The following is a 230,686-nucleotide window of genomic DNA, read 5'->3' as shown; positions in this document are numbered from 1 at the left end:
CAGCTCCGGTTGCCCAACCAACCGGAGCCGCCGCTGGCTCATACCATCATTCTAGACTTATTGCAGCAGGGTCAGTGCAGACTGCGGCAGCGAGTTGGCGTTCTTCAGAATCGAAGTACCGGCCTGTTGCAGAATCTGGTTCTTGGTCAGGGTAGCAGTTTCCGCGGCGAAGTCCACATCCACGATACGGCTGTTGGCTGCGGTCAGGTTTTCCACGTAGTTCTGCAGGTTGGCCACCACAGCGTCGAACCGGTTCTGCACCGCACCGAAGGTCGAACGGATGTTCGAGATCTGGGCGATGTCGGCGTCCAGCGAAGACAGCGCGCCCGATGCGCCACCTTGAGTCGTAACGCTCACGGTGCCGGTATTGGTCAGGCTCGAGTTGTAGCTGTTCAAAATCCCCGCGGAGGTCAGGTCGGTCGACGAGATCGAAACCTGGTTGGTCGCCGCGCCGGACGAGCCCACCTGGAAGGTCAGTACCGAGCCACCGGACAACAGGCTGGTGCCGTTGAACTGGGTGGTTTGCACGATACGCGAGATTTCCTGGGTCAGCTGGTCCACTTCGCTTTGCAGCTGCGAACGGTTGGTGTTGCTCACCGAGCCGTTGGACGCTTGCACCGCGATTTCACGGATACGCTGCAGGTTGTTGGCAATCTGGCCCAAGGCGCCTTCCGCGGTCTGACCTACGGAGATGCCGTCGTTGGCGTTCTTGATCGCCTGGTTGTTACCGCGGATGGCGGCGCTCAGGGTCTGGGAAATCGCCAGACCGGCGGCATCGTCCTTCGCGCTGTTGACGCGCAGGCCGGAAGACAGACGTTGCAGCGAAACTTGCAACGAGTTGTTGGAGTTGCTGAGGTTGCGCTGCGCATTCAGCGAAGCAATGTTGGTGTTGACGGTAATAGCCATGGTGATTCTCCTGATGTTCAGTTGGGCAAAGCGACTTGCTTACTCACCATATCGTCAGGGCTTCTATAAACTTTACGGTCAAAACGTGAATTTTGCCAAAAACCTCACTCAAACCATGCCATTCTCCGTCCCAGCGCCAAAGTAAAACGGAGCTTTGCCCAAAAAGACAAAGCCCCCGTCCTTCATTACTGCAGCAGCGTCAGTGCCGACTGCGGCAGCGAGTTGGCGTTCTTCAGGATCGAAGTGCCGGCCTGTTGCAGAATCTGGTTCTTGGTCAGAGTAGCCGTTTCCGCGGCGAAGTCCACATCCACGATTCGGCTGTTGGCCGCCGTCAGGTTCTCGGTGTAGTTCTGCAGGTTGGAGACCACCGCGTCAAACCGGTTCTGCACCGCGCCGAAGGTCGAACGGATGTTCGAGATCTGGGCGATGTCGGCGTCCAGCGAGGACAAGGCGCCGGAGGCGCCGGCCTGCGTCGTCACGCTGATGGTGCCAGTATTGGTCAGACTGGAGTTGTAGGCGTTCAACGTGCCAGCCGAGGTCAGGTCGGTGGAGGAAATCGACACCTGGTTGGTCGCCGCGCCGGACGAGCCCACCTGGAAGGTCAGTACCGAACCGCCGGACAACAGGCTGGTGCCGTTGAACTGGGTGGTTTGCACGATACGCGAGATTTCCTGGGTCAGTTGGTCCACTTCGCTTTGCAGCTGCGAGCGGTTGGTGTTGCTCACCGAGCCGTTGGCGGCCTGCACCGCGATTTCGCGGATGCGCTGCATATTGTTGGCGATCTGGCCCAGCGCGCCTTCCGCGGTCTGACCTACGGAGATGCCGTCGTTGGCGTTCTTGATCGCCTGGTTGTTGCCGCGGATGGCGGAGGTCAGGGTCTGGGAAATTGCCAGGCCCGCCGCGTCGTCCTTGGCGCTGTTGACGCGCAGACCGGAGGACAGGCGTTGCAACGAAACCTGCAGGGAGTTGCTGGATTGGTTGAGGTTGCGCTGAGCGTTCAGCGACGCAATATTGGTGTTTACTGTAATAGCCATGTGATTCCCCTTGAGATCAAGACTGCGTCAACCGGAGCGCCCGTATTCCGCAGCACAGCCATTAGATCGTCCAAAGGTTAATAAACTTGACCAAAATGGTATTTTTACCAATCAACGCCATTCAAACCGCCCATTAGAAAGAGCCGCTTTGGATCTCTACGATCGCAAAGCGGCTCTCCTGTCATCGCCAAGACTCAGCCGCGCAAGACTTTGGCCCAGTCCTCATGGTGGTCTTCCAGCCAATAATCACGTTCCACCCAGGCACGCAGCATGGCTCCTTCCCGCTCCGCCTGGTCCAGATCGTGCACGCGGCTGCGAATGGCCTCAACCCAGACGGAGACATCGTTCGGCACGCGGCACACGGGCGCGTCGTTGGTCTGATACGGATAGATGTCGGTGCACACCACCGGCCACCCCATCGCGCCGTACTCCAGCAAGCGCAGATTGCTCTTGGCCTCATTGAACGCGTTCATTTCCAAGGGCGCCACCGCCAGGTCCAGGTTCAAGGTTGCGACCTTTTCCGGATACTCGCCGAAGGGAACGCCCTGATGCGCCTCGGCCACGTACGGCCGGAACTGGGGCAAGCACATGCCCATGAACACCCAGTCGACTTCCTGGTGAGTCTGTTTGATCACTTCGAACAGCAGCTCAAGATCGCCGCGGTGCTGCGACGCTCCCACCCACCCCACTCTGGGCTTGGCGCCCACGCGACGCTGGGTTTGCAGTTCGCTCCAGATGCTGCGACGCAGCCGATTGGGGATCACCGCAATCTCGTCGACCATGTCCCGAGTGAATTCGCGCAAAGGCTCCGTCGACACGACCAGCGCATCGGACATTTTCAGCGCCCGGCGCAGACGCTGCTTGGCGTCCGGGTAATGACGCCGCCAGTGGTCATACAAGTCGCTCTTCAGCGGCGTGCCGCCCACCAGGTCGTCAATGCCCAAGATGGTTCGAATGCCAGGGAAGTAGGATCGGTATTGCCCCAGCGCGTCCAGAACGCCATCGTTCACCGCGGTATGCAGCAATAAGACATCCGGCGCCATGCGCGCCATTTCCACCAGCGAGGGCAAGCCATGCACGGGCTGCAGAATCTCGCCGTCCAGCAAGCCGTGCTCTTGCAGCACCGACAAAGGCTGGCTCAAACGGTACTCGCCGCTGCCGCCGGGCACCGGCACGCCCAATACCCGTTGCCGGCCGCCCAGGCTCGGATCCCAAGACACGTGCCGCTCGGTTTCCAGTTCCATTCTGCGTTTGCGCAGGGACAGATGCCGGTTGAAGCCGGGATCGCGCTTCAACACCGGCATCCAGGCATGCAGGAAGTTCTCCATCTCTCCACGCTCGCGAACCGCGGCCTGCAAGGCCACGCGCGGGTCTGAAGTGGTGCGGCCTATGCTCTTGGCGTGATGGTGGTACATCACCGCAAACGGATTGTAGACATTGCGCCAACCCGCCGCCTGAACCTTCAAACACAGATCGACGTCGTTAAAGCAAACCTGGAATTTTTCCTCATCCATGCCTCCCACGTCCAGGTAGGTGGACTTGGCCACCATCAGGCAAGCGCCGGTGACGGCGGAGTAGTTCTGCATGGTCACCGCGCGGTTCATATAGCCGGGCAGGTTCATATCCTGCGGCTCGAACACGTGATCCGCCACCGAGTGCATGCCGCCCGGCAAACCCAGCACAATGCCGGCATGCTGAATTTGTCCGACTTCCGGGTACAGCAGACGGGCCCCCACCACCCCCACTCCCGGCTGCTGAGCTGTCGCCAGCATGCGTTCCAACCAGCTTTCCAGCGCCAGTTCGGTGTCGTTGTTCAGCAGCAGCAAATAATCGCCGCGCGCGTGCGCCGCGCCGAGATTGCACTGGGCGGAGAAATTGAATGGCTGATCATATGCCACGATCTGGACGCGTCCGGGATGGCTCGCCTGCAGCGCCTGGTAATACTCCTGGGTTTCCGGCTGCTCCGAGCGGTTATCCACGATGATCAGCTCAAAATGCTGGTAGCCGGTGCGTTGCAGCACGCTGTCTATGCAAGGCTCCAGATATTCAAGCTTGTCCCGCGTCGGGATGATGATGGACACCAGCGGATCGCCTTGAACCTGGTACTCGAAATGGAAGGTGCCGTCCGCCAAGCCAGGTCCCACGCTGGCGGGCTGGTCGCCGCGCTTGGCATGCTCTTCCAATGCGACCTGGCAGGACGCCAGGCACAAGGGCTGTTGATCGGGATGCCGCCACGGCAAGGAAAGCAGCATGTCGTCGACATGACCGACGACATGCGCGCCTTGCAGTTCGAACAGACGCAGCAAGGCGTCAAAGTTGTACGCGCCGGGATAGGGCTGGAAGCCGCCCAGCATCGACAGCGCGGTCGTGGAGAACGCCACCGCGTCGCCGATGTAGTCCATCGAGCGCAGATATTCTGGAGAGAAGTCCGGCCGGAAAGCAGGCAGGAAGCGCTCCCCCATCGGCGAAACGACGTCGCTGTCGCAGTACACGGCCTTCCAATCCGGATGCTGATGGATGGCCTCGCCAAAACGCAGCAAAGCCTGCGGCTGTAGACGGAAACCCGCCGGCAGCAACCACGTCCAGTCGGCCGCCACTTCGGAAATCACGCCGTTGATGGTCGCGGCCACCGCCTCAAAGTCGGTCAGATCATCCAACTGCACCCAACCCAGTTGATCGCTGCTGCTGAACACCGGATCCGGCACTGCGCTGTCGGACAGCACAATCAGCCTCCAATTCGGATAAAGCTGATTCTCCAAAGCGGCCAGGCTCTCCGCCAAGCGCGTCAGGCGGGTTTGCGGCGCCAATACGATCAGGTTGAACCAAGGCCGGCTCTGCCAGGCGGTGCACATCGACTCCGCCAACTGCTCAGCGTGAATTTCCCGCAAATTATGATTTCCCAGCCAGCGCCGGTAGTCTCGCAACGCGTACTGCTCGGGCTCGGAGAACGCATACGTGGTGACTTTGCCCATCTCGCTGATGCCGTTTGGCCGCAAACTCTTGGGCAGCAGCTGGCGCCATTGATCGAACAATAAAGGCACGGCGTCTTCCAGTACCCGACGTTCCTTGATGTAGTGCTGGGACAGCGCGATGCGCCGCTCCCTGAGGTCCGCGTCTTCGACCAGGGCCGCCAGCGCCTCGAACCACGCCTGTTCCGTGTTCTCCACCACGCTGGCCATGCCACTGTCCTTGAGCCAGGCGTAGGCCGGCGTATCGGACAATACCGTCGCCGCGCCGACGACGGAGTATTCCAGCCACTTCAAATCGGACTTGCTGTCGTTGAACGCGCCGTGAGCCAGCGGAGCAATGCCGATATCCAGGCGCAAGTCAGCAAGGTCGTTCAGAAACTTGCTGTAATTCACAAAGGAGGTGACTTGCCTGACATCCTTCATCCCCACCATGGATTTGGGGACCTCGCCCCAGAACACAAACTTCACCAAGCCGGCGTATTCTCGATAAATACGCATCAGCGCCGGTTCTATCGCCGCCATTTCCTTGCCGCGGGACGTGGTGCCGGCAAAACCGATGGTGACTTTGTCGTTGCGCGGTCTGGGCGTGACGAAGCGGTCCCGAGCCAGGGTGTTGGAGAAGACAAACACCTTGTCGTTGAAGGGACGCACCTTCTCCGCCAACGGCTCGGTGGTCACCGTCACCAATGCGCATTTGGGCAGCAGCCATTTGATCTGTTCGAAGGAAGACTCGCACTCCTTGTACATCAGGTGCGACTCCGGCATCTCCGGCAACCAGTCGTCCACTTCGTAAACGATGGGCTTGCCGGATTCGACCAGTTTTTCGAGCAGCGCCTTGCTCTCCGGCCTGGGGAACAAGCGCTGCACCAGGAAGATGTCCATTTCCCGGACGAAATCGTCGTCGCTGTCGAACGGGTACACGCCGTCATACAGATAGGCGGCGGAATGCTTGTAGTAATAGTGGTCGAACTCATTTCCCACCAACTGCAAGGCATCACCCAAGCGCAAGCGATAACAAGCCTCGTCCAAGGCGTCCCGGGTCAATACGCCGATTCTCGGCTTGCGGCGCGGCGCCTCGGAAGGAACGGCAGCGGGGCTCGCCAGCACTGCCATCTCCTGCTGACCCTCGTTCTGCAAACGGTTCGCCTTGCCCCAGGAATACGGCAACGGAATGTTTTGCAGCAGGCGGCTGCGCCATTGCTGGCTCGGCACTGCTTGCAACATGCCTAGGGCGGCGCTCAGCACCGACTCCACCGTCAGCATATCCATGCAATACGCGTGTCCTCTACGGCACAGCGGCGCCGCTTCCGCCGGCAGTTGAGCCAGGCATCCCTTGCATTCGATGTCCGCGATCAAGCCTCGCGACGCGCCGCGCAGCGGCAAGCGCTGCGCCGGCTCGGCCATGCCGAACAAGCCAAGCACCGGCGTGCCAACCGCATGGGCAATGTGGATCAGCCCGGAATCCGGAGCGATCAGCATGTCGGCAACCGAAATCGCCGCGGCGGTTTCGACCAGACGCAACTCATTGACCAAGGACACCACGCCCGCTCTGGCCGCTTCGGGCACGTTGTCCAATGTGAAGTCCTTGCCGCTTCCCAGCAGCACGATCCCGATATTGCGGGCGGCGAGCGCCGGCAGCAACTCTCCCCAACGCGCGGCCGGCCAGATGCGGTCCGGCGAGCTTGCCGCCATATGGATGGCCACCAGATGCTCCGGCTTTTTCGCCGCCAGCCAGCCAGAAGCCACGATCTTGTTGGCCAATGGCCGATAATCCTGCATCAGCCGCGGCAGCGAAGGGGCGCTCGGCGCAACGCCGCTGCGCCGCGCATAAGCCTCGATGATGTGCAAGTCCCTGGCATGCTCGTAAGCGCCGTCCAGATCGATGAAAATGTCGTCCGGACGCTGCAGCAGCGACATGCAGCCGACGATATCGGCCTCTTCGATGGCTTGGAAGGCCTCAACCACCTGGGTTCTGACCAATAATTGCCGATCCGGATATTTACGGCGCAAAGCGGGCAACACCGTGCCGGCCAAGAGCGCATCGCCCATCGCGAAGCGTCTTTGAACGAGCACCCGCTTGGCCAAGGCCCGCGGCCTCGGCTGCTCCAGCACCAGAAGGAAGCCTTCGTCTTCGCCTGACTCTGCGCAATTCCGATGCAACAATCCGGACTGGAAGGTTTCCGGGGACACCAGCGACAGCCGCAGGCGATGCAAATCCACCTTTTCAAACACCCGCGAGCACAAGCGGCGCACTCTGGACTCGGTCCAGTTGGTCCAATGCGTCGGGTTCAGATGAGAACCGGCCCAACGTTCAGTGGGCAGGCTCAGCAGCAGCCGGCCGCCGGCGGCAATGCGCTCGGAAAGCTCCCACAAAAACAGTTCGGGGTCATCCGTATGCTCTATGGTTTCAAACGAGATCACCGTATCGTAGGCCGCGGGCGGCAGCGTGTTCAGCAGGCGCGCCTCAAATCGGCAATTCTCGGCGTTCCGGGGGATGAAACGCTGGGAAAAACGAATCGCGTCGGCATTGAGGTCAATGCCGGTGTAATCGCTCATGCTGCCCGCGTCCGCCAGGATATGCCAGCCGTAGCCGGCTCCCGACGCACAGTCCAGCACCCGGCCCAGCGGACCAAGCTCGGCAGCCGTCCGATAGCGCAAAGCATGCTGAACCAAGGTTGCGTAGCCCTCCAGCCCCGGCAGAAAGCGCCCGGTTCCGCTCTGCTCGAGCTCGCGCGCCAAGGCCGAGTCGCGAACCTGCGCATGGTTGGGCTGAATCCCCTTCGCGCCATCCTGCAACAGATCGGTCAGACGATCCAAAGCGTCCTCAGGCCAAGCGCCGAGCAAGGACGGCAGCACCCAACGGCCATCCCCGTCGCGGTATAGCGCCATCAATTGCATGAACTGTCCGTCGGGGTCTTGCAAGGTTGCGTCAAAGCACTCCACCCCCAGCAGACGATCCAGACGAGTCCATTCATGACGGATGGTCGCCAGCGTCATCACCCCGGCCTGCGCGGCGAACGATTCCGCATAAGCAAAACTGGAAACCTGGATCCGGTCTATCTGCGCTTCAGCCATGACTCGCCAGCGAGCGCCTTCCAGCAACGGGCTTCTCAGCATCGGCGCCTGAGGATATTGCTGGCGAAATACGCTGGACAACTGGCCTACCAGGTTGTCGGCCGCGCCTCGATCGGTCAGCAGCCATGGCCGATTGACCGGCAACAGCGCCTGCAAGGCCAAGCGAACCAGCAACTCGTCGGCATAGACCTCGCACAGCAGCTCAAGCCAGCCCACCAATTCGCGCTGCAACCACAGGACTCTTTCTTCCTCCCCCTTGGCCAGCACGTCGACATGGGAAGCCGCAGCCTGGGCCGCGTGGGTCACGACCACGGTTTCACCGCCAGCAAACGCCTGCCGCAAACGACGATGCAGCCATTGATGAGGCGACAGACGGCGCGCTCCTGCGGTCAACTGCAAAAGCCAGCTTTTACGCAGCCAGCCGTTGGCTTGCTGCGCCAATAGCCAACTGGGCTCCCCGCATTGCTGTAGATGAGCGGCGAAGGCCTCCGCACTGTCCAATTGAAAGCGGCCATAATCGTCTTCGCTCTGTCGCGCGCGCTCGCGGCGCAAAGGCACCCCGCCCGGCAGACAAGCCCAGCTATCGCTCACACGCCAATGGGCGCCGTCGTCAGCGGTCGGCGCCATATCGATAGGCAAGCAGAGGCCGCAAGCAAAGCCCACCCAATCACCGCCGGCCGCAGCCAGGTTATGCGCGTCCAGCATGGGCAAGCCATTGACAAACGGAACCAAACACACCTTGGAACGGGCCTGCAGCGTCGACAGCGCCGGCGACATCAACTGGGCATTGATCACCAGCACCAACTCAAACTGATTGGGGTCATGCGCGGCAAGATAGGCCTGGACTTGCTCCAACTCCGCTTGAGTTTCGACAGTGAGAAAAAGTGAGTTCATCTTGTTGGTTTCCTGAATGGCGACAGCACAGCCCGCCAGGCTAAGACGGCAGGTTAAAATTCGGGTTGCCATATATTACTGAGAAACGTCATGGGCAACAGCCCAAATCATGCCGAAATACCCGAAATCAAAGAGCATGGCCGCACTCCGGCAGCTCGACGCCGGCATGAGCGCCCGCCTGCGACGCGACAGGCCGGCCTTTCCGAAGGATAGCCCGCGGACGCCAACAAGATACAGGACCGCCGGACACAATCCCATGTCATCTTCGTACAGGGACTCGGCAAGAAGCGCCAAGCGATACGGCGCCTTCCCCGCGAACCGGTCCAGAACGGCTCCCTCCTCCGGCAACGAGGCGAACCTGACAAAGCACACTTCGAGCCGCTAACAAAACCACGCAGAGAACCCGAGCCAAGGCGCGTCGACGCAGGCAGTACAAGTAACGACAAGGAGGCGTAACGCAGGATCAGGGATTTTGTTGGCGGATCTTAACGCAAGCGTCATCAATGGTACGATTACCGCATGCAGGCGATGCCGGCCACCGGCGTCCCCTCTCCGGATAGTGGCTATAATGCGGCAGCGCCCGCCAACGCCGACACGGTGGCGGACGGGCCTTGCGCATAAGCTTGATTTGCGCAGAGCGCCTTGAGTTGAACGCGGATACTCCAAACATGGCAGTACGCATTGCGGTAAAGCCCCAGCCTAGCGGGCCCGCGCTTCCAGCCGCGCCCAACAGGACGTGTCTGCCGCGCTCGGCCTCCCCGCCTCCCGGGCAGGGAGTCGGCGGCACGCTATCCCGCCTGGGTAGGATAAGCGCGCTTCCCATCGCGCTCGCAACAGCGGCTTCACCGCTTGTCGCCGTAACGCTCAAGACATCCCCGACTGCGGTTTGCAGTCGCCGGTTTTCATTGGGCTTGGCTAGAATGCAGGCAGCAGCAACGACTTCCAATCTATACAAGGCAGAATAATGACTATTCCAAAAGTAAGCATCGGCATGCCCGTCTACCGGGAGGCAAGATATCTGGACATGACTTTGCAATCGTTGCTGGGGCAAACTTACGGCGATTTCGAACTGATCATCTCCGACAACCATTCAGACGACGGCACTTACGAACTGCTGCAAAGCTATGCCGCGGTGGATGCCCGCATCACCTTGCTGCGCACTGAGGAAACGGTGGCCGCACCGCAGAACTTCTACCGGATTTTTGATCGCTGCCGCGGTGAATACATGATGTTCGCCGCCGGTCACGACTTGTATCACAAGCAATACATCGAACGCTGCGTCGCCCAGTTGGACAACCAGCCGGATGTGGTCCTGGCGGTCACCGCCTCCGCCTTTTTCAATGAAAGCGGCGTGGGCAGCCAGATCGGCGGCATCTTCGATACGCGCGGCATGGACACCTTCTCGCGCATGCATGTGGTGGCCTGGGGCCTGGTCTACGCCTACCAGGCCTACGGCATGAACCGCATGTCCGCCTTCCGCAAAGTGCAATACCGCAATGTGGCGATGCCCATCGTCGGCATCGACCATGTCCTGTTGTTTGAAATGGCCGCTCAAGGCTCGTTCTCTTACGATCCTGAAATTCTGTTCTTCATGCGTCAGGCTCACGACTACGGCGACCAGGAGGCCTATAAGCGCAAGCTGATGCTAGACGGTCTGGACGGTTTCGCCAGCTACGAAAACCAGATCAACGCCTACATAGACGTCATCAGGCGCAACCTGCCCGCCGGGCCGGAACGGGATATGATGATCAACAGCATCACCAGCTGCTGCCTGCTCAAATATCGCAACACCCTGGCATGCTATGGCTTGTCCTTTCCTCAAATCAGCGAGGAAACCTCGCCCATTCTGACCGAGTACATCAAGGCGCAGACCTCGGCCGCCAACTTCATGGATGTGCTGCTGCACGAGCGTTACGGCAGCATTCGTTGATTGACGCCTTGGAACATCGCAGATGAAAGCAGTGATCCTGGCCGGCGGGCTCGGCACCCGGATATCCGAGGAAAGCCACCTCAAACCCAAGCCTATGATCAGCGTGGGAGGGCGGCCCATCCTATGGCACATCATGAAAATTTTTTCCGCCCACGGCATCAATGACTTCATCATTTGTCTGGGCTACAAGGGCTATGTGATCAAGGAATATTTCACCAACTATTTCCTGCACATGTCCGATGTGACATTCGATTTTTCCCAGAACCAGATGAAAGTACACCGCCAACATGCGGAGCCCTGGCATGTGACCCTGGTCAATACCGGGGAGCACACGATGACCGGAGGCCGGCTCAAGCGCGTGGCCGCTTATCTGCCGGCTGGTAAAGCCTTCTGTTTCACTTATGGCGATGGACTGGCCGACATCGACCTGACGGCGGAGATCGCCTTTCACCGTGAACACGGCAAATTGGCGACGGTGGCGGCGGTGCAGGCGCCGGGACGGTTTGGCGCGCTAGTGACCAAAGGCGGCCGGGTCACTGGCTTCAAGGAAAAGCCGCCGGGAGACGGAGGCTGGATCAACGGCGGATTTTTCGTCCTGCAGCCCGAAGTCATCGCCTTGATCGACGGGGACCACTCCAGTTGGGAAGGCGAACCCATGGCGAAGCTGGCCGCCATGGGACAACTGGCCGCCTTCGAGCATGCCGGCTTCTGGCAGCCGATGGATACGCTGCGCGAAAAAATCCAGCTGGACGAACTGTGGGAAAGCGGCCGGGCGCCGTGGCGGGTCTGGCAGCCCGAGCCGTCTTGATGGTTCAGGCGATACGCTTCAGATAGCCGTCCGGCGCAACGGTGATCAGCAATTTGTGGTGAATATCGGCGTCGATCTCAAACTCGGGATGCTGGGCCAGATATTCGCGCACCGCGGTTTTAGGATTGTTGCCCGGCCCCCAAGGCCGATCCGCCGAGAGCTCCGCCGGCATCTCGTCGACGATGGTGTCGAAAACCACGCAATAGCTTCCAGCCGTCACCAAGGGCGCATACGCCTTCAACTCGGCCAGCACATGCTCATGGGTATGGTTGGAATCCAAGCTCACCAAGATGCGCCGATACCCTTTGGCGATGTCGGCGACCTTGGCTATCGTCTCCGGCGCCACGCTGGAACCCTCTATCATCTGAATCCAGTTGGCCATCGGATGGTTCTCGATCGCCACGCGGTTATGCGAGCGGATATCGATGTCCAGGCCCAAGACCTTTCGCCGCGTCTTGGCGGGATCGCAAGCCACGCCGCTCTCCACCGCCTCGCACATGTCCAGCATGGCCAGCAAGGAAGCGTAATACACCAGAGAGCCGCCATGGGCGATGCCCGCCTCGATGATGAGATCCGGCTTCACCTGCCAGATCAATTCCTGCATCGCCCAGGCGTCGTTGGGAAACTGGATCGCCGGCCGACCCATCCAGGCGAAATTATAGGACCACTTGTGCCGGGCCACCTCGCGGGTCCAGACGCGCGACAGTTGCTGGAGCTCTTGGTCTTCCGCCAGACCTTGAATATTTTGCTCAACTTCTCGAGCAAACTTTTGAATCTCGTCCATTTGGGTGCTTCCTTCAATATGGAATCCGGCGGCGGAACGGCGAAACCGCCCCGAGCTCGGAGAAAAACATCACTCTGGCTGTTCGATCACGAGCAGGAAACAATAACGCGCATCGGGGCTGGCCTCTCCCGGCTCGCCCATCTCCCAGCGCGTTTCCCCGTCCTTGGCGCGTTTGATCAGCGGGTGACGCAGCCAGCCGGCAAAGCCGATCTGCTTGTTCATCATCACCGAGGCCACGTTGTCCGTCATCACATAAGCATGAACGCGCCGCACGGCGGCCTCTTGCAATAGCCAGGCGACCAATCGCCTGCCGGCGTGGACAAACAGCTTGGGATGTCCCAGGCGCTCGCCTCGCATCGCGTTGTCGAGCAAAACCTCGTCGCGGCTCAGGTCCTTGAAGCCGAAATGCCCGACCACCTGGCCATCCGCGCAAACCAGAAACAACAACTGTCCCGGCGTTTTGAACAGCACCTCGCTCATCCAGTTTCGGGTCCGCTCAGGCGTCGCGACAAAATGGCTCAGAAAGTTCGCCATATTCTGATTGCGCCACTCGGTGAGTTTGCGAATGATCTCCGCGTCGTCCAAATCGGCCCGCGTCAGCGGCCGCAACACGCCGCACAACTGGCCGTCATCGTCCAGAATGTCGAGCTCCAGCGTCTGCCGGCCGGCGATCACGTCGTCCAGGCGGGGCTGGATGGCATTAGGCGTTATCACGTTCAATATCCAATCCCGGTCTTAGATGGAGGCTGGCTCATGGTCCGCCAGCGACGACCAGCTCAGCACCGTCTCAGCGCCAAGATCGTGCTTGAGCGTCCGCCCAAGCACCATCGCCAGCAGCGATGGCGCGATGCCGTCGCCGGGACGTTTGGCGTCGAGATCGGCCTCGGTCAACACATGGCCGGCGGGCAAAGCGCGTCGGGTGACGATGCTGCGCCGCATTTTCCGCGCCTGAGCCTGCTCTTCCACGCTCAGCACGCGTCCGGCGCCGCCCATGGCCTCGTGCACCCGATGGCAGGCTCTTATCATCGCCCGCATTTCTTCGGGCTCGGTCGCCATCTGATTGTCCATGCCTATGCGCGAGCTATCCAAAGTGAAGTGCTTCTCAATCAGGCAAGCCCCCAGCGCCACCGCGGCGGCGGGTATCTCGATTCCCTGGCTGTGATCGGAATAACCGATGGGGAAGGCCGGAAATTCGCTGCGCAGACCGATGATGTTCTGCAAACGAACCAGTTGCGGGGGAGACGGGTAGATCGAGGTGCAATGCAGGATGATCAACTGACGGTTTCCGCTGGCTTCGATCACGCGCGCGGCTTCGCGAATCTCTTCTAAAGTGCCCATGCCGGTGGACAGCACCAGCGGCGCGCCCAAACGCCCCAGTTGCTCAAGATAAGGCAGATTGTTGAGCTCCATCGAAGCGATCTTGATAAAGGGCGCCTTGCACTCGGCCACCAGGAATTTCGCCTCCTGAATGGAGTAAGGCGTCGAGGCGAAATCGATGCCCTGCGCGGCGGCGTATCCGGCCAGCTCCTTGAGTTGGGCGCTGTCCAGAGCAAACTTTTTGACGATGCGCTTGGCGATGGCGTTGGCCTGGTAATAGCTGTCGCAATAAAGCGTCTCCGCACTCCAGGACTGAAACTTCACGCAATCACAGCCGGCCGCCTTGGCCTCGTCTATCATCGCGCGCGCAATGCCCAGATCGCCGAAATGGCTAGTATTGAGTTCGGCGACCACATAGGGCTTTAGATAATCCCCAATTTGGCGTCCATTGCCTAGGGTGATAACTGACATGCAAGGTCTCCGGCTTACTGGTCGATGGGCTCGACTATCATTTCTCGCAAAAACAATTCGCGCTCAAGAAAAGGCTGCTGGTCTTCCAGCGGGCGACGCACGAACCTGCGGTCCGTTTCGCTGCGGGCATGGCCCAGCTCGATATACCCCTGGTCCACGCGCCCCATGATTTCGCACAACACCGGCCCTTCGTGGGCCAGCATGGAGGCCAAGCCGGCATCCAGTTCGCCAGCCCGCTCGATCCGCTGGTAATGGAAACCGAAACACTGGGCCAATTGGGCAAAATCGGGGCAACTGACGCCGTTGTCCGGATCAGTGCCTATGGTCCGCTTGCGGAACAGATCGCGCTGCCGCCGCCGGATGATGGAGTAAACATTGTTGTTGATCACCACCACCTTGATCGGCAAACGCTGGTAGCGGATGCTCTCCAGCTCCTGCAGATTCATCATGATGGAGCCGTCGCCGATGACGGCGACCACTGGATGCTCGCGACCATGCCATGCGCCGATGGCCGCAGGCAAGGCGAAACCCATAGCGCCTTGGGAAACCGGATGGATGCAATGGACCCCGTCGGCGAAACGCATATTGGTCGGCAGAATGACTTCGACCAGGCCAGAGTCCGTCACTAGCGTGGCCGGCGCTGGCAGCGTCCGCCCCAGGATCTCGGCCAGCTGATAAAGATCGACGGCGGCGTCGGAGGCGAACGCCGGTTCAACCGCGCCGAACAGCGCTTTCCAATGCCGACACTTGTCGGCCCATGGCGCCGGAGCCGTCGGCATATTCTCGCTCAACAGCGCGCTGAGGAAGGCATGGACGTCGGCTTGCAGCAATTGGTCGATGCGAATGCCGTCCTTGCTGTGTTCCACCGGATCGATGTCCACGACGACGGTATGCGCGCCGCGCGCGAATTTGCAGAAGTCAGGACCGGTTGTCAGCGAAGACAGCCGCGAGCCCAGCACCAGCACGAAGTCGGCGTTCTGCACCGCGAAATTGCCGGCGCGCGAGCAGCCCATCGACCCAACCGAGCCTATGGACAAATCATGGGCCGCGCCATAGCTGTCCGGCGCGGCGCTGGTATAGGTCAGCGGAATATTGCAGCGCTCGACCAGAGTCTTGAGCAAATCCTCCGCCCCCGCTGCGCGCACGCCGCTGCCAATCAGCAATACCGGTCGCTGCGCGTCGCGCAAGCGAGCGCGCACCGCGGCCACGTCTGCCGGCGCAGGAAGCGGCGGCGCGTCTGAAGGGGCTGCGGGACGCTCCAGCTGCTCGGGGTCGATCAGCGCGCTTTGCAGGTCGAGCGGGATGTCCAGCCAAACCGGGCCTTTGCGGCCGGACATGGCTTGCCGCAGCGCCTCTTCCATCGCCGGCACGATCTCCTCCGGGGTGGAGATCATGCGCGCAAACTTGGTCATCGGGCTCACCAGGCTCACGATGTCGGCCTCTTGCTGCCCGTAAGTGCGCAGGGGAATGCCGGTGTGGCGGCTGGTCTCGCGCAAAGTGTTCTGGCCCGAGATGAAAACGCATGGCACCGCGTCCTGCCAGGCGCAGAGCACGCCGGTCAAGGTATTGGTGGATGCGCAGCCAGTCGAAACCAGGCAAGCGCCCAAGCCGCCTCTTTGCTCGGCGTAAGCCAAGGCGGCAAACGCGCAGGACTGCTCATGGTGCAAGGACACCGGCCTCAAAGCCGCATGCTTGGCCAAAGCGTCGTTCAGGAACAAAGACCCGCGCCCGGTCACTTGGAACACATGTTCCACGCCGGCTTGCGCCAGCCGCTGCATGATGTAGTCCGCAACCCGCATCATCACGCTTCCCTCGCGGCCTTGGGCTTGAACTGATCAAGGATGTCCGGCACCGCCACCACGAATTCGGCGCTGCACGCCGGCTCGCCGTCCACATAGCTTTCGGCCGAGCCGATGGCGATGCCGCGCTTGAAGGACTTCAAGCTGGCTTCGACGCGCAGGGTATCGCCCGGCACGATCTTGCGTTTGAAACGGATATTGTTGATTGAGACGAAGTTGGTCTTCATTCCCTTGTACTCATCCTTGCACAAGAAAGTGAGGATGAAGGCCTGAACCAGGGTCTCGATCTGCACAAAGCCGGGCACATTGGGCTCATCATCGAAATGGCCGGGGAAAAACCACTCGTTGTAAGTAAAACGCTTGATGCCGGTAGCCCGTTCACCGGGCAGCAGTTCCACGATCTTGTCGATCAACAGCACCGGATACCGATTGCGCTGACATTGGATGATCTCCTTGATGTCGAGGGCCGCCGGTCCGTTCAGGGTGCTCATGCCGCCGGCTCGATGACGACGTTGTACTTGGCCAAAATCGCCTGACCCGCCGCATAGCTGGAAAACTCGATGATGTCGTCGATATCCATCTCGATGTCGAATGCATCTTCCAGCGCCGCCATCAAGGCCATATGCCCAACGCTGTCCCAAGCCGCGATGTCTTGATACTTCAGCGCAGCCAAATCCTTTTGCTCCACCATGAAGGTTTCCATGAAAGCCTGGTCGTATTTTTCAAGATGACTCATCGCTTAACCTGTCGAAAGTTTAAAAGCCTTAGTTTACCGGTCGCTGATCACTCTAGATAGCGTGCCGACCAAGTCGTAACCGTCCCAAATCACACCGATATCCAACGCTTTGCCTACCGGCACCACCCGGTCGATACCGATCAAGCCTTCGGCAACGACAAATTGGATCAACTGCTGCCTATCCACACCAAAACAGCTCAGGGTTTGATAACGCTCGCCCACTATCCGCTTCAGGCAATTCAGATCGGCGCAGACATATTCAAAAAAGAAACCATAACGCCCGCGATGCATATCGATGTCTTCGGGCAACTCCGCCAAACGCACGCGATAAATATCGTTGGCATGCCTGCTTGAAGACGCGGCCGCGTCCAAACGAATGGCCGTGCGGCACAAATGCGTAAACTTCTCAACAGCGTGCAAGGCCGGCATTCTTCCCTTGCTCGCCAACAAACGCCGCATCGCCGGCCAGAAGCGAAGCATCGCCGCTTCCGCCTGCTCTTGGCTGCCCTGCCATAAAATCAGATGCGGCGACGAGCACGCGTTCTGATCCAGGAAAAACACATCGTTGTAAAACCCTTCGGTCAGCCCCGCCAGTTGCGTCTCGGACGCAGCCAGCACCGCCTCCGCCGCCATCACGCATAGCGAGTAACGGTCGGCAAACGCGACATCCACGCAACGCGCCTGCGTCGGTATCGCTCGCAAATGGGCGATGGTTTCGTCTCCGCCCCAAAGCACTCGCGCATGGCTGGCGCGGGACAGCGCCGCCGTCACCTCGTCGTTGCGCGGGTAGCGGATCAAGGCGTTCATCGCCGCGATGTTCGCGTGCTCCGGCAAGGAGAACAACCGCTCGATCTCCTCGCAAATCATCGCCACTTGCGGATGAGACGCGCCGGGCACTCGCACGATATTCGCGTTGCCGGCCAGCAAACCGAAGGCGAACGAGAACGCGAAATTGACCGGTACGTTCGACGGAGCGATATGCAGGGCCAAGCCGCGGCCAAGTCTTTGCCCGGCAGCGCCAAACGCGCCGGCCAGCTGCCGCAGATTGGCTTTGCGGCACCAGAAGGCAAACGCGGCGATATCCGGATAAGGCCGCAGCTCCCGGCGCGCCAACAAAGCCTTGGAAAGAGCCGCCAAAAACGCGACGACGCTCGGCGAGTAAGGCGGCAGCGGCCGACTAACAATCCGCTCCGGGCTTGCGCCGGCCAGAATCTCTACGGGGATATCAGACATGCGCTTCATAAGCATAGGTATCACTGCAACCACGCGCCTCGGCCCGCGCCACTCGGCCGGCCACCCTGAAATACTTGCCCAGTCGCCCGCACGGACAGTCATCCTCTCCCAGTACGGCGCCCAGGTCCTCGGTCAACAGCGCATGGCCGGGATAACTGCGCGGTGCAAGGGACAGGACTTCGATCAAGCCCTCCTCTCCCGTGCTCGCGAGACTGAAATCACCGGGTCGGCGGATCAAGACGTCGGAGTATATGGAGGCATGCAAATGTCCATGCCCGCACTCCAGGAAAATGGACCCGGTCTGCTCGACCATGCCGTAATAATTGACCACCTGTTCCACGCCGGCGCACTCCTGAAGCGCGCGCCGGAAGTCCTCGTTGCCCACCACTAGATCCTGCAACTTTTTCCAACCGCCGCCATGCAGCACGATGCCGCCCGAGATAGCCAGCCGCTTGTTCATTTTCCGCAGCGGCAGCACCAGATGCTGCCAGATCATGAAGGTAAAACCGAAGATGAAGACAGGCTTCCCCGCATGCCGCTCCAGAAAGGCCTGCACAAGATCCAGGTCCAACTCCATCTTCTCATTCAGCGCGTAAGTCACATCCTGTCCAAACATGGAGAAACCCAGTATGCCGGCCCCACGCGCGGAAAACGCCGCCCGATCCCGCAACACGCTAGGCGAGTCGATCACCAGCATCGGCAGTCTTTTCTTGCCCAGCACCGTTCCCATCAATCGGGTCAGTATTCTGGTCTGCCATGCCGCAGTCTCCTTATCCAGATAAATGCGCGAAACTTGCTGGCCGGAGGTGCCCGACGAAGTCATGGTCTTGAATACCTGGCTGCGCTCCACGCTAAGCAAGTCAAACTCCTTGAACAAGCGGACAGGCAGAAACGGGATGTCCTCCAGCCCGCCGGCCGACGCGTCTTTCATGCCTTGCAATGCCAAGATCCGCGCGTATTCCGGACACTGATCCGCATGCCATTGCGTCAGTTCCCGCAAAGCCGCGGAGAGCGCCGCGGACTTAGCCGCGGCATCCAGCGAATACGCCCCCAGCTCCAGCCATGGCGAGAAATCCGGCGCGCTCATGCTTGAATCTCCCAAGCTTGCGGCGTCAATTCCGAATACTGGATCTTCCCCGAAGCATTGCGCGGCAAATTGCCGGCGGCCATCACCTTGACCGACTGCGGCGTCACCGTCAGATAGCGCGCCAGCATGATCTTGATCTCCTTGGCCAAGGCGGCGTCGCCCTGCGGCACATAAACCTCAAGCCTGTCGTCGGCGCCGGCGCAAGCGGCGACATGGCCGGCGTCCAGCAGATATTGCTCCACTTCCTGCAGATTGATGCGATGGCCGAACAGTTTCAAAAAACGTTTCAAGCGCCCGACGATGTAGTAATCGCCATCGCCGTCCCTACGCGCGACGTCCCCGGTTCTCAGCACGCCCTTGCGCTCGTCGCCCAGGGCAAGATCCTTGAATCCGCTCGCATAGCCCATCGATACATTAGGCCCTTGGTACACGAGCTCCCCTTCCGCCTCCGCGCCTTCCAGCTTCCCGCCGCTCTCGTCCTCCAGCCAGAAGGCCCCGCCCGGCACCGCCGCGCCTATGCTGCCCGCCTTGAGCGCCGCCTTGTCCGCCGCCAGATAGGACATCCGGGCCGTGGCTTCGGTCTGGCCGTACATGGTGAAAAATCGCATGCCGCGGCTCTGACAATGCAATGCGAACTCGCGGCTGAGTTCAGGTGCCATCCGCCCGCCGGCCTGGGTAAGCGTGCGCAGGCAGGGCAACTCCATGCCGGTGAAGCGCAACTTTTTCAGCATCTCGTAATGGTAGGGCACCCCGCCGAAGCTGCTCGCGCGCACGGCTTGCAGGAAGCTCCAAAACCCGCGCTCGAAAAAAGTCTTCCGGGTCACCGCAACCTTGCCGCCGGCCAAAGCATGGCTGTGCAGAATCGACAGCCCGTAGGTATAGCTGGGCGCCAGCGTGGTAATCGGCACTTCATCGGCGTTCAGCGCCAGATACTGGGCAATAGCCGTGGCATTGCTCAACACATTCCGCCGCGACAAACGCACAAATTTGGGACTGCCGGTGCTGCCCGAGGTGCTCAGCAGCAGAGCCAACTCGTCGTGAACGCGATAGTCGGCCTCCTCATGAGCGATCAGGCGGTAATCGCGGTAGGCGAACACGGCCTTGGCGCCGGGAAACTCGGCCAACCTAGAAGCCGGCAACCAGATGAATGCGGGCCGATAAGCATCCAACAAAGGCTGCAGTTGCTGACTGGGCAAGTTGGCCGCCAGCATCAAGGGCACCGCGTCGACGCAGAGCAAATGGAAATAACCGGCCAAACCGCCAATATCATTCTCGCAAAGGCAGAACACCAATCGCCGCGACAACTCGTTCGCCAACGATGGGCGGGCAAGCGTCAGCACTTCGGCGTATGAAACGACGTCGCCTTCCTCCGACTCGAACAGCGGACGCGCGGCATGCTGCGCAAACGCGCCAGCCAGGGTTTCAATCAGACTCTGCGTCGTCATCGCTCAGCCCATCCGCTCCTTGGCATGCCTCTTAATCCGCTCAACGGCTTCGCAGCACATGGCGCACCACGCCCGCGATGCGCTCGATGTCATCCTGCGTCATATCGTGGAAGCTGGGCAAATTGATCGCGCAGGCCGGCAAGGACCAGGCATTGCGGTTATCGGGTTTGGGCTCAAACATCGGCAAACCCGACAAAGGCCAAAAAAACACCCGCGCATCGGCGTTTTCCTCGGCGAACGCCGCCTGAAGCGCCTCGCGCGTGACCCCGGTCTCCGGCGCGAACACGGCGGTAGGCATCCAGGCGCCGTTAACGACGCCCTCCGGTTCCGGATTCATCCTCACGCCGGGAAGCGGCTCCAGCCGCTGACGATAAGCGTCGAATATCTCGCGCTTGCGCCGGATCAGCTCCTCGATGCGCTCCATCTGAGCGCAGCCCAGCGCGGCCTGAATATTCGACATCTTGTATTTGAAACCCACCATGTCCGGCCAGAACTGCTTGCTTTGCCCGCTGACGCGGCCATGATTGCTGAGGGTCAGCACCTGCTGATAAAGCGCGGCGTCGTTGGTGACGAACATGCCGCCCTCGCCGGTGGTCAAGGTTTTGGTACCATGAAAAGAAAATGCGCCAAACCGCCCCATCGAACCAGCCCGCTGGCCGCGATACTCGGAGCCGATCGCTTCCGCCGCGTCCTCGATGACGGGAATTCCGTAACGCTGCCCTATCGCCAGCAAAGCGTCCATATCGCAAACATTGCCGTATAGATGCACCGCCACGATGGCCTTGGTCCGCGGCGTGATCGCCGCCTCCACCTTGGCCGGGTCCACGCACCAGGAGTCTGACAGAACATCGACGAACACCGGCTGGGCGCCGAGATGAACAATGGGAGAGGCTGTCGCGATCCAATTGGTGTCGGCCAGAATCACCTCATCGCCGGGACCGATGCCCAGCGCGGCCATCCCCATGTGCAAGGCGCCGGTGCAACTGGAAGTCGCAATCGCGTACCCCACTCCTAGATGGCTCTTGAACGCCGTCTCGAACTTGACGATGTAGTCGTAACAGCGTTCGCCCCAGCCGTTGCGGGCGGCATCGGTCGCGTATTCGACCTCCAGCTCGGTGATGGACGGCTTGGTGTAATGGATACGCGGTTTCATCGAATCTCCAGCGCGGGAGCCGCGGTGGCGAAGCGGCCGCCCCACTCCCGGATATAGTGAAGCTGTTGCATGACCTCCGCGGCGATGTTCCAGGGCAGGATCAGCACAATGTCGGGTTTTTCCTGCGCCATTCTCGCCGGCGCGAAAACAGGCACATGGCTGCCCGGCAGGTATTTGCCCTGCTTCGACGGCGCGGCGTCGCAGACGAAAGGAAGAAGATCCGGCTTGACCCCTGCGTAGTTGAGCAGGGTATTGCCCTTGGCCGCGGCGCCGTAGGCGGCGACTTTCCGGCCTGCTCGCTTCTGTTCCAGCAGAAACGTCAGCAGGCCATCCTTCACCTCATCCACCCGCCGCTGGAAAGCGGAATAGACCGTCAGCCCCCGCAGCCCGGCCGCGTCCTCGGCGGCCGACACCTCCGCGATGGAAGGAGCGTCGACTCTCTCGTCGTCGGCGTGGCAGGCGAACACGCGCAGACTGCCGCCGTGGGTCGGCAGCTCTTCCACATCGAACACCCGCAGACCGGCGGCGGCCAAAATACGGGAGACCGTATGCAGCGACAGGTAGGAAAAGTGCTCGTGATAGACCGTGTCGAACTGGACATGCTCGATCAGGCGCATCAGATGCGGAAACTCCAGCGTAATGGTTCCCCCGCGCTTGAGCGCCGCCTTCAGCCCGCGGCTGAAATCATTGATGTCAGGAATGTGGGCAAACACATTATTGCCGACGATCAGATCCGCTTGTTTTCCCTCCCGCGCCAAGCGCCGACCCAGGCCTTCTCCGAAAAACTCGCGCAACACCGGAATGCCCAGCCGCTCCGCGGCCGCGGCGGTGCTGGCGGTCGGTTCGATGCCCAGACAAGGAATGCCGGCGGCCAGCACGTTCTTCAGCAAATAACCGTCATTGGCGGCGACCTCGATGACAAAACTGTCCGCGCCAAGCCCCAAGCGCCCAACCATCTCGTCGACATAGCGGGCCGCATGCGCCAGCCAACTGCTGGAAGTCGAGGAGAAATACGCGTAATCCTTGGAAAAAAGCAGATCCGCCTTGGCGTAATCCTCAGTCTGAACCAGCCAGCAATGGCCGCAGACTTTCAGCTTGAGCGGGAAATACGTTTCCGGGGCGCTCAGCTCCGCCTCGCTCAAATACGCATTGGACGGCGGCGCGAAGCCTAGATCGAGAAAGGTATGCTGCAACGGCTCTGCGCAGTGTCGGCAATTCATGGTGCAAGCCCGGTGAAATCAAAAGACAACAAGGGATGGTTTTGGTCGCGTTCGGAGAGATCGCGAACCGGCAGCGGCCAGCGGATGTCCACCCGCGGCTCATCGTAACGCACCCCCCCTTCGGCTGCGGGCTGATAGAGCGCCGTGTGCAGGTACAACAGTTCGCTGTCCGGCTCCAGCACCTGGAATCCATGCGCGCAGCCTTCGGGAATCACCAGCATGCGTCCCGTGTCGGGACTCAGCTCCTCGGCGTGCCAACACAGAAAAGTGGGAGAACCCGCGCGCAGATCCACCAGCACATCCCACACCCGGCCTCGAATGCAACGCACCATTTTCATCTCCGCATGCGGCGCGTGCTGGAAATGCATCCCTCGCACCGCGCCAAGCACACGGGTCCGCGAGTGATTGATCTGGACGATGCGCCGGCCACCCAGCAAATCAGTCAGTTCCTGCTCGCAAAACAAGCGGGAAAATGCGCCACGGTGGTCGGCATAAGGCGTCGTCTCCGCAAGCGCAGCGCCATCTATGCCTGTTTGTCGAATCTGCATCAGGAAACCCAAACCGCGTTTGCCGCGCGAGCGGACTCGATATAGTTCGCGACTTGATCGAAGGTGATGACCTGACCTGAAGCATGGTGGCTTCGGTACCAGTCCGCCGTCATCTCCAGAGCTTGGTCCAAGCTCAGCACCGGGCACCAATTCAGACGGCTGCGGGACTTCGCGCAATCCAGGTACAGCAGCCCGGCTTCATGCGCGTGCTCCTCGGACGACACTTGCCAGTCCAATTGCGGCCAAAACCGCTGCAGCTTAGCCAATACGTCCGCCACGCTGCGGTTGGCCTCAGGCTGCGGGCCAAAATTCCAGGCCTCGGCCAGCGCCCTCTCGCCCTCAAGCAAACGCTGGCCAAGCAACAGATAGCCGGACAAACACTCCAGAACGTGCTGCCATGGACGGGTGGAGCCCGGCGAACGGATGTGCAAAGCGGTTTCTTGCGTCACAGCGCGCACCAAGTCGGGAATCAATCGATCCGCCGACCAATCGCCTCCGCCGATGACATTGCCTGCGCGGGCCGTCGCCAACAGCGGCGCGTCATCGCACTGCCAGAAAGACTTCCGATAACTGTCCACCAACAGTTCGCAGGCCGCCTTGGAGGCGCTGTAAGGATCATGGCCGCCAAGCGCGTCCACCTCTCGATACCCCCACGACCATTCGCGGTTGGCGTAGACCTTGTCGGTTGTCGCAACCACCACGGCGCGCACGCTGGAGGTTTGCCGACACGCATCGAGAACATGAGCGGTTCCCATCACATTGCTGGACCAATTCTCCAGCGGATCGCGATAGGAACGCCTCACCAGAGCCTGGGCCGCCAGATGGAACACCATCTCCGGCTGCGCTTGGTCGAAGGCCGCGCGCACCGCCGCGGAATCGCGAATATCCACACGCAGATCCCGTACCGGGCACGCCAGCAGATCCCAATGATTGGGGCTCCCCTCCGGGTCCAAAGCCAGGCAGGTGACATCGGCCCCCAGACGCGTCAGCCAGGCGGCCAGCCAACTGCCCTTGAAGCCGGTATGACCGGTCAACAGCACCCTGCGGCCGCGATAGCGATCGCCAAACAGTCTCACGACCACACCTTCCACGGAGGATTGCCATCCGCCCACAGTTTTTCCAGCTGATTCTTGTCGCGCAGCGTATCCATCGCTTGCCAGAAGCCTTTATGCCGATAGGACATCAGCTGCCCCTCCTTGGCCAAACGCACCAGAGGCTCCGCCTCCCAGCTGGTCTGATCATTCTCGATGTAATCGAATACCTGAGGTTCCAATACGAAAAAACCGCCGTTGATCCAAGCCCCGTCGCCAGCTGGCTTTTCCTGAAAACCGCTCACCGTTTCGCCCTTGATTTTGAGGGCGCCATAACGGCCGGGCGGTTGAATGGCGGTCACCGTGGCCGCCTTGCCGTGAGAGCGATGAAACTCAATCAACGCTTTGATATCGATATCGGCAACCCCGTCGCCATAGGTAAAACAAAATGGCTGATGGTTCAAATGCTCCCTAACCCGCTTAAGACGCCCGCCGGTTAGAGTATCCTCGCCCGTGTTGACCAGAGTCACTCGCCAAGGCTCGACATAACGCTGATGCACCTCGATTTCATTGTTGGACATATCGATGGTCACATCAGACATATGCAAGAAGTAGTTGGCAAAATACTCCTTGATGATGTAGCCCTTGTAGCCGCAGCAAATCACGAACTCGTTCACGTCATAATGCGAATAAGTTTTCATGATGTGCCATAAAATGGGCTTGCCGCCGATTTCAATCATCGGCTTAGGCTTCAAATAAGATTCTTCGGATATCCGAGTGCCGAGCCCGCCTGCAAGTATCACCGCTTTCACATTTGCTCCCATTTATTATTTTCGCAAAATGAAACACACGCTTTGCAATGCGGCGCTCCCGGCAACAAGCCTTCGCCCCCTGCTCCAAGCGAAAATATCCTTCGACCGCCTCTGCGGTTTAAGCTACTTCGAGCAACAAAACGCCGCCAGCGCAGCCATCACGCCCTCGGTGCCGCGCGCGCCGGTCTCCGGATTAAACTCCACCGTCGCCGCGCCGCCCTTGCCGGCCGCCCAATTGCTGACCAGGCACAGATGCGCGTAAGGCAGGTTCATCTCCCGCGCCAAAGCCGCTTCCGGCATGCCGGTCATGCCCACTATATCGGCGCCGTCCCGCTCCAACTTCAATATTTCCGCGGCGCTTTCCAAGCGCGGCCCCTGGGTGCAGGCGTAAACGCCGCCCACCACGCCGCTGTGGCCGCTGTCCGCCATCGCGCGGATCAGCCGCTGACGCAGCGCGTCGTCATAGGGCGCGGAGAATTCGGCGTGCACCACCGGACGGTCCAGGCCTTCAAAGAACGTGTGCTTGCGGCCCCAGCTGTAGTCGATGAGGTTGTCCGGCACCACCAGGCGGCCCGGCGGCATGTCGGGGCGGATGCCGCCCACGGTGCCGATGGCCACCACGCCTTTCACGCCCTGATCGTGCAGCGCCCAGATATTGGCGCGGTAATTGATTTCATGCGGCGCCAGCGAATGGCCGTAGCCGTGGCGCGCGATGAACACCACGTTCTGTCCGCTCAGGCGGCCGAAGGTCAGCGCGCAGGACGGGTCGCCATACGGGGTGCGCACAACTTGACGATGGGTGACTTCCAGTACGGGCAGCTGGGCCAGGCCGCTGCCGCCGATGATGGCCAACATTATGTGTCCCCTTTGATAATGGTGCGACGGATCGCTGTTTTCACCGTAACCTGGGCTGAAGACGCCCGGCGCGGCTGCGGGATTCTTGGTGGCGGCTGACGCCGACGCTCCAATTATGGCCGATTATTTTCCGCCGGCACATGCCGCCGCGCGGTGAATTTGCCCGCGGCGACAAGGCTTGCGGCCGCCGCTTTTTAAAACAAGCACTTGGCGTTCCCGCCAGAATTTCCAACAATTTATACAACCGTACAAATTTAGCTTGCATGAACTTATACGCTCGTATAAAAATAACGATATGAAACCCAACAACGCGACTAGACAGCAATTGCTGGACTGCGGACTGGCCATGGCCAAGGAGGCCGGCCTGCGCGCGATCACCGTGCGCGGCCTGTGCCAGCGCGCCGAGGTCAACCCCGGCAGCTTCGTCTACCACTTCGGCAGCCGCGACCGCTACCTGGCCGAGTTGCTGGAAAACTGGTACGCGCCGCTGTTCCGGCAAATGCAAGCGCGCTTGCTGCAACAAGCATCGGCCCTGCCGCGGCTGCAGACCCTGTTGCGCCAGCTGCTGGGATTCGTCGCCGAGCACGGCGGTCTCGTCGCCCACATGCTGCTGGACGCCGCCGCCGGCGAAGCCGCCGCGCAGGCCTTCCTGTCCACGCTGGCGCCGCGCCATCCCAAGCTGCTGCTGCAAAGCATTGTCGACGCGCAGCAGGCCGGCGAGCTGGAGCGAGGCGATCCCTTGCACCAGGCCCTGTTCCTAATGTCCGCGCTGGGCCTGCCGGCGCTGGCTCAGCACATCATCGCCGGCAAACCATTGCTGCCCGACCTGATCCAGCAGGCTTTCAACACCTACGCCATCGATCCGCGCCACATCGAGCAACGCCTGCAATGGGCGCTGCGCGGTCTGCGCCCATTGGAGCCACAGCCATGAAGCGTCCCCCTCTGCTCATCGGCCTCGTCGTCGTCGCCCTGCTCGCCGGCGGCGGCTACGCCTGGCGGCAGCGGCAATTAGCCCAAGAACGTCTGAGCCTGTCCGGCAACGTCGACATCCGCGAAGTCAGCCTGTCCTTCCGGGTGGCGGGCCGCTTGCAGAGCCTGAACGTGGACGAGGGCGCCGCCGTGCGCGCCGGCGACGTGCTGGGCGAACTGGACTCCGCCCCTTACCGCAACGCCTTGCGCGACGCCGACGCCGGCCTGGCCGCCGCCCAAGCGCGGCAGGCGCTGTACCGCGCCGGCCCGCGCCGCGAGGACATCGAGCAGGCGCAGGCCAATCTGGACGCGCGCCGCGCCGCGCAGCTCAACGCCGAGCAGACTTACCAACGCCAGCGCCAGCTGGCCGACACCGGCGCTTCCGCCCAGCGCGCGCTGGACGAGGCTCGCGCGCAGCGCGACCAGACCCTCGCGCAGGCCGAAGCGGCGCGCCAGCAGTGGCAGGCGCTCAAGCGCGGCTACCGCAAGGAGGAAGTCGCCGAGGCCGACGCCAACGCCGAGCGCGCGGCCGCGCAACAGGCCCAGGCCAAGCTGCAGCTGGCCGACACCCGGCTGCTGGCCCCGGCCGACGGCGTCATTCTCACCCGCGCGGTCGAACCCGGCGGCATGCTGCCCGCCGGCGGCGCGGTGTTCACCTTGTCGCTGACCCGGCCGGTATGGGTACGCGCCTACGTCGCCGAGCCCGATCTGGGCAAGATGGCGCCCGGAACCAAGGTCAAGGTCCGCAGCGACGGTCGCGCCCAACCTTACGACGGCGTGGTCGGCTTCGTTTCCCCCAGCGCCGAATTCACCCCCAAGAACGTGGAAACCCAGGATCTGCGCACCGCGCAGGTCTACCGGCTGCGCGTGGTGGTGCGAAACCCGGACGCCGCCTTGCGCCAGGGCATGCCGGTGACGGTAACGCTGGCGGACGGCGGCTGAGATGGACGCGCTGGACGCCATCATCCTCCGCGGCCTCTGCCAGCGCTTCGGCGCGCACGAGGCGCTGGCCGGCGTCGACGCGACGATACGCCGCGGCGCGATCACCGGCCTGGCCGGGCCGGACGGCGCCGGCAAGACCACGCTGCTGCGGCTGCTGGCCGGCCTGCTGCAAGCCAGCGCCGGCGCCATCCGCATCGAGGGCCTGGACCCGATCGCCGACGGCGACGCGCTGCGCGCGCTGATCGGCTATATGCCGCAGCAATTCGGTCTGTACGAAGACCTGACGGTGCAGGAGAACCTGGAGCTGTACGCCGATCTGCGCGGCGTCGTCGGCGAGCGCCGCCGACACATCTTCGAGCGCCTGCTGGCCTTCACCGACCTCTCCCGCTTCACCGCGCGGCCGGCCGGCAAGCTGTCCGGCGGCATGAAGCAGAAGCTGGGCCTGGCCTGCGCGTTGCTGGGCGAGCCGCGGGTCTTGCTGCTGGACGAGCCCAGCGTCGGCGTCGATCCGATTTCCCGGCGCGAATTGTGGAAGATGGTGGGCGAGCTGGCCGCGGACGGCATGACCGTGCTGTGGAGCACCTCCTATCTGGACGAAGCCGAGCGCTGCGACCAAGTGCTGCTGATGAACGCCGGACAGCTGGCTTACGCCGGCGCGCCCGGCGAGCTGATCCGCCGCATGGAAGGCCGCAGCGTGCAGTTGCGCGGCATCGCCGGCAACCGCCGCCAGACGCTGCGGCGCGCCTTGCGCCAGCCGCAAGTGCTGGACGGCGTAATCCAGGGCCAGGCGCTGCGGCTGGTGCTGCGCCAGGCCGCCCAGCCGCCGGAGCTGGCGGCGCTGCAAGCCGGGCCGGACGCCCATTTCGCCGTTGTTCCGCCGCGGCTGGAGGACGCCTTCATCGAACTGCTGGGCGGCGGCCCCGGCGGCGATTCGGCGCTGGCGGAACGGATGCCGCCGGCGCAGCTGCCGGCCGGCGTGGACCCTGACGCGGTGATCCGCGCCAAACAGCTCACCCGCCGCTTCGGCGATTTCGTCGCCGCCGACAATATCGACTTCCAGGTGCGGCGCGGCGAAATCTACGGCCTGCTCGGCCCCAACGGCGCCGGCAAATCCACCACCTTCAAAATGCTGTGCGGCCTGCTGCGCCCCAGCGCCGGCGAGGCCAGCGTGATGGGCATAGACCTGAAGCGCAGCGCCAGCCGCGCGCGCCGGCAGCTGGGCTATATGGCGCAGAAATTCGCGCTCTACGGCAACCTCAGCGTCGCCCACAATCTGGACTTCTTCTCCGGCATCTACGGCTTGAGCGGCCAGGCGCGGCGCGACACCGTCGCGGAGATGGTCCGCGTGTTCGCGCTCGCGCCCTATCTGAACATGCTCGCCGGCGCGCTGCCCCTGGGCTTCAAACAGCGGCTGGCGCTGGCCTGCGCGCTGATGCACCGCCCGCCACTGCTGTTTCTCGACGAACCCACCTCCGGCGTCGACCCCATCACCCGCCGAGAATTCTGGACCCACATCAACGGCCTGGTGGACAAGGGCGTCACCGTGATGGTCACCACCCACTTCATGGACGAAGCCGAATACTGCGACCGCATCGGCCTGGTCTACCGCGGCCGGCTGATCGCCAGCGGCACACCGGACCAACTCAAGCGCCAGGCCGCCGGCCCGGAAGAGGAGATCGCGATGGAGGAAGCCTTCATCCGGCTGGTGGCGGCCAACGACCGCGCCGGAGCAGGAATATGAGCGCCGCCGTCAAGCCCGCCCGCCTGCTGGCGCTGTGCCGCAAGGAGGCCATGCAGATCGTGCGCGACCCCAGCAGCATTTTGATCGCCTTCGTGCTGCCGGTGCTGCTGCTGTTCATCTTCGGCTACGGCATCAATCTGGACGCCAACAAGGTGCGCATCGGCGTGGTGCTGGAGGACAACGGCGCCGAGGCCCACCGCTTCGCCGCCGCGCTGGCCGGCTCGCCCTATCTGGAGGTCCGCCCCGGCCATGACCGCGCCGACATGCGCGCGCGGCTGGCCGCCGGCGAAGTGCGCGGCATGGTGGTGATTCCCGCCGATTTTTCCGCCAAGACCGCGCAGGGACGCGGCGCGGCCGCGGCGCAGCTGCTGACCGACGGCGCCGAGCCCAATACCGCCAACTTCCTGGCCAGCTATCTGCAAGGGGCCTGGCAAGTCTGGCTGACCCAGCGCGCGCAGGACCGCGGCCAGCAGCCGCCGGCCCAGCTGCAACTGGAGCCGCGCTACTGGTTCAACCCCGACACCGTCAGCCGCAACTACCTGGTGCCCGGCTCAATCTCGGTGATCATGACCATCATCGGCGCGCTGCTGACCTCGCTGGTGGTCGCGCGCGAATGGGAGCGCGGCACCATGGAGGCGCTGCTGTCCACCCCGGTGACCCGCGCCGAACTGCTCTTGTCCAAAATTCTGCCCTACTACCTGCTGGGCATGGCCGCGATGCTGGTCTGCGTGCTGGCGGCCACCTTGCTGATGAACGTGCCGCTGCGCGGCTCCTGGTGGCTGCTGTTCGTCGTCAGCAGCCTGTTCCTCGGCAGCGCGCTCGGCCTGGGCCTGCTGCTCTCCACCGTCACCCGCAATCAGTTCGTCGCCGCCCAGGGCGCGCTTACCGCCGCCTTCCTGCCGGCCACCATGCTGTCTGGCTTCGTTTTCGAAATCAACAGCATGCCGCCGCCGGTGCAAGCCGCCACCTATCTGGTGCCGGCGCGCTACTTCGTCAGCGCGCTGCAAACCCTGTTCCAGGCCGGCGACATCTGGCCGGTGCTGCTGCTCAACACCGGCTGGCTGCTGCTGTCCGCCTGCTTCTGGCTGGGACTGACCGCGCTCAAATTCCGCCGCCGGCTGGACGCGAGCTAGGAGGACACATCATGTGGCGCGCGCTGCTGACCCTGATCCACAAAGAACTGCGGGCCCTGCTGTCCAGCCCGCAAAGCCGCCGGCTGCTGATCATGCCGGTGCTGCTGCAACTGCTGCTGTTTCCCTTCGCCGCCACGCTGGAGGTCAAGAACAGCACGCTGGCCATCTACAACCAGGACGGCGGCGCGGCCTCCGTCGAACTGTCCCAGCGCCTGGCCGCGGCCCAGGCTTTTCCGCATCTGCTCAACATCCATAGCGAAGCCCGGCTGCGCGAGGTCATCGACCGTCAGCAAGCGCTGCTGGCCATCCGCATTCCGCCGGATTTCTCACGGCGGCTGGCCCAGGGCGAAACGCCGCGGCTGCAGGCCGTCATCGACGGCCGCCGCTCCAACAGCGCGCAGATCGCCTTCGGCTACGCCCAGCAAATCGTCGCCCAATACGCGCGCGAACTCAGCCCCGCGCCGCCGCCGGCCCAGCTGCAGCTCCGCCATCTGTACAACCCCAATCTGGAATACCGCTGGTTCGTGCTGCCCAGCCTGGTAGCCATCATCACCACCATAGGCTGTCTGATAGTCACCGCGCTGTCCCTGGCGCGCGAACGCGAGGAAGGCACTTTCGACCAATTGCTGGTCACCCCGCTGACCCCGGGCTACATCATGGCCGGCAAGGCCGTGCCCGGCATGCTGGTGGCGGCGCTGCAAGGCAGCGTCATCTCCGCCGCCGCGGTGTGGCTCTACCAAGTGCCCTTCGGCGGCGGCATCGCCCTGCTCTACCTCGCCATGCTGTGCTACGGCCTGGCCCTGTCCGGCTGCGGCCTGTTGATTTCCTCGGTCTGCGCCAACCAGCAACAGGCCTTCCTCGGCGTGTTCGGCTTCATGGCCCCGGCGATCATCCTGTCCGGCTATATGGCGCCGGTGGAAAACATGCCCTGGCCGCTGCGCGCGCTCAGCGCCGCGGACCCCCTCAGCCATTTCATCGTCGTGGTCAAGGGCCTGTTCCTCAAAGGCTACGGCGCGGCGGAGGCCTGGCCTCATCTGTGGCCGCTGCTGTTGATCGCCGCCGCCACCCTGAGCCTCGCCTACCTGATCTTCCGTCACCGGAGCGGACAATGACCCCATCCCGCCTTGCCGTCTCGCTGTCCCTCGTCCTGCTCGCCGGCTGCGCCGTCGGCCCCGACTACCAGCCGCCGACGCCGGCGCAACTGCTGCCCGCCGCCACGGCTGAGGCCGAGCCGGAAGCCGCCGGCTGGTGGCAGGCCTTCCAGGACCCGGCGCTGAACCGGCTGGTCGGCGCCGCGCTGCGCCACAGTCCGGACCTGGTCAGCGCCGACGCCAATATCCGCCAGGCGCGCGCCGCGCTGGAGATGAACGCGGGCGCGCAATGGCCGCAGCTCAACGCCGCCGGCCGAGTCAGTCGCGACCAGCTGAGCCGGCGCGGCGAGGCGCTGGCCAATATTCCGTTCGCCAACCCGCAGACCCTGTTCACCGATTACCGCGCCGGCTTTGACGCCAGTTGGGAAATCGACCTGTTCGGCCACACCGCCCGCGGCGTGGAAGCCGGCCGCGCCCGGCTGGACGCCAGCCGCGAGCAAGCCGCCGACGCCGCGCTGCGCGTGGCCGCCGAAACCGCGCGGCTGACGCTGGACTACCGCTACTGGAGCCTGCGCGCCGACAACGCCGCAGCCCAGGCCGGCTGGCGCGCGGAGCTGGCGCGGCTGACCCGGCTGCAAGTCCAGGCCGGCCTGGCCGGCGCCGGCGAGCTGGAGCAGGCCGAGGCCGAACGCTTGCGCGCCGACGCCCAACTGCAACCGTTGCTCGCCGCCCGCCAGACCGCGCTCGCCGCGCTAAGCCCGCTGACCGCGTTGCCGGCGGCCACTCTGCGCGCGCAGCTGGACGGCGTCGCGCCGGAACCCCGCCTGCCGCCGACGCCCGCCGCCGGTCTGCCGTCGGAGCTGCTGCTGCGCCGGCCGGACCTGCGCGCCGCGGAACGACAGCTGGCCGCCGCCAGCGCCGACATCGGCGTGGCCACCGCCGAGCAATACCCGCGCTTCAGCCTGCTGGCCAGCGGCGGCTGGGACAGCGTCCGCCCCGGCGACTTCGCCGCCCAGGCCAGCCGCTACTGGAGCCTGGGTCCGCAACTAAGCTTGCCGCTGTTCGCCGGCGGCCGGCTGCAGGCGCAAGTCCGGGCGCGCGAGGCCGGCTACGACGCCGCCTTGGCGCAATACCGCAAAGCCGTACTGCAAGCGCTGGCCGACGTGGAAACCGCCTTGTCGCGCAGCCAGGCCGGCCGCGTCCAGGAGGCGCGGCTGAGCGACGGCGAAACCGCGCTGCAACGCCAGCTCGGCTTCGCCCGCCAGCGCGTCGCCGTCGGCGAGGCCGCGCAAAGCCACGCGCTGGAAGCGCAACTGCAGCTCGCCGCGCTGCGCGAGCAAAGGCTGGCGGCGCGGCAAACGCTGTCCGCCGACCTGATCGCGCTGTACAAGGCGCTTGGCGGCGGAACACCGTCAGATGCATCGCCCAGTCAAGCGCCCGGAACAATGCCACGCTGAGCCGCTCCCCACGGCGCATTTAAGCTGCGCTTAAGTTTGCGATGTTCCAATCGCCTTAATCCCCTACCAAAAGAAAGGATATGGCGATGAAGCGCAACCTTCCCCTGCTCAGCCTGCTGCTGCTCATCAGCGGCGCCTTGTACGTCGCCGCCAGCCTGTGGCAAAACGGCCTGCCCGCCAGCTACTGGGAATGGCGGCGCGAACTGGTGATGCTCAGCGGCGTGCTGTTGATGACCGTGATGAGCGCCGCCATGCTGCTGGCGGCGCGCCCGCGCCGGCTGGAACCGCTGCTGGGCGGCCTGGACCGTTTGTACGCGCTGCACAAGCGCCTGGGCATCGCCGCCGGCCTGCTGCTGGCCACTCACTGGCTGATCAAGCTTTCGCCCAAGCTGATGCTGGCGATGGCCTGGGTCGCTCCGCGCGTCAAGAGCGGCGGCGGCAAAAACCCGCTGACATCGCTGGCCAAGGACGTGGGCGAATGGGCGGCCTGGGCGGTGCTGGCCATGGTGATCCTTGCGCTGCTGCGCGCCGTTCCCTACCGCTTTTGGCGCAAGCTGCACAAATTGTTCGGCCCGCTCTACCTGATGGGGGTCTTCCACGGCCTGATCCTGATGCCAACCGAGATGTGGGCTCAGCCGGTGGGCTGGCTGCTGGCCGCGCTGATGCTGACCGGCTCCGGCTGCGCGCTGTATTCGCTGGCCGGCCGCATCGGCAAGCAGCGGCAATACGCCGGCCGGGTGCAAAGCGTCGAAGCGCTGCCCGCCGGACAGCTGGAAGTGATCTGCCAGATGGACGGCTGGCCCGGCCACCGCGCCGGACAATTTGCCCTGGTCCGCTTCTCCGCCGCCGAAGGCGCTCATCCCTTCACCATCGCCAGCGCCGACCACGACGACGGCCGGCTGCGCTTCATCATCAAGGCGCTGGGCGATTACACCCGCCGCCTGCCGGACGAACTCGAGATCGGCCAGGCCGTCACCGTGGAAGGCCCTTACGGCTGCTTCCAGCCGCGCGTCGGCGCGCGTCAGGCCTGGGTGGCCGGCGGCATCGGCGTCACTCCCTTCCTGGCCTGGCTGCAAAGCCGGGAACTGGCTGAAGGGCAACAGGACGTGGACTTCTACTACTGCGTGCGCAGCCGCGGCGACGCCGCGCGGCTGGAAGAAGTGCGACAAGCCTGTCGTCAGCGCGGCGTGCGGCTGCATCTGATCGAGAGCGAGGCCGGCGCGCTGCTGAGCGCCGACATGCTGCCGGAGGTGGACGAGGTCTGGTTCTGCGGCCCGCAGGGTCTGGGCGCGGCTTTGCAACGCGGCCTGCGGCAACGCGGCGCCCAGGCGCCGGTCTTCCACCACGAAGCCTTCGCGATGCGCTGACGTAAAACGGGCGGTCCGGCATGCCGGACCGCCCGTCGCTCACTCAAACCCTAAGAGCGTGTTTACGATCTCGCGAGCTAAGGCGAGACAAGGCGAAAACGAGCGAAAAAGCGGAATGTACGAGCGGTACATGAGCATTTTGAGCTGGTACTCACCGTGCAGGGCTTCACGACGCGCAGCAGATCGTAAACAGGTTCTAAGAGCCGCTAACAAAACCGAGCAGCGTACCTGAGCCAAGGCGCGCCGACGCAGGCAGTACCAGTAGTACGACAAGTCGGCGCAACGCAGGATCAGGGGTTTTGTTAGCGGGTCTAAGCTGACCTTCAGCGCGTGGCGTAGACGCTGCGCCTCCCCTGCTCGTCAAAGCTCAGCACCTGATAAGGCTGCTTGCTCGGCCCCTCCATGCCCGGGCTGCCCATAGGCATGCCCGGCACCGCCAGGCCGACGATCTTGGGCTTGTCCTTCAGCACCTTCTTCACCAGGTCCGCCGGCACATGGCCCTCGAACACATAGCCGCCGATCTCGGCGGTGTGGCAGGAACGCAGATCCGCCGGCACCTTCAAGCGGGCCTTGAGCGCGGACATGTCGGCCTCGTTGCGGCTTTGCATCGCCACGCCGTTTTTCTGCATATGCTCGGCCCAGGCGGTGCAGCAACCGCAATACGGGTCCTTGTGCATCACGCCGTCGGCGGCGGCGGCAAGCGGAGAAAGCAGGGAAACGGCCAGCGCGGCGGCGGCCCAGTACAAACGTTTATTCATGACGTGAATTCCAATGCTGTTTGAATGAAAAAGCGCCATAGCCCGCAAACACGCGGCTGACGCAAAAAAACGGCTCATTCAAAAGATTGGGGAGGGCGCTCCGGCGGCGCGGGGATGAAACCGGACCACACCGTTTCGGCCTTGGCATGCAAAACCGGGCGGATCGCCTGCAAGGGCAGACAGGGCGCCGCCGGCCACGGAGCGGCCGGCAACTGGCAGCAGGCCGCGGCCTGGGCCGCGCTGGACGGCTGGGTGTGGCAAGCCGCGCCGTCGTCGGCCATCCAGACGCAGGGCGCGCTGGCGGCCACGCGCCCGCCCATGCTCCAACCCGCCTGCGGCAACAGCAGCAGACAAGTTAGCAACAGCAGCAAGGGCAGACGAAGGGGCATGAGGCAAGCTCGCCGCGTGGAGAAGAACAGGCCTGTGACCCATCGCTACAGCCTTGGTTCCCAAGGTTTTGCAGATTGTTTGCGGCCCGTTCAAAAGTTTGAGCCAGATCATGTTCTATGCTCGGCAGCCTGCGCAAGCTAAAATCCCAATCCAATCAATAACGATTCGCATTTGCGTTCTCATCAATTCAGTGGGATACTTGTGGTCCCATTTGACATTCCTTGCGCAAACTAAACGCCAACGGCATGCATACAGCGCCGGCCATGCCGGGACGCGGATCAAATGGGCTTCGTTCATGTGATGATTTCCAGGTATCCACCATAATGAAAACCTTTGACTCCGCCGCCCGCCACGGCGTGCGCCTTGCCCTGTTGTCCGCGGCGGTTTCCGCCCTCTACCTGCCCGCCGCCCATGCGGCGGAAGCCGAAGCCACCCTGCCCTCGGTGGTGGTGACCGCTTCCGGTTACGAGCAGAAGATCAAACAGGCTCCGGCCAGCATCTCGGTGATCACCCGTGAAGATCTGGCGAAAAAGCCGTTCACCAATCTGACCGATGCGCTAACCGATCTGGAAGGCGTCAGCATCAACGGTTCCGGCCCCGGCGACAAGGACATCGCTATCCGCGGCATGCCCGGCGAATACTCGCTGATTCTGGTTGATGGCCGCCGTCAAAACACCCGCGAAACCCGCAGCCGCGGCACCGGCGGTTTCCAGCAGTACCAGATCCCGCCGATGGAAGCGATTGAGCGCATCGAAGTGGTGCGCGGCCCGATGTCCTCGCTGTACGGCTCCGATGCGATGGGCGGCGTGGTCAACATCATCACCCGCAAAGCGCCCAAGGAATGGCATGGTTCGATGACCCTGGGCGGCACCATCGCCGAACATTCGAACGAAGGCAATACCGGCCAGAGCAGCTTCTGGCTGGGCGGCCCGCTGATGAAAGACCTGCTGTCGCTGCAAGTCTACGGCGCAATGAATAATCAGGCCGAAGACAATATCTTCTACTCCAACAGTGGCGACGGTGGCAAAGTCGCCAGCCACGTGGCCGACATCAACGCCAAGCTCAGCTTCACCCCGAACCAGGACCACGAGATCACCTTCGAGGCTGGCCATAACGAGTTGCGCAAAACCACTACGCCAGGCAAAAGCGTCGCAGCCCAAGTGAAAAATCGGAACGGCAAGCTCGTTCCCAATACTAAGGATGACTACTTTGACGTACGCGACCACTGGAGCCTGAGCCATAACGGCAAGTACGGCAATGTACGCTCCAATGTCTCCCTGTATCAGGAAATCGATAAGCCCAGCCACTCGATCAACAATGTAGATGACGGCAAAGGCCTGAAACTGACCAACACCACGCTGGACGGCCAACTGACCTTCCTGCTGGATCGCCACACCGTGAAAATCGGTACTCAAGTCGGCCAGCAAGTCGGCTCCGGCATGCGTGCCCAAGAAGCCATTTCGGGCTTCGTCGGCCCGGCCAATCCGGACAAGGTCACCGTCAATACCTGGGCATTGTTTGCCGAGGACAGCTTCGAAGCCACCGACAGCCTGACCATCACCGCAGGCGGGCGCGTCGACCATCACAGCTTGTTCGGCACCCACTTCACCCCGCGCGTTTATCTGGTTGAGCACCTGAACTCGCAGTGGACGCTGAAGGGCGGTATCGGCAAAGGTTTCAAGGCGCCAACTATCCGCCAAAGCACTGACGGTTATTGCATGCGCACGGGAGCACAGAATGGTCCTGGCATCCTATGCGGCAACTCCCAGTTGAAGCCGGAGGAAAGCACTTCCTACGAAATCGGCCTGCACTTCGACAATGAAAGAGGCCTGAGCGCCAACGCCACCCTGTTCAACAACGACTTCAAGAACAAGGTGGTCAGCTACGGCACTGACAAGTTCTCCAACCAGTACGCGCCAGGAACAGACCCGGTTCGTATCTACATTTACGACAATGTGGACTCTGTCAACATTCGCGGTCTGGAACTGTCCAGCAGCTGGGCCTTCATGCCGAAGTGGACGCTGTCCGGCAACTACACCTACACCAAGTCCAAACGCGAAGGCGGCAAGGAAACCAGCTATCTTGGCCAGTCGCTGAACGGCATGCCGCTGGACAAGACGCCGGAACACGCCGGCAATGTGAAGCTGGCCTGGGCGCCGATGGAAAAACTGGACCTGTACACTCGCCTGAACTTTGAAGGCAAGCAGTACTACACCGGCTTCCGCAACGGCGCCAATGTGGCCCGTAGCCGAGGCGGTTCCAGCACCTGGGACTTTGGCGGCAGCTACAAACTGAACAAGAGCTTTGACGTCAACTTCGCCGTGTACAACCTGGCCGATCGCACCGTCGCGATCGACGACCGCGGTCGCGACGGCGGTCTTGATGGCAACTGGATGGTCGACGAGGGCCGCCGCTATTGGCTGACCTTGACCGGCAAGTTCTAAGCCGCACCCTGACGGCCCGTCTCCCGACGGGCCGGAAACACCGCACGGCAGTTGCCGAATCCGCCGGATTCGCCAACTGCCTGTTCCCGTTTTTACGATTGGAGAATTGATGATGTTGAGCAGCCGCGCCCAATTGACCACACCCAATGCCGACAAGGTGCTGTACAAGCTGTGCAAGCACTACGCGCTGAAAGTGCCGGTGGAGTTCGACAGCCACCAGGCCCATGTGCACTTCCCCATCGGCGAATGCCGGATCCAGCGCCAGGACGACACCCTGGACATGATCTGTGCCGCCGACGCCGCCGACAAGCTGGCCAAGATCGAATTCATCATGGACGAGCATCTGGGCCTGATGGCCAAGACGCCGGACTTGAAGCTGGACTGGGCCAAGGCCGAGTAAGAATCCCAGCCCTGCGGCGTTTTCCGAGCGCGCCGGGCCTGCCTGGCCGCTCCCGTTTCTGTATGATGACCCGCTCCGCTGCCAAAGCCTGTCGCCGCACCGCTGCGGCGGGCTTTGACAGCGAAGCCGTATCGCTCAAGGAATCACAATGAAAACACTGTTCTCCCGTCTGCTGCTGGCCGGCGCGCTGGCCGCGGCCACGCTGGCGGCCCAAGCCGCCACCGTCACCGACATCGCCGGCCGCAAAGTGGAAGTGCCGGCCAAGGTCAACCGCATCCTGCTGGGCGAAGGCCGGCTGTTCTACGCGCTGGCCTTGCTGGAAGGCAAGCAGCCCATCGCCCGCATCGCCGGCTGGCAGGGCGATTTCCGCCAGCTGGACCCGCAGACCTACGCCCAGTACAAGCAGCGCTTCCCAGCCATTGACCAGATACCCTTGATCGGCAAGACCAGCGAGAACTCGGTCAGCGCCGAAAAAGTATTGACCCTGCGTCCCGACATCGCCGTGTTCAGCATCTCCGGCCACGGCCCGGGCCTGAACAACCCCATCGTGCAGCAGCTGCAGGCGGCCAAGGTGCCGGTCGTGTTCGTCGATTTCCGCAACGCGCCGCTGGAGCACACCGTGCCCAGCCTGCGCATCATGGGCAAGGCGCTGCAGCGCGAAGCCGAGGCCGAACGCTTCATCCGCTTCTACCAGGGCAAGATGGACGCCATCCGCAAAGTCGTCGCCGCCATCCCGGCGCAGCAAAAACCCAAGGCCTTCCTGGACCTGCGCGCCGGCGCCTTCAGCAACGTCACCAGCGCCGGCCGCGGCAGCCTGGGCGAGCTGGTGGACGCCGCCGGCGGCGTCAATATCGCCGACAAGCTGATCCCCGGCGCGGTGGGCGAAGTGAATATGGAGCATGTGCTGGCCAGTAACCCGGACCTGTACATCGGCACCGGCACCGCGGACGCCGCCGACAAGACCGGCATCCAGTTCGGCGCCAACATCAGCGCGGCGCAGGCGCAGGCCTCGCTCAAACGCACCGCCGCGCGCAGCCCGGTGGGCGCGCTGCGCGCGGTGCGCGAAGGCCGCACCTTCGGCGCCTGGCACCACTTCTACAACACGCCTTACCACATCGTGCTGCTGGAAGCCTTCGCCAAGGAGCTGCAGCCGGCGCGCTTCGCCAAGCTGGACCCGGACGCCAGCTGGAAACAGCTGCACCGCGACTTCCTGGCCATAGAGCCGCAAGGCACTTACTGGGTCAAGGGCGTTAAATGAGCAGCGAGACCATGACGCTTTCCGCCGCCGCGGTGGCGGCGGACTATCGCCGCACCCTGCTGCGCCGGCTGCTGCTGGTGGCCGTGCTGCTGAGCCTGCTCGCCGTCTCGCTGACGCTGGACGTCACCACCGGCGCCAGCGGCATGCCGCTGGCAGAATTCTGGCAGACGCTGTGGCACCCGGCCGCCGCCGACCCGGCCACCGAAGTCATCGTCTGGCAGATCCGCCTGCCCTACGCGCTAATCGCCATCGCCGCCGGCCTGGCGCTGGGCCTGGCCGGCGCCGAGATGCAGACCGTGCTGCACAACCCGCTGGCGGACCCGTTCACCCTGGGCCTGCAGCCGGCGGCCGCCTTCGGCGCGGCGCTGGCCATTCTGCTGGACGTCAGCATCCCCGGCGTACCCGGCCCATGGATGCTGCCGGTCAACGCCTTCGTGTTCGCGCTCGGCTCCGCGCTGCTGCTGGACGTGGTGGCGCGCTGGAGCAATATGCCCACCAGCGGCGTGGTGTTGTTCGGCATCGCGCTGTTCTTCAGCTTCAACGCCCTGGTGTCGCTGCTGCAATTCGTCTCCACCGCGGACTCGCTGCAAGACCTGGTGTTCTGGCTGATGGGCAGCCTGTCGCGCGCGGACTGGCCCAAGATCGCATTACTGTTCGGCGCCTTCGCGCTGATCCTGCCCTGGTCGCTGAGCCAGTCCTGGCGGCTGACCGCGCTGCGGCTGGGCGAGGACCGCGCCGCCAGCTTCGGCATCAATGTGCGCCGGCTGCGCCTCAGCTCGCTTCTGCGCGCTAGCCTGCTCACCGCGCTGGCGGTGGCCTTCGTCGGCACCATAGGCTTCATCGGCCTGATCGCGCCGCATATCGCGCGCCGGCTGGTGGGCGAGGATCACCGTTTCTACCTGCCGGTGAGCGCGCTGACCGGCGCCGCCATCCTGTCCATGGCCTCGGTGGTGACCAAGAACCTGGTGCCCGGCGTCATCGTGCCGGTAGGCATCGTCACCTCGCTGGTGGGCATCCCCTTCTTCATCGCCATCGTGCTGCGCAACGGAGGCCGCCAATGAGCTCCGCCCTGTCCATCCACCAACTCTCGGTCAGCTACGGCAAGCGCCAGGTGATACGCGCGCTGGACGTGCCCTGTCTGCGGGCGGGCGACATCACGGCCTTGCTGGGCCCCAACGGCAGCGGCAAGTCCACCTTGCTGCGCTCCCTGGCCGGCCTGCAGCACAGCAGTGGCGACGTCCGCCTGGACCAGCGCGCGCTCAGCCGTCAGCGCGGCGAAGTGGCCTATCTGCCGCAAACCCTGCCGCCCAGCGTGCATCTGTCGGTGTTCGAATCGCTGATGGTGGCCGGCCAGGCCACCGCCGCCGGCCTGTCGCGCCGCCATGACGACCAGCAAGTGTTCGCGCTGCTGCAATCGCTGGGCATCGAGCAACTGGCGCTGCGCTACCTGGACCAGCTGTCCGGCGGCCAACGCCAGCTGGTGGGCATCGCCCAGGCGCTGATCCGCGAACCGGCGGTGCTGCTGCTGGACGAGCCGCTGTCGGCGCTGGACCTCAACTACCAGTTCCACGTGATGGACCTGCTGCGCCGCGAAACCCGCCGCCGCGGCATGGTCACCGTCATCGTGCTGCACGACCTCAACGTGGCGCTGCGCCACTGCGACCGGGTGCTGATGCTGAAGGACGGCGCTTTGCAAGCCAACGGCGCGCCGGACGAGGTGATAGACAGCCAAAGCCTGCGCCGCGTCTACGGCGTCAGCGGCCGGGTGGAACGCTGTTCGCAGGGCGTGCCGCATGTGCTGGTGGATGGGTTGCATAGCGGTTTGCGCTGAGAACCGCTTTATCACCTGCTGCGCGTCGCAAGATGCGGCGCGGCGGGTGCCGCAGCGGCCTCAGCCGCAACGCCTTGGCTCGCGAGATCGTAAACAGACTCCAAGACCTGCCGGTGGGTATCGCCTACGACTCCACCCACCCTACGCCCGGCTGCCCGTCACTACTAGGGTGGCTGGAGCGCAGCGATATCCACGCCGCCGCCTCGGCCGTTTTCATTTGCTAGCCCGGCTTCAAGCCTTGCAAAACCCCAGCGCCGGATGGAAGCGCCAGCCATTGTCCGATTGCGGCAAGCTCAGCCCGCCAAAACGCCGCGCGCAGGCCTCCAGCTCCATGCCCAACTCCGCCGCCAGTTCGGCCAAGGCCGCCGGATATTCGCTGACGCCCCAGGGCCGGATATTCGGCTGCGACAACGCCGCCTCCGGCACCCGCTGGTTCTTATTCTCATCCACAGGAATAAAGCCCGGTGGTTCCGGCCAAGGCTTATCCTTCACCCAATGTAGCGCGTAATCGTCCCCGTCCTCGGTGGGCAACAACAGCAAGTCCAGCTCCGGCTCCCCGCCGGCGCGGAAAGGCTGCTGCTGCGCCAGCACCCCGCTGAGCAGCGCCTGCGGCTGCTGCCAGCAGCTATACGCGCCCAGCGGCGCGATGGCCTGGCCCTCTCGCCCAGGCCGGCTGCTGGCGGCTCTGACCTGGCCAGCCGGCAACATCAGCTGCGCCAGCCGCGCATGCTCCAGGTGCGACAAGCGCCGCTTCGCCTGCAACGACTCCGGTTGCACGATGCGCGGCCGCGCGTCCAGATGCCGGTACTCGTCCTCCTCCAGCAGTTCGCTCAGCAGATGGCTGTCCAAGGGAAAGGCCTCGTCCTCGAAACCCGGCCAGCGGAAGGACGGCTGATCCGGCTGTTCCACGCTGCGCAGATTGCGCTCGCAAATCAGTACGTTCACCTTGTCCCAGGGATCCGGGCGGTGGCGGCGCAGCCGGCCGGCCAGCTGGATCAGCGAACGCATCGACGAGGGCTCGACAATCGCCCAATCGTAATCGTGATCCCGCCCCACCTCGGTCACCGGCGAACCCAACACGACGAACACATGCTCGCGTTCCGGCTCCGCGTCCAGCTCGCGACGGATGGCCGGCAGCGTGAACACCGCTTCCGCTTTCTCGCGGTTCAGCGCCTGGTCCAGCTGGCGCTCGATGGCGGAACGCAACAGCAAAGGGTATTGCGAGTGGTAGACGCATAAATGCAGCTGCCAGTGCGCCGGCCACGGCAGCGCGTACAAGGCCAGCGCCACCTCGAACAAGGGCTGGATATTGGCCATGCGCACCAGGCCGAAGCTGACCGCCTGGCCGCTGATCGGGTCCCGCTGCTGATTGAGCCGGTGCAAGCGCTCTATGGCCGGCTGCAACTGGGCGGCGAACTCGCGGCGCAACGCCGGCGCCTGCCCCTGGCCAAAGCTCAACGGCAGCAGCTCGGCATGGCGCCGCGCCGGCTGCGTGGCCAGCCAATCGGCGCGCCGGCCGGCGAACTGCCGTTGCCGCCGGCGGAAAGCGTCGACATCGGCGCAGTCTTCCTGGGCCCGGTCCTGTTCATCCACCCAGGCGCAGCACACCGCCAGCGGCCGCCCCGGCTGGCCGCGATTGGCCTGAAACTGCCGACGGCCGGCCAGATACGCCTCGAACAAACCTTCAATCAGCACCGGCGGCAAGGTGGCGGACGACAACAGCAGCCGGCTGCCCAGCAGGCCGGCCCAATGCGCCAGCCGAGTCAGCGCCGGCAAATCCGCCAGATCGAAATCGTCCGGTTCGTCCAGCACCAGGTCTCCGCTCATCAGCCGCAGCATGGGCGCGATCTGCCGCCCGCCGCGCAGGCTTTCCGTCGCCGGCGTCAGGTGGTCTATGGTGCAGACCAGCAGCGGCGCCTGCAGCAGTTTGGCTGTTTGCGGATCGCGCAACGCGCGCGACAGCAGCGGGTGCTCGCCGCCGGCCTCGTACCGCACCTCGCCGCCCTCGTCCCACAAGGCCTGGCGCGAGGCCGAACCGCTGGCCTCCGCCTGCCGCTGATAGTGTTCAAACAGCTGGGTGTTGGCGCTGCCGCCCACGCAGACGGCCAGATCCTCGTCGTTCAGGCGCAGCCGCTCACGAAAGACGCGGCCGGTTTGCAGCGTCAGCGCGCGCAGGCCCAAGGCGAACGCGCAACGCAGGCCCAGCGCCGGGTGCGCCAAGGCGTACATGATCCGCGCATTGCCCAAGGTCTTGCCGCAGCCGGTGGACGCCATATTGACGATGAAGGCACCCTGCTCCGCTGCCCGCGCCCGCATTCCCGCGGCCAGATCCGCGGCGCGGTCCTGCCAGCGGAAACGCGCGTCGGCGCTGCGCTGCAACAAGCGCTTGCGCCGCAACAGCCGCGGCAGCTCGCGCTCGAAACCGGGCAAGGCGCGGCATACCAGCGCGCTATGCTCAGCCACGCCCAGCAAATGCTCGTCCAGCGGCTGATTGAAATCGCCGGACCCGCCATGGGTGTTGGCCCACAGCGGATAGCCGGCCTGGCCGCGCTTGTGCCGCAGCTGCGCGTAATCCAGGCTGGAGAAATGATGGTCCGCCAGCATCAGGCTCAGCCGCGCCACGTGCATCGCGTAAAGATTGTCCAGCCAGCGCGCCTCGCCTCGCGTGGCCAAACGCGCCGCCAGCTTGTCCGCCAGCCGCGCGGCGCGGCGGCTCCAGGCCGGCGTGCTCACCGGCAGGCCCAGTGGGAAGCGCCAGTACGGCGCCAGCTGCGCCGGCTCGGCCTCAACATCTCGCCATTCATTCCAGCGCGCGTCGATATGAGCGGGGATGTTCAACAACATCCGGCTTTGAAAACCCTGCAGCTTGCCGCCCAAGCGGCACTGCTTCCCCTCCGCGAAGTCCGGCATCAGCGGCAGCCGGTGATGCGTCAGCACCAGCCAGCCCACCGCGGCGGCCAGCGGCGGCAAACGGGCGAACGGCGGCTCGCACGCCGCCCCCATGCCGTCCGCCTGCAAGCGCTCCAACCAGCTGGCATGGTCCTGCTCCGTCGGCTGCCGCAAGCGCGCCAGCCAGCCGGCGTCGTCGTCGTCGCCGACAAAGGCCTGAAACAAGCGCAAGGACACCCACTCGTGGCGGTAGAGATTGCGCTCGGTCCGCTCACCGCGCAGCCGTTGCTGAAACGCCTGGCTGGCCTTGCCCAGATCGTGCAGCAAGGCCGCCAGGCCGGCCAGCAGCTGGATATCCTCGCCGCTGTGCCAATCGTTCTCATCCGCGCTGCGCAGCACATTGCGGCGGGTGCTGTGCGTGGGCGTGGCGCCGTCGGCATTGAAGCGGCTGGCGTCGCCCACTATCCACAACAGCTCGCTATGGTCCTGGCCGCGTATCCAGTGGCAGGCCACCGCGGTGTTCTTGCGCGCGCTCTGGCGCAGCAAACGCCGCAGCGTGTCCAGCCCGGCCTGGGTGATCGGCGTCTGCCAGACGCGGTCGCCACGGCGTTCGGCGAACTGGTCCAGAATCTGCCGGCTGCGCGTCAGCGCCTTCTTGTCGCATTGTGAAATCAGCAGGATATTCATGCCGTCCGCCCCCGCCGCTCGGCGATGTCCTTCAAGGTGTCGATGATGAAATCCAGCGCCTCGCCGCGGGTCAGCGCCTCGATGCAGGCCTGGCGGAAGGTCTGCTCATCGTCGCCGCGCATCGCGGAGACAAAGGCCTGCGGCAGGATCAGCGCGTCCTTGACCAGGTCCGCCGCGTCGAACACCAGCCCACCGCGTCGGGTCTTGCCGTGCAACACCGCCAGGCCGTGCGGCAAACCCAGCACCCAGGCCGCGGTGGCGCCCAGGCCGTAAGCCAGATAATTGCCGTGGTCCAGAAACGCGTTGGCCGGGTCCGTGCCAGCGCCGCGCTTGGCGCGGCTGAAATCGCCATAGCCGGTGGCCTGCGCCGCCAGGCGGAACAGCAGCTTGGTCAGCCGCGCCTCCTCGGTCAGCAAATGCGCGTGGTCCGGCGCCAGGGCAATCGCCTGGCGCGAGGCCTGCAAGGCCGCCTCCAGGCTGGCCTCTTCCACCACGAAACCGGCTTCTCGCAAGGAGCGGCTGCCCAGCCAGTGCCGCTGCAAACAGCCCAGCCGCGCCAGCTGCACATCCTTGGCGGCGGCCAGCCGCTGCGCGTCGTCAAACCAGAAGCGCACCCAGTACTGCAGATATTCCGTGGGCCGGTACTCGCTTTGCGGCGCAAACCACGCCGCCTCCTGCTCCAGCTCGTTGGCGCTGAACAAGGGCGTGCCGCCCCCGCCGCAAAAGCCCACCATCACCCCGGCCTTGGCCAGCTCCCGCATCGCCGCCTGCGTCACCGAAGTGCCGGTGCCCAGCAGAATGCAGCTGGTATTGGCGATGGGGATATTCCAATACAACGAAGCCTTGCCGGCATCGGTGACGTACTCCACCCGCCCGCCGTTGACCAGCACCCGGCAGTGCTGCAGGTAATAAAGATTGGCGCGCTTGGAATGCAGAATGGTCTTGAGATCGGACGGGGAAAAATCGGACATGGCGATACCTTAGGGATGGAACGCGACAGCGTATTTTGCCATTAGCATGAATGGCGTGACAGCCAGCAAGATCAACCCTTTTTTCCAGACCTCTCTTCTGACCCTGTAAAAACAATCACTTAGCCTGTGACTGAAAATTTGGGTCAAAGCCGGAAAAATCGCTGCAATGCCTACGCCATAAGGCGAGGGGGCGGTGTAGACTCTAGTTCACTGCCGGATAGGCAGCTTAGAAATGCCCTATCAGGAAATGAAACAGCAGTACGGCGTTCACTGCCGGATAGGCAGCTTAGAAAATGTGTCACCTCTTGCGCCCCGGACACTGCCGGTTCACTGCCGGATAGGCAGCTTAGAAATACACAGCGACGGCTTTCGCATGCCGTTGAAGGTTCACTGCCGGATAGGCAGCTTAGAAATCCCGGTTGTCCGGGCAAGTTTCTTTGACCTGGTTCACTGCCGGATAGGCAGCTTAGAAATGGAAGCCCGGCGAAGTTCCGTTCCTCAAAAAGTTCACTGCCGGATAGGCAGCTTAGAAAAGACACACCACCAGGGCGCCGTCTAAACTGCTGTTCACTGCCGGATAGGCAGCTTAGAAAGCTCATGTAGTTCGAGATGTTCGCGGTTGAGCGTTCACTGCCGGATAGGCAACTTAGAAATACCCATGAAAGCTATTTTGTCCGGTTTCTTGGTTCACTGCCGGATAGGCAGCTTAGAAAGGACTGGTCAACAGGGGGACGGACGGAGGCCTGTTCACTGCCGGATAGGCAGCTTAGAAAGCATAGTCGGCCTCGTCGATGATCAGCGGCCGGTTCACTGCCGGATAGGCAGCTTAGAAATACACCTATGTCAGCAACTGGGGCGAGGAGTCGTTCACTGCCGGATAGGCAGCTTAGAAATCCAAAGAGAAGCCGCCCGGTGGGGAGCACGGGTTCACTGCCGGATAGGCAGCTTAGAAATCGACTGCCGCGGTGGTGCTGTCGAGCTGGCGGTTCACTGCCGGATAGGCAGCTTAGAAATACCGTCATTGCTGATGGAGGGCGCTCCAGAAGTTCACTGCCGGATAGGCAGCTTAGAAAATCAACACCGACGGTGATCACCTCGCTTCGCTGTTCACTGCCGGATAGGCAGCTTAGAAAACCACTTGCATGGCGTAAGGCGTCAGCATCTCGTTCACTGTCGGATAGGCAGCTTAGAAATCGCCACGCAGCTTGCGCACCCCTTCCAGCCCGTTCACTGCTGGATAGGCAGCTTAGAAAGGTAAGGCCCATCTTGAAAGCCACCTTACGCCGTTCACTGCCGGATAGGCAGCTTAGAAAGCCAAAGCGAGGCAACTCAACTCGCTATTCACCCCCATTTTCTGAAAGCGAGCGCAGCAAGAATCGGGTCGCCCACAGGGTCATGCCGCCATAGACTTCGGACATTTCAATAATGCGAAGGAGAACGGCATGGCTTGGCAACTGGAAACCCTAGACCCGGCTTTCGTCGAACGGGCACGACACAAAGGGATTGATGCGCTTGGCCAAGCCGTGCGGCGGATGACGGCCGCCGGCGGCGAACCTTTCCGCGACACGCTGCGTCGCGCCATCCCGGGAGAGGAACTGATTCTAGCGAGCTACAGCCCATTCCACCAAGTCGGGCCATACCGCGAATATGGGCCGGTTTTCCTGGCGGCAGGGCCACAGCCAGAGCCCCCGCCCGAACTGACATCAATACTGCGCCGTGTCGGCAGCAATCCCTACCTCGGCGACCACGTGGCGCTGCGCGCTTACGACACCGAACAGACCATGCTGGAAGCCGTGCTGCTGCCAACACATGAGGTAGAGACGGCACTGGCGCGCTGGGAGGCGCGACCAGATATCGCTTTCGCGATGCTGCGTTTCCCCGCGCATGGCTGCTATGCCCTGCGGCTGAACCGGCACGGATGAATGAAGCCCATATTATTTAACGCCGTGGTGCCCCTCGCTAAAGCTGGGAACATCTATTGCGAATTCACCGCGCGATAGGCCGTCTGAAAACCAATCCGTACAGAACAACAAACGCTCAAAAATCAAAAACGCCGCTCCCCCAAGGTGAACGGCGTTTTTCCTAAAACCGGCTCGGCTCAAGCCAAACGCCGCGCCAACTCCTCGCCTATCCTTCTCATCGGCTCCGGGTCGCTCATGCCGAAGTGGTCGCAGTCCAGCTCCACGCATTCCAGCTTGCCGCCGAGGAAGGGCTGCCAATCTTCCGGCTTGGGCGCGTCTTCCGGGTGGACGCCGGCGCGGAACAGCAGCAAGTCGCCGTCGTAGCGCGGGGTTTGGCTGTCGCGGAACAACTGCATGCCATGCAGCGAGGCCTCGCCCAGCCGCTCCAGCGCGGCGCGGCCCAGCGGCGCCAGCGGGCTGCCGGGACGCAGCAGGCGCTGGTAGATCGCCTCATTGTCCAGCGGCTGGCCGTTTTCGTCGGCGTCCACCTCGCCGTTGACGCTCAGTACCGTCACCAGCGCGTCGTGCAGCGTCGGCTGCGGCCGGCCCTGCCAGCTGGCGGTCGGATAACTGTCCATCATCGCCGCCAGTTCCACGGTTTCGCCGGCCGCGCGCAGCTGCGCCGCCATCGCCTGCGCCAGCCCGCCGCCCAGGGACCAGCCCAGCAGCCGGTACGGCCCTTGCGGCTGGACCTCGCGCACGCGGGCCACGTAGTCCGCCACCATCGCGTCGAAGCTGGCCGGCTTGTCGCCGGTGATGCCGGTGGCCTGCAGGCCGTAGATGGCCACGCCGGGCAGGTGCTTGGCCAGGCCCAGATAGCACCAGGACAAGCCTTCCGCCGGGTGCAGGCAGAACAGCGCCGGCAGCGCGCCGGGCTGGATGGTCAGCAGCGGCGCGAACTCCTGGCCCTCGCTGGCCGACGGCGGCCGGTGCGCGGCGGGCGCGCTCAGCGCCTGCGCCAGCGCCGCCACCGTGCTGTGGCTGAACAGCGCGGACACCGCCACTTCGCGGTTCAGGCGCTGCGCCAGCCGGTTGGCCACCTGAATGGCCTGCAGCGATTTGCCGCCCAGTTCAAAGAAGTTGGCGTGGCGGCTGGGCGGGGTCACGCCCAGCACCTGCTGCCACACCTCCATCACCTGGCGTTCCAGCGGGCTGGCGTCCTCCGCGGCGGCCGGCGCTTGCGCTTCGATGCCGGCGGCCAGCTGCTTGCGGTCTATCTTGCCGTTGACGTTGCGCGGCAGGCTGTCCAGCCAGCGCCAGTCATCCGGGATCGCCGCCGCCGGCAGCACCTCGGCCAGGCGCGAGCGCAGCGCCGCCGGCTCGGTCTCGCCGCCGCTGAGGAAGGCGGCCAGCGTATAACCGCCGCCGGCCAGCGGCAGGCCCACCACCGCCGCTTCGCGCACGTCCGGGCAAGCCAGCAGCGCGTTTTCGATTTCGGCTGGGTCGATGCGCAGGCCGCTGATCTTCATTTCATGGTCCAGCCGGCCCAGGAAGCGCAACTGGCCGTCGCTCAGGCGCGCGCGGTCGCCGGTGCGGTAGGCGCGCGGCGCGCCGGGCAAGGCGTCCAGCATGACGAAGCGGCGCGCGGTCAGTTCTTCACGGCCCAGGTAGCCGATGGCCAGCGCCTCGCCCAGCAGGCACAGCTCGCCGTCCTCGCCCTGCGCCACCGGCTGCAGGCGCTCGTCCACGATGGCGGCGCGCACGCCCGGGCGCGGCAGGCCGATGGGCACGCTGTCGCCGCCGTCCCACACCGCGCCGGGGCCGGACAGGATGGCGCTGGTGGCGATGATGGAGGCCTCGGTGGGCCCATAGCTGTTGAGCAGCACGCTACCCGGCAACAACGCCTGCCAGCGGCCGGCGCGTTCCGGCAGCGCGGCTTCGCCGCCGATAATGGTCAGCCGCACGCTGGCCAGCTGCGCGGCCAGTTCCGGCTGCAAGGCGAAGGCCAGCTCGTGCCAGAAGGCGGTGGGCAGGTCCAGCACGCTGATGCGCTGGCGCGCCACCGCGGCGGCGAAGGCCGGCATCGATTCCAGCATCGCGTCGGTGCGCAGCACCAGAGTGCCGCCGTGGCACAGCGCCAGGAAGATTTCCTCGATGCTGGCGTCGAAATGCAGCGGCGCGAATTGCAGAATGCGCTCGTCCGCGCCGATGCGGTAAAGCTGGCCGGCGCTGCTGACAAACTGGGCCAGCGCGCCGTGGCTGACCAGCACGCCGTTGGGCTTGCCGGTGGAGCCGGAGGTGTACAGCACATAGGCGGCCTGGCCGGCTTCCGGCGCCGGGTCCGCAGCGGCCAGCGCGTCCTGTTGCGGCGGCTGGTCCAGGCATAGCGCCGGCACCTCGCCCACTAGCGGACGCCAGGCGCTCAGGGTGACGGCCAGCCGCGGCTGCGCGTCGTCCAGCACCATGGCCAGCCGCGTGGGCGGGCCGTGCGGGTCCAGCGGCACATAGCAACCGCCGGCCCACAGCGTGGCCAGGATGGCGACGATGGCTTCCGGGCTGCGCGGCAGCACGATAGCCACCCGCTCCTCCGCCTGCAGGCCGGCTGCTTGCAGACGGCCGGCCAGTTGCAGCACGCGCTGCAACAGCTCGCGGTAGGACAGGCGCTCGCCGTCCTGCTCCAGCGCCGTCGCGTCCGGCCGCGCGGCGGCGGCGGCGCGGATCAGGCTCAGCACCTCCCGCGGCGCGCGCTCCAGCGCCGGGCCGTCCAGCACGCTCAGCGGCGGCAGCTCCGGCAACAGCTCGCTCAGCGCGGCTTCCGGCGCGCGGCCGGCCCAGGCGTCCAGCCAGGCCAGCAAATCATCGCGCAAACCGTCCAGCTCCGCCTGCGGGTAAGCGTTGGGGTTGGCCTCCAGGCACAGCCGCCACTCGGTGTTCAACAGACTGAAATTGATCGACACATCCTCCACCGGGCCAGAGCCCAGCGGCAGCACCCGGCTGTCCAGGCCGGCGAACGGCGCGCGGCGGTCGAAAGGCATCAGGTTCACCACCGCGCCGAACAAGCGCTGCTGGCCGCCGACGCGCGCCAAATCGCCGCGCAGCTGCTCGTAGCGGTAGCGTTGATGCGGCCGGATCGCGCGCAGGCTGTCCGCCAGCTGGCGGCTCAGTTCCGCCGCGCCCAGCTCTTCGTCCAGCCGCAGGCTCAGCGGCGCGATATTCATCGCCATGCACGGCACCGCCAGCGCCGGCGTGCCCAGACGGTTCATCACCGGCAGGCCCAGGGTCAGCGCGCGGCGACCGCTGCGCTTGGCCAGCCAAGCGCCCACCGCCGCCAGCAGCCAGGCGCCCCAGTCCACGCCGTGCTGTTTGGCCGAAGCCTGCCAGGTGGCGATCTGCGCCGGGCTCAGCCATTGCTCGGCCTTGTTGACGCCGTCCGCCAGCAAGGCGGCGGGCGCCAGCGTGCTGGCCGCCGGCTGCCGGCCCTGGCGCTGTAGCCAGAAGTCGCGGTCCTGCGCGCAGGCCTCGCTGGCCTGGTAGTCGTGATCGGCGGCGACGATCTTGTCCAGCGACCAATCCGCCAGCGGCGGCAAAGCCTGCTGTTTGACGCGGGCGCTGTAGCGCGCCGCCAGCGCCTGGCTCAGCAGGCCGTAGGCGAAACCGTCCAGCGCGATATGGTGGGTTTGCAGATACCACCAGTGCCGCTCCGACCCCAGCTTCAGCACCGCGCCCAGATAGAGCGCGTCCCGCGCCGGATCGCATGGCCGCGTCAGCGTCTGGGCCACCCAGGCCCGCGCCGCCGCTTCCGGCTCCGCCTCCGCGCTGAAGTCCAGGCAGGGAATCTCCGCCTGCGCGGCCACCGGCTGCTGCCACAGCTGGCTGCCGTCAAACTCGAAGCGCATGTTCAGCGCCGCGCAATTGGCCAGCACCTCGGCGGCGCTGTCGCGCAAGGCGTCCAGGTCCAGCGCGCCGCGCAGCTCGGTGGCTTCGGCGGTGAGGTAACTCGGGTTGTCCGGGGAGAGTTGCTGCCCCATCCAGATGCCGTGCTGCGCGGCGCTGACGGGGAGGCGAGAAGCGGTCAAAGTCATAAGAAGGCGTGCCGTTGCGGTTCCATGCCAGCGCGTATGATGCGTGGGCAGATCAAATGAGAGCAGCAATCTTACACTATAAATAGGAATGATTATCAATATTGGTTTGATTAGGCCTATCCCATCTCCAGCCTCAGCCCCGCTCGGCAAAGCCGCCGCCCTTGCAGGCTATCCCCCAGCCGCATGCCTCCTCCAAAAACACCAACCCTCCCCCGCCTGATTCAAATCAAGTAAATCCCACCCACTGTCCATTCCAATACGATCCCGCCGCAGGCACACTGGCAGACGGCATGCCAGTCGAATGGACGTAAAAAAAGGCCAGTCGCTTGCGCGCTGGCCAGTCTGAGCTGCCTATCCGGCAGAGAATAAAAAGACAATCCTAAATGGACTATTTCTAAGCTGCCTTATGCCGACAGTGGCCGCCGATTTTATAAGCCACCACCGCGCACCAACTATTAAAGTCAATCTGAAATAGACTAGGATAAAAAAATGGCGTATGGTGATGTTGTGAGAGTGCGCCTGGCAGACCGGTCTCCCACCCCAACCCCTTGCAAAACAGGAGGATGCGCATGCAATGAAGCACCGAGCCAAGGCCCCGGCAGCCTAATAGCGCCGGGGCCGCGTTGCTGTTTGTTCCTGACTTTGTGATCCAAGGACAGCCATGCCCCCTACCCTCACGCCCCGCGCCACCGCACTACGCACCTTGATGGCCGGCTTCATCCGGCAACGGCGCGACGACAAGCTGGACAAGCTTGCGCCCGACGACGACGCCAAGCGCGAAGCGCTGCTGGCCCAGCACCAACCCGCCGCCTGGCTGGCGGACGCCGCCCGCCGCGCCGGCCAGCTGCAAGCCGCCACCCACACCCTTAAAGCCGTTCACCCGGACGCCCGCGGCAGCAATCTGTACGCGCCGCCCTCCTCCCTGCCGGCGCGCCGCGAAGTGGGCAGCCACTGCCTGGGCGCGGATTTTGCCGACGACGTGGTGGGCAACGCCGCCGCGCTGGATGTGTACAAATTTCTGAAACAACAACACGACGGCCAAAGCCTGCTGGCCCTGGCCTTGGCGCAGGACGCCGACCTGGCCGCCGCGCTCAGCGACGACACCGAGCAGGCGCAAGCCTGGATCGCCGCCTTCGCCGCGCTGACCGACGCCGGCGCGGACGCCGCCAGCCACAGCCGCGCCAAACAAGTGTATTGGCTGGTGGGTTACGAGCCGGCCAAGGACGAGGACTACCACCTGCTGGCCCCGCTCTATCCCAGCGCGCTGGCGCAGCGGCTGTATCAAACCATCCAGGAACACCGCTTCGGCGAAGCCGCCAAGGCCGCGCGCCAGGCCCGCCGCGAACAGCGCGATCATCCGCACGGCTATTGCGACTATCCGCAGCTGGCGGTGCAGAAGCTGGGCGGCACCAAGCCGCAGAATATTTCCCAGCTCAATAGCGAACGCAAGGGCAATAACTATCTGCTGGCTTCCCTGCCGCCGCAGTGGCGGAGCCTGGGCCTGAAACCGCCGCTCAATACCGAAGACGCGCTGCTGCGCTTTGGCCGCCGCAACGATGTGCGCCGGCTGGTCCGCCAGTTGCGCGCCTTTCTGGAAAGCCAGCCACGCAAGATCATGGACACCCGCGACCGCCGCGACGAGTTGAGCGACGCGCTGCTGGAGGAACTGCTGCTGTTCGGCAAGGAAATGCACGAAGGCCTGCCGCCCGGCTGGAGCGCGGAAGCGCGCTGTCGGCTGCCGGAATACCAGCAGCTGTGGCTGGACCCCTGGCGCGCCGATGCGGACGCGGACTTTGCCGCGCGCTGGCACGGCGAGGACTGGCCGCTGGAAGTGGCCAAGCGATTCGGCCGCTGGCTGAACCAGCAATTCGACGCCAGCCCGCTGGAAATGGGCGACGCGGAATTCCGTCACTGGGCGCGGGAGCTGGCCGGAGACCTGGGCTGGCAGGCCCAGCACGATCAAACCCGCCGCCAGCTGGCGGCCATGGCCAAGGAGCAAGCATGAGCACCCTGCCCGTGATCACCGGCCTGCTGAGCGTGCCCCGGCTGCGGGTGCAAAACGCCAACGCCATTTCCAGCCCCTTCACTTGGGGTTTTCCGGCCATCACCGCCTTCACCGGCCTGGCCCAGGCGCTGGAGCGCAAGCTGGCCGGCAGCCTGGATTTGCAGTTCGAAGCGGTGGGCGTGGTTTGCCACCATTACCAGGCGCAGACCAGCGGCGCTTACACCCAGGGCTTCCACCTCAGCCGCAACCCGGTGGACAAGGACGGCAGCACCGCCGCCATCGTGGAGGAAGGCCGCATCCACCTGGACATCAGCCTGCTGTTCGGCCTCACCGGCGAAGCGCTGGCCGCGCCCAGGGAGCAGCTGCCGGCACTGGCGCGGCAAGTGGCGGACACCCTGCACGGCATGCGCATTGCCGGCGGCAGCGTGACGCCGCCGCTGCCCGGCCGCCGCCGTCCCGCGCCGCTGCTGATGACTTTGAACGAGGACGAAGCGACGCGGCGCGAAGAATTCCGCCAACTGCGGCGCAACCTGCTGCCCGGCTTTGCGCTGGTATCGCGCGACGACTTGCTGCAAAGCCATCTGGCCACGCTGCGCGCCAGCCAGCCGCAGGCGGACGCCTTCGACGCCTGGCTGGACCTGTCCCGCATCAACCACGCGCCGCACTGGCAGGAACAAGCGGACCCGGCCGGCGGCGAGCCGCGCCGCACGCTGGAATGGCGCAGCCAACGCGGCCACAGCCAGGGCTGGACGGTGCCGATGCCGGTGGGTTACGGCGCGCTGTCCCCGCTCTACCCGGCCGGCAGCGTGGCCAACGCCCGCGACATGCATACGCCGTTCCGCTTTGTGGAAAGCCTGTATTCGCTGGGCGAATGGGTCAGCCCGCACCGCTTGCACGATGTCAACCAACTGCTGTGGTACGCCGATGACGACACCGCCAGCGGCTTGTACCGCTGCCGCAATGATTACGCCGCCACCTTGGACATAGAAGACTAGAAAGGAAGCCCCATGAGCACCGCACCGCTGAAAACCGCTACCGTATTGGCCTTTGAACGCAAGCTGGACCCGTCCGACGCCCTGTTCCACGCCGGCGACTGGCAACAGCGCGAGCAGCACGCCGGCTGGGAGCCGGTCAGAGTCATCGAAAAATCCGTGCGCGGCACCATTTCCAACCGTCTGAAAACCAAGGACCAGGACCCGGCAAAGCTGGACGCGCAGATTGAAAACCCCAATCTGCAAACCGTGGACGTGGCCGCGCTGCCGCACCACGCGGACACTTTAAAAGTCAGCTTCACGCTGCGGGTGCTGGGCAATGTCGGCGCGCCGTCCGCCTGCAACGACAGCGCCTACCAGGCCAAGCTGCGCGCCACCGTGGCCAGCTATGTGCAGGCCCACGGCTTTGCCGAACTGGCGCGCCGCTACGCCTGCAACCTGGCCAATGGCCGCTTCCTGTGGCGCAACCGCGTGGGCGCGGAGCAGGTGGAGGTGCGGGTGGCGCTGCTGGAACAAGGCCAGCCGGCGCAGCAATGGCAGTTCGACGCGCTGGCGCTGTCCCTGCGCCACTTCGACCCCGGCAGCCAGGCCGCCGCGCTGGAACAGCTGGCCGCCGCCATCGCCGCCGGCCTGGCCGGCCAGCGCCATCTGCTGTTGCAGATCACCGCCTTTGCGCGGTTGGGCGCCGGCCAGGAGGTGTTCCCGTCGCAGGAACTGATCCTGGACCGCGGCCGCGGCGACAAGAGCAAGACCTTGTACGCCATCGAGCAAGGCGCGCTGAAAATCGCCGCCATCCACTCGCAGAAGCTGGGCAACGCCATCCGCACCATTGACGACTGGCACCCGGAAGCCGAACAGCTCGGCCCCATCGCCGTAGAGCCCTACGGCTCGGTCACCACGCTGGGCAAGGCCTGCCGCCAGCCCAAGGCCAAGTCCGACTTCTACACCCTGCTGGACAACTGGGTGCTGAAAGACCAATCCCCGTCGCCGCACGACCAGCACTTTGTGCTGGCCACGCTGATCCGCGGCGGCGTGTTCGGCGCGGCGGAGTAAGCCATGGACCACTACCTGGACATCCGGCTGCGTCCGGACCCGGAGTTTGCGCCCACGCTGCTGATGAACGCGCTGTTCGCCAAGCTGCACCGCGCGCTGAGCGAGCAAGGCCGCGACGACATCGGTGTCAGCTTCCCACGCGCGGCCCCGGCCGCCGCGCTGGGCGACACCCTGCGCCTGCACGGCGGCCACGCCGCCTTGCAGCGGCTGATGGCCGGCGACTGGCTCAGCGGCATGCGCGACCACATCGCGCTAGCCGCCATCCAGCCGGTGCCGCCGCAGGCGGAAGCCTGGCAGGTACGGCGCAAGCAGGCCAAGACCAACCCGGACAAGGAACGCCGCCGGCTGGTGCGGCGGCTGGGCATCAGCGCGGAAGAGGCCGCGCAGCGCTTCCCGGACAGCGCCGCCCGCCGGCTGACCCAGCCCTTCCTCACCCTCAACAGCGCCAGCACCGGCCAGCGCTATCAGCTGCACATCGAGCAGCGCCCAGCCCCGGCCACCCACGGCGGCCGCTTCAACGCCTTCGGCCTCAGCCCCGACGCCACCGTGCCGTGGTTCTGACCCTTTTTTTCACACCCCACCGCCAAGCCTGTTAAATCAAGGGCTTGGCGCGGGGTGTGAGAAAAGGGTTTTTATTGGGGAAAGCGATGCTTTCCCCCGCTGGCGCGGGTTTGCGGGGGAAAGGCTCTAGTTCTCTGCCGGATGAGCAGCTTAGAAAAAAGCCCTGAAAAGCTCAACCGCGAACATCTCGTTCTCTGCCGGATGAGCAGCTTAGAAAAAATGCCAGCAACGTGCCGCGGTCCGAACAGTGTTCTCTGCCGGATGAGCAGCTTAGAAAAAGGTGATTTGCGATTTGTACGGGTACAGCTCGTTCTCTGCCGGATGGGCAGCTTAGAAAATCACGGTCGTAGCCATAGATGTAGACCGTCTGTTCTCTGCCGGATGGGCAGCTTAGAAAGATTACGTGTCAGCAGGTTGGGACGTGCGGCGGTTCTCTGCCGGATGGGCAGCTTAGAAATTGGGCGTCGGCGCTCTGGTGCGCTCCGCGCTGTTCTCTGCCGGATGGGCAGCTTAGAAAAAGTTGCGGACCCACCGCAATGCCCCATCCGTGTTCTCTGCCGGATGGGCAGCTTAGAAAATGAAGCCGCCCAGGGCGCCCACCATCGCATTGTTCTCTGCCGGATGGGCAGCGTAGAAACAGCCAAGTTTTCTCGTTAGCGCAAAAAATTCGTTCTCTGCCGGATGGGCAGCTTAGAAAGCGACCTGCTGGCGCGCAAGACGCGGGTGGACGTTCTCTGCCGGATGGGCAGCTTAGAAATTGGCGGCCTCGGCCCCCTTGCGTTTCATCGTGTTCTCTGCCGGATGGGCAGCTTAGAAAACCTGGGACGGAGCAAGACGCTGACGCTCGGTGTTCTCTGCCGGATGGGCAGCTTAGAAAGGGCAGCAGCTGGATTTCGCAGATCCGCGCCAGTTCTCTGCCGGATGGGCAGCTTAGAAAAAGGCGCTGACCGCGACCAACGGCGGCAAGGAGTTCTCTGCCGGATGGGCAGCTTAGAAAGAGTCGGCGTCGTCGGAAGTGCAGACCATGCCGTTCTCTGCCGGATAGGCAGCTTAGAAAAGTCCCTTGCGCCAGGCGCTGGACGCAAATATGTTCTCTGCCGGATAGGCAGCTTAGAAATCGGCGCACCCGGCCTGGATAGCCAGCCGGTGGTTCTCTGCCGGATAGGCAGCAGAAATCAGCTACTACAAGCTGATCGTCGACGGTGAGGTTCTCTGCCGGATAGGCAGCTTAGAAATGGCGCACTTCGCGTTCTTTGCTGTAGCGCACGTTCTCTGCCGGATAGGCAGCTTAGAAAGGTCCCCCGAATCCATCACCTCGCCCAAATTCGTTCTCTGCCGGATGGGCAGCTTAGAAATCTCAAGAGGTGAGTGGGGCCTGCCGGCTCTAGTTCACTGCCGGACAGGTAGTTCTCCACAACAAAATCAATGCTATATTAGGCATCTAAATTGACATTGACTAGGGAGAAATTATGGACTTGGTACTTGCCGATGTGGCCGTCAGCGTCACCGAGCTCAAGCGCAATTTTGCCGGCATCATGCGCGAGGCCGCAGGGCATCCGGTGGTGATCCTGAATCACAACCGCCCAGAGGCCTATCTTGTCCCTGCAGCCCAGTACGAACGCATGATGAGCCTGCTTGAAGACATTGAGGACACAAAGCTGGTGCTGGAACGTCGGCAGCAGCCCACCGTCAAGGTGGACCTGGATGAGCTATGAAATTGTTTTCCGGGTGGATGCGGAGAAGGAATGGCGAAAGTTGGACCCATCAATCCGACAGCAGTTTGCCAAGAAACTGAGAGAACGAGCCGAGCATCCGCACAACCCTGCCGCCAAGCTGCATGGCCTGGAAGGCTGCTACAAGATCAAGCTGCGCCAGACCGGATACCGGCTGGTTTATGAGGTGGACGACGGCAAAATCATCATCATCGTGGTGGCTATCGGACATCGCGACAAGAATCAAGCCTACCAAAAAGCCAAAGCGCGCCAGGGCTGAGCCGACGCAAGCCCGCGACAGCTGCACCCGCTGTCCTCATAGCCCCGCACCCTCCCCCCAAATCCCTCCCCCGCAATCCTTCCAATCACATTATTCTCAATTTGAATAACAATCTAATTTTCCAGATTTTTAACATATATGCAATCGTGCTAGATTTTGTTTTCCAAAATCAAGAAAGGGCCGGCTCAGCCGGCGTTCCGCGATGGCATATCCACATTTCACTCTCTCCGCGCTGGCGCTGGCCTTGGCAGGGCAAGCCTTGCCGGCGCTGGCCGACAGCGGCAACACGCTGGACAGCGTCACCGTCACCGGTTCGCGCATTGCTCGCGCCGGCAAGGAGGGCGCCACCGGGGTCACGGTGCTGACCGGCGCCGATATCGAAAAACAGGGCTACACCAATGTCTACGACGCGCTGAACAATCTGGCGCAGAACACCGGCTTCACCCAGGGCGCGGACTTTGGCAATACCTTCACCCCGGCCGCCAACGCCATCAGCCTGCGCGGGCTGGGGCCCAACCACACGCTGACCTTGCTCAACGGCCGCCGCATCGCCGATTACCCGGTGGCTTACGAGGGCTCGGTCAACTTCGTCAATCTGGCCAATATCCCGGCGGCGATGATTGAGCGCATCGAGGTGCTCAACGGCGGCGCGTCGGCGATTTACGGCTCCGACGCCATCGCCGGCGTGGTCAATGTGATTCTGAAGAAGAAGGCCGACGGCGTTACGGTCAACGTCAAGGCCGGCGCCAGCGAGCATCACGGCGGCGAAAACCTGCGCCTGCAACTGAGCGGCGGCAAGAGCTGGGACAAGCTGAACCTGGTCTACGCGCTGGAATTGAGCCAACGCAACCCGATCTGGTCGCGCCAGCGCGGCTTCATGGCGGACAACACCGTCAACGGCGCGGCGCCCACCACGGTGTGGTCGCAGAAGGATGTGAAGACCGGCAAGTTCATCGATCCCGGCGCGGCTTGCGGCGAGCTGGGCGGCTTGTACGCCGGCAGCGTGCGCGCCTACCGCACCAGCAAGACCAATGTTTGCGCCAGCCCGCTGGCCAAGGCCTCGTACTGGACGGTGCAGACCGCCAACCAGAGTCAGAACGGCTATCTGAGCCTGAATTACGCGCTTAACGATCATCTGGAGCTGTTTGGCGACGCGCTGCTGGCCTTCAACCACAGCGAGAACAATACCCGCGGCCCCAGCTGGACCTCGGCCGGCGGCAACGGCGGCTATTTCCTCAACCAGAACAGCGGCCGCTACGAGGCCTGGAGCCGGCTGCTGTCGCCGGAGGAGATGGGCGGCGCCAGCCGTTACAACCGCAAATGGGACGATGTGGCGGCCAACCTGACCTTCGGCCTGCGCGGCGCGGTGCCGGACAGCAGCTGGAGTTACGAAGCCGCCTACAACGCGTCTATCTACACCAGCCAGAACATCGCGCCGCGGCTGCTGGCCAATGCGGACAGCTTTTTCCTGGGCCAGCAGCAGGGCGTGGACGCCAAGGGGGTGCCGATTTACGCGCCGTCGTCCGGGCCGTTCAACCGCCGGCTGAGCCAGGCGGAGTTCGACAGCATCGCCGGGCGCTCGGTGAGCCAGAACAAGTCCTGGCTGCAGGCGCTGAGCCTGAGCGGCAGCGGCGAGTTGTTCAAGCTGCCGGCCGGCGCGGTGAAGCTGGCCGGCACGCTGGAATGGGGCAGCCAGGGCTTCAGCAACGATCCGGACCCGCTGATCAATCAGGGCGCTTTCTACAATACCTCGCCGGCCGCACACGCCGGCGGCACCCGCTCGCGCCAGGCGGCGGGCGGCGAGCTGTACATCCCGGTGTTCAAGCAACTGAACCTGACCCTGTCCGGCCGCTACGACCGCTACCAGCTGCCGGACAGCAGCGCCGGCAAGTTCACTTACGGCGCCGGCCTGGAATTCCGGCCGCTGAACACGCTGCTGCTGCGCGGCAGTTACGCCACCAGCTTCCGCGCGCCGGACATGAATTACCTGTTCCTGACCCAGAGCCGCGGTTATTACTCGTCCAGCACCGATTACTGGCGTTGCGCCCAGGCCGGCCAGCCGCTGGCCAGCTGCGACTATAAGAGCATGTCGCCGGGCGCGGATTACGTGAAGAACGGCAACGCCGAACTGAAACCGGAAAATGGCAAATCCTACGGCTTCGGCTTTGTGTGGTCGCCCAGCAGCAGCGCGGATATTTCAGTGGATTACTGGGACATCGCCATCAACGATCTGGTCACCGACCTGAGCGGCGACAAACTGTTGCGCGACGAGGCGCTGTGCCGCGCCGGCATGCTGGACGCGTCGTCCCAGCTGTGCCAGGACACGCTGCGCCGAGTGCAGCGCAATCCGGCCGATGCCTTGATCAACCCAGGCGCGATCAAGCAGATCGTGGTCAACCCGATCAATGCCGCCAGCGAGCGCACCAGCGGTTTCGACATCGCCGGCAAGCTGCGCTGGAGAACCGCCAACTGGGGCGGCTTCCTGCTGAAGGCCAATTACACCAAGGTGTTGAAGCACACTTACCAGCAGTTTGCCGGCGACGCGGAAAAGAATATGTTGAACGACCCGGAAAACACCGATTGGCCGGACAAGCTGGACACCAGCCTGACCTGGGACATCGGCCCGTGGTCGTCCACCGTGCTGCTGACCCGCTACGGCAAGATCCCCAAAGCCAACGGCTCCGGCAATTTGACGCCCACGGTGCTGGCCAATTTCAGCACCCAGTACCAGTGGAACAAGCAGACTTCCGTGGGGCTCATCGTCAACAATGTGCTGGACACCATCAAGCGCGACGACACCAGCGGCTGGCCCTACTACCCGGTGGGCAGCTATCTGCCCTACGGCCGCCAATGGTGGGTGGAGTTGAACCACAAGTTCTGAACGGCTGGCGCGCTCGCTATTAGTTGTGATTGGCAACCATATGGTTGTATCTTACAACTACCACCACAGGAGAGCGCGCATGAACCCCACCCAGCCGCAGCAGCTTGTCATCGACCAGATCCGCTCCGCGTCGCGGCGCATCGTGCGCGAACTGGGCTTCATGCGCAGCACCCTGGCCATGAGCCGGCACTCCGCTTCCGCCGTGCACGCGGTGGTGGAGATCGGCCTGGCCGGCAGCTTGTCCGCCAGCCAGCTGGCGGACAAGCTGCAGCTGGAAAAATCCACGGTCAGCCGGCTGGTGCGCAAGCTGACGCAGGGCGGCGAACTGCTGGAGCAGGCCAGCCCCAGCGACGGCCGGGCCAAGCTGCTGGCCTTGAGCCCGTCCGGCCAGCGGCTGTTCGCGCAGTTGCAGGATTACGGCCGCGGCCAGGTGGGCGCCGCCCTCCTCCATCTTTCGGCGGAACAGCAGCGGCAAGTGGAACAGGGCCTGGATTGCTATGCGGCGGCGCTGGAAGCCAGACACGCCGAACACGCCCCGCCGGCCGCGGCCCCCATCGCCATTGAAACCGGTTACCGCAGCGGCGCGCTGGGCTGCATTGTCTCCATGCATGCGCGCTATTACCACGCCCACGCCGGCTTCGGCGCTTTCTTCGAACGGCAGGTGGCCACCGGCCTGGCCGATTTCCTCGGCCGCCTGAGCCAGCCCGGCAATCAGCTGTGGCTGGCCATCCGCGATGGCCGCGTTATCGGTTCGCTGGTGATTGCGGCGGAGCCGGACGCGCCGGGGCAGGCGCAGCTGCGCTGGTTCATCCTGGACGAGGAGGCGCGCGGCAGCGGCCTGGGCCGGCGCATGATGGAACAGGCGATGGCGTTTTGCGATCAGCAGCGCTTCGCCGTCCGGCTGTGGACCTTTCAGGGCTTGCTGGCGGCGCGGCACTTGTACGAGGCTTTCGGCTTTGTCTTGAGCGAGGAGCGCGCGGGAGCGCGTTGGGGCGAACAGGTGGTGGAGCAGTGTTTTACGCGGCCCGCCAAAAGCTAAGCGCTTGAGCGCGGCCTTGCGCCGCGGCAACGCAAAAAGCCCACCGCTTGCGCGATGGGCTTTTCTGAATCTGGCGTCCCCACGGGGAATCGAACCCCGGCTACCGCCGTGAAAGGGCGGTGTTCTAACCGCTAAACTATAGGGACAGCAAGTGGCGCACCCGGAGCGATTCGAACGCCCGACCCTCTGGTTCGTAGCCAGATACTCTATCCAACTGAGCTACGGGTGCGCTGACTGGCGGAGAAAGAGGGATTCGAACCCTCGATACAGGTTTAAGCCCGTATGCTTCCTTAGCAGGGAAGTGCCTTCGACCACTCGGCCATTTCTCCGTTCAGAGAGCGCCATATTAATTAGCGCTGCGCCCCCTGTCAAGCGTGAATCCGAAATTATTTACGCCGGCTGGTCCAGTCCGAAAACTTTATGCAAAACGCGAACCGCCAGTTCCAGGTACTTCTCGTCCAGCAGCACCGACACCTTGATTTCCGAGGTAGAGATCATCTGGATGTTGATGCCCTCTTCCGCCAGGGTGCGGAACATGGTGGAGGCGATGCCGCAGTGCGAACGCATGCCCACGCCCACGATGGAGATCTTGGCCACCTTGTCGTCGGCGTCGATCTTGGCGGCGCCGATATGGGTCTGCACTTCGCGCAGAATGGTCAGCGCGCGCTGGAATTCGCCGCGCGGCACGGTGAAGGAGAAATCGGTCGCGCCGTTTTCGCCCACGTTCTGGATGATCATGTCCACTTCGATATTGGCATCGGCGATCGGCCCCAGAATCTGGTAGGCGATGCCAGGCTTGTCCGGCACGCCCTTGACGTTGATGCGCGCTTCGTTACGGTCAAATGCGATGCCTGCGACAACGGCCTTTTCCATGCTTTCATCTTCCTCATACGTAATCAGGGTGCCTTCGCCTTCGTCTTCGAAGCTGGAGAGCACGCGCAAACGAACCTTGTACTTGCCGGCGAACTCCACCGAGCGGATCTGCAGCACCTTGGAGCCCAAGGACGCCATTTCGATCATCTCCTCGAAAGTGACGGTCTTCAGGCGACGCGCCTCCGGCACCACGCGCGGATCGGTGGTGTACACGCCGTCCACGTCGGTGTAGATCTGGCATTCGTCGGCCTTCAGCGCGGCGGCCAGCGCCACGGCGGAGGTGTCCGAGCCGCCGCGGCCCAGCGTGGTGATGTCGCCGTCCTCGTCCACGCCCTGGAAACCGGCGACGATGACGACGCGGCCTTCATTGAGGTCGGAACGCATCGCGGCGTCGTCGATATCTTGAATGCGGGCCTTGGTGTGGGCGTTGTCGGTGACCAGCTTCACCTGCCAGCCGCAGTAGCTCTTGGCCGGCACGCCGATTTCCTTCAGCGCCATGGCCAGCAGGCCGATGGTGACTTGCTCGCCGGTGGACACCACCACGTCCAGCTCGCGCGGGTCCGGATAGTCCTGAATCTCCTTTGCCAGGGCGATGAGGCGGTTGGTTTCGCCGCTCATGGCGGACACCACCACCACGACATCATGTCCCTGCGACTTCCACTTGGCGACACGGCGGGCAACGTTCTTGATCCGTTCGGTGGTTCCAACCGAAGTGCCGCCGTACTTTTGTACGATGAGTGCCATGCTTGTTTCTTATATTCGAAAGGGTTGAAATGTCGAGCTTCGATTCTGACCCCAACTTGCCAAGAATTGCAAGACGGAATTCACCGCCGATGCTGCATCGCAAAACCCGCTGCCGGCCCCGGCCGGCGCAGCGCGGCGCAAGCTGCCGCGCTTGCGCCGCGTCCTGGCATCAATCCGTAGCAGCCATGCCGTTTGCCGGCAGATTGTTTCCTTAAATCCCGATTTACGATCTGCTACGCGTCGGCGATACCGCGTTGAAACCAACTTCGAAATGCTCATGCACCACCTGTACATTGCGCTTTCTCAGCTGTTTTCGCCTTGTCTCGCCTTAGCTCGCGAGATCGTAAGGATGCTCTTTAAGATTTCATGCGCAAACGTTCGGGACAGCTATACAGATTGGCGCGGCCGCGGCCGGCGAAGCCGATCAGGGTCAGGCCGTAGCACGCGGCCATCTCCACCGCCAGCGAGGTGGGCGCGGACATCGCTATCAATATCTCGATGCCGGCGGCGGCGGCCTTCTGCGCCATTTCATAGCTGGCGCGGCTGGTGACCACGGCGGCGCCGTCGCGCCAGCCCTGGCGCGCGCGCGCGCCGATCAGCTTGTCCAGGGCCACGTGGCGGCCCACGTCTTCGCTGAGGTGCAAAAGTTCGCCCTGCGGCGTCACCCAGCCGGCGGCATGGGCGCAGGCGGTGGCCTGGGACAGGCTTTGCGCTTGCTGCAAGGCCGGCAGGGCACGGGCCAGCGCGTCCAGGCTGAAGCTTTGGGTGACCGGCAAGGGCGGCAGCGGCCGGTGGATTTCCGCCAGCTGCTCCACGCCGCACAGGCCGCAGCCGGTGCGCCCGGCCAGCTGGCGGCGGCGCTCCTTCAAGGCCATGAAGCGGGCCGAGGCCAGCTCGATATGGACTTCCACACCGCGTTCGCCCGGGAGGACGTCGACGCCGTAGATTTCGCCCGGATGGGCGGCAATGCCCTCGGCCAGGCTGAAGCCGAGCGCGAAGTCTTCCAGCTCCTGCGGGCTGGCCATCATCACCACGTGGGACAGGCCGTTGTACACCAGCGCCACCGGCGTCTCCACCGCCACCCAGTCCCGCCTGGCCTGGGCGCCGCCGTCGCGGCAATCGACAATGTCGAGCTCAAGCGCCGCATGCTCCAGCGCTTCATCGTTTTTCATAGAATTTTGGCCTGTCATCGGCTGCAATAGTTTGTACTAATTGATACCTAGGGCGATAATAGATTTTCCGCTGTGAGTGAGCAATGCGCCCTTGGTGGGTCAAGGGCGCCAGGTTCATACCAAGGAGACAAACCCATGCAAGTCAGCAGACGGCAGTTTTTCAAGCTCTGCGCCGGCGGCATGGCAGGCACCACCATCGCGACCCTGGGCTTCATGCCCGAGACCGCGCTGGCCGACACGCGTAGCTATAAACTGATGCGCGCGACGGAAACCCGGAATACCTGTCCATACTGTTCGGTGGGCTGTGGCATCTTGATGTACAGCCTGGGCGACGGCGCCAAGAACGCCAAAGCCGATATTTTCCACATTGAAGGCGATCCGGACCACCCGGTCAATCGCGGCGCGCTCTGTCCCAAGGGCGCCGGCCTGATCGACTTCATCCACAGCCCCAACCGCCTGCGCTACCCGGAAGTGCGCGAAGCGGGCTCCAACGAATACAAACGCATCAGCTGGGACGAGGCCTTCGAGCGCATCGCCGCCCACATGAAGCGCGACCGCGACGCCAACTTCGTCGAGAAGAACGCGGACGGCGTCACCGTCAACCGCTGGCTGACCACGGGCTTTCTGGCCGCTTCCGCGTCCAGCAACGAGGCCGGCTGGCTGACCCACAAATTCACCCGCAGCCTGGGGCTGCTGGCGGTCGACAACCAGGCGCGTGTATGACACGGACCAACGGTGGCAAGTCTTGCCCCAACATTTGGTCGCGGTGCCATGACGAACCATTGGGTCGACATCAAGAACGCCAACCTCATTGTCGTCATGGGCGGCAATGCGGCCGAGGCGCACCCGGTGGGTTTCCGCTGGGCGATTGAAGCCAAGACCCGCAACAAGGCGAAGCTGATCGTCATCGATCCGCGCTTCACCCGCACGGCTTCGGTGGCGGATTATTACGCCCCCATCCGCACCGGCACGGACATTGCGTTCCTGTCAGGCGTGATCCGCTACCTGCTGCAAACCGGCAAGTACAATAAGGAATACACGCTGGCCTACACCAATGCCGCGCTATTGGTGAACCCGGACTTCAAGTTCGACGACGGCCTGTTCTCCGGCTACAACGCGGAGAAGCACAGCTACGACAAGTCCACCTGGAGCTACCAGCTGGACGACAAGGGCATGGCCAAGCGCGACGACACCCTGTCCGACCCGCGCTGCGTGATCAATCTGATGCGCGAGCACGTGGCCCGCTACACGCCGGAAATGGTGGAAACCCTGTGCGGCACGCCCAAGGACGCCTTCCTCAAGGTATGCGAATACCTGGCGGAAACCGGAGCCCACGACAAGACCACCTCCTTCCTGTACGCGCTGGGCTGGACCCAACACTCCATCGGTTCGCAGAACATCCGCACCATGGCGATGATTCAGCTGCTGCTGGGCAATATGGGCATGGCCGGCGGCGGGGTCAACGCCTTGCGCGGCCACTCCAACATCCAGGGTCTGACCGATATCGGCCTGCTGTCCACCAGCCTGCCGGGCTATCTGAACATGCCGTCGGAGAAGGAGCCCACGCTGGAGGCCTATCTGGCCAAGTACACCAGCAAGCCGCTGGCCGACGGGCAGATGAACTACTGGCAGAACTATCCCAAGTTCTTCGTCTCGCTGATGAAGGCGATGTGGGGCGACAAGGCCACCGCCGACAACCAGTGGGGTTACGACTGGCTGCCCAAGTGGGACAAGAGCTACGACGTGCTGCAGTACTTCGAGCTGATGCACCAGGGCAAGATCAACGGCTACTTCTGCCAGGGCTTCAACCCGGTGCTGGCCTTCCCGGACAAGAACAAGGTGGTGTCCTCGCTCTCCAAGCTGAAGTACCTGGTGATCATGGACCCGCTGGCCACCGACACCTCCACTTTCTGGAAGAACCACGGCGAGCAGAACGATGTGAAGACCGCGGAGATCCAGACCGAGGTGTTCCGCCTGCCCACCACCTGTTTCGCCGAGGAAGACGGCGCGGTGGTCAACTCCGGCCGCTGGCTGCAATGGCACTGGAAAGGCGCGGACGCGCCGGGCGAAGCCATCACCGACGCGGAAATCCTGGCCGGCATCTTCACCCGACTGAAGGCGCAGTACGCCAAGGAGGGCGGCAAGAACGCCGAGGCCATCATGAGCCTGTCCTGGGCTTACGGCGACCCGCACGAGCCCAAGCCGGAAGAACTGGCCAAGGAGCTCAACGGCAAGGCGCTGGCGGACATTCCGGACCCGAAGAACCCCGGCCAGTTCCTGGCCAGGAAAGGCGAGCAGCTGTCCGGCTTCGCCCTGATGCAGGCGGACGGCAGCACCGCGTCCGGCTGTTGGATCTTCGCCGGCAGCTGGACCCAGGCCGGCAACCAGATGGCGCGCCGCGACAACAGCGACCCATCCGGGCTGGGCAACACCCTGGGCTGGGCCTGGGCGTGGCCGGCCAACCGCCGCGTGCTGTACAACCGCGCTTCCTGTAAGCCGGACGGCACGCCGTGGGACAAGAAACGGACGCTGATCAAATGGAACGGCGAGAAGTGGACCGGCATCGACGTGCCCGACTTCAAGGCCGACGAGCCGCCGGGCAGCGCCATGGGCCCCTTCATCATGCAGGCCGAGGGCCTGGGGCGGCTGTTCGCGCTCGACAAGATGGCCGAAGGCCCGTTCCCCGAGCACTACGAGCCGTTCGAAACGCCGCTGGGCACCAACCCGCTGCATCCCAAGGTGGTGTCCAACCCGGCGGCGCGGGTGTTCGCGTCGGACCGCGAACAGATGGGCAAGCACGACGCCTTCCCGTACGCGGCCACCACTTACCGGCTGACCGAGCACTTCCACGGCTGGACCAAGCACGCGCGGCTGAACGCGATCGCCCAGCCGGAGCAGTTCGTGGAAATCGGCGAGGCGCTGGCCAAGGAGAAAGGCATCGCCCACGGCGACACGGTGAAAGTGTCGTCCAAACGCGGCTACATCAAGGCCAAGGCGGTGGTGACCAAGCGCATCCGCGCGCTGCAGGTCAACGGCAAGACGGTGCACCAGATCGGGATTCCTATTCACTGGGGTTATGAAGGAGTGGCCAAGAAAGGCTTCAGCGCCAACACGCTGACGCCGTTTGTCGGCGACGCCAACACCCAGACCCCGGAATTCAAGTCCTTCCTGGTCAACGTCGAGAAAGTGTAAGGAGCGACCATGTCACTGCAATCGCAAGATATCCAGCGCCGCTCCGCCAGCCCTACCCAGCCGCCGGTGGTGCGCGATTACAAGGCCGAGGTGGCCAAGCTGATCGACGTGTCCACCTGCATCGGCTGCAAGGCCTGTCAGGTGGCCTGCTCGGAGTGGAACGACATCCGCGACGAAGTGGGCAGCAACGTCGGCGTCTACGACAACCCGGCCGATCTCACCGCCCACAGCTGGACGGTGATGCGCTACAGCGAGGTGGAGGAAAGCGGCAAGCTGGAGTGGCTGATCCGCAAGGACGGCTGCATGCACTGCGCCGACCCGGGCTGTCTGAAGGCCTGTCCGTCGCCGGGCGCCATCATCCAGTACGCCAACGGCATCGTGGACTTTCAGTCCGAGCACTGCATCGGCTGCGGCTATTGCATCTCCGGCTGTCCGTTCAACGTCCCGCGCATCAACCAGAAGGACAACAAGGCGTATAAATGCACCTTGTGCTCCGACCGGGTGATGGTGGGCCAGGAGCCGGCCTGCGTGAAGACCTGTCCCACCGGAGCCATCCGCTTCGGCACCAAGTCCGATATGCAGACCTACGCCCACGAGCGGGTGGAAGAGCTGAAGACCCGCGGCTACGCCAACGCCGGGCTGTACGATCCGGAAGGCGTGGGCGGCACCCACGTGATGTACGTGCTGCACCACGCCGACAAACCGGAGCTGTATTCCGGCCTGGCCAAGGATCCCAAGATCAGTCCGGTGGTCAGCCTGTGGAAAGGCATCCTCAAGCCGCTGTCCACCATAGGCCTGGCGGCTTCGGTGCTGTTCGGCTTCTTCCACTACATCGGCGTCGGCCCCAATAAGGCGGAAGAGGAAGAGGAGGAACAGGCATGAGCAAGGAAAAGCTGATCAAGCGCTACAGCGCGGCGGAACGCCTCAACCACTGGATCGTGGCGGTGTGCTTCGTACTGTTGGCGATTTCCGGCCTGGCCTTCTTCTACCCGGCCTTCTTCTGGCTGACCGGCGTATTCGGCACGCCGCAGCTGGCGCGCATCATCCACCCCTTCGTCGGGGTGCTGATGTTCGTCGGCTTCGCGCGCCAGTTCCTGCGCTACTGGCATCACAACTTCCTGGACAAGGAAGACGTGAAGTGGATGATGGCGGTGAAGTCGGTGCTGTCCGGCCACGAGGTCGGCGACATCGGCAAGTACAACGGCGGCCAAAAGGGCATGTTCTGGCTGATGACCGGCTGCATGCTGGTGCTGGTGTGCACCGGCTTCATCATGTGGCGGCCCTACTTCGCCCTGTACTTCCCCATCCCGGTAATCCGCGTGGCGCTGCTCTTGCACGCCTGGAGCGCGCTGATCCTGATCGCCGGCATCATCGTCCACGTCTACGCCGCCATCTGGGTGCGCGGCACGATACGGGCGATGGTGGAAGGCGTGGTCACCCACGCCTGGGCCAAGAAGCATCATCCGCGCTGGTATCGTGAAATGACCGGAGACAAGAACAAGCCATGAGCATACGCATCGTCCCCCTGGACGAGGCTGGCCGGCTGCAAACCGCGGCGGGAGAAATCCCGCCGTTATTGCTGCCCCAGCCCGCCGAACGCTATCTGGCCCGCAGCCAACGCCTGACCGCGCTGGCCGACGGCCACCCGATGGCGGCCTACCTGGCCTTCGCCGCCCGCATCGCCGCCGCGCAGCACCGCTTGGTGCGCGAACAGCCGGTGACGCTGCCGCCGCGCGGCGATTACTTTCATCATTGCGCCGAACACGGCCTGCCGCCGCTGGGCGCCGCCGCCTGGCCGCGCGATCCGGTCTGGCGCGATCTGCTGCGCGCGCTGTGCGCGGAGCTGGCCGCCCTGCCCGGCCCCGCCGGCGAGGTGGCGCGCGAGCTGGAACAGGCCGACGACGCGGCGCTGGAAAGCGCCGCGCGCGCGCTGCTCGACGGCGATTTCGCCGCCGTCGGCTCGGCGCGAGCGCCCTTGCTGTGGGCGGCGCTGTCGGTCTACTTCAGCCAGCTGGCCGCGCAACTGCAGGTGACGGCGGTGGCCGAACCGGACGACGCCCGCCACCTGTGCCCGGTGTGCGCGATGCCGCCGGTGGCCAGCGTGGTGCGCCTCGGCAACGAGTCCGGCCTGCGCTATCTGCATTGCAGCCTGTGCGAGAGCGAATGGCATCTGGTGCGCGCCAAGTGCAGCAATTGCGAAGCCACGCGCGACATCGGCTACTGGTCGCTGGAGCAAGGCGACAGCCAGCAGGCCGCGGTGCGCGGCGAAAGCTGCGGCGACTGCGGCAGCTATCTGAAGATCCTGGCGCTGGACAAGGACCTGAACGCCGAGCCGGCGGCCGACGATCTGGCCACGCTGGCGCTGGACCAGCAATTGGAGCAACGCGGCTTCGCCCGCAGCGGAGTCAATCCGCTGCTGTTTCCCGGCTAAGCCGCCGCTCCCAACGTCCCCCAAGCCTCCTACACGGAGGCTTTTTTCATAGCGTCGGCGAGCGCTTTGGCCGCGCCGTCCGTTTGCATAAGAAAAAACCAACAACTACAAAAAAGGTATGACTTTTTTCTATCCCGGTTGATCGACATGGCCCTGCTCCCGCCCCTGACGCCAAGAAACCGCCTGCTGCTGGGCCTGGCCATCAATGGCGGCGTCCTGTGCTGGCTGTTCTGGGGGCAGCCCCTGCTCTGGGCCGGTCTGGCGCTCAGTTCCGCCGCGCTGGCGCTGGCCCTGTGTTGGCCCGCGCCCGCCGCCGCGCCGCAGCCGTCTAGCCCGGACGAATACTGGCAGGGCTTCGCCAGCCACGTCTGCGCCTTGCTGCCGCTGTGGGCCGGCCACATCTCCCTGGGCAAGGAACAGATGGACGACGCCGCCAACCGGCTGACCCTGCGCTTCGACGGCATCCTGCGCCAAGTGGGCGGCGCGGTGCCCAAACCGGGCGAGCACACCGACCAGGCGGCGCTGGCGCAGGCGGAAAGCCGGCTCCAGCACTTGCTTCAGCTCTTGCAGAACGCCACCCGGCAACAGACCGACCTCGCCATCCATCTGCACACCCTGGGCCAGTCGGCCAGCACCCTGCAAAACCTGGTGCGCAGCCTGATCAGCGGCCGCCAGCTGGACGGCGAGCAAAGCATGGAGCAATTGGGCAGCGACACGCTGGAACAGCTGTCCCGGCTGCAGAACCAGATAGACAAGGCCATGGACAGCCTGGCGCTGATGGCGCACGAGCCGCTGCGGCCGCAGACGCCGCGAAATCCCGCCGACGCGGCCGCGCAGGATCCGGAAGCCGCGCCGGACGACGAAGCCGCGCAGTCGCAATCCCTACAGCAGGCGCTGGAAGACATCCTGGTTCAGCTGCAATTCCAGGACCGGGTGGATCAAATCCTCAGCGGGGTGCAAAACGATATGCGACGGCTGGAAAACGTGTTCAGCCTGGCGCTGATCGACGCCGAGCAGCGGCCGGCGCCACCGGACACCGCCGCCTGGCTGGAGGCCTTGAAAAACAGCTATACCACCCATGAGCAGCGCGTCCTGCACAGCAGCGACAAGACTGAATCGGGCAATAACCAGAACAACATCACCTTTTTTTGATCCGGGGAACGCTTTCGATGGCCAAAACCATACTCATCGTCGATGACTCGGCCAGCCTGCGGCAGGTGGTGCGCATGACGCTTGCCGGCGCGGGCTATGAGGTGCTGGAGGCCGCCAACGGCCAAGAAGCCCTTGACGTGCTGGACGGGCGCAAAGTCCATCTGATCGTCTCCGACGTGAACATGCCGCTGATGGACGGCATCGCGCTGCTGCGCAACATCAAGGTCCATCCCAATTACAAGTTCACTCCGGTGATCATGCTGACCACCGAATCCTCCGAGGAAAAGAAGCAGGAAGGCAAGGCCGCCGGGGCCAAGGCCTGGGTGGTCAAACCGTTCCAGCCGCCGGTGCTGTTGACCGCCGTTTCCAAATTGATCCTGCCCTGACCGGGAGCCCGACATGCCGCGCGCCCGCAAAAAAACAGACGCCCAAGACAGCGCGCCCGCCGCGCCGCCCGCCGCCGCTTTCCAGCTGACGCTCAGCGGAGAACAAACCATTTACCAGGCGGCGGAACTGCACCAGCAACTCCACGCCGCCCTGGCCGGCCACGCCGCCATCGAACTGGACCTGTCCTGCGTTGGCGAGCTGGACTGCGCCATCGCCCAAGTGTTGCTGTGGCTGCGCCGGGAAAGCCTGCGCAAGGGCGTCGCGCTGCGCTTCGTCGACCCCAGCCCGGCGTCGCTGGACTTCATCCGCCTGGTCGGCCTGCAAGGCGAACTCTCTTTGGAGGAGGCCGCGCATGGATCTTGAACTGGCGCTGCAAACCTTCTTCGAAGAATCCAACGATCTGCTGGGGGAGATGGAGCGCATCCTGCTGGACGCGGAAGCCGACTCCACCACCACGGAACAGCTGAACGCCCTATTCCGCTCCATGCACACCATCAAGGGTTCGGCCGGGCTGTTCGGCCTGGACGTCGTCGTCGGCTTCACCCATGAAGTGGAAAACGTGCTGGACCTGCTGCGCGACGGCGCGCTGCGGCTGGACGACATGCTGACCGGCCTGCTGCTGCGCTGCCACGACCACGTCAAGGAAATGCTGACCGCGCTGGCGGCCAAGGACAGCCTGGAGCGCTTCGCCGGCACCGAGCTGCTGGAGGAACTGGTCGCCTACAGCCGCGCCGTCGGCGGCGCGGCCGTCGAGGAAGCCCCGGCGGAGAGCGAGCCGCCGCAAGCGCCGCCCGAGACCCTTGTTGAAGCCGAGCCTACTGCCGCGCAGAGGCCGGAGCAATGGCTGCTGTCGCTGCGCTTCGGCCCGGACATGCTGCGCAACGGCATGGACCCCTCGTCCTTCATCCGCTATCTCGCCACCATAGGCGAGATCGACCGGATCGAAGCCGTCACCACCCAGTTGCCGGCCGGCGACGCCTTCAACCCGGAAACCAATTATCTGCGGCTGGAAGCGCTGTACCGCAGCCAGGAGGCGCAGCAGACGCTGGTGGACGTCTTCGAATTCGCCCGCGAAGACAGCGAGGTCCACATCTTGGCCTGGCCGCCCACGCCGCGGCAGCAGGCGCAGACGCTGGCCAGCGCGTCGCCGGAGGAAGCCGACGCGGTGCAGGCGGTCTGGCTGCGCTTTGGCCTGGAGCCCGGCGCCGAGGCCGACGAGTCCGAGGCGGCGTCCGACGCGCCGCTGACGGAGGAGGAGGAAGCGCCGCTGGTGGAGATCGTGGAGTTCGCGCCGGAAGACCTCGCCGCCGCGGACGCTGATCCCGCCCCGCTCGCCGACGCGCCGCCGGAAGCGCCCGCCGCGCGCGCCGGCGCCAAAACCGTCAGCGACGCCAAAAGCGGCAAAGCGGCCGAAAGCAAATTCATCAAGGTGGAGGCCGGCAAGCTAGACAGCCTGATCAATCTGATCGGCGAACTGGTGATCGCCGGCGCCGCCGCCAACCTGGTGGCGCGCCGTTCGCAGCAGAGCGCGCTGGTGGAGTCCACCCAGGCCATCGCCAACCTGATTGAACAGATCCGCGCCGGCACCCTGTCCATGCGCATGATCCAGATCGGCGAAATCTTCAACCGCTTCCCGCGGGTGGCGCGCGACGTGTCGCGCGAACTGGGCAAGGACATCCAGCTGCACATCTCCGGCGCGGAAACCGAGCTGGACAAATCCATGGTGGAGAAACTGGGCGATCCGCTGATGCACATCGTGCGCAACGCCATCGACCACGGCATCGAAACCACCGAACGCCGGCTGGCCGCCGGCAAGCCGGCCGAAGGCCATGTCTGGCTCAACGCCTACCATGAGTCCGGCAGCATCGTGATCGAAGTGGCCGACGACGGCGGCGGCCTCAATCAGCAACGCATCCTGGCCAAGGCGGTGGAGCGCGGCCTGCTGCCCACCGACGCGACCTTGCCGGAGCAGGACGTGTTCCGGCTGATCTTCGAGGCCGGCTTTTCCACCGCGGACCAGGTCACCAACATCTCCGGCCGCGGCGTCGGCATGGACGTGGTGAGGAAAAGCATAGAGCAGCTGCGCGGCACCATAGACATCGAATCCGAATTCGGGCTCGGCACCACCTTCCGCATCCGGCTGCCGCTGACGCTGGCCATCATCGACGGCTTCCTGGTGGAAGTCGCCGCCGCCACCTTCGTGGTGCCGCTGGAAGCGGTGATCGAATGCATAGAACTGCCCGCCGCGCTGGACAAGGACAGCGTGCACGACTGCCTGAACCTGCGCGGCGAACTGCTGCCGCTGCTGCGCCTGGACGGCTTCCTGGATCTGCCCGCCGTCGCGGCCAAGCGCCGCAACGTGGTGGTGGTCCACTACGGCGAGCGCAAGGCCGGCCTGGTGGTGGACGCCTTGCTGGGCGAATTCCAGACCGTGATCAAGCCGCTGGGCAGCCTGTTCCGCCATCTCAAAGCCATCAGCGGCTCCACCATACTGGGCACCGGCGAAGTCGCCTTGATTCTCGACGTGCCCGCCCTGATTCACCATGCCACCCAAAAAGAGGCGGAGCGCTACGCGCTGTTTCCCGCCCGGGAATGGGACCCAGGCACGACAAACACCGCGGCGAAAACGGATAGGAGCGCCCAATGAGCCAATACAAACACGGCATGTCCATCGCGCAGAAACTCGGCCTGGGCTTCGGCCTGATCATCGTGCTGATGCTGATCTGCGTCGGCTCCGCGCTGTACGGGCTGGAAATCAGCAATATCGCGCTGCGCGACATCACCCAGGTCAACAATGTGGAAAGCCGCTTGGCGCGCCAGTTGATCAGCGACAACCAGGACATCCGCATCGCCTACCGCAACGTGATGCTGGCCGAGGGGCCGGCCGACATCAACAACGCGCTGCAGGCCTACCAGGCGGCCAAAATCATCTATATGGACCGGGAAAAGAAACTGGCCGAAGTCTTCCGGCAGGCGAACAACAACACCTCGCAGGAACTGGAGCAGATGAGCCGTATCCAGAACATGCGTCCGGCCACGCTCGCCATGGTGGACAAGGCGGTGGACCTGGCCAATCAGGGGCGCCAGGACGAGGCAAAAAAAATGATGCAGGGCGAGATCGCGCCGCAGATGATCGCCTTCAACCAGCAACTGACCGCGCTGGCGGACCTGGAGGATAAGCTCAACGAGCAATTGACCAACCAGGCCGACACCAGTTATCAACAGGCCCATTGGGTGATGATCGCGCTGTCCTTGCTGGCCGCGCTGTTCAGCACCGTCATCGCCACCCTGATCACCCGCAATCTGCTGCGCACCCTGGGCGGTGAACCGCACTATGTGTCCGAAGTGATGCGCCATGTGGCCGACGGCAATCTGGACGCCGAGATCCGGTTGCGGCCGGGCGACCAAAGCAGTTTGTGCGCCGCCATCGCCGTCACCATAGAGCGGATGCGCACCATCATCGCCGAGGTCAAGAGCGGCTCCGAAGCGCTGTCCAGCGCCGCGCAGCAGATCAACTCCACCTCCCAGGCGCTGTCTCAGGCCGCCAGCGAGCAGGCGGCCGGCATCGAGGAGACCTCGGCCTCGGTGGAGGAAATGTCCTCCTCCATCAGCCAGACCAACGACAACGCCCGCGTGACCGAAAGCATCGCCACCAAGGCCTCGCGCGAAGCGGCCGAGGGCGGCGAGGCGGTGCGCCGCACCGTGGAGGCGATGCGCCAGATCGCCGACAAGATCGGCATCGTCGACGACATCGCCTACCAGACCAATCTGCTGGCGCTCAACGCCGCCATCGAAGCCGCGCGCGCCGGCGAACACGGCAAGGGCTTCGCCGTGGTGGCGGCGGAAGTGCGCAAACTGGCCGAGCGCAGCCAGATCGCCGCCCAGGAAATCAGCGGCGTGGCCGGCAGCAGCGTCAAGCTGGCCGAACAAGCCGGCCAGTTCCTGGAGGAAATCGTCCGCTCCAGCAGCCGCACCGCCGATCTGGTGCAGGAGATCGCCGCCGCGTCCAACGAACAGGCCAGCGGCGTCAGCCAGATCAACTCCGCCATCCAGCAACTGAGCCTGACCACCCAACAGAACGCGTCCGCCAGCGAAGAGCTGGCCTCCACCGCCGAGGAGATGAACGATCAGGCCGAACACCTGCAGGAGCTGATGGGCTACTTCAAGCTGGGCGCCGCCGAAATCCTGCATCCTGCGACACGGGTGCGGGCGCGACACGAACCCGCCCTGCTGCACAAGCCGCTGCACCCGCCGCTGGCGGAAGAGTCCGACTTCATCCGTTTCTAACCCGGACAGCGCCATGAAACCGCTACATCTGCAGCGCAAACACGACAACGCCGCCTCCGCCGAGCCGCAGGCCGACGTCCGCCAATACCTGACCTTCCAACTGGGCGGCGACGTCTTCGCCATCGGCATCCTGGCGATACGCGAAATCCTGGAATACCTGAAACCCACCCATGTGCCGCTGATGCCGCCCTTCATCCGCGGCGTGATGAATCTGCGCGGCTCGGTGGTGCCGGTGATAGACCTGTCGCTGCGCTTCGCCCGCGGCGAAACCGAAATCAACCGCCGCACCTGCGTCGTCATCATCGAAGTCGAGGGCGAGGACCAGTTGCAGCTGATCGGCATTCTGGTGGACGCGGTGCACGAGGTGCTGGCCATCCCCGACGCCGACATCGAGCCGCCGCCCCAGTTCGGCAGCAAGATCCGCGTCGACTTCATCGCCGGCATGGCCAAGCTGGACGGCCATTTCATCGTGCTGCTCAACGTCAACAAAGTGCTGTCGGTCGATGAAATGGCGTTGATTTCCAGCCTGGGCCAACAGGACGCCGCCGCGGAAACCCAAACGGAAAAGGCCTGAGCGGCGATGCCGGCCCCCTTCGCCTCCGCGCCCGGCCGGAATCCCCTGTCCGTCTCCCGGCAACTGAAACTGGGCTTCGGCGCGCTGCTGTGCCTGCTGCTGGCCCTGATCGGCGCCGGGCTCTACGGCCTTGAGCAGTTCCACATCCAGCTGGAAGAGGTCACCCGGGTCTACGGCCGCCAAGCCCGGCTCAGCGACCGCATGCATGTCCAGATTCAGGAAATGCGCATCGACTACCGCTCGCTGATCATCGTCTCCAGCCGCCGCGACATCCAGGCCTGGCGCGACAGCTATCTCGCCGCCCGCGGCCGCTATCTGGAACTGGAACAAAAACTCGCCGACGCCATAGAACGACAGCAGGCGCCGGGCAAGGAAGCACTGCAACGCTCGATGCGGCAGCTGCAAACCCAACGCGGCCTGGCCTTCGCGATACTGGATCAAGGCATGCGCCAGGCCGCGGCCAATCAGAAATACGAAGCCCGCAAAGCGCTGGACCAGGCCGCGCCGGCGCTGCTCGTCGCGCTGCGGCAGCTGCGCGAACAAGCGCACGCCCTGCGCCAGCAAGCCAGCGAGCTGGCGGAGCGCCGCGGCCGGCAACTGAGAACGCTGCTGCTGGCGCTGGCCGGCGGCAGCGCGCTGGCCGGCCTGACCCTGGCCTGGGCCATCCACCGCAATCTGTGGCGCATCCTGGGCGCGGAGCCCGACGCGCTGGCCGCGCGCATGCGCGACATGGCCGCCGGCCGCCTGTGCCGCGGCGACAAAGCGCCCGCCGGAACGCGCCGCAGCGTGCACACCGCTTTGGTGTATTGCGACCGCCATCTGAGCGGCATCATCCTGGACGTGAGCCACAGCGCCGACCAACTGGCCGACAGCGCCCGCGAAATCCGGGCCACCGCCGAGGCGCTGGCGCAAAGCAGCTGGGCCGCCGCGCTCAGCGTCGGCGCCACCGCGGAATCCTGCGCCCAGATGCACGACGTCAGCCAGGGCAATCTGGCGCAGGCGGAGCTGACCAACGCCGCCGCCCACGATGCCGCGCGCCAGGTGGCGGACGGCAAACAGGCGGTGCAGACCGCGGAGAGCGCGCTGGAACAGATCGCCGAACGCATCGCCATCGTCGAGGACATCGCCTACCAGACCAATTTGCTGGCGCTCAACGCCGCCATCGAGACCGCCACCGCCGGCCCGCACGGCCGCGGCTTCGCCGTGGTGGCCGACGATGTGCGCAAGCTGGCCGAACGCAGCCAGAACGCCGCGCGGGAGATAGGCGAACTGGCGCGGCGCAGCCGCCATGAGGCGCGCCAGGCCGCGCGCGCGCTGTCCGGCATCCTGGAGCGCAGCGCGGCCACCGCGGAGCTGGTGGGCGGCATCAGCGCCGCCAGCCGCGAGGAAGCGCGCGGCATCGCCCAGGTCAACGACGCGATGGAGCGCCTGGGCGAGGTGTCCCAGCGCAACACCGCCAACAGCGAAGCGCTGGCGGCCACCGCCGCCGAAGTGCACAAACAGGCGGCGCGCCTGCAACAGCAAATCGCCTACTTCCTGATCCGGGACGCGGACGCCGCGCCGGAGGGCGCGTCGAATCCGCCCTGAAACGGCGCGGCAACTGTTCTACATTGAAACGAATGAACCGGTCGCTTGGCCACCTTAAGGCGCAAAGGCCCTGGTAATGACAAAACAAGACGTCGATATTTTCCTGCATCCCGGCGATTGGTACTTCGGCGACAAGCACCACAAGATCCGCACGCTGCTCGGTTCCTGCGTCTCGATCACGCTGTGGCACCCCAAGGCCAAGATCGGCGGCATGTGCCACTACCTGCTGGCGCGACGCACCGACCGCCGGCCGTCGACGTTGTCCGGCCGCTACGGCGACGAAGCCATGCTGCTGATGCTGCACGAGGTGCTGTCCTCCGGCCTGCCCTTGCAGGAGTTCCACGCCAAGCTGGTGGGCGGCGCCGCGGTGCTGGCCGGCGTCGAGCGCGATCAACCGCACGACGTGCCGTCGCGCAATATCGACATGGCCTACCAACTGGTCAAGCAACTGGGGCTGTCGGTGCAGGCGGAGGATTTAGGCGGCAACAGCCCGCGGCTGGTGATGTTCGACCTGGCCACGGGCGATGTGTGGGTAAAACAGACGCAGGACGCGGACATGAGCAGGATTTCCGCACACCATAAGGCAAGGACTCGGGCATGACTATCAAAGTGCTGATCGTGGACGACTCTGCAGTGGTTCGCCAGGTGCTGAGCCAGGTTTTCAGCCAGGCAAGCGGCATGACGGTGATGGATGTGGCCACCGACCCCATCGCCGCGATGGAAAAAATGAAACAGCAATGGCCGGACGTCATCGTGCTGGACATCGAGATGCCGCGCATGGACGGCATCACCTTCCTCAAGCAACTGATGGCCAGCCGGCCGACGCCGGTGGTGATCTGCTCCTCGCTGACGCAGAAAGGCACCGACATCAGCATGCAGGCGATGGCCGCCGGCGCGGTGGAAGTGATCGCCAAGCCCATGGCCGGGGTCAAGGGCTTCCTGGAGGAGAGCGCCAGTCAGCTGGTGCACGCGGTGCGCAGCGCCGCCGCCGCCCGGATGAACCGGGTGCGGGTGATGCCGTCGGCCGGCGGCGCGACGCCGGGCTCGTCCTCTCTGGGCGCTGCGGCGCCGGCGCCCAACCCGCTGGAAACCCGGCCCAAGCTGTCCGCCGACGCCATCCTGTCCGCGCCCACCGGCGGCAATATGTTCGCCACCACGGAACGCATCATCGCCGTGGGCACCTCCACCGGCGGCACCCAGGCGCTGGAAACCGTGCTCACCGCCTTGCCGCGCACCTGCCCCGGCCTCGCCATCGTCCAGCACATGCCGGAAAAATTCACCCGCTCCTTCGCCGAGCGGCTGGACAGCCTGTCCCAGATCGAGGTCAAGGAAGCCAGCAACGGCGACCGCATCCTGCCCGGCCGCGCACTGATCGCCCCCGGCGGCAAGCACATGATGATCAAGCGCAGCGGCGCCTTCTACCTGGTGGAAGTGGTGGACGGTCCGCTGGTCAGCCGCCACAAACCGTCGGTGGACGTGCTGTTCCGCTCCGCCGCCAAGTTCGCCGGCAAGAACGCGCTGGGCATCATCATGACCGGCATGGGCGACGACGGCGCCAAGGGCTTGAAGGAAATGCATGATTGCGGCGCCAAGACCATCGCCCAGGACGAGGAAAGCTGCGTGGTCTTCGGCATGCCCAAGGAGGCGATCCGCCTGGGCGCGGCCGACGAAGTGATGTCGCTGGACACCATCGCCAAGGCGATTTGCCGCTGAACGAGGAAACACCATGCAACTGGATATCCAGGACGTCCTGATCATCGACGACAGCACCTTGCAGCGCCAGCACGGCTGCGAGATCTGCCAAGGCCTGGGCGCGCAGCAGATCCGCCAGGCCGCCAACGGCGAGGAAGGCCTGGAGCGGATGCGCGAGCAGCTGCCCAGCCTGATCCTGCTGGATTTGGAAATGCCCAAGCTGGACGGCGTGCAAGTGATGCAGCACATGGCCAAGGAGGGGCTGGCCGCGCCGCTGGTGGTCACCTCCAGCAAGGATTACCTGCTGATCTCCACCGTGGAGCTGATGGGGCGGGAATTGGGGCTGCCGGTGCTGGGCGGTTTAAAGAAGCCGCTGCGCCAGCCTGAGCTGCTGGACCTGCTCAAACGGGTGTGGACGCCCAAGGGCGGCGACGAGCATCACGCCGAACTGTTCAGCGAGGTGGAAGTGCGCGAAGCGCTGGACAAGGGCGAGATCATTCCCTACTACCAGCCCAAGGTCACCCTCAACGGCGGCCTGCTCAAGGGCGCGGAAATGCTGGCGCGCTGGCAGCACCCTGAACTCGGCATCGTCTCCCCCGCCCGCTTCATCCCGGTGGTGGAAGCCAGCGGCTGGGCCACCGAGCTGACGCTGAGCATGCTGGACCAGGGCCTGAAGCAATGGCAGGAATGGGCGCGCCGCGGTCTGCGGCTGCCGCTGTCGGTCAATCTGTCCGCGCTGTCGCTGAAAGGGGACGACCTGACCCAGCAAATCGAACAGCGCCTGCTCAGCACACATGTGCCGCCGCGCTTCATCATCTTCGAAGTGACCGAGACCGCCATCGCCGACAATCTGGCCGAAGCCATCGGCATCGCCGCCCGGCTGCGCCTGGGCGGCCTGGGCCTGTCCATCGACGACTTCGGCACCGGCTTCGCCACCCTGCAGCAGCTGACCCGCTTCCCGTTCACCGAGCTGAAGATAGACCAGTCGCTGGTCACCTCGGTGTCCACCAAGCCGCACCTGGAGGCCGTGCTCAACAGCGTGATCGAACTGGCGCAGCGCATGCAGCTGACCACGGTGGCGGAAGGCATAGAAACCACCACCGATCTGGACTTCATGGGCAACCGCGGCTGCCTGATGGGCCAGGGCTATTTCATCGCCAAACCGATGGACGCGCCCCACTTCGAAAGCTGGGTCAAGGAAAGAATGCAGCAAAACAAGGAAGCCAGCACCGGCTGAGCGCTGAATTCAAGCCGACCACAGCGGCGGTTCGTCCAGCAGCGCGATCTGTTCGCGCAGCGTCAGGATCTGCTCCTCCCAATAGCGCTGGCCGTTGAACCAGGGGAAGGCGGCCGGGAAGGCCGGGTCGTGCCAGCGTCGCGCCAGCCAGGCGCTGTAATGGATCAGGCGCAGGGTGCGCAGCGCCTCCAGCAAATGCAGTTCGCGCAGATCGAACTCGCAAAAGTCCTCGTAACCGGCCAGCACCTCGGCCAGCTGCGCCGATTGCTCCTCGCGGCTGCCGGACAGCAGCATCCACAAATCCTGCACCGCCGGCCCCATGCGGCTATCGTCGAAATCGACGAAATGCGGGCCATCGTCGGTCCACAGCATGTTCCCGACATGGCAATCGCCGTGCAAGCGCAGCGCGCTCACCGCGCCGGCGCGCTGGTAGGCGCGGTCGACGCCGGCCAAGGCCTGCTCCAGCACGCCGCGGAACACCTCGCGCAGTTCCGGCGGCAAATCCGCGTGCCGCAATAGATAGTCCGCCGGCTCGCGGCCGAAGCTGGACGCATCCAAAGCCGGCCGCCGCGCGTAGCCCTCCACCCGGCCCAGGGCGTGAATGCGGCCGAGAAAGCGGCCTATCCACTCCAGCGTGCGCGCGTCGCCCAGCTCCGGCACCCGGCCGCCGCGGCGCGGGAACAGGGCGAAGCGAAAACCGCCGTGATGGTGCAGCGTCGCGCCGTTGAAGACCAGCGGCGGCACCACCGGAATCTCGCGCTCCGCCAATTGCAGCGAAAACGCGTGCTCCTCCAGAATCTGCTCATCGCTCCAGCGCTCCGGCCGGTAAAACTTGGCCACCAGCGGCGCGGCGTCGTCGATGCCGACCTGATAAACCCGGTTCTCGTAGCTGTTCAGCGCCAGCAGGCTGCCGGAGCTGTAAAGGCCAAGGCTGTCCACGGCGTCGAGAATGGCGTCCGGCGTCAGGCCGGCGTAGGGAGGCGTTTGATGTGTCTGCATCCAGCCATTATACGCAGCCGGCAGCTCTCGGGCGTAAGCGGGTAAAATGAAGGAATCTGACGCCGCGCCGGAAGCTCTCCATGGACCTGAAGAACCTGTACACCCGCCTGCCCTCGGTAGACCGCCTGCTGGGCCACGACCGCCTGGCCCGCCTGCTGGGCCGCCACGGCAACGCCGCGCTGGCCGAAGCCGTGCGCCAAACGCTGGAGCAGGCGCGCCGGACCATACGCGAACAGCACGTGCTGCCGGCCTGGGCCGCCAGCGACGACAGTCTGGCCGCCGCCGTCGGCGACCGGGTCGCCGAACGCCAGCGCATGCGGATGCGGCCGGTGTTCAATCTGTCCGGCACCGTGCTGCACACCAATCTGGGGCGGGCGCCGATGGCCGAAGCCGCGGTGGAGGCCGTGAGCGCCGCGATGCGCGAAGCCGCGACGCTGGAATTCGACCTGCAAGGCGCCGGCCGCGGCCACCGCGACCAGGCGGTCAGCGAACTGCTGCGCGAACTCACCGGCGCGGAAGCCGCCTGCGTGGTCAACAACAACGCGGCCGCGGTGCTGATCATGCTGTCCACCGTCGCCGCCGGCCGCGAAGTGATCCTGTCGCGCGGCGAGATGGTGGAGATAGGCGGCGCCTTCCGCATGCCGGACGTGATGCGCCAGGCCGGCTGCCGGCTGGTGGAAGTGGGCGCCACCAACCGCACCCATCTGAAGGACTATCGCAACGCCGTCACAGCGGAGACCGGCCTGCTGCTCAAGGTCCACACCAGCAATTACGCGATTCAGGGCTTCGCCAGCAGCGTGGCGGAAGCGGAGCTGGCCGAACTGGCGCGCGAACGCGGCCTGCCGATGGCCACCGATCTGGGCTCCGGCGCGCTGATCGACCTGGCCGCCTACGGCCTGCCGCACGAACCGATGCCGCAGCAGATGATCGCCGCCGGCGTCGACCTGGTCAGCTTCTCCGGCGACAAGCTGCTGGGCGGCCCGCAGGCCGGCCTGATCATCGGCAAGCGCGAATGGATAGACAAGATTCAGCAGCACCCGCTCAAACGCGCGCTGCGCTGCGACAAGATGACGCTGGCGGCGCTGGAGGCCACGCTGCGGCTCTATCTGGAGCCGGACCGGCTGGCCGACGCCCTGCCCACGCTGCGCCGGCTGAGCCGCCCGCAAGCGGCGATGCGCGCCAGCGCCGAGCGCTTGCTCGCCCCGCTGGCCGCGGCGCTGGGAACGGACTACCTGGCGGAGGGCGCCGCCTGCCTGTCCCAGATCGGCAGCGGCTCGCTGCCGGTGGACCGGCTGCCCAGCTGGGCGCTGGCGATAGCGCCCGCCGACGGCCGCGGCGGCACGCTGGAGCGGCTGGCCGAGGCGCTGCGCGGACTGCCGCGGCCGGTGATCGGCCGCCTGGCCGACGGCCGCTTATGGCTGGACCTGCGCTGCCTGGAAGACGAGGCCGGCTTCATCGCCAACCTGGCCTCATTGCCGCGTCCATAGCCACACCAAGACACCGGCGGCCACCGCCCAGCAAGCCGCCGCGCCCAGCAAGGCCGCGCCCAGCCGCCAACGGTCTATCAGCCAATACAAGGCCAGCAGATAGATGAAATAAGGCAGCAGCGAAGCCATGCCGAACAACAAGGTGGTTTTCAGCTCCGCCGCGCCGCGCTCGCCGCCGACGATGTAGTGCGCGATCAGCGCGAAAGTGGGGAACAGCGGCACCAGGCCGGCGATGTAGTAATTCCTGGACCTGGCCAACACGCTGATCAACAAGACCGCCAGCGCGCCCAAGGCGCTTTTCAGCAATAAAGCCATTCCCTGCCCCGCCCGCGGAAAACCACGATTGTGTCACAAGCCGCCTCTGCCGCGGCTGAGGTTCGTTCTTGTTCTCATTCTCATTAAGAAAAACAATCAATTTTCCAAACTTAATAGCCTTTTGTGCGATAATGGCGACATCCTACCCACTGCCGGACTGCACAGCCATGGCCCATACCCATCACGCCATCGACGGCGACAGCGCGGAGAAGCGCCGCGCCGGCCGCGTCAGCACGCTGGTCAGCGTCGCGGTCAACCTGATCCTCTCCACCACCCAGATCGTGGTGGGCGCGCTGGCCCACTCCTCGGCCCTGATCGCCGACGGTCTGCACTCGCTGTCCGACCTGATCGCCGACTTCGTCGTGCTGCTGGCCGGCAAACACAGCCACAAGGCGCCGGACAACGACCATCACTACGGCCACCACCGCTACGAAAACGCCGCCTCGCTGATCCTCGGCCTGCTGCTGCTGGGCGTGGGCCTGGGCATGCTCTACAGCGCCGCCGCGAAATTCCACGACCCCGCCGCCATCCCCACCGTCCACGCCGTCGCCCTGTGGGTGGCGCTGCTGGCGCTGGCGGTCAAGGAGGCGCTGTTCCGCTACATGCTGGCGGTGGCCCGCCGCGTGCGCTCCAGCATGCTGGTGGCCAATGCCTGGCACGCGCGCTCCGACGCCGCCTCCTCCCTGGTGGTAGCGCTGGGCATCATCGGCAACCTGATGGGCTATCCGCTGCTGGACCCGGTGGCCGCCCTGCTGGTGGGCCTGCTGGTCGCCCGCATGGGCTGGCGCTTCGGCTGGGACGCGATGCACGACCTGATGGACCGCGCCGCCGACGACGACGCCGTCGCCGCCATCCGCCAGACCCTGCTGGCCACACCGGGCATCCACGGCGTGCACGATCTGCGCACCCGCAAGATGGGCGACCTGATCCAGGTGGACGTGCATCTGGAAGTGGACGGCGCCATCAGCGTGGAACAGGCCCACGCCATCTCCGAAGCCGCGCGCCACCGCGTGCTGGAGCGGCATCCGGTGCTGGACGTGCTGGTCCACATCGACCCCGCCGGCCACTATCTTCCGGACCCCGCGCCCGCCCGCTGAGCGCGGGCCCATGGCCAAGCCCGCCGTTTCTGGCGATACTTGGCCTTTTCCCCCTGCCGCTTCGCCCGCCATGATTATCGCCACCGCCGGACACGTAGACCACGGCAAGACCGCCCTGCTTCACGCCCTGACCGGCACCGACGCCGACCGCCTGCCGGAAGAAAAAAAGCGCGGCATGACCATAGACCTGGGCTATGCCTATCTGCCGACGCCGGACGGCGGCGCGATCGGCTTCATCGACGTGCCCGGCCATGAGCGCTTCCTCGGCAATATGCTGGCCGGCGTCGGCGGCGTGCGCCACGCGCTGCTGGTGATCGCCGCCGACGACGGCGTGATGCCGCAAACCCGCGAACACCTCGCCATCCTGCAATTGCTGCGCCTGGACAGTCTGACCGTGGTCGTCAGCAAGAGCGACCTGGCCGGCCCGGAAGCGCTGGAGCGCGCGATGGCCGCTGCGCGGCTGACGCTGGCCGAGCACGGCCTGCAAGCGGCGGCGCTGCTCCCGGTGTCCGCGCGCACCGGCGCCGGCGTCGACGCGCTGCGGCGGCATCTACTGCAACTGCGCGACGAAGCCGTCGGAACCGAACGGCGCTTCCGCCTGGCGATAGACCGCGCCTTCACCATCAGCGGCGCCGGCCTGGTGGTGACCGGCACCGCCTGGAGCGGCCGCGTCGGCGTCGGCGACGCCCTATGGCTGAGCGGCAGGGACGCCGCCGTCCGCGTGCGCGGCCTGCACGTGCAGAACCTGCCGGCGCGGGAAGGCCAGGCCGGACAACGCATCGCGCTCAATCTGGCCGGCGACGTGGACAAGCAACAGATTCAACGCGGCGACTGGCTGCTGGCGCAAGCCGCCCCGGAGCCGACCGCCCGCGTCAGCGTGCGCATGCGCCTGGCGCCGGCGCTGCACGCCGCGCTGCGCCACTGGCAGGCCGTGCACGTCCACCACGCCGCCAGCCACTGCACCGGCCGGGTGGCGCTGCTGGAACGTCCGCAGCTCCATCCCGGCGAGGAAGGGCTGGCGGAACTGAGCCTGGACCGCCCGCTCCACCTGGCCGACGGCGACCGGCTGATCCTGCGCGACGCCGGCGCGCAACACACCCTGGCCTGCGCCACGGTGCTGGAGCGGCAGCCGCCGACGCGCGGCAAACGCCACGAGGACAGGCTGGCCCATCTGCGCGCGCTGGCCGCGGCCGGCGCGGACGACGCCGAAAATCTGCGGCTGCGCCTGGGCCGGCAGGCGGTGTCCCTGGCCGAGCTGGCCTGGGACCGGCAATTGAGCGAGGCCGGCCTGGAGCGGCTGCTGCGCGCCGCGCCGCTGCGCGTCGCCGGCCAGCACGCCTATGCGCCGGAGCACTGGGCGGATTTGCAAAGCCAGCTATTGGAACGGCTGGCGGCGCTGCATCTTCAGCAGCCGGACCAATTGGGCGCCAGCCGCGGCCGCGCGCGCCGGCTGGCGCTGCCGCAGGAAAGCGAGGCCGCGGTCAATCTGATGATCGATCAATTGCTGGCGGAGGGAAAACTGGCCAATACCCGCGGCTGGCTGCATCTGCCCGGACACGTGCTGGCTTTCGACGCGGAAGAGGCCGCGCTGTGGCGGCGTTTGGAGCCGGCTTTCGCCGAAGCGAACCTGGCGCCCTGGGTGCGGGAGCTGGCGGCGACGGCCGGCGTGGAGGAGGAAGCGGCGCGCGCCCTGCTGCGCAAAGCCGCGCGCCTGGGTCATGTCCACGCCGTGGTGCGGGACCGCTACCTCAGCAGCGCGGCGATCCGCGACATGGCGGCCAGCGTGCGCCAGTTGAACCAGGACGCCGGCTACGCCGACGCCGCCAACTTCCGCGACCAGCTGGGCTGCGGCCGCAAGCTGGCGATTCAGATCCTGGAATATTTCGACCGCTGCGGCTTCACCCGCCGCCTGGGGGACAGGCATTTGCTGCGCGAAGCGCGGCTGTTCGACTAGCCGACGTGGCCGGGTCCGGACGGCGATTCCAGCGCCCGGCCCAATACCGCGCGCAAACGGCTGATATCGAACGGCTTCTCCAGCCGCGCGGCGAACCAGGCGGCGCGCGGATCGGCGTACTCTTCCGGATACGCCGTCATCGCGATGATTTTCACGCCGCGGTGGCGCACGCTGCGCTTCAGCGCCTCCGCCACCGAATAGCCGCTCTCATTGCCCAGCTGCATGTCCAGCAGCACCACGTTGAAACTGGCCTGCTGCAGCTTCTGACAGGCTTCCGCCACCGAACTGGCGGTGGACACCGCGTAGCCGTTCATTTGCAGGCAGTCGGAAAACGGTTCGCGGATGTTCTTGTCGTCGTCCACCACCAGCACCGAACGTTCCGGCCCCGGCATTTGATCCGGCACCACGATGGGCAAGCGCACGATGAATTCGGAACCGACGCCCACCACACTCTTCAGCTCCAGCTCGCCGCCCAGCAGCGACACCAGTTCCTTGACCACCGCCAAGCCCAGCCCGCTGCTGCCCACCCGGCGCGAATGGCCCTGGAAAAACGGCTGGAAGATGCGCGATTGAAACTCCTCGGGCACGCCGATGCCGGTGTCTATCACCCGGATGTCCAGGATGTTGCGGCCATCGGCGCCGTCCACGCCGGCCTCCACCGTGACCGTGCCGTGATCGGTGTAGCGGATGGCGTTGGTCAGCAGATTGCCGACGATCTGCCGCAAGCGGTCGCCGTCCAGCTTCACCGTCGGCGGCAGCTCGCCCAGCCGCACATGCAGGCCCAGGCCCTTGCCGTCCAGCTGCGCGCGGTGCACGTCTATCACCTCGTTCAGCGTGGCCGCCACGTCCACGTCGCTGATGTGCAGCCGGAACTGCATGTTCTTGATCGCGGAGATGTCCATGATGTCGCGCACCTGGGTCATCAGGTGCGCCATGCAGGTTTTCAGCCGCCCCACCGCCTTGGCGGCCTTGCCGGCCGGATCGATGTCCGGCTCGATCAGCTCCACGCACACCTGCATGGTCTGCAGCGGCGAGCGGATCTCGTGGCTCAGCGTGGCGAGGAAGGTGGTGCGGTCCAGTTCCGCGTTCACCGTGGCCTTGTGCGCCGCCCGCTCCTGCTCCAGCAGTTGCTGGCGCGCGGCGGCGTCGCGACGCGCGCCCTGGTAACGGTAGAGCAACACGAAAATCACCATGCAGATGCCGCCCAGCGCGAACCACAGCGAAGCGACCAATTGCTGGTTGTGCCGCAAATCCTTATTGCGCGCGTCGCGCGAAGACACCTCGGCCACGCGCGCCTGAACTGCGAACTCAGCCAGAGACGGCCGGATGCTGTCGATGCGGTCTATGTTCTGCTGCGCGCTGCGGACACTGGGATGCAGGATGTTCTCGTCCTCGAAGAAATCCTGCAGCAGGCTGGCGGTGCCCTTGAAGCCGTCGACGCGGCTCAGCATCTCCTGCATCTTGGACGGGGTGACGAAATCGAGGAAACGGCTGTTGGCCACCGCCAGCCGGAACTGCACCTGCGATTCGGGGACTTCGCCCGCCTTCAGGCGCAGCAGGTCGGCGCGGGCTTTCTCAAGTTCAAGCTGCATCTGCGCCACCGACCAGTACAAATCCTCGCTGCGCCCCTCAAAGCCGCGCGCCGGCACGTAACGCTCGATCGCCATGTACACGCCGATGCCCAGCAGTAAAAAGCCGAGCAAGGCCAGCGTCGGGATGCCCTTCCAGCCGGACAGCATCGATTTGTTCATCGCTCGCCCCAAGCCCTCCTGGCCGGCCGGCATCAAAACACCACCAGGCGGTTGATCTGCCACACCAGCTTGGCGTCCATCACCGGCCCTTTCTTATCCTCCGGCATTTGATCCAGCGGATACATCAGCCACAGCGGGCCGCGGTTGGTGATGTCCAAAGGCTTGTTGTTGACCGAGCGCGCCAGCACCACGTCGAAGTCGTAGAACTCGCGGCGGTCTATCCAGTACACATAGTCGTTCAAGGCGCGCAGCTTGACCTTCTGGCCGCCGGCGCCCACCTTGGCCAGGATGTCCCGCATCAGCGGCCCGCTGAACACCGATTGCGGCGTCCAGGTGGTCCGGGTCACCACCGAGTGCTGGCGCAAGCTCAGCAAATCCTGCTCGCGGAACTCGTACACGTTCTTTTCTTTATTGGTGAACTGGCTGATCTTGCCCGACACCGTCAACACCACAGGCCCCGGTTCGGCATGCAGCGCGGCCACGCAACACGCCAGCGCCATTCCGCCCAAGACCGCCTTCCAGCTCTTCCCCATGCCAAGCTCCCGACCCTGCTCATTCCGCGCCCGTCGTCCGACGGCTTTCAGCGCCGGATTGATGGCATTTGAACTTTGATTTCACAAACTAAACAATTAAATCTAATTAGAACAAAAATGCCATTAAAATATTTACGGCCAATATATCAAGCCGCCCGACAAAACACCATCCGCCGGCATCCGGACCAGTCCCATGGGACAGTAGCCGCCGGACAACGCGCCGCGCGCAATGAAAAAGCGGCCCTGCCGGGCCGCTTTCCCTTCGCTCCGCCGGCGACGCCGGCCGGACTTACTTGCCGCGGCGCAGCCCCGGACGGCCCGCGACGTGGCAAAGCTGGATAAACAGGGACAGAACGTGCTTCATGCTGATTTCCTTTATTCTCGGTAGACGGAATGGCCCCGGGCGCTCTCGCGGCGCGTTCGGCGGCCCGTCCATTCTAATGGCATGAAGCGCGTCCTAGAAATTCATTTTATTTATCAGGCATAAAATTGGCTTATCGCGATTCCGCGATATAATGCGCGCTGGCGTCGGCTCGACGCCGTCGGGCCAAAGGCCCGGCCGTACGCAGGAAGAGACGCGTCCCCGGTGGGGCGGCTGGTCTTCAAAATCAGATGGGGCCGCCAGCGGTCCCGGGCAGGTTCGACTCCTGTTCTCTTCCGCCACTCGCTCCAACGGGGTTCATCCCCAGGCACAGCGAGCAATGGCATGCGATCGCATGCCGCTTCACCAGCGCGCGCAGGCGTTCCAGCCGCTGCGCCTCCGCCAGCATCACCGACGCCGACGCGGGCTTGGCCTCGGTTTCCCGCGCCGCCGGCGCAACCGTCGTCGTCGCTCCCGCCGCCGCGCCGATGCCCAGCATCGCCCCGCCCACGCCGATATGCCGCCATTTCACCCGCATCGCGCTCTCCTCTTTAGCTAGCCGTTCACCCTGAAGTCCGACCCCGCCGCCGCCGGGAAGTGCCGGCGACGCCCATAAAAAAACGGCCCCTTCCGGGACCGTTCCTTGGGCATCCGCGCAATCAGCGAATGATTTCCACCTTGTAGCGCGGCGGCAGCAGCAGCGCCGGCACTTCCCGCTTCGCCTTGCGGCTGCGGCGGCTGTTCATCGGCTTTTTCACGCCCTCGGTGGAGCCGGCCAGCACCGAAGCCTCCGGCTTGGACGGAGCCGGCGCGCGTTCGCGTTCGCGTTCGCGCTCCCGTTCGCGCTCATTGGGACGCGCCATCCAGGACGGGCGGAAGCCGTCGACGGTCTGCGGCGTCAGCGTCAGCTTGGTCAGCTTCTCGATGGACTCGTGCTGGCGGGTTTCTTCCGGGGACATCAGCGAGATCGCCACGCCCTTGGCGCCGGCGCGGCCGGTGCGGCCAATCCGGTGCACATAGTCTTCCGGCGCGTTCGGCAGCTCGAAGTTGACCACGTAAGGCAGTTCGGTCACATCCAGGCCGCGGGCGGCGACATCGGTCGCCACCAGCACGCGCAGCTTGCCTTCCTTGAACGCCGCCAGTGTTTCCAGACGCGCGCCCTGGGCCTTGTCGCCGTGAATGGCTTCGGCTTGCAGGCCGTCGCGCTGCAATTCGCGCGCCAGTCGGTCCGCGCTGAGCTTGGTCTTACAGAACACGATGACCTGGCTCATGTCGCGAGACTTGATCAGATGGGTCAGCAAATGACGCTTCTTGAAAGCGTCCACCGAGTAGACGATCTGCTCGACCTGGTCGTTGGTGGCGTTCTGACGCGCCACCTCCACCGTCTGCGGCGACTTCATGAAATCGGAAGCCAGGCGCTTGATCTCCGGCGCGAAGGTCGCGGAGAACAGCAGGGTCTGGCGCTCCTTGGGCAGCATGCCCATGATCTTGCGGATGTCCTGGATGAAGCCCATGTCCAGCATGCGGTCGCCTTCGTCCAGCACCAGCACTTCCACCTTGTTCAGCTGAATCGTCTTCTGCTGGATGTGGTCGAGCAAGCGGCCTGGCGTGGCGATCAGGATTTCCACGCCGCGGCGCAATTCCTGAGTCTGCGGGTCCATATTGACCCCGCCGAACACCGTGGTGGCGCGCAGCGGCAGATACTTGGTGTAGGTTTTGACGTTGACGCCGATCTGATCCGCCAATTCGCGGGTAGGCGACAGCACCAGGGCGCGCAGCGGATGCATCGCCGGCGACACGCTGGTGTTCGCGTATTTCTTCAAGCGCTCGAGAATCGGCAGCATGAAGGCCGCGGTCTTGCCGGTGCCGGTTTGGGCGGCGGCCAGCAAATCGCGGCTGGACAGAACCAGAGGAATCGCCTTTTCCTGAATCGGGGTGGGCTGGGAATAGCCCTGTTCTTCGATGGCGCGCAGAATCTCGGGAGACAACCCGAGTTCGGAAAACAGCATGGACAACACTCCTGCAAAACTCGCGGGGCCTGTTGCGCGCACGCGCCAACACGCCCCCGTATTCAAATGACACGAACGGACAAGGCAACGCCGCCCGGACGGCGGCGTTGGGTCGTCAGCCCATGTGGCTTGCGACGCTGAGCAGCAGGATTACGGCCAACCATAGCAAGGCGGAACGCCAGACCAGGCCAACTGCGCTTTTCAGGTAGTTGGGGTCCGCTTCGTCGCCCAAGCCCAGTTCGGGCCGGAAGCGTATGGAGTAATCCTGTCTGAGCGGATCGCCCAATTTCACGCCGATCGCACCCGCGGCCGAAGCCAGCAGAATGCCGTTGGCGTAGTTCCCCCATGTTTTGGCCTGGGAGCGCCAGCAATACACCGCATCCTCGAAATCGCCCATGATGGCGAAGCTGGCGGCGGTCAAACGCACCGGGATCCAGTCCAGCCAAGCTGCGGCGCTGGCCGAGAAACGACCGAACGGATCCTCCTCCGCGTCGCGGTTGCCCCATTTCTGATTCAGCATAGAACAGAGACGGTACAACAGCGCGCCGGCCGGACCCGGCAACAGCACGAACCAGAACATGGTGCCGAACACGTGGCGGTAGCTGTCCACCACCCCCTGCTCGATCGCCAGCCGAGAAATCTCCTCAACCGACAATTCAGCGGTGCCCTGACCGGTCCAGTTCGCCAGCGCGGTGCGCGCGTCCAGATCCCGCCCCTCGGCCAAGGCCAGGGAGATCTCGGAGAACGCGCTGGAGAAGTGGCGGAAGCCCATGGTCAGATACAAGACCAGGACATTCCACAACATCGCCAGAATCGGACTCAAGGCGTGCAGCGCGTAATAGATCAGCAAGCTGAGCAAGACGGCCGGCACGATCGCCAACGACCACGCCAACACGCCATGACGGTTGGAGCCGGCATTCAGATTGCGTTCCAAATGATTGGCGTAGCGGGTGAACAGCAGCCAGACGCGATTGCGGTTGCCCAGCGGCCGCAACTGCTCCAGTGCCAGAGCGATAATCAAGGAAATCAGGGTCATTGGTTCCGGATAGTGGTTTTCTCAGGCCCGGAGAGGAAGATACCATAAAGGCCCAGGCATTCCCACTGCTCCTTGAGAATAGACTCTAAAACCGGCCGCGGCGCGGTGAAAACGCCAAGAGCGCCGCAACGGCGCTCTCTCGCTATGGACATGCCACGAATGTTTTCAACGTCCCGCCGGCGGGGCTTTTGCTGAATCTCAGGCGGAGCCGAGAAAGCGCCGCCCGGTCGCCAGTTCCGGCAACTGGCCGGCCTTGTCGTAGCCCACGGTGGACGCGGCGGCGTCGCGCAAGGTGTTCAGCGCGCCCTCCACCAGCGACAGGCGCTGATCGATGAAGCTGCCGTTGAGCTGATTGATGCTCTGCGCGCGCTGGATCGCCTCTTCCAGCCCGGTCCAGGCCAGGCTGGCTTCCGGTTTGTCCGCCAGCCAGATGTAGACCGTCTCGCTGTCCTGCACGCCGATCCGACGCATCAACTCGCCGCGCTGGGCGGCGCTGACGGCCAGTTGGTCCAGCACGCCGCTCTTGCTCTCGGCCAAGGCGTCCAGCTGGACGTCATGGCCTTGCACCAGCACCTTCTGTTCCTGCTCCAGCAACACGATCAGCCGGGCAACGAGCGCAGTCTCGTCCCGGCACAGCTGGCAGAATTCTTCAACAACGTTCATGCCTGACTCTCAACTGCGCGCGCTTAGCGCGCCAACAATTCCTTGGTGGAGGCGATCAAGCCGTCGGCGATCTTCTCCGGATTGACGTTGAACGTGCCGGCGGCGATCGCCGACTTGATCGCGGCCACCTTGCCGGCGTCGAAGCCGGAATCGCCGCTGACCTTGCTTTCCACCGCGCTCAGGCGGCTGGCCAAAGGGTTGATCGTCACGCTGTCGGATCCACTGGCGGCAGGGTTGGCGTTGGCGGCCGCGTCGCGCGGCACCGCCTTGTTCTGGGTGCTGTAGCTTGCTGACAGCTTGCCCGAGTTATCTACTTTCATGGCATGGCCTTCCCAAAGGGAACCTGGATTACCTCTATTATCGGACGGAAAAACAATATCTTGAAGACTTTCTCGGAATTATCCGCCCGCGCGCGCCGCGGCCGGCGCGTCGGTCCGACGGCGAACCGTCTCAATATATCACCATCACGCTGCCGTCCGCCTGAACTTGTCCGCGTACCACCCGCCCGGAAGCCATGCGCACCGACACTTGCTCGCCTTCGGCGGCGTTGCCTATCGCCAGTCCGTCGGCCGCCGCGGCGAAGCCCTCGCCCGAGGCCACCACTTTCACCCGCTGATTGCTGCTCACCAAATAGGGCGCGCGCACCATGAAGCTGCGCAGCCAGGCGCCGGCCGGCGCGCCGGAGCGCATGGTCTTGCCTATCGCCTGCTGCAGGTCGTCCAGCACATTGCGCGCCAGGCTGGGATTGGCCACGTCGACCAGGCGCACGTCGGCGGCGCTCAGCACCTCGCCGGCCGCCACGGCGCGGCTCAAGGCCACCCCCATTTTCTTTTCATTGATCCGCACCGGAATCCGCAAGGCCCAGCCCAGCTCCGGGCAGGACACCGCGACGAAGGTGGAGCCGGTGGTGACGCCGGGCGTCGCCCAATCCGCCTTGGCTTGCGCGCAGGCCGGCACCGCCAGCTTGCGGTCCAACTGCCCCAGCGTCCAAGTGGCGGGCCGCATCGACAGTTCGTGCTTGAGAAAGTCGCCGGCCAAGGCCTCCAGCCGCCCCAGGTCCTGCATGCCCGCGGCCGATGCCGCCACGCTCCAGGCGCAGCACATCATCCAAAGTAGTAAACGTCGCATTCCCGCATTCTAGCGCAAGCGGGCCCGAGGCTGCAGCCCGCGCCCGCTATTGACAATGCGATGCATAAATTAAAATAATCGTTTGAATAGAGCTTAGACTCTTAAATCTAAATTCAAATAAAACCAAAGTTTTATCCGGAAGGGGACATTCCAAATGCGTAAACGCCTGAACACGCTGGCCGTGGCCACTCTGCTGGCGATGCCGGCCGCCGCCAGCGCCTATAGCAATTTCTATTTCTTCGGGGACAGTCTTTCCGACGTCGGGGCTTTCGGCGGGCTTGGCGGCCTGCCCGGCAACGCTCGCTGGACCACCGGCAACGGAGCCAACTGGACCGACGCGCTGGCAGCGCGCTACGGTTTGAAATCCATCGCCAACAACTCAAGCAATCCGAACGCGAGCCCAAGCGGCAACAACTACGCCCAAGGCGGCGCCGTGGCGCAGCTCTACGGCGACATCACCGTCTTTCCCGGCACCACCGGCGCCAATGGCTCGGTCGAACAATTCGGCCCGGACAAAACCACCGCCATTCAGGAGCTGCCGCAGCAAATCAGCGCCTACCTGGCCGCCAGCGGCGGCAAAGCGAACCCCAACGCCGTTTATTCAGTCTGGATCGGGGGCAACGACATTGCCGCCGCCGCCGGCACCATCACTGCGGACCCCACTCAAACGAGCGCTACCAAACTGCTGATGAGCTCAGCCAATTCGACCAGCTCTTTGATCGGCCAATTGCAGAGCGCGGGCGCCCAGACCATCATCGTGCCCAATGTCCCCAACCTGGCCTCCACTCCCGCCGTGATTTACCAGACAGTCCAGGGCGTGGCCACCAAGGTAGGCATGACGAACGGCTTGAGCGGAACCGCGCTGAGCAACTACGTCACTCAGGCCGTCGGCGCCGCCTGGCAGGTGCTGAGCAGCAACGCCTCCACCTCCGGCAATCAAAACGCCGTGATCCAGCAGGCGCTCGCCGCGGCCAACGCCGCCATCGGCCAGCCCGACTCCGTCACCACCCTCACCGCAAGCTACAACACCGCCGCCGCCGGATTGCAAACATTGAGCAACGGCTACAACGCGCTGGTGGATAACGCGCTGCTAAGCAGCGGCCGGCAACACGGCATTGTCCGCGCCAATATCTCGCTGCTGTTTCAGGAGGTGCTGGCCGATCCGGCGAGATACGGTTTCACCAATGTGCTGGGTTCTTCCTGCCCCCAATCCGCGATCAGCTGCCCCGCGAACATCCTTCCCGCGCAGAGCTATCTGTTCAGCGACGCGCTGCACCCCACCCCCGCCGCCCACGCGATGATCGCCGAGTACGTCTACGATCTGCTGCAAGCGCCCTATTTCGCCGGCGCGCTGCCGGAGTCCGCGCTGAACAACGCCCGCCAGCTGGGCGGCGCGCTGGACAGCCGCTACCAGGCCATCCGCGCGCGGAAGCGCGAGGTCGGCGCGGTCAGCGCCTTCGTCAGCGGCGCCTTCAACGACGACAAGGTCGGCTACGACGCCCTGTCCGCCAAACCGCAAGGACAGCTGTACACGCTGGGCCTGGACTTCCAGGTCAGCCCGGCGCTGAGCCTGGGGCTGGCGATGTCGCGCCAGAACGGCAAGACCGACATCAACGGCATCGCCACGCCGGGCAGCGTCGACGACCACAGCACGCTGATGAGCGCCTTGTTCAGCTACCAGCAGGAACGGTTCTGGCTGGACGGCGACGCCCATATCGGTTCCGGCGACATCGACACCCGTCGCCAGGTCTCGCTGGGCGCGGCCCGGATCGCGCTGAACGGCAGCGCGCGCCAGAGCCAGTACGGCATGCGCGTAGCCGGCGGCTATCTGATGCCGCTGGGCGCCTACCGTGCCGGCCCCATCGCCGGCCTGGACTACGCCCACGTCAAGGTCAACGGCTTCACCGAGCAAGGCGGCAACAGCAGCAGCATGGCCTTCAACGCGCAAAACGGCACCTCGCTGGTGGCCCGCGTCGGCTGGCAACTGGAGGCCGACATCGGCCGTTTCAGCCCCTACGCCAAACTGAGCTACGCTCACGAGTTCAAACGCGACGACCGCGTGGTCACCGCCGGCCTGGCCACCACGTCGGGCGATTACAGCGTCAAGCTGGGCAAGCCCAAGGCGGACTGGCTGGAATGGACCGCCGGCCTCAGCGCGCAGTTGAGCAAGAGCGTGTCGATGTTCGGCCAGCTCAGCGCCGTCAGCGGCCGCAGCGGCAGCAGCCAGACCTCAGGCAATGTCGGCATGGCGCTGACTTTCTAAGAACCTGTTTACGATCCGCGGCGCGTCGGCGGGATGGATAGAAAGCGGCGTTAAAAACAAGCTCGAAATGCGCATGTGCCGTGTGTGCCCTCCGCTTTTTCGCTCGTTTTCGCCTTGTCTCGCTCTAGCTCGCGAGATCGTAAACAGGCTCTAAGGCCTCCGCGCAAAAAAAAACGGCCCCTGGGGGCCGTTTTTTCGTCCGACGCGCGTCAGCTCAAACTGCGTTCGATGAAGGCCTTGACCTCGCCGGCGTCCGCCGGGAACACCGTCACTTTCTGCGGCAGATCCTCCAGGCCGTCGAAACCGGCCGGCCGCGGCGGATCGCGGTCCAGCGCCTCGCGGATGGTGGCGGCGAACTTGGCCGGCAAGGCGGTTTCCAGGCAGACCACGGTTTCGCCGGGGCGGCGCAGCTCGCGCGCCACCTTGACGCCGTCGGCGGTATGGGTGTCCACCACCACGCCGTCTTCGCGGTCCAGCTGGCGAATGGTGGCCAGCCGGTCGGCGTGATCGCTCTTGCCGGAGACGAAGCCGAAAACCTCGGCGGCGGCGGCGGTCTGCTCGGAGGTCAGCGTGAAGCCGGTTCCGGCGTCCACTTGGCGCCACAGCGCGCTCAAGGCCTCGGGGTCGCGCCCCAGCAGATCGAACACGAAGCGCTCGAAGTTGGACGCCTTGGAAATATCCATCGACGGGCTGGAGGTGACGTAGGTGTTGGCCGCGCCGCGCGGGCGATAGGCGCCGCTGCGGAAGAACTCGTCCAGCACGTCGTTCTCGTTGGTGGCCACCATCAGGCGCTCGACAGGCAGGCCCATCTGACGCGCGATGTGGCCGGCGCAGACATTGCCGAAGTTGCCGGACGGCACGCAGAAGCTGACCTTCTCCTCATTGCTCGCCGTGGCGTTGAAATAGCCCTTGAAGTAGTACACCACCTGGGCCACCACGCGCGCCCAGTTGATGGAGTTGACGGTGCCTATCTTGTGGCTCGCCTTGAAGGCGTGGTCGTTCTGCACCGCCTTCACGATGTCCTGGCAATCGTCGAACATGCCCTGGATCGCGATATTGTGGATGTTGGCGTCGTGCAGGCTGTACATCTGCGCGCGCTGGAACGGACTCATCAGGCCGTCCGGGCTGAGCATGAACACCTGGATGCCGGCCTTGCCGCGCATCGCGTACTCGGCGGCGCTGCCGGTGTCGCCCGAGGTGGCGCCCAGGATGTTCAGGCGTTCGCCCTTCCTGGCCAGCACGTATTCGAACAGATTGCCCAGCAACTGCATCGCCATGTCCTTGAAGGCCAGCGTCGGGCCGTTGGACAGTTCCAGGATGGCCAGGCCGTCGTGCAGCCGCTTCAGCGGCGTGATCTCTTCGCTGCCGAAGGCCGCGCGGGTATAGGTGCGCTCGACGATGGATTTGAGATCGTCCTCCGGAATGTCGGTGGCGAACAGGCGGATGATTTCAAAGGCCAGTTCGGCGTAGGACAGGCCGCGCCAGGCGTCCAGCTGCTCGCGGCCGATCCGCGGATAGCTTTCCGGCAACACCAGGCCGCCGTCGGGCGCCAGGCCCATCAGCAGAATGTCGCTGAACGATTGCGGGGCCATGCCGCCGCGGGTGCTGATATAACGCATCAGGGGGTTTCCAGATATTGGGCGCAGGCGGCGGACGCGTCCTTCATCCGCTGTTTGCCGCGCGGGTCGTCTTTCTTGATCTGGCCGGTCAGCACGCCCATCACCTCTTCGGAGGAAAAGCGGCCGGCCAGATGTTCGCTGGCGCACTGGCAATACTTCTGCACTTGTTCCGACGAGCGCTGTCCGACGCCGTCCGAGGCCGGCGTGCGCTTGACGCAGCCGCGCATCAAGAAGCCCTGCAACAGGCTGTGCTGGCCGGGGGACAAGGGCGTCGCCCCGGCGCTCGCCAGGATCAGACCGGCGCCGAGGCCGGTCAGCCAGCGTTTAATCATTCAGCTCTTCCATGCGCAGGCGCACCACTTTGCCGGTGATGCTTTCCAGCGCTTCGATGCCGGCGATGGCGCGGTCTATCGCCTGTTCCTGCACGCGATGGGTCAGGATCACCACCTCGGCGGTGCCGTCGGACACCGAGCCTTTCTGGATCACCGCCTCGATCGAGATGCCGTTCTCCGCCAGCAGGCGGGTGATGTTGGCCAGCACGCCGGCGCGGTCGGCGGCGCCGATGCGCAGGTAGTAGGAGCTGACCACGTCGGAAATCGGCAGGATGGGCAGGTTCTGCAGCTGGTCCGGCTGGAAGGCCAGGTGCGGCACGCGGTGTTCCGGGTCCGCCGTCAGCAGACGGGTCACGTCGACGATGTCCGCCACCACCGCGGAGGCGGTGGGCAGCGCGCCGGCGCCGGCGCCGTAGTACAAGGTCGGCCCCACCGCGTCGCCCTTGGCCAGCACCGCGTTCATCACGCCGTTGACGTTGGCGATCAGCTGGCGCGCCGGGATCAGCGTCGGGTGCACGCGCAATTCGACGCCGGCGGCGGTGCGGCGGGTCAGGCCCAGCAGCTTGACGCGGTAGCCCAGTTCCTCGGCGTACTTGATGTCGCGCCCTTCCAGCTTGCTGATGCCTTCCAGGTAACAGCGGTCGAACTGCATCGGGATGCCGAAGGCCAGCGCCGCCATGATGGTCAGCTTGTGGCCGGCGTCATGGCCTTCGATGTCGAAAGTGGGGTCGGCTTCGGCGTAGCCCAGCTGCTGCGCCTCGGCCAGCACTTCGGCGAAGCTCGCGCCCTTGTCGCGCATCTCGGTCAGGATGAAGTTGGAGGTGCCGTTGATGATGCCGGCGATCCACTCGATGCGGTTGGCGGACAGCCCTTCGCGCAGCGCCTTGATGATGGGGATGCCGCCGGCCACCGCGGCCTCGAAGGCCACCATCACGCCCTTTTCCTGAGCGCGGGCGAAGATCTCGGTGCCGTGCAGCGCCAGCAGCTTCTTGTTGGCGGTGACCACGTGCTTGCCGTTGGCGATGGCCTGGAGCACCAGTTCCTTGGCCGCGGTGTCGCCGCCTATCAGTTCCACCACGATGTCGACGTCGGGATTGTTCACCACCTGCAGCGCGTCGGCCACCACTTCCACGTCCGGGCCCAGCAGCGATTGCGCGCGGGCCTGATTGCGGTTGGCCGCCTGCAGCAGGCGGATCTGACGGCCGGCGCGGCGGCTGATTTCCTCGGCGTTGCGTTTGAGAACGGTGGCGGTGCCGCCACCCACAGTCCCCACGCCCAATAGGCCGATATTGATCGGTTTCATTGTCTGCTCCCTGTCTCTAGTATTCTGTCCCTGCCCGCGGCGGCCGGCCCTGATCAAGAGCCGCACCGCCTGGCCGCCGCCGGCGCGTGTCCCAAGTTTTCCTTGTCAACGGACCGTATCCGCTGACAAGGAAGACCTGATGGCAAGACGGGGGCCGTCGCCCCCGTCCGCCGTCTCAAACCGCCCTGGCGTCAGACTTCGCCGCCGTGGCGCTTGCGGTAATTTTCCAGGAAACGCGCGATGCGGCCGATGGCCTCCACCAAATCATCCGAGTTGGGAAGGAATACCACGCGGAAGTGATCGGGCGCAATCCAGTTAAACCCTGAGCCCTGCACCAGCAACACCTTTTCCTCCTGCAGCAGCTCCAGAATGAATTGCTGGTCGTCGCCTATCGGGTAAACCTTGGGGTCCAGCTTGGGGAACAGGTAGAGCGCGCCCTGCGGCTTGACGCAGCTGACGCCCGGAATGTCGGTCAGCAGCTTGTGCGCCAGGTCGCGCTGGCGCGCGAGGCGGCCGCCCGGCGCCACCAGGTCGTCTATGCTCTGGTAGCCGCCCAAGGCGGTCTGGATCGCGAACTGCGCCGGCACGTTGGCGCACAAGCGCATCGAGGCCAGCATGTTCAGGCCTTCGATATAGTCCTTGGCGTGTTTCTTCTCGCCGGACAGGATCATCCAGCCGGCGCGGTAGCCGCAGGCGCGGTAGTTCTTGGACAGGCCGTTGAAGGTGACCACGAACAGATCCGGCGCCAGGGAGGCGATCGAGGTGTGCTTGACCTCGTCGTACAGCACCTTGTCGTAGATTTCGTCTGCGTAGATGATCAGCTGGTGCTGGCGCGCCACTTCCACGATCTGCTTGAGCAGCGCCGGCGGGTAGACCGCGCCGGTGGGATTGTTGGGATTGATCACCACGATGGCGCGGGTGGAGGGGGTGATCTTGGCGCGGATGTCGTCGATGCTGGGGAACCAGCCCTGCTCTTCATCGCACAGATAGTGCACCGCCTTGCCGCCGGCCAGGCTGACGCCGGCGGTCCACAGCGGGTAGTCCGGCGCCGGCACCAGCACTTCGTCGCCGTTGTCCAGCAGAGCCTGCATCGCCATCACGATCAGCTCGGACACGCCGTTGCCGACGATGATGTCGTCCATGCCCACATTGGGCAGCTGTTTTTGCTGGGCGTAGTGCATGATCGCCTTGCGCGCGGCGAACAGGCCCTTGGAATCGGAGTAGCCGGAGGCGGACGGCAGGTTGACGATCACGTCCTCGATGATTTCGTCCGGCGCGAAGAAACCGAACGGCGCCGGGTTGCCGATGTTCAGCTTGATGATGCGATGGCCTTCGTCTTCCATCTTCTTGGCGTGCTCTAGCACCGGACCGCGGATGTCGTAACAAACGTTGGCGAGTTTTTGCGATTTATGGACTGGCTGCATGACGACAATGGTTTCCGTGGCTTGCCGCCCGCCGGAGACGGCGGTCTTGCCCTGGCGGCGCGGTTTGTGTTCTTTCATCTGATCTCTTTGGATGTCCCCGCTGAAGCGATGACCACGTTGACGTTGTGGCGGCAATCAGCGGCGGGGTCGAGTTATAATCCTATCCCAATCTCTGATGCACTGCAGCAGCTTAATTCGCGCCCGGAAAAGGCCGTCCGCCGCAGCGCTCGCAATCGGGAATTCACTCATATGAAAATGCAGCAATCGCTGGGGCAAGGCCGCAACTTGTTCACCGGCTATGGCGACGGCCATGTTCTGATCAACGCCCAGCGCCACGAAGGCAATCTGATCGTCTCCGCGGACAGCGTGGCGCCCTGGCCGGTGGCCGCTTTCGAGGATTTGCAGGAAAGCCATTTCAGCGCGCTGCTGGCGCTGCGGCCGGAAGTAGTGCTGTTCGGCACCGGCAAGAGTCTGCGCTTCTGCCACCCGCGCCTGTCCGCCGCGCTGGCCAACGCCGGCATCGGCGTGGAAACCATGGACACCCAGGCCGCCTGCCGCACCTTCAACATCCTGCTGGCGGAAGACCGCCGCGTCGTCGCCGCGCTGCTGGCGATCTGACTCAGCCGGCGGCCGTCCGCGCCGCCTGCGGGCAGCTCCACACCAGGCAGGCGGCCAGCAAGGCCGGCGCCGCCGCCAGCAGGAACAGGCTGGCCAGGCTCCAGTCCTGGCGCAGCAACTCCCCGCCCAGCCACGGCCCCAACACCGAGCCCGCCCTGCCGACGCCCAGGCTCCAGCCCACGCCGGTGGCGCGCAAGGAGGTGGGATAGGCGTTGGCCGCCAGGGCGTTGATCGCCGGCTGGCCGCCCACCACGCAAAAACCGGCGGCGAACAAGAGGCCGAACAGGCCGGCCTGCTGCGCGCCCAACTGGCCCAGCATGGCCACGGCCGCCGCCGCCAGCGCGAAGCTCGGCAGCATCACCCGCAAGAAACCCAGCCGGTCTATCCAGACACCCAGCAGCAAGGTGCCGGCCACGCCGCCCAGTTGCAGCGCGGCGCCGGCGAGGATGGCGCTCCGCGTGTCCAGCCCGGCGTCCCGCGCCAAGGCCGGCATCCAGTTGGACAGGAAATAGAGCAGGAGCAGGTTCAGAAAGCTGAGCGCCCACAAGGTCAGCGTCAGCCGCGCGCGGCCGGCCTGAAACAAGTGCGGCAACGACGCGGCGGCGACGGGTTCGCGCAGCGTCAGGCTGGACGCCGCCGTCCCGCTCATCGCCGGGTCCATGCGCCGCAGCCAGGCCAGCGCCTGTTCGCGCCGCTGCCGCGACAACAGAAACTGCAAGGACTCCGGCAATTGCCGCCACATCCACAACGCCAGCAGCAGCGGCGCGACGCCGCCGACCGCGAACACCGCGCGCCAGCCGTGGGCGGGCACCAGCCAGGCCGCCAGCAAGCCGCCCAACAGCGCGCCGACGGTGAAGCCGCAGGAAATCAGCATCATCATGCTGACCCGGCGCCGGCGCGGGCTGTACTCGCCGGCCAGCGCCATCGCGTTCGGCATGATGCCGCCCAATCCCAAGCCGGTCAGGAAGCGCAGCCACAGCAACTGCTCCAGCGTGGCGGCGAAGGCGGTGGCCAGCATGCCCAGGCCGAACCACAAGGTGCACAGCAGCAGCAAGACCCGGCGGCCGAAGCGGTCCGCCAGCGGGCTGAACAGCAGAGCGCCCAGCAGCAAGCCCAGCAAACCGGCGCTGAACACCGGCCCCAAGGCCGGCTTGGCCATGCCCCAGTCCGCCAGCAGCGCCGGCGCGACATAGGCCATGGCCTGCACGTCGAACCCGTCCAGAATCATCAGCAAGCCGCAGATCAGCAGCAGCCGGCGCTGAAACCCGCCCAGCGGCCGCTGATCCAGCCAGGCGTCGATCTCCAGACCTGAAGCTTGCGCCATTTCCGCCCCCGAATATGCAAATGGCAAACAAGATGTCCGCAAACCGCCGCCCGGTCAAGCCGCGCCCGCAAAAAAGCCCACCGCGCGGGTGGGCTTGGCGCGTCGGCTTGGGCCGGCTCAGTGCAGCTTCAAGGACGGCCGCGCGGCGCGGCGCAGCTTGTCGCCGACATAGAGCAGAGTGGCCAGCACCCAGCCGTGCACCGCCGCCTGGTGCATGCGGTACAGCGAGCTGTAGATCAGCTTGGCGCCGAGGCCCTCCACATAGTAGTCGCGCTTGGGCCCCACCACCGCCGCCAGGCTGCCCACCGCGCTGTGCTTGCCCAGCGACACCAGCATGCCCTGCGGTTTGAAGACGAAGGGCTTGCCCTGACGGCCGGCCACGCGCCGGCTCAATTCGTCCGCCAGCCAACGCGCCTGCTGGTGGGCCACCTGGGCGGTGGCCGACAGATTGCGGCCGCTGTCGCCGTCCGGCGCCTCGGCGCAATCGCCCAGCGCATAAACGCAAGCGGCGCCCTGGCAGCGCAGCCACTTGTCCACCTGCAGCTGGTTGATGCGGTTGGTCTGCAAGCCTCCCAGGCCGGCCAGCCAGGTCGGCGCCTTGACGCCGGCGGCCCAGACGGTGATGTCGGCCGCCACCTTGTCGCCGCCCTGCAGCTCCACGCCGTCGGCGCGCACCGCCGCCACCCGGCTGCCGGTCAGCACTTTGATGTTGCGCGCGGCCAATTGCTCCTGGGCGTAGGCGGACAAGGACGGCGGCGCGGCGGCCAGGATGCGGTCCGCGCCTTCGATCACGCTGATTTCCACCCGCTCCGGCTGCAGGCGCGCGCCGTAGTGGTGCAGTTCGCACAGGGTGTGGTTCAGCTCCGCCGCCAGTTCGACGCCGGTGGCGCCGCCGCCGACGATGGCGATGCCGAGCTTGGCCAGCGGCTGCTGGCCGCTGCTGCAGCGGAAGGCCAGCTCCAGCACCCGGTGGCGCAGCTTCTCCGCGTCGTTGGGCGTGTTCAGGAACATCGCGTGCTCGCCGACGCCGGGCGTGCCGAAGTCGTTCGCCTCCGCGCCCACCGCCAGCACCAGCCAGTCGTAGGGCACTTCGCGCGGCGGGCTCAGCCGCTCGCCGCCGGCGTCGAGCACTTCGGCAAGCTGGATGCAGCGCCGCTCGGTGTCCAGCGACTGCATATAGCCGAACTCGAACTCGTAGCCGTTGCGATAACCGTGGGCGAAGTAATTGACCTCGTCCTCGCCGGTGTTGAGCGCGCCGGTGGCCACCTCGTGCAGCAGCGGTTTCCAGATGTGGGTGGGCGAGCCGTCTACCAACACGACGCGGGCCTTGTGCTGCGCGCCCAAGGTGCGTCCCAGTCGGGTGGCGAGCTCCAGGCCGCCGGCGCCGCCGCCGACGACGACGATGCTGGGCAATGCGGAATTGCGACTTAACATGACAAGATCCTTACAAGGCAGAAATCACTAAACAAGCGTCCTGGCGGCAACACGCTTGTTTAGGGAGTTCTTGCTTCAGATCAAGGAAGGAGTATGCACAGGCTGGCAGGGCAAGCCAAGATTTCGCAGCAGAAAAAACCGCCGGCATGGCTGAATGGCCGGGACGGCGGGCGGGGAAGACCACGGCGGCGGCCGTCCGAATGCGACACCGCCCCGGCTTCGATAGCGAAGCCGGGGCGGTGTCGACGCGGCGGAACCCTTGGGATTCCGCGGTCAAGCCGCGCTGGAGGAAAACATGGAACAAGCGCTCAAAACGGCGCCTTGGCGACGAACTCCATTTCCTCGCGCGTGATAGGGTGGCGCAGGGTCAAGCGCTCCGCGTGCAGCAACAAGCGCTCCGCTTTCGCCAGCACCTCCTCCGGCGCGTAGATGTCGTCGCCCAGAATGGGATGGCCCAGATGCAACATATGCATGCGCAGCTGATGGGCGCGGCCGGTCAAGGGCTCCAGCTCCACCCGGCTGGTCTGGCGCAAGCCGTCCCGCAGCACCACCCGGTAATGGGTGATGGCCTGCTTGCCGTGTTCGAAATCCACCTTCTGACGCGGACGGTTGGGCCAGTCTATGATCAGCGGCAGATCCACGGTGCCGCTGTTCTGTTCGACGATGCCGTCCACCACCGCCAGATAGCGTTTGTCCACCTTGCGGTCCATGAAGGCGATCGACAGCTCGCGCTGCATGCTGGCGCCGCGCCCCATCACCACCAGGCCGGACGTCGCCATATCCAGCCTGTGCACGGTCAGCGCGTCCGGATAGGCCCGCTGCGCGCGGCTGATCAGGCAATCCGCCTTGTCCTCGCCGCGTCCCGGCACCGACAGCAAGCCGGAGGGCTTGTTCAGCACCAACAAGGCCTCGTCGGCGTAGATCACGTCTAGGCCGGTGTCCGGCGGCGGATTGTAATGTTCCAGATTATGGCGAATGGTCATGAGGGCACAGGGAAAAGAAAGCGGAAAAAGGCGGCGATTATCTGCGCTAAACGCTGCTGCGACAAGCTGTTGCCATGACTTTTCCCCGGCGCTGTCTCTTGAAATACACAGCCGGCGACAGCATTCTCAAAGTCATCGCCCCCGGCGGCGACAAACGCCGCCGGCCTTCCCAGCATAGCCCGAAAAGGAATCACCGCATGGCAGAGCGCTTTTACATCGATCCCTATCAAACCCGTCTGGAAACCCGCGTGGCGCGGCACGACGACGCCGGCCTGGTGCTGGAGGACACGCTGTGCTACCCGCTGGGCGGCGGCCAGCCCGGCGACAGCGCCGCGCTGAGCTGGGACGGCGGCGGCTGTGCAGTCAGCGATACCCGGCGCGATCGCGAAACGCGCGCCATCGTCCACCTGCTGCCCGCCGACGCGCCGCGGCTCGCCGCCGGCACGCCGGTCACCCTGGAACTGGACTGGGAACGCCGCCATCGCCACATGCGCATTCACACCTGTCTGCATTTGTTGTCGGTGGTGATCAAGGCCGGCGTCACCGGCGGCAATCTGAGCGCGGAATCCGGCCGCCTGGATTTCGACCTGCCCGAGGGCATGGAGCTGGACCGCGAACACATCGAAAGCGAGCTGAACCGGCTGGTGGCGGAAGACCGCGCGGTGCGCGTCGAAATGAGCAGCGGCGAGGCGCTGCAGCGGCAGCCGGAGCTGATCAAGACCATGTCGGTGACGCCGCCGCTGCATCTGCCGGAAATCCGGCTGATCCATATCGAGGGCGTCGATCTGCAGCCCTGCGGCGGCACCCATGTGCGCAGCACCGGCGAGATCGGTCCGGTCGTGGTGAAGAAGATTGAAAGCAAGGGCACGCGCAACAAGCGGGTGGTGGTGGCGCTGCGCGACTAAGCTCCGGCCAAGCGCCGGCCGATCGCGGCCAGTTCGGCCTTCAGGCTGTCGACAAAGCGCTCCAGCAACGGCGAGGCCGGTCGGTGCAGCGGCCTCACCAGATTGACCGCGAACGGGATGGAGACGCCGAAGCGCCGCGTCGCCAGCCCATGGTCGGCGTAATCCAGCGCGGTCAGCGGATTGACCACGGCCACGCCTATCCCCTGCCGCACCATCGCGCACACCGAGGCGGCGCTATGCGTCTCCACCACCATGCGCCGCCGAATCCCCCGCTCGGCGAACACTTGGTCCAGCTGTTGCCGATAGCTGTCGGTCGCCGCCAGGCTGATGAAGGCCTCGCCCTCGAAATCCTCGGGCGCCAGCACCGCCTTGCCCAATAGACGGTGCCCTTCCGGCAACACGCACAGTTCGTCCGCCAGCAGCAGAGGCTCCACCCTCGTCCCGGCCGGCGCGTGCGCGCTCTCGCTCAAGCCCAGGTCATGGCGCTGCGCCGCCAGCCACTCTTCCAGCAACGGCGATTCCTGCGGCGCGATGTTCAGGCTGATGCCCGGCGCTTGCGACAGAAAATGCCGGCACACCGCCGGCAGCAGCGATTGCGCGAACACCGGCAAGCAGGCGATCGACAATTGCCCTTGCTCGAACTGGCGAATCGCCGCCGCGCTGCTGACGATGCGCTCCAGGCCCTGATAGCTGCGCTGCACCTCCTCGAACAACTGCAAGCCTTGCGCGCTTGGCCGCAGTCGGCCGCGGCTGCGTTCGAACAAGCGCATGCCCAGCAATTGTTCGCAGCGCGCCAGTTCGCGGCTGACCGTGGGCTGCGAAGTGCGCAGCAAGGCGGCCGCCTCGGTGACGCTGCCGGTGGTCATCACCGCGCGAAACACTTCGATATGGCGCAGACTGATTTCCATCCCGTCTTCCCTTCCCGATGGGCGGCGCGCCAGCCGCCTCTGCCTTGGCAATCCATATCATAAATGAAAGAGCTGTCGATAATTTGATATTTTATTTTTGCCGCGACGCGCGCCATGATGCTTCTGTCTGCCACCCCTAGCCATCGCCACGCCATGAAATGCTTTGACGCCCGCCAACTGACCGGACTCGCCCGCCAATACGGCAGCCCGCTCTGGGTTTACCACGCCGACACCATCCGCCAGCGCATCGCCGAGCTGAAGCGCTTCGACGTGATCCGCTACGCGCAAAAAGCCAACTCCAACATCCACATCCTCGGCTTGATGCGGGAACAAGGCGTCAAGGTGGACGCGGTGTCTCTGGGCGAAATCGAACGCGCGCTGGCCGCCGGCTACCAGGCCGACTCCGCCGAACCCTCCGACATCGTCTTTACCGCCGACGTGCTGGACCGCGCCACGCTGGAGCGGGTGGCGGCCGCGGGCATCGCGGTCAACGCCGGCTCCATCGACATGCTGCGCCAGCTGGGCGCGGCTTCTCCCGGCCATCGCGTCTGGCTGCGCGTCAATCCCGGCTTCGGCCACGGCCATAGCCAGAAAACCAATACCGGCGGCGAGAACAGCAAGCACGGCATCTGGCATGAGCAGGTTTCCGACGCGCTGGCGGTGATCCGCCAGTTCGGCCTGCGCCTGGTCGGCCTGCACATGCACATCGGTTCGGGCGTCGATTACGGCCATCTGCAACAGGTTTGCGGCGCCATGGTCAAGCTGGCGACCGAGCTGGGCCACGACATCGAGGCGATCTCCGCCGGCGGCGGCCTGTCCATTCCCTACCGCGACGGCGACGCGCGCATCGACACCGCGCATTACTTCGAGCTATGGGACGAGGCGCGGCGGCGGATCGCCGCGCATCTGGGACATCCGGTGCGGCTGGAAATCGAACCCGGCCGCTTCCTGGTGGCGGAGTCCGGCGCCCTGATCTCCGAGGTCAGAGCGGTCAAAACCATGGGCAGCCGGCGTTTCGTGTTGGTGGACGCGGGGTTCAACGATTTGATGCGCCCGGCCATGTACGGCAGTCATCACGACATCACCGTCCTGAGCGCGGACGGCGCGGAAAAATCCGGCGAGCGCGCGCCCTGCGTGGTGGCAGGGCCCTTGTGCGAGTCGGGAGACGTCTTCACTCAACAGGAAGGCGGCGTGGTGGAAAGCCGTCCGCTGCCGGACGCTCAGGTAGGGGATCTGCTGGTGTTTCACGACGCCGGCGCTTACGGCGCCACCATGTCGTCGAACTACAATAGCCGGCCGCTGCTGGCCGAGGCCCTGATCGACGGCGCGTCCAGCCGCCTGATCCGTCGTCGCCAGACCATGGCGGAATTGCTGGAGCTGGAACGCGTCTAGGCCTGGCTCAGCTGAGCTCCAAATCGGCCAGCGTTTGCTGGAAGGCCTGGTAGATGTCCTGATAACTGGCGTAGCCGTCGAACACGCCCACCACCTGGGGCGATTGCAGGCCGCGCGCCAGCAACTGCTGGCCGCGGCGCGAATGCGGGCTCAAGGCGCGCAAGCGCTGACTGCGCTCGTCCCAATACACCAGCTTGGCCTCATCCGCGCCCTCCAGCCGTGAAATCAGTTTGTCCACCTGCTCCGCCGGTTGCAGCATCATGCGGTGGGAAAGCCTCTTGCCGAGTGCGGATGCGTATTCCATGAGTCGTGTCCGGTGCTTCGCAGTGGAGCGGCGAGCGATCCATGCTGCGGATTGGAAAACCTTGCCGGCTCATGCCTTCGGAACGGCCCTCAGCCGGCAACTCCTCGCATTTTTCTCAATTAGGGAATACGCCACAATCGGATTAATCTTAAATTCCTGGCGAAAACGCTTGCGGTGAAAATGACGAAAGGGCGCCGCAGCGCCCTTCCATGTCGCCGGCCCAGCCGACGTGCAAAACCATTCCCGCCTAGTTTTTCTGCACCATATTGTTGATGACGAACTTCACGCCCGGCACTTTTTCGGCAATCTGTCCCGCTTTGAACATTTGCTGGTCGTCGGTCATGCCGCCCTCAATCGTCACCTCGCTCTTTTTGCTGCTCACCTTCAAGCCCAGCGCCTGCAGTTCGGCGTCGCCGTTCAAGGCCTGCTGCACGCTGGCGGCCAGTTCCTCATCGGTCGGCGGGGTCTGCTCGGCGTACGCCGGCAGGCCGGCGGACAACAAGGTGGTCAACAACAAGGCGCGGATGCAAAAACGTTTCATCAGATTCTCCAGTGATATGGCCTGCATGCGCTCAAGCCCAAGCTTCAGCGCGAATGTTTTACCGCATACTAGCGAGGAAACTTTTCAATTTTGTTGCCGGTCCATGACAACGTGCATGAGCGTTCCGCCCGTTGGCGCCGCCGCAACAAGCGCCGCGGCCGTCATCGCCCCGTCATGCGCGTCCCAGCGTAGAATCAGACCGACTCGCAGCGCGTCGCTGCCCTAGCCCCGTTTCAGAGAACCTACCGCATGTTTAGAAAATGGCTGTTATTACTGCTCGTCGTCGGCCTGGCCGCCTGCTCCACCTCCAGTCCGCCCGGCAAGCCGGGCGGCGCGGCGCGGGAAAGCGGCGCGCCGACCTCGCTGCCAGCCTGGAGCCAGCAAGAACTGGGCGACACCCTCGTCGCGTTGAAGCAAAGCTGCAAGGCCATTGCCAGAAAACCCGGCTGGACCGAAGTGTGCCGGCAGGCCGACGGCATCTCCGCCGACAACGCGCAGGCGGTGCGCCAGTTCTTCGAAAACCGTTTCGCCGCCTGGAAGGTCAACGACGGCGGCCGCGACAGCGGCCTGATCACCGGTTATTACGAGCCGCTGCTCAGCGGCAGCCGGACGCGCAGCGAACGCACCCCCTGGCCGGTATACGGCATCCCGGCGGACTTCTACAGCGTGGACGTCCCGGCCTCCGCCCGCGGCAAATCCAGCCTGACGGCGCGCCGCAGCGGCCCCAACCGGCTGACGCTGAGCGCGGCCGGCGACATTGAACTCCGTCCCGCCGACTTTCCCGCCGACAATCGCGGCACGCGGCTGAAAGGCAGGCTGGACGGCAAACGCCTGCTGCCTTATTACACCCGCGCCGAAATCAATCAGGGCAAGGGCGTGGCCAACGCGCCCATTCTGGCCTGGGTCGAAGATCCGGTGGAATTGTTCTTCCTGCAGGTGCAAGGCTCGGGCCGCATCCAGCTGGACGACGGCAGCTTCATCCACATCGGCTACGCCGAGCAAAACGGCTACGGCTACCAGTCGATAGGCAAGTGGCTGGTGGACAAGGGCGAGCTGACCATGGGCGACGCGTCGATGCAGGGCATCAAGGATTGGCTGGCGCGCAACCCGCAACGCCGGCAGGAATTATTTGCGGTGAATCCCAGCTATGTGTTCTTCAAAACCCTGCCCGGCGACAACGGCGGGCCGATGGGGGCGCTGGGCGTGCCGCTGACCGGCGGCTACAGCATCGCGGTAGATCCGCGCTACATCCCGCTGGGCGCGCCGGTCTATCTGGTCACCACCTGGCCCCACTCCACCCAGCCGCTGACGCGGCTGGTGCACGCCCAGGACACCGGCAGCGCGATCAAGGGCGCGGTGCGCGCCGACTTCTTCTGGGGCTACGGCACCGAAGCCGGCATGTACGCCGGCAGGATGAAGCAGCAAGGCAATCTGTGGATGCTGCTGCCCAAAGGCATGAACCCGTCCCAGGCCCTGTAAACCTTTAGCCTCTGCGGCGGCGCGCCTGCTCGCGCCGTCGCCGCCTTCCCCCCTCTCCCTAGCCATCCCCTCGCGCCATGCTCCGCCTCACCGGGCGTGAGCGGCGCCGCGTTGTCCATCGCGTTCGATCCCGCCGGGCCGGACACGTCCTTCCTGCGCCCGCGCCTTCCGCCTTTTATGCCGCCGCCCCCGGCCCCGCACCCGCTCGCGAGAGCATGAACGCCTGCCAAGCACGCCGTCCCCCCTGCTCCGGCCCGCGTCCGCCTTGACGGCGCCGCAGCGGCCAAATGCCCGGAAAGCCTTTTCCGGCAAGGCTTTGCCGTACTCTCCAAATAATTCCATTTGAATTATCGATTATTGAATTTTCCTAATATTGACTTTCATCAAACACCAAACATCACGAAATAAATAAGATTTTCGAAATTTTATGTTTGAACGTTTTTATTATTTTGTTCGATGGAGATGAAAAATGACGACAATAGATAAGGCGCCCCCCAAGATCAGCGTCTTCGCCTTCGTCATGATCACCGCCGCCGTGGTCGTCAGCGTCCGCACGCTGCCGATGACGGCGCAACCGGGGATGATGACGATTTTCCTGACCTTGGCGGCCGCGCTGCTGTTCCTGGTGCCCACCGCGCTGGTATCGGCCGAACTGGCCACCGCCTGGCCGCAGGACGGCGGCCTGTTCATCTGGGTGCGCGAGGCCTTCGGCGAGCGCATGGGCTTCGTCGCCGTCTGGATGCAGTGGATACAGATGGTGTTCGGCATGACCTCCATCATCATGATCATCGCCGCCACCTTCGCCTATGTGTTCGACCCGGCGCTCGCCAGCAACAAGCTCTACATGCTGGCGATGATTCTGGGCATCTGGTGGGCCTGCACCCTGGTGAACATGCGCGGGGTGAAAACCCTGGGCTGGGTGTCCACCATCTGCGTGAGCCTGGGCGTGTTCCTGCCCGGCGTGGTGCTGATCGGCTGCGGCATCGCCTATCTGGCCGGCGGCCACCCGATCATGACCGACGTGTCCTGGAGCTGGAACAACCTGGTGCCCAGCTTTAGCGACAGCGGCACGCTCGGCCTGTTCATCGGCTTCATCTTCGTGGTGATGGGCATGGAAGTGTCCGCGTCCAACGTGTCCTCCATCAAGGATGCGCGCCGCAATTATCCGATCGCCATCATCCTGGTGTCGGTGATCATGGTGTTGCTGTCGGTAATCGGCTCCGCCGCGATCTTCATCGCCATCCCCAAGGAAAAAATCTCGATGACCGCCGGCCTGATGCAGGCCTTCGAGCTCTATTTCAATCAATGGGGCATGGGCTGGCTGGCGCCGGTCATGGGCCTGTGCATCGGCCTGGGCCTGGTGGGGCAGGTGAACTCCTGGGTGCTGGGCCCGGTGCGCGGCCTGCAGGCCACCGCCGACTCCGGCGCCTTGCCCAAATTCCTGCAGACCACCAACCGCCACGGCGTGCCGGTGACTCTGGTGCTGATCCAGGCGGCGGCCATCACCGTCGTCGGCGTGCTGATCACCGTGATGCCGAACGTGGACAACTTCTACTTCATGCTGATGGGTCTGACCGGCCTGGTTTATCTGGTGGCCTATCTGTTCATGTTCTCCGCCGCCATCTACCTGCGCTACAAGCGCCCGGACGTGGAACGCAGCTTCCGCGTTCCCGGCGGCAAGGCGGGCATGTGGATCTGCTCCGGCCTGGGCATCGCCATCTCGCTGCTGGCCGGCTACTTGGGCTTCATCCCGCCTGGCAGCTTCCATGGCTCCGCCCATGACTACCTGCAATTCCAGCTCATCGGCCTCGCCGTCATGCTGGTGATTCCCTTCCTGGTGTACGCCTACGGCCAAAAAGCCAAGCACGCCCGCTCCGCCGGCGTCGCGCCGCGCACCTCTCCCGCCAGCAAAGCTCGTCCCGCCGAAGGCAAATGAGCCGCTTACGCATCCGTCAATCACAAGGTTAACCCGTTATGAACACTCCCAATTCCTCCCCGCTTAATGTCGATGCCCTGTTCATCGGCCCCAAATCCGAAAACCGCGTGTTCTTCAAGGAAATGATGGAATACGCCGTGTCCGAACACCTGCACTGGCGCGCGGACTTCCACCCGGAAGACCCGGCGCTGGTCACCCCGGTGGAGCAACACGCCGGCGATTTCCGCCAGACCCTGTACCGCACCGAAGGCATCCTGCGCCAGCTGTCCTCCAAGCTGAAGAACACCTCGGTGCCCTGGTTCTCGCCGCGCTACCTCGGCCACATGAATGCGGACACGCTGATGGTGTCCAATCTGGCCTACGTGATGACCATGATGTACAACCCGAACAACTGCGCGCACGAAGCCTCGCCCACCACCACCGAACTGGAAGTGGAAGCCGGCCTCGACCTGTGCCGGATGTTCGGCTACGACCCCAAGCGCAGCTGGGGCCACATCACCTCCGGCGGCACCGTGGCCAACTACGAAGGCATGTGGGTGGCGCGCAATCTGAAAACCATGCCGCTGGCCATCGCCCAGCATGAAAAAGCCCGCGACCTGGTGGCCGGCAAGAGCGAGAAGGAACTGCTGAACCTGTCGCCCAGCGCGGTGCTGGACCTGACCGACGAATTGAAAAAGCGCGGCCTGTTCGAAGAAGTGCGCGCGATGTCCTGCCGCGGCGTCGGCATCAAGCAAGGTTCGCTGGGCAAGATCCTGGTGCCGCAATCCAAGCACTATTCGTGGATGAAGGCGATGGACGTGCTGGGCATCGGCCAGGAACACATCGTGCCGCTGCCGGTGGACGAGAACTACCGCACCGACGTGGCCAAGATGCGCGAGATCACTTTCCGCCTGATCGAGGAAGGCCACCCCATCCTGGCCATGGTGTCGGTGGTGGGCACCACCGAGGAAGGCTCGATCGACCATGTCGACGAGGTGATCAAGCTGCGCGCCGAATGCGAACGGAAGTACGGCGCCTCTTTCTACGTGCACGTTGACGCGGCCTACGGCGGCTATGTCCGCGCGATGTTCCTCGACGAAGACAACCGCTTCATGGACTACGACGCGCTGCTGGCCCGCTACCGCGCCGAAGACATCATCCCGGCCGGCGTGACCTGGCCCAAGCGCGACGTCTACGAAGGCTTCAAGGCGATGGCGGAAGCGGACTCCATCACCGTGGACCCGCACAAGGTGGGCTACATCCAGTACGCGGCCGGCGCCGTGTGCATGAAGGACAAGCGCATCGTCGACCTGATCTCCTACCACGCGGCCTATGTGTTCGAAGAAGTGGACGAGGCCGAAGGCGCCGACACCAAGGTGGTGCTGGGCTCCTCCATCATGGAAGGCTCCAAGGCCGGCGCCACCGCCGCCGCGGTCTGGGCGGCCCACCGCCTGGTGCCGCTGAACATCGGCGGCTACGGCAAGGTGATCGGCCGCGGCATCGTCACCGCCGACTGGTTCGCCCAGCGCCTGGCCGACGCCAAGCCCTTGACCGTCGGCCGCCGCAAGTTCGAAGTGCGGCCCATCATGCATCCGGACTTCCACATGGTGAACTTCACCTTCAAGGAAATCGGCAACGACAGCCTGGAAGACCACAACCGGCTGAACAAGAAGATGTACGAGATCTGCTCCTACGCTTCCGGCCGCACCTACACCAACGACTTCCTGACCTCCTCCACCTCGCTGTCGGTGGAAGAGTACGGCGACACCCCGTGGCACTACGTGGCCAGCCGCGGCTTCAGCCGCGCCGAATGGGACAAGGTGGAAAGCGTCTACATCCTGCGCGCCGCGGTGATGACCCACTTCCTGCGCAAGGCCGAGGACTTCGACGCCTACTGGGAACAGCTGCGCGAAGTCTTCGCCGCCAAGCTGGCCCAGATCGTGGACATGGAGGACAAGGCCGGCTCCGACGCCGACGCCTTGATCGCCGCCTGAGCCACCTCCGCTCCCGGCCTGGCCGGGAGCGTTTTTTTTCATCACCAGACCCCACACCGACTATGAGTTTGTCCGGTTTTTACGAACGCATCCTTCTCTTCATCAAGGATGGTTGAGGATTCCACATGCAAGTCAATTTCAAGGCCGTCGGGGCCACCTTGCTGATCTCCGGCACCATGCTGGGCGCCGGCATGCTGGCGCTGCCGCTGGTGTCCGCCGGCATGGGCTTCGGCTATGCCTGCCTGACCCTGTTTCTGATCTGGGCGTTGATGACCTACACCGGCCTGATGCTGCTGGAGGTCTGCCTGTCCTTCCCCGAAGGCTACGGCTTCGACGCCATCGCCCGCTCGCTGTTCAAGGCCAAGGGCAGCTATCTGATCAACGCCAGCCTGCTGCTGCTGCTCTACGCGCTCTCCTCCGCCTATATCTCCGGCGGCGGCTCCACCTATCAATCCAGCCTGCACCAATACCTGGGCCTGGCCCTGTCTCCCGGCCAGGTCTCGCTGGCCTTCACCGCGCTGATCGGCGGCATCGTCTTCGCCAGCACCACGGCGGTGGACAAGGTCAACCGGCTGCTGTTCAGCCTGAACATCCTGATCTTTCTCGCGCTCAGCGCGGTGATCCAGCCCTATGTCGACACCGGCAACCTGTCGGAAAGCACGGACTCGGCCAAATACATGCTGGCCGCCATCCCGATGTTTCTGACCGCCTTCGGTTTTCACGGCAGCGTGCCCAGCATGGTCAAATACCTGGGCCGCGACCAACCGCGCACGCTGCGCAACGTCTTCATCGCCGGCAGCCTGATTCCCATGGGCGTCTACCTGCTGTGGGTGTTCAACACCCTGGGCGCGCTGCCGCGCTACGGCAGCCACAGCTTCCAGGCCATCTCCGCCCACAACGGTTCGGTGGGCATGTTCCTGGACGAATTCCACGCGCTGGTGCCCACGCCGCAAGTGCCTTCCCTGCTGTCCGCCTTCTCGTCCATCGCGCTGTTCACCTCCTACCTTTGCGTGTCGCTGGGCCTGTTCGACGCCATGGCCAGCACCCTGAAACGCGGCGACGGCCTGCGGCAGCGGCTGCAGACCGCGCTGATCACCTATCTGCCGCCGCTGGGCTTCGCGCTGTTCTTTCCCGGCGGCTTCGTCGCCGCGCTGGGCGCCGCCGCCATCTTCCTGGTGATTCTCGCCATCCTGTTCCCGGCGCTGGCCCTGATCAAACTGCGCCGCCAGGACAACTACCGTCCCGGCTACCAGGTCAGCGGCGGCGGCACCCTGCACTGGGCGATAGGCGGTTCCGGCCTCGCCATCATCTTGTTCCAGATCCTGGTGATGCAAGGACTGCTGCCCGTGTTCTGACGGTGCCCCCGCGCCGTCGTCCGGACGCGCGGCCAGCACGGCCGCGCGCCGCAATCATGGAGGTAAACGAAATGAAGCAATCGACCCTGATCCGGGATCTGCAGCAACGCGGCCTGATCGCGCAGGCCACCGACGCGGACGCGCTCGACGCGCTGCTGTCCCGGGAAACGGTCACCCTGTACTGCGGCTTCGACCCCACCGCCGACAGCCTGCACCTCGGACACTTGGTGCCGCTGCTGCTGCTCAAGCGCTTCCAGATGGCCGGGCACCGCCCTATCGCCCTGGTCGGCGGCGCCACCGGGATGATAGGCGACCCCAGCTTCAAGGCCAGCGAGCGCAAACTCAACACCGCGGACGTGGTGGCCGGCTGGGTGGACAAGATCCGCCGCCAGGTGGAGCCCTTCCTCCGCTTCGAAGGCGACAACGCCGCGCTGATGGCCAACAACCACGATTGGTTCGCCGACATGAGCGCGCTGGACTTCCTGCGCGACGTCGGCAAGCATTTCTCGGTCAACGCCATGATCAAGAAGGAATCGGTGCAGCAGCGGATCCACCGCGACGATGTCGGCATCTCCTTCACCGAGTTCGCCTACAGCCTGCTCCAGAGCCACGACTTCGTGGAACTGAACCGCCGCTTCGGCTGCAAGCTGCAGATCGGCGGCTCCGATCAATGGGGCAACATCACCGCCGGCGTCGACCTGGTCAGACGCGTGACCCAGCAACAGGCCTTCGGCCTGACCATGCCCTTGATCACCAATAGCGACGGCACCAAGTTCGGCAAAAGCGAAGGCAACGCGGTCTGGCTGGACCCGAGCAAGTGCTCGCCCTACGCCTTCTATCAGTTCTGGCTGGGCGCGGCCGACGCCGACGTCTACCGCTTCCTGCGCTACTTCACCTTTTTGTCCAATGAAGAGATCGAGGCCGTCGAGGCGGAGGACCGCGCCTCCGGCGGCAAGCCGCGGGCGCAGCGCATCCTGGCCGAACAGGTGACCGAGCTGGTTCACGGCCCGGACGCGCTCGCCGCCGCCCAACGGATCACCCTCAGCCTGTTCGACAACGAGGTGGAGCGGCTCAGCGCCGCGGACTTCGCTCAACTGGCCCAGGACGGCGTGCCGCGGCTGGCGCTGCCGCCGCAGTCCACGCCGCTGATCGACGCCTTGGCGGCCAGCGGCCTGGCCGCGTCCAAAAGCGAGGCCCGCACCCTGCTGCAAAGCGGCGCGGTCAGCGTCAACGGCGTCCGGGCGGACGCGCTGGACGCTCGCCTCGAACAGGACGACCGCCGTCATCAACGCTATACGCTGTTGCGGCGCGGCAAGAAACAGTACTGTCTGCTGATTTGGGAATGAGCGCGCGGAAACGCGCGCAACGGCCCGGACGCTGAAACGCCGGGCTCGCCCCGCCCTGACGCCTGACGGCGGATGGGCGGGAACGCCGGCCGCGGAGGGGCCCGCGAGCCGGTGAGCTAGCGGGGCAGGAAAGCTTCCGTGCTCAGGCCTTCCACCACCTGCATCACGTGGGAATAGTGTTGATCCAGCAAGTGCAGCGTCCGCTCCGCGTCCCTGGCCAGCACCGCCTGCATGATGGCCTGATGCTCGCCTTCGTCGCTGTAGCGCTTGGACGCCGGCAGCACCGGATCGAACCAGATGTGGCGGTAGCGCTCCAGCCGGTTGTACAAAGACTCCATCACCTCCAGGATCACCGGCGAGTGGCTGCCGCTGATGATGGCCAGATGAAACGCCATGTGGCGGTCCGCCCAGTCCTGCAAATCCACATTGGCGTCGTTCAGGTCTATCCGGCTCAAACGATGGTAGCTGGCCAACACCTCCAGCTCCCAGGCCTCGTCGCCCTGCTCCAGCGAGCGGCGCACCGCCTCTTCCGCCAGCACTCGGCGCACCAGCAGGATGTCGTAAAGCTCATGGCGGGAAATCGGCGCCACCCAAAAGCCGCGCTGCGGCTCCATCAGCACGTATTTGCACCAGCTCAGGCGCAGCAGCGCCTCCCGGATCGGAGAACCGCCGGCATCGTAGCGCGCCTTGAGTTCGTGCAACAGCAGCTTCTGCGACGGGCGGTAGACGCCGAGCAGAATGTCCCGGCGCAACTCCTGGAATACCTTGTCGGCCAATGTGGCGTTGCTGCTTGCCGCCTTTTTTTCCTTCTGGGGCATTCGGTCTTTTCCACACGAGATTGCGCAATGATGCGCGAAACGCTAGATAGTAACTTAAAACGGCGCAGCATATTGATTTTCCCCATCGGCATAGCGGGAAAATAGTTAAAAGCTACGTCGATCCGGCACGGAGATCTGCGGGCGGGGAAGCGTCCAGCGGAAGAGGCGGACAGGGCGTCTCGACCGCGACGCGGCCGGCAAACAAAAAAGCCGACTCAAGCGTCGGCTTCTGATGTGAATCGCCAAGAACCGCCGCATTCCGCGTGGGAGTCTTGGTGGGCCCCCGGGGAGTCGAACCCCGCACCAACGGATTATGAGTCCGCTGCTCTAACCAGGCATGAGCTAGAGGCCCAGAGCTGCGCATTATAACAGCCAAAAAGCAAAACCCCAAGCGTCGAATACCGACGGCTTGGGGTTTTCGTCCGGCTCAGGCTTTTAGCCTAGGCCGAGGTCGCATCGAGTCACTGACCGCCCGGCTCGTTGTCCAGGAAGCTGCGCAGGCGTTCCGAGCGGGTCGGGTGACGCAGCTTGCGCAGGGCCTTGGCTTCGATCTGGCGGATGCGCTCGCGAGTCACGTCGAACTGCTTGCCCACCTCTTCCAGCGTGTGGTCGGTGTTCATGTCGATGCCGAAGCGCATGCGCAGCACCTTGGCCTCGCGCGGCGTCAGCGTGTCCAGCACCTCCTTGGTCGCGTCCTTCAGGCTGGAATACATCGCAGCGTCGGACGGCGCCAGGTTGTTCTGGTCCTCGATGAAGTCGCCAAGATGGGAATCGTCGTCGTCGCCGATCGGGGTTTCCATGGAGATGGGCTCCTTGGAAATCTTCATGATCTTGCGAATCTTCTCTTCCGGCATCTCCATCTTTTCCGCCAGCTCGGCCGGATCCGGCTCGTGGCCGGTTTCCTGCAGAATCTGACGGCTGATGCGGTTCATCTTGTTGATGGTCTCGATCATGTGCACCGGAATGCGGATGGTGCGCGCCTGGTCCGCGATGGAGCGGGTGATCGCCTGGCGAATCCACCAGGTGGCGTAGGTCGAGAACTTGTAGCCGCGGCGGTATTCGAACTTGTCCACCGCCTTCATCAAACCGATATTGCCTTCCTGGATCAGGTCGAGGAACTGCAGACCGCGGTTGGTGTACTTCTTGGCGATGGAGATCACCAGGCGCAGGTTGGCCTCGATCATCTCTTTCTTGGCGCGGCGCGCCTTGGATTCGCCCGCCGACATCTGGCGGTTGATTTCCTTCAGCGCCTTGATCGGCAGCATCGCGCGATCCTGCAGCTCGGACAGCTTGGTCTGCTTCTCGATGATCGCGTATTTGAAGCGGGTCAAGGCTTCCGCCCAGGCCTTGCCGGAATGGATCTCGTCTTCCACCCAGTCAAGATTGGTCTCGTTGCCCGGGAACACCTTGATGAAGTGGGCGCGCTCCATGCGCACGCGGCTGACACAGATATCCTGGATGTCGCGTTCGTAAGTGCGGATTTCGTTGACGCGGCTGCGCAGCGAGTCGCACAGGCTTTCCACCTGACGGGTGGAGAAGCGCACCAGCATGAACTCGGTGGTGATCGCGTCCTGCAGCTCCAGGTATTCCTTGCTCTGCGCGCCCTTGGCCGAGAGCACCTTGACCATCTTGTCGAACAGCATACGCACGCCGGTGAAGTGCTCCAGCGCTTGCTGCTTCAGCTCTTCCAGGTTGACGCCGGCGGCGTCGGCGGCGTCGCCGTCCTCATCCTCCTCCTCGTCTTCCTCCTCGGCTTCAGCGTCGAGCAGTTCGTCCTCGTCCGCCGGTTCGGCGAACGCGGCCTCGTCCTCGGACGGCGCGTTCAGATCGATGAAGCCGTCGACGACCTCGTCCACGCGCACTTCGTCGCGGCCGACGCGCTCCACCAGCTCCAGCACTTCGGCGATGGTGCCCGGACAAGCGGAAATCGCCTGGATCATGTACTTCAGGCCGTCTTCGATCCGCTTGGCGATTTCGATCTCGCCTTCGCGGGTCAGCAGTTCCACCGAGCCCATTTCGCGCATATACATGCGCACCGGGTCCGTGGTGCGGCCAAATTCGGAATCCACCGAGGACAGCGCCGCTTCGGCTTCTTCCACGGCGTCTTCGTCGGCCACCGGCGGGGTGGCGTCGGACATCAGCAGGGTGTCCGCATCCGGCGCCTCGTCGTAAACCTGGATGCCCAGACCGGAAATCATCGTGACGATGTTTTCGATCTGCTCGGCGTCAGACACGTCTTCCGGCAGGTGGTCGTTGATTTCCGCGTAGGTCAGATACCCACGCTCCTTGCCCAAGGCGATCAGCTGGCGCAGGCGTTTACGCTGCTCTTCCAGGCTCATCACTTCGGTTTCGTTTTCCTGCACGTCTTTTTGATTTTCGGGAGAGGCCGCCATTTCGCTTCCTGCTTGAAATAAGCCGAAAAAAACAGTTGATAATAACACAAGCAAACAACGCTGTTTGTGTAGCCCTGCGGGGCGCTTTTAAAACCGCGGCATCGCTTTCGGCAATCCGGAGCTTGCGCCCGATTGCTCCGCGATCCGCCGCGACGGCGACGTCGTCAAGCGTTCGGCGCCAGCAAATCCCGCAGCAATTCCCCTAGCAATCTGACTTCTTCCGGAGTCAGGCCTTCGTTCCGGTCCTTTTGTTTTAGCCGCTCCACCTGAGTTTGATGCAGCAATTTCAGGAGCTTGGCCGCGCCGTCCTGGAACTGCTGTCTATCCTCCTCGCTGGGATCGGCGAACTCGTCCGGATCCTGCATGGCCTGCTGCAGAACACTATCCACCAGCCCTTCGTATGGAGTGCCACGCAGGCTTTCCATCAATTGCGCCGTATTCGGCGGCTGGTCGTGCCCTTGCACGCATTCGGCCAACATGGCAAAACAGGCAAGCTCGTCGGACAGTGCCATGCTGTCCGGCAAACGCACATCGCCGGCCCAACCAGGGTTCAACAGCAGCCATTTGATCAGGCGCGTTACCATGGAGGACTGTGGCGGGCGATGCGATACCTCCGGCAAACGGTGCTCCCGCTTGCCTTTGCGCTCCGACTTCCTTTGGCCCGTCGTCAACATGTCGAATTCGTCGACATCCACACCGGCGAGTTCCGCCAGTCTTTTCTTGATGATGAAGCCCAGTGCCGGAGCGGCAATCTGCGCCAGAAGGGGCGCGGCCTGACGAATCAGATCGGCCTTGCCTTCCGGCGTGGTCAGGTTCACCTCGCGACACAATTCGCGGGTGAAGTAAACGGACAGAGGCAGGCTCTGCTCTTCCAATACTTTTTCAAAGGCCTCGGCGCCGAACTCGCGGATATAGCTGTCCGGATCGTGCTCCTGCGGCAGGAACAGAAAATTCAGCGCCTTGCCGTCCTGCAATTGCGGCAGGCTGTTTTCCAGCGCGCGCCAGGCCGCCTTTTGGCCGGCCTTGTCGCCGTCGAAGCAGAAGTACACCTGGTCCGCGTGGCGCATCAGCTTGCGCGCGTGCTCGCCGGTGGTGGCGGTGCCCAGCGTGGCCACCGCGTAAGCGACGCCGAACTGGGCCAGCGCCACCACATCCATATAGCCTTCGACCACCAATACGCGGTTTTTATCCCGTATCGCCTGGCGCGCCTCGTAGAGGCCGTACAGCTCCCGGCCCTTTTCGAACAAGGGCGTTTCCGGCGAATTCAGGTACTTGGGCTCGCCCTTGCCCATCACCCGGCCGCCGAAGCCGATGATGGCGCCGCGCTGGTTGCGGATCGGGAACATCACCCGATCGCGGAAGCGGTCGTAACGCTGGCCCTTCTCTTCATTGACGATGACCAGGCCGGTATCGACGAGTTTGTCGTCCTGGTAGTCCGGAAACACCGCCTCCAGGTTCTGCCAGCCGTCCGGCGCGAAGCCAAGGCCGAAGCGGCCGGCCACTTCGCCGCTCAAACCCCGGCCTTTCAGATAGGAAATGGCGTTGGGCGCGGACTTCAGCTGCTGTTTGTAGTAGCCTGCGGCCATCTGCATCATCTGTTCCAGCGACAGCTTGCGCTCGCGCGCGGCGCGGCTGGCTTCCGGGTTGGCGTGGGCGCGGCTGTCCGGCACCTGCATGCCGACGCCTTCGGCCAACAGTTTCACCGCGTCGACGAAGCCCAGCCCTTGGTATTCCATCACGAAGCCGATGGCCGAGCCGTGGGCGCCGCAGCCAAAGCAGTGATAGAACTGCTTGGACGGGCTCACCGTGAACGACGGCGACTTTTCCTTATGAAACGGGCAGCAGGCCAGATAGTTCTGACCGCCCTTTTTCAAAGGGACGTAACGGTCCACCACGTCGATGATATCGACGCGGGACAACAACTGATCAACGAAATCCTGAGGGATCAAGCAAGGTCACCGATGGCGCGGGCCGACAAGCCGGCCCGCTGCCGGCTCAACCGGCCAGCTTGGCCTTGATGCAGGCGGACACCTGCGCCATGTCGGCGCGACCGGCCAATTGCGGCCGCAACAGCCCCATCACCTTGCCCATGTCCTGCATGCCGGCGGCGCCGCTGTCGGCGACGGCCTTGGCCACCACCGCGTCGACCTCCTCGGCGGACAGCTGCTGCGGCATATAGGCCATCAGCACGTTCATCTCGAATTTTTCCTTGTCGGCCAGGTCCTGACGCTGGGCCGCCTCGTACTGGCTGACCGAATCGCGGCGCTGCTTGAGCATCTTGTCGATGACGGCGACGACGCCGGCGTCGTCCAGCTCCACGCGCTCGTCCACTTCCTTCTGCTTGATGGCCGCCAGCAACAGGCGAATGGCCGCCAGTTTGTCGCTTTCCCGCGCTTTCATTGCAGATTTCATGTCGTCGCTGATTCGCTGCTTGAGGCTCATTGCTTGCTTTCCGGAAGATGACCGCCACCCGTCGCGGGCGGCGAGTGCGCACTTAGAGAGAGTCAAACCCTGATGACATTGGTTTTGAAGGGTTCAAAACCCATGCCGTCAGAGTCTGCAAACGGGGAACTACAAATGGCAAAACCGCAGGCTAGGCCTGCGGTCCTGCTTACTGACCAGACGAACTCTTAGTAGAGTTTCGGCGGCAGCATTTGGCTGCGGATGCGCTTGTAGTGGCGCTTAACGGCAGCGGCGTGCTTGCGCTTGCGCTCGGCAGTCGGTTTTTCGTAGAACTCGCGGGCGCGCAGTTCGGTCAGCAGACCGGTTTTTTCCACTGCGCGCTTGAAGCGACGCATTGCAACTTCAAACGGCTCGTTCTCTTTAACACGAATGTTCGGCATTGAATCTAGTATCCTTAGTTCCTAGCGTCCAGACGTGGCTGGAGCTATAAAAAACAGCATTTTAACAACGTTACGCGGTTTGGAAAAGTCTGAAGCGTTCCGACCAAGCAATCTGTGGCGCTTTACGCATCACGGCTTGACGGAAGAAATCACCCCCTCACTAGGAGAACTAGGTACTGCACTATAAAAACGTTTCGGCATCCGGCCGGCAAGATATGCCGAGCGGCCTGCTTCTACAGCCTGTTTCATGGCGTGGGCCATCAACACCGGTTGTTGCGCGGCGGCAATCGCGGTGTTCATCAGCACGCCATCGCAGCCCAGTTCCATCGCGATCGCCGCGTCGGACGCGGTGCCGACGCCGGCGTCAACCAGCACGGGAACCTTGGACTGCTCGATAATCAACTTCAAATTCCACGGATTCAGAATCCCCATCCCGGAGCCGATCAGGCTGGCCAGCGGCATGATGGCGCAGCAGCCCATTTGCTCCAGCTCGCGCGCGATGATGGGATCGTCCGAGGTGTACACCATCACGTCGAAGCCATCGGCCACCAGCACTTCAGCGGCTTTCAGGGTTTCCTTGACGTTGGGGAACAAGGTGTTCGGATCGCCCAGCACTTCCAGTTTGACCAGACGGTGGTCGTCCAGAAGCTCTCTGGCCAGGCGCAAAGTGCGAATGGCGTCGTCGGCGGAATAACATCCCGCCGTATTGGGGAGAAGGTTATACCGGTTTTTGGGCAAAAAGTCCAGCAAATTGGGTTCGCCCGCATTCTGCCCCAGATTGACTCGGCGAATGGCGACGGTGACGATTTCCGTTCCCGACGCGTCCAGCGCTTGGGCCGTTTCCTCAAAATCCCGATACTTGCCGGTTCCCACCAGCAAACGCGAATTGTAAGCCTTGCCTGCGATGATCAGTTGATCCGCCACTCCTGCACCTCTATTCAGCTTTGCCGCTCAGCCTCCGCCGACGGCCACCACGATTTCGAGTTCGTCGCCGTCGGCCAGCCCGGTGGCCGGATACCGGCTGCGCGGCACGATCTCGCCATTCTTTTCCAGCGCCACGCGCTTGCCGGCGATGCCCAGCGCCGCCACCAGCTCGGCCACGTTGGCGACGCCGGCCAGTTCTCGGCCCTCGCCGTTGATCTTGAGTTTCAGCATCTCATCTCCGTTGCACGCGCTGCACCACCGGCAGCACGCGAATGGCGCTTAGCACCCGCTCCAGATGCTCGACGCCCTCCACCTGCAGACGGAAGTGGATATTGAACAGGCCGTCGCCGTCGCGGCTGCTGTCCTGGGTGTCGGCGCTTTCGATATTGGCAGAGGCCTGCGAGATCGCGGTGGCGATGTCGGCCAGCGCGCCGCGCTCGTTGCGGGACAACACGCCGACGGTGACGCCGAACATGCGGTCGCGCTGCGCCTCCCAATTGACGTCCAGCAGCTTGTCGTGATCCGCCCGCCGCGCGTTCGGGCAGCCCTTGCGGTGTATCACCAGGCCCTGGCCCTTGGTGATCACGCCCAGGATGTCGTCGCCCGGCAGCGGGTTGCAACACGGCGACAGCTGCACCATGCCGCCCTCGTTGCCGCGTATCGTCACCGGCCCCACTTTCACTTCCTCGCCCAGCCGCTCGCCGGCCAGCTCCAGCAAGCGCCGCGCGACCACGATGGGCATCAGCTTGCCGGCGCCGATGTCGGCCAACACGTCCTGGTGCGAGGCCAGCTTCTCGCCGAAGGCGGCCAGATACTCCACCCACAGCTCCTCGCTCAGCGTCAGCGGCGTCACCGCCAGCGCGCCGATCGCCTGTTTGAGCAGCTTTTCGCCCAGACCGACCGCCTCTTCCTGCTGCAGGCTCTTCAGATAGTTGCGGATGCCGGAACGCGCGCGCCCGCTCTGCACGAAGGTCAGCCAGGACGGATTGGGCTTGGCCTGAGTGGAGGTGATGATTTCCACGGTGTCGCCGTTGCGCAGCACGGTGCGCAGCGGCACCAGCGCGTGGTTGACGCGCGCGGCGATGCAACGGTGGCCGATGTCGGTATGCACCGCGTAGGCGAAGTCCACCGGCGTCGCGCCCTGCGGCATCACCATGATTTTGCCCTTGGGCGTGAACACGTAGACCTCGTCCGGGAACAGGTCGATCTTGATGTGCTCTAGGAATTCGACCGGATCGTCGCTCTCCTCCTGCATGTCCATGATTTTCTGCAGCCACTGGTGGGTGCGCTGCTGCGCGGTGTTGACGCCGTCGCCGCTCTTGTACATCCAGTGCGAGGCCACGCCGGCCTCGGCCACGCTGTTCATCTCGCGAGTGCGGATCTGCATCTCCACCGGCGTGCCGTAGGGACCGAACAAGGTGGTGTGCAGGCTCTGATAGCCATTGCCCTTGGGAATGGCGATGTAGTCCTTGAATTTGCCGGGGATCGGCTTGTACAGGCTGTGCAAGGCGCCCAGCGCCAGGTAACAGCCGGGAATGTCGTTGACGACGACGCGGAAGCCGTAGATATCCAGCACCTCGGAAAACGACAGGTGCTTTTCCTGCATTTTCTTGTAGATGCTGTAGAGGTTTTTCTCCCGCCCCTTGATGGTGGCTTCGATATTGCTCTGCACCAGCTTCTGGCTGACGGACTGCAAGATCTTGGTCACCACCTCGCGACGGTTGCCGCGCGCGGCGCGCACCGCCTTGGACAGCACGCCGTAGCGATGCGGGTGCAGGTGCTTGAACGCCAGGTCCTGCAGCTCGCGGTAAACCTTGTTGAGGCCGATGCGATTGGCGATCGGCGCGTAGATTTCCAGGGTTTCCAGCGCGATGCGGCGGCGCTTGTCCTCGCGCATCGAATCCAGCGTGCGCATATTGTGCAGCCGGTCCGCCAGCTTGACGATGATGACGCGGATGTCGCGCGCCATCGCCAGCACCATTTTGCGGAAGCTTTCCGCTTGCGCGGTTTCCTTGGTCTGGTATTCCAGCCGCTCCAGCTTGGAGAGGCCGTCCACCAAGTCGGCGATGATCTTGCCGAATTTTTCGATCAGCGTCGGCTTGGTGACGCCGGTGTCCTCCAGCACATCGTGGAGCAGCGCGGCGGCGAGGCCCTGCACGTCCAGCCGCCACTCGGCCAGCATGCCGGCCACCGCCAGCGGGTGGGTGATGTAGGGTTCGCCGCTCTTGCGGATCTGCCCTTCGTGCGCCGCGCGGCTGACTTCAAAAGCCTGCCGCAACAGCTGGACGTCCTCCGGCTTGAGATAACGCGCGACTGACTCGAAAAACGCTTGCGCTTCGCTGTCGATCAGGGCGTTATAGTCGATTTCATCCTCGATGCCGGTTGCCATAACCCACCACCCACTTGCAATCAGGCTTTGCCGCGGCTCAGGACTTCCTTGCCGACGTGGCCGGCGGCGATTTCACGCAGCGCGACGACGGTGGGCTTATGACGGCCGGCTTCAACGAAGGGGCTGGCGCCGGAAGCCACTTGGCGCGCGCGGTAGGCCGCGGCCAGGGTCAGGTCGAAACGGTTCTGGATGCGGTCCAGGCAATCGTCAACAGTAATACGGGCCATGTGCTTTCTTTCCTCAAAGTTGCCAAGGGCGTTGTCGGTCGCCGTTCTTGCGGCCGCGGCAACGCCCAGGGGATCACTATATCTAAATTTTAGTCGACTCACCAACAAACGGTCGGATCAGCCGCCCTGCCCCATCCGCGCCAGCATCGGGGCCAGCTTGCGGCACTGGATGGCGCTGCGCAGCCGGTTGGCGCGCACCACGCTGATCAGATCGAGGCGGGCGCGCTCGAAATCGTCGTTGACCACGATGTAGTCGTACTCGGAGATCTTGTCGATCTCGGCGCGGGCCGAGGCCAGCCGGCGGCGGATCACTTCCTCGCTGTCGGTGGCGCGGCCGCGCAGACGGCGCTCAAGCTCTTCGATGGACGGCGGCGCGATGAAGATGCCGATCGCGTCGGGGAAGACTTTGCGCACTTGCTCGGCGCCCTGCCAGTCTATCTCCAGCAGGATGTCCTGCCCCACGTCCAGGCGGCCGCGTATCCACGGCGCGCTGGTGCCGTAATAGTTGCCGTAGACCTCCGCGTACTCGAGGAAATCGCCGCGCTCTATCATGGACTTGAACGTCGCCTGGTCGACGAAATGGTAATGCTTGCCGTCCACTTCGCCCTTGCGCGCCGCGCGCGTGCTATAAGAAATGGACAGCTCCACGGAAGGTTCCGCGTCTAGCAAGGCCGCCACCAGCGAGGTTTTCCCCGCGCCGGAAGGAGCGACCACGATAAAGATATTACCGGTTGGCTGGCTCATGAAAAGGTACTTCCTGCCAAATGAGTAATTCTCCAGAATACCATAAGCGCGCGCCTGCTGTTAATCGCCAAGTTATTTTCACGTCAAGATTTAGGTAAATCTCTTCAGGCTGAATAAAATGGCTCGTTTTTTTCCTACCTATCTCCTTTGGAGCGCGTTTCGCCATGCAATTCCTTGACAGCTTCTTCAAGCTGAAAGAACACGGCACCACGGTGAAGACCGAAGTCATCGCCGGCTTTACCACCTTCCTGACCATGGCTTACATCATCCTGGTCAACCCGCTGATCCTGTCGAGCACCGGCATGGACCTGAACGCCGTCTTCGTCGCCACCTGTCTGGCCGCCGCCCTCGGCACCGCCATCATGGGCCTGGTGGCCAATTACCCGATCGCCCTGGCGCCGGGCATGGGTCTGAACGCCTACTTCACCTTCAGCGTGGTCAAGGGCATGGGCCTGTCCTGGGAGACCGCGCTGGGCGCGGTGTTCATCTCCGGCATCGTGTTCCTGGCGGTGAGCCTGTTCCGCGTGCGCGAGGCCATCGTCAACGCGATCCCGCAATCGCTGAAATTCGCCATTTCCGCCGGCGTCGGCATGTTCCTCGCCATCATCGCGCTGAAGAACGCCGGCGTGATCGCGCCGCATCCGGAAACCTATCTGACCCTGGGCGACATCCACAAGCCCACCACCCTGCTGGCCGTGCTGGGCTTCTTCCTGATCGTGGCGCTGGAATACCGCAAGGTGCCGGGTTCCATCATCATCGGCATCCTGGTGGTGACGGTGCTGTCCATCGCCATGGGCCTGTCTCCGTTCAAGGGCGTGGTGGCGCCGGTGCCGAGCATGGCGCCCACCTTCATGAAGATGGACATCGCCGGCGCGCTGCAAGCCGGCCTGATCGGCGTGATCTTCGTGTTCTTCTTCGTCGACCTATTCGACACCACCGGCACGCTGGTCGGCGTGTCGCATCGCGCCGGCCTGCTCAAGGACGGCAAGCTGCCGCGCCTGAAGCGCGCGCTGCTGGCCGACTCGGTGGCGATCACCGCCGGCGCGGTGATGGGCACCTCGTCCACCACCGCCTATGTGGAATCCGCCGCCGGCACCGCCGTCGGCGGCCGCACCGGCCTGACCGCGATGGTGGTGGCCGTACTGTTCCTGGCCTCGCTGTGGCTGTCGCCGCTGGCGGCCACCGTGCCCGCCTACGCCACCGCGCCGGCGCTGTGCTATGTGGCGGTGCTGATGGCCCGCGGCCTGGCCGAAATCGACTGGAGCGATCTGACCGAATCCGCTCCGGCGGTGATGACCGCGCTGGCGATGCCGTTCACCTTCTCCATCGCCGACGGCATCGCCTTCGGCTTCATCAGCTACGCGGTGATCAAGATCCTGGCCGGCCGTTTCTCCGACCTGAAGCTGCCGGTGCTGGTGATCGCCGCGCTGTGGATCTTCAAGCTGGCTTTCTTCCACTGAAACGTCAATAATTGATGCGGACTCCTGGCCTGCCGCGCTGCGCGGCGGGCTTTTTCTTGTGGGCCGCGCGGCGACTCTCTTCATTTCGAAGTACAATAAGGCCATGGAAAACCTTAGCAATCTCGACTACTCCAGCTATCTGAAAGGCTGGATCCGCAATGTGCCGAACTGGCCGCAACAAGGCGTGATGTTCCGCGATATCACCCCGTTGCTGCAGAATCCCAAGACCTTCCGCATGCTGATCGACATCTATGTGCACCGCTACATGACGGAGAAGGTGGACCTGGTGGCGGGCCTGGACGCGCGCGGCTTCATCATCGGCTCGGTGCTGGCTTACGAATTGAACGTGGGCTTCGTGCCTATCCGCAAGCGCGGCAAGCTGCCTTTCACCACAGTGGAAGAAGAATACGAACTGGAATACGGCAACGCCGCGGTGGAAATGCACACCGACGCCTGCAAGCCGGGCGACCGCGTGATCCTGATCGACGACCTGGTCGCCACCGGCGGCACCATGATGGCCGGCTACAAGCTGCTCAAGCGCATGGGCGCCGACGTGCTGGAAGCCGCCGCCATCATCGAACTGCCCGAGCTGGGCGGCGGCAAGCTGGTGCGCGACGGCGGCCTGGAGCTGTTCACCGTCTGCGCCTACTGAGCCGGACTCGCCGGCCATGCGAACGGAGCCCATGGGCTCCGTTTTTGTTTGGCCGCGCCTTAATTCGCCTCCACCGCCACTTTCAGCGCCTGGCCGCGCGCGCTCAGCTTCAACGGCGCACCGGCGGTGCTGGGCAGCTTGCTGTCCACCGAGGCCGCCGCGCCGCGCACTTCGTACTGCAGCGTCGCGGATTTCGGCAGCGTCAGCGACAATTTGCCGGTGGTGGCGTCCAGCGACAAGGAGCCGCTGGGCTTGGCGTCGGTCAGCTTCACCTTCGCCTTCACCGCCTGGCCGTCAAAAACCATCTCGCGGCTGCTGCCCTCGAAACCCAGCGTCAGCGCCTGTCCCTTGAGCGCCAGCTTGTCGTAAGCGCCCTTGGCCTGGGCTCGGATCGCGTCGGCGGACATGGACAAGCTGGCCGCCTTGCCGTCCAGCGTCAGATCCACGGCCCGGCTGTCTACCCGGATCGCCGAATAAGCGCCGTGAATAGACCCCTTGACCGCGGCCAGCCCCAACTCCACCTGCTTGCCCGGCTTCAGATTGCCGGCGATCTCCAGCCCGCAGCCGGCGCCCAGCAGTTTGTCGTTGAGCTTGACCGTGATGGTGACCACGCCGCCCTCGCGCCTAAGCTGGGCGCTGCACTGCTTGACGTCCCAGTTGCTCTTGCTCAGATCGAGCTGATACGGCCGCTTGTCGTCCGCGCTCAGCTTGAGCACGGCGGAGTCGCCGTTGATCACCAGTTTTTCAATCGGCGCCTCCGCCGCGTGAACCGCTCCGCCGCACGCCATGCCCGCCAAGATCAAACACCGCATTGTCCCGCGCATCATCACCGCCCCCTTTCTCAAGTTGATGCCGCCGCCGTGGCCGGCGGCGGCCGTCTCCATCACTGCATGAACAGCCAGTACATCGCGACCACGCCGCAAGCGGCCGCCATCCCGCCCAAAGCGTGGCGAGTCAGCCGCGCCCACTGCGCGCTCAGCGAGCCTTGGCGCGCAAAGGCCGAGACGGTCCGCCGCCGGGAGTCCGCCAGCGCGGCGATCAGCCGGCTCTCATTGCGCTGATCGGCCACCGCGTCGCGAATGTATTCGCGATAATCGCTGAGAATCTTGCGCAGCTCAGCTTCGGGCAAGCGCTCCATGGTCAGTTGCAATTGTTGAATGCATGCGTCGTGTTTCATGTTTCTCTCCCAAATCCGGTAAAAATCTCACTCTTCACACCGCGTTGCCGCCCAAGCTCCTGCCCGCCACCAAGTCGATCTGATAACGGACGTAGTGCACCAATCCGCGCCAGGTCAGCCGCGTCAGCCATACGCAGAACACCAGCCCCAATCCACCAACCAGCAACAGCACCAGACCGCTGACCGCCGCCGACCCCTGCAGCGACAAGCCCGGAATGCCATTGATCTCGAAATGGTCCTTGCCGTCCTTCAGCGACAGCCGGTTCTCCTTGATCACCAGCGAACTCTCGCCGTCGCTCAACACCAGATCGCCCGCTTGCCCGGCCTCGCCGGCGGCGGCGGAAGCTTCCGCCGAGATCATCCGCCAGCGCAGCGAGCGGCCGTCCCCATCCTGCGCCAGCACCATGCTCTCGCCGTCGCCCGACGTCAGCGTCAGCGCGCTCAGTTGACCGCGCTCCAGGCTGACCGCGCGCTCGCCCTCGCGTTTGATCGATTGCCGCGCGGCCGCATTGCTGGCATCCACTTTCAACTCGCCGCCGTCATAGCTGACCCGCACCGGATCGCCGCTCCGCAGTTGCAGGCTGGCGGTTTCATCCTCCTCCAGCGTCAGCAGCAGCCTCCCCTGCCTCAGGGTCACGCCGTGGACCGGCTTTCCGTCGGCCTCGACTTTGAACTCGACCTTGCCATTCACGGGCGACAGGCTGGGCTCCAGCTCCGGCCAGCCGAACAGGCTGTTGCCGCCCCAGGCCGCCACCAGCGCCACCCCGGCGATCAGCAGGCTGCCGGACACCATGTAGCCGATGGACAGGCACAGCAGATAGAGCATGAAGGGCAGCGCCAGAAAGAAATTCAGCACGCCCAGGCCGGCGACCGAGGCCACCACCCTCATCAAATTGCCGAAGGAGCGATGGTTTTCCCATTGACGGTAATGCGCCTGCGCCCTCAGTTCCTTGGCCAGCTTCTGCGGGCTGCCCAGCGCGGCGACCACCTCGTCCTCGGCGCGGCCGGCTTCTTGCGCGTCGTTGAAATACTCGTGGTAGTCGGCGACAATTTCACGGATTTCCTCGGCCGGCATACCGGCCAAGGCCTGTTCCAATTGCGCCAAAAACGCTTTGCGATTCATGCTTGTTGTTCTCCCGACTTGTCTGCCGCCGGCAGGCGGCTCAGCACGCTGCCCACTTCGCTGACGAACTCCTGCCACTCGCGCCGCATCAGCTCCAGCTCCCGCTTGCCCGCCTCGGTCAGCGCGTAATACTTGCGCGACGGCCCGGACGCCGATTCCACCAGATAGGTGCTGACCCAGGATTCGTTCTGCAGCCGGCGCATCAGCGGATAAATCGTCCCTTCGCTGATTTCCATCGTGCGCGACAAGGTGCTGACCAATTCGTAGGCGTAACTGTCTGACTGGGCCAATACCGCCAATACGCACATGTCCAGGGTCCCCTTCTTCAACTGGGTTTTCATCTTGCCTTCCTTGAAACCGCCCGGTCCTTCTCGCCCAACTATCTTGCATTGCAAGATAGCTAGACGGACCAAGGCATAAATCTGCTTGTGATTGCACTATACAAACCACTACCTTGTACCGCAAGGTATCTTTCATTACCCAATGACAAATAGTTCTTGCTGCAGCTTTCTCGCAACAAATCAGAATGTCATTACTGACACCATATTGCGTTGCAAAATACGCCTTGCCATCCATAATTCAACAGCAATAATGACATTGAACTAAATATCAACCAAACCGGTTCCCACAACCGGCCACTCTTTCGACGGGGATTTCGATGGCAAAAGCAAACAGGCCCAGCATTGCGCTGGTCTTGGGCGGCGGCGCGCCCAACGCAACCTTGATGGCCGGCGCGCTGGTCGCGCTGATGGAGGCCGGCGTCGAATTCGACATCATTTCCACCTCCGGCGCCGGCGCCATCGTCGGCCTCTTGTACGCGGCGCCGCGCAAGGGCACGCCGCTGGACAATTTGCGCCGGCTGGCCGATCTAGGCGTATCCGATCCGATTTACCGGCTGCTGCCGATCAACTACAAGGTGTTCAACAAGCCCGGCCCGGCCGCCGACCTGTGGCGCAGTTGGCAAAGCCAGAATCCGCTGTTGCAGTCCATCCAGCAACAGGCCGACCAAGGGCCCTGGCAGCGTCTGCTGGCGGACTGGACCTCGCTGCTGCTGGCCACGCTGTGCCCCAGCGATCTGGGCCCCAACAGCCAAGGCCTGTGCGCGCACGTGCCCTTCATCGAGGAGATCGTGGATTTCGATCGCCTCAAGGCCATTGCGCCGCAGTTCTACCTGAACGCCTACAACATCACCCGCGGCGAGATGCGCTGCTGGGACAAGAGCGAAATCGGCCACGAGCACTTCCTGGCCGCGCTGTCCTTTCCCTTCATCTACCCGCCGTATCCGCTGGCCGACGGCGACTACATCGAAGGCGCGGCCATAGACACGCTGAACTTCAAGCAGTTGTTCCGCGATCACCCGCATATCGACTACACCCTGGTGTTCGACGTGCTGGGCAGCGACAGGCTGCTGCACCCGCCGCGCGGCCTTTACGACGCCTGGGTGCAATCCATCATCACCCCGCTGACCGAAATCGCGCGCGACGACCTGAAGCTGTTCGAGGCCTTGCACAACAAGGACGATCAAGGCCGGCCGCGCACCGAGGTGCTGAAGATCCAGTTCGACAAGCTGATTGACCCGCAGCGCCGCGCGGAAGAGTTGGACTGGTCGCACTCCAATCTGTCCCAGCTGTATCAGATCGGCTATCAGGCCGGACAGGATCTGCTCCGCCAGCACCGCGGCAAGCTGCTGGGCTAGGTCTAGACGACAAAAAGGGCTGCCTGACGGCAGCCCTTGACGCTTGGCTAAGCACCGGCGACATCAATACCAGCTGATGCCGGCTTTCTCGGTGGAGATCACGGTGCCGGCCTCGCCCTTGACGATTTTCTCGATGTCTTCCAAGGCGCCGATCACCGCTTTCTTGCCGGTCAGGCGGGCGAACTCGCAAGCCGCTTCCACTTTCGGACCCATCGAGCCGGCGGCGAAGCCCAGCTTGTCCATTTCGTCCGGATGCGCCTGCTTGATCGCCTTGGCTTCCGGCGTGCCCCAGCCGACGAACACGCTCTTCACGTCGGTGGCGATCACGAAGTAGTCGGCGTCGATTTCGCGCGCCAGCAAGGCGGAGGCCAGATCCTTGTCGATCACCGCTTCCACGCCCACCAGCTTGTCGCCCTCGTACATGGTGGGGATGCCGCCGCCGCCAGCTGCGATCACCACCACGCCTTTTTCGATCAGCCACTTGATCGGGCGCATTTCGAAGATGCGCTTCGGTTTCGGGCTGGGCACCACGCGACGGAAGTATTCGCCGTCGGCCTTCACCGTCCAGCCTTTTTCCGCGGCCAGCTTGTCGGCCTCTTCCTTGCTGTAAACCGGGCCGACGAACTTGGTCGGGTTCTTGAAGGCCGGATCCTTGGCGTCCACTTCGGTCTGGGTCAGGATGGTGGCGATCGGCACTTCGAACGGCAGCACATTGCCCAGCTCCTGCTCGACCATATAGCCGATCATGCCTTCGGTCTGCGCGCCCAGCACGTCCAGCGGGTAGGGCGTCACTTTTTCGTCCACGTGGCGGGCGTAGGCGTCGTTCTGCAGGCCCAGCAGGCCCACTTGCGGCCCGTTGCCGTGGCACATCACCAGGTTGTGGCCCAGCCGGGTCACGCCGGCCAGTTGTTCGGCGGCCACTTTGACGTTGGCGCGCTGATTGTCGGCGGTCATGGCCTCGCCGCGACGTTGCAGGGCATTGCCGCCCAGAGCTACGACGACTCGCATATTCTGTTCCTCGCTATTGCCGCGCCCGCCGTCTGCGACGGCGAGCCGCGTTCTTGATGTGAAACCGGCCAAGGTTCCCGGTCAGGGAAGCCTTGGCCGGCAAAAGTGCAGCTAGGGATGCCTAAGACCGGATCAATCGCCCAGCGTGGCCACCAGGATGGCCTTGATGGTGTGCATGCGGTTCTCGGCCTGTTCGAAGGCGATGCAGGCTTCGGACTCGAACACGTCCTCGGTCACTTCAATGCCGTTGGCCAGGTCCGGATACTGCGCGGCGATTTCCTTGCCCACCTTGGTTTCGCTGTTGTGGTAGGCCGGCAGGCAGTGCATGAACTTCACTTGCGGGTTTTCGGCGGCGGCCATCAGCGCGGCGTTCACTTGGTAAGGCTTCAGCAGCTTGATGCGTTCGGCCCAGACTTCGGCCGGCTCGCCCATCGACACCCATACGTCGGTGTGGATGAAGTCGGTGCCTTTGACCGCGGCTTTGGCGTCTTCGGTCAGCGTGATGCGCGCGCCGGTCTTGGCGGCGATTTCACGGCACTGCGCCACCAGCTCGTCGGTCGGCCACAGGTGCTTGGGCGCGCCGATGCGCACGTCCATGCCCAATTTGGCGCCGATCACCAGCAGGGAGTTGCCCATATTGTTGCGGGCGTCGCCCAGATAGGTGTAGCTGATCTGGGAGATAGGCTTGTCGCTGTTTTCCCACATGGTCAGCACGTCGGCCAGCATCTGGGTCGGGTGCCATTCATCGGTCAGGCCGTTGTACACCGGCACGCCGGCGAACTTGGCCAATTCGGTCTCCACCATGTGCTGGTCGAAGCCGCGGTATTCGATCGCGTCATACATGCGGCCCAGCACGCGGGCGGTGTCCTTCATCGATTCCTTGATGCCGATTTGCGAACCGGACGGCCCGAGGTAGGTCACGTTGGCGCCTTGGTCGTAGCAGGCCACTTCAAACGCGCAGCGGGTGCGGGTGGAGGTTTTTTCAAAGATCAGGGCGATGTTCTTGCCCTTCAGGTGCTGCTGTTCGGTGCCGGTGTACTTGGCGCGCTTCAGGTCGCGGGCCAGGTCGAGCATGTAGCGGATTTCGCGCGGGGTGAAGTCCAGCATGCGGAGGAAGTTACGGTTGCGCAGATTGAAAGCCATGATATTGCTCCTGATTAGAGTCTGGGCAAGCCGGCCGTCGTTTCCGGGGAAACCGGCGGTCAACCTGTCTTTTTGCACATGAATTTTGAGTTGTCCTCCCGGCCGCGCCCGCGGCCGGGACACTACAGCCGAATTACACTTTCACTTCGTCTCGAGTGATCGGGCAAGTCATGCAGTGACCGCCGCCGCGGCCGCGGCCCAGCTCGGAAGCCGGAATCTCGATCACTTCCACGCCGTGCTCGCGCATCAGGCGGTTGGTGTAGGTGTTGCGGTCGTAGGCCACCACCACGCGGCGATCCAGCGCCACCACGTTGTTGCCGTCGTCCCACTGTTCGCGTTCGCGCTGGTAGGCGTCGCCGCCGGTCTGGATCACGCGGATTTCCTTGAGACCCAGCGCCTGGCGCACCACTTCCACCAGGTGCACGCCCTCATGGCGTTCGAAGCGGATTTCGCCTTCGCGGTCGCCGGCGTACATGCTGGTGCATGTGATGTCGTCCACCACGTCCGGGAACAGCGACAGCAGGTCGATGTCGAGGAAGCTGAACACGGTGTCCAGGTGCATCGCCGCGCGGGACTTAGGCATCTGGCAAGCGATCACGCGAGTGGCGCCGCCTTCCTTGCCCAGCACGCGCTTGGCCACTTGCACCACCGCCTGCGGGCTGGTGCGTTCGCCCATGCCGATCAGGACCACGCCGTTGCCGATCGGCATCACATCGCCGCCTTCCAGCGTGGCCGGGCCGTGTTCCTGGTCGCAATCGCCCCACCATACTTTCACCTTGCCGGCGAACATCGGATGGAATTTGTAGATGGATTGCAGAATCAGGGTTTCCTGGCGGCGAGCCGGCCAGTACATCGGGTTCAGCGTCACGCCTTCATAGATCCAGCAAGACGGGTCGCGCTGGAACAGGCTGTTCGGCACCGGCGGCAGCACGAATTCGGACTGGTCCAGGTAGCCGCCGAACAGGCCTTTCGGGTCGAACGGCAGTTCGAACTTGGCGATGCCGCCCACCAGATGCTCGGCCAGTTGCGAAGACGGCATTTCATCCAGCCAGCTGCGCAGATCGCGCAACATGCCGATACCTACGTTGTCGGCCTTGACCTTGCGGTCCAGGATCCAGGCGCGGGAAGCCTTGTCGTCCAATACCTTGGCCAGCGCGTCGTGCACCTCCACCACCTCGATGCCGCGGGAGCGCATTTGCTCAACCATGTAGGCATGGTCTTTTTGCGCGCGCTCAACCCAGATCACGTCATCGAACAACAGGCCGTGGCAGTTGTCCGGGGTCAGGCGCTTATGCGCCAGGCCGGGACGGCACACCATCACAGTTCGCAACTTGCCGCACTCGGAATGAACACCAAACTTGGTCATGACAAACTCCTTAATGATATTGGGGGAGCTGGTGGAGGCCCGTGGATCTCGCGCGCCTCCGGTAATCTTCTTACAAGGTTCCGGCTTAGAGCGTCAGCGCTCCGGTAGCCAGTTCGTAGGCGGCGAACAAGCCCGCCACTACAATCAGTGCCGCCAGCACCGCCTCGGCGCCGGTGAACGCTTTCTCTCCGCGTTCCTTGCGAGCCCACAGGTAGAACAGCAGACCCGGGGCGTACAGCACCATGGACAGGAACAGATACTTCAGACCCGCGGCGTAGATCAGCCAAACACCGTAGACCGAAGCGACGGCGGCGATGCTGAACTCTTTGCCGCTGGATTCGCCCTGGGCGTAGCCCTCGCCGCGCTTGGCCACCAGCAAGGCGTAGCCGGAGCACAACAGGTAAGGAATCAGAATCATCGAGGTGGCCAGCGACAGCAGCGCCAGGTAGCCCGCGGAACTGAACAGCGTGATGATCAGGAACAGTTGGATCAGGCCGTTGGTCAGCCACAGCGAGGCGGCCGGGGAGCCATTGGCGTTGGTGGTGCCGAACACCTTGGGCATCACGCCGTCCTTGCCCGCCAGGTAGGGCGCTTCCGAAGCCAGCAGCGTCCAGGCCAGCAGCGCGCCGCCCACCGAAATCACCAGGCCGGCGTTCATCAGGTTGGCGCCCCAGGGGCCGATGGCTTTTTCCAGCACATAGGCGGTGGACGGGTTTTTCAGCGCGGCCAGTTCAGCTTGCGACATCACGCCCAGCGACAGCACCGACACCGCTACCAGCAGGGCGATGGTCAGCAGGAAGCCGATCACGGTGGCCTTGCCCACTTCTTTCATGTTTTCCGCACGGCTGGAGAACATCGACGCGCCTTCGATGCCGATGAACACCCACACCGTCACCAACATGGTGCTCTTGACTTGATCGACGACCGAGCCGAGTTTGGCCGAGCCCCAGAAGTCCAGATTAAAGGTATCCACTTTGAAAGCGAAGATGACCAGCAGGATGAACAGCGCCAGCGGCACCAGTTTGGCCACGGTGGTGATGGTGTTGATGAAGGCCGCGCCGTGCACGCCGCGCAACACCAGGAAATGCAAGGCCCACAGCAGAATGGACGCGCAGACGATGGCGGTGGTGGTATTGCCCTCGCCGAACACCGGGAACCAGAAGGCCAGCGCCGAGAACATCACCACAAAGTAGGACACGTTGCCGATCCAGGCCGAAATCCAGTAACCCCAGGCCGAGTTGAAGCCCATGTAGTTGCCGAAACCGGCCTTGGCGTAGCCGTAAACGCCGCCTTCCACTTCAGGCTTGCGATTGGCCAGCATCTGAAAGGCGAATGCCAGAGTCAACATCCCGAAGAAGGTAATCACCCAACCGATCAAGATGGCGCCGGCTCCGGCGCCCGCCGCCATGTTCTGCGGCAGCGAGAAGATGCCGCCGCCGATCATGGAGCCCACCACCAGAGCGGTCAGCGCGCCAAGCTTGAGCTTGGGAGCGCCGCCGCCTTGGGTTTCAGTTTCCGTAGACATTTTCGTTCTCCGTGAGAGTACATTAACCTGCAAATCTGTTGTTATATAATTAAATTCTTATCATCTGAGACAATGGTATACCTCAGATTTAGTGATCGCCAGAACAGTCGAACATCCGTTTGACCTGCATCAAATAGCGCCCCTTCGCCCTATCCCTCCCACAATGGCAATAGAACAAAAGCTTTATAGAACCCCCCCATTGGAATGACAAAATAATAAAATGCGCAGTGCACAAAATATTAATTTAACTCTTATTAAACAATTTCTAATTATTCGAACGCGCGAAAACTTGCCGGAGAGAGCGGCGCTTCGTTCAGGAAGGGAGACATCGGGGCAAGGAGAGTTGGGGAGGTCGGGTCGGGCCGCACGGCCGCGGCCGCGGCCGACGAGGAGAATCAGACCGGCGCCAACGCGCAACACGCAAAAAAAAGTGGATGCGGCCCACCACCGCATCCACCAACACACACATCAAGAGGATAAACGTATCCTGTTTGCTCAGGCGCTCACTCCGGTTTTTTCACGTTCTTGAAAATCGCCACCAGAGCGCCCAGCACCACTAAGGTGGTCACCACAATGGTCACCAGGCTTAAAATGCCGACATCGTCGGAGAGAAGCAGAGTCAGAAGTTCCATCGCCACTCCTTTTCCGGGGCCACGCCCCATATAGGTTTCTTGACCCTCATCTTAGCCAGTTGGGCCGCCCGCCCATTGACCCAAATCAAACGGCATGACCTCCAAGTTTGATGCAAGACAAATAAAAAGCCCCTGGCTCGCGCCAAGGGCTCATTTCCTAAAAATCAGCAACTTATATCATTACAGTTGTTCGTGCGGCGATACAGTTCGAATCAGTTTCGCCGCAAAAACTGGCTCACGTCATGGATGCCTGGCCGGCGTCCTCACTTGCTGCCGCCCATGTCCTTGGACAGGAAGAAGGCGTCGGAGAAGAATTCGTCCTCCGGCAAGCCGCGCTCGCGGGTGAAGCTGCCGTGCGCGGCCTCCACCATCAACGGCGCGCCGCAGGCGTAAACCTGATAGCCGGACAGGTTGTCGAAATCCTCCAGCACCGCCTGGTGGACGAAGCCGGTGCGGCCCGCCCATTCGTCGGTGGGCAGCGCGTCGGACAGCACCGGGATGAAGGTGATATTGGGGTTCTGCGCTTGCCAAGCGCCGGCCAGCTCCGCCATATAGAGGTCGGCCTTGGTGCGCGCGCCCCAGTAAAACACCATCTCGCGCTGGATGCCGCTATGGATCGCATGCTCGATGATGCCCTTGACCGGCGCGAAACCGGTGCCGCTGGCCACGAAAAGGATGGGCTTGTCCGAATCCTCGCGCAGGAAGAAGGAACCCAGCGGCCCCTTGAAGCGCATGATCTCGCGCTCCTTCATCTGGCTGAACACATAGTCGGAGAACGAGCCGCCGGGCTGATGGCGGATGTGCAGTTCCAGGAAGGCGTCGTCATGCGGCGCGTTGGCGATGGAGAAGCTGCGCTTCTTGCCATCCTTCATCAGGATGTCTATGTATTGACCGGCCTTGAACTGCAAACGCTCGGAAACCGGCAGCTTGAGCTTGAGCACCGCCACGTCGTGGATTTTTTCGATTTTTTCGACGCGGCACGGCAGGGTCTTGATCTGGATGTCGCCGGCGCCGGCCACTTCGCGCGCCTCGATGGTGATGTCGCCCTGAGGACGGGCGCAACAGAACAGCGCCATGCCCTGGGCGCGCTCGGCCTCGGTCAAGGCTTTTTCCTGGAAGCCGTCCTGGCTCACTTCGCCTTCCACTACCTTGCCTTTGCAGGCGCCGCAAGCGCCGTCGCGGCAGCCGTAGGGCAGGCCCACGCCCTGGCGCAATGCCGCTTCCAATACGGTTTCATGCGGCTCGACGCCAAATGTATGCCCGCTGGGGAGCACTTTCACCTGCGCTGTCATCTGTTTCCTCTACTCAATATCTGGCTAAAATGCGCATCATGCGAACCTTGATGATCATCGGCGCCGGCGATGTCGCGCGCCGCGCCCTGCCGGAACTGACCCGCCGCTGGCGGGTGCTGGCGCTGTGCCGTTCCAGCGCAAGCGCCGAAGCGCTGCGCCGCCAGGGCGTCACGCCCATTCGCGGCGACTTGGACGATCCCGCCACTTTGCGCCGCCTGGCCGGCCTGGCCGACGATCTGCTGCTGACCGCTCCCCCCCAGGAAACCGGCCGCAAGGACTTGCGCATGCGCAAGTTGTTGTCTGCGTTGGCAAAAGGTTGCAGGATACCACAGCGCCTAGTCTATATCAGCACCAGCGGCGTGTACGGCAACGCCGACGGCGCTTTGCTGGACGAAGGCGCCCGCCCCCGCCCGCACAACGACCGCGCCTGGCGGCGGCTGGACGCGGAAAGCCAATTGCGCGGTTTCGCCGCCGCCCACGGCAGCCAGCTGACGGTGCTGCGCGCGCCGGGCATCTACGCCGACGACCGCCTGCCGCTGAGCCGCTTCGCCTCGCAAACGCCGCTGATCCGCCCGGAAGAGGACAGCTGGAGCAATCACATCCACGCCGACGACCTCGCCGCCGCCTGCGCGGCCGCCTTGCGCCAATGCCGCGGCGGCCCGCGCGTATACAACGTCAGCGACGATCAGCCGCTGCCGATCAGCGAATGGTATCGCGGGCTCGCCGCCGCGCTTGGCCAAACCTTGCCGCCGCTGCTGCCGCGCGAGGAAGTCCGCGCCCGGGTCTCCGCTGGTCTATGGTCTTATATGATGGAGTCCAGACGGCTCAGCAACCGGCGTTTGCGCCGGGAATTGCTGCCGGAACTGCTCTGGCCCGACACCGCCGGCTACCTGACGGCGCTGGCCCTGGCGCCGGAACGCATCGCCGCCGCGCTCGCCTCGGCGGCCAAGATTCGGTAACATCGCGGTTTTTTTGAGTTTTCAGCAGGCTTCTCTATGGAAAATCCGGCATTTCAACGCGCCATCCGCAGCTTCGTGCTGCGCCAAGGCCATCTGTCTCCCGGCCAGCAACGCGCGATGGACGAAGGCATGCCGCGCTGGGGCATCGAATACCGCCCCGAGCGCATCGATCTGGAGCAGGCCTTCGGCCGCGCCGCGCCCAAGATCCTGGAGATCGGCTTCGGCATGGGCGGCGCCACCGCCGAAATCGCCGCCGCCAATCCGGCCCAGGACTACCTTGGCGTGGAAGTGCATTCCCCCGGCGTCGGCAATCTGTGCAAGCTGATCGCGGAAAAGGAATTGAGCAATCTACGCATCATCCGCCACGATGCGGTGGAAGTGCTGGACCACATGCTGGCCGACGGCAGCCTGGACGGCGTGCACATCTTCTTCCCCGACCCCTGGCACAAGAAACGTCATAACAAGCGCCGCCTGATCCAGGCGCCGCTGGTGGAGAAACTAGTCTCCAAACTCAAGCCGGGCGGCTATCTGCACGCGGCCACCGACTGGGAAGACTACGCCTTGCAGATCATGGACGTGTTCAGCGGCCAGCCTCAGTTGGTCAACACCGCCGACGGCTACGCGCCGCGCCCGGACTACCGCCCGCTGACCAAGTTCGAAGCCCGCGGCATCAAGCTGGGCCACGGCGTGTGGGATGTGATTTTCCGCCGGAGCTGATGTCCTCCCGGACCCGCCGCCAGCGGCGGGTCTAGCCGCCTTTAGGCAGCAAGGCCTCCAAATCCTCCAACAATTCGTGCGGCTCCACCGCCGGCTCGTAACGTTTGACCACCCTGCCCTTGGCGTCGATCAGGAGTTTGGTGAAGTTCCACTTCACCGGGTGCGGATGCGTGGAGTCGGCCTGGGTCAGCCAGCGCCACAGCGGGTGAGCGTTCGGCCCATTGACCTCCACCTTGGCGAACAGAGGGAAATCCACCTCGAAGCGCGTGCGGCAAAAACGCTCGATCTCGGCCTCGCCGCCCGGCTCCTGGCCGCCGAACTGATTGCAGGGGAAGCCCAGCACCACCAGTCCGCGGCCGCCTAGATGACGCTGCAGATCCTGCAAGCCGGCGTACTGCCGGGTGTAGCCGCACTCGCTGGCGGTATTCACCACCAGCGCCACCTGGCCGGCGTACGCCGACAGCGGCTGTTCGCTGCCGTCTATGCGCGCGGCGGAGAAGTCGTAAAGCGTGGTCATGGCCACCTCCGTCTCGTATAATGAGCGCTCCCGAGAATCCACTCAGGCACTATCCGATGTTGTTCAATCCCAGCCGGCAGGACGCCCGGCGCTTCTTCTTCGACACCTGGCAGAAATCCAAATCCGGAGCGGACTTGTCCGACCTGGAAAAAATGGTGCTCCCCATTCTTATAGACCACCCGGAGTATCACGCCATTCTGGATAAGCCGGAACAGTATATGGAACAGGAGTGGACTCCGGAAATGGGCCAGAGCAATCCCTTCCTGCACCTGGGCCTGCATGTGGCGATTGAGGAACAACGCTCCATCGACCAGCCCTTCGGTATCCGCTCGCTGTACGCGCAGCTGGCGCTGCGCCACGGCAGCGAGCATCAGGCGCAACATGCGATGATGGACTGTCTCGGCGAAATGATCTGGCACGCTCAGCGCCATGGCGGCGGACCGGACGTGAACCGCTACATCGGCTGTATTCGCGGCAAGCTGGGCATGGGAGCGGAAGAGCAGCCCAGGATCAACCCCAAGGACATCCCGGACTGAGGCCGCGCCTCGTCGCCCTCGCCCAACGCCCGGCTCCGCCGGGCGTTTTGCATTGGCGGCGGCAGGCAAAAAAAGAGCCGTGGGGGAAACCCTCCACGGCGATCAAGCGGGGCAGCTCGTACTGGCAGAGCCAGAAGAGCCTCCTCATGCTATTCCCACAATAAACAAAATGCAAATAGTTTTTTAACAGTTAACAATAAATAAAATATCAAATCATTTATATGAATGTTTTATTTAAAATATGCGGTCAAAAAAGCCGGCCAAGGCCGGCTTGATCCTGAATCCGGTCCGCCTCACAACAAACGGTTGCGCTCGGTGCCGGCGACAAAAGCCGCGATATTGTCCACCAGCTGCGCGGCCAGACGCTCCATCGCCTGGCGGCTGGCCCAGCCCACATGAGGGGTGACGATCAGATTGGGCAAGCGGGTTTTCAACAAGGGATTGCCGTGAACCGGAGGCTCCTCGCTCAGCACGTCGAAACCTGCGCCGCCCAGTTGCCCGTATTTGAGCGCGGCCACCAGATCCTCTTCGTTGACCAGACCGCCGCGCGCGGTGTTGATCAGCAAGGCGCCGGGCTTCATCACGATCAATTCCGGCTGGGCGATCAAATCCCGGGTGTCCTCGGTCAGCGGACAATGCAGCGAGATCACATCGCATTGCGCCAAGGCTTCGGCAAAAGCCACATGCCCGGAGCGCACGTCCTTGGCGCCCTTGCGCTCGACGAACAGCACCTGCATGCCAAGCGCGCCGGCCATCTCCGCCAGGCGCAGGCCGATGCCGCCAGCGCCGACAATGCCCAGGGTCGCGCCGCGCAGATCGCGGATAGGCGCGCCGAAATGACAGAACTGGCGCGATTGCTGCCACACTCCGGCGGCGACGTCGCGCTGATAGGCCGGCAGGTTCTTGGCCAGCGCCAGCATCAGGGTCAGCGCGTGCTCCGCCACCGTGTCGTCGCCGTAATGGCGGATGTTGCAGACCGCGATGCCCAGCTCGCGACAGGCGTCCAGGTCGACATGGTTGTAGCCGGTGGCGGCGATCGCCACCAGTTTCAAGCCCGGCAGCTGTTCCAGCGTTTCCCGCCGCAACGGCACCTTGTTGGTGATGACGATGTCCGCCCCCGAGCAGTTCATCGCCGCGTCTTCGACGCTGGTGGAGGGAAACTCGTGATACTCGGACGGGAACGGCAGAAGCGGAACCGGGACAGGCAAGCTGTCCCGGTCAAGAAACACGACAGAGTGGGTCATCGGCTATTCAGTCATCTCTCGAAAGTGATCAAATCGCGGTACGCATGCCAACTGGCCAGTGCCAGAACCGGCATGATGATGATCAGGCCCAGGAAATAAGTCACAAAGCCCACCGCGCTCAGCGCCACAATGATAGCCGCCCATATGCCCATCGTCAGCAGGTTCTTCAGCACCGCCTGCACGCTGGCGATCATCGCCGTGACGGTGTCCACCTCCTTGTCCAGCATCAAGGGGATGGAAACCACGCTGACCGAGAACACCACCTGAGCGAACACAAAGCCCACCGCGAAGTAGGCCACCAGGAAGGCGATATTGTCGGGATTGAAGGCGTTGACCACGATGTCGTTCAAGGACGGCAAGGCGGCGGTGTCGTAGAACAGCGCGAACATCAGCAGGGACACCCGGAACCAGCCGAACACCAGCACCGCCAGCAAGGCCGCGTACAAGGTGAAGGCCGGCAGATTCACGCGCCAGGCCGCCATGCTGTGCGCCAGCTTCACCCGGCCATGGCCGTCGAAAGCCTCCATCTGCTTGGCGATGTCGTACAGGCCTATCGCCAGGAAAGGGCCGGCCAGCAGAAAGATGGTGGCGAAGGTGATGATCAGTTCAGGAGAGTGCTCGGAGTACAAGGTCAGCAAATACCCCATCAACACGAAAACCGCGCCGTAAAACAGGCAGTCGGCCGGGGCTTTTTGAAAGTCGCGGAAGCCTTTTTTCAGCCATTGCAACGGCCGGGAGGTTTCCACCCTGCGCGCAACCGGGCGGTCGCGCGGGATATCGTGAGTCGCGTCCATGACAAGTCCCCCTCAAGGATACGATGCAAGGCAGCCCTCGCATCCTTACCGTTATACGCCACGCGCAGTAAAACACAAGCTGACCGTCCGGCTGCTATAATCCCGCGATTGCCACGGCCCCTGGCGAACACGGCGTTTCGCGCCGCCGGGCCAGGCCTCATTCCGCGCTTGCGCGAAAGGACATCTCATGAGCGAACTGATTATCGAAGAACTGGCGATCGGCGACGGCGCCGAAGCCGTCAGCGGCCAGGAAGTCACCGTTCACTACACCGGCTGGCTGACCGACGGCACCAAGTTCGATTCCAGCAAGGACCGCTTCCAGCCGTTCAGTTTTCCGCTGGGCGCCGGCTATGTGATCAAGGGCTGGGACCAGGGCGTGGCCGGCATGAAAGTGGGCGGCAAGCGCAAGCTGACCATCCCGGCCGAGCTGGGCTACGGCGCGCGCGGCGCCGGCGGCGTGATTCCGCCCAACGCCACCCTGGTGTTCGAAGTGGAGCTGCTGCAGGTGGGTTGAAACCCGACGGCACAAGGGCGTAAAAAAAGCTTCCCAAGGGAAGCTTTTTTTATTGGACGATGCCGGCTTACTTCTTCACGCACTGGTGCTGGCGGCGACGGCGCATCCAGACAAAGGCCACGCCCAGCAGCAAGGCCGCCACCACCGCCAGAATGCCGGCCTGGCCGCGGTGCACCATGGTCATCAGCCACTCGCGGTTGGCGGCGCCGTAATAGCCCAGATACACCCATACCGGCACCGAGATCAGCGCGGCGAAGCCGTCCATCACCAGGAAACGCCAGTAGGAAATGCGGCGGGTCATGCCGGCGGTGATGAAGATGGGGGAGCGCAGTCCCGGCAGGAAACGGGCGACGAACAACACCCAATTGCCGTATTTTTCGAACTTCTCCTGCACCGCCTCGAAACGCTCCTGGGTCAGGATGCGCGCGATCGGCCGGAATTTCAGCACCCTGCTGCCGAACACTCGCCCGGCGGTGAACATGATGCCGTCGCCGGCCAGCACCCCGGCCATGCCGACGAAAAACATCCAATGCACATTGGTGTAGCCGAGGCCGGAAATGATGCCTCCGGCCACCAAGGTGATGTCCTCGGGAATCGGCACGCCGAAACCACATACCAGCAACACGGTGAATACGGCGATGTAGCCGTAGCCAGTGAAAAAATCGAGAAGTATTTGCAGAGTGTCCATTTTGTTCCGCTTGCCGCCATGTCTCCGTTCAGGACGATCCTGGCGCGGCTGCGTTATCGGGGTACATCACCAGGGGCTTATAATAGCACACCTCCAACGCAGACTTTCTTGACATGACTCGCCCTATCCAGGTGGAAATCCACCGCGCCGCCATCCGCCACAACTACCTGCTTTCCCGCGCCCAGGCCCCGCAATCCAAGGCTTACGCCGTGCTCAAGGCCAATGCCTACGGCCATGGTCTGCTGGACGCGGTCCAGGCCTTGGCCGATGTCGCCGACGGCTTCGCCCTGCTCAATATCGAGGACGCCGTCCGCTTGCGCGAAGCCGGCGTCCAGCAGGACATCGTGCTGCTGGAAGGCGCTTTCGACGCCGAAGAGGCCGCGACGATGGCGCATTACCGGCTGGGCGGCGCGGTGCATTCCCAACAACAGATAAGCTGGCTGGCCAAAGGTTCCGCCAAACAGCCGGTTTCCGTTTGGCTCAAGGTCAACAGCGGCATGAACCGGCTGGGCTTCACCCCGGCGGAGGCTCCCGCCGCGCTGGCGCAATTGCGCGCGCAGCCCGGCGCGCGCGTCGACGCGCTGATGACCCATTTCGCCACTGCCGACGACGACTACGGCGTCGCCGAGCAATGGGGGCGCTTCCAACCCTTGATCGCGCCCAGCGCGCTGCCTGTCAGCGCCGCCAACTCCGCCGCGCTGTTCCGCCATCCGCACACCCACGGCGCCGTCGTGCGCCCCGGCATCGTGCTCTACGGCTGTTCGCCCTTCGCCGACGTCGACGCCGCCGGCCTGGGCCTGCGGGCGGCGATGACGCTGAGCAGCCGCGTCATCGCGGTGCAGCGGGTGCCGGCCGGCGACGCCGTCGGCTACGGCCGCCGCCTGGTGGCGGAACGCGAAATGCGCGTCGGCATCGTCGCCTGCGGCTACGCCGACGGCTATCCGCGCATCGCCGACAACGGCACCCCGGTCGCAGTGGACGGTCAGTTGACCGGCACCGTCGGCCGGGTGTCGATGGACATGTTGGCGGTGGACCTGAGCGCCCTGCCCCAGGCCGGCGTCGGCAGCCAGGTGGAGCTATGGGGTCCGCAAGTGCCGATAGAACGCGTCGCCGCCGGCGCCGGCACCCTGGGCTACGAACTGATGTGCGCGCTGGCGCCGCGAGTGCCGCGCATCGTCCGCGACTGAACCCAACGCAGCCAGCCGCCGCCGGCCAGCAAGCCCAAGGCGGCGCCGCTCCAGTGCGCCGACGCCAATACCGGCTCGCCGCCGCTCCAGTTTCCCGGGAACAGACTCTGCCAGGCCAGCCGGCCCAGCAAGGCGGCCAGCCACAGGCCGCGCCAGCCCGGCTGCGTCAGGGCCAACGCCGCCCACCAGCAATAAACGAGACCGGACGCGCCGACGAAGGCCTGCGGCGCCGGCCACAGCCATTGCGTCGCGGCGATCAGCGGCGGCGCCGCCAAGGCCAGCATCAACAGCAAGGACGCCCGGTCGCGCCCCAGCCAGGCCAGCGTCGCCAACGCCGCGCTGTTGAGGCAGGCGTGGCGCGCGTCGGCGTGCACCCAGCCTCCGCTCGCCATCCGCCACCACTCCGCGACGTTCCACGGCTCGAAGCGCCACGCCAGCGCCGCCGCCCCCCAGGGCGCGGCCAGCGGCAGCAGCACGGCCAGCGCCAGCCCCCACGGCCAAGCGCCTGCCTTGGGCTTCAGCGCTTGCGGCGCCACAGCGCCGTCGCCCCTAGCGCCCCCAAGCCCAGCAACAAAGCCAGCCCGCCCTCGTCCGCCGCCGCCACCGCGTTGCCGCGGCGCGCCACGTCTACATACAGAGGATCGTGGTCCGAGGAGCGGTAGGCGTCCGCCGCGTAGTATTTCTGCTGCTGCTCCGCGCTCTTGAACTCGCTGCTGTATTCCAGCGCCGTCGGTTCGTCGGCGTTGATGTGCCACTCGCCGGCGGCCAGCACCATGGCGCTCAGCGGCTTGTCCGCCAAGGCGTGGTCCAGATTGCCGGATTCGCCGTTGAACACATAGGAGTAGGCGTCGCGGCTCCAGCGCGCCAGCAGATTGTTGAAGCCGGCGCTTTCAAAGGCGCGGATAGGATCCTCCTTGGCGTAGGAGTTCATATCGCCCAGCAACAACATGCCGTCGTTGAGGCCGGGCTGCGGACGGGTGGCGTACCAGGCCATCAGATCGCGCACCGCCTGCACTCGGGTCAGATTGCAATTGCCCTGGCCGTCGCCCTTGTCCACATCGGCCTGGCCGTCCACCACCTGATCGGCGCAGCTACTGCCCTTGGACTTCAGATGATTGACCGCCACCGTGACCCGGGTCTTGCTCTTGGCGTCCAGCACGAAGGTCTGCAGCAGCGCCGGCCGGTTCTTCTGCGGATTGCCTATCGTCCTCACCTCGGCCTTGCCCTGCGCGGAGACCACGGCGGGGCGGTAGATCAGGCCGGTGGTGATCGCGTCGCTGCCCACTTGCGGCAGGCCGGGGTTGGCGAATTGGTATTGCTTGGGCTGCGGCTGGCCCTGATTCAGCGCGTTGACCAGATCCTGGATCGCCGAGTAGCGGTCGAAACCGTCGTTCTCGATCTCCATCAGGCCCACCACGTCGGCGTCCAGCTGGCGGATCGCCGCCACGATCTTGGCGCGCTGGCGCTCGAAATCCTGCGGGGTCTTGGCGCCGCGCGGCGTCGGGAAGCCCTTGCCCTGGCCGTCGCCGTTGAAGAAGTTGAGCACATTGAAACTGGCGAAGCGCACGCTCTCCGGCTGGCGCTTGGGCGCGCCTGGGCGCGGATTGCCGGCCACTACGCGCGGCGCGGCCAGCGGCTGCAACCGGTATTTGCCGAAAGCGTAGCTGACCACGCCGGTCACGCCGTCCAGGCGGTCGCCGCTGCGCAGGGTGCGGCTGGCGGACAGGCCGCCGGGCGCCGGCAGCCAGGCGTCGGCGTTCTGGATCTGCAGGCCGTCGTCCAGGGTCAGCTTGTCCAGCTGATTGGCCTCGCTCAGCGCCTTGGCTTCGGCGCTGCCGGGCAGGAAGCGCTGGGTGGCGGTCCACAAGCGCGGCCGGCTGGACAGGGTCAACTCGCCGTAGCGGCCGTAGTCGTAATTGGCGACGACGTGGACCGGGCCTTCCAGACGCACCGCCATGCCGGCCAGCGCCTCCAGCTGAGCGCTGGACTGCAGCGGCAGGCGCAGGCTGGCGTAAGTCAGCGGCTCGCTGTAAGCGCACTGCTCCACCGCGGCCAAGTTGGCCGGCGTGATCTGGGTTTCGCTGGCGGCGTCGCCCTTGCGGCTGTATTCGGACACCTTGCCGGTGACGCGCACCACGTCGCCGGCCTTGAGCGCCGGCGCGGCCAGGTTGCCGAGGAAAACGAACACGCCTTCCGAGGTGGCCGGATCGGCGTCCTGGTCCCGCGCCTCTTCCTGCAGGTAGAAGCCGCGCAGCTGGCCGGCGCCGGTGAAGGCGCCGCTGACCACCCCCTCCACGGTAACGGTCTTGCCCTGCAGCGGGCTGCCGACGACGCGGCCCTGCACATCATGGATCAAGGTGGCGCCGGCCGCGCCGCAAGCGGCCTGGGCCAGGGCCGGAATCGCCAACGCCACTGCCATGGCGATGGGGCTCAGCGTTTTGAATGCTTTTGCTGTCTTCATTGTCTGGATTCATCACGAGCGTAAGGAGCGCTGATTCTAACCAGAGCGCAATGACAAAAAGATGTCATTAGATACAGTTGCACGCAAAGTCACTATCTGTATGTTTCATCTGAAAACAGTAAGCGCCGTTTCTTTCCAAATTCAGGCAATAAAAAAACGCCAGACAAGCAATGTCTGGCGTTTTCATGCCGATGCCGGCGCTAAGCGGCTGTCGCGATCAGGCGACGCGCTGGATCGCCGCCGCGATGGACTGCGCCCATTGATCGGCCAGCGCCTTGTCGTCGGCCTCCACCATCACCCGCACCACCGGCTCGGTGCCGGACGGACGCAGCACCACGCGGCCGCGGCCTTGCAGCGCTTGCTCGGCGGCGGCCAGCGACTCCGCGGAAGCGCCTTTCCAGTCGCAGCCGTTGTGGCGGACGTTGATCAAGGTCTGGGGATACGGCTGCCAGTCGCCGCAGGCGTCGGCCAGGCTCATGCCCAGGTCGGTCAGGCTGGCCAGCACTTGCAGGCTGGAGATGATGCCGTCGCCGGTGGAATGGCAATCCAGGCACAGGATGTGGCCGGAAGCTTCGCCGCCCACTTGCCAGCCCTTGCCGTGCAGCATTTCCAGCACATAGCGGTCGCCCACCTTGGCGCGGCCGAAGGCCACGCCCTGCTTGTTCAGCGCCAGCTCCATCGCCAGATTGGTCATCACCGTGCCGACCACGCCGCCCTTGAGCTCGCCCTTGGCCGCCCGCGCCTTGGCGATCACGTAGATCAGCTGATCGCCGTCGTACACGGTGCCGTCGCGGTCCACCATGATCAGGCGGTCGCCGTCGCCGTCCAGCGCGATGCCGTAATCGGCGTGATGTTCCAGCACCGCCACCTGCAAGGTCTTGGGATAGGTGGCGCCCACCTTCTCGTTGATGTTGTAGCCGTCCGGCTCGCCGCCTATGGTCACCACCTCGGCGCCCAGTTCGTGGAACACCTTGGGCGCCACGTGATAGGTGGCGCCGTGAGCGCAATCCACCACCAGTTTCAGGCCCTTGAGGTCGCGGTCGTTGGGGAAGCTGCTCTTGCAGAATTCGATGTAGCGTTCCACCGCGCCTTCGATGCGGCGCACCCGGCCCAGTTCCTCGGAAGGGTTGGTCGCCATCGGCTGCTCCAGCATCGCCTCGATTTCCAGTTCGATGGCGTCGTCCAGCTTCTTGCCGCCTTCGGCGAAGAACTTGATGCCGTTATCCTGGAACGGATTGTGCGAGGCGGAGATCATCACCCCGGCCTCCAGCCGCAGCGCGCGGGTCAGATAGGCGATGCCCGGCGTCGGCAGCGGGCCGGTCAGCAGCACGTTGACGCCGGCGGCGGAAAAGCCGGCCTGCAGCGCGGCTTCCAGCATATAGCCGGAAATCCGGGTGTCCTTGCCGATCAAGACCGTGGGACGGTGAGCCTTGTCGTGGTCGACCAGCACGCGGCCGGCGGCATAGCCCAGTTTCATCACGAATTCCGGCGTGATCGGGAATTGGCCGACCTCGCCGCGCACGCCATCGGTGCCAAAGTATTTACGGCTCATGTTTTTCTCTCGAATCCGGCCGGCTCCCGGCCAACCGCTGTAATCGTTACGCCGGCTATTGTGCGCCAGACGCCGCCCTCAGTTCAAACTTTCCAGCACTTGCAGCGCCTGGCGCGTGGCCTTGACGTCGTGCACGCGGATGATGCGCGCGCCGCGCCGCGCCGACTCCAGCGCCGCGGCCACGCTGGCGCCCAGCCGCTCCGCCGGCACCGCTTCGCCGGTGATCGCGCCCAGCATGGATTTGCGGCTCAGACCCACCAGCAGCGGCGCGCCGGCGGCGCGTTCTATCTCGGGCAAGCCGCGCAGCAGCGCCAGATTGTGTTCCAGCGTCTTGCCGAAGCCGAAACCGGGGTCGACCAGCAGCCGCTCGCGGGCGATGCCGGCGTCCAGGCACAGCCGGACGCGGCGCGCCAGATAGTCGGCCACTTCGGCCACCACGTCCGCGTAGGCCGGCTTGTCCTGCATGGTGTCCGGATTGCCCTGCTTGTGCATCAGGCAGACCGCGGCTTCGGCGGCCGCCACCAGTTCCAGCGCGCCCGCGTCTTCCAGCGCCGACACGTCGTTGACCAGGTCTACCGCGCCCAGCGCCAGCGCCTCGCGCATCACCGCCGCGCGGCGGGTGTCCAGCGACAGCGGCGCGCCGAGCTCGCGCAGACCCTCCAGCACCGGCAGCACCCGTTCCATCTCCTGTTCCGGGCTGACGTGGGGCGCGTTGGGGCGCGTCGATTCGCCGCCGATGTCGAGAATGGCCGCGCCGTCGGCCAGCATTTGCTCGGCGTGGCGCAGCGCCTGCTCCAGACCGTTGAAACGGCCGCCGTCGGAGAAGGAGTCAGGGGTGACGTTCAGAATGCCCATCACCAGGGGACGGGACAGATCGAGCGTGAAGCGCCCGCATTGCAAAGAGGATTTCATGATCTGACTACGCTCATGGAGGGGAAGGGATTGTCGCAAAAAAGCCGGGCAAGCCCCTTAAGGCTTGCCCGGCTTGATGACTGAGAGACTCAGACTTCCTGGGCCGGATCGGCGGTCGGCTCGGCGGCCGGCGGCGTCGGCTTGTCTTCCTGCGGCTTGGCCGCGAAACCGGCGCCCGGCTTGGGCGGACGCGGCGGCTTGCCGTCCATCAGGTCGTTGATCTGATCGGCGTCTATGGTTTCCCATTCCAGCAGCGCGGCGGTCATCGCCTCCACCTTGTCGCGGTTCTCTTCCAGCAGGCGGCGCGCCAGCGCGTACTGCTCGTCGATGATGCGGCGGATTTCAGCGTCCACCTGCTGCATGGTCGCTTCGGACAAATTCTTGTGGGTGGTGATGGAACGGCCAAGGAAAACTTCGCCCTCGTTCTCGCCGTACACCATCGGGCCCAGCTTGTCGCTCATGCCGTAGCGGGTCACCATGTCGCGCGCCATTTGCGTGGCGCGCTCGAAGTCGTTGGAAGCGCCGGTGGTCATCTGGTTCATGAACAGCTCTTCCGCGATGCGGCCGCCGAACAGGATGGCGATGCGGTCCAGCAGATAGCCGCGGTCGTAGGCGAAGCGGTCCTGCTCCGGCAGCTGCATGGTCACGCCCAGCGCGCGACCGCGCGGGATGATGGTGACCTTGTGCACCGGGTCGGCCTTGGGCAGCAGCTTGGCGACGACGGCGTGGCCGGACTCGTGGTAAGCGGTGTTGCGCTTCTCTTCGTCGGTCATCACCATGCTGCGGCGCTCGGCGCCCATCATGATCTTGTCCTTGGCGGACTCCAGGTCCTCCATGTCCACCAGGCGCTTGTTGCGGCGAGCGGCGAACAGCGCGGCTTCGTTGATCAGGTTGGCGAGGTCGGCGCCGGAGAAGCCCGGCGTGCCGCGCGCGATCACTTCGGCGTTGACGTCGGCGGCGATCGGCACCTTGCGCATATGCACGCCCAGGATCTGTTCGCGGCCGCGGATGTCCGGCAGCGGCACCACCACCTGGCGGTCGAAACGGCCGGGACGCTGCAGCGCCGGGTCCAGCACGTCCGGACGGTTGGTCGCGGCGATCACGATCACGGTGGAATTGGTGTCGAAGCCGTCCATTTCCACCAGCAACTGGTTCAGCGTCTGTTCGCGTTCGTCGTTGCCGCCGCCGAGACCGGCGCCGCGCTGACGGCCAACCGCGTCGATCTCGTCGATGAAGATGATGCACGGCGAGTTCTTCTTGGCCTGCTCGAACATGTCGCGCACGCGGGCCGCGCCCACGCCGACGAACATTTCAACGAAGTCGGAACCGGAGATGCTGAAGAACGGCACCTTGGCTTCGCCGGCGATGGCCTTGGCCAGCAAGGTCTTGCCGGTACCGGGCGAGCCGGCCAGCAGGATGCCGCGCGGAATGCGGCCGCCCAGGCTCTGGTAGCGGGACGGATCGCGCAGGTAATCGACGATCTCCTTCACCTCTTCCTTGGCCTCGTCGCAACCAGCGACGTCGGCGAAGGTGACGGTGTTGGCGTCCTGGTCCAGCATCCTGGCCTTGCTCTTGCCGAAGGAGAACGCGCCGCCCTTGCCGCCGCCCTGCATCTGGCGCATGAAGAACACCCAGACGCCGATCAGCAACAGCATGGGGAACCAGCTGATGAAAATATTCATCAGCATGGACGGCTCTTCTTCCGGCTTGGCGGAGAAGCGGACGTTGTTCTTGATCAGGTCGTCGACCAGCTGCGGGTCGTAGGGCGCATAGGTGCTGAACGCGGAGCCGTCGGTCAGCTTGCCTTTCAGCCATTGCCCGCGCAGCGGGTGGCCTTCTATGGTCAGGGACTGGACCTTGCCGGACTCGACATCGCTGATGAACTGCGAATACTCAAGCTGATTCTGGGTATCCTGACGCTTGTTGAACTGATTGAATACCGTCATCAGTACCAAACCGATGATGACCCATATCGCGATGTTTTTGCCGATATTGTTCACGAGTAGCGGACTCCTCTGTGCCCTGACTTTTTGGTTGCTTGTCTAGATATTTGCTTTGATTGTACGCCGCGAGCCACTTTATGTCAGCGTCGGCCTTTGCCCAGCAGGTAAATTTCGCTGGAGCGGTCGCGCGACGCTTTCGGCTTGCGGGTGACTACCTCGTCGAACAGCTCGCGCATGGACTTGAGATAGACTTGGAAATCGCTGCCCTGGAACACTTTGACGAGAAAATGACCGCCAGGTTTCAAATGATCTCGCGCAAATTCCAGCGCCAGTTCGCACAGCAGAAAACTCCTGGCCTGGTCGATGGCGCTCATGCCTGACATATTGGGCGCCATATCGGAAATTACAAGGTCCAATTCGCGGCCGCCGAGCAATTGCACGAATTGCGCCAGCACTTCCTCCTCGCGGAAGTCGCCCTGAATGAAGTCGACGCCGGGCACCGGGTCCATGTCCAGGATGTCGAGCGCGAACACCTTGCCGCTGTCGCCGACGAGGCGCGCCGCCACCTGCGACCAGCTGCCGGGGGTGGAACCCAGATCGGCCAACACGGTGCCGGGGCGGATCAGCTTGTCCTTGTCGTTGATCTCCAGCAGCTTGTAAGCGGCCCGCGCGCGGTAGCCGTCTTTCTGCGCCTGGTTGACATAGGGGTCGTTGACGTGTTCCTGCAGCCAGCTGTTGCTGCTTTTGCTTCTAGCCATTGCGTTCCGCTCTTAATAGGTGGGCAACAGGCCAGCCGCGCTATCCTGTTGTTTTTCATTTATTTTAGGTCCGGACTTTGGGAAAGCGCTCAACTCGAGTAGAATCGGCTTTTGCTTTGTAAATCCGTATTTCCCATGAAAATTGAACTCAAGCCGTTCCAGCGCAAGCATCTGCAGGGACTGGCGCACGACCTCAACCCGGTGGTGATGATAGGCAACAACGGCCTGACCGACGCGGTGATCCGCGAAATCGCCATCAATCTGGACGCTCACGAACTGATCAAGGTTCGCGTGCTGGGCGACGACCGCGAAGCGCGCGTCGCCATGTTCGAGCAGATCTGCGAAGACCTGGGCGCCGCCCCGGTCCAGCACATCGGCAAGCTGCTGGTGCTGTGGCGCCCCAGCGATAAAGAGCGCATCGTTCTGCCCAAGAACAAGCAGGCGCTGAAGGGCTGAACGCCGTTCGCGGCGATCGCGCTTGGTAGAAAAGCGGTGGCATGCCACCGCTTTTGTTTTGTCCGCTCCCAAGGGAGCGCTACGGCGAACAGTCGCTTAATCGTTGCGCCAGACGTAGACCAGGCCCATCAGGCTCTGCACCAGGTAGATCAGGCTGGAAATCGCGTGCCAGGTGGCGAAGCCGCCGCCGAACAGGCCTTCGGCCGCATGGTTCATCTGCGCCTTGAGGTTGGCGATGATGGGGGTGACGGCGAAATGATTGATCAGCGTGCAGGCCAGCATGCCCATCACCAGCCAGAAGCCGCTTTCCTTGACCCCGGACGCGCCGTTGCGGCGGATGTGGTCGACCAGCAGGATCACCCCGCACACCAGCCCCACCCAGGCGATGCTGGCGAACAGCTTGCCGGCCACCATGCCGGCGGTGACCCGGTCCAGCATGGCGAACAGCACCGGCGCCACGATGATGCCTATCACCCACAAGCCGCCAATCCAGAACGTCTTGGCGATGGAACGCAATCCATCCATGTCTCAGCCCCTCTCCCGCGCCGCGCCGCGGGCGGGCCGTCCGGCCTGCCCGCAGACGGAGCTCAGATGTATTTGACGTCGAGCACTTCGTATTCGCGGATGCCGCCCGGGGCCACCACTTCGGCCACGTCGCCGGCTTCCTTGCCGATCAGCGCGCGCGCGATCGGGGAGTTCACCGATACCTTGCACACCTTGATGTCGGCCTCGTCGTCGCCGACGATCTGGTAGGTAACGTTTTCCTCGCTCTCCAGGTCCATCAGCTCTACGGTGGCGCCGAACACCACGCGGCCGTCGGCGTCCAGCTCGGCCGGGTTCACGATCAGCGCGTTGGAAATCTTGCCTTCCAGCTCGGCGATGCGGCCTTCGACAAAGCCCTGACGCTCCTTGGCGGCGTCGTATTCGGCGTTCTCGGACAGGTCGCCATGCGAACGAGCCTCGGCAATCGCCTCGATCACGGCCGGACGTTCCACGCTCTTGAGGCGTTGCAGCTCTTCTTTCAGCAGCTCGGCACCGCGCACGGTCAACGGGACTTTGATCATTTCAGAATTCTCTCCAGAGGCGGCATCCGCCTTCATCAAAAGCACAAGCCGCCGTACTGGACGGCGGCTTGAAGTAGCGGGTTATGGGAGGGATTGTAACGGCAAACCCCTCCCGCTTCCAAGCCCCCGCGTCAGGACTCAGCCCTGAATCTGGCTGTGCAGTTCCTGCACGCTGTAGACGTCGAACTCCTCGGCGTGGGCCATGCCCACGCACACCGCCTTGGCGCCGGCCAGGGTGGTGTATTGCGGAATCCGCGCCTGCAGGGCCGAACGGCGGATGGAGTGGCTGTCCTGGATAGCCTGGCGTTTTTCGTCGACGGTGTTGATCAGCAGATCGATTTCCGAGTTCTTGATCATGTCGACGATGTGCGGGCGCCCTTCATTGACCTTGTTGACCACCTGCACCACGATGCCGGCCGCCGACAAATGCTTGGCGGTGCCGCGCGTCGCGCAGACGCCGAAGCCCAGCCGCTGCAGTTCGCGCGCCACTTCCACCGCGCCGTTCTTGTCGCCGTCGCGCACTGACAGGAACACCTTGCCGGTCTTGGGCAGGCGGTCGCCGGCGCCGAGCTGGCCCTTGACGTAGGCTTCGGCAAAGGTCTTGCCCACGCCCATCACCTCGCCGGTGGACTTCATTTCCGGCCCCAGGATGGTGTCCACGCCGGGGAATTTGATGAAGGGGAATACCGCCTCCTTCACCGCGTAGAACGGCGGGATCACTTCCTTGGTGAAGCCTTGCTCGTTGAGGCCGATGCCGGCCATCGCGCGCGCGGCGATCTTGGCCAGCGGCGCGGAAGTCACCTTGGAGACGAAGGGCACGGTGCGGCTGGCGCGCGGATTCACCTCCAGCACGTAGATGGTGTCGCCCTGGATGGCGAACTGCACGTTCATCAGGCCGACCACGTTCAGCGCGCGGGCCATGGCCACGGTCTGACGGCGGATTTCGTCCTGCACCGCCGGGAACAGGCTGTACGGCGGCAGCGAGCAGGCGGAGTCGCCGGAGTGGACGCCGGCCTGTTCCACGTGCTGCATGATGCCGCCGATCACCACGTTCTCGCCGTCGGACACGCAGTCGACGTCGACTTCGATCGCGTCGTTGAGGAAGCGGTCCAGCAGCACCGGGCTGTCGTTGGACACCTTCACCGCCTCGCGCATATAGCGCTCCAGATCGGCCGGCTCGTGGACGATTTCCATCGCGCGGCCGCCCAGCACGTAGGACGGGCGCACCACCAGCGGGTAGCCGATTTCCTCGGCCAGCTTCATCGCTTCGGCAGGCGCGCGCGCGGTGCGGTTGGGCGGCTGCTTCAGGCCCAGCTCGTTCAGCAGCTTCTGGAAGCGTTCGCGGTCCTCGGCGGCGTCGATCATGTCCGGGGTGGTGCCGATGATGGGCACGCCGTTGGCTTCCAGCGCGCGCGCCAGTTTCAGCGGGGTCTGGCCGCCGTACTGGACGATGACGCCGAACGGTTTTTCGATGCGGCAGATTTCCAGCACGTCTTCCAGCGTCAGCGGCTCGAAGTACAGGCGGTCCGAGGTGTCGTAGTCGGTGGACACGGTTTCCGGGTTGCAGTTGACCATGATGGTCTCGAAACCGGATTCGCGCAGCGCCAGCGCCGCGTGCACGCAGCAGTAGTCGAACTCGATACCCTGGCCGATGCGGTTGGGTCCGCCGCCCAACACCATCACCTTTTTGCGGTCGGACGGATTGGATTCGCACTCCTCTTCATAGCTGGAGTACATATAGGCGGTATTGGTGGCGAATTCGGCGGCGCAGGTGTCCACGCGCTTGTAGACCGGATGCAGGCCCAGGCTCCAGCGCTTGGCGCGCACCGCGGCCTGGTCCGAACCCAACAGCTCGCCCAGCCGGCGGTCGGAGAAGCCCTTGCGCTTCAGGCGGCGCAGCTCGGCGTAGTCCAGTTCTTCGATCTTGCGGCCGGCCAGCGCTTGTTCTTCGCCGATCAGGTCTTCGATCTGGGCCAGGAACCAGGGATCGATCTTGCTGACCGCGTGGATGTCGTCGCGGCTCATGCCGATGCGGAAGGCGTCGGCCACGTAGAGAATGCGCTCCGGTCCCGGCGTGCCCAGTTCGTGGCGGATCGCCGCTTCGTCGCTGGTGACCGGATCGAAGCCGGACAGGCCGGTTTCCAGGCCGCGCAGCGCTTTCTGCATCGATTCCTGCAAGGTGCGGCCCATCGCCATCACCTCGCCCACCGACTTCATCTGGGTGGTCAGGCGGTCGTCGGCCTGCGGGAATTTTTCAAAGGCGAAACGCGGGATCTTGGTAACCACGTAGTCGATGGACGGCTCGAACGAAGCCGGGGTGGCGCCGCCGGTGATGTCGTTCTTCAGTTCGTCCAGGGTGAAGCCCACCGCCAGCTTGGCGGCGATCTTGGCGATCGGGAAACCGGTGGCCTTGGACGCCAGCGCCGAGGAGCGGCTGACGCGCGGGTTCATTTCGATGACGATCATCTCGCCGGTGGCCGGATTGGTGGCGAACTGCACATTGGAGCCGCCGGTGTCCACGCCGATCTCGCGCAGCACCGCCAGGCTGGCGTTGCGCATGATCTGGTATTCCTTGTCGGTCAGCGTCTGCGCCGGCGCCACGGTGATGGAGTCGCCGGTGTGCACGCCCATCGGATCGAAGTTCTCGATCGAGCAGATGATGATGCAGTTGTCGTTCTTGTCGCGCACCACCTCCATCTCGTACTCTTTCCAGCCCAGCACCGATTGTTCGATCAGCAGCTCATGGGTGGGCGAGGCTTCGAAGCCGCGCTCGCAGATGGCCAGGAATTCTTCGCGGTTATAGGCGATGCCGCCGCCGGAGCCGCCCATGGTGAAGGACGGGCGGATCAGCGTCGGGAAACCCACCTTGGCCTGCGCTTCCAGCGACGCTTCCATGGTGTGGCAAACGAAGGACAGCGGGCAGGACAGGCCGATCTTGGCCATCGCTTCCTTGAAGCGGCCGCGGTCTTCGGCCTTGTCGATGGCGTCCTCGGTGGCGCCGATCAGCTCCACCTTGTATTTTTCCAGCACCCCGTTCTTGGCCAGGTCCAGCGCGCAGTTGAGCGCGGTCTGACCGCCCATGGTCGGCAGGATGGCGTCCGGACGCTCCTTGGCGATGATTTTTTCCACCACTTTCCAGGTGATGGGTTCGATGTAGGTGACATCGGCCATGTCCGGGTCGGTCATGATGGTGGCCGGGTTGGAATTCACCAGGATGACTTTGTAGCCCTCTTCGCGCAGGGCCTTGCACGCTTGCGCGCCGGAGTAGTCGAATTCGCAGGCCTGGCCGATGACGATGGGGCCGGCTCCGATGATCAGAATGCTTTTGAGGTCGCTACGCTTTGGCATGGTTCTACTCTTTATGATTGCATTTTGTTTGCCGCCAAGCCCGGACGCCTGGGACGCCCGGCGGCTTGGCGGCGAATGTTAAATCTCTGTCTTACAGGCTGGCCGCGGCCAGCTTGGCGCCGAAGCCGACGAACAGCGCGCCCACCGAGCCGCCCAGCGCCGCGCTCAGCCTGCGGCGGCGGCGGAAAGCCTGGGCCAGCCGGTGGCCGGCGACGATCAGCGCGGTCAGGTACAGCGTGCTGCACACTTCCACGATCAAGCCCAGCGCGACGAAGGTCAGCGCCGGATGCGGGTAGGCGGGATCGACGAACTGAACGAAGAAGGACACGAAAAACAGGATGGCCTTCGGATTCATCAAGCTGATCAGCAAGGCCTTGACGAAGGGGTTTTCCTCTCCCACCAGCACCGACTTGGCCTCGGCCGCCTCGCCGCGGGCGGCGCGGCGCCAGGCCGTCAGCGCGCCGCGCAGCATATTGAAGCCCAGCCAGGCCAGATAGCCGCCGCCCAGGTACTTGACCACGGCGAACAGCGCCGGGTTGGCCTTCAGCAGGCCGGCCGCGCCGGTGGCCGCCAGCGTCATCAGGATGAAGTCGCCGATGATGATGCCGCCGGCGCCGGCGAAGCCGGCGCGGGTGCCGCGCTGCGCAGCCACCGACAGCACGTACATGGAGTTCGGCCCCGGCAGCAGCACGATGAGCACGGCGCCCAGCAGATAGGTGGTGAGATCGGTAATCCCCAGCATGTTCCCGCTCCCCGGCTTAGACGCGTTCCGCCATCGAGGCGATGAAGCGGTCGAACAGATAGGCGACGTCCTCCGGCCCCGGGCTGGCTTCCGGGTGGCCCTGGAAGGAGAAGGCCGGACGATCGGTCAGCGCGATGCCCTGCACCGTGCCGTCGAACAAAGAGCGGTGGGTGACGCGCACATTGGCCGGCAAGCTGGTTTCGTCCACCTGGAAGCCGTGGTTCTGGCTGGTGATCATCACCCGGCCGCTGTCCAGATCCTGCACCGGGTGGTTGGCGCCGTGGTGGCCGAACTTCATCTTGGAAGTCTTGCCGCCGCTGGCCAGACCCAGCAATTGGTGGCCGAGGCAGATGCCGAACACCGGCAGCTTGGCGTCCAGGATGTCGCGGATGGCGGAGATCGCGTAATCACACGGTTCCGGATCGCCGGGGCCGTTGGACAGGAACACGCCGTGCGGATTCAGCGCCAGCACGTCGGCGGCCGGGGTCTTGGCCGGCACCACGGTCAGCTGGCAGCCGCGCTCGGCCAGCATGCGCAGAATGTTGTGCTTGACGCCGAAGTCGTAGGCGACCACGTGGAAACGGGTGGACGCCTGCACCTGATAGCCGGCGCCCAGCTTCCACTCGCGCTCGGTCCAGGCGTAAGGCTTGTCGCAGCTGACCACCTGGGCCAGATCCTGGCCGGCCATGGAGCCAAAGCCCCGGGCCAGCTCCAGCGCGCGCGCCTCGTCGATGTCCCCGGCCATGATGCAGCCGGCCTGGGCACCCTTCTCGCGCAGGATGCGGGTCAGCCGGCGGGTGTCGATGTCGGCGATGGCGACGACATTGTGCTGCTTTAGATAGCCGGACAAGGAGTTTTCGGCGCGGAAGTTGCTATGCAGCAGCGGCAGATCGCGAATGATCAGGCCGGATGCAAAAACGGCGCGAGATTCGGTGTCTTCCGAATTCGCGCCGACGTTGCCGATATGGGGATAAGTCAGGGTGACGATCTGTTTGGTATAGGAGGGGTCGGTCAAAATCTCCTGATAGCCGGTGATGGCGGTATTGAACACCACCTCGCCCACCGTATGTCCGGCGGCCCCGATAGCACTGCCCTTGAACACGGTGCCATCGGCCAAGACAAGGATTGCGGGTACGGTTGACACAAGCTGCTCCTATTGCGTTTGCGGCGGGTAAGGAAAAACCGGCTGCGCCGGTTTTTGTTGAGCCCGTCCGCCGGCCTGGCCGCCTCGCTCGCGCAAGGCTTCCGCCGCGACAGATGGGATCTGTCCCTACCCTAAGTTTTCGAATTGCTTTATGTGAAGAACGGGACTCGATGCCTGGCGCATCAGTCCCGTTTGGTTAAACCTTTCTATAGTAACGCCGAACCGAAAAACTCACAAGAAAAATCGATAACATGACAAATGAGCGGCAATCAGGCTCCGGGGCGGATCTGCCACTGCACGCTGGTCGGCCCGCTAGGTTTGCCCAACATCAGCATCAGCGGTTTCAAGGCGTCGTATTTTTCCGGCGGGCTGTCGGCGCTGCCGCTCAGCGCAAAGGCCGCGCCCGGCTGCCACTGTCCCTGCCCGCTCAGATTCAACGGTCCGTCCAGCGTCGACACGTTCAGCGCCACGCCCGCGCCGGCGCCGTTGACGTCCATCTGGTAGGAGCCGAACGGCGACAACGGGCTCAAGGGCGAGGCCGCGCCCAGCCAGCTCAGCTGCAGATTGCCGGCCAACTGGCCGCCCTTGCGGCTGAACTGACCGATCTTGAGCTGCAGATCGCCGCCCAAGCGCGCCGCCTGCCAGGTCTTGGACAAATTCGCCAGCGCCGCCACCGGCAGAGTCAGGTTGACGCCGTTGACCTCCATCCCGCCCCAGCCCCACTCCAGCTTGCCGTCCTGGCCGTCGCTCTCCAGCAGCCAGATCGCCCGCCCAGACAGCAAGGCCTTGGGTTGTAAGCGCCAGCCTATCCGGCTCATCGGCAACACCTCGCCCTTGTCGCCGACATAGACCAGCTGCGTCTTGCCCTGCCACACCGTGCCTTGCGCGCCGCTGAACTGCCAGCGATCGCCGGTGGCGCTCAACAGCGGCAGCGACAGCAAGCTCGCCGGCAATGCGGCGATCAGGCCGGCCAGGAACAGCGCGCCCAATAGCGCGCCCAACAATATTTTCTTTTTCATGCGCCGCCTCCGGCATGCGCCAGCAGCGCCTTGATATGCACTTGGCCCGGCATCGGCTGGGCCTCGGCCCGGAGATTGAGCACGCGCACCTGGTGCTGGGCCGCCAGCACGCCGGCCAGCTTGACCCAGGCGTCGAACGCCATCGTGCCCTCCATCGCCACGCCGGACTCGCCCTCGGGACTCAACTGCCAGCCGGCCTCGGACAGGCCCTGACTCTGCGCCACCTGGCGAATCACCGGCAACAACTCCTTGGCCGGCAGCGCCGCCTGCGCCGGCTGGCGTTTCAACTGCTCGGCCTCGCGCGCCAGAGACTGCACATGGCTCAGCTCGGCTTGCAGACGCGCCGCGGCGGCGCGGTTGCGCTCCACCGACTTGCCCGCCGGTTCCCAGACGCCGGCGTAGAGCACGCCGACGCCGAGCACGACGGCCATCGCCAGCAGCAAGGCTTGTTCGCGGCGGCTGCGCTGCCGCCAGTAGGCGGCGAATTGTTCACGATATTGCTTCATGTCAGGGCTCCCGGGACAGGCTGAGTTCTTTGGTCCCTTGCTGGGTGGCGGTCACGTCCAGGCGGATCTGCTTGGCCGCCAGTTGGCCGCGCCAGCGCTGCAAGGTCTCCGCCGGCACGTCCGCCACTTGCAGTTTGAGCCGCCCGCCCTCGTAGCTAAGGGTGCGAGTCTGCAGATCGCGGCCGCTGAGCGCCGCCAGCGCGCCCATCAGTTCCAAGGCGTCGTCCCGCGCCGGCAGGCCGTGGCTCAGCCGCAGCTTGTCCACCGCGCGCGTCATCGCCAGCGCGCTGCTGCCCGGCATCGCCTGGCCGCCGATCCAGGGTTTGGCGGCGGCGCGGATCTCCGCCGACAAGCTGTGTTTTTGCCAGGCGTACCAGCCGGCCTGGCCCAGGGTCAGCGCCAGTTGCGCCGCCAGCAGGCCGCCCAACACCAGCCCGGCGCGACGCAGCGCCGGCCCCCAGTCGCGCCAGCGGCGATTGGCCGCCAGCTCGCCGTTGGCGAAGTCGAAAGCCTGTTGCGCCTGGCCGCTGCGCCAGTCATGGGCCGCCAGCTGCCTGGGTTCGCCCTGCCACGCCGGCAGCCGCGATCCGATCAGGCCGGCCGCCTCGGCGCCGCACACGGTCAGGCTGGCCGGCGGCAGCTGCGCCGCCAGCCGCGCGAACAGCAGTTGTTCGGCCGTTTCGCCGCAGTAGGGCAGCCAGGCCGCGCGCGTGGCGCTCAGCCGCAGCAACCAGCCCTCGCCGCCGCGCGCCACGCACCAGCCGTCGCGCGCCGGCGGCGGCAGCAGGCTTTCCTCCGGCAGGATGCGGTCGCACAAGCGCCCGGCGCTCTTGAGCATGGCCACGGCGCGGCGCACCGGGAAGGCCTCGGTCACCGCCACCGCGCGGCTGCCGTCCGGCAGTTCTCCGCCCAGTGCGTAAAGATTGGCGGACGGGTCGTTGATCAGCCCCTCCTCCAGCGCGAAGCCCATCATCGCCGCCGTCGGCTGCTTGACCGCGGCCGGCAGCCTCGCCTGGGTGAACAGGGTGCGGCCGGCGGGCAGGATCAGTTCGCAGCGGTCGGCGCGCGGCCAGCCGGCCGGCGCGCTGTCGCCCTGGGCGCTGGCTTCGCCGCGCGCGCCCAGCAGGGCCCAGGGCAGCCCCGGTTCGCTATCGGGCCAGCCGGCCCGCAGATACAGTCTAAGCGTTGTCATTCTGATTTCCGTTTCCCCTGGCCGGCGGACGTCCCGCGCCGTCTTGCCGCCACAGCGTCTTCACCACGTTCATATTGCTGTAGATCAGCGCCCGCATTTCCAGCCGCGCCCGTTCCAGCCGGGCCGAGCTGTCCAGCATGAAGTAATTGGACGCCGCGGCGATGTCGGTGTCGGCGATGATGCCCGGCGCCGGCAACCGCGCCTTGAAGTCGTTGGCGTCCTTGTAGTAATTGACCTTGCGCTGGTTGAGCAAGACCAGCAAATTGCCGTCGCCGACGCCGGGCAACAAGGTTTTCATCACCGCCGGCGTGGCGGTGTTGATGTTGATCTGGCTGACGTCCGCCGGCAAAGCCGCCACGTGCGGCAGCAACTTGTCCAGCACCTCCGGGGTGTAGCCCGGCAGCCAGCGCAGCATTTCCACGCGAAGCAGCGGATGACCCGGCGCCGTCGCGCCCGGCTCCGGCGGACGGTTCTCCCCCGCCGGCTGGCTGGCGTCCTCCGAATCCTTGCCGCCGCGCAACTGCCTGACCAAGGGTTCGGACAAGCGCGTGGGCAGGCCCAGCGTGGTCAGCAGCCGCTTGTAGAACACCAGCTGCCGCGCATTGGTCTGGCCGTTCTGCACCAGCGAATTCAGATTGAAGCGGCCTTGCAGATCGCTCAACTGCCCGGACACGGTCACGCCCTGGGCCTCGGTCTGCGGCAAGGGCTGCGCCCACAGCTGGGACAAGGCCACCACGCCGTTGCCGGCCGCGCCGTTGTTGAAGCGCAGGATTTCCATCGCCCAACCCAGGCCGGCGTCGGCCACCAGGCGCAGTTGGGCGCGGTTGCGGTCGTTGTCCAGCTGATGCCACCACAGGCCCTGCTGCCACAACACCAGCGAGGCGGCGGTGGTGGCCAAGGCCACGATCAGCAAGGCCATGATCACCGCCATGCCGCGCTGCTTCCGGCTCCCCGGCCTCCTCATGGCAGCGCCCATATCCGTTTCGCCCATTCATTGCCCGGCATGCGGATGCGCATTTCCAGCGCGCGCGGACTGTGCGCCGGGCTGGCTTCGCGCGGCGGCCAGTTGTCCAGCCAGTTGCCGTCGTCCAGTAGCACGCGCCAGCGCACCGCGGCGTCCTTGCCCAGCAGGACGTAGGCGGTCGGCGCCGCGCCCTGGGCGTCGCCCGCCGCCCAGCTGAGGCCTTGCGCGCCGGCATGGTAGCTGATGCGTTCCTGGCCGCCGGGATAGCGGGCGGAAAAACTCTGCAGGGTCAGCGTCTGGCCGTCGCCGTCGCTTTGCAGCAGCAGCTGGCTGCCGCCCAGGCTCGGGCCCTGCCCTTGCGTCGGCGCCGGCATCTGGCCGGTCAGGTCGCCCTCCAGCCGCCGGAAGGCGCGCGCGGCGTCCACCCATTGCTCGCTGGTCTGCATCAGCCGCTCGCGCGAGATCAGCAAGGAGCCGAACGCCTTGTAGCCGAGCACCGACAGGATGGCGAGCAAGCTCATCGCCACCAGGATCTCGATCAAGGTCATGCCGCGCTGCCGGCCGCGCCTCACGAGCCGCCTCCGATGTTCATGCGCAAATAGCCGGTCATTTCGGCCAACACGTAGCGGCCGTCGCCCTGGGCCAGCACCCGCACCACCACTTTGCGGAAATTGGGATTGGGCGTCTGGCTGACCACGCGCTGCCAGCGCCAGCGCGCGCCGTCGTCGTCCAACTCTCCCGCCTGCTCGCCCACGTCCGGCCATTCGCGGCGCGCCTGCATCAGCGCGATCATGTTCTGCGCCTCCCAGGCCGCCTGCATCCGCCGCTTCATGCCCTCGCCGTTGTCTGCGGCCAGGCCGGTGGCGCGCAGCAGCGCGCCCAAGGCCACCGCGATGATGGCCAGCGCCACCAGCACTTCGAACAGCGTAAATCCGCGCTCGCGCTTCATGAGCCTTCGTCCACCCGGCTGCGCCCCAGCGGCGACAGGGTCACGGCCAGGCCGCGCGTCTCGGTCTTGATCTGCAAGGCCAGCGCGTTGGCGCGCCCGTCCTGCCACAAGGGCAGCGGCCGGCCCGCCGGCCAAGGTTGGCCGTCCAGCAACAGCGCCCCCCCGTGCACGCCCTCCGGCCACAGCCGGTCGGCCAGCAATTCATCGTTGGCGCCGCCCCAGTCTCCATTGTCGCCGCGGCGGCGGAAACCGTAGCCCTTGGCGTCCCACATCAGCGCCAGCGGGTCCCCCATTTCGGCGGCGTCGGCCGCCTGCTCCAGCACCCGCGCCAAACGGTAGGCTTCGTCCGAGGCCTGGCGATGGGTGTCCGGCCGCATGCTCAGCGTCACCGTGGTGGCCAGCACCCCGATGATCAGCATCACCACCATCACCTCGATCAGGGTGAAGCCGCGCGCCGAAAAGGAGGAGTTCATCGACGACTCCGGTCTTACTTGACCGCGTCCCAGTTGCCGATGTCCGCGTCCACGCCCTCGCCGCCCGGCTCGCCGTCGGCGCCGAAGCTCCAGATGTCGATTTCGCCGTGGGTGCCCGGATTGGCGTACTGGTAGGGATTGCCCCACGGGTCCTTGGGCAGGCGCTCCAGATAGCCGCCCGGCTTCCAGTTTTTCGGTTCCGGCGCCGAGCTCGGTTTCTGCACCAAGGCCTGCAGGCCCTGCTCGCTGCTGGGGTAGCGGCCGTTGTCCAGCCGGTACAGTTTCAGGGCCTGGCTCAAGGCGCCCAGGTCCTGCTTGGCGGCGACGGCGCGCGCCTCGTCCGGACGGCTCATCACCTTGGGCACCACCAGCGCCGCCAGTACGCCGAGAATCACGATCACCACCATGATTTCGATCAGGGTGAAGCCTCGCTGGGCCGCTTGGGAAAGGTGTCGCATATCTACTCCTACTACCGAGGTTTCAAGGGGTCAAAACAGGGAGGGTCCGTCGCCGGACAGCTCCCAGACGCCGGCGGGTCCGGCATTGGCCGGCTTGAGCTGGCCCAGCTTCCTCAGCTCGCTCGCCGCCCAGCTCATATCGTATTGCCAGGTGTAAAACAAGTCGGTGCCTTCCAGCTCGCGCCCGCGCGCATGCCAGATGTGCTTGGCCACCGTCAGCCGGTCCGCCTTGCCGCCGTGGGCGGCCAGCGCCTCCAGCACCCATTGCTGTAAAACTGCCTTGTGAGACATTGCCGTGCTTCTTTCCGCGAAAATCAATGCACCATCTGGTTCATGTCGATGATGGGCATCATGATGGCCAGCACGATCAACAAGACCATGCCGCCCATGAACAGGATCAGCAGCGGCTCCATCAGCGTGGTGAAGGTGGCGAGCTTGCGCTCCACCTCCTGCTCCTGCTGCTGGGCGGCGCGGTCCAGCATATGCGCCAGCGTGCCGCTGGATTCGCCGCTGCCGATCAGATGGATCAGCACCGGCGGGAATTGACGGGTGGCGTGCAGCGCGCGCGACAGCGCCACGCCTTCCCTCACCTTGGCCATCGCCTCGCTGACCGCGTCCTGCATCGGCAACAAGGTCATCAGGCCGCGCGCGGTTTCCAGCGCGGTCAGCAGCGGCACGCCGCTGCCCACCAGGATGGACAGGGTGCTGGCCATGCGCGCGGTGTTGAGCGCGCGCAGCAGGCGGCCGAACACCGGCAGCTTCAGCAGCCGGGCGTGGAAGCGCCGCTTCAGCGCCGGCGCGCGCAAGGCGCGCACGGTCAGGAACAGCGCGGCGACGATGCCGGCCAGCAGCGCGACGCCCCACTGGCGCAGAAAATCGCTGGCGGCCACCAGCGCCCGGGTCAGGAAGGGCAAGGTCTGCTTGGTCTGCGCGAACACGCTGACCACCTGCGGCACCACATAACTCATCAGGCCTGCCACCACCAGAATGGCCACCACGGTGACCACGGCCGGATAGGCCATCGCCAGCATCACTTTTTGCTGGGTGTTCTGGCGCTTGTCCAGATATTCGGCCAAACGCGCCATCACGGTGTCGAGGTGGCCGGATTGCTCGCCGGCCTGCACCAGCGAGCGATACAACGGGAAGAACACGCCCGGCGCGGCGGACAGCGCCTGGGCGAAGCTCTTGCCTTCCAGGATGTCGCTGCGCAAAGCCGCCAGCACGGTGCGGCTGCGCGGGTGTTCGCACTGCTCGGTCACCGCGGTCAGCGCTTTTTCCAGCGGCAGACCGGCGTTGAGCAGAGTGGACAGCTGTTCGGTGATCATCACCAGTTCGGCGCGCGGCAAGCCGCGGCGCAGCGCCGAGCTGCCGGCGTCGCCGTTCTTGGCGCTGACGCTTTCCACCTCCAAGGGCAGCAGGCCGCGCTCGCGCAGCTGGCTGCGCGCGGCGCGCGCGGAGTCCGCCTCCAGCAAGCCCTTCTGCTCCTTGCCGGCGGGGTCGAAAGCGGTAAAACGGAAGGCGGCCATCAGTTCCTCGTCACCCGCATGATTTCTTCCAGCGAAGTTTCGCCGGCCTTGACCCAGCGCAGGCCGTCGTCGCGCAGCGAGCGCATGCCGTGGCGGGCGGCGTAGTCGCGCATTTTCTGCTCGGAAGCGCGATCGTGGATCAAGCGCTGCAATTGATCGTCGACCAAGAGCAATTCATAAACGCCGTAACGTCCCTTGTAGCCGGAATGGCCGCAGTTCGGGCAGCCGGCCGGCCGGTAGTGCGGCGTGTTCTCCTCGCCCTCCAGCGGCACCGGATGCGGCGTCTTGCAATGCGGGCACAGCCGGCGCACCAGCCGTTGCGCCATCACGCCCAACAGGCTGGACGCCAACAGGAAGGGCTCGACGCCCATGTCCACCAGCCGCGTCACCGCCGAGGCGGCGTCGTTGGTGTGCAGCGTGGCCAGCACCAGGTGGCCGGTCAATGAGGCCTGCACCGCGATCTGCGCGGTTTCCAGATCGCGGATCTCGCCTATCATCACCACGTCCGGATCCTGGCGCAGAATCGCGCGCAGCGCCTTGGCGAAGCTCATGTCGATGCGCGGATTGACCTGGGTCTGGCCGACGCCGTCCAGGTGGTATTCCACCGGGTCCTCCACCGTCATGATGTTGGTGTGGCGCGCGTCCAACCGCGACAAGGCCGCGTACAGCGTGGTGGTCTTGCCCGAGCCGGTGGGACCGGTGACCAGCAGGATGCCGTGCGGCTGGCGGATCACCTTGTCCACCGCCTGCAGCGTGTCCGCCGCCATGCCCAGCGTGGCCAGGTCCAGGCGGGCGTTCTCCTTGTCCAGCAGGCGCAGCACCACGCGCTCGCCGTGGCTGGTGGGCAGCGTGGACACCCGCACGTCCACCGGGCGGCCGCCCAGACGCAGCGAGATGCGGCCGTCCTGCGGAATGCGTTTTTCGGCGATGTCGAGATTGGCCATGATCTTGATCCGCGACACCATCGCCGCGTGCAGCGCGCGGTGCGGGCTGACCACGTCGCGCAGCGAGCCGTCCAGGCGGAAGCGCACCACCGAGCGGTCTTCGAAAGCCTCGATGTGGATGTCCGAGGCGCCGTCGCGCAGCGCCTGGGTCAGCAAGGCGTTGATCATGCGGATGATGGGCGCGTCGCCCTCGCTTTCCAGCAAATCCTCCACCGTCGGCAGAGACTCCACCATCTGGGTCAGGTCCAGATCCTGGCCGATGTCGTCCACCACCTCGGCCGCAGCGCCGTCGCGGTTGGCGTAATGCTCGGACAGGCGCTTGTCGAACAAGGCCGCCTCCAACGTCTCGACGCTGGCCAGCCCCTGGCCGTGCAGACGCAGCACTTCGGCCCAGGCCTCGGGCCGGCAGTCTTCACGCAGCAGCAGATGGCGGCCGCTTTCGCCGTCCAGCAGAATCACGCCGTTGGCGCGCGCGAACGGGAAACCCAGCGCCGGCGACAGCTTGGGCTTGTTCATTTCTGCTGCGCCTTCAGGCTTTGTTCCAGCGTCGAGCGGATGCCGCTCTCCGGCAGGGACTTCAGCGCCGAATCCAGGTTCATCTGCAGCTTTTCCTTCTCCGCCTTATGGCCTTCGCCGATGATGTAGTTGTAGCGATCGGTGGCGATGGAGCGCGCGCCCAGATCGTCACGAACGATGGTGGGCTTGATGAAGATCATCAGATTGGTCTTGTCGCGCTTCTTGTTGCTGTAGCGGAACAAGGCGCCCAGCCACGGGATGTCGCCCAAGAGCGGCACCTTGCTTTCATTGTCGCTGACCGCTTCCTGCAGCAGGCCGCCGATGGCGATGATGCCGCCGTCGTCGACATTCGCGATGGTTTCTATCATCCGCTTATTGGTGGTCGGACCTTGCGGGTTTTTATCGGTGCCCGGCACGATGGTGGATGCTTCCTGCAGAATCTTCATGCGGATGGAGCCGCCTTCGGAAATCTGCGGGGTGATTTCCAGGTTGAAGCCTATGGTCTTGCGGTCATAGGTCTGGAAGGGATTGACCGAACCGCTGCTGCTGCTGCCGGTATTACTGTACTGGCCGGTCAGGATAGGCACTTCCTGGCCAATCTGGATCTTGGCCTTCTCATTGTCCATCGCCATCAGCGACGGGCTGGACACGATGTTGCCGCCCATTTCGGTCTCCATCGCCCGGGCCAGCGCGCCCATGTTCAACACGGTGCCGATGCCGGGGATGTTGACGGTGCCCTTGACCCAACCGATATTGAGGCCGGCGGAGCCGGCCAGCGTGCCCAGGGGGGTGGCGGCAGCGCCGGTGCCGCCGGCCAACGTTCCGCCGGACAAACCGATGATCCCCGGGTTGGTGGTGCCGGGAAAGTTGGTGCCGCCGAACACGCCGGCGCCGTTGCCGTTGAGCGCGCCCAAGGCCTGCCATTGCACGCCCAACTCCATCACCCGCTGCGCGGCCACTTCCACCACCAGCGCCTCCACCATCACTTGGGCGCGGCGCTTGTCCAGCAGGTCGATGACGTTGCGCAGATTCTGGTACATGGAGTCCGGCACGTTCAGGATCAGCGCGTTGTTGGTGGGATCGGCCTGGATCATCGATCCGCCGCCGCCGGCCCCGCTGCCGGAGGCGCTGGACGCGCTGTCGCCGCCCACCGGACTGGCAGCCTGCGCGGCGCTGGCGGAGCCGCTGGACGAGGAGGCGGAGCCGCTGCCCGAGCCGCTCTGGTTCAGCAGGCTGGAACTGGAGCCGCCGTTGGTGCTCACCGCGGTGCGGCCCTGCAAGGGGCCGGCGTCGCCGGTCATCAGCGCGCGCAGCGTCTGCGCCACCTTGCCGGCCTCGGCGTTCTTCAGATAGACCACGCGCACATTGGCGCCGGCCTGGCTGGGCTGGTCCAAGAGCTTGAGCAAGCTTTTGATCTTGCCTATCTTGCCCGGGGTGTCGGCGCGCACCATCAGCACATTGGCGCGCGCGTCCGGAATGATGGTGGTCTTGCCGCCGTCGGCGCCGGCGCCGCTGTCCTGCAACAGCTTGTTCAGGCTGCCGGCCAGCTCCACCGCGGAGCCGAACAGCACCGGCACCACCACGGTGTCGCCGGCGGCGGCGCTCTCGATCGAATCGATGATGGATTCGATGCGCTGGATGTTGTCCGCGTAGTCGGTGACGATCAGCGCGTTGGACTGCGGGTAGGCGGCGATGGTGTTGTTGGGCGACACGATGGGGCGGATCACCGGCACCAACTGGTTGGCGTTGCCGTACTTGAGCGTGAACACCTTGGTGATCAGGCGGTCGCCGTCGCCGCGCGGAATGCCCTTGCTGGCCTTGGCGTGCAGCTTGGCGTCGGCTTCCGGCACGATCTTGACCACGCCGCCGCCCTCCACCGCGGAAAAGCCCTGCAAGCGCAGCGAGGACAGCAGGATCTGGTAGGACAAGGCGCGCGGCACCGGCTTGCTGGACACGATGTTGACCGTGCCCTTGACCCGCGGGTCGATGATGAAGTTCTTGCCGGTGATCTCGCCTATCGCCTTGACCACGGTTTCGATGTCGGCGTTGACGAAGTTGAGCATCACTCCGTCGTTCTGCGGGGTGGCGGCCAATGCGGCGTTGCAACCGTAGACCAGGGCCAGGATGGCGACGAGTTTGTGGATACGCATATTCAGTCTTCTTATTGGCGAACCATGCTGGCGGAATCCAGCCCAGGTTGCGGCGGGGTTTCAGGATTCACAGGAACCACAGCGGGGGGCGAAACGGGAGCCTGGGAAGGAGGGGAAATCGGCGGCGGCATCGCCGGCGGGACATTGCCGACGACGGCGCCCGCGCCGGGCACGCGTTCGACCAGCGGCACGAACTGCTCGCTGCCGCCGGAGCGCATCAGCACGCCGGAGGCGGTGATCTGGGCAAGCTCCCAGCCGTCCGGCGTCGTCTTGCCCAGCAGCAGGGCCACCGAGCGGCCGTTGTCGTCTATCACCGCGAAGCCGGGCGCGCCGGAAGCCTGCGGCGCGTAGACGCCGATCAGCTTGACCGGCGGCAAGGCCACCGCCTGTTGCGCCACCGGCTCGCCGAACCAATGCGCCATCGCCACATTGGCGGCGGCGGACTGCGGCGCCGGCTCGCTTAAGCCGCGCCATTGCTTGGCGGCGGGTCCCAGCAAAGGCGCGGCGGCGGTGCCCAGCCATGCGGCGGCGCCTGCCAGCGCCAGCCAGGGCAAAGCGGCGACCAGACGCCCCAGCGTCGCGGCCGACGGCAATAACCGCTTCCCCTTTTCACTCCAATGGACCACTTGCTTCATTGCATCCTGGCTTCTGTATTCATTCTTGAAATCTAAGCGCGGACCTTGCGGCCAAGTTCAAGCGGACGCCCGCGCCGTGGTGGAATCGGCCGGGGTTGGGCTCAAGCATGGCTGTGAGTCATGCAGCGGATTATTTGCACGCAATCAGGATACGGTCAATCCGAAAAAAGACCGAATTGCATAGCCAGGCAATATTCAAGCGAATATCAGCGCGCCATGCGATAAATTCTTCTATTAAGAACTATTTTTCCGCCTGATTTCGCACACCCCCCGTAGCTAGGGGCGGAGCAAACACTATGCGGCAAAATATTTTTAATGACAAACGGTTTTTGCTGTCGCGCCGCAGCATCCCGCAACAAGGTCTTTGCCATTATCTCAAAGCCCGATTACAAGCTCATGCAAGAATCGCTCTTGCGTCGGCCAGGCAACAAAAAACGCCGCGGAACCCCCGCGGCGTTTGTTTCGCGTCTTCGTCCAGCCTCAGAACCAGGCTTCGTTCATCTCCAGCACGCTGTCCGCGCCCTCCACGATGGCGGCCGCCAGGCCGCCCGCCTGCGGCAGCAGATGCTCGCCGTAGAAACGCGCGGTGGCCAGTTTGGCGCGCATGAAGTCATGGTCGGCCTCGCCCTCGCTCAGCTTATCCTTGGCGATCAAGGCCGCGCGCGCCATCTGCCAGCCGCCCAGCACGATGCCCATCAGTTTGAGGAAGGGCACCGATCCGGCCGCCGCCCGCTGCGGCTGCCCGGCGAAGGTCTCCAGGATGAAGTCTACGCTGCGGCGCGCCTGCTTGACCGCTTCGTCCAGATTGTCCGCCAGGCTGGTCAAGCCGGCCGCGCGCAGCTTGGCCGCGCAGCCTGCCGCCTCCTCCAGCAAGGCGCGGGCGGTGACGCCGCCCTCGCCCGCGGTCTTGCGGCCGATCAAGTCCAGCGCCTGGATGCCGGTGGTGCCTTCGTAGATGGCGGTGATGCGCGCGTCGCGGTAGTACTGAGCGACGCCGGTTTCCTCGATATACCCCATGCCGCCGTGCACCTGCAGCGCCAGACTGGTGATCTCGTTGGCCTGCTCGGTGTTCCAGCCCTTGACGATGGGGATCAGGAAATTGGCCAGCGCCTGGTTGCGCGCCTTCTCGCTCGCCACCGGATGGCGCGCGGCGCGGTCCAGCGCCGCCGCGGTGTACAAGGCCAGCGCGCGCTGCGCCTCCACCTGGGCGCGCATGGTCAGCAGCATGCGGCGCACGTCCGGATGCTGAATGATGGCCACGCCGGCCGGATCGGGCGAACCCACGGCGCGGCTCTGCACGCGCTCGCGCGCGTATTCCACCGCCTTCTGGTAGGCGCGCTCCGACACCGCCAGACCTTCGATGCCCACGCCCAGCCGCGCGTGGTTCATCATGGTGAACATATAGTTCAGGCCCTTGTTGGCTTCGCCGACCAGATAGCCGACCGCGCCGTCCTGGTCGCCGAAACTCATCACCGCGGTGGGGCTGCCGTGGATGCCCAGCTTGTGCTCCAGCGACACGCAGCGCACGTCGTTGCGCGCGCCCAGGCTGCCGTCGGCCTTGACCAGGAATTTGGGCACGATGAACAAGGAAATGCCCTTCACCCCGGCCGGCGCGTCCGGCAAGCGGGCCAGCACCAGGTGGACGATGTTGTCCGCCATATCGTGCTCGCCCCAGGTGATGAAGATTTTCTGGCCGCTGATGCGGTAGCTGCCGTCAGCCTGAGGCAAGGCCTTGCTGCGCACCTGGGCCAGGTCGGAGCCCGCTTGCGGCTCGGTCAGATTCATGGTGCCGGTCCAGGCGCCGCTGGACATCGGCGGCAGATAGACGTTCTTGAGTTCGTCCGACGCATGATGGTGGATGGCCTCGATCGCGCCCAGGGTCAGCAGCGGCGCCAGCGAGAAGGCCAGGTTGGCGGAACACCACATCTCCTCGGCAGCGGTGGCCACCAAGGCCGGCATGCCCTGGCCGCCGTAGGCCTCCGGCGCGCGCAGGCCCACCCAGCCGGATTCGACGTACTGCTGCCAGGCGTCCTTGAAGCCGGGCGCGGCGCTGACTTCGCCGTCGCGCCATTTGGCGCCCTGATCGCCCTGTTTGTTGATCGGCGCCAGCACGCCTTCGGCGAACTTGGCGCCCTCCTCCAGAATGGCGTCCACCAGTTCCACCGAGCATTCGCCGTAGCCCGGCAGGCCGCAGATGGCCGGCAGCTCGGCCAGCTCGTTGAGCGCGAATTGGATGTCCTTGATCGGTGCTTGATAAATCATCGCCTTCTCCTCGTGTTTGGATGGCTGGGATGGCCAACACAAGCGGCCATCGGTTTCTCTTCGCAGACATGAAAAAGCCGGCAAACGCCGCGACGGGTCCGGCCCGCATCGGGCCGATGACTGCGCGCGGACGTGCCGGCTGAATATTCTTGTACCGTGCGGCCATGCGGCGCGCCCGGCCCGCAGAACCGGTTTACGATCTGCTGCGCGTTGAGAGAGCTTGCGCGGTGAGTTCCGCTTCGAAATGCTGACGCGCCACCGGCGCATTCCGCTTTCTCAGCTGTTTTCGCCCTGTTTCTCTCTGGCTCGCGAGCGCGTAAACACGTTCTTAAAGTCCGCGCCGGCGAGAGACTCGCGGCGCGGACGCGGGATTATTTGGACAACTCGGCCATCAGCTCCGGCACCACGGTGAACAGATCGCCGACGATGCCGTAATCCGCCACCTGGAAGATAGGCGCTTCCTCGTCCTTGTTGATGGCGACGATCACCTTGGAGTCCTTCATGCCGGCCAAGTGCTGGATCGCGCCGGAAATGCCGACCGCGAAGTACAGCTGCGGCGCCACCACCTTGCCGGTCTGGCCCACTTGGTAGTCGTTCGGCGCGTAGCCGGCGTCCACCGCGGCGCGGGAAGCGCCGACGGCGGCGGAGAGCTTGTCCGCCAGCGGATCGATCACCGCCTTGAACTGCTCTTCCGAACCCAGCGCGCGGCCGCCGGAAACGATGACCTTGGCCGAACCCAGTTCCGGGCGGTCTGACTTGGTCAGTTCCTGGCCGACAAAGCCGGACAGCTGCGCGTCTGCGGCCGCTGCCACGGTTTCCACCGCGGCGGAACCGCCCTGGCCCGCCGCGTCGAAGGCGGTGGTGCGCACGGTGATGACCTTGATCGGGTCGGCGGACTGCACGGTGGCCAGCACGTTGCCGGCGTAAATCGGCCGCACGAAGGTGTCGGCGGACTCGATGGCGACGACCTCGGAGATCTGCGCCACGTCCAGCAAGGCGGCCACGCGCGGCAGCAGGTTCTTGCCGAAGGAGGACGCCGGCGCCAGCACGTGGCTGTAGCCCTTGGCCAGGCCGGACACCAGCGCGCCCAGGTTCTCGGCCAGGCCGTGCGCGTAGTGCGCGGCGTCGGCCAGCAGCACTTTGGCGACGCCGGCCACGCTCTTGGCGGCCTCGGCGGCGGCGGCGGCGTTGTGGCCGGCCACCAGCAGGTGCACTTCGCCCAGCTTGGCGGCGGCGGTAACGGTGTTCAGAGTGCCTGCTTTCAGGCCCTGGTTGTCGTGTTCAGCGATAACGAGAATGGCCATGGCTTACAGCACCTTTGCTTCGGTTTTCAGTTTGGCGACCAGCTCGGCGGCGTTGGCCACCTTGATGCCGGCGCTGCGCTTGGAAGGCTCGGCCACCTTCAGCGTCTTCAGACGCGGAGCGGCGTCCACGCCCAGCTCGGCCGGCGTGGTCTTGTCCAGCGGCTTTTTCTTGGCCGCCATGATGTTGGGCAGCTTGATGAAGCGCGGCTCGTTCAGGCGCAGGTCGGCAGTGACCACCGCCGGCAGACGCAGCTTGACGGTTTCCAGACCGCCGTCGATCTCGCGGGTGACGTCCACGGTCTCGGCCGACAGCTCCACCTTGGAGGCGAAAGCGCCCTGGCCCCAGCCCAGCAGCGCGGACACCATCTGGCCGGTCTGGTTGGCGTCGTCGTCGATCGCCTGCTTGCCCACGATCAAGAGCTGCGGCTGTTCCTTGTCCGCCAGCGCCTTCAGCAATTTGGCCACCGCCAGCGGCTGCAGCTCCACGTCGGTTTCCACCAGGATGGCGCGGTCGGCGCCCATCGCCAGCGCGGTGCGCAGCGTTTCCTCGCATTGCTTGACGCCTAGCGACACCGCGACGATTTCGCTGACCTTGCCGGCTTCCTTGAGACGCACCGCCTCTTCCACCGCGATTTCGTCAAACGGGTTCATCGACATCTTGACGTTGGCGATATCCACGTCAGTGCCGTCGGCCTTGACCCGAACCTTCACGTTGTAATCCACAACGCGTTTCACAGCGACTAGAACTTTCATATTCCTCCAACAAACCTCTGGACATCTCTAAAAGAAACCTGGAGCGGCTCGACGCCGCCGCCGCGCCGCCAAGCGCGGCCGTTTCAGAAATGCCGCCGTCTGGATTGATCGAACGCGGAAGCAGCAATTGCCGAAGCAAGGCTGATTATGCCCCAAGCACAAATTCAAACGAGCGTTTGGTTGATTTGTATTGCATACAGCGTGGCAAAAACGCAACTTATCGCCGATAGTACGTGATTTCTCGGTAATTTGCATTTCGGCCAAAAGCTGTCACAATGCACTGCAACATTTTCTCGTCATATCAAGTCAGGAGCGGTCATGACTGTTTGGTTTGAAGATCTTAGCCTCGGCGATTTCGCCGAGTTCAGCAAGACCATCACCGAAGCCGACGTGCTGATGTTCGCCGCCGTCTCCGGCGACAACAACCCGGTGCACATCAATCAGGAATACGCGGAAACGACGCCGTTCGAGACCCGCATCGCGCACGGCATGCTGACCGCCAGCCTGATCTCCACGGTGGTGGGCACCCAGTTGCCCGGCCACGGCACCATCTATCTGTCGCAATCCACCCGTTTCAAGGCGCCGGTGCGCATCGGCGACACCGTGACCGCCCGCGCCACCGTGATCGAACTGAATCCGGAAAAGCACTTCGTCAAACTGGCGACCCAGTGCTCGGTCCGCGGCAAGGTGGTGCTGGAAGGCGAATCCCTGGTCAAGGCTCCCAGCAAGAACTGAGATTCAGACCAAGACCCCGTGCCGGCTCAGCGCCCAGCGCACCGGCTCGGCCACCATCTCGTCGGGAAAGTCCAAGCGCGCGCGCAGCCCCGCCACCACTTCCGGCGTGGTGGGCGCGTTGCCCAGGCCCACCGCCAGGTTGGACAGCCATTTGTGATAGCCGATGCGGTAAATCGGGCTGCCGGCCATCTTCTCCTTGAACTCAGTCTCGCTCCAGGCGAACAACTCTAGCAAGCTCACGTCGTCCAGACCATGACGCACCGCAAAATCGGTCTCTTGGGTATCGACCGCGAAACGGTTCCATGGACAGAACAACTGGCAATCGTCGCAACCGTAAACGCGGTTGCCGATCAAGGGCCGCATCTCCTCCGGAATCGCCCGCTTCAGCTCTATCGTCAGGTAGGAAATGCAGCGGCGCGCGTCCACGGTATAGGGCGCGACGATGGCCGCGGTGGGACAGACATCGATGCAGCGGGTGCAGCGGCCGCAATGGCCGTCCTCCGCCTCGTCCTCCGGCAAGGGCAGATCGGTGAAGACCTCGCCCAGGAAAAACAGCGAGCCCTCGTTCTTGGTCAGCAGCAAAGTGTGCTTGCCGCGCCAGCCCAGGCCGGCCTGCGCCGCCAGCGCCACCTCGGCCACCGGCGCGCTGTCGGTGAACACCCGGTAGCCGAAATCGCCGATCTCCCGCTTGATTCGGTCCGCCAGCGCCTGCAGCCGGTTGCGCAAGACCTTGTGATAATCGCGCCCCAGCGCGTAGCGCGATAAATAGGCTTTGCCGCCGTCGGCCAGCACTTCGGCCGAGTCGCGCGCCTGCGGCCAGTAATGCATGCGCAGGGAAATGACGGACAGGGTGCCGGGCACCAGCTCCGCCGGCTTGACCCGCAAGGCGCCGTGACGGGCCATATAGTCCATCTCGCCGTGATGACCGGCGGCCAGCCAGGCGTTCAACTTCTGTTCCGCCTCCGGCGGCAAGCCGGCGCGACCGATTCTGGCGTCGGCAAAGCCCAATTCTCGCGCCCAGGCTTTGATTTGGCGCGCCAATTCGGGATAATCCGGTTTTTGTAAAGAGTTTTCGGTCATGGCCATGGATGATACCAGCGTTCGCTGCGGCTACCTGGAAGATGAAACCGCCACCCTGGCGCTGGGCAAAGCCTTCGCCGAAGCGGCGCAAGCCGGCCTCGTCGTCTATCTATTAGGCGACCTGGGCGCCGGCAAGACCACGTTCACGCGCGGCCTGCTGACCGCGCTCGGTCATGCCGGCAAGGTCAAAAGCCCCACCTATACTCTGGTGGAGAGCTATCCTTTTCCTCACTATAGCGTGCACCATTTCGACCTGTACCGTTTCGCCGACCCGGAGGAATGGGAGGATGCCGGCTTCCGCGAATACTTCGGCCCGGACAGCCTGTGCCTGGTTGAATGGCCGGACAAGGCGGCGGATTTGCTGCCGCGCGCCGATATCGTGCTGGAACTAGCCGTGGCCGGAAATGGTCGCAATTATCGTTTACTCGCCCACTCAGAAACCGGACAGTCATGCCTGATTCGACTTTCGACCCCCTCCGCCGCCGACTGATCGGCGCGGCCGCCGCCACCTTCATGCTGTCGGTGAGCCGCGTCGGCTTTGCCGCCGGCAGCCAGATCGTCGCCCTGCGCATCTGGCCGGCGTCGCTTTACACCCGCATCACGCTGGAGGCCAGCGAGGCCATCCAATACAAGCAGTTCACCATCGCCAACCCCAACCGGCTGGTGATCGACCTGCAAGGCGTGCAACTCAATAGCGTGCTGAAAGACATCGGCAGCCAGATTGCCGCCGCCGACCCCTATATCAAGACCGCGCGCGCCGGCCAGTTCGATCCGAACACCGTGCGCCTGGTGCTGGAATTGAAGGCCAACGTCACGCCGCAAGCCTTCACCATGGTGCCGGTGGCCGAGTACAAACACCGGCTGGTGGTCGACCTCTACCCGGCCGACGGCAAGCAGGACGATCCCCTGCTCGCGCTGCTGCAGGACTACAACAAGGGCAAGCTGGAACAGCCCGCGCCGCAGATCAAGCCCAAGAAAAAGGACAGCAACCGCCCGATCATCGTGATGCTGGACCCGGGCCATGGCGGCATAGATCCCGGCGCCGTCGGCCTGAACGGCACCCGCGAGAAGGACGTGGTGCTGAGCATCGGCAAGCAGTTGAAGCGAATGATCGATGCGGAAAGCAATATGAAGGCCTATATGACCCGCGACGAGGATGTGTTCATCCCGCTGGGCGTACGGGTGGCCAAGGCGCGCAAGCTGAACGCCGACCTATTCGTCTCCATCCACGCCGACGCCGCGCCCAACCGCGCCGCGCGCGGTTCCTCGGTGTTCGCGCTGTCGGAAAAAGGCGCGACCAGCGCCTTCGCCAAAGCCCTGGCGCAAAGCCAGAACGACGCCGACCTGGTGGGCGGCGTCAAGATAGGCAGCAAGGACAAATACCTGGCCCACACCCTGCTGGACCTGACTCAGACCGCCACCATCAACGACAGCCTAAAACTGGGCAAGACCGTGCTGGGGCACCTGGGCGGCCTCAACAAGCTGCACAAGAGCGCGGTGGAACAGGCCGGCTTCGCGGTGCTGAAAGCGCCGGACATTCCGTCCATCCTGGTGGAAACCGCCTTCATCTCCAATCCGGAGGAAGAGCAGCGCCTGCTCAGCAGCGATTTCCAGCAGCAAATGGCCAATGCCATCTTCACCGGCATGAAGGGCTATTTCTCCCAAGGCGCGGCGCTGGCGGCCAGAGCCTGAGTTCGCGCCGCGGCCAAAGCAAAACAGGTCCCTGAAGGGACCTGTTTTTCATTGCGGCCGGGCGCTCACTCGCCGCGGCTCGCCTCGCTCGGCGATTCTTCCTGCGCCGGCACCCGATAGCTTTCCGTCGCCCACTCGCCCAAATCGATCAGCCGGCAGCGCTTGCTGCAAAACGGGCGGAACTGGCTTTGCGGCTCCCAGCGCACCGGAGCGCGACAGGTGGGACAGGCGACAACGCGTACAGAATCAGACATGGCTTCTCAAAACGGGGGCAAAGACCGGCGCGCGCCGGTCAGAACTTGCAATTGGTCAGGTGAAACTCGACATCCTGCTCGGTCTGCCGCGGCCGGGACTCCCCGGTCACCGCGCTGACGAAGCGGATATTGAGCGCGTATTTATTGGCGGACAGTTCGGGCAGCAACTCCAGGCCGCCGTCGTAGGCGACGCGGATCAGCTGCACCACCTTGCCGCCGGACATCTGCTGGAACACGCCGCGGCGCGCCACGTAATGGTGGGTCTTGCCGCTGTCGCGCAACAGGGTCAGCAGAATGCCCGCCGCCTCCGCGGTGGGCATCAACGGCGACGCCCAGCGCTTGATGTCCTGGCGCCGCACTTCGGCCGACTTCTGCTGCCACTGGTGATAAGACGGCAAATCGAACTGGCAGGTGCCGCCGGGAATGCCGGCGCGCTGCTTGATCGCCATCAGCCACTCGTTCTCGCGCAGATGCTGGCCGAACTTGCCGGTCAAGGCCAGCAGGCGGGTGGACGCGTGCTCGATGTCCTCCAGCACGCCCTCCAGGGTTTCCTCCGCCACCTGCGGATTCTCGCGCAGCGCTTCCAGCATCTGTTTCTGCCGCTCCAATTCCTGCAGCAGATCCGCCTTCAAGTCCGCGCGCGAGGCGGTTTCCATCAGCTCGAACAAGACCAGCAGGGCCGCATGGTGATCATACGGATGGTCCTTGCCGATGAAATACCCAAGACGTGCGTAGAGATGCTCCAGGCGGAGCAGGATGCGGGTTCGCTCGGTGACGGGAAACTCAAAACTGATCACGGCGCATCGGCCCTTCTGCTTGGCTCGCGAGAGCCCGGTTATGATCTATCGGCTAGGCTGGCAAGATAATAATCGTGTTTGGCGTCGACTTGAAGCCTCAATGCAGCCAAGCTGTCATTATTACAAATTATATCGTCGGCGCGTTCGCGTCGCTGCGCTCGCGAACATTGCGTCGCCATGATCGCCCGCACCGCCTTTTCGTCCATGCCGTTGCGCCGCATCACCCGCTCCAGCTGCGCCGACTCCTCGCAGTCCACCAGCAGGGTGCGCGCCAGCATCGGCAGATAATGCCCGGTTTCAAACAACAAGGGCACCACCAGCACGCAATACGGCCCGCGCGCCGCGGCCACCCTGGCCTCGCTCTCCCGCCGAATCAACGGATGCAGCACGCTTTCCAGCCGCTGCCGGCTGTCGGCGTCTGCAAACACCCGCTCGCGCATCCAGCCGCGATCCAGCGCTCCGTCCTCTCGCACCGCGCCCGCGCCGAACGCCGCCGCCAGGGCCGGCATCGCCGCGCCGCGCGGACCGGTCAGCTCATGCGCGATGGCGTCGGTGTCGACCACCGGCACGCCCAACTCGGCGAAACGATCCGCCGCCGCGCTTTTGCCGGAGCCGATGCCGCCGGTCAGCCCTACTACTTTAATAGGCATGCAAATACCAGTTCACAATGTCCTGACCCCAGATCAAGGCGATCCAGCCGGCGGCCGCAAGATAAGGACCAAACGGCAGCGGCTGGCCGCGGCCGTGCTTGGCCAGCAAAATCAAGACCACGCCCACCGCCGCGCCCACCAGCGAGGACAACAGAATCACCAGCGGCAGCAAGGTCCATCCCAGCCATGCGCCCAAGGCGGCCAGCAGCTTGAAGTCGCCGTAGCCCATGCCCTCCTTGCCGGTGGCCAGCTTGAAACCGTGGAACAGCAGCCACAGGCACAGATAGCCCGCCATCGCGCCGATCACCGCGTCGGCCAGCGGCACGGTGCCGGTCAGCAGATTGAACAGCAAACCGCCCCACAGCAAGGGCAAGGTCAGATTGTCCGGCAGCAGCTGCGTGTCCGCGTCAATGAAGGTCAGGGCCAGCAACACCGCGGTCAGGGCCATATAGGCCGGCAACTGTTCCGACCAGCCATAGCGCCAGGCCAGGAAGGCGAACAAGGCCCCGGTCGACAACTCCACCGCCGGGTAACGCCAGGAGATCTTGGCCCGGCAGCTGCCGCACCGTCCGCGCAACAGCAGAAAGCTCAGCACCGGGATATTCTGCCATGGACGCACCGCGGCCCGGCATTGCGGGCAGTGCGAGGCCGGCCGCATCAAATTGTAGCGTTCGCCCGCCTCGTCCTCTTCCAATTGCAGGCAATCCACGCAATTGCGCCGCCACTCGGCTTCCAGCATCTTCGGCAAACGATGGATGATCACATTCAGAAAACTGCCAAGCAACAAACCCAGCACCAGCGCCGCGCCGGCGAAAGCCAGCGGGTACGAGCCGGCGATCCAGCGCCACTCCTCAATCATCCAACCACCTGCCCCATTTTGAAAATCGGCATATACATCGCAATGATCAAACCGCCGATCAAGATCCCCAGAATCACCATGATGGCCGGCTCCAGCAAACTGGACAGCGCGGCCACCGCGTTATCGACTTCTTCTTCGTAAAAATCCGCCACCTTGTCCAGCATCTGGTCCAGCGAGCCGGACTCCTCGCCGATCGAGGTCATTTGCAACACCATATTAGGGAACAAGTCGGTGCGCTGCATCGAGTAATTGAGGCTGGAGCCGGTGCTGACGTCGTTCTGGATCCGCTTGGTGGCGTCCGCGTACACCTGGTTGCCGGAAGCGCCGCCCACCGAGTCCAGCGCCTCCACCAAGGGCACCCCGGCGGCGAACAAGGTGGACAAGGTGCGCGCCCAGCGCGCGATGGTGGCCTTGCGGATGATATCGCCGATCACCGGCACACGCAGCAGGATGCGGTCCATCCGCTCTTGCAGCTTGGGCGTGCGCTTGAAGGCGTAGAGAAAGCCGAACAGGCTGCCGAAAATCACGCCGAAGATCAGCCACCAGTAATGGACGAAGCCGTCCGACAGCCAGATCACGAACAGCGTCGGCGCCGGCAGATTGGCGCCGAAGCTGGAAAACAGATCCTTGAACGCCGGAATCACGTAAATCATGATGACGGCGGTAATGATGAAGGCGGTGCCGACGATGGCCGACGGATAAATCAGGGCCGACTTGATCTTGCCCTTGATCGCCATCACCTTTTCCTTGTAGGTGGCCAGCTTGTCCAGCAAAGAGTCCAGCACGCCGCCGGTTTCGCCCGCGGCGATGATGTTGCAGAACAACTTGTCGAAGTACAAGGGCCGCTTGCGGAAGGCTTCCGCCAGCGACAGGCCGGTTTCGACGTCGGCGCGCACCTCCAGCAGCATCTTGGTCACCGCCGGGTTGCCGTGGCCCTTGGCCGCGATGTCGAACGCCTGCAGCAAGGGCACGCCGGCGCGCATCATGGTCGCCAGCTGGCGGGTGAACAAGGTGATGTCCCGCTCGGTGATGCGCTTGCCGAAACCGCCGCGCCGGCGCTTGATCTTGACCACGTTGATGCCCTGACGCCGCAACTGGGTCTTGGCCACCGCCTCGGACTCCGCCCGCAATTCCCCGCGTATCGCCTTGCCCGCCTTGTCCTTGCCTTCCCATTCCCAGACAAAGCCCGGCGTCGCTTTTTTTGCTACCGTGACTGCCATTCCATGGCCTCTTTCTTATTCCAAGCCGTTTAGCCCGCTCGCCGGCGGCCGCCGGAGGCGCGAAACCGGCTTTACTCGTTGGTCACCGCCTCGATCTCCGTCAACGAGGTCAAGCCCGCCTTCACTTTCAGCAAGCCGGCATGGCGCAAGTCCACCATGCCCTCCTTGCGCGCCAGATCGGCGATATCGATGGCGGTGCCGTTCTGCATGATCAAGCGCGTCATCGCGTCGGTGATCGGCATCACTTCGTAAATGCCGGTGCGGCCGCGGTAGCCGGTGCTGCGGCACTCCTCGCAGCCCACCGGCGCATAGGGTTTCCAACTGCCGTCCAGTTCCTCTTTCTTGAAACCGGCGCGCAATAGCGCCTCTTCGGGAATATCCGCCGGCTTCTTGCAATGCGCGCACAATCGCCGCGCCAGCCGCTGCGCCATGATCAACAGCACCGAGCTGGCGATATTGAACGGCGCCACCCCCATGTTCAACATCCGGGTCAAGGTCGCCGGCGCATTATTGGTATGCAGGGTGGAAAACACCATATGGCCGGTCTGCGCCGCCTTGATCGCGATGTCCGCCGTTTCGAAGTCCCGAATCTCGCCCACCATGATCATATCCGGATCCTGACGCAGAAAAGCCTTCAGGGCCGAGGCGAAGGTCAGTCCGGCGCGCTCGTTGACGTTGACCTGGTTGATGCCCGGCAAGTTGATTTCCACCGGGTCCTCGGCCGTGGCGATATTGATGTCCGGCTTGTTCAACAAATTAAGACAGGTATACAGCGACACCGTTTTACCGCTGCCGGTGGGGCCGGTCACCAGCACCATGCCGTAGGGGCGTCCGATCGCCTCCAGCAACAAACGTTTCTGCTCCGGCTCGAAGCCCAGCTGCTCGATATCCAGATTCGCCGACGACGAGTCCAGGATACGCATCACGATCTTCTCGCCGTACAGGGTGGGCAAGGTGCTGACCCGGAAGTCGATCGCCCGCGCCTTGGAAATGACCAGCTTCATCCGGCCGTCCTGCGGCACCCGCTTTTCCGAAATATCCAGCTTGGAGATCACCTTGATCCGGGAGGCGATCTTTTCCTTCAACACCAAGGGCGGCTGCGAGATCTCCTTCAACACCCCGTCCACCCGATAGCGGATGCGGTAGAACTTCTCATAAGGCTCGAAATGGATATCCGACGCGCCGCCGTTGATGGCGTCCAGCAACACCTTGTGGATGAACTTGACCACCGGCGCGTCGTCGACGTCCGGTTGCGCGCCGGTATCCGCCGACGCGTCCGGATCGGCGAATTCCAGATCGCCGAAATCCTCATTCTCCAACGCCTTGATCGCGGCGGTGGCGTCCTCGCTGTACTTGCCGAGCATCTTGCCCAGCTTGTCGTCCTCCACCACCACCACTTCCACCGTCATTCCGGTCTTGAAGGTGATCGCGTGATAGGCCGAGGTTTGAGTGGGATCCGAAGTGCCGACATACAGCTTGTTGCCGCGCTTGAGCAGGGGCAGCAAGCGCCGGCTGGCGATCAGTTCGTCGTCAACCACCCCCTTGGGCAACTGATCGAGATCAATCGCCGACATGTCCAATAAGGGATAGCCAAAAGTCTTGGACGCGAACATCGCGACATCTTGCGCCGTCATCTTCTTGCTCTGAATCAGCTGCTCGACGAAGCTGATGTGCGACGCCTGAGACTGGCGCAGAATGGCGTCCGCATCCTGCTGTAACAGCATATTGTTTTGCACCAAGGCCCGACCCAAGCCGGAAATCCCAGCCGAAGCTTCCATACGCTTGCAACTCACCTGTGAACAGATTGGACGACACCGCGCGGCGCCCCGTGTCAGAGCTCGCCACCTTGAAGACAGCCGCACTACCGTTACAACATTATATGCAAAATGCGGATGCTGCTTTGACTTAAATCCCGGCGCGACCGGATTCCGGCGGCCGCCGAGCCAAAAACAAAAAGGACTGCCGAAGCAGTCCTTTCAAGATCGTACTCAAGTGTGCTTAGAAGCGGTGCACCAGGCCCAGGCCGAAGGAGTTTTCCTTCTCCACGTTGTTACCCTTCCATTTCACGTGGCCGTAGGAAGTGTAAACCTCGGTACGCTTGGACAAGGCATAATCCAGAGCCAGCACGTACTGGTCGTAACCTGAGTTGTTGACATCGCTGCCGCCAACGCTGATGTCGTAACCCTTGACATAGGAGAAGTACGGGGTCAAGGAACCGAAGGTGTAGCCCAGCGTCAGTGCCAACTCGCGGGTTTTCACCTCTTTGCTCACATCCAGATTGCTGGAACCGGCTGTCAAAGCGTTAAAGGCAGCTTTGTTATACAACACGCCTTTGCTATCAGCGTAAGCGCCGGCGGTGCCGTCGATATAGCCGCGAATTTGTTGATAGCCCAAAGCCGCGTAGATATTGTTGGCCATGTAGCCGCCTTCGAAGCGGTGCCAATCTTTGTTCGAGCTACGTCCACCAGTCGCAAGTGCCTTATCGGCGTCACCCCAATTCTGGTAGTTGTACTTGCCGAAGAAGCCGGAATTCTCATAGCTCAGACCCAGGTTCCAAGTCTGGCGATTAGTGCGGCTGCCATCGGTGCTTGCGCCGCGAGCTTCGTCGGTACCGTACAGGAACGCAAAACTGAAGCCGGCCCAGTTCGGGCTGTCGTAACGAACGGCGTTGTTAACGCGGTCGTCAAGACGAGTGAAATAAGCCAAACCCCCTACGCTTTGCGAGCTGTAGTAACCCGGATCAACTTGCTCCATCATATCGTTGGCGTAGTTGGACAGGCGGCCCAGACGGAACTTACCCCAGCTGTCGCCGGCCAAGCCGATGAAGCTATCGCGAGTATTGAAGCCGGAGGATTCGGAGCCATCGATATTCACACGATTCTCCACCTGCCAAATGGCTTTCAGGCCATTGCCCAGATCTTCATTGCCCTTGAAGCCGATACGTGAAGTCCAGTCGTTGATCTGGGAGTTGCCTTGCGGCTTACCGTTAGAGTCCAGGGCGGTGCTCGCACGGTAAGTCTTGTTGTACTCGTAACCACCACGGATCTCACCGTAGATGGTGACGTCGGCCATCGCGGCGGCGGCCGGCATCAGGGCGGCGATTGCAAGAGCGATATGCGTCTTGTTCATTGCAGTTCCTTTCAAGTCAGTTGATGTTGTCCTGTTGATTTCGCTGTTCAAAGCCAGAGAACCCGGACATTTATGTGTCACCGATATGCTTCGGTGATCGCTAGGCTCAATATAAGACCGACGTTGCGAAAAAACAAAAACAGCATGCACTTCCAACAAAAAAGCACTCAAAAAAACAACACATGCATCGCAAACCATTGTTTTACATGAACACCAGACTTAGTCGCCGCTGCCACTAAGATGCAATTACGCAACACAAGCAGCAACTTAGTGCAAAAAAGCAACAACTCATAAGGCATAAAATGGATCATCCAATGTCAGACAATAAAACCGAAACCTTACCCATGGGCAAGGTTTCGCTTTACTGGCTCAGGCGCGACCTGCGCCTGGAGGACAATCACGCTTTGCAACAAGCACTGGCCTCCGGCTACCCAGTGCAATGCGTCTTTGTTTTCGACAGCAATATTCTCGGCACACTTTCTCCCGCCGACCGGCGCCTCGGCTTCATCTGGCAATCCTTGCGGGAGATTCAAGACGCTCTGCGCGCAGCGGGCGGCGAGCTGTGGTGCGAAACAGGCCCCGCGCAAGACGTCATCCCCAGGCTGGCTGCGCAGCTCGACGCCGACGCCGTCTATGTGAACGAGGATTACGAGCCCTATGCGCGCCAGCGGGACACCATGGTTGCCCAAAGCCTGGCTGCGAAGGGCAAGACCTTGCACGCCTACAAGGATCAGGTCATTTTCGCTCGAGACGAGTTGCTCACGGCCAGTGGCAAGGCCTTCACCGTGTTTACCCCGTATTGCAACGCCTGGCTTAAAAAACTGAGCCCGCAACACAGCCAATCGCTGACCGTGCCGCCGCTGGCCGGCCGGCTGCGTGCGCCTACCGGCACACCCGCCATGCCCAGCCTGGCCGAGCTGGGCTTTGCCCAGACCGAGCCCTGCTTGCTGGCGCCGGGAGCCTCCGGAGCACGGGAATTGTTCGCCGATTTCTGCCGGCAGCGTATCCAGCGCTACCATCAACAAAGGGACTATCCCGGTGTTAAGGGCGTGTCCTATCTTTCCACCCATTTGCGCTTCGGCACCCTCTCGATCCGCCAATTGGTGCAATTCGCCTGCTTCGACGGCGGCGAGGGCGCGATGTGCTGGCTGAAGGAATTGATCTGGAGGGAGTTTTATCAGCAACTGCTGTGGCATTTCCCCGATGTCGCCGCTCACAGCTTCAAGGCGCAATACCGCGACCTGCCCTTTCCCAACCGCCAGGACTGGCTGGAAAGCTGGCAGAAAGGACTAATCGGTTATCCGCTGATTGATGCGGCCATGCGACAACTGAACCAAACCGGCTATATGCACAACCGGCTGCGCATGATCGCCGCCAGCTTTCTGGTCAAGGATCTGCTGATTGACTGGCGTCTGGGCGAGCGCTATTTCGCGGAGAAACTGCTGGATTTCGACTTGGCGTCGAACAACGGCGGCTGGCAGTGGGCCGCCTCCACCGGCTGCGACGCGCAGCCCTATTTCCGCATCTTCAATCCGGTGACGCAATCGCAGAAATTCGATCCGGACGGCCGCTTCATCCGCCGCTACGTGCCGGAGCTGGCCGCGCTAAGCGATCAGGCGATCCACGCGCCCTGGCAAGCCAAGACGCTGCCGGAGGGCTTCGTGCTGGGCCGGGACTATCCGCGTCCCATCGTCGACCACGCCGAACAAAGGCAACTGGCGCTGGCCCTGTTCGGCAAGCAATGAAAAACGCCCGCATCCGCGGGCGTTATTGCAAGCAAACCGTTGCCGGACAAGCGTCAGGGCTTTTTCTTGGCCGCCGGCTTGGAGGCTTCTTTCTTGACGCCGGCCACCGGCTTGGCCGCTGCGGCGGCGGGTTTGGCGGCGGCGGGCTTGGCCTCCGCTTTCGGCGCGGCGCTGGACGCGCCGCTGACCGCGAGCTCGCTACGCAGTTTTTCCAAGGTCTTATCGCCGATTCCGCTGACATTCTTCAGGTCGTCCACGCTCTTGAACGGCCCGTTCTTGGCGCGGTAATCCACGATGGCCTTGGCCTTGACCGGGCCAATGCCTTTCAGCGCCTCCAACTCCTGCTGGTTGGCGGTATTGATGTTGACGGCGGCAAAAGCGGTACTGCAAATCAGCATCAGGGCGGCAAACAGGGCTAACAATTTTTTCATCATTGATCTCCTTGTGAGACAGGGCTGGGCAACCTCAACCGCGTTGCAGGATCAATTCTATGACGACCTTGCTGCCAATGTAAGCCAGCGCCAAGGACAGGAAACCGGCCAAAGTCCAGCGAATCGCCACCCGCCCGCGCCAGCCTTGCAACTTGCGGCCGATCAGCAGGCCGCCGAACAACAGCCAGGACAACACGGCGAAAACGGTCTTGTGCGTCAGCACCGCGGCGTGCCCCAGCACCTCTTCTGAAAACACCACTCCGGTCAGCAGCGAAACCGTCAGCAGCAAAAAGCCGACGCCTATCACCTGGAACATCATTTTTTCCAAGGATAGCAAGGGCGGCAATTGCCGGACCAGCGGGGACGCCCGTTTATCGTGCAAGGCCTTTTCCAGGAACAGCATCAGGATGGCGATCAGCGCGCCGATGGCGAACAGGCTGTAGGCGAACAAGGACACCAGGATATGCAGCACGAAAGCCGGGTTGCTCAGGTCCTGCACCACGTGCTGCCCGGGAAACAGCAGGGCGAAGCCCAGCGCGGCCATCGCCAGCGGCATCATGAACAGCTGCAGGCCTTCCACGCGGTAGAAGAAGCTGCAGGTCCAGTAAATCAACAACATGATCCACACCATCACCGACAAGGCGCGGCCGACCCCCAGGGACAGCAAGGCCCCCTGCGTCAGCGGCAACAGCACGGCAATCGCCTGCAGCAGCAGCAGCACGCCCAGCAGGCTGTGCTCCAGCCGAGGCTTGCGCGGCCAGCACGCCAGGCCGCGCCAGTTGGCGAAGTAGTGCCAGGTGAAAACCCCATAGGAGAGGATCAGCGCAATAGAAAGTACGAGCAGGAAACGGGTCATGTCGGGTGTTTTATCAAAACCGGGCGCAGCCCCGGCGGCTCGTGGTAAAATCGATAGTTTGAGAGTCTACACCAACCGGCAAGCCGTTGGCAGAAGTAAGGACGCACCATGCTAGACAACCTGACCAGCCGCCTGTCCGGCGTGATGAAAAATCTGCGCGGCAATGCGCGCTTGACCGAAGCCAATATCCAGGACGCGATGCGCGAAGTGCGCATGGCCCTGCTGGAGGCCGACGTCGCCCTGCCCGTGGTCAAGACCTTTATCGCCCAGGTCAAGGAGCGCGCGCTCGGCCAAGACGTGGCCGGCAGCCTGACTCCGGGCCAGGCCCTGGTGGGCGTGGTCAATGAGGAATTGACCAAATTGATGGGCGACAAGAACGACGCCCTCAATCTGGCGGCCGTGCCGCCCGCCATCGTGCTGATGGCCGGCCTGCAGGGCGCCGGCAAGACCACCACGGTCGGCAAGCTCGCCAAATTGTTGAAAGAGACCCAGAAGAAAAAAGTGCTGGTCGTCTCCGCCGACGTCTACCGCCCCGCCGCGATCGAACAATTGCAGCTGCTGGCCCAGCAGGTCGGCGTCGAATGGTTCCCGTCCTCCGGCGACCAGAACCCCGTCGACATCGCCCGCGCCGCGGTGGATCACGCCAAACGCCACTTTTTCGACGTGCTGATGGTGGACACCGCCGGCCGCCTGGCCATCGACGAAGCGATGATGGCCGAGATCAAGGCGCTGCACGCGACGCTGAACCCGGTGGAAACCCTGTTCGTCGTCGACGCGATGCAGGGCCAGGACGCGGTCAACACCGCCCAGGCTTTCAATGAGGCGCTGCCGCTGACCGGCGTCATCCTGACCAAGATGGACGGCGACTCGCGCGGCGGCGCCGCCTTGTCCGTCCGCCACATCACTGGCAAGCCGATCAAATTCATCGGCGTCGGCGAAAAAGTGTCCGGCCTGGAACCCTTCCACCCGGACCGGATCGCCAGCCGCATTCTGGGCATGGGCGACGTGTTGTCGCTGATCGAAGAAGTGCAAAAAGGCATCGATCAGGACGAGGCCGCCGCGATGGCCAAGAAGTTGAAGTCCGGCAAGGGCTTCGACCTTGAGGACTTCAAGGCCCAGATGCAGCAGATGAAGAAAATGGGCGGCATGAGCAATCTGCTGGAGAAAATGCCGGGACAACTGGGGCAGATGGCCAAAGGCGTGCAAGGCGCGGAGGCGGAGAAAGCCATGCGCCGCATCGAAGGCATCATCAATTCGATGACGCCGCAGGAACGCCACAAGCCGGAACTGCTCAAGGCCAGCCGCAAACGCCGCATCGCCGCCGGCGCCGGCGTGACGGTGCAGGAAGTCAACAAGCTGCTGAACCAGTTCGAGCAGACGCAGAAAATGATGAAGCAGTTCTCCTCCAAGGGAGGCATGATGAAAATGCTTCGCGGCATGAAGGGCATGATGCCCGGCATGTAAGCTGAAACGGGTGCCTAGCACCCGTTTTTCTTGATGTAAAAGGATTTCGATGTCGCTCGATGTTGCCGTTCTGACCGATTCTCGCCTGCTGCCGCCGGACGACGGCGATTGGTATCGCCGCCAGGTTCACCACGAGGACGGCCTGGTGCTGGCGGCGTTGCAACGCCAGGGGCTGAGCGCCCGCCGTCTGGCCTGGGACGATCCGGACATGGACTGGGCCGGCGTCCGCTGCGCGTTGTTCCGCACCACCTGGGACTACTTCGAGCGCCTGTCCGCGTTTGCCGACTGGCTGGCGCGCGCGGCCGGTCAAACGCGGCTGTTCAACGAGATTGGGCTGATTCGCTGGAATCTGGACAAGCGTTACCTGCCCGAGCTGCAACAAAACGCTGTCCATACCGTGGACACGCACTACATTGAGAAAGGCGCGCCGCAAACCTTGCGCCAATTGCTGGCAGAGCGAGGCTGGGACGACGCCATCTTGAAACCGGCCGTCTCCGGCGCCGCCCGGCACACCTACCGCGTCGCCCCGGCGAACGCGGCAACGCTGGAATGCGCGTACGCCGAGTTGATCCAGCAAGAGGCCATGCTGCTGCAGCCGATGCAACACAGCGTGCTGAGCCAGGGCGAGCTGTCCCTGATCGTCATCGACGGCCGCTTCAGCCACGCCATCCGCAAAACGCCGAAGTCCGGCGACTTTCGCGTGCAGGACGATCACGGCGGCCAGGTCCACCCGCATCAGGCCGACGCGCAAGAGATCGCCTTCGCCGAAGCCGCCGTGCGGGCGGTGCCTTTCGACGTACTGTACGCGCGCGTCGACATGATACGCGACAACCATGGCCGCCTGGCGGTCATGGAGTTGGAGATGATAGAGCCGGAGCTGTTTTTCCGTTTCCGGCCGCAAGCCGCGGAAGAGTTGGCCGCGGCGCTCGCGCGCCGCCTGCGTTGAGCAATGAGCGATTTTGTACTGCAACCCGCCAGAACACCGGCAACCCACGTTTGGAACTACCCAGCATGAACCTGACCACGCTGACCGCCCTAAGCCCCCTGGATGGCCGCTACGCCGGCCAAGTCGAGGCCTTGCGCAATCTGTTTTCCGAGTACGGCCTGATGAAGTTCCGCATCAAAGTGGAACTGGAATGGCTGAAGATGCTGGCCGCCGAGCCGGGCATCGAGGAAGTGCCCTCCTTCTCGGAAGCCACCATCCGTGAAGTCGACGACGTGATCGCCAACTTCAGCGTGCAACACGGTGAAGAGGTCAAAGCCATCGAGGCGCGCACCAATCACGACGTGAAGGCCATCGAGTACTGGCTGAAGGAACGCCTGTCCGGCAACCCTGAGGTGATGGCGGCCAGCGAGTTCATCCACTTCGCCTGCACCTCCGAGGACATCAACAACCTGTCGCACGCGTTGATGCTGAAAACCGCGCGCAACACCGTTGTGCTGCCCGCCATCGACGAAGTCATCCACAAACTGCAAAAACTGGCGCACGAACTGGCCGACACCGCGATGATGTGCCGCACCCACGGCCAGCCGGCGACCCCGTCCACCATGGGCAAGGAATTGGCCAATACGGTGTACCGCCTGAAACGCCAGCGCGAGCAACTGGTGCATCAGGAAATCCTCGGCAAGATCAACGGCGCGGTGGGCAATTACAACGCCCACCTGGTCGCCTATCCCGACATCGACTGGGAAAGCTTCTGCGGCCGCTTCGTCACCGGCCTGGGCCTGACCTTCAATCCCTACACCATCCAGATCGAACCGCACGACTACATGGCCGAGCTGTATCAGGTGCTGGCGCGGGTCAACACCATCCTGATCGACCTGAACCGCGACGTCTGGGGCTATATCTCGCTGGGCTACTTCAAGCAGAAGGTGAAGAAAGACGAAGTCGGCAGCTCCACCATGCCGCACAAGGTCAACCCGATCGACTTCGAAAACGCCGAGGGCAATCTGGGCATGGCCAACGCCATCCTGGGCCACCTGGCGGAAAAGCTGCCGGTGTCGCGCTGGCAGCGCGACCTGACCGATTCCACCGTGCTGCGCAATATGGGCGTGGGCTTCGGCTACACCATTCTGGGCCTCAAAGCCTGCCTGAAGGGCTTGAACAAGCTGGAAATCAATCAGCAGGCGATCGCTGCGGATCTGGACAACAGCTGGGAACTGCTGGCCGAGCCGGTGCAAACCGTGATGCGTCGCCACGGCGTGCCCAATCCGTACGAGCAGCTGAAGGAACTGACGCGCGGCAAGGGCGGCATCACCCGCGAAACCCTGCACGCCTTCATCAAGAACCTGGAGCTGCCCGAAGCGGAAAAAGCCCGTTTGCTGGAACTGACCCCGGCCGGCTACATCGGCAAAGCCGCGGAACTGGCCAAGCGCATTTAAACGCGTTTGCGCCAGCAATGAAAAAACCGCCGTCCCCGGCGGTTTTTTTACGTCACGACGCTCGCCGCCCATTGGCCACTGCGGCGCTGAAAACAAAAAACCCAGCTTTCATAAAGAAAGCTGGGTTTTTGAATTTGGTTGCGGGGGCAGGATTTGAACCTACGACCTTCGGGTTATGAGCCCGACGAGCTACCAGACTGCTCCACCCCGCGTCAGAGAGGTTGCATATTATACAAGCAGGCTTTGGCTGTCAAGATATTTCTATCTTGAGCCTGTTCAGGCGCTCCAATTCACCCAGCCCAGCTGCCAAGTCGCCAAAATCACCAGGCCGAATACGATGCGGTACCAGGCGAATGCATTGAAATTATGACTGGACACATAGCGGATCAAACCCCGCACCGCGAAGAAAGCGCTGATGAAGGCCGCGATGAAGCCCACCCCTATCACCGGCACGTCGGCGGCGGTGAATTGGTGCCAATGCTTGTACACATCGTAAAACGTAGCCGCGAACATGGTCGGCACCGCCAGGAAAAAGGAAAATTCGGTGGCCACCTTGCGGTCTAGGCCAAACAGCATGCCGCCGATAATGGTGGAGCCCGAACGCGAGGTGCCCGGCACCATGGCGAACACCTGGGCCACCCCCACTTTCAACGCGTCCCGCCAGCTCATCGCGTCCACGCTGTTCACCCGCGGCACGCGCTGCCTGCGCTCAACCAGCAGGATGATGACGCCCCCCACCACCAAGGCCAGCGCCACCGTCACCGGGTTGAACAGATAATGCTTGATCGCCTTGATCGCGAAGAAACCGATGACCGCCGCCGGCAGGAAAGCCACCAGCAAATTGCCGATGAAGCGCAGCGACTGGGCCTCCCGCCGCAAAGCCCCCTGCGCCACGCCCAGAAAGCGCTGCCGATACTCCCACACCACCGCCAGGATCGCGCCCAGCTGAATCACCACCTCGAACACGTCGGCATTGTTTTGAAAACCGATCAGGTCCCCGACCACGATCAAATGCCCGGTGCTGGAAATCGGAAAAAATTCCGTCACCCCTTCGACGATGCCCAGCAATAAAGCCTTGGCCAACAGCATCACATCCATGTCCACCCATCCCCCATCAAGGTTTAATATGCGCAAAAGGCAGCCCCGGGGCTGCCTTCTTCACCAAGCGTCTTGCTCGATTCTTATTTTTTCTCGGCTCGGGCCTTGGCCACCAGCTCGTTGATCACCTGCACCATGCGCTCCGGCGCCACCGGCGTCACCACGTATTTGCCGTTGACGATCACCGTCGGGGTGCCCTGGATCGCATAGTCGCGGGTCATCTTGGCAGCCTTGGCCACCTGCGCGTTCACGCCGAAGGATTTGTAGGCCTGCATCACCTTGGCGGCGTCAACGCCCTTCTGCTGCTTGAGCCAGTTGGCGAACACGCTCTCGTCGGACAGATTGACGCGCGACTTCACCACGGCCTCGAAAGCCGGGCGGTGCAGCTTGTCGTAGGCGCCGGAGGTCTTGAAGGCGGAGAACATGCGCACAAAGCCTTCCATCGACTTTTGCCACACGATCTGCTCCTTGGAGAAGGCCACGTCGGCGGGCTTGCTCTTTTCCCAAGCGCTCATCGCCGGTTCAAGCTCCAGGCAGTGAATGCAGTGGTAGGAGAAGAACTCGAGCACCTCCACCTTTTTCGGATCCGCCACCGGCTGCGGCGTCGCCAGCATGGTGTAATCCTTGCCCAGCTCAATCGCCGCGTTTGCCAGGCCGCTGAACAGCATCAACGAAAGCAATAACCACTTTTTCATTATCGATTCCCTATAGAGGAAGAGTTTATTCCGCCTTGACGACAGTCGCGCCAATGCCATCCTGCTTCAACTGAGCCTTCACCCGGTCCACCTCGTCCTGGCGGCTGTACGGCCCCACCCGGACTCGATGCACCAGCCCCTTTTCCGGCACAGTCACCGACTGGATTTTGGCTTCCACGCCCAACAAGGCCAGCTTGGCCTTGAGGTTGTCCGCCTCGTCCTGATTCTGGAAGGATCCCAGCTGCAAGTAGACTTTTTTGGCCGCCTGCTGCGCCGAAGGTTCCGCCGCCTTGCCGTTCTTGCCCGGCACCGCGTCCACCTGTCCCGGCAAGATCTTGTAGAAATCAAAGCGTTGTTCGTCCTTGCCGGCATCCTTGGCCGCCGGCGCGGTCGCGGCCGGTTTGGCGGGAGTTTCCGCCGGCATCGGCGGCGGAGCGGACGGCGGCTCCTGGGCCGGCTTGGCCGCCGGCGCCGGAACCGCGGCGGTTTCCGAGGCCGCGTCGGCCAGGCGGGTGCCCGGAGCCAGCAGCTCGGTCGGCGGCGCGGAGGCGCCGGCCGCCTTGCGGTCCAACTTTTCCAAATTGCTGAACGGCGTAGAGGACTTATTCAGATACATGGCGAGGCCAACCGCGACGGCAACGCCGACGATCAGGCCGATGACGATGCCCGCCACCATGCCGCCGCCTCCGCTTTTGGAGCCGGATGAGCGGCTGCGGGAACTACGTGAGGAATTTTTTAAATCTCGATTTGCCATGCAGCACTTACGCTTTTAACTAATCAAATAGTTCAACAAACTATCTGGATTGATCAATTCTTTATTTATTGTTAGCCATTAGGCATTGCGGCGCGTCGTAATTGAATCGCCTGCAACACATGCTCCCGCATGACCATAGCCTGACCCTGCAAATCGGCAATGGTTCTGGAAACTCGAAGTATCCGATGATAACTGCGCGCCGACAAGCCGATCTTGTCCAAAACTTGCCGCAATAATGCCAGCGCCTCGGCGTGAAAAGCGCCAACCGCCTCCAACTCCGCCCCGCTCAAGCCGGCATTCGCCTTGCCCTGCCTCTCCAATTGCCGACGATACGCCGCCTCCACCCGCTCGCGTACCTGGGCGCTGGGCTCGCCGGCGGGTCCTTCCACCAACTCGTCGGCGGGCAAGGACTGCACTTCGACGTGCAAATCGATGCGATCCAATAAGGGACCGGAGATTTTACCTCGATAGCGCCCCACTTGCTCGGGCGTGCACCGGCATTTTCCGCTGAAATGCCCAAGATAACCACAGGGGCAGGGATTCATTGCCGCTATCAACTGGAATCGGGCGGGAAAACTGGCCTGGCGCGCGGCGCGCGAGATGTGGATCACCCCGGCCTCCAACGGCTCGCGCAGCACTTCCAGCACTTTGCGGTCGAACTCGGGCAATTCGTCCAAAAACAAGACGCCATGATGCGCCAGGCTGATTTCCCCCGGCCGGGGATCGCTGCCGCCGCCCACCAGCGCAACCGCGGACGCGGTGTGGTGCGGAGAGCGGAACGGCCGCACGCCCCAATCGTCCAGCGCGAAGCCGTCGCTCCCCAAGGAACGCACGGCGGCGCTTTCCAGCGCCTCTTCGTCCGGCATGCCGGGCAAGATGCCGGGCAGGCGCGCCGCCAGCATGGATTTGCCGGTGCCGGGCGGCCCGAGCAGCAAGAGGCTGTGCCGTCCGGCCGCGGCCACTTCCAGCGCATGACGCGCCAGCGGCTGGCCTTTGATGTCTTGTAGATCTAGATAGTCCGGAGGCGAGCGGGACAAGCCGTCCTCGGGTCGATACGGTTCCAGCGCGGCAAGGCCGTTGAGAAAGGCGCAGGCTTCGACCAGAGAGTTCACCCCGTACAAGGGCATGCCCTCGAGCACGGCGGCCTCTTTGGCGCTGGCCATCGGCAGCATGAAGGCGCGCCCCGCCTCTCGCGTCTTGCACGCCATCGCCAGGGCGCCGCGCACCGGCCGCAAGGCGCCGGTCAGGGCCAGCTCGCCGGCGATTTCATAGGTCGCCAACTGAGGGCAGCGCACTTGTCCGCTAGCCGCCAGAATGCCGATGGCGATGGGCAGGTCGAAGCGGCCGGAGTCTTTGGGAAGGTCGGCCGGGGCCAGGTTGACGGTGATGCGCCGGGCCGGAAACTCAAAGCCCGAGGTCAGGATCGCCGCGCGCACCCGCTCCCGGCTTTCCTTCACCTCTAGGTCCGGCAGGCCGACAATGGTGAAGGCGGGCAAGCCGTTGGCCAGATGCACTTCCACCGCCACCTCGGGCGCGTCCATTCCCGCCAGCGCCCGGCTTGCGACCACGGCCAGCGCCATGTCGCTCAGGAGTGGCCGAGTTCTGATTGCGCCTCTACCGTGGCTTTCGCCTCCTCCGGGAACACCTGCGCCTCCAGCCGCGCCAGCTTCTGCTCCAGTTGCGCCAGCTTCTCGCGGGTGCGCACCAACACCTCCTGCTGCACGTCGAACTCCTCGCGCGTCACCAGATCCATTTTGCTGAAGGTGGAGGCCATCATCGCCTTGACGTTTTTCTCGATGTCCTTGGCCGGACTGGCGGCGATGGTCTCGCTGATCTTGTTGCCGATTTCCTCGAACAACTTTTGGCTCAACATGACGCGGCTCCTTGAATGAGTAAGTGATAACAGAGCAGAGTGTAGCAAAAAGCCAAGTCCGCCACTCGCCGGCGCGTCCCCGCCCCCACGCGGGCCGGCGGCGGCCTCCTCGCCCCCGCCTTCCCTGCGCCGCGCGCCTTGGGCACCAAATCAGTGCGGCGCGCCGTCGCCGCATGCACCGGGAAAGTGCCAAAAAGGCCAGTACAGGCCTTTTTTGCGTTGCAACATGATCTTAGGGATTTCTTTTGCGCCAATCCGGCCTGGCACGATTCATGCGTATTGACGCGACAGCAGCGCTCAACTCTAGACACCGGATCATTTGACCCAAGGAGCAGTCATGAAACTCGTTTCTGCCATCATCAAGCCCTTCAAGCTGGACGAAGTCCGCGAAGCCTTGTCCGCCATCGGCGTGCAAGGGGTCACCGTCACCGAAGTCAAAGGCTTCGGCCGCCAAAAAGGCCATACCGAACTCTACCGCGGCGCCGAATACGTGGTGGATTTCCTGCCCAAGGTCAAGCTGGAGATCGCCATCGACGACGCCTTGCTCGACCAGGTGGTGGAGGCCATCGAAAAATCCGCCCGCACCGGCAAGATCGGCGACGGCAAGATCTTCGTCTACGACCTGGAACAGGTGGTGCGCATCCGCACCGGCGAAACCGGCGCCGACGCGGTCTGAACCACAAGAGAGACACAGGGGAAACGACAATGAAAAAACTGCTCGCAACCATTCAGCTCGCCGGCTTGAGCCTGATGGCTCCGCTGGCGCTCGCCGCCGCGCCGGCGGGTCCGGCTATTGCCGACGCCAAGAGCATCAGCGCCGGCGACACCGCCTGGATGCTGATCTCCACCGCCCTGGTGTTGTTCATGACCATCCCCGGCCTGGCGCTGTTCTATGGCGGCATGGTGCGCAAGAAAAACGTGCTGGCGACGCTGATGCAGAGTTTCGCGATCACCGCGCTGATCACGGTGCTGTGGGTGGTCGTCGGCTATAGCCTGGCCTTCACCGTCGGCACGCCTTATCTCGGCGACCTGAGCCGCGTGATGCTGGACGGCATGGTTTATCTGAAAGAAGCCGGCAAACTGGCCGTGCATCCGCTGGCCGGCACCATACCGGAATCGGTGTTCATGACCTTTCAGATGACTTTCGCCATCATCACCCCGGCCTTGATCACCGGAGCCTTCGCCGAGCGGATGAAGTTTTCCGCCATGCTGGTCTTCATGGCGCTGTGGTCCTTGCTGGTCTACGCGCCGGTGGCGCACTGGGTCTGGGCGCCGGGCGGCTGGATGGCGGACAAGGGCGTGCTGGACTTCGCCGGCGGCACCGTCGTGCACATCAACGCCGGCATCGCCGGCCTGGTGACCGCCCTGGTGCTGGGCAAGCGCGTTGGTTTCGGCAAAGAGGCGATGCCGCCGCATAATCTGGTGCTGACCCTGGTGGGCGCGTCGATGCTGTGGGTGGGCTGGTTCGGCTTCAACGCCGGCTCCGCCGCCGCCGCGGACGGCCGCGCCGGCATGGCCATGGTCACCACTCAGCTCGCCACCGCCGCCGCCGCGCTGGCCTGGATGTTCGCCGAATGGCTCACCAAGAAAAAGCCTTCGGTGCTGGGCATTGCCTCGGGCGCGGTCGCCGGCCTGGTCGCCATCACCCCCGCGGCCGGCTTCGTCGACGTCAAGGGCGCGCTGATCATCGGCCTGGCGGCCGGCGTGGTCTGCTTCTGGGGCGCCACCGGGCTCAAGCACATGTTGGGCTACGACGACTCTCTGGACGCCTTCGGCGTGCACGGCATCGGCGGCATTCTGGGCGCTCTGCTCACCGGCGTCTTCGCGGTCAAGGAAATCGGCGGCGCCGAAGGCAGCCTCGCCGCTCAAGCGCTGGGCGTGGGCATCACCGCGGCCTATTGCGCCGTGATCACCTTAGTCTTGCTGAAGCTGATCGATGTGGTGATTGGGCTGCGCGTCGCGGAAGACGAAGAACGCGAAGGACTGGATGTGATCCTGCACGGGGAGCGTGTCGAATAAATTCGGATTTTCTTGTTGTGGTAAGGGACTTGGGGCGCCGTCGGCGCCCTTTTTTTAAGTCCCCGCCTATGAAAAAGCCGGCCCTGAAGGGCCGGCTTTCGCTCTCGGGACTGCAAGCGCTATTTGACGATGCGCAGGCTGGGACGCCCGCTCGGCTTGACCGGAGCCTCCGGCTCGGACGTCGCCTCCGTCGGCTTGGCCTCGTCGTCGGCCGCCACCGGTTTCAGCGTCGGCGCGGCGGCTTCCGCCTCGCCCAGCTCCACTTCGAAGCCCATGCCTTCGCCGGTTTCCCGGGCAAAGATCGACATCACATTGCCGATCGGCACCCAGATGTCGCGCGAAACGCCGCCGAAGCGAGCGGAAAACGACAGCCAGTCATTGTCGATGCGCAGGTTCTTGGTGGCCGACAAACCGATGTTCAGCACGATTTCGTTGTTCTTCACGTACTCGCGCGGCACGTCGGCGCGCTCGTTGACCCATACCACCACATAGGGCGTGAAGCCGTTGTCGCCGCACCACTCGTGCAGCGCTCGGATCATGTAGGGCTTGGTGCTGGAGCTCATTGGCAATCCTTATTTGCGCATGGCCTTTTCGGACGGCGTCAGCGAATCGATGAAGGACTGGCGCTGGAAGATACGCTCGGCGTACTTCAGGATAGGCGCGGAGTTCTTGCCCAGATCGATGTTGTAATGCTCCAGGCGCCACATCAACGGCGCGATCGCCACGTCGATCATGGAGAAGTCGTCACCCAGCATGAACTTCTGCTTGGCGAAGATCGGCGCGATCGTGGTCAGGCCGTCGCGAATGGCTTCGCGCGCCTTGTTCGCTTCCTTGCCGGTGGCGCCGGCTTCCAGCGCCTTGACGTGGATGAACAGCTCGTTTTCAAAACGATAGAGGAACAGGCGGGCGCGCGCGCGCATCACCGGGTCCGCCGGCATCAGCTGCGGGTGCGGGAAGCGCTCGTCGATGTACTCGTTGATGATATTGGATTCGTGCAGGATCAAATCGCGCTCGACCAATACCGGCACCTCATTGTAGGGGTTCATCACCGCCAGGTCTTCCGGCTTGTTATGGATGTCCACATCAATGATTTCGAAATCCATTCCCTTTTCAAAAAGCACGATGCGGCAACGCTGGCTGAACGGGCAGGTAATTCCGGAGTAAAGAGTCATCATGGCAGGAGGAAATCCTTAACTAACAATGGGTTGATTCAGCTGGGCATTCTAGCACTTTCCCCCACCCCATTTCCAGCGCCGCATCGTAAGTCAATGATTCAAAATAAAAAAGGCGGATTTCTCCGCCTTTTTCAAAAGCCGCAATCGGGCTTAATGCACGTCGCGCCAGTACTCTTTCTTCAGGAAGTAGGCCAACGGCAACAGCAACAGCGACAGGAACATCAAGACGACATAACCGATCTGCTGACGCTTCACCTGAGCCGGTTCGCCGACGTAGACCAGGAAGTTGGTCAAGTCAGCCATGCGCTTGTCGAACTCCACGGTGTTGGCCTTGCCGTTCTCCAGCTTGGTCAGGGTGCCGGCCTTGATCAGCTCCAGCTTGTGCTCTTCATGGCCTTCCGCGTTCTTCGCGGTTTTCAGCACCTGCTCGCCCTGCCATTCCCAGAAGATGTGCGGCATGCCCACCTTGTCGAACACCGCGTTGTTCCAGCCGGTAGGCCGGCTCGGGTCGCGGTAGAAGCCGCGCAGATAGCCGTACAGATAGTCGGCGCCGCGAGAACGCGCGATCAGCGACAAATCCGGCGGCGTGGCGCCGAACCAGGCTTGCGCGTCCTTCTTGTTCATCGCGATATTCATCTGATCGCCGATTTTGGCGCCTTCCGGCAGCAGGTTCGCCTTGATCTGCTCTTCGGTCAGGCCGATATCGGTCAGGCGGTTGTAGCGCATCGCGCTGGCCGAGTGGCAGGACAGGCAGTAGTTGGTGAAGATCTGCGCGCCGCGTTGCAGGCTTTCCGTATCTTGGATATTGATCGGCGCCTTGGGCAGCGCGGGTCCCTCGCTGGCCGCCAGGGCCGTAGCGCTGAACGGCAGCGCCAGCGCCATGGCCGCGATCAGGTGACGGATTTTGCTTTTCATGAGTCCTCTCCCCTTATTACACGTTCATGGCGAATACGGCGGCGGCCACCACGGTCACCACCACCAGCACCGCAAACCGGATTTGGCGCTTGGCGTTGGTATCGGTCACCCGCGTCGGCACCGGAATGCTGCCCACATCGTTCTTGGTGTAGAACGGCATGCCCAGGAAGAAGACGAAGTAGATGAACGAAAGCACCTGCGCGATCACGGTGCGGGCATTGGTGGACGGCAGGGCGCCCAGAATGCCAAGACCGATGAAGGACACGATGAACAGGACCAGCATGAACTTGAACTTGGGACCGCGATAGCGGATGGACTTCACCGGCGAGCGGTCCAGCCACGGCAGGAAGGCGATCAGCACCACCGCCGCGCCCATCGCGATCACGCCCCAAACCTGGGTGCCCAGGAAAGACGGAATGGCGCGCAAGATGGCGTAGAACGGGGTGAAATACCATACCGGCGCGATATGCGGCGGGGTCTTCAGCGGGTCGGCCTGGTCGAAGTTGGGCTTCTCAAGGAAGTAACCGCCCATTTCCGGCATGAAGAAGACGATGGCGGAGAACACGATCAGGAACACCACCACGCCCAGCACGTCCTTGACGGTGTAGTACGGGTGGAAGGGGATGCCGTCCAGCGGAATGCCCTTGTCGTCCTTCAGCTTCTTGATCTCAACGCCGTCCGGGTTGTTGGAGCCCACTTCGTGCAAGGCGATCAGGTGGGCCACCACCAGCGCCAGCAGCACCAGCGGCACCGCGATCACGTGCAACGCGAAGAAGCGGTTCAGCGTGGCGTCAGACACCACGTAGTCGCCGCGAATCCACACCGACAGGTCCGGACCGATTACCGGGATGGAGCCGAACAGGTTGACGATCACCTGCGCGCCCCAGAACGACATCTGGCCCCAAGGCAGCAGATAGCCCATGAAGGCCTCCGCCATCAGGCACAGGAAGATCAGCGTGCCGAACACCCAAACCAGCTCGCGCGGCTGCTTGTAGGAGCCGTAGATCAGGCCGCGGAACATGTGCAGATACACCACCACGAAGAACATCGAGGCGCCGGTGGAGTGCATGTAGCGGATGATCCAGCCGCCGGCCACATCGCGCATGATGTATTCGACCGAGGCGAAGGCGACCGGGATGCCGGCGCCATTCAAGGTGCCGTCCGGCTTGTAGTTCATGGTCAGGAAGATGCCGGTGACGATCTGGATCACCAGAACCAGCATGGCCAGCGAACCGAAGAAGTACCAGAAGTTGAAGTTCTTCGGCGCGTAATACTCGGTGACGTGCTCCTTGAGCATCGACGATAGCGGAAAACGTTCGTCCACCCAGTTGAGCAGCTTTTGTCCTTTAGTCATGTAGCCCCCTCAGCTTATTTGTCTTCGCCAATCAGCAGGCGGGTGTCGGACAGATATTTGTGCGGCGGAATTTCCAAGTTCTTCGGCGCCGGCACGCCCTTGTAAACGCGCGCGGCCAAATCGAACTTGGAACCATGACAGGGGCAGTAGAAGCCACCCAGCCAGTCCGGGCCCAGATCGGCGGGCGCGATATCCGGACGGTGGGTCGGCGAACAGCCCAAATGCGTGCAGATGCCGACGGCGATCAGCAGCTCGGGCTTGATCGAGCGGTGCTCGTTCTGGCAGTACGTCGGCTGCTGATCCATTTCGGACTTGGGATCAACCAGCTTATCGTCCAGCTTCGGCAGGTTTTTCAACTGCTCCGGCGTGCGGTTCAGCACCCATACCGGCTTGCCGCGCCACTCGACGTTGATCTTCTGGCCCGGCTCGATCTTGCCGATATCCACCTCGACGGGAGCGCCGGCGGCCTTCGCCCTCTCGGACGGGAAGAAACTCATCAGAAACGGCGTCGCCACTCCGGCCGCCGCCACACCACCAACAGCGCTGGTTGCAACCGTCAGAAAGCGACGGCGCCCCGCATCGACTTGTTGTTCACTCATTACAGTCATCCTCAAACGTGGAAACCGAGCCCAAAACTGCCTGATTTTACCCGATTCCGAGTAGGGACTTGAAGCTTCTATGCAAATAAATTGGCCGAAGCCCTGCCAAGCCGCCTAAACCGGGTTGGAAATGTCCACAAATTCAACACTTATGCCATGAAGCTGAGCCAGACGCTCGCCCAAAGCCTTGATGCCAAAACGCTCCGTGGCGTGATGCCCCGCCGCGATGAAAGCCACATCACACTCCATTGCCATATGATGATTTTGCTCGGAGGCTTCGCCGGTGATGAAGGCGTCCACCCCCAGATCAATGGCCTCGGCGAAAAAACTCTGCGCGCCGCCGGTGCACCAGGCTACGCGCGAAACCGGCTTGTCCACCCTGCCCAGCAACAAAGCCTCGCGCCCCAGCCGGGCGGAAACATGCCCGCAGAAATCCCCGGCGGAACCGCCATGCCGCCACGCCCCGTGCCACAGCAGGCCCTGCTCGCCGCCCTGCCCCTGCGCCTCCAAATCCAGCACCTTGCCCAGCATCGCGTTATTGCCCAGTTCCGGATGCGCATCCAGTGGCAGGTGGTAAGCCAGCAAGCTCAAATCATGCTCCAGCAAAGTTTTGACCCGTTTGCGCTTCATGCCGCAAATCCGAGCGTCTTCGCCCTTCCAGAAATAACCGTGATGCACCAGCACGGCGTCCGCTCCGCGCGACGCCGCCGCCTCTATCAGCGCCTGGGAGGCCGTCACCCCGGTCACTAACTTGCGCACCGCCGGCCCGCCCTCCACCTGCAGGCCGTTGGGCGCGTAGTCCTTGTAGCGCCACGGCTCCAAAATCTCGTCCAGACTGCCCAACAACGCCTTCAATTCCATCACGCACTCCTTAACTTAATATATGCCCCGACCTTATTTTGCCAGAAGCCTACGCATTTTAAGCCCGCAAAAGAAAAACCCCGCCGTAGCGGGGTTTTTTCAAAGCCTAGGAGGCGTCGACTTACATCATGCCGCCCATACCGCCCATGCCGCCCATATCCGGCATGCCGGCCGCCGGCTTGTCTTCCGGCAGTTCAGCGATCATGCAGTCGGTGGTCAGCATCAGGCCAGCCACCGAAGCAGCGTGCTGCAGAGCGGAGCGGGTTACCTTGGCCGGATCCAGCACGCCCATTTCCAGCATATCGCCGTACTCGCCGCTGGCCGCGTTGTAACCGAAGTTGCCCTTGCCTTCCAGCACCTTGTTCACCACGACCGACGGCTCTTCGCCGGCGTTCTTGACGATCTGGCGCAGCGGCGCTTCGATGGCCTTCAGTACGATCTTAACGCCGGCGTCCTGATCGGCGTTGTCGGTTTTCAGGCTGTCCAGAGTGGAGCGGGCGCGCAGCAGAGCAACGCCGCCGCCGGCCACAACGCCTTCTTCCACAGCGGCGCGAGTAGCGTGCAGCGCGTCTTCAACGCGGGCCTTCTTCTCTTTCATTTCCACTTCGGTGGCAGCGCCAACCTTGATCACCGCAACGCCGCCGGCCAGCTTGGCCACGCGCTCTTGCAGTTTCTCGCGGTCGTAATCGGAAGTGGCTTCTTCCATCTGCTTGCGGATCTCGCCCACGCGGGACTGGATCTCGGCAGCTTGGCCGGCGCCGTCGATGATGGTGGTGTTTTCCTTGCCCACTTCAACGCGCTTGGCTTGACCCAGCATTTCCAGCGAGGCTTTTTCCAGGGTCAGGCCCACTTCTTCGGCAATCACGGTGCCGCCGGTCAGGAAGGCGATATCCTGCAGCATGGCTTTGCGACGATCGCCAAAGCCCGGGGCTTTAACGGCAACCACTTTCAGGATGCCGCGGATGGTGTTGACCACCAGAGTAGCCAGCGCTTCGCCTTCCACGTCTTCGGCGATGATCAGCAGCGGGCGGCCGGACTTGGCCACTTGCTCCAGAACCGGCAGCAGGTCGCGGATATTGGAGATTTTCTTGTCGAACAGCAGGATGAAGGGATTGTCCAGAGCGGCAATCTGCTTGTCCTGGTTGTTGATGAAGTACGGGGACAGGTAGCCGCGGTCGAACTGCATGCCTTCAACCACGTCCAGCTCGTTGTTCAGGCTCTTGCCGTCTTCAACGGTGATCACGCCTTCCTTGCCCACTTTTTCCATCGCATTGGCGATGATGTCGCCGATGTCGGAATCGGAGTTGGCGGAGATGGAGCCAACCTGAGCGATTTCCTTGGTGGTGGCGCACGGCTTGGCGATCTTGGCGATTTCACCCACCAACGAAGCAACGGCCTTGTCGATGCCGCGCTTCAGATCCATCGGGTTCATGCCGGCGGCGACGTACTTCATGCCTTCCAACACGATGGCTTGAGCCAGCACGGTAGCGGTGGTGGTGCCGTCGCCGGCCACGTCGGAAGTCTTGGAAGCGACTTCTTTCACCATCTGCGCGCCCATGTTCTCGAACTTGTCTTTCAGTTCGATTTCCTTGGCGACGGATACGCCGTCCTTGGTGATGGTCGGCGCGCCGAAGGAGCGGTCCAGCACCACGTTGCGGCCTTTCGGGCCCAGAGTCACTTTAACGGCATCAGCCAGGATGTTGACGCCGGTTACCATCTTGGCGCGAGCGGAATCACCAAACTTTACGTCTTTAGCAGCCATTCTTTAAATCTCCAGAATTCTGTGTAGGGAAGTTCAGATGCGGGTCGGATTACTCAACGATGCCCATTACATCTTCCTCGCGCATCACGAGGACTTCATCGCCGTCAACCTTGACGGTCTGACCGGAGTACTTGCCGAAGATGACCTTGTCGCCAACTTTCAGCTCCAGCGAGCGACGCTCGCCGTTGTCCAGGATCTTGCCGTTGCCGATGGCCAACACCTGGCCCATGTCCGGCTTCTCGGCGGCGGCGCCCGGCAGAACGATGCCGGAAGCGGTCTTTTCTTCAGCCTCGAGGCGCTTGATAACAACACGGTCGTGCAAAGGACGAATTGCCATGGATCTCTCCTATTACAGTGGCTGTTGAGAGTTGAAACCTGTTGAGTTGAGGCGGGCGTTAGCACTCACCTGCTGCGAGTGCTAATGATAGGGACGAGAGAGAGGGTTTTCAAGAGCCTGCCATGTCAAATTTCAGCATCCTGGCCTGCTTAGCTAGATCGACGCCTAAACGTGACACACAGCCACACACACACCAAGCACTCAGCAGTCGAAAGCGTAGCCCTTCAGGAATGCTCCACACAAAACCCAAACAGCAAAATCGCCTCAGTCGAAAACCGCGGTCAGATGAGGCGAAGCCCAAGCTGATGGCCCCAACCGTCAAAGCAGGAAAGATGACGTGTGACTCGATTTCAGCAAGTTAAATACACGAGTCAAACTGTCGCTTGTGGGGGTCAGCGACATAGCAAGTTCTCTTAGATAGCACAGCATTGGTTCGTCAAGAGTCGGTCACGCCGAGCACAGATCGCCCCTCCATGCAGAGTTTAGCTTACAAGAGGAAGACGATTGGCTGTTCCTCACTGAAGCAACGCTGTTTCATATTTATTACGAGCTTTCTGCAACAGCCCTTTCTCAACTATATGTGGAAAATGGCTTACAGTCAGTATGCACCATACTTTCAGAGTATGCCCACTGCAAATAAAATCCCAGACAAGACTTGTCTCCCGCCAACCCCTGCATTCAAAACGACAAATATTAATAAAGGCATAAATCATCAATGACGGACCGACTTCCGCAGCAACAACCAGCCCGGGGTGCGGAAACGAATAATCATTCGATATAGCCTCACATAAGTAAACATAAATGCCAACACGAAGCCAATCAATACAACAGTATTATTCCAAAACAACATAGCTGGCACCACAGACACAGAAGACAGGGCCCATAAATAAGGAGAAGTCAAACTATTACGCATAGTTTTATGACTTACATCCTTGGAGCCTACCATCCACCGCACCAACCGCATATAGATCAATTGATGTAAATGCAGCGCATCAGGGTAACCGATTCTTCGGCCTTGCAAAAACTTACGCCTATAGATTGAAAATAAGGTTTCAAATACTGGGTAAATCACACACAGCAATGGAAACCAAGGAGAGACTTGAGAGTGGCGTGCAACCAATAATACAGCGACTTCTGCGATCATAAAACCAACCAAATAAGCACCGCCATCCCCTGCAAACATCAACCCCCGGGGAAAGTTCCAAAACAAAAACCCAGCGATAGCGCCGACCATAGCAAAACAGATGCCAACCAGCATAGTATCCTGCACTTTAAATGCCACATACGCCATAGCAAGGAAAATGAAGATTGACACAACGCCAGACAACCCATTGTACCCATCAATAATATTCACTGCGTGAGCGACCCCTCCCACGGCAACTATCGTTAAAAGCAATGAAAAAATCCAAAAACGTACTAAAAAACCATCAAGCAAGGGAATATCCAAGCGCTGTAAACTTGCACCAAGAATATAATACCCTAGCGCGGCCGCAAGAAAGGTTGCCAGCAACCTAGGCAATGGCCCCACTTTTTTTGTGACATCTTCAAAAATCCCTGCGGCAAAAGCAGGAAGTGCCACCGCCAAGAGCATCAAAACTGAAGCATCCTTTAATAGCCACGCCAACATACAACTTCCCGCCACTAACCCAGCAGCAATCGGCACCCCTCCAATACGTGGCACAGGCTGAGCATGAAACTTTTGCACTCCGCTCAGTTCGTAATCAGCCGAAAAATGTTCGTGCAAATGTGCAAAATGAATCAAACACATTCCAACAAGCAAGGAGAAAAATGTAGCCGCCAATAGAATTACCAGCATTTATATACACCCTTCGATGTTTTCCAACAAAGGTAAAGCATAAGATTATCGAAGATAAAACCCCAAGCAAAGAGTTACAAGGATGCTTTAAAATTCGAGGGATACATTGAAATCCAATATTTTATCACCGCAATCTACTACACATACACCACTCCCACCAGGTCTAATCATGTTAAAACTCTTTGCTCGTAAATTCACATTAAAAATCAGACCCATACAAAACATTCCTACAACACACTATCAGCAAGAAATCAAGAAGATAGCGCGGCCACAATCTGCCCCACGGCTTTTTTTACAGAAAATTCACGCTCAAAAAGACCCTTACAACGCACCGAAAAGGCTGCAGTATTACCTTCAAGCTGAGTCAGCAACTCCTCCGCAAGAAATAGTAGCTCATCAACTCGGTTACTTTCACAGACTTGCCCGACCCGCTCATCACGGATCAATTGGGCAAGGTCATTACCTCGATTAACACTTGCCAATACAGGCAAGCCACTTTGCATGTAAGTTAAAAATTTCCCAGGAATATTATGAGACTTATGACGAGGGTCCAAAACAACAATACCCGCACTACACTGAGCATAAAGCCCAGGAATTTCATCAGGATGAATTTCTTCAAAAAACATAACATTATCAAGCTGCCGTTTTTGAGCTGCAGCTCTTAGCCTACTCACCTCACTACCGCGGCCAACAAATAAAAAACCAACATCTGATCTACGATACATTTTATCAGCCAAATCAAGCAAAATATCCATGCCTTGGGCCACCCCCATGTTTCCAGCATAGACAAAAATCTTGCGCCCTTTCAAATAGGTTTCGTTGACTTGTATCGAACATGGTGCTGCAGCAGGAGTATCAAGCCAGTTCTGTAGAATTTCTAATTGACGACCAGGCTGCTGTTGCCAACAATCAAAGTAATTTCGATTACCAGGGGTCTGAACACCAATAATATCAGCTACAGAATACTGATAGCGTGCCACCATATCAAAAAACAGATAAGGCAACCCCCGCTTCATCAGCCCCATATCAACCGCCCAATCAGGAAAGATATCACGAATGATTAAGTAGCCTTTACAACCACTAGCATTTTTAAGTGCTCTCGCCAAAGGAGCATGAAAAATAGATGGCGCATACCACACAACCCCCTCCCACCCTTCATTAGCTAGTGGGCTTTTTCGAAGCTGTAATAACATCGAAAAGGGCATGAAGAGCTCCCCCAACGTACGTCGGACATAACCAACATCTTTCGTACGTGGCGCTTTTAAACGTAGCACCTGCACCTCATCAAAATCCTCCAACAGCCAAGGCTCCCTTTGGCCAGATGACGGAAGAAGCACCGTCAAATTATGTCCTTGACGCACGAACTCTCGAGCCAAATCCCGAAGTTGCACCGCCCCAGAGGTGCGATGGGGTGGAAAAGTATCCGCGATTAGTACAATCCGCATTAATCTTGCCTCAATACTTCTTCCATACTACCCTATTCACATAATCGGTGTAGCTATGAATAATGCGCACAACCTTGTCAGAAACATTCCTGGTAGAATAGTCTGAAACAGGCATAAGCAATCGTTCATCTCCACGCGGCTGCTGTTCAAGAACAGACAAGCCTTGCATAACTCTATCGATATTCACCCCCACCATCATCACAGCCCCCTCTTCAAAGGCCTCATGGCGCTCCTGAGTCTCTCTTATATTTAACGCAGGAAAGTTCAGGATCGAAGATTCTTCGCTTATAGTTCCACTATCAGACAATACGGCTCGAGCTGAAAGTTGAAGCTTATTATAATCAGTAAAGCCTAATGGTTTGAGCAGTCTAACCATTTTATTAAATTTAGCACCAATAGTATCAAGCTTTTTCTGAGTTCTTGGATGCGTTGACACAATGATAGGTAGTTTATATTGCTCAGCAATTTCATTCAAAATGTTTATCAGCTTAGAGAAATTAACTTCAGAGTCAATATTCTCTTCGCGATGAGCACTGACAACAAAAAACTCACCAAACTTCAACCCCAAGCGTTCCAATACGTCAGACCGATCAATAGCTTCTTGATAGTATGACAATACCTCCGCCATTGGGCTACCTGTTTTGATGACTAAGTCGGCAGGCAAACCCTCTTTCAGTAGGCACTCCCTGGCAATAGAGCTATATGTCAAATTCACATCTGAAGTATGATCAACAATTCGTCTATTAATTTCTTCGGGGACACGCAAATCAAAACAGCGATTACCAGCCTCCATGTGGAATATAGGTACTTTTCTTCTTTTAGCCGGAATTACAGATAAGCAGCTATTGGTATCGCCCAAAACAAGCAATGAATCAGGCTTCTCCGTGACCAGGACATCATCCATTTTGGCAATGATCATGCCAATTGTCTCAGCAGAGGACGCTCCGGCAGCATTCAGGAAATGATCAGGCTTTCTAATGCAAAGATCGTCAAAAAAAATCTGATTCAACTCATAGTCATAATTCTGTCCCGTATGAACAATAACATGTTCACAAAAATCATCCAGCTTCTTCATTACACGCGACAAACGAATTATCTCGGGTCTAGTCCCAACAACCGTCATAACTTTCAGCTTTTTCACTTTCACTCCTCCGCTACCGCTACTTCACCTCTCACAATACGCTGCATGAAATCCAACTTTATCAAAAGTTCTTTCATTCCATCAATTGCAAGCCGGTCTGTATTGTGTGAGTTATAATCTTCACCCACACTCGTGCGAGTCAAACGTTGATCACCTTGTTCTACGAATTTTGTATAGTTCAAATCTCGACCATCGGGAGGGACACGGAAATATTCACCCATATCTTCCGCACACGCCATTTCTTCTCTACTTAACAGAACTTCATATAGCTTTTCACCGTGCCGTGTTCCAATAACGTGCACAGGGTGATTCTCTTTCTTCATATGGGACAATATCGCATGCGCTAAAGTCTCAACAGTTGCAGCGGGTGCTTTTTGAACAAAAATATCACCGTTCCTCCCGTTCTCAAATGCATAAAGTACGAGATCAACCGCATCAGCTAATGTCATCATAAATCGAGTCATATCCGGATTCGTGATTGTAATCGGCTTTCCTGCTAGTACTTGCTCAACGAATAAAGGAATAACAGAGCCACGCGATGCCATAACATTACCATAACGCGTGCCGCAAATGGTTGTACCGGTTCCTTCCAGATTCCGGCTGGTTGCAACCATAACCTTTTCCATCATCGCTTTACTGATACCCATTGCATTTATTGGATATACTGCTTTATCAGTACTCAGACAAACAACCTTTTTGACACCTGCAGCGATAGCAGACATCAAAACATTCTCAGTTCCCAACACATTAGTCCAAACAGCCTGCATGGGGTGGAATTCACAAGAAGGCACTTGCTTCAAAGCCGCGGCATGAAATACATAGTGAACGCCGCGCATAGCTTGCTCTATGCTACGATAATCTCTTACATCGCCGAGATAAAATTTAAGCTTAATATTGTTATATTTTTTCCGCATGTCATCTTGTTTTTTTTCATCGCGGCTGAAAATACGAATTTCTGAAATATCAGAGTCAATAAAACGCTGCAAGACAGCGTTTCCAAACGAACCAGTACCGCCAGTAATTAACAATGACTTCCCTTTAAAACTATTCATTTTCATTTCTCTCTTAATTAAAGTTCTTCATCAGTGCAATCATCTCAGGCCATTCCAATGGTTCAAAGCCTGTTGCATTTCGGAACCTGATGGAGTTCAATGACCTATTGATAGAAAGAGATATATCTTCTTTGATTTCAATCTCTTTACCATAAATTTTAGCAACCAAGGTCAGCAAATCAAATTTATTAATAGGTTCAGCCGAAACATGATACACCCCTCTCAACTCTCTATTGGGGATAACAAAATCTCGGATTATTCTCGCAATTTCAACCGTCGGAAGCCCAGAGAAGATAGCATTTTTATAACCCAATATACTACCTTCCTGACTCAAGAACCAATCAATCAGACTTCTATTCCCGTTTAATTCATGACCTATAATAGAGGTACGAAGTGTTATGGCATTCTGATAGTCAACCTCTCCAATCAGCTTACTCCGGCCATAAAGGTCATAGGCATCAGGGAAATCTGCCTCAACATAATCTCCCTTTTTACCAGAAAATACACAATCTGTACTCAGATGTATCAGTCTCGCTCCAACTGCGCTGCAGATATTTGCTAATCTATGTGGAAAAATAGCATTTATTGGCAATGCATCAAGAGGGTTATTGGAAGCAGCTAATTGCTTAACCAAACCAATACAATTTATGACAACATCTGGCTTATGAGAGGACAGCACTGACAAAAGGTGATCAAAGTTTTCAACATCGACCCCTTGAGTTACATTTAATTTGAGCTCATCTGAAAAAGCGGAAATGGCTCCCATCGATCGAACCGTTCCAAATACCTCATACACTCCAGATTGAGACAGTAACCGATATACTGCATTCCCAAGCATGCCAGATACGCCCAGTATGACGATACGCTTATTGTGTTCTCTCATCTCAGTTCCTTCAATTCATCTCAGCTAAATCAAATACATTGTCCCAAGTTTTTTTCGCAGTACCGGACCATCGATATACACTGCTTCTTTCATAAGAAGATTTAGATAAATTCTCTAAAAGAGTTTTATTGGTAAGTATTTCTTCCAACTTTACCCTTAGTGAATCAGGGGAGTGTGGGGAGAAGTATAATATTCCATCCCCTCCAAACTCCGGCATTGGCATTACGTTAGACGAAAGAACAGGCCGACCTGAAGCCAATGACTCTAATAAGATGTTTGGGCAATTCTCACACGAAGATGCAAACAGTATAACGTGAGCATTTTGATTCCAGGCAGGGACATTTTTATAATCCACCCCGCCCATTAATAAGATATCATTTTGTAAATTCTCACGCGCTATCAACTCTCTTATAAAGCAGGCCTCCGGCATATTGGTCTCACCAACCAATACCAAAGGGTATTGTGATCTCAGCTCTAGAGGCAAGCTTGCGTAAGCTGCCACAACTTCTCGATGGTGTTTGTAAATTTCAAACCTTGAAACATAAAGAATATATTTTTTCTGAGGAGCCTCTATAGGACGAGCCAATGGCAATTTTTGTAGTAAAAAATCCTTACTGATACCATGCGGTATAGTTACCGCATTTTTTATTTTAATATATTTTTCAATATGAGTGCGTGCAAAATTTGAAATGAAAATCGTTAAATCAGCCTTGCTCATACTATTCAACATAGCCCTTTTTAGCAAGACTAGTCTTAATTTATCCCTCCCCCACCCCATAGTAGAAATGAGCTCATCATCAAATGGCATCATATTTCTAAACATTGTCACAACTTTACATCCAACAGGAGGCTTTGTACTTACCACACCACCAGGACAAAATAAGATATCAATTTTGTATTTTTTTAGAATCAATGGAAGAGCAAAGCGCTCCCAAATAAATCGAGAAATTGGATTATTGGTAGGCCAAAAGGTAGATAATTTTTTTAAGTTCTCACTTTCCGGCAATAGCAAGTTATCTGGGCAATATATGTAAATTGTCAAACCATCCCTATTAGGCAAGTTGTCCAATAAGTTTTTAATATATGTTTGACCACCGCCAAGCTTTGCAGAAAGCGCATTTATTAAAATTTTCATTTTTACAATCACCGACTAAAATTACGCCATGCTTGAAACATCAAAACATGCCAAAGATATAGGGAGCGATCGTAATGCCCACTTTGATGTTGATCCCAAACTTTCCTAACCTTAGCGTAATCAAAAATACCCTCATTTTTTATTTGAATAGGATCCAAAATCTCTTCAGCCCATTTTTTTAAATCACTTCTTAACCATTTTGCCAATGGAACTTCAAATCCTTTCTTGGGACGCTCGATAAGCTCACGCGGCACATATTTGTCTAGTAGCGCCCTTAGTATCCACTTGCCATTGCCATTTTTTAATAAAATATCTCGAGGCAAAGAGACCGCAAACTCCGCAATCTTGTGATCCAATAGAGGAGCCCGAATCTCTAGACTTGCACACATTGATGCACGATCAACCTTAACCAGTAGGTCATCAGGCAAATAGTTTTGTATGTCCCAAAGCCTCATTTGGTTTATGTTCGACAAATCTCGATGAAAACCATCAACAAAATTACCTGTAGTCTGACTACCTAATACAAGGTGATCTTCATGCTTCCATCTTGTCATTAATTTTAAGTAGAGATCCTCGAGGCTAACTGATTTACTAAAATCAGAAATCCCATATATTCTTCTTCCTGTGAAATCTGAACGAAGACTTCTGGGTACTAATTTTAATAGTTTGTCCCAATTCAACGGAGAGAGAGAGCTTGATATTGCTGACGTGCTACTCTTTACCCAATATGGCGTCTTTGAAAGCTTTTGCCATAATTTCTCACATAGCTGATATCTTGGGTAGCCACTAAATAGCTCATCCCCGCCGTCGCCCGATAAGGCAACAGTGACATACTGCTTGGTCATTCTCGAAACGAGTAATGTCGGTATCTGTGAAGAGTCTGCAAAGGGCTCATCATAAATAGAGGGTAACTCTTCGACTAATTTTAAAGCATCTGAAGCACGTACAAATAACTCTGTATGGTCAGTCCCTAAATGCTCGGCAACTGCCTTTGCATAAGGTGCCTCATTATATGTATCTTCATCAAATCCAATAGTAAAAGTTTTTATTGGTTGATGGCTTTGCGATTGCATAATTGCAGAAACCAAGCTTGAATCGACACCTCCAGATAAGAATGCCCCCAATGGAACATCTGCCATTGCTTGTCTTCTTATCACAGTATTTAATGCATCATCCAATTTTGCAATAAGCTGAGACACTCCAATCTCATTAGAGGGTTGGTCCTCTTTCTCAAAGTAATGGGCTATATTCCAATATTTCTCAACCTCGGATAATACTGAAGACTCCAGATTTAATTTTATATAACTGGAGGGGGGGAGTTTTTTTATTTCTTTATATATAGATCTACCTCCACCGACATAACCGAAACTCATATACGACGAAGTAGAGTCTAAATCCAAATTGAGATACTCGCCATAACACTGCGCAATGGCTTTAAGTTCAGAAGCAAAAACAAATCTTCCATTTATCACGCCATAGTATAAAGGCTTCTCCCCCATTCTATCACGCACTAAATAAACACACTTTTCTTGCCTATCATATATCGCGATAGAAAACATACCAGTTATCCTAGCGATTGTTTCCATTACGCCATAGTTTGAAAGGCACTCGACCAGAACCTCTGTGTCAGAACCGCCCCGCCAATTCATGAATCCATTTATCTGATTTAATTCCTTTCTCAACTCCTCAAAATTATAAATCTCACCATTATACGATACGACATACCGACAACATTGCGACATCATTGGCTGGCTGCCGCTATCACTAAGATCAAAAATTGATAACCGCCTATGGCCAAAATGCAAATTAACATCATTATCAGACCAGATTTTTTCAGCATCAGGGCCTCTGTGAGAAATTTTATCCAGCATTTCTTTTAACTCACACACAAGCGATGAAGGCTGATGATTCCTAGAGAAAATACCAGCTATTCCACACATCATTTTCCCTTTCAGATATTATGTTTTTTTTGCGTTAGTTTTCTACACGCACTTACCACACAATAAACTACGCAGTACAGCACATATAAGTACACAATGTTAATGCAGTAATATATTGTCGTCAGAAAAAATTCATGATAAATAGTTAATGGGTAGCTTGCCAAAACAACAGAAAATGCCCCTCTCCAGTAGTAGCTACGCCCCGACATTATTTTAAGCACATAAAACACAAGTGCTTTGATAAATATAAAGGCCAGCCCCCACCAAGCAAGGTAATCATACAACACAGCATAGCCACTGTATACATTAGTGCTAAGGCTTCCTATATTCGTATAGTCGATAATAAAGAAATCCTTTGCACCAACCATTTTTGAAAAATCAGAACCAAATTTATTTGCCGCAATGTCAAAAGCGTACCAATAAGTATTTATCTTTTGTGCAATGAAAAAAGAAAATGAATATACCGATCCAAATGCGTATATAAAGAACCATGAAAGAGCAATTTTTATACCCTCTATGGAGAAATCACCATCCAAACGCAGCACCTGCATTGAGACCACAAAGAGTGATACAAAAATGGCTATGACACGCAATAGCACCTTAGAATTTATGAGGTTGTAATAATAAGAACTTGAGACCAATGCAACAACAGTAACGATAAGTGTAGACCTATTGCCCTCCAACAAGCTGGCCAAACCCGAGAATATCAATAAAGCCCATAATATTTTATTATTATATTTTGCTACACTACCTTCATAAAACCTTATAAACCAAAAGAAAACAACAACCAAACCCATGGAAATATTGATTGATCTATATATCAGTGGATTAGAAGCATCAACCCCTTCTCCCGCATGCGCAAGCGAACGTTGCTCTAAAAAGTAATCACTGATACTTGGCGCATTTATTAACTTACCCAAAATACCTACAATATAAATTGCAAACAAACCTATTAAAATCCCTATCACCCAACGGTACGTAATATTTTCATTCTGCCAAACACGGCTATTCAAATGATTGCTTTGATAAACTTTCGGAAATATTAAACCAAGAAGTGTCAACACAAACCATTCAAAAATCAAAAACACACATAATATATAGTGCCCCTCATCAATATGAAAGAATGGCAGGTCGCTCAGTGCAGGTAAAAAAATAGCTCCCACCCAAAAAGGGATCAGCAACATAGTTTCGGCCGACTTAAAACGCCGAAGCATTATAGTAATGGTAAGTAGTATTGTTAGAGCAATAAAAATTAATATCACTTTGCCCATACTCCTCAATGCATGCCGACTGCAGCTACATACTGAGAGGCTATATCTTGCAGATCATACCCCTCAAGGATAGCCTTTACCGTATCAATAGAAGCATAACGCCCCGTGTTTTTACCAATAAAATCAATTATTTTCGTATAGCCATTCTCATGACTCTCCATATAATTGTAATTAAAACAATATCCCTCATCCTCATACATTGAGAACAGTTTATGCGGGGTATTTTGAGCCCCAATATTTATAATTGGCTTACCTGTAGCGATAAGCTCAACAATCTTACTTGGAGTCATTGAACAATTTACATTATCCACGTTCACCAAAAAATCTGCAGTTTCTATAACTGTCGAAACCAATTCTCTCGCAATAATCCCACGATGGTTTATATGGCTAAAGTCATACTTCCCGAAGTCATATCCATTTGCTGGCCCATAGATATCTAATTCTAATTTTAACCCAAGCTCGTTAACAACCTTCACCAGGCTAAACAATTGATCTGGCTCCCTAATCCCTTTATGAAAGCCACCTATATATACAAGACGAATTATTTTATTTTTACTTGTTTCCTCGTGTAAGCCAGGTCCACTTCCAACATAAAAACTGTCAATATCCACCAAGTGTGGAATAACAGAGACCTTTTCTCGGTTACATACCTCTGCTCCCACGTAGTCTCTAGCGGTTGTTTCATTAGTAAACACGACAGCAGAACATCTATTCAGCATCAACTTCTCAATATAAATATTAATTTTCTTATATAGTGCGAAATTATTTGGCTGCATCGAGTCAGAAGTAGAAAATGGATCTCCATAGTCTGCAATCCATCTGGCATTATCATTTTTCTGCTTCGAATACAAATATGACGCCCCCAAGTGCGCCAATAAACATGGATAATAAGACACGATAAGATCGTACTTCACCTTGCGTCTCTTAAATAACTCAGCACTTAATGGAAATATCCAATGCCAAAATGCATCTGGCCAGTATATTTTTCGGTACAATTTTAAAAGAGAGCCCTTAATATTACTTTGTAGGCTTCGCTTTTTCTCAACATATACTGCACTATGCTGTCTTCTTTTTCTGCCTAACCTGGCAATTGAAGAGAAAATATGTGGCTCATCAAAAATTGTACCTTCAAAATCACCACTTGTTATGACATCCACCTCATGCCCATTTTCAGACCAATACCTCATCAATTGATGCCATCTATATGCATGTGCATCAATTGCCGGAGGGAAAAAATAATTAATAAGTAGAATTTTCATCTCTTACATTTTCATTTTCTGATTAATCAGAGGGGTAAGCTCTTTAATATTGCCTGCACCAAGAATGCATATGAAAGCAATCAAGAAATAAGTGATGATAGAACCTACAGCAGGAATGTATTGAAATGGCAACACACTACTCATCAATGGAACTATAACAACGCTCAGAATCAAAGCTGATAGCATTGTCAAAAAAATCAGTCTCGATCCATTATTGAGCAAAAGAATATTTATAAATGGTGAACTAATTAGCGACAAGAATGGAGCAATCGACATCAGCAAAAAAATAACTGGCAATTCTGAATACTTACCTTTATCAACAAAAGGTATACCAAAATAAACAATAACTATTACTAGCATGTAGCACAAAATAAAAAAAGGCAGTTTCTTGGAAAGTCCTTTGATGATACTCCTGCATTCACCGATGTTTTTTACACTAGCCAATTGAGGTAGTAATGCTGTATTAAATGCAAAAGCAGCCATATTTAGAATGGCCAAATATCTGCTCGCCGCGCCGTAAAGTGATGTAACGTAAGGCTCTCCCGTGTATGCCGCCACAAAAACGGGGTAATATGGAATTGCGGCACCGGCCAAAGTATAGCCAATAACGAAATTTGCCTTTTTTAAGACAGCCGCAGAGCAAAGCCTCGCTCCTTTTTTAGGCACTTTCAACAAAAATAGTTGACTCGAGCCCCCAAAAATAAGAACTGTTAACATCGCTGACAAAATGAGCACAACGAAATAGTAGACTTCATTTACCTGAATTTTAAATACGATGGGAATGGCTGCAAAAATAAGCCATCCAAAATTCTTACAAATCTCCATCATGCTATATGATGTGAAGTTCTCATGCTTCTGGAAGAAAATCTTCAAATACTGATGATGCGTTAGTATAACAATGCTTACGCAGCAAAGAAGAACGTCTAAACCTGTCGAAATTCTCCACAACCAAATGCTGGACAACAACAGGCACAATAAAAGCAATGTATTTTTTATTGCCGTCAGATGCTCTTTATATTTTGCATGCTCCGCAATATAAAGCCTCTCCAATGGCCCGCATACCATTTGATAACCAAGAAAAGAAACCGTTGTTAAAATCGTAAAGTGCGCATAATTAGTAACACTAAGGTTGCGAATGAGCATTAAATTTATTACGACCAATAACAACTTCGAGATAACATCTCCCATGGCAATTGTGAACATACCTCTCATGGCCTAACATTACTCCGAAGTGCAATTACTTATATATTCACATCAATAGCCTGCATTTCCATGCTAACGGCTTCGCTCTTTATCATCAACCTTTGTACAATGTTCAACAATGGGAGACAATAAAAACTACTGCAATATGCCCTCGAAAAAGGGTACTATTTTATTCCGCAGACTATATATTAGATTTTTGGGATGCAGAATCACAAAACTTAGACAAAGAGACCCAAAGAGATAAGCATCTTATTTAGATAAAGCTATCCAAGAATGAGCCAGTATCTCTAAAAGAGAGCGACGTGCAGTACAATTGTAGACTCGTCCCCCAAATCTAACCTCCATACTGCACCTCAGCTCAGACCATGAAACGATGTGGAATCATCTCCATTTAGACTCGCCAAGCACTTAATGCTTTCTACCTGCAGCTGACTGCAACACACATGAGACTTTCTTCCACATCAAAAAATATGCTTCTCCCCTATTAAGCATATGTAGCAAATCAACAAACTATCTTCATTCAGTTGAACGGCACTATATTAGCAAGCTAATAAAGGTAGATTAAATTTAGCCCAACAAAAACAAACACAACCAAGACAAAAGGTCTAAATTGAAATAGTTAAAATGGAATTACAATTCTAACAAATCAATTTAGACCTTTTATTTCCCTGTGCGTTGCAGCTTTATTTTTTCTCTAGGAAGTAGCCAACATACCATGGCATAGTTTTCTTAATCCCATCTCCAACCGAAAATATGGGTTTGTAATGGAGAAGTCCCTCTGCCTTGGAAATATCAGCTTGAGAATGACGTACATCACCAGCTCGAAAATCTTGCTTCAATGCGTCTTTAGAGTAAACTATTCCATTTTCTTTTAATTCAGACCGAATCATATCGAAAAGCTGGTTCAAGCTGGTTCGACCACCAAACGCCACATTATATACTTGGCCTTTTGCATTATCCGACGCCAACGCTGCTAGTAAATTTGCTTGAACAACATTTTCTATAAAACAAAAATCCCGGCTGGTCTCACCATCGCCATTTATGAGCACATCGGAATCAGCAATCATTGCTGACGTCCACTTCGGAATAACAGCTGCATAAGCTCCTGCAGGGTTTTGTCTACGTCCAAATACGTTAAAATAACGAAGCCCTATAGGTTTAAAATTATATACTTTTGAGTATACGTCCGCATACAGCTCATTCACCAACTTTGTAACCGCATAAGGGCTTAGCGGTTTTCCAATATTGTCTTCAACTTTAGGTAAAGCTGGATGATCTCCATATGTGCTACTGCTAGCCGCATACGTAAAACTTTCTACACAGGCATTTTTTGCTGCTTGTAGCATGTTCAAAAAACCATCAATATTAGTTTGATTGGTCGTTATTGGATCATTAATACTTCTGGGGACGGAACCAAGAGCTGCTTGGTGGAGCACATAATCCACTCCTTTACATACCCCCTCACAAGTCGAGTAATCTCGTATATCTCCTTCGATAAATCTAAAATTACTCCACTGCCCTGCCGTTACCCCACGCTGGACTTCTTCCAAATTGCGCATATTGCCGGTACTGAAATTATCTAGACCAATCACCTTCTGATTTAATATCAGTAGCTCTTCTAGAAGATTACTACCAATAAAGCCAGCAACACCTGTAATCAGCCAGACCTTTTCGGTTTTCGAAATTTTACTTCTTAGCTGTTGAAAATACCTCATATTACAGCCTCAAATCCGAATCAGTTGCATTTAAAACATATTTTAAATCATAAATCACGCTCTTTTGTTTAACAAAAGAACGAATCTTTTTGACTCCCATGCTTCTAAATTCATTATGCGCAACAGCCACGATGACAGCATCGTAATCCGTATCGTTTATCTCTTCCAAAACTGAAATACCATATTCATGAGCAGCCTCTACTGAACTAACCCATGGATCATATACATCCACAGTACAGTTATACTCTTTTAACACAGAAACGACATCAATGATCTTGGTGTTACGCAGATCTGGACAGTTCTCTTTAAAGGCAAGACCTAAAATCAAAACCTTGGCTTTTGACGCCGAGATATCTTTCATAGCCATTTGCTTTATCAATTGACCAGCGACATATTCCGCCATATTGTCGTTCAGGCGGCGACCTGCCAAGATAATTTCTGGGTGATAGCCAATGGCTTGAGCTTTATGTGTCAAATAATAAGGATCAACACCGATACAATGCCCGCCTACGAGACCAGGCCTGAATGGCAGAAAATTCCACTTGCTACCTGCCGCGTTCAAAACTTCCTCAGTATCAATGCCCATCTTATTAAAGATGATGGCGAGCTCATTAATGAGTGCGATGTTCAGGTCACGCTGGGTGTTTTCAATAACCTTGGCCGCCTCTGCAATTTTTATACTTGAGGCTTTATGTGTTCCTGCAACGATAATCTCGTTGTAGAGTTGATCTACAACTTCAGAGATTTCAACAGTTGAGCCGGATGTCACTTTTTTGATAGTTGTAACTCGGTGTTGTTTATCACCAGGGTTAATCCGCTCCGGGCTATATCCACAATAAAAATCTACATTAAAGGTCAAGCCCGACTCATGCTCCAGTACAGGAACGCAATCCTCTTCCGTTGCCCCTGGATAAACAGTCGACTCATAAATTACGATATCGCCCTTCTTTAGCAATTTCCCAACGCTTTTACTAGCGCTGATCAAAGGGGACAAATCTGGAATGTTATATTTATCTATCGGGGTCGGGACTGTAACAATATAGCAATTGCAATCAGCGATATCACCCAGATCGCTTGTAAACTTCAAAAAGGAGGCGGCATGAATTTCTTCTTTAGATGTTTCCAAAGTTGAATCCACGCCTTCTTTTAGCTCTTTAATCCGCTCTTCTTTTATATCAAACCCAACAACCGCTCTTTTTCGACCAAATTCTACGGCCAAAGGAAGACCGACATAACCAAGCCCAACAACTGCCAGCTTAAGATTATCAGTTTTCATAATCAATGACACCTGTTTCATTCACAATTTTGTTGATTTGATATTGATTTGCATCACAAGCCCACATAAGCCACATAACACCTTATGTGCGCCGCCAACTTATAAATTGAAGCCCGAACCCAAACCTCATGAAAATCTTTAAAAAAGCAGCATATATTGCAAATAGGCGCGAAGCAATTAATGACTAATGCCACAAATGACTTCACGCCCTTTTTGACCACCCAGTTTAATTTTCGCTTAACGCAATTACCTTAGCTAGCGGATGAATCCATACCAGCAAGATAGTCAACTATTTCTAACGCAGCTTGTCGACCTCCGAACACTGCTGTCACAACCAAATCCGAACCTGTCACCATATCGCCTGCTGCAAAAATCTTGCTATGGGAAGTTTGATGCTGAAAGGTTGGTTTTAAGCTTGTTTTCACTCGCGCAGCCTCATCAGTCATTATGCCTGCCGTCTCATACCATGATTGCTTCTGTGGCATAAAGCCAAACGCAATGATAACGCGGTCACATTCTATGACCATCTCACTTCCCGGCACAAGCTCTACAGTGCCGCGCCCTCTCTTGCCTACAGGGAGGTGCTGAGTCTGCGCGAGTCGTACAGCTAAGCTCCCGCTCACCATCGGCTCAATCGCCAGCGGCTGATAATTCCATAGAAAATCAGCTCCTTCTTCTTTTGCATTTGTGACTTCTCTCTTTGAGCCAGGCATGCTCGCCTCGCCACGCCTGTATACGCATTTGACATTCACCGCACCTTGCCGAACGGCCGTCCTTATACAATCCATCGCTGTATCGCCCCCGCCCAGCACCAATACGCGCTTACCCTTCATCGAGATTGCGGCTTCGCCCTTAGACAGGGTTCCTTGCGTCTGTCGCACATTGTTGATCAAGTAGGGCAAAGCCTCCAATACGCCGGGACTCTCCTCACCAGTGAAACCACCCTTCATATATTGATAAGCTCCCATACCCATGAACACGGCGTCGTGCGTCCTCAGCAATTTGTCGAAGGCGATGTCTTTCCCCACTTCCGTATTCAGCACAAACTCCACGCCCATGCCCTCCAAGATTTCCCTACGGCGGCGCACCACATCTTTCTCAAGCTTGAATTCCGGGATGCCAAAAGTCAGCAGGCCGCCGATCTCCTCGTAACGGTCAAACACCACAGCCTTGACGCCATTGCGCACCAGCACGTCGGCGCAGGCGAGGCCGGCCGGGCCGGCGCCGATCACCGCGACTTTCTTGTCCGTCCACACCACCTTGGACATGTCCGGACGCCAGCCGGCTTTGAAGGCCTCGTCGGTGATGTATTTTTCGATGCTGCCGATGGAAACCGCGCCGAAGCCTCCCTGGTTCAAGGTGCAAGCGCCTTCGCACAAACGATCCTGCGGGCAGACCCTGCCGCAGATCTCCGGCAGGCTATTGGTTTTGTGCGACATTTCCGCCGCCTCGAACAAGCGCCCCTCCTCCACCAGCTTCAGCCAGTTGGGGATGTAGTTGTGCACCGGGCACTCCCATTCGCAGTACGGGTTGCCACAGGACAGGCAGCGGCCGGCCTGCTCCGCCGCGTCCACGCTGTGCAGCGGCTGGTAGATCTCTTTGAATTCGATCTTGCGCACGGAGGCGTCGACCTTGTCGCCGGGGTTGCGCGAGAGCTTCATGAATTGGAAAACATCGCTCATGGTTGTTTCCTGTCTTGCTGTACCCGCCGCTCGCCGGCGGCCGGATTTTGAATGAGGTGTGGGCGGGACGGCGTCTGAGCCGCCCCGCCCTGCGCGTCTTAGTCCTTGAGCAGGCTGTCTAGCTTGGCCGCCTTGGGTTTGACCAGCCAGAAGTAGTCGACGTAATCGTCGAAGTTCTCCAGCATCGCCTTGGCCGTCTCGGAGCCGGTCAACTCAACGTGCTTGGCGATCTTTTCCAATAGATAGGCGCGATACATGCCCATGGCCTCGCCGTTGATCAGATGGATGTCGATCAGCTCGTTGTTGTAGCGATAGGCGAATTTCTCATTCGGGTCGTAGACGAAGGCGAAGCCGCCGGTCATGCCGGCGCCGAAGTTGTAGCCGGTTTCGCCCAGCACGATGACGCTGCCGCCGGTCATGTATTCGCAGCAATGGTCGCCCGCGCCTTCGATGACGGCCAGCGCGCCGGAGTTGCGCACCCCGAAACGCTCGCCCGCCACGCCGGCGGCGAACAGTTGTCCGCCGGTGGCGCCGTACAAACAGGTGTTGCCGATGATGATGGACTCGCCCGCCCGGTATCCGGCGTTCTTGGGCGGGTAGATGGTCACCCGGCCGCCGGCCATGCCCTTGCCCACATAGTCGTTGGCGTCGCCTTCCAACTCCAGGTGCAGGCCGGACGCGTTCCACACGCCGAAGCTTTGACCGGCGCTGCCGCTGAACTTGATCTTGAGACAGCCGAACGGCAAGCCCGCGGCGCCGTGAACGCGGGCGATCTCGCCGGACAGGCGCGCGCCGATGGAGCGGTGGGTGTTCTCGATTGGGTAGCTCAGCTCCAGCATCTGTTTATTGTGGATGGCGGACAAGGCGTCCTGCAGAATGGCTTCCGCCAATTCGCCCTTGTCGAAGGAGGGATTGCTGGCGCTGACGCAGAAACGCGGCTCGCTGTCCGGCACCCGGCCTTGTGACAACAAGGGGGATAGGTCGAGCTTCTGCTGCTTATCGGTGTCGCCGGCCGCCAGGCTCAGCAGGTCCATCCGGCCGATCAACTGCTCCATATTGCGCACGCCCAGCTTGGCCATCCACTCGCGGGTTTCGCGCGCGATGAACAGGAAATAGTTCATCACCATTTCCGGCAAGCCGGTGAAGTACTTGGAGCGCAGCTTGATTTCCTGGGTGGCTACGCCGGTGGCGCAGTTGTTCAAATGGCAGATGCGCAGGTATTTGCAGCCCAGCGCCACCATAGGCCCGGTGCCGAAGCCGAAGCTTTCCGCTCCCATCATCGCCGCCTTGACCACATCCAGCCCGGTCTTCAAGCCGCCGTCGGTCTGCACCCGCACCCGGCCGCGCAGGCCGTTGGCGCGCAGCACTTGCTGCGCTTCGGACAGGCCCAGTTCCCAAGGGGAGCCGGCGTATTTGACCGAGGTCAGCGGCGAAGCGCCGGTGCCGCCGTCGTAGCCGGAGATGGTGATCAGATCGGCGTAGGCCTTGGCCACGCCGGCGGCGATGGTGCCGACGCCGGGCTCGGCCACCAGCTTGACCGACACCAGCGCGGACGGATTGACCTGCTTGAGGTCGAAAATCAGCTGCGCCAGGTCTTCGATCGAATAGATGTCATGATGCGGCGGCGGCGAGATCAGGCTGATGCCTTCCTTGGCGTGGCGCAGCCGCGCAATCAGGCCGGACACCTTGTCGCCCGGCAGCTGGCCGCCCTCGCCCGGCTTGGCGCCCTGGGCCACCTTGATCTGCAGCACTTCGGCATTGACCAGGTAATGCGGCGTGACGCCGAAGCGTCCCGACGCCACCTGCTTGATCTTGGACATCTTCTCCGTGCCGTAGCGCGCGGCGTCCTCGCCGCCCTCGCCGGAGTTGGAGCGCCCGCCCAGACGGTTCATCGCTATCGCCAGCGCCTCGTGTGCCTCCGGCGACAGGGCCCCCAGCGACATGCCCGCGGAGTCGAAGCGCTTGAGGATGGCTTCCACCGGCTCCACCTCGTCGATGGAGATGGGCTCGCCCAGCGGCTGCACCTGCATCAGGTCGCGCAGCATCGCCACCGGGCGCTGGTTCACCGCCTCGGCGTATTGCTGATAGGCCTGGTAATCGTCGTTCTGCACCGCTTTTTGCAGCAGGGTCACCACATCGGGGTTATAGGCGTGGTATTCCTCGCCGTGCACGTACTTGAGCAAGCCGCCCTGGGAGATCGGCCGCATCGGGTTGAAGGCGAAACGCGCCAGCTTGCGCTGATCGTCCTCGAAGTCGGAGAAACCCGCGCCCGACACCCGCGACACCGTACCCTTCAAGCACAGCTCCACCACCTCTTCGTGAATGCCCACCGCTTCGAACAGCTGCGCGCCGCGATAGGAGGCGATGGTGGAGATGCCCATCTTGGACAGTACTTTGAGCAGGCCCTTGTTGATGCCCTTGCGATAGTGCTGCAAGGCTTCGTTGAGCTTGAGTTTGACCTCGCCGCTCTGCACCAGCTCGATGATGCTTTG

199 protein-coding genes, 6 tRNA genes and 2 CRISPR repeat arrays (1 of these 207 cut by a window edge) are annotated in these 230,686 nt (G+C 62.3%); of the genes, 68 read left to right on the top strand and 137 right to left on the bottom strand.

Translation table 11 applies throughout. The features are described 5' to 3' along the window. Nucleotides 1-57: 57 nt before the first annotated feature. The 3 genes from JW897_RS03660 to JW897_RS03650 all read right to left on the bottom strand — a co-directional run bounded on the left by JW897_RS03660 (nt 58) and on the right by JW897_RS03650 (nt 8,878). Nucleotides 58-906, bottom strand: a complete 849-nt coding sequence (locus JW897_RS03660; RefSeq protein WP_048414322.1) for a flagellin N-terminal helical domain-containing protein — start codon at nt 904-906, stop codon at nt 58-60. Nucleotides 907-1,091: 185 nt separating this feature from the next. Then, nucleotides 1,092-1,940 (bottom strand): flagellin N-terminal helical domain-containing protein, encoded by an 849-nt coding sequence (locus JW897_RS03655; RefSeq protein ID WP_048414321.1) that lies wholly within the window; start codon nt 1,938-1,940, stop codon nt 1,092-1,094. Nucleotides 1,941-2,134: 194 nt separating this feature from the next. Next, entirely contained in the window at nt 2,135-8,878 is a 6,744-nt protein-coding gene (locus JW897_RS03650; RefSeq protein WP_205465189.1) for a glycosyltransferase, read from the bottom strand. 964 nt (nt 8,879-9,842) lie between these two features. On the opposite strand from JW897_RS03650, the gene JW897_RS03645 reads away from it, so the two are divergent. Both JW897_RS03645 and rfbF (JW897_RS03640) read left to right on the top strand, forming a co-directional pair. Further along, complete coding sequence (locus JW897_RS03645) at nt 9,843-10,808, top strand: glycosyltransferase family 2 protein (protein ID WP_082158955.1); 966 nt, start codon at nt 9,843-9,845, stop codon at nt 10,806-10,808. A gap of 22 nt (nt 10,809-10,830) precedes the next feature. Continuing rightward, nucleotides 10,831-11,616: a glucose-1-phosphate cytidylyltransferase gene (rfbF, locus tag JW897_RS03640; protein WP_205465188.1), complete on the top strand. Its 786-nt coding sequence runs from the start codon at nt 10,831-10,833 to the stop codon at nt 11,614-11,616. 4 nt (nt 11,617-11,620) lie between these two features. On the opposite strand, the gene JW897_RS03635 is transcribed toward rfbF (JW897_RS03640), so the two are convergent. The 15 genes from JW897_RS03635 to JW897_RS03565 all read right to left on the bottom strand — a co-directional run bounded on the left by JW897_RS03635 (nt 11,621) and on the right by JW897_RS03565 (nt 26,107). Continuing rightward, nucleotides 11,621-12,400, bottom strand: a complete 780-nt coding sequence (locus tag JW897_RS03635; RefSeq protein ID WP_048414318.1) for a cephalosporin hydroxylase family protein — start codon at nt 12,398-12,400, stop codon at nt 11,621-11,623. Nucleotides 12,401-12,469: 69 nt separating this feature from the next. After that, the gene (locus JW897_RS03630) at nt 12,470-13,114 is read right to left on the bottom strand and encodes a GNAT family N-acetyltransferase (protein WP_231589272.1); all 645 of its coding nucleotides are present in this window, start codon (nt 13,112-13,114) and stop codon (nt 12,470-12,472) included. 21 nt (nt 13,115-13,135) lie between these two features. After that, on the bottom strand, nt 13,136-14,188 hold the full coding sequence (locus tag JW897_RS03625; RefSeq protein ID WP_048414317.1) for an N-acetylneuraminate synthase family protein: 1,053 nt from the start codon (nt 14,186-14,188) through the stop codon (nt 13,136-13,138). Nucleotides 14,189-14,202: 14 nt separating this feature from the next. Beyond that, on the bottom strand, nt 14,203-15,990 hold the full coding sequence (locus JW897_RS03620) for a thiamine pyrophosphate-binding protein (protein WP_205465187.1): 1,788 nt from the start codon (nt 15,988-15,990) through the stop codon (nt 14,203-14,205). Continuing rightward, on the bottom strand, nt 15,990-16,478 hold the full coding sequence (gene fabZ / locus JW897_RS03615) for a 3-hydroxyacyl-ACP dehydratase FabZ (protein WP_048414315.1): 489 nt from the start codon (nt 16,476-16,478) through the stop codon (nt 15,990-15,992). The genes JW897_RS03620 and fabZ overlap by 1 nt, the downstream gene beginning before the upstream one ends. Further along, nucleotides 16,475-16,723, bottom strand: coding sequence for a hypothetical protein (locus JW897_RS03610; protein ID WP_205465186.1), 249 nt, complete (start codon nt 16,721-16,723; stop codon nt 16,475-16,477). Before JW897_RS03610 ends, fabZ begins: the two co-directional genes overlap by 4 nt. 33 nt (nt 16,724-16,756) lie before the next feature. After that, complete coding sequence (locus JW897_RS03605) at nt 16,757-17,956, bottom strand: acyl-CoA reductase (protein WP_205465185.1); 1,200 nt, start codon at nt 17,954-17,956, stop codon at nt 16,757-16,759. After that, on the bottom strand, nt 17,949-19,043 hold the full coding sequence (locus JW897_RS03600; protein WP_205465184.1) for a LuxE/PaaK family acyltransferase: 1,095 nt from the start codon (nt 19,041-19,043) through the stop codon (nt 17,949-17,951). Before JW897_RS03600 ends, JW897_RS03605 begins: the two co-directional genes overlap by 8 nt. Beyond that, nucleotides 19,040-20,488, bottom strand: a complete 1,449-nt coding sequence (locus JW897_RS03595) for an AMP-binding protein (RefSeq protein ID WP_205465183.1) — start codon at nt 20,486-20,488, stop codon at nt 19,040-19,042. The genes JW897_RS03600 and JW897_RS03595 overlap by 4 nt, the downstream gene beginning before the upstream one ends. A gap of 40 nt (nt 20,489-20,528) precedes the next feature. Then, nucleotides 20,529-21,641, bottom strand: coding sequence for a DegT/DnrJ/EryC1/StrS family aminotransferase (locus tag JW897_RS03590; RefSeq protein ID WP_205465182.1), 1,113 nt, complete (start codon nt 21,639-21,641; stop codon nt 20,529-20,531). Further along, on the bottom strand, nt 21,638-22,861 hold the full coding sequence (locus JW897_RS03585) for a class I SAM-dependent methyltransferase (RefSeq protein WP_205465181.1): 1,224 nt from the start codon (nt 22,859-22,861) through the stop codon (nt 21,638-21,640). Before JW897_RS03585 ends, JW897_RS03590 begins: the two co-directional genes overlap by 4 nt. Beyond that, nucleotides 22,858-23,409 (bottom strand): dTDP-4-dehydrorhamnose 3,5-epimerase family protein, encoded by a 552-nt coding sequence (locus JW897_RS03580; RefSeq protein WP_205465180.1) that lies wholly within the window; start codon nt 23,407-23,409, stop codon nt 22,858-22,860. Before JW897_RS03580 ends, JW897_RS03585 begins: the two co-directional genes overlap by 4 nt. Beyond that, nucleotides 23,409-24,500: a CDP-glucose 4,6-dehydratase gene (gene rfbG / locus JW897_RS03575; protein ID WP_048414361.1), complete on the bottom strand. Its 1,092-nt coding sequence runs from the start codon at nt 24,498-24,500 to the stop codon at nt 23,409-23,411. The genes JW897_RS03580 and rfbG overlap by 1 nt, the downstream gene beginning before the upstream one ends. Beyond that, nucleotides 24,482-25,252 (bottom strand): glucose-1-phosphate cytidylyltransferase, encoded by a 771-nt coding sequence (gene rfbF / locus JW897_RS03570; RefSeq protein WP_205465179.1) that lies wholly within the window; start codon nt 25,250-25,252, stop codon nt 24,482-24,484. The genes rfbG and rfbF (JW897_RS03570) overlap by 19 nt, the downstream gene beginning before the upstream one ends. A 123-nt stretch (nt 25,253-25,375) precedes the next feature. Further along, the gene (locus tag JW897_RS03565) at nt 25,376-26,107 is read right to left on the bottom strand and encodes an S-methyl-5'-thioinosine phosphorylase (protein WP_205465178.1); all 732 of its coding nucleotides are present in this window, start codon (nt 26,105-26,107) and stop codon (nt 25,376-25,378) included. Nucleotides 26,108-26,402: 295 nt separating this feature from the next. On the opposite strand from JW897_RS03565, the gene JW897_RS03560 reads away from it, so the two are divergent. From JW897_RS03560 to JW897_RS03530, 7 genes are all read left to right on the top strand, one after another. Continuing rightward, complete coding sequence (locus tag JW897_RS03560) at nt 26,403-27,038, top strand: TetR/AcrR family transcriptional regulator (RefSeq protein ID WP_205465177.1); 636 nt, start codon at nt 26,403-26,405, stop codon at nt 27,036-27,038. Next, nucleotides 27,035-28,018, top strand: coding sequence for a secretion protein HlyD (hlyD, locus tag JW897_RS03555; RefSeq protein ID WP_205465176.1), 984 nt, complete (start codon nt 27,035-27,037; stop codon nt 28,016-28,018). Before JW897_RS03560 ends, hlyD begins: the two co-directional genes overlap by 4 nt. Before the next feature lies 1 nt (nt 28,019). Further along, nucleotides 28,020-29,759, top strand: a complete 1,740-nt coding sequence (locus JW897_RS03550) for an ATP-binding cassette domain-containing protein (RefSeq protein ID WP_205465175.1) — start codon at nt 28,020-28,022, stop codon at nt 29,757-29,759. Beyond that, entirely contained in the window at nt 29,756-30,892 is a 1,137-nt protein-coding gene (locus JW897_RS03545; RefSeq protein WP_205465174.1) for an ABC transporter permease, read from the top strand. Before JW897_RS03550 ends, JW897_RS03545 begins: the two co-directional genes overlap by 4 nt. An 11-nt stretch (nt 30,893-30,903) precedes the next feature. Continuing rightward, complete coding sequence (locus tag JW897_RS03540) at nt 30,904-32,004, top strand: ABC transporter permease (protein ID WP_205465173.1); 1,101 nt, start codon at nt 30,904-30,906, stop codon at nt 32,002-32,004. Beyond that, nucleotides 32,001-33,440, top strand: coding sequence for an efflux transporter outer membrane subunit (locus JW897_RS03535; protein ID WP_205465172.1), 1,440 nt, complete (start codon nt 32,001-32,003; stop codon nt 33,438-33,440). Before JW897_RS03540 ends, JW897_RS03535 begins: the two co-directional genes overlap by 4 nt. Nucleotides 33,441-33,526: 86 nt before the next feature. Then, nucleotides 33,527-34,807, top strand: a complete 1,281-nt coding sequence (locus tag JW897_RS03530; protein ID WP_205465171.1) for a ferredoxin reductase family protein — start codon at nt 33,527-33,529, stop codon at nt 34,805-34,807. Between the two features lie 323 nt (nt 34,808-35,130). On the opposite strand, the gene JW897_RS03525 is transcribed toward JW897_RS03530, so the two are convergent. Both JW897_RS03525 and JW897_RS03520 read right to left on the bottom strand, forming a co-directional pair. After that, a complete protein-coding gene (locus JW897_RS03525; protein ID WP_205465170.1) occupies nt 35,131-35,565 on the bottom strand; it encodes a DUF411 domain-containing protein in 435 nt (144 codons plus the stop codon). A gap of 74 nt (nt 35,566-35,639) precedes the next feature. Further along, on the bottom strand, nt 35,640-35,954 hold the full coding sequence (locus tag JW897_RS03520; protein ID WP_156187846.1) for a hypothetical protein: 315 nt from the start codon (nt 35,952-35,954) through the stop codon (nt 35,640-35,642). A 324-nt stretch (nt 35,955-36,278) separates the two neighbouring features. Between JW897_RS03520 and JW897_RS03515 the strand changes: the two genes are divergently transcribed. The 5 genes from JW897_RS03515 to JW897_RS03495 all read left to right on the top strand — a co-directional run bounded on the left by JW897_RS03515 (nt 36,279) and on the right by JW897_RS03495 (nt 41,888). Further along, nucleotides 36,279-38,399: a TonB-dependent receptor domain-containing protein gene (locus JW897_RS03515; RefSeq protein ID WP_205465169.1), complete on the top strand. Its 2,121-nt coding sequence runs from the start codon at nt 36,279-36,281 to the stop codon at nt 38,397-38,399. Nucleotides 38,400-38,508: 109 nt separating this feature from the next. Then, nucleotides 38,509-38,799 (top strand): DUF2218 domain-containing protein, encoded by a 291-nt coding sequence (locus tag JW897_RS03510; RefSeq protein WP_019101550.1) that lies wholly within the window; start codon nt 38,509-38,511, stop codon nt 38,797-38,799. Between the two features lie 148 nt (nt 38,800-38,947). After that, on the top strand, nt 38,948-40,057 hold the full coding sequence (locus tag JW897_RS03505) for an ABC transporter substrate-binding protein (protein ID WP_048408875.1): 1,110 nt from the start codon (nt 38,948-38,950) through the stop codon (nt 40,055-40,057). Beyond that, entirely contained in the window at nt 40,054-41,118 is a 1,065-nt protein-coding gene (locus JW897_RS03500) for a FecCD family ABC transporter permease (RefSeq protein WP_048414296.1), read from the top strand. The genes JW897_RS03505 and JW897_RS03500 overlap by 4 nt, the downstream gene beginning before the upstream one ends. Then, a complete protein-coding gene (locus tag JW897_RS03495) occupies nt 41,115-41,888 on the top strand; it encodes an ABC transporter ATP-binding protein (RefSeq protein WP_205465168.1) in 774 nt (257 codons plus the stop codon). Before JW897_RS03500 ends, JW897_RS03495 begins: the two co-directional genes overlap by 4 nt. Nucleotides 41,889-42,119: 231 nt before the next feature. Here JW897_RS03495 and cas3f read toward each other — a convergent pair whose 3' ends face one another. Beyond that, nucleotides 42,120-45,464, bottom strand: coding sequence for a type I-F CRISPR-associated helicase Cas3f (gene cas3f / locus JW897_RS03490; protein WP_205465167.1), 3,345 nt, complete (start codon nt 45,462-45,464; stop codon nt 42,120-42,122). Continuing rightward, nucleotides 45,461-46,435 (bottom strand): type I-F CRISPR-associated endonuclease Cas1f, encoded by a 975-nt coding sequence (gene cas1f / locus JW897_RS03485; protein ID WP_205465166.1) that lies wholly within the window; start codon nt 46,433-46,435, stop codon nt 45,461-45,463. The genes cas3f and cas1f overlap by 4 nt, the downstream gene beginning before the upstream one ends. Nucleotides 46,436-46,640: 205 nt before the next feature. Then, a CRISPR array of direct repeats spans nt 46,641-47,748; the repeat unit is 28 nt; unit sequence GTTCACTGCCGGATAGGCAGCTTAGAAA. 129 nt (nt 47,749-47,877) lie between these two features. On the opposite strand from cas1f, the gene JW897_RS03480 reads away from it, so the two are divergent. Next, on the top strand, nt 47,878-48,357 hold the full coding sequence (locus JW897_RS03480) for a DUF1203 domain-containing protein (protein ID WP_205465165.1): 480 nt from the start codon (nt 47,878-47,880) through the stop codon (nt 48,355-48,357). Between the two features lie 176 nt (nt 48,358-48,533). On the opposite strand, the gene JW897_RS03475 is transcribed toward JW897_RS03480, so the two are convergent. Beyond that, the gene (locus tag JW897_RS03475) at nt 48,534-52,418 is read right to left on the bottom strand and encodes a non-ribosomal peptide synthetase (protein ID WP_205465164.1); all 3,885 of its coding nucleotides are present in this window, start codon (nt 52,416-52,418) and stop codon (nt 48,534-48,536) included. Nucleotides 52,419-53,079: 661 nt separating this feature from the next. Here JW897_RS03475 and csy1 point away from each other — a divergent pair. The 8 genes from csy1 (at nt 53,080) to JW897_RS03435 (ending at nt 62,941) form a co-directional block, all read left to right on the top strand. After that, a complete protein-coding gene (csy1, locus tag JW897_RS03470) occupies nt 53,080-54,423 on the top strand; it encodes a type I-F CRISPR-associated protein Csy1 (protein WP_205465163.1) in 1,344 nt (447 codons plus the stop codon). Beyond that, on the top strand, nt 54,420-55,418 hold the full coding sequence (csy2, locus tag JW897_RS03465) for a type I-F CRISPR-associated protein Csy2 (RefSeq protein WP_205465162.1): 999 nt from the start codon (nt 54,420-54,422) through the stop codon (nt 55,416-55,418). Before csy1 ends, csy2 begins: the two co-directional genes overlap by 4 nt. 12 nt (nt 55,419-55,430) lie before the next feature. After that, the gene (gene csy3 / locus JW897_RS03460) at nt 55,431-56,468 is read left to right on the top strand and encodes a type I-F CRISPR-associated protein Csy3 (RefSeq protein ID WP_205465161.1); all 1,038 of its coding nucleotides are present in this window, start codon (nt 55,431-55,433) and stop codon (nt 56,466-56,468) included. A 3-nt stretch (nt 56,469-56,471) separates the two neighbouring features. Further along, a complete protein-coding gene (cas6f, locus tag JW897_RS03455) occupies nt 56,472-57,029 on the top strand; it encodes a type I-F CRISPR-associated endoribonuclease Cas6/Csy4 (protein WP_205465160.1) in 558 nt (185 codons plus the stop codon). Nucleotides 57,030-57,158: 129 nt separating this feature from the next. After that, a CRISPR array of direct repeats spans nt 57,159-58,146; the repeat unit is 28 nt; unit sequence GTTCTCTGCCGGATGGGCAGCTTAGAAA. 352 nt (nt 58,147-58,498) lie between these two features. Next, complete coding sequence (locus tag JW897_RS03450; RefSeq protein ID WP_048414286.1) at nt 58,499-58,744, top strand: type II toxin-antitoxin system Phd/YefM family antitoxin; 246 nt, start codon at nt 58,499-58,501, stop codon at nt 58,742-58,744. Then, entirely contained in the window at nt 58,734-59,021 is a 288-nt protein-coding gene (locus JW897_RS03445; RefSeq protein WP_048414285.1) for a type II toxin-antitoxin system RelE family toxin, read from the top strand. Before JW897_RS03450 ends, JW897_RS03445 begins: the two co-directional genes overlap by 11 nt. A 202-nt stretch (nt 59,022-59,223) precedes the next feature. After that, entirely contained in the window at nt 59,224-61,902 is a 2,679-nt protein-coding gene (locus tag JW897_RS03440) for a TonB-dependent receptor plug domain-containing protein (protein ID WP_205465159.1), read from the top strand. Nucleotides 61,903-61,981: 79 nt separating this feature from the next. Then, nucleotides 61,982-62,941 carry a bifunctional helix-turn-helix transcriptional regulator/GNAT family N-acetyltransferase gene (locus tag JW897_RS03435; RefSeq protein ID WP_205465158.1) on the top strand — a complete coding sequence of 320 codons (960 nt, stop codon included), beginning with the start codon at nt 61,982-61,984 and terminating at the stop codon, nt 62,939-62,941. Nucleotides 62,942-63,012: 71 nt separating this feature from the next. Here the strand turns inward: JW897_RS03435 and JW897_RS03430 are convergent. From JW897_RS03430 to fdhD, 5 genes are all read right to left on the bottom strand, one after another. Then, nucleotides 63,013-63,087: transfer RNA gene (locus tag JW897_RS03430), tRNA-Glu, on the bottom strand. Nucleotides 63,088-63,093: 6 nt separating this feature from the next. Further along, nucleotides 63,094-63,170: transfer RNA gene (locus JW897_RS03425), tRNA-Arg, on the bottom strand. Between the two features lie 6 nt (nt 63,171-63,176). Then, nucleotides 63,177-63,270: transfer RNA gene (locus tag JW897_RS03420), tRNA-Ser, on the bottom strand. Nucleotides 63,271-63,331: 61 nt separating this feature from the next. After that, the gene (locus JW897_RS03415) at nt 63,332-64,558 is read right to left on the bottom strand and encodes an aspartate kinase (RefSeq protein ID WP_048414282.1); all 1,227 of its coding nucleotides are present in this window, start codon (nt 64,556-64,558) and stop codon (nt 63,332-63,334) included. A 356-nt stretch (nt 64,559-64,914) separates the two neighbouring features. Beyond that, entirely contained in the window at nt 64,915-65,730 is an 816-nt protein-coding gene (fdhD, locus tag JW897_RS03410) for a formate dehydrogenase accessory sulfurtransferase FdhD (protein ID WP_205465157.1), read from the bottom strand. Between the two features lie 135 nt (nt 65,731-65,865). On the opposite strand from fdhD, the gene fdnG reads away from it, so the two are divergent. The 14 genes from fdnG to JW897_RS03340 all read left to right on the top strand — a co-directional run bounded on the left by fdnG (nt 65,866) and on the right by JW897_RS03340 (nt 82,269). After that, entirely contained in the window at nt 65,866-68,922 is a 3,057-nt protein-coding gene (gene fdnG / locus JW897_RS03405) for a formate dehydrogenase-N subunit alpha (protein ID WP_205465156.1), read from the top strand. A 9-nt stretch (nt 68,923-68,931) separates the two neighbouring features. After that, nucleotides 68,932-69,804 carry a formate dehydrogenase subunit beta gene (fdxH, locus tag JW897_RS03400; RefSeq protein ID WP_043591190.1) on the top strand — a complete coding sequence of 291 codons (873 nt, stop codon included), beginning with the start codon at nt 68,932-68,934 and terminating at the stop codon, nt 69,802-69,804. Then, a complete protein-coding gene (locus JW897_RS03395; RefSeq protein WP_048414278.1) occupies nt 69,801-70,430 on the top strand; it encodes a formate dehydrogenase subunit gamma in 630 nt (209 codons plus the stop codon). Before fdxH ends, JW897_RS03395 begins: the two co-directional genes overlap by 4 nt. Further along, on the top strand, nt 70,427-71,353 hold the full coding sequence (fdhE, locus tag JW897_RS03390; RefSeq protein ID WP_048414277.1) for a formate dehydrogenase accessory protein FdhE: 927 nt from the start codon (nt 70,427-70,429) through the stop codon (nt 71,351-71,353). Before JW897_RS03395 ends, fdhE begins: the two co-directional genes overlap by 4 nt. Before the next feature lie 147 nt (nt 71,354-71,500). Then, complete coding sequence (locus JW897_RS03385) at nt 71,501-72,505, top strand: hypothetical protein (RefSeq protein ID WP_156187843.1); 1,005 nt, start codon at nt 71,501-71,503, stop codon at nt 72,503-72,505. Between the two features lie 17 nt (nt 72,506-72,522). Further along, a complete protein-coding gene (locus JW897_RS03380; RefSeq protein WP_048409685.1) occupies nt 72,523-72,891 on the top strand; it encodes a response regulator in 369 nt (122 codons plus the stop codon). Nucleotides 72,892-72,904: 13 nt separating this feature from the next. Continuing rightward, complete coding sequence (locus JW897_RS03375) at nt 72,905-73,255, top strand: STAS domain-containing protein (RefSeq protein ID WP_053077352.1); 351 nt, start codon at nt 72,905-72,907, stop codon at nt 73,253-73,255. Beyond that, nucleotides 73,245-75,539, top strand: coding sequence for a chemotaxis protein CheA (locus JW897_RS03370; RefSeq protein ID WP_205465155.1), 2,295 nt, complete (start codon nt 73,245-73,247; stop codon nt 75,537-75,539). The genes JW897_RS03375 and JW897_RS03370 overlap by 11 nt, the downstream gene beginning before the upstream one ends. Beyond that, complete coding sequence (locus tag JW897_RS03365; protein ID WP_205465154.1) at nt 75,536-77,179, top strand: methyl-accepting chemotaxis protein; 1,644 nt, start codon at nt 75,536-75,538, stop codon at nt 77,177-77,179. The genes JW897_RS03370 and JW897_RS03365 overlap by 4 nt, the downstream gene beginning before the upstream one ends. A 13-nt stretch (nt 77,180-77,192) precedes the next feature. After that, nucleotides 77,193-77,753, top strand: a complete 561-nt coding sequence (locus tag JW897_RS03360; RefSeq protein ID WP_205465153.1) for a chemotaxis protein CheW — start codon at nt 77,193-77,195, stop codon at nt 77,751-77,753. A 6-nt stretch (nt 77,754-77,759) separates the two neighbouring features. Then, nucleotides 77,760-79,340, top strand: a complete 1,581-nt coding sequence (locus JW897_RS03355) for a methyl-accepting chemotaxis protein (RefSeq protein WP_205465152.1) — start codon at nt 77,760-77,762, stop codon at nt 79,338-79,340. 76 nt (nt 79,341-79,416) lie between these two features. Beyond that, on the top strand, nt 79,417-79,941 hold the full coding sequence (locus JW897_RS03350) for a chemotaxis protein CheD (RefSeq protein ID WP_205465151.1): 525 nt from the start codon (nt 79,417-79,419) through the stop codon (nt 79,939-79,941). Next, nucleotides 79,938-81,053 (top strand): protein-glutamate methylesterase/protein-glutamine glutaminase, encoded by a 1,116-nt coding sequence (locus JW897_RS03345; RefSeq protein ID WP_205465150.1) that lies wholly within the window; start codon nt 79,938-79,940, stop codon nt 81,051-81,053. The genes JW897_RS03350 and JW897_RS03345 overlap by 4 nt, the downstream gene beginning before the upstream one ends. 13 nt (nt 81,054-81,066) lie before the next feature. Next, nucleotides 81,067-82,269: an EAL domain-containing response regulator gene (locus tag JW897_RS03340; RefSeq protein ID WP_048414271.1), complete on the top strand. Its 1,203-nt coding sequence runs from the start codon at nt 81,067-81,069 to the stop codon at nt 82,267-82,269. A 9-nt stretch (nt 82,270-82,278) separates the two neighbouring features. Here JW897_RS03340 and JW897_RS03335 read toward each other — a convergent pair whose 3' ends face one another. After that, nucleotides 82,279-83,268 carry a serine/threonine protein kinase gene (locus tag JW897_RS03335; protein ID WP_048414270.1) on the bottom strand — a complete coding sequence of 330 codons (990 nt, stop codon included), beginning with the start codon at nt 83,266-83,268 and terminating at the stop codon, nt 82,279-82,281. 80 nt (nt 83,269-83,348) lie between these two features. Between JW897_RS03335 and selA the strand changes: the two genes are divergently transcribed. Beyond that, a complete protein-coding gene (selA, locus tag JW897_RS03330; protein ID WP_205465149.1) occupies nt 83,349-84,755 on the top strand; it encodes an L-seryl-tRNA(Sec) selenium transferase in 1,407 nt (468 codons plus the stop codon). Here selA and JW897_RS03325 read toward each other — a convergent pair. Next, nucleotides 84,738-85,070 (bottom strand): GlpM family protein, encoded by a 333-nt coding sequence (locus JW897_RS03325; protein WP_205465148.1) that lies wholly within the window; start codon nt 85,068-85,070, stop codon nt 84,738-84,740. The genes selA and JW897_RS03325 overlap by 18 nt on opposite strands. 167 nt (nt 85,071-85,237) lie before the next feature. On the opposite strand from JW897_RS03325, the gene JW897_RS03320 reads away from it, so the two are divergent. Together JW897_RS03320 and selB are read left to right on the top strand one after the other, a co-directional pair. Next, nucleotides 85,238-86,167: a cation diffusion facilitator family transporter gene (locus JW897_RS03320; RefSeq protein WP_205465147.1), complete on the top strand. Its 930-nt coding sequence runs from the start codon at nt 85,238-85,240 to the stop codon at nt 86,165-86,167. 70 nt (nt 86,168-86,237) lie between these two features. Continuing rightward, the gene (gene selB / locus JW897_RS03315) at nt 86,238-88,121 is read left to right on the top strand and encodes a selenocysteine-specific translation elongation factor (protein ID WP_205465146.1); all 1,884 of its coding nucleotides are present in this window, start codon (nt 86,238-86,240) and stop codon (nt 88,119-88,121) included. Here selB and JW897_RS03310 read toward each other — a convergent pair. Together JW897_RS03310 and JW897_RS03305 are read right to left on the bottom strand one after the other, a co-directional pair. Further along, nucleotides 88,118-89,872, bottom strand: coding sequence for an ATP-binding response regulator (locus JW897_RS03310; RefSeq protein WP_205465145.1), 1,755 nt, complete (start codon nt 89,870-89,872; stop codon nt 88,118-88,120). The two genes, selB and JW897_RS03310, sit on opposite strands and share 4 nt — an antisense overlap. A gap of 32 nt (nt 89,873-89,904) precedes the next feature. Continuing rightward, the gene (locus JW897_RS03305; RefSeq protein WP_156187842.1) at nt 89,905-90,405 is read right to left on the bottom strand and encodes a putative pterin-binding protein; all 501 of its coding nucleotides are present in this window, start codon (nt 90,403-90,405) and stop codon (nt 89,905-89,907) included. A 568-nt stretch (nt 90,406-90,973) separates the two neighbouring features. Here JW897_RS03305 and JW897_RS03300 point away from each other — a divergent pair. Then, nucleotides 90,974-91,068 (top strand) — tRNA-Sec (locus JW897_RS03300). A gap of 357 nt (nt 91,069-91,425) precedes the next feature. Here the strand turns inward: JW897_RS03300 and JW897_RS03295 are convergent. The 5 genes from JW897_RS03295 to flgA form a co-directional block, all read right to left on the bottom strand. Continuing rightward, nucleotides 91,426-92,781 (bottom strand): DEAD/DEAH box helicase, encoded by a 1,356-nt coding sequence (locus JW897_RS03295; RefSeq protein WP_240352047.1) that lies wholly within the window; start codon nt 92,779-92,781, stop codon nt 91,426-91,428. Between the two features lie 109 nt (nt 92,782-92,890). Beyond that, entirely contained in the window at nt 92,891-93,811 is a 921-nt protein-coding gene (locus JW897_RS03290; protein ID WP_048414261.1) for a CobD/CbiB family protein, read from the bottom strand. Between the two features lie 198 nt (nt 93,812-94,009). Continuing rightward, nucleotides 94,010-94,474, bottom strand: a complete 465-nt coding sequence (locus tag JW897_RS03285; RefSeq protein WP_048414260.1) for a flagella synthesis protein FlgN — start codon at nt 94,472-94,474, stop codon at nt 94,010-94,012. 23 nt (nt 94,475-94,497) lie between these two features. Continuing rightward, on the bottom strand, nt 94,498-94,794 hold the full coding sequence (gene flgM, locus JW897_RS03280; protein WP_048414259.1) for a flagellar biosynthesis anti-sigma factor FlgM: 297 nt from the start codon (nt 94,792-94,794) through the stop codon (nt 94,498-94,500). Nucleotides 94,795-94,924: 130 nt separating this feature from the next. Then, on the bottom strand, nt 94,925-95,602 hold the full coding sequence (flgA, locus tag JW897_RS03275; protein WP_048414258.1) for a flagellar basal body P-ring formation chaperone FlgA: 678 nt from the start codon (nt 95,600-95,602) through the stop codon (nt 94,925-94,927). Nucleotides 95,603-95,756: 154 nt separating this feature from the next. Between flgA and JW897_RS03270 the strand changes: the two genes are divergently transcribed. Then, on the top strand, nt 95,757-97,865 hold the full coding sequence (locus JW897_RS03270) for an autotransporter outer membrane beta-barrel domain-containing protein (protein ID WP_205465143.1): 2,109 nt from the start codon (nt 95,757-95,759) through the stop codon (nt 97,863-97,865). A 209-nt stretch (nt 97,866-98,074) separates the two neighbouring features. Here JW897_RS03270 and thrC read toward each other — a convergent pair whose 3' ends face one another. The 4 genes from thrC to JW897_RS03250 all read right to left on the bottom strand — a co-directional run bounded on the left by thrC (nt 98,075) and on the right by JW897_RS03250 (nt 102,543). Continuing rightward, complete coding sequence (gene thrC, locus JW897_RS03265; protein WP_205465142.1) at nt 98,075-99,484, bottom strand: threonine synthase; 1,410 nt, start codon at nt 99,482-99,484, stop codon at nt 98,075-98,077. Further along, nucleotides 99,484-99,816 carry a hypothetical protein gene (locus JW897_RS03260; RefSeq protein WP_048414255.1) on the bottom strand — a complete coding sequence of 111 codons (333 nt, stop codon included), beginning with the start codon at nt 99,814-99,816 and terminating at the stop codon, nt 99,484-99,486. Before JW897_RS03260 ends, thrC begins: the two co-directional genes overlap by 1 nt. Beyond that, nucleotides 99,809-101,119 carry a homoserine dehydrogenase gene (locus JW897_RS03255; protein ID WP_048414254.1) on the bottom strand — a complete coding sequence of 437 codons (1,311 nt, stop codon included), beginning with the start codon at nt 101,117-101,119 and terminating at the stop codon, nt 99,809-99,811. The genes JW897_RS03260 and JW897_RS03255 overlap by 8 nt, the downstream gene beginning before the upstream one ends. Before the next feature lie 191 nt (nt 101,120-101,310). Then, nucleotides 101,311-102,543: a pyridoxal phosphate-dependent aminotransferase gene (locus tag JW897_RS03250; RefSeq protein ID WP_048414355.1), complete on the bottom strand. Its 1,233-nt coding sequence runs from the start codon at nt 102,541-102,543 to the stop codon at nt 101,311-101,313. A gap of 249 nt (nt 102,544-102,792) precedes the next feature. Here JW897_RS03250 and JW897_RS03245 point away from each other — a divergent pair, with 249 nt between their 5' ends. Next, nucleotides 102,793-103,161, top strand: coding sequence for an Mth938-like domain-containing protein (locus JW897_RS03245; protein ID WP_048414253.1), 369 nt, complete (start codon nt 102,793-102,795; stop codon nt 103,159-103,161). Between the two features lies 1 nt (nt 103,162). Here the strand turns inward: JW897_RS03245 and JW897_RS03240 are convergent, their stop codons facing one another. From JW897_RS03240 to JW897_RS03230, 3 genes are all read right to left on the bottom strand, one after another. Continuing rightward, complete coding sequence (locus JW897_RS03240) at nt 103,163-104,485, bottom strand: MFS transporter (protein ID WP_240352046.1); 1,323 nt, start codon at nt 104,483-104,485, stop codon at nt 103,163-103,165. Between the two features lie 117 nt (nt 104,486-104,602). After that, a complete protein-coding gene (locus JW897_RS03235) occupies nt 104,603-105,919 on the bottom strand; it encodes an NAD(P)/FAD-dependent oxidoreductase (RefSeq protein ID WP_048414251.1) in 1,317 nt (438 codons plus the stop codon). Between the two features lie 308 nt (nt 105,920-106,227). After that, nucleotides 106,228-106,902: a pseudouridine synthase gene (locus JW897_RS03230; RefSeq protein WP_048414250.1), complete on the bottom strand. Its 675-nt coding sequence runs from the start codon at nt 106,900-106,902 to the stop codon at nt 106,228-106,230. Nucleotides 106,903-107,099: 197 nt separating this feature from the next. On the opposite strand from JW897_RS03230, the gene JW897_RS03225 reads away from it, so the two are divergent. After that, on the top strand, nt 107,100-107,807 hold the full coding sequence (locus JW897_RS03225) for an alanyl-tRNA editing protein (protein ID WP_205465141.1): 708 nt from the start codon (nt 107,100-107,102) through the stop codon (nt 107,805-107,807). Here the strand turns inward: JW897_RS03225 and JW897_RS03220 are convergent. Continuing rightward, a complete protein-coding gene (locus JW897_RS03220; RefSeq protein WP_048414248.1) occupies nt 107,804-108,715 on the bottom strand; it encodes a LysR family transcriptional regulator in 912 nt (303 codons plus the stop codon). The two genes, JW897_RS03225 and JW897_RS03220, sit on opposite strands and share 4 nt — an antisense overlap. A gap of 153 nt (nt 108,716-108,868) precedes the next feature. Between JW897_RS03220 and lysA the strand changes: the two genes are divergently transcribed. Continuing rightward, a complete protein-coding gene (gene lysA / locus JW897_RS03215) occupies nt 108,869-110,107 on the top strand; it encodes a diaminopimelate decarboxylase (protein ID WP_205465140.1) in 1,239 nt (412 codons plus the stop codon). A 7-nt stretch (nt 110,108-110,114) separates the two neighbouring features. On the opposite strand, the gene JW897_RS03210 is transcribed toward lysA, so the two are convergent. Both JW897_RS03210 and JW897_RS03205 read right to left on the bottom strand, forming a co-directional pair. Then, the gene (locus JW897_RS03210; RefSeq protein ID WP_156187841.1) at nt 110,115-110,411 is read right to left on the bottom strand and encodes a hypothetical protein; all 297 of its coding nucleotides are present in this window, start codon (nt 110,409-110,411) and stop codon (nt 110,115-110,117) included. A gap of 247 nt (nt 110,412-110,658) precedes the next feature. Then, nucleotides 110,659-110,952, bottom strand: coding sequence for a BON domain-containing protein (locus tag JW897_RS03205; RefSeq protein ID WP_048414245.1), 294 nt, complete (start codon nt 110,950-110,952; stop codon nt 110,659-110,661). A 249-nt stretch (nt 110,953-111,201) separates the two neighbouring features. Between JW897_RS03205 and mltA the strand changes: the two genes are divergently transcribed. The 5 genes from mltA to tyrS all read left to right on the top strand — a co-directional run bounded on the left by mltA (nt 111,202) and on the right by tyrS (nt 119,041). After that, a complete protein-coding gene (mltA, locus tag JW897_RS03200; RefSeq protein WP_205465139.1) occupies nt 111,202-112,431 on the top strand; it encodes a murein transglycosylase A in 1,230 nt (409 codons plus the stop codon). 469 nt (nt 112,432-112,900) lie between these two features. Then, nucleotides 112,901-114,367, top strand: coding sequence for an amino acid permease (locus JW897_RS03195; RefSeq protein WP_053077349.1), 1,467 nt, complete (start codon nt 112,901-112,903; stop codon nt 114,365-114,367). A gap of 38 nt (nt 114,368-114,405) precedes the next feature. Further along, complete coding sequence (locus JW897_RS03190; protein ID WP_048414243.1) at nt 114,406-116,340, top strand: pyridoxal phosphate-dependent decarboxylase family protein; 1,935 nt, start codon at nt 114,406-114,408, stop codon at nt 116,338-116,340. 125 nt (nt 116,341-116,465) lie between these two features. Next, a complete protein-coding gene (locus JW897_RS03185) occupies nt 116,466-117,695 on the top strand; it encodes an amino acid permease (protein ID WP_048414242.1) in 1,230 nt (409 codons plus the stop codon). Nucleotides 117,696-117,766: 71 nt separating this feature from the next. Beyond that, nucleotides 117,767-119,041 carry a tyrosine--tRNA ligase gene (tyrS, locus tag JW897_RS03180; RefSeq protein ID WP_205465138.1) on the top strand — a complete coding sequence of 425 codons (1,275 nt, stop codon included), beginning with the start codon at nt 117,767-117,769 and terminating at the stop codon, nt 119,039-119,041. Between the two features lie 116 nt (nt 119,042-119,157). Here tyrS and JW897_RS03175 read toward each other — a convergent pair whose 3' ends face one another. The 11 genes from JW897_RS03175 to gmk form a co-directional block, all read right to left on the bottom strand. After that, nucleotides 119,158-119,859 carry an FCD domain-containing protein gene (locus JW897_RS03175; protein ID WP_048414240.1) on the bottom strand — a complete coding sequence of 234 codons (702 nt, stop codon included), beginning with the start codon at nt 119,857-119,859 and terminating at the stop codon, nt 119,158-119,160. A gap of 273 nt (nt 119,860-120,132) precedes the next feature. Continuing rightward, nucleotides 120,133-120,211: transfer RNA gene (locus JW897_RS03170), tRNA-Ile, on the bottom strand. A gap of 109 nt (nt 120,212-120,320) precedes the next feature. After that, a complete protein-coding gene (rpoD, locus tag JW897_RS03165) occupies nt 120,321-122,252 on the bottom strand; it encodes an RNA polymerase sigma factor RpoD (protein WP_048414239.1) in 1,932 nt (643 codons plus the stop codon). 164 nt (nt 122,253-122,416) lie between these two features. Continuing rightward, nucleotides 122,417-124,201: a DNA primase gene (dnaG, locus tag JW897_RS03160; protein ID WP_048414238.1), complete on the bottom strand. Its 1,785-nt coding sequence runs from the start codon at nt 124,199-124,201 to the stop codon at nt 122,417-122,419. Between the two features lie 46 nt (nt 124,202-124,247). Continuing rightward, on the bottom strand, nt 124,248-124,694 hold the full coding sequence (locus JW897_RS03155; RefSeq protein ID WP_205465137.1) for a GatB/YqeY domain-containing protein: 447 nt from the start codon (nt 124,692-124,694) through the stop codon (nt 124,248-124,250). A 188-nt stretch (nt 124,695-124,882) separates the two neighbouring features. Then, complete coding sequence (gene rpsU / locus JW897_RS03150) at nt 124,883-125,095, bottom strand: 30S ribosomal protein S21 (RefSeq protein ID WP_039756346.1); 213 nt, start codon at nt 125,093-125,095, stop codon at nt 124,883-124,885. 129 nt (nt 125,096-125,224) lie between these two features. Next, nucleotides 125,225-126,019, bottom strand: a complete 795-nt coding sequence (locus tag JW897_RS03145) for a thiazole synthase (protein ID WP_205465136.1) — start codon at nt 126,017-126,019, stop codon at nt 125,225-125,227. A 27-nt stretch (nt 126,020-126,046) separates the two neighbouring features. Further along, nucleotides 126,047-126,250, bottom strand: coding sequence for a sulfur carrier protein ThiS (gene thiS / locus JW897_RS03140; RefSeq protein ID WP_048414235.1), 204 nt, complete (start codon nt 126,248-126,250; stop codon nt 126,047-126,049). Between the two features lies 1 nt (nt 126,251). Next, entirely contained in the window at nt 126,252-128,408 is a 2,157-nt protein-coding gene (locus JW897_RS03135; protein ID WP_205465135.1) for a RelA/SpoT family protein, read from the bottom strand. A 20-nt stretch (nt 128,409-128,428) separates the two neighbouring features. Beyond that, nucleotides 128,429-128,635, bottom strand: coding sequence for a DNA-directed RNA polymerase subunit omega (gene rpoZ, locus JW897_RS03130; RefSeq protein WP_019103869.1), 207 nt, complete (start codon nt 128,633-128,635; stop codon nt 128,429-128,431). A 117-nt stretch (nt 128,636-128,752) separates the two neighbouring features. Next, entirely contained in the window at nt 128,753-129,379 is a 627-nt protein-coding gene (gmk, locus tag JW897_RS03125) for a guanylate kinase (protein ID WP_205465134.1), read from the bottom strand. Between the two features lie 164 nt (nt 129,380-129,543). Here gmk and JW897_RS03120 point away from each other — a divergent pair, with 164 nt between their 5' ends. Together JW897_RS03120 and JW897_RS03115 are read left to right on the top strand one after the other, a co-directional pair. Beyond that, entirely contained in the window at nt 129,544-130,839 is a 1,296-nt protein-coding gene (locus tag JW897_RS03120) for an NCS2 family permease (protein WP_048414232.1), read from the top strand. Between the two features lie 103 nt (nt 130,840-130,942). Continuing rightward, the gene (locus JW897_RS03115) at nt 130,943-131,491 is read left to right on the top strand and encodes an adenine phosphoribosyltransferase (RefSeq protein ID WP_205465133.1); all 549 of its coding nucleotides are present in this window, start codon (nt 130,943-130,945) and stop codon (nt 131,489-131,491) included. Between the two features lie 59 nt (nt 131,492-131,550). On the opposite strand, the gene JW897_RS03110 is transcribed toward JW897_RS03115, so the two are convergent. The 4 genes from JW897_RS03110 to JW897_RS03095 all read right to left on the bottom strand — a co-directional run bounded on the left by JW897_RS03110 (nt 131,551) and on the right by JW897_RS03095 (nt 134,132). Then, nucleotides 131,551-132,303 (bottom strand): hypothetical protein, encoded by a 753-nt coding sequence (locus JW897_RS03110; RefSeq protein WP_205465132.1) that lies wholly within the window; start codon nt 132,301-132,303, stop codon nt 131,551-131,553. A 71-nt stretch (nt 132,304-132,374) separates the two neighbouring features. After that, entirely contained in the window at nt 132,375-132,668 is a 294-nt protein-coding gene (locus JW897_RS03105; RefSeq protein ID WP_156187838.1) for a DUF1700 domain-containing protein, read from the bottom strand. 34 nt (nt 132,669-132,702) lie between these two features. Further along, the gene (locus JW897_RS03100) at nt 132,703-133,791 is read right to left on the bottom strand and encodes a DUF1700 domain-containing protein (RefSeq protein ID WP_205465131.1); all 1,089 of its coding nucleotides are present in this window, start codon (nt 133,789-133,791) and stop codon (nt 132,703-132,705) included. Then, on the bottom strand, nt 133,788-134,132 hold the full coding sequence (locus tag JW897_RS03095) for a PadR family transcriptional regulator (protein WP_048414228.1): 345 nt from the start codon (nt 134,130-134,132) through the stop codon (nt 133,788-133,790). Before JW897_RS03095 ends, JW897_RS03100 begins: the two co-directional genes overlap by 4 nt. A 317-nt stretch (nt 134,133-134,449) precedes the next feature. Between JW897_RS03095 and JW897_RS03090 the strand changes: the two genes are divergently transcribed. Further along, nucleotides 134,450-135,487, top strand: coding sequence for a patatin-like phospholipase family protein (locus JW897_RS03090; protein WP_048414227.1), 1,038 nt, complete (start codon nt 134,450-134,452; stop codon nt 135,485-135,487). Nucleotides 135,488-135,550: 63 nt separating this feature from the next. Here JW897_RS03090 and arcC read toward each other — a convergent pair whose 3' ends face one another. From arcC to JW897_RS03060, 6 genes are all read right to left on the bottom strand, one after another. Next, nucleotides 135,551-136,495: a carbamate kinase gene (gene arcC / locus JW897_RS03085; protein WP_019103860.1), complete on the bottom strand. Its 945-nt coding sequence runs from the start codon at nt 136,493-136,495 to the stop codon at nt 135,551-135,553. Between the two features lie 132 nt (nt 136,496-136,627). Further along, entirely contained in the window at nt 136,628-137,638 is a 1,011-nt protein-coding gene (locus JW897_RS03080; protein WP_019103859.1) for an ornithine carbamoyltransferase, read from the bottom strand. A gap of 133 nt (nt 137,639-137,771) precedes the next feature. Further along, on the bottom strand, nt 137,772-139,004 hold the full coding sequence (locus JW897_RS03075; protein WP_019103858.1) for an arginine deiminase: 1,233 nt from the start codon (nt 139,002-139,004) through the stop codon (nt 137,772-137,774). Between the two features lie 85 nt (nt 139,005-139,089). Beyond that, nucleotides 139,090-140,529, bottom strand: coding sequence for an arginine-ornithine antiporter (arcD, locus tag JW897_RS03070; protein WP_048414226.1), 1,440 nt, complete (start codon nt 140,527-140,529; stop codon nt 139,090-139,092). 503 nt (nt 140,530-141,032) lie between these two features. Then, nucleotides 141,033-141,161, bottom strand: a complete 129-nt coding sequence (locus JW897_RS03065) for a DUF3149 domain-containing protein (protein WP_019103856.1) — start codon at nt 141,159-141,161, stop codon at nt 141,033-141,035. Between the two features lie 263 nt (nt 141,162-141,424). Next, nucleotides 141,425-142,453: a CDP-6-deoxy-delta-3,4-glucoseen reductase gene (locus JW897_RS03060; RefSeq protein ID WP_048414225.1), complete on the bottom strand. Its 1,029-nt coding sequence runs from the start codon at nt 142,451-142,453 to the stop codon at nt 141,425-141,427. Between the two features lie 38 nt (nt 142,454-142,491). Here JW897_RS03060 and JW897_RS03055 point away from each other — a divergent pair, with 38 nt between their 5' ends. Next, nucleotides 142,492-143,412, top strand: a complete 921-nt coding sequence (locus tag JW897_RS03055; protein WP_205465130.1) for an NAD-dependent epimerase/dehydratase family protein — start codon at nt 142,492-142,494, stop codon at nt 143,410-143,412. A 36-nt stretch (nt 143,413-143,448) separates the two neighbouring features. Then, entirely contained in the window at nt 143,449-144,129 is a 681-nt protein-coding gene (gene trmB, locus JW897_RS03050; RefSeq protein WP_048414224.1) for a tRNA (guanosine(46)-N7)-methyltransferase TrmB, read from the top strand. Between the two features lie 31 nt (nt 144,130-144,160). Here the strand turns inward: trmB and JW897_RS03045 are convergent, their stop codons facing one another. After that, nucleotides 144,161-144,646 (bottom strand): glutathione peroxidase, encoded by a 486-nt coding sequence (locus JW897_RS03045; RefSeq protein ID WP_205465129.1) that lies wholly within the window; start codon nt 144,644-144,646, stop codon nt 144,161-144,163. A 56-nt stretch (nt 144,647-144,702) separates the two neighbouring features. Between JW897_RS03045 and JW897_RS03040 the strand changes: the two genes are divergently transcribed. Continuing rightward, complete coding sequence (locus JW897_RS03040; RefSeq protein ID WP_205465128.1) at nt 144,703-145,182, top strand: DUF1841 family protein; 480 nt, start codon at nt 144,703-144,705, stop codon at nt 145,180-145,182. Between the two features lie 293 nt (nt 145,183-145,475). On the opposite strand, the gene JW897_RS03035 is transcribed toward JW897_RS03040, so the two are convergent. Both JW897_RS03035 and JW897_RS03030 read right to left on the bottom strand, forming a co-directional pair. After that, complete coding sequence (locus tag JW897_RS03035; protein WP_048414221.1) at nt 145,476-146,426, bottom strand: D-2-hydroxyacid dehydrogenase; 951 nt, start codon at nt 146,424-146,426, stop codon at nt 145,476-145,478. Nucleotides 146,427-146,437: 11 nt separating this feature from the next. Further along, a complete protein-coding gene (locus JW897_RS03030) occupies nt 146,438-147,220 on the bottom strand; it encodes a DUF2189 domain-containing protein (protein WP_048414220.1) in 783 nt (260 codons plus the stop codon). 187 nt (nt 147,221-147,407) lie between these two features. Here JW897_RS03030 and JW897_RS03025 point away from each other — a divergent pair, with 187 nt between their 5' ends. Next, nucleotides 147,408-147,734 carry an FKBP-type peptidyl-prolyl cis-trans isomerase gene (locus JW897_RS03025; protein WP_019101992.1) on the top strand — a complete coding sequence of 109 codons (327 nt, stop codon included), beginning with the start codon at nt 147,408-147,410 and terminating at the stop codon, nt 147,732-147,734. 67 nt (nt 147,735-147,801) lie between these two features. Here JW897_RS03025 and JW897_RS03020 read toward each other — a convergent pair whose 3' ends face one another. Then, nucleotides 147,802-148,422, bottom strand: a complete 621-nt coding sequence (locus JW897_RS03020) for a DedA family protein (protein WP_048414219.1) — start codon at nt 148,420-148,422, stop codon at nt 147,802-147,804. 113 nt (nt 148,423-148,535) lie between these two features. Here JW897_RS03020 and alr point away from each other — a divergent pair, with 113 nt between their 5' ends. Next, nucleotides 148,536-149,609 (top strand): alanine racemase, encoded by a 1,074-nt coding sequence (alr, locus tag JW897_RS03015; protein WP_205465127.1) that lies wholly within the window; start codon nt 148,536-148,538, stop codon nt 149,607-149,609. Here alr and JW897_RS03010 read toward each other — a convergent pair. The 6 genes from JW897_RS03010 to rlmE all read right to left on the bottom strand — a co-directional run bounded on the left by JW897_RS03010 (nt 149,555) and on the right by rlmE (nt 157,235). Next, nucleotides 149,555-150,145, bottom strand: coding sequence for a rhomboid family intramembrane serine protease (locus JW897_RS03010; RefSeq protein ID WP_048414217.1), 591 nt, complete (start codon nt 150,143-150,145; stop codon nt 149,555-149,557). The genes alr and JW897_RS03010 overlap by 55 nt on opposite strands. Beyond that, entirely contained in the window at nt 150,127-152,070 is a 1,944-nt protein-coding gene (locus JW897_RS03005; protein WP_205465126.1) for an ExeM/NucH family extracellular endonuclease, read from the bottom strand. The genes JW897_RS03010 and JW897_RS03005 overlap by 19 nt, the downstream gene beginning before the upstream one ends. Nucleotides 152,071-152,287: 217 nt before the next feature. Beyond that, the gene (gene glmM, locus JW897_RS03000) at nt 152,288-153,622 is read right to left on the bottom strand and encodes a phosphoglucosamine mutase (RefSeq protein WP_205465125.1); all 1,335 of its coding nucleotides are present in this window, start codon (nt 153,620-153,622) and stop codon (nt 152,288-152,290) included. A 78-nt stretch (nt 153,623-153,700) separates the two neighbouring features. Then, nucleotides 153,701-154,534 carry a dihydropteroate synthase gene (folP, locus tag JW897_RS02995; protein WP_205465124.1) on the bottom strand — a complete coding sequence of 278 codons (834 nt, stop codon included), beginning with the start codon at nt 154,532-154,534 and terminating at the stop codon, nt 153,701-153,703. Between the two features lie 89 nt (nt 154,535-154,623). Further along, nucleotides 154,624-156,534, bottom strand: a complete 1,911-nt coding sequence (gene ftsH / locus JW897_RS02990; protein WP_048414214.1) for an ATP-dependent zinc metalloprotease FtsH — start codon at nt 156,532-156,534, stop codon at nt 154,624-154,626. An 83-nt stretch (nt 156,535-156,617) separates the two neighbouring features. Next, nucleotides 156,618-157,235: a 23S rRNA (uridine(2552)-2'-O)-methyltransferase RlmE gene (gene rlmE / locus JW897_RS02985; protein WP_048414213.1), complete on the bottom strand. Its 618-nt coding sequence runs from the start codon at nt 157,233-157,235 to the stop codon at nt 156,618-156,620. Nucleotides 157,236-157,370: 135 nt separating this feature from the next. Here rlmE and yhbY point away from each other — a divergent pair, with 135 nt between their 5' ends. Continuing rightward, the gene (gene yhbY, locus JW897_RS02980) at nt 157,371-157,691 is read left to right on the top strand and encodes a ribosome assembly RNA-binding protein YhbY (protein WP_048414212.1); all 321 of its coding nucleotides are present in this window, start codon (nt 157,371-157,373) and stop codon (nt 157,689-157,691) included. Between the two features lie 96 nt (nt 157,692-157,787). On the opposite strand, the gene JW897_RS02975 is transcribed toward yhbY, so the two are convergent. From JW897_RS02975 to JW897_RS02875, 21 genes are all read right to left on the bottom strand, one after another. Then, complete coding sequence (locus tag JW897_RS02975; RefSeq protein ID WP_048414211.1) at nt 157,788-158,216, bottom strand: DUF4149 domain-containing protein; 429 nt, start codon at nt 158,214-158,216, stop codon at nt 157,788-157,790. Between the two features lie 62 nt (nt 158,217-158,278). Next, the gene (greA, locus tag JW897_RS02970) at nt 158,279-158,755 is read right to left on the bottom strand and encodes a transcription elongation factor GreA (RefSeq protein ID WP_048414210.1); all 477 of its coding nucleotides are present in this window, start codon (nt 158,753-158,755) and stop codon (nt 158,279-158,281) included. 138 nt (nt 158,756-158,893) lie between these two features. Then, a complete protein-coding gene (carB, locus tag JW897_RS02965) occupies nt 158,894-162,103 on the bottom strand; it encodes a carbamoyl-phosphate synthase large subunit (RefSeq protein WP_048414209.1) in 3,210 nt (1,069 codons plus the stop codon). A gap of 91 nt (nt 162,104-162,194) precedes the next feature. Beyond that, a complete protein-coding gene (gene leuE / locus JW897_RS02960; RefSeq protein ID WP_048414208.1) occupies nt 162,195-162,845 on the bottom strand; it encodes a leucine efflux protein LeuE in 651 nt (216 codons plus the stop codon). Nucleotides 162,846-162,861: 16 nt separating this feature from the next. After that, nucleotides 162,862-163,989, bottom strand: coding sequence for a glutamine-hydrolyzing carbamoyl-phosphate synthase small subunit (gene carA, locus JW897_RS02955; RefSeq protein WP_205465123.1), 1,128 nt, complete (start codon nt 163,987-163,989; stop codon nt 162,862-162,864). 269 nt (nt 163,990-164,258) lie between these two features. Continuing rightward, on the bottom strand, nt 164,259-165,008 hold the full coding sequence (locus JW897_RS02950) for a type II secretion system protein N (RefSeq protein ID WP_205465122.1): 750 nt from the start codon (nt 165,006-165,008) through the stop codon (nt 164,259-164,261). After that, on the bottom strand, nt 165,005-165,514 hold the full coding sequence (gspM, locus tag JW897_RS02945) for a type II secretion system protein GspM (RefSeq protein ID WP_205465121.1): 510 nt from the start codon (nt 165,512-165,514) through the stop codon (nt 165,005-165,007). Before gspM ends, JW897_RS02950 begins: the two co-directional genes overlap by 4 nt. 1 nt (nt 165,515) lies before the next feature. Next, a complete protein-coding gene (gspL, locus tag JW897_RS02940) occupies nt 165,516-166,706 on the bottom strand; it encodes a type II secretion system protein GspL (protein WP_205465120.1) in 1,191 nt (396 codons plus the stop codon). Next, nucleotides 166,693-167,637 carry a type II secretion system minor pseudopilin GspK gene (gspK, locus tag JW897_RS02935; RefSeq protein WP_205465119.1) on the bottom strand — a complete coding sequence of 315 codons (945 nt, stop codon included), beginning with the start codon at nt 167,635-167,637 and terminating at the stop codon, nt 166,693-166,695. The genes gspL and gspK overlap by 14 nt, the downstream gene beginning before the upstream one ends. A gap of 29 nt (nt 167,638-167,666) precedes the next feature. Then, nucleotides 167,667-168,242: a type II secretion system protein GspJ gene (locus JW897_RS02930; RefSeq protein WP_048414203.1), complete on the bottom strand. Its 576-nt coding sequence runs from the start codon at nt 168,240-168,242 to the stop codon at nt 167,667-167,669. Continuing rightward, nucleotides 168,239-168,619, bottom strand: coding sequence for a type II secretion system minor pseudopilin GspI (gspI, locus tag JW897_RS02925; RefSeq protein WP_205465118.1), 381 nt, complete (start codon nt 168,617-168,619; stop codon nt 168,239-168,241). The genes JW897_RS02930 and gspI overlap by 4 nt, the downstream gene beginning before the upstream one ends. Next, nucleotides 168,616-169,092, bottom strand: coding sequence for a prepilin-type N-terminal cleavage/methylation domain-containing protein (locus tag JW897_RS02920; protein WP_048414201.1), 477 nt, complete (start codon nt 169,090-169,092; stop codon nt 168,616-168,618). Before JW897_RS02920 ends, gspI begins: the two co-directional genes overlap by 4 nt. 14 nt (nt 169,093-169,106) lie before the next feature. Continuing rightward, nucleotides 169,107-169,550: a type II secretion system major pseudopilin GspG gene (gene gspG, locus JW897_RS02915; protein WP_048414200.1), complete on the bottom strand. Its 444-nt coding sequence runs from the start codon at nt 169,548-169,550 to the stop codon at nt 169,107-169,109. A 30-nt stretch (nt 169,551-169,580) separates the two neighbouring features. Further along, nucleotides 169,581-169,841, bottom strand: coding sequence for a hypothetical protein (locus JW897_RS02910; RefSeq protein ID WP_048414199.1), 261 nt, complete (start codon nt 169,839-169,841; stop codon nt 169,581-169,583). Between the two features lie 23 nt (nt 169,842-169,864). After that, entirely contained in the window at nt 169,865-171,076 is a 1,212-nt protein-coding gene (gene gspF, locus JW897_RS02905) for a type II secretion system inner membrane protein GspF (protein ID WP_019100903.1), read from the bottom strand. Then, nucleotides 171,076-172,536: a type II secretion system ATPase GspE gene (gene gspE / locus JW897_RS02900; protein ID WP_048414198.1), complete on the bottom strand. Its 1,461-nt coding sequence runs from the start codon at nt 172,534-172,536 to the stop codon at nt 171,076-171,078. The genes gspF and gspE overlap by 1 nt, the downstream gene beginning before the upstream one ends. Then, on the bottom strand, nt 172,533-174,686 hold the full coding sequence (gspD, locus tag JW897_RS02895) for a type II secretion system secretin GspD (protein WP_205465117.1): 2,154 nt from the start codon (nt 174,684-174,686) through the stop codon (nt 172,533-172,535). The genes gspE and gspD overlap by 4 nt, the downstream gene beginning before the upstream one ends. An 11-nt stretch (nt 174,687-174,697) precedes the next feature. After that, nucleotides 174,698-175,321 (bottom strand): hypothetical protein, encoded by a 624-nt coding sequence (locus tag JW897_RS02890; RefSeq protein ID WP_156187835.1) that lies wholly within the window; start codon nt 175,319-175,321, stop codon nt 174,698-174,700. Between the two features lie 480 nt (nt 175,322-175,801). Then, nucleotides 175,802-177,583 carry an acyl-CoA dehydrogenase C-terminal domain-containing protein gene (locus JW897_RS02885; RefSeq protein WP_048414195.1) on the bottom strand — a complete coding sequence of 594 codons (1,782 nt, stop codon included), beginning with the start codon at nt 177,581-177,583 and terminating at the stop codon, nt 175,802-175,804. 371 nt (nt 177,584-177,954) lie between these two features. Further along, nucleotides 177,955-178,887: an electron transfer flavoprotein subunit alpha/FixB family protein gene (locus tag JW897_RS02880; RefSeq protein ID WP_048414194.1), complete on the bottom strand. Its 933-nt coding sequence runs from the start codon at nt 178,885-178,887 to the stop codon at nt 177,955-177,957. A gap of 3 nt (nt 178,888-178,890) precedes the next feature. Further along, nucleotides 178,891-179,640, bottom strand: a complete 750-nt coding sequence (locus tag JW897_RS02875; protein ID WP_048414193.1) for an electron transfer flavoprotein subunit beta/FixA family protein — start codon at nt 179,638-179,640, stop codon at nt 178,891-178,893. 318 nt (nt 179,641-179,958) lie between these two features. Here JW897_RS02875 and JW897_RS02870 point away from each other — a divergent pair, with 318 nt between their 5' ends. Next, the gene (locus JW897_RS02870; RefSeq protein WP_205465116.1) at nt 179,959-180,375 is read left to right on the top strand and encodes a MaoC family dehydratase; all 417 of its coding nucleotides are present in this window, start codon (nt 179,959-179,961) and stop codon (nt 180,373-180,375) included. A gap of 3 nt (nt 180,376-180,378) precedes the next feature. Here the strand turns inward: JW897_RS02870 and queG are convergent, their stop codons facing one another. Then, complete coding sequence (queG, locus tag JW897_RS02865; RefSeq protein WP_338030545.1) at nt 180,379-181,461, bottom strand: tRNA epoxyqueuosine(34) reductase QueG; 1,083 nt, start codon at nt 181,459-181,461, stop codon at nt 180,379-180,381. Between queG and tsaE the strand changes: the two genes are divergently transcribed. Both tsaE and JW897_RS02855 read left to right on the top strand, forming a co-directional pair. After that, the gene (gene tsaE / locus JW897_RS02860) at nt 181,460-181,945 is read left to right on the top strand and encodes a tRNA (adenosine(37)-N6)-threonylcarbamoyltransferase complex ATPase subunit type 1 TsaE (protein WP_369700244.1); all 486 of its coding nucleotides are present in this window, start codon (nt 181,460-181,462) and stop codon (nt 181,943-181,945) included. The genes queG and tsaE overlap by 2 nt on opposite strands. Beyond that, complete coding sequence (locus tag JW897_RS02855; RefSeq protein ID WP_048414189.1) at nt 181,906-183,147, top strand: N-acetylmuramoyl-L-alanine amidase; 1,242 nt, start codon at nt 181,906-181,908, stop codon at nt 183,145-183,147. Before tsaE ends, JW897_RS02855 begins: the two co-directional genes overlap by 40 nt. Nucleotides 183,148-183,212: 65 nt before the next feature. On the opposite strand, the gene yacG is transcribed toward JW897_RS02855, so the two are convergent. From yacG to JW897_RS02820, 7 genes are all read right to left on the bottom strand, one after another. Then, nucleotides 183,213-183,401, bottom strand: a complete 189-nt coding sequence (gene yacG, locus JW897_RS02850; RefSeq protein WP_048409544.1) for a DNA gyrase inhibitor YacG — start codon at nt 183,399-183,401, stop codon at nt 183,213-183,215. Between the two features lie 38 nt (nt 183,402-183,439). Further along, complete coding sequence (gene zapD, locus JW897_RS02845; protein WP_048414188.1) at nt 183,440-184,198, bottom strand: cell division protein ZapD; 759 nt, start codon at nt 184,196-184,198, stop codon at nt 183,440-183,442. Between the two features lie 38 nt (nt 184,199-184,236). Continuing rightward, nucleotides 184,237-184,848, bottom strand: a complete 612-nt coding sequence (gene coaE / locus JW897_RS02840; RefSeq protein ID WP_048414187.1) for a dephospho-CoA kinase — start codon at nt 184,846-184,848, stop codon at nt 184,237-184,239. Further along, on the bottom strand, nt 184,838-185,707 hold the full coding sequence (locus tag JW897_RS02835) for a prepilin peptidase (RefSeq protein ID WP_205465115.1): 870 nt from the start codon (nt 185,705-185,707) through the stop codon (nt 184,838-184,840). The genes coaE and JW897_RS02835 overlap by 11 nt, the downstream gene beginning before the upstream one ends. After that, the gene (locus tag JW897_RS02830) at nt 185,704-186,927 is read right to left on the bottom strand and encodes a type II secretion system F family protein (RefSeq protein ID WP_048414185.1); all 1,224 of its coding nucleotides are present in this window, start codon (nt 186,925-186,927) and stop codon (nt 185,704-185,706) included. Before JW897_RS02830 ends, JW897_RS02835 begins: the two co-directional genes overlap by 4 nt. Nucleotides 186,928-186,998: 71 nt before the next feature. After that, on the bottom strand, nt 186,999-188,705 hold the full coding sequence (gene pilB, locus JW897_RS02825; protein ID WP_205465114.1) for a type IV-A pilus assembly ATPase PilB: 1,707 nt from the start codon (nt 188,703-188,705) through the stop codon (nt 186,999-187,001). A gap of 220 nt (nt 188,706-188,925) precedes the next feature. After that, on the bottom strand, nt 188,926-190,056 hold the full coding sequence (locus JW897_RS02820) for a porin (protein WP_205465113.1): 1,131 nt from the start codon (nt 190,054-190,056) through the stop codon (nt 188,926-188,928). Between the two features lie 314 nt (nt 190,057-190,370). Here JW897_RS02820 and JW897_RS02815 point away from each other — a divergent pair, with 314 nt between their 5' ends. Beyond that, nucleotides 190,371-191,801, top strand: a complete 1,431-nt coding sequence (locus tag JW897_RS02815; protein ID WP_240352045.1) for a cryptochrome/photolyase family protein — start codon at nt 190,371-190,373, stop codon at nt 191,799-191,801. 53 nt (nt 191,802-191,854) lie between these two features. On the opposite strand, the gene JW897_RS02810 is transcribed toward JW897_RS02815, so the two are convergent. Beyond that, entirely contained in the window at nt 191,855-192,232 is a 378-nt protein-coding gene (locus JW897_RS02810; protein ID WP_205465112.1) for a ComEA family DNA-binding protein, read from the bottom strand. Nucleotides 192,233-192,266: 34 nt separating this feature from the next. Then, entirely contained in the window at nt 192,267-193,088 is an 822-nt protein-coding gene (locus JW897_RS02805) for a cytochrome C assembly family protein (protein WP_048414180.1), read from the bottom strand. A 108-nt stretch (nt 193,089-193,196) separates the two neighbouring features. Here JW897_RS02805 and ffh point away from each other — a divergent pair, with 108 nt between their 5' ends. The 3 genes from ffh (at nt 193,197) to purB (ending at nt 196,934) form a co-directional block, all read left to right on the top strand. Continuing rightward, nucleotides 193,197-194,552 (top strand): signal recognition particle protein, encoded by a 1,356-nt coding sequence (gene ffh, locus JW897_RS02800; RefSeq protein ID WP_048414179.1) that lies wholly within the window; start codon nt 193,197-193,199, stop codon nt 194,550-194,552. 49 nt (nt 194,553-194,601) lie between these two features. Beyond that, complete coding sequence (locus tag JW897_RS02795; RefSeq protein ID WP_205465111.1) at nt 194,602-195,498, top strand: ATP-grasp domain-containing protein; 897 nt, start codon at nt 194,602-194,604, stop codon at nt 195,496-195,498. 65 nt (nt 195,499-195,563) lie between these two features. Further along, a complete protein-coding gene (purB, locus tag JW897_RS02790; RefSeq protein ID WP_205465110.1) occupies nt 195,564-196,934 on the top strand; it encodes an adenylosuccinate lyase in 1,371 nt (456 codons plus the stop codon). A gap of 135 nt (nt 196,935-197,069) precedes the next feature. On the opposite strand, the gene JW897_RS02785 is transcribed toward purB, so the two are convergent. The 6 genes from JW897_RS02785 to JW897_RS02760 all read right to left on the bottom strand — a co-directional run bounded on the left by JW897_RS02785 (nt 197,070) and on the right by JW897_RS02760 (nt 201,354). Further along, nucleotides 197,070-197,146 (bottom strand) — tRNA-Met (locus JW897_RS02785). Between the two features lie 64 nt (nt 197,147-197,210). Further along, nucleotides 197,211-198,032: an undecaprenyl-diphosphate phosphatase gene (locus JW897_RS02780; RefSeq protein WP_205465109.1), complete on the bottom strand. Its 822-nt coding sequence runs from the start codon at nt 198,030-198,032 to the stop codon at nt 197,211-197,213. An 83-nt stretch (nt 198,033-198,115) separates the two neighbouring features. Continuing rightward, nucleotides 198,116-198,727, bottom strand: a complete 612-nt coding sequence (locus tag JW897_RS02775; protein ID WP_048414175.1) for a thiol:disulfide interchange protein DsbA/DsbL — start codon at nt 198,725-198,727, stop codon at nt 198,116-198,118. Nucleotides 198,728-198,752: 25 nt separating this feature from the next. Then, entirely contained in the window at nt 198,753-199,403 is a 651-nt protein-coding gene (locus tag JW897_RS02770; RefSeq protein ID WP_231589264.1) for an SPOR domain-containing protein, read from the bottom strand. Nucleotides 199,404-199,552: 149 nt separating this feature from the next. Next, on the bottom strand, nt 199,553-201,061 hold the full coding sequence (locus JW897_RS02765) for a YifB family Mg chelatase-like AAA ATPase (RefSeq protein ID WP_205465108.1): 1,509 nt from the start codon (nt 201,059-201,061) through the stop codon (nt 199,553-199,555). 5 nt (nt 201,062-201,066) lie between these two features. Further along, the gene (locus JW897_RS02760; protein WP_048414172.1) at nt 201,067-201,354 is read right to left on the bottom strand and encodes an accessory factor UbiK family protein; all 288 of its coding nucleotides are present in this window, start codon (nt 201,352-201,354) and stop codon (nt 201,067-201,069) included. A gap of 337 nt (nt 201,355-201,691) precedes the next feature. On the opposite strand from JW897_RS02760, the gene glnK reads away from it, so the two are divergent. Beyond that, entirely contained in the window at nt 201,692-202,030 is a 339-nt protein-coding gene (glnK, locus tag JW897_RS02755) for a P-II family nitrogen regulator (protein ID WP_043591378.1), read from the top strand. A 29-nt stretch (nt 202,031-202,059) separates the two neighbouring features. Then, nucleotides 202,060-203,373 carry an ammonium transporter gene (locus JW897_RS02750; protein WP_205465107.1) on the top strand — a complete coding sequence of 438 codons (1,314 nt, stop codon included), beginning with the start codon at nt 202,060-202,062 and terminating at the stop codon, nt 203,371-203,373. A 119-nt stretch (nt 203,374-203,492) separates the two neighbouring features. Here the strand turns inward: JW897_RS02750 and JW897_RS02745 are convergent, their stop codons facing one another. The 22 genes from JW897_RS02745 to gltB all read right to left on the bottom strand — a co-directional run. Continuing rightward, a complete protein-coding gene (locus JW897_RS02745; protein ID WP_205465106.1) occupies nt 203,493-203,936 on the bottom strand; it encodes a ClpXP protease specificity-enhancing factor in 444 nt (147 codons plus the stop codon). 9 nt (nt 203,937-203,945) lie between these two features. After that, nucleotides 203,946-204,548 carry a glutathione S-transferase N-terminal domain-containing protein gene (locus JW897_RS02740; RefSeq protein WP_039756141.1) on the bottom strand — a complete coding sequence of 201 codons (603 nt, stop codon included), beginning with the start codon at nt 204,546-204,548 and terminating at the stop codon, nt 203,946-203,948. A gap of 150 nt (nt 204,549-204,698) precedes the next feature. Beyond that, entirely contained in the window at nt 204,699-205,463 is a 765-nt protein-coding gene (locus tag JW897_RS02735) for a cytochrome c1 (RefSeq protein WP_048414169.1), read from the bottom strand. 16 nt (nt 205,464-205,479) lie between these two features. Then, entirely contained in the window at nt 205,480-206,817 is a 1,338-nt protein-coding gene (locus JW897_RS02730) for a cytochrome b (protein WP_048414168.1), read from the bottom strand. A 14-nt stretch (nt 206,818-206,831) separates the two neighbouring features. Further along, a complete protein-coding gene (petA, locus tag JW897_RS02725; protein ID WP_048414167.1) occupies nt 206,832-207,416 on the bottom strand; it encodes a ubiquinol-cytochrome c reductase iron-sulfur subunit in 585 nt (194 codons plus the stop codon). Between the two features lie 114 nt (nt 207,417-207,530). Then, nucleotides 207,531-208,277, bottom strand: coding sequence for a Nif3-like dinuclear metal center hexameric protein (locus JW897_RS02720; RefSeq protein WP_048414166.1), 747 nt, complete (start codon nt 208,275-208,277; stop codon nt 207,531-207,533). 121 nt (nt 208,278-208,398) lie between these two features. Next, complete coding sequence (groL, locus tag JW897_RS02715) at nt 208,399-210,039, bottom strand: chaperonin GroEL (RefSeq protein WP_048414165.1); 1,641 nt, start codon at nt 210,037-210,039, stop codon at nt 208,399-208,401. Between the two features lie 49 nt (nt 210,040-210,088). Next, complete coding sequence (gene groES / locus JW897_RS02710) at nt 210,089-210,376, bottom strand: co-chaperone GroES (protein ID WP_048414164.1); 288 nt, start codon at nt 210,374-210,376, stop codon at nt 210,089-210,091. Between the two features lie 712 nt (nt 210,377-211,088). Beyond that, on the bottom strand, nt 211,089-212,192 hold the full coding sequence (locus JW897_RS02705; RefSeq protein WP_082158935.1) for an MraY family glycosyltransferase: 1,104 nt from the start codon (nt 212,190-212,192) through the stop codon (nt 211,089-211,091). 251 nt (nt 212,193-212,443) lie between these two features. Then, on the bottom strand, nt 212,444-213,490 hold the full coding sequence (locus JW897_RS02700; protein ID WP_240352044.1) for a glycosyltransferase family 4 protein: 1,047 nt from the start codon (nt 213,488-213,490) through the stop codon (nt 212,444-212,446). A 157-nt stretch (nt 213,491-213,647) separates the two neighbouring features. Next, complete coding sequence (wecB, locus tag JW897_RS02695; RefSeq protein WP_048414162.1) at nt 213,648-214,778, bottom strand: non-hydrolyzing UDP-N-acetylglucosamine 2-epimerase; 1,131 nt, start codon at nt 214,776-214,778, stop codon at nt 213,648-213,650. A 2-nt stretch (nt 214,779-214,780) separates the two neighbouring features. Continuing rightward, a complete protein-coding gene (locus JW897_RS02690; RefSeq protein ID WP_048414161.1) occupies nt 214,781-215,836 on the bottom strand; it encodes a polysaccharide biosynthesis protein in 1,056 nt (351 codons plus the stop codon). Nucleotides 215,837-215,843: 7 nt separating this feature from the next. Next, complete coding sequence (locus JW897_RS02685; RefSeq protein ID WP_205465104.1) at nt 215,844-216,713, bottom strand: dTDP-4-dehydrorhamnose reductase family protein; 870 nt, start codon at nt 216,711-216,713, stop codon at nt 215,844-215,846. 10 nt (nt 216,714-216,723) lie between these two features. Continuing rightward, complete coding sequence (locus tag JW897_RS02680) at nt 216,724-217,848, bottom strand: glycosyltransferase family 4 protein (protein ID WP_205465103.1); 1,125 nt, start codon at nt 217,846-217,848, stop codon at nt 216,724-216,726. An 8-nt stretch (nt 217,849-217,856) separates the two neighbouring features. Next, nucleotides 217,857-219,788, bottom strand: coding sequence for an asparagine synthase (glutamine-hydrolyzing) (asnB, locus tag JW897_RS02675; protein WP_048414348.1), 1,932 nt, complete (start codon nt 219,786-219,788; stop codon nt 217,857-217,859). Between the two features lie 11 nt (nt 219,789-219,799). Beyond that, nucleotides 219,800-220,972: an O-antigen polymerase gene (locus JW897_RS02670; RefSeq protein WP_205465102.1), complete on the bottom strand. Its 1,173-nt coding sequence runs from the start codon at nt 220,970-220,972 to the stop codon at nt 219,800-219,802. Between the two features lie 92 nt (nt 220,973-221,064). Next, nucleotides 221,065-222,318, bottom strand: a complete 1,254-nt coding sequence (locus JW897_RS02665; RefSeq protein ID WP_205465101.1) for a glycosyltransferase — start codon at nt 222,316-222,318, stop codon at nt 221,065-221,067. 3 nt (nt 222,319-222,321) lie between these two features. Beyond that, nucleotides 222,322-223,521 carry a polysaccharide biosynthesis protein gene (locus JW897_RS02660; RefSeq protein WP_205465100.1) on the bottom strand — a complete coding sequence of 400 codons (1,200 nt, stop codon included), beginning with the start codon at nt 223,519-223,521 and terminating at the stop codon, nt 222,322-222,324. Nucleotides 223,522-224,204: 683 nt separating this feature from the next. Then, entirely contained in the window at nt 224,205-225,236 is a 1,032-nt protein-coding gene (locus tag JW897_RS02655) for an SDR family oxidoreductase (RefSeq protein WP_205465099.1), read from the bottom strand. 1 nt (nt 225,237) lies between these two features. Next, the gene (gene tviB / locus JW897_RS02650) at nt 225,238-226,512 is read right to left on the bottom strand and encodes a Vi polysaccharide biosynthesis UDP-N-acetylglucosamine C-6 dehydrogenase TviB (RefSeq protein WP_048414346.1); all 1,275 of its coding nucleotides are present in this window, start codon (nt 226,510-226,512) and stop codon (nt 225,238-225,240) included. Between the two features lie 251 nt (nt 226,513-226,763). Then, nucleotides 226,764-228,194: a glutamate synthase subunit beta gene (locus JW897_RS02645; protein ID WP_205465098.1), complete on the bottom strand. Its 1,431-nt coding sequence runs from the start codon at nt 228,192-228,194 to the stop codon at nt 226,764-226,766. Nucleotides 228,195-228,292: 98 nt separating this feature from the next. Beyond that, nucleotides 228,293-230,686, bottom strand: partial view of a glutamate synthase large subunit gene (gene gltB, locus JW897_RS02640; protein WP_205465097.1) — the 3' portion only. 2,055 nt of this gene lie beyond the right edge of the window; the window shows 2,394 of its 4,449 coding nt (coding positions 2,056-4,449); its start codon lies off the right edge, out of view; the stop codon is at nt 228,293-228,295.

It is taken from the genome of Chromobacterium alkanivorans, from assembly GCF_016937655.1.
GTDB lineage: Bacteria > Pseudomonadota > Gammaproteobacteria > Burkholderiales > Chromobacteriaceae > Chromobacterium > Chromobacterium alkanivorans.
This window is presented reverse-complemented; position numbering and strand designations above follow the sequence as displayed.

Excerpts from the sequence above, each read along its gene's own strand:
- JW897_RS03660 (WP_048414322.1), bottom strand. The coding sequence starts at position 906 with ATGGCTATTACCGTCAACACCAACATTGCTTCGCTGAATGCGCAGCGC.
- JW897_RS03655 (WP_048414321.1), bottom strand. The coding sequence starts at position 1,940 with ATGGCTATTACAGTAAACACCAATATTGCGTCGCTGAACGCTCAGCGC.
- JW897_RS03650 (WP_205465189.1), bottom strand. The coding sequence starts at position 8,878 with ATGAACTCACTTTTTCTCACTGTCGAAACTCAAGCGGAGTTGGAGCAA.
- JW897_RS03645 (WP_082158955.1), top strand. The coding sequence starts at position 9,843 with ATGACTATTCCAAAAGTAAGCATCGGCATGCCCGTCTACCGGGAGGCA.
- rfbF (WP_205465188.1), top strand. The coding sequence starts at position 10,831 with ATGAAAGCAGTGATCCTGGCCGGCGGGCTCGGCACCCGGATATCCGAG.
- JW897_RS03635 (WP_048414318.1), bottom strand. The coding sequence starts at position 12,400 with ATGGACGAGATTCAAAAGTTTGCTCGAGAAGTTGAGCAAAATATTCAA.
- JW897_RS03625 (WP_048414317.1), bottom strand. The coding sequence starts at position 14,188 with ATGTCAGTTATCACCCTAGGCAATGGACGCCAAATTGGGGATTATCTA.
- JW897_RS03620 (WP_205465187.1), bottom strand. The coding sequence starts at position 15,990 with ATGATGCGGGTTGCGGACTACATCATGCAGCGGCTGGCGCAAGCCGGC.
- fabZ (WP_048414315.1), bottom strand. The coding sequence starts at position 16,478 with ATGAGCACCCTGAACGGACCGGCGGCCCTCGACATCAAGGAGATCATC.
- JW897_RS03610 (WP_205465186.1), bottom strand. The coding sequence starts at position 16,723 with ATGAGTCATCTTGAAAAATACGACCAGGCTTTCATGGAAACCTTCATG.
- JW897_RS03605 (WP_205465185.1), bottom strand. The coding sequence starts at position 17,956 with ATGTCTGATATCCCCGTAGAGATTCTGGCCGGCGCAAGCCCGGAGCGG.
- JW897_RS03600 (WP_205465184.1), bottom strand. The coding sequence starts at position 19,043 with ATGAGCGCGCCGGATTTCTCGCCATGGCTGGAGCTGGGGGCGTATTCG.
- JW897_RS03595 (WP_205465183.1), bottom strand. The coding sequence starts at position 20,488 with ATGACGACGCAGAGTCTGATTGAAACCCTGGCTGGCGCGTTTGCGCAG.
- JW897_RS03590 (WP_205465182.1), bottom strand. The coding sequence starts at position 21,641 with ATGAAACCGCGTATCCATTACACCAAGCCGTCCATCACCGAGCTGGAG.
- JW897_RS03585 (WP_205465181.1), bottom strand. The coding sequence starts at position 22,861 with ATGAATTGCCGACACTGCGCAGAGCCGTTGCAGCATACCTTTCTCGAT.
- JW897_RS03580 (WP_205465180.1), bottom strand. The coding sequence starts at position 23,409 with ATGCAGATTCGACAAACAGGCATAGATGGCGCTGCGCTTGCGGAGACG.
- JW897_RS03565 (WP_205465178.1), bottom strand. The coding sequence starts at position 26,107 with ATGTTGGCCATCATCGGCGGCAGCGGCCTGGCCCAGCTGCCCGTACTG.
- JW897_RS03560 (WP_205465177.1), top strand. The coding sequence starts at position 26,403 with ATGAAACCCAACAACGCGACTAGACAGCAATTGCTGGACTGCGGACTG.
- hlyD (WP_205465176.1), top strand. The coding sequence starts at position 27,035 with ATGAAGCGTCCCCCTCTGCTCATCGGCCTCGTCGTCGTCGCCCTGCTC.
- JW897_RS03550 (WP_205465175.1), top strand. The coding sequence starts at position 28,020 with ATGGACGCGCTGGACGCCATCATCCTCCGCGGCCTCTGCCAGCGCTTC.
- JW897_RS03545 (WP_205465174.1), top strand. The coding sequence starts at position 29,756 with ATGAGCGCCGCCGTCAAGCCCGCCCGCCTGCTGGCGCTGTGCCGCAAG.
- JW897_RS03540 (WP_205465173.1), top strand. The coding sequence starts at position 30,904 with ATGTGGCGCGCGCTGCTGACCCTGATCCACAAAGAACTGCGGGCCCTG.
- JW897_RS03535 (WP_205465172.1), top strand. The coding sequence starts at position 32,001 with ATGACCCCATCCCGCCTTGCCGTCTCGCTGTCCCTCGTCCTGCTCGCC.
- JW897_RS03530 (WP_205465171.1), top strand. The coding sequence starts at position 33,527 with ATGAAGCGCAACCTTCCCCTGCTCAGCCTGCTGCTGCTCATCAGCGGC.
- JW897_RS03525 (WP_205465170.1), bottom strand. The coding sequence starts at position 35,565 with ATGAATAAACGTTTGTACTGGGCCGCCGCCGCGCTGGCCGTTTCCCTG.
- JW897_RS03520 (WP_156187846.1), bottom strand. The coding sequence starts at position 35,954 with ATGCCCCTTCGTCTGCCCTTGCTGCTGTTGCTAACTTGTCTGCTGCTG.
- JW897_RS03515 (WP_205465169.1), top strand. The coding sequence starts at position 36,279 with ATGAAAACCTTTGACTCCGCCGCCCGCCACGGCGTGCGCCTTGCCCTG.
- JW897_RS03510 (WP_019101550.1), top strand. The coding sequence starts at position 38,509 with ATGATGTTGAGCAGCCGCGCCCAATTGACCACACCCAATGCCGACAAG.
- JW897_RS03505 (WP_048408875.1), top strand. The coding sequence starts at position 38,948 with ATGAAAACACTGTTCTCCCGTCTGCTGCTGGCCGGCGCGCTGGCCGCG.
- JW897_RS03500 (WP_048414296.1), top strand. The coding sequence starts at position 40,054 with ATGAGCAGCGAGACCATGACGCTTTCCGCCGCCGCGGTGGCGGCGGAC.
- JW897_RS03495 (WP_205465168.1), top strand. The coding sequence starts at position 41,115 with ATGAGCTCCGCCCTGTCCATCCACCAACTCTCGGTCAGCTACGGCAAG.
- cas3f (WP_205465167.1), bottom strand. The coding sequence starts at position 45,464 with ATGAATATCCTGCTGATTTCACAATGCGACAAGAAGGCGCTGACGCGC.
- cas1f (WP_205465166.1), bottom strand. The coding sequence starts at position 46,435 with ATGTCCGATTTTTCCCCGTCCGATCTCAAGACCATTCTGCATTCCAAG.
- JW897_RS03480 (WP_205465165.1), top strand. The coding sequence starts at position 47,878 with ATGGCTTGGCAACTGGAAACCCTAGACCCGGCTTTCGTCGAACGGGCA.
- JW897_RS03475 (WP_205465164.1), bottom strand. The coding sequence starts at position 52,418 with ATGACTTTGACCGCTTCTCGCCTCCCCGTCAGCGCCGCGCAGCACGGC.
- csy1 (WP_205465163.1), top strand. The coding sequence starts at position 53,080 with ATGCCCCCTACCCTCACGCCCCGCGCCACCGCACTACGCACCTTGATG.
- csy2 (WP_205465162.1), top strand. The coding sequence starts at position 54,420 with ATGAGCACCCTGCCCGTGATCACCGGCCTGCTGAGCGTGCCCCGGCTG.
- csy3 (WP_205465161.1), top strand. The coding sequence starts at position 55,431 with ATGAGCACCGCACCGCTGAAAACCGCTACCGTATTGGCCTTTGAACGC.
- cas6f (WP_205465160.1), top strand. The coding sequence starts at position 56,472 with ATGGACCACTACCTGGACATCCGGCTGCGTCCGGACCCGGAGTTTGCG.
- JW897_RS03450 (WP_048414286.1), top strand. The coding sequence starts at position 58,499 with ATGGACTTGGTACTTGCCGATGTGGCCGTCAGCGTCACCGAGCTCAAG.
- JW897_RS03445 (WP_048414285.1), top strand. The coding sequence starts at position 58,734 with ATGAGCTATGAAATTGTTTTCCGGGTGGATGCGGAGAAGGAATGGCGA.
- JW897_RS03440 (WP_205465159.1), top strand. The coding sequence starts at position 59,224 with ATGGCATATCCACATTTCACTCTCTCCGCGCTGGCGCTGGCCTTGGCA.
- JW897_RS03435 (WP_205465158.1), top strand. The coding sequence starts at position 61,982 with ATGAACCCCACCCAGCCGCAGCAGCTTGTCATCGACCAGATCCGCTCC.
- JW897_RS03415 (WP_048414282.1), bottom strand. The coding sequence starts at position 64,558 with ATGGCACTCATCGTACAAAAGTACGGCGGCACTTCGGTTGGAACCACC.
- fdhD (WP_205465157.1), bottom strand. The coding sequence starts at position 65,730 with ATGAAAAACGATGAAGCGCTGGAGCATGCGGCGCTTGAGCTCGACATT.
- fdxH (WP_043591190.1), top strand. The coding sequence starts at position 68,932 with ATGTCACTGCAATCGCAAGATATCCAGCGCCGCTCCGCCAGCCCTACC.
- JW897_RS03395 (WP_048414278.1), top strand. The coding sequence starts at position 69,801 with ATGAGCAAGGAAAAGCTGATCAAGCGCTACAGCGCGGCGGAACGCCTC.
- fdhE (WP_048414277.1), top strand. The coding sequence starts at position 70,427 with ATGAGCATACGCATCGTCCCCCTGGACGAGGCTGGCCGGCTGCAAACC.
- JW897_RS03385 (WP_156187843.1), top strand. The coding sequence starts at position 71,501 with ATGGCCCTGCTCCCGCCCCTGACGCCAAGAAACCGCCTGCTGCTGGGC.
- JW897_RS03380 (WP_048409685.1), top strand. The coding sequence starts at position 72,523 with ATGGCCAAAACCATACTCATCGTCGATGACTCGGCCAGCCTGCGGCAG.
- JW897_RS03375 (WP_053077352.1), top strand. The coding sequence starts at position 72,905 with ATGCCGCGCGCCCGCAAAAAAACAGACGCCCAAGACAGCGCGCCCGCC.
- JW897_RS03370 (WP_205465155.1), top strand. The coding sequence starts at position 73,245 with ATGGATCTTGAACTGGCGCTGCAAACCTTCTTCGAAGAATCCAACGAT.
- JW897_RS03365 (WP_205465154.1), top strand. The coding sequence starts at position 75,536 with ATGAGCCAATACAAACACGGCATGTCCATCGCGCAGAAACTCGGCCTG.
- JW897_RS03360 (WP_205465153.1), top strand. The coding sequence starts at position 77,193 with ATGAAACCGCTACATCTGCAGCGCAAACACGACAACGCCGCCTCCGCC.
- JW897_RS03355 (WP_205465152.1), top strand. The coding sequence starts at position 77,760 with ATGCCGGCCCCCTTCGCCTCCGCGCCCGGCCGGAATCCCCTGTCCGTC.
- JW897_RS03350 (WP_205465151.1), top strand. The coding sequence starts at position 79,417 with ATGACAAAACAAGACGTCGATATTTTCCTGCATCCCGGCGATTGGTAC.
- JW897_RS03345 (WP_205465150.1), top strand. The coding sequence starts at position 79,938 with ATGACTATCAAAGTGCTGATCGTGGACGACTCTGCAGTGGTTCGCCAG.
- JW897_RS03340 (WP_048414271.1), top strand. The coding sequence starts at position 81,067 with ATGCAACTGGATATCCAGGACGTCCTGATCATCGACGACAGCACCTTG.
- JW897_RS03335 (WP_048414270.1), bottom strand. The coding sequence starts at position 83,268 with ATGCAGACACATCAAACGCCTCCCTACGCCGGCCTGACGCCGGACGCC.
- selA (WP_205465149.1), top strand. The coding sequence starts at position 83,349 with ATGGACCTGAAGAACCTGTACACCCGCCTGCCCTCGGTAGACCGCCTG.
- JW897_RS03325 (WP_205465148.1), bottom strand. The coding sequence starts at position 85,070 with ATGGCTTTATTGCTGAAAAGCGCCTTGGGCGCGCTGGCGGTCTTGTTG.
- JW897_RS03320 (WP_205465147.1), top strand. The coding sequence starts at position 85,238 with ATGGCCCATACCCATCACGCCATCGACGGCGACAGCGCGGAGAAGCGC.
- selB (WP_205465146.1), top strand. The coding sequence starts at position 86,238 with ATGATTATCGCCACCGCCGGACACGTAGACCACGGCAAGACCGCCCTG.
- JW897_RS03310 (WP_205465145.1), bottom strand. The coding sequence starts at position 89,872 with ATGAACAAATCGATGCTGTCCGGCTGGAAGGGCATCCCGACGCTGGCC.
- JW897_RS03305 (WP_156187842.1), bottom strand. The coding sequence starts at position 90,405 with ATGGGGAAGAGCTGGAAGGCGGTCTTGGGCGGAATGGCGCTGGCGTGT.
- JW897_RS03290 (WP_048414261.1), bottom strand. The coding sequence starts at position 93,811 with ATGACCCTGATTTCCTTGATTATCGCTCTGGCACTGGAGCAGTTGCGG.
- JW897_RS03285 (WP_048414260.1), bottom strand. The coding sequence starts at position 94,474 with ATGAACGTTGTTGAAGAATTCTGCCAGCTGTGCCGGGACGAGACTGCG.
- flgM (WP_048414259.1), bottom strand. The coding sequence starts at position 94,794 with ATGAAAGTAGATAACTCGGGCAAGCTGTCAGCAAGCTACAGCACCCAG.
- flgA (WP_048414258.1), bottom strand. The coding sequence starts at position 95,602 with ATGCGACGTTTACTACTTTGGATGATGTGCTGCGCCTGGAGCGTGGCG.
- JW897_RS03270 (WP_205465143.1), top strand. The coding sequence starts at position 95,757 with ATGCGTAAACGCCTGAACACGCTGGCCGTGGCCACTCTGCTGGCGATG.
- thrC (WP_205465142.1), bottom strand. The coding sequence starts at position 99,484 with ATGCGTTATATCAGCACCCGCGGCGGCATGGCCCCGCAATCGTTCAGC.
- JW897_RS03260 (WP_048414255.1), bottom strand. The coding sequence starts at position 99,816 with ATGATTAAACGCTGGCTGACCGGCCTCGGCGCCGGTCTGATCCTGGCG.
- JW897_RS03255 (WP_048414254.1), bottom strand. The coding sequence starts at position 101,119 with ATGAAACCGATCAATATCGGCCTATTGGGCGTGGGGACTGTGGGTGGC.
- JW897_RS03250 (WP_048414355.1), bottom strand. The coding sequence starts at position 102,543 with ATGCAGCCAGTCCATAAATCGCAAAAACTCGCCAACGTTTGTTACGAC.
- JW897_RS03245 (WP_048414253.1), top strand. The coding sequence starts at position 102,793 with ATGAAAATGCAGCAATCGCTGGGGCAAGGCCGCAACTTGTTCACCGGC.
- JW897_RS03240 (WP_240352046.1), bottom strand. The coding sequence starts at position 104,485 with ATGGCGCAAGCTTCAGGTCTGGAGATCGACGCCTGGCTGGATCAGCGG.
- JW897_RS03235 (WP_048414251.1), bottom strand. The coding sequence starts at position 105,919 with ATGTTAAGTCGCAATTCCGCATTGCCCAGCATCGTCGTCGTCGGCGGC.
- JW897_RS03230 (WP_048414250.1), bottom strand. The coding sequence starts at position 106,902 with ATGACCATTCGCCATAATCTGGAACATTACAATCCGCCGCCGGACACC.
- JW897_RS03225 (WP_205465141.1), top strand. The coding sequence starts at position 107,100 with ATGGCAGAGCGCTTTTACATCGATCCCTATCAAACCCGTCTGGAAACC.
- JW897_RS03220 (WP_048414248.1), bottom strand. The coding sequence starts at position 108,715 with ATGGAAATCAGTCTGCGCCATATCGAAGTGTTTCGCGCGGTGATGACC.
- lysA (WP_205465140.1), top strand. The coding sequence starts at position 108,869 with ATGAAATGCTTTGACGCCCGCCAACTGACCGGACTCGCCCGCCAATAC.
- JW897_RS03210 (WP_156187841.1), bottom strand. The coding sequence starts at position 110,411 with ATGGAATACGCATCCGCACTCGGCAAGAGGCTTTCCCACCGCATGATG.
- JW897_RS03205 (WP_048414245.1), bottom strand. The coding sequence starts at position 110,952 with ATGAAACGTTTTTGCATCCGCGCCTTGTTGTTGACCACCTTGTTGTCC.
- mltA (WP_205465139.1), top strand. The coding sequence starts at position 111,202 with ATGTTTAGAAAATGGCTGTTATTACTGCTCGTCGTCGGCCTGGCCGCC.
- JW897_RS03195 (WP_053077349.1), top strand. The coding sequence starts at position 112,901 with ATGACGACAATAGATAAGGCGCCCCCCAAGATCAGCGTCTTCGCCTTC.
- JW897_RS03190 (WP_048414243.1), top strand. The coding sequence starts at position 114,406 with ATGAACACTCCCAATTCCTCCCCGCTTAATGTCGATGCCCTGTTCATC.
- JW897_RS03185 (WP_048414242.1), top strand. The coding sequence starts at position 116,466 with ATGCAAGTCAATTTCAAGGCCGTCGGGGCCACCTTGCTGATCTCCGGC.
- tyrS (WP_205465138.1), top strand. The coding sequence starts at position 117,767 with ATGAAGCAATCGACCCTGATCCGGGATCTGCAGCAACGCGGCCTGATC.
- JW897_RS03175 (WP_048414240.1), bottom strand. The coding sequence starts at position 119,859 with ATGCCCCAGAAGGAAAAAAAGGCGGCAAGCAGCAACGCCACATTGGCC.
- rpoD (WP_048414239.1), bottom strand. The coding sequence starts at position 122,252 with ATGGCGGCCTCTCCCGAAAATCAAAAAGACGTGCAGGAAAACGAAACC.
- JW897_RS03155 (WP_205465137.1), bottom strand. The coding sequence starts at position 124,694 with ATGAGCCTCAAGCAGCGAATCAGCGACGACATGAAATCTGCAATGAAA.
- rpsU (WP_039756346.1), bottom strand. The coding sequence starts at position 125,095 with ATGCCGAACATTCGTGTTAAAGAGAACGAGCCGTTTGAAGTTGCAATG.
- thiS (WP_048414235.1), bottom strand. The coding sequence starts at position 126,250 with ATGCTGAAACTCAAGATCAACGGCGAGGGCCGAGAACTGGCCGGCGTC.
- JW897_RS03135 (WP_205465135.1), bottom strand. The coding sequence starts at position 128,408 with ATGGCAACCGGCATCGAGGATGAAATCGACTATAACGCCCTGATCGAC.
- rpoZ (WP_019103869.1), bottom strand. The coding sequence starts at position 128,635 with ATGGCCCGTATTACTGTTGACGATTGCCTGGACCGCATCCAGAACCGT.
- gmk (WP_205465134.1), bottom strand. The coding sequence starts at position 129,379 with ATGAGCCAGCCAACCGGTAATATCTTTATCGTGGTCGCTCCTTCCGGC.
- JW897_RS03120 (WP_048414232.1), top strand. The coding sequence starts at position 129,544 with ATGCAATTCCTTGACAGCTTCTTCAAGCTGAAAGAACACGGCACCACG.
- JW897_RS03115 (WP_205465133.1), top strand. The coding sequence starts at position 130,943 with ATGGAAAACCTTAGCAATCTCGACTACTCCAGCTATCTGAAAGGCTGG.
- JW897_RS03110 (WP_205465132.1), bottom strand. The coding sequence starts at position 132,303 with ATGCGGTGTTTGATCTTGGCGGGCATGGCGTGCGGCGGAGCGGTTCAC.
- JW897_RS03105 (WP_156187838.1), bottom strand. The coding sequence starts at position 132,668 with ATGAAACACGACGCATGCATTCAACAATTGCAACTGACCATGGAGCGC.
- JW897_RS03100 (WP_205465131.1), bottom strand. The coding sequence starts at position 133,791 with ATGAATCGCAAAGCGTTTTTGGCGCAATTGGAACAGGCCTTGGCCGGT.
- JW897_RS03095 (WP_048414228.1), bottom strand. The coding sequence starts at position 134,132 with ATGAAAACCCAGTTGAAGAAGGGGACCCTGGACATGTGCGTATTGGCG.
- JW897_RS03090 (WP_048414227.1), top strand. The coding sequence starts at position 134,450 with ATGGCAAAAGCAAACAGGCCCAGCATTGCGCTGGTCTTGGGCGGCGGC.
- arcC (WP_019103860.1), bottom strand. The coding sequence starts at position 136,495 with ATGCGAGTCGTCGTAGCTCTGGGCGGCAATGCCCTGCAACGTCGCGGC.
- JW897_RS03080 (WP_019103859.1), bottom strand. The coding sequence starts at position 137,638 with ATGGCTTTCAATCTGCGCAACCGTAACTTCCTCCGCATGCTGGACTTC.
- JW897_RS03075 (WP_019103858.1), bottom strand. The coding sequence starts at position 139,004 with ATGACCAAGTTTGGTGTTCATTCCGAGTGCGGCAAGTTGCGAACTGTG.
- arcD (WP_048414226.1), bottom strand. The coding sequence starts at position 140,529 with ATGTCTACGGAAACTGAAACCCAAGGCGGCGGCGCTCCCAAGCTCAAG.
- JW897_RS03065 (WP_019103856.1), bottom strand. The coding sequence starts at position 141,161 with ATGGAACTTCTGACTCTGCTTCTCTCCGACGATGTCGGCATTTTAAGC.
- JW897_RS03060 (WP_048414225.1), bottom strand. The coding sequence starts at position 142,453 with ATGACAGCGCAGGTGAAAGTGCTCCCCAGCGGGCATACATTTGGCGTC.
- JW897_RS03055 (WP_205465130.1), top strand. The coding sequence starts at position 142,492 with ATGCGAACCTTGATGATCATCGGCGCCGGCGATGTCGCGCGCCGCGCC.
- trmB (WP_048414224.1), top strand. The coding sequence starts at position 143,449 with ATGGAAAATCCGGCATTTCAACGCGCCATCCGCAGCTTCGTGCTGCGC.
- JW897_RS03045 (WP_205465129.1), bottom strand. The coding sequence starts at position 144,646 with ATGACCACGCTTTACGACTTCTCCGCCGCGCGCATAGACGGCAGCGAA.
- JW897_RS03040 (WP_205465128.1), top strand. The coding sequence starts at position 144,703 with ATGTTGTTCAATCCCAGCCGGCAGGACGCCCGGCGCTTCTTCTTCGAC.
- JW897_RS03035 (WP_048414221.1), bottom strand. The coding sequence starts at position 146,426 with ATGACCCACTCTGTCGTGTTTCTTGACCGGGACAGCTTGCCTGTCCCG.
- JW897_RS03030 (WP_048414220.1), bottom strand. The coding sequence starts at position 147,220 with ATGGACGCGACTCACGATATCCCGCGCGACCGCCCGGTTGCGCGCAGG.
- JW897_RS03025 (WP_019101992.1), top strand. The coding sequence starts at position 147,408 with ATGAGCGAACTGATTATCGAAGAACTGGCGATCGGCGACGGCGCCGAA.
- JW897_RS03020 (WP_048414219.1), bottom strand. The coding sequence starts at position 148,422 with ATGGACACTCTGCAAATACTTCTCGATTTTTTCACTGGCTACGGCTAC.
- alr (WP_205465127.1), top strand. The coding sequence starts at position 148,536 with ATGACTCGCCCTATCCAGGTGGAAATCCACCGCGCCGCCATCCGCCAC.
- JW897_RS03005 (WP_205465126.1), bottom strand. The coding sequence starts at position 152,070 with ATGAAGACAGCAAAAGCATTCAAAACGCTGAGCCCCATCGCCATGGCA.
- glmM (WP_205465125.1), bottom strand. The coding sequence starts at position 153,622 with ATGAGCCGTAAATACTTTGGCACCGATGGCGTGCGCGGCGAGGTCGGC.
- folP (WP_205465124.1), bottom strand. The coding sequence starts at position 154,534 with ATGAAATCCTCTTTGCAATGCGGGCGCTTCACGCTCGATCTGTCCCGT.
- rlmE (WP_048414213.1), bottom strand. The coding sequence starts at position 157,235 with ATGGCTAGAAGCAAAAGCAGCAACAGCTGGCTGCAGGAACACGTCAAC.
- yhbY (WP_048414212.1), top strand. The coding sequence starts at position 157,371 with ATGAAAATTGAACTCAAGCCGTTCCAGCGCAAGCATCTGCAGGGACTG.
- JW897_RS02975 (WP_048414211.1), bottom strand. The coding sequence starts at position 158,216 with ATGGATGGATTGCGTTCCATCGCCAAGACGTTCTGGATTGGCGGCTTG.
- greA (WP_048414210.1), bottom strand. The coding sequence starts at position 158,755 with ATGATCAAAGTCCCGTTGACCGTGCGCGGTGCCGAGCTGCTGAAAGAA.
- carB (WP_048414209.1), bottom strand. The coding sequence starts at position 162,103 with ATGCCAAAGCGTAGCGACCTCAAAAGCATTCTGATCATCGGAGCCGGC.
- leuE (WP_048414208.1), bottom strand. The coding sequence starts at position 162,845 with ATGCTGGGGATTACCGATCTCACCACCTATCTGCTGGGCGCCGTGCTC.
- JW897_RS02950 (WP_205465122.1), bottom strand. The coding sequence starts at position 165,008 with ATGAAAAAGAAAATATTGTTGGGCGCGCTATTGGGCGCGCTGTTCCTG.
- gspM (WP_205465121.1), bottom strand. The coding sequence starts at position 165,514 with ATGAAGCAATATCGTGAACAATTCGCCGCCTACTGGCGGCAGCGCAGC.
- gspL (WP_205465120.1), bottom strand. The coding sequence starts at position 166,706 with ATGACAACGCTTAGACTGTATCTGCGGGCCGGCTGGCCCGATAGCGAA.
- gspK (WP_205465119.1), bottom strand. The coding sequence starts at position 167,637 with ATGGCGGTGATCATGGCCTTGCTGATCGTGGCCTTGGCCACCACCGCC.
- gspI (WP_205465118.1), bottom strand. The coding sequence starts at position 168,619 with ATGAAGCGCGAGCGCGGATTTACGCTGTTCGAAGTGCTGGTGGCGCTG.
- JW897_RS02920 (WP_048414201.1), bottom strand. The coding sequence starts at position 169,092 with ATGAACTCCTCCTTTTCGGCGCGCGGCTTCACCCTGATCGAGGTGATG.
- gspG (WP_048414200.1), bottom strand. The coding sequence starts at position 169,550 with ATGCGACACCTTTCCCAAGCGGCCCAGCGAGGCTTCACCCTGATCGAA.
- JW897_RS02910 (WP_048414199.1), bottom strand. The coding sequence starts at position 169,841 with ATGTCTCACAAGGCAGTTTTACAGCAATGGGTGCTGGAGGCGCTGGCC.
- gspF (WP_019100903.1), bottom strand. The coding sequence starts at position 171,076 with ATGGCCGCCTTCCGTTTTACCGCTTTCGACCCCGCCGGCAAGGAGCAG.
- gspE (WP_048414198.1), bottom strand. The coding sequence starts at position 172,536 with ATGAACAAGCCCAAGCTGTCGCCGGCGCTGGGTTTCCCGTTCGCGCGC.
- gspD (WP_205465117.1), bottom strand. The coding sequence starts at position 174,686 with ATGCGTATCCACAAACTCGTCGCCATCCTGGCCCTGGTCTACGGTTGC.
- JW897_RS02890 (WP_156187835.1), bottom strand. The coding sequence starts at position 175,321 with ATGAAGCAAGTGGTCCATTGGAGTGAAAAGGGGAAGCGGTTATTGCCG.
- JW897_RS02885 (WP_048414195.1), bottom strand. The coding sequence starts at position 177,583 with ATGATTTATCAAGCACCGATCAAGGACATCCAATTCGCGCTCAACGAG.
- JW897_RS02880 (WP_048414194.1), bottom strand. The coding sequence starts at position 178,887 with ATGGCCATTCTCGTTATCGCTGAACACGACAACCAGGGCCTGAAAGCA.
- JW897_RS02875 (WP_048414193.1), bottom strand. The coding sequence starts at position 179,640 with ATGAAAGTTCTAGTCGCTGTGAAACGCGTTGTGGATTACAACGTGAAG.
- JW897_RS02870 (WP_205465116.1), top strand. The coding sequence starts at position 179,959 with ATGACTGTTTGGTTTGAAGATCTTAGCCTCGGCGATTTCGCCGAGTTC.
- tsaE (WP_369700244.1), top strand. The coding sequence starts at position 181,460 with ATGGATGATACCAGCGTTCGCTGCGGCTACCTGGAAGATGAAACCGCC.
- queG (WP_338030545.1), bottom strand. The coding sequence starts at position 181,461 with ATGGCCATGACCGAAAACTCTTTACAAAAACCGGATTATCCCGAATTG.
- JW897_RS02855 (WP_048414189.1), top strand. The coding sequence starts at position 181,906 with ATGCCTGATTCGACTTTCGACCCCCTCCGCCGCCGACTGATCGGCGCG.
- yacG (WP_048409544.1), bottom strand. The coding sequence starts at position 183,401 with ATGTCTGATTCTGTACGCGTTGTCGCCTGTCCCACCTGTCGCGCTCCG.
- coaE (WP_048414187.1), bottom strand. The coding sequence starts at position 184,848 with ATGCCTATTAAAGTAGTAGGGCTGACCGGCGGCATCGGCTCCGGCAAA.
- JW897_RS02835 (WP_205465115.1), bottom strand. The coding sequence starts at position 185,707 with ATGATTGAGGAGTGGCGCTGGATCGCCGGCTCGTACCCGCTGGCTTTC.
- JW897_RS02830 (WP_048414185.1), bottom strand. The coding sequence starts at position 186,927 with ATGGCAGTCACGGTAGCAAAAAAAGCGACGCCGGGCTTTGTCTGGGAA.
- pilB (WP_205465114.1), bottom strand. The coding sequence starts at position 188,705 with ATGGAAGCTTCGGCTGGGATTTCCGGCTTGGGTCGGGCCTTGGTGCAA.
- JW897_RS02820 (WP_205465113.1), bottom strand. The coding sequence starts at position 190,056 with ATGAACAAGACGCATATCGCTCTTGCAATCGCCGCCCTGATGCCGGCC.
- JW897_RS02815 (WP_240352045.1), top strand. The coding sequence starts at position 190,371 with ATGTCAGACAATAAAACCGAAACCTTACCCATGGGCAAGGTTTCGCTT.
- JW897_RS02810 (WP_205465112.1), bottom strand. The coding sequence starts at position 192,232 with ATGAAAAAATTGTTAGCCCTGTTTGCCGCCCTGATGCTGATTTGCAGT.
- JW897_RS02805 (WP_048414180.1), bottom strand. The coding sequence starts at position 193,088 with ATGACCCGTTTCCTGCTCGTACTTTCTATTGCGCTGATCCTCTCCTAT.
- ffh (WP_048414179.1), top strand. The coding sequence starts at position 193,197 with ATGCTAGACAACCTGACCAGCCGCCTGTCCGGCGTGATGAAAAATCTG.
- JW897_RS02795 (WP_205465111.1), top strand. The coding sequence starts at position 194,602 with ATGTCGCTCGATGTTGCCGTTCTGACCGATTCTCGCCTGCTGCCGCCG.
- purB (WP_205465110.1), top strand. The coding sequence starts at position 195,564 with ATGAACCTGACCACGCTGACCGCCCTAAGCCCCCTGGATGGCCGCTAC.
- JW897_RS02780 (WP_205465109.1), bottom strand. The coding sequence starts at position 198,032 with ATGGATGTGATGCTGTTGGCCAAGGCTTTATTGCTGGGCATCGTCGAA.
- JW897_RS02775 (WP_048414175.1), bottom strand. The coding sequence starts at position 198,727 with ATGAAAAAGTGGTTATTGCTTTCGTTGATGCTGTTCAGCGGCCTGGCA.
- JW897_RS02770 (WP_231589264.1), bottom strand. The coding sequence starts at position 199,403 with ATGGTGGCGGGCATCGTCATCGGCCTGATCGTCGGCGTTGCCGTCGCG.
- JW897_RS02765 (WP_205465108.1), bottom strand. The coding sequence starts at position 201,061 with ATGGCGCTGGCCGTGGTCGCAAGCCGGGCGCTGGCGGGAATGGACGCG.
- JW897_RS02760 (WP_048414172.1), bottom strand. The coding sequence starts at position 201,354 with ATGTTGAGCCAAAAGTTGTTCGAGGAAATCGGCAACAAGATCAGCGAG.
- glnK (WP_043591378.1), top strand. The coding sequence starts at position 201,692 with ATGAAACTCGTTTCTGCCATCATCAAGCCCTTCAAGCTGGACGAAGTC.
- JW897_RS02750 (WP_205465107.1), top strand. The coding sequence starts at position 202,060 with ATGAAAAAACTGCTCGCAACCATTCAGCTCGCCGGCTTGAGCCTGATG.
- JW897_RS02745 (WP_205465106.1), bottom strand. The coding sequence starts at position 203,936 with ATGAGCTCCAGCACCAAGCCCTACATGATCCGAGCGCTGCACGAGTGG.
- JW897_RS02740 (WP_039756141.1), bottom strand. The coding sequence starts at position 204,548 with ATGATGACTCTTTACTCCGGAATTACCTGCCCGTTCAGCCAGCGTTGC.
- JW897_RS02735 (WP_048414169.1), bottom strand. The coding sequence starts at position 205,463 with ATGAAAAGCAAAATCCGTCACCTGATCGCGGCCATGGCGCTGGCGCTG.
- JW897_RS02730 (WP_048414168.1), bottom strand. The coding sequence starts at position 206,817 with ATGACTAAAGGACAAAAGCTGCTCAACTGGGTGGACGAACGTTTTCCG.
- petA (WP_048414167.1), bottom strand. The coding sequence starts at position 207,416 with ATGAGTGAACAACAAGTCGATGCGGGGCGCCGTCGCTTTCTGACGGTT.
- JW897_RS02720 (WP_048414166.1), bottom strand. The coding sequence starts at position 208,277 with ATGGAATTGAAGGCGTTGTTGGGCAGTCTGGACGAGATTTTGGAGCCG.
- groL (WP_048414165.1), bottom strand. The coding sequence starts at position 210,039 with ATGGCTGCTAAAGACGTAAAGTTTGGTGATTCCGCTCGCGCCAAGATG.
- groES (WP_048414164.1), bottom strand. The coding sequence starts at position 210,376 with ATGGCAATTCGTCCTTTGCACGACCGTGTTGTTATCAAGCGCCTCGAG.
- JW897_RS02705 (WP_082158935.1), bottom strand. The coding sequence starts at position 212,192 with ATGCTGGTAATTCTATTGGCGGCTACATTTTTCTCCTTGCTTGTTGGA.
- JW897_RS02690 (WP_048414161.1), bottom strand. The coding sequence starts at position 215,836 with ATGAAAATGAATAGTTTTAAAGGGAAGTCATTGTTAATTACTGGCGGT.
- JW897_RS02685 (WP_205465104.1), bottom strand. The coding sequence starts at position 216,713 with ATGAGAGAACACAATAAGCGTATCGTCATACTGGGCGTATCTGGCATG.
- JW897_RS02680 (WP_205465103.1), bottom strand. The coding sequence starts at position 217,848 with ATGAAAATTTTAATAAATGCGCTTTCTGCAAAGCTTGGCGGTGGTCAA.
- asnB (WP_048414348.1), bottom strand. The coding sequence starts at position 219,788 with ATGTGTGGAATAGCTGGTATTTTCTCTAGGAATCATCAGCCTTCATCG.
- JW897_RS02670 (WP_205465102.1), bottom strand. The coding sequence starts at position 220,972 with ATGTTGCTGATCCCTTTTTGGGTGGGAGCTATTTTTTTACCTGCACTG.
- JW897_RS02665 (WP_205465101.1), bottom strand. The coding sequence starts at position 222,318 with ATGAAAATTCTACTTATTAATTATTTTTTCCCTCCGGCAATTGATGCA.
- JW897_RS02660 (WP_205465100.1), bottom strand. The coding sequence starts at position 223,521 with ATGTTCACAATTGCCATGGGAGATGTTATCTCGAAGTTGTTATTGGTC.
- JW897_RS02655 (WP_205465099.1), bottom strand. The coding sequence starts at position 225,236 with ATGAGGTATTTTCAACAGCTAAGAAGTAAAATTTCGAAAACCGAAAAG.
- tviB (WP_048414346.1), bottom strand. The coding sequence starts at position 226,512 with ATGAAAACTGATAATCTTAAGCTGGCAGTTGTTGGGCTTGGTTATGTC.
- JW897_RS02645 (WP_205465098.1), bottom strand. The coding sequence starts at position 228,194 with ATGAGCGATGTTTTCCAATTCATGAAGCTCTCGCGCAACCCCGGCGAC.